Origin of the sequence: Jiella pacifica, from assembly GCF_010500815.1 — a bacterium.
In the GTDB taxonomy this organism is placed as follows: Bacteria; Pseudomonadota; Alphaproteobacteria; order Rhizobiales; family Rhizobiaceae; genus Jiella; species Jiella pacifica.
Genome location: NZ_JAAAMG010000001.1, coordinates 342668 through 570925, shown reverse-complemented (window position 1 = coordinate 570925; position 228258 = coordinate 342668). Strand labels below are relative to the sequence as shown.

210 protein-coding genes, 1 tRNA gene and 1 other RNA gene (1 of these 212 running past the window's edge) are annotated in these 228258 nt (G+C 65.8%); 95 read left to right on the top strand and 117 right to left on the bottom strand.

What is annotated here, in order from left to right; translation table 11 throughout:
* Positions 1-118: 118 nt before the first annotated feature.
* Both GTK09_RS02630 and GTK09_RS02625 read left to right on the top strand, forming a co-directional pair.
* Complete coding sequence (locus GTK09_RS02630; protein WP_163460897.1) at positions 119-445, top strand: hypothetical protein; 327 nt, start codon at positions 119-121, stop codon at positions 443-445.
* Between the two features lie 122 nt (positions 446-567).
* On the top strand, positions 568-789 hold the full coding sequence (locus GTK09_RS02625; protein WP_163460896.1) for a hypothetical protein: 222 nt from the start codon (positions 568-570) through the stop codon (positions 787-789).
* Positions 790-1065: 276 nt separating this feature from the next.
* Here GTK09_RS02625 and GTK09_RS02620 read toward each other — a convergent pair whose 3' ends face one another.
* Positions 1066-1506: a hypothetical protein gene (locus GTK09_RS02620; protein ID WP_163460895.1), complete on the bottom strand. Its 441-nt coding sequence runs from the start codon at positions 1504-1506 to the stop codon at positions 1066-1068.
* Between the two features lie 34 nt (positions 1507-1540).
* Between GTK09_RS02620 and GTK09_RS02615 the strand changes: the two genes are divergently transcribed.
* Both GTK09_RS02615 and GTK09_RS02610 read left to right on the top strand, forming a co-directional pair.
* Positions 1541-2731 (top strand): vWA domain-containing protein, encoded by a 1191-nt coding sequence (locus GTK09_RS02615; protein ID WP_163460894.1) that lies wholly within the window; start codon positions 1541-1543, stop codon positions 2729-2731.
* A 230-nt stretch (positions 2732-2961) separates the two neighbouring features.
* Positions 2962-3474, top strand: coding sequence for a cytochrome b (locus tag GTK09_RS02610; RefSeq protein ID WP_163460893.1), 513 nt, complete (start codon positions 2962-2964; stop codon positions 3472-3474).
* 21 nt (positions 3475-3495) lie between these two features.
* Here GTK09_RS02610 and GTK09_RS02605 read toward each other — a convergent pair whose 3' ends face one another.
* The 5 genes from GTK09_RS02605 to GTK09_RS02585 form a co-directional block, all read right to left on the bottom strand.
* Positions 3496-3831 carry a branched-chain amino acid transport AzlD family protein gene (locus tag GTK09_RS02605; protein WP_163460892.1) on the bottom strand — a complete coding sequence of 112 codons (336 nt, stop codon included), beginning with the start codon at positions 3829-3831 and terminating at the stop codon, positions 3496-3498.
* Positions 3828-4583 carry an AzlC family ABC transporter permease gene (locus GTK09_RS02600; RefSeq protein ID WP_246217642.1) on the bottom strand — a complete coding sequence of 252 codons (756 nt, stop codon included), beginning with the start codon at positions 4581-4583 and terminating at the stop codon, positions 3828-3830. Before GTK09_RS02600 ends, GTK09_RS02605 begins: the two co-directional genes overlap by 4 nt.
* Positions 4584-4719: 136 nt before the next feature.
* The gene (locus tag GTK09_RS02595; RefSeq protein ID WP_163460891.1) at positions 4720-5241 is read right to left on the bottom strand and encodes a YbjN domain-containing protein; all 522 of its coding nucleotides are present in this window, start codon (positions 5239-5241) and stop codon (positions 4720-4722) included.
* A 265-nt stretch (positions 5242-5506) separates the two neighbouring features.
* Positions 5507-8071, bottom strand: coding sequence for an NAD-dependent DNA ligase LigA (ligA, locus tag GTK09_RS02590; protein ID WP_163460890.1), 2565 nt, complete (start codon positions 8069-8071; stop codon positions 5507-5509).
* A 31-nt stretch (positions 8072-8102) separates the two neighbouring features.
* The gene (locus tag GTK09_RS02585; RefSeq protein ID WP_163460889.1) at positions 8103-9206 is read right to left on the bottom strand and encodes an FAD-dependent oxidoreductase; all 1104 of its coding nucleotides are present in this window, start codon (positions 9204-9206) and stop codon (positions 8103-8105) included.
* A 364-nt stretch (positions 9207-9570) separates the two neighbouring features.
* On the opposite strand from GTK09_RS02585, the gene GTK09_RS02580 reads away from it, so the two are divergent.
* On the top strand, positions 9571-10005 hold the full coding sequence (locus GTK09_RS02580) for a pyridoxamine 5'-phosphate oxidase family protein (protein ID WP_163460888.1): 435 nt from the start codon (positions 9571-9573) through the stop codon (positions 10003-10005).
* Between the two features lie 170 nt (positions 10006-10175).
* On the opposite strand, the gene recN is transcribed toward GTK09_RS02580, so the two are convergent.
* From recN to GTK09_RS02540, 8 genes are all read right to left on the bottom strand, one after another.
* Positions 10176-11849, bottom strand: coding sequence for a DNA repair protein RecN (gene recN / locus GTK09_RS02575; protein WP_163460887.1), 1674 nt, complete (start codon positions 11847-11849; stop codon positions 10176-10178).
* 162 nt (positions 11850-12011) lie between these two features.
* The gene (locus GTK09_RS02570; protein ID WP_376767934.1) at positions 12012-12896 is read right to left on the bottom strand and encodes an outer membrane protein assembly factor BamD; all 885 of its coding nucleotides are present in this window, start codon (positions 12894-12896) and stop codon (positions 12012-12014) included.
* 357 nt (positions 12897-13253) lie between these two features.
* Entirely contained in the window at positions 13254-14192 is a 939-nt protein-coding gene (gene lpxC / locus GTK09_RS02565; protein WP_203560867.1) for a UDP-3-O-acyl-N-acetylglucosamine deacetylase, read from the bottom strand.
* 304 nt (positions 14193-14496) lie between these two features.
* A complete protein-coding gene (ftsZ, locus tag GTK09_RS02560; protein WP_163460884.1) occupies positions 14497-16062 on the bottom strand; it encodes a cell division protein FtsZ in 1566 nt (521 codons plus the stop codon).
* A gap of 125 nt (positions 16063-16187) precedes the next feature.
* The gene (gene ftsA / locus GTK09_RS02555) at positions 16188-17516 is read right to left on the bottom strand and encodes a cell division protein FtsA (protein ID WP_163460883.1); all 1329 of its coding nucleotides are present in this window, start codon (positions 17514-17516) and stop codon (positions 16188-16190) included.
* Positions 17513-18367: a cell division protein FtsQ/DivIB gene (locus GTK09_RS02550; protein ID WP_246217641.1), complete on the bottom strand. Its 855-nt coding sequence runs from the start codon at positions 18365-18367 to the stop codon at positions 17513-17515. Before GTK09_RS02550 ends, ftsA begins: the two co-directional genes overlap by 4 nt.
* Before the next feature lie 41 nt (positions 18368-18408).
* Positions 18409-19335: a D-alanine--D-alanine ligase gene (locus tag GTK09_RS02545; protein ID WP_163460882.1), complete on the bottom strand. Its 927-nt coding sequence runs from the start codon at positions 19333-19335 to the stop codon at positions 18409-18411.
* Between the two features lie 230 nt (positions 19336-19565).
* Complete coding sequence (locus GTK09_RS02540; protein WP_163460881.1) at positions 19566-19706, bottom strand: hypothetical protein; 141 nt, start codon at positions 19704-19706, stop codon at positions 19566-19568.
* A gap of 199 nt (positions 19707-19905) precedes the next feature.
* Between GTK09_RS02540 and GTK09_RS02535 the strand changes: the two genes are divergently transcribed.
* The 8 genes from GTK09_RS02535 to GTK09_RS02500 all read left to right on the top strand — a co-directional run bounded on the left by GTK09_RS02535 (position 19906) and on the right by GTK09_RS02500 (position 24742).
* A complete protein-coding gene (locus tag GTK09_RS02535; protein WP_163460880.1) occupies positions 19906-21168 on the top strand; it encodes a SulP family inorganic anion transporter in 1263 nt (420 codons plus the stop codon).
* 128 nt (positions 21169-21296) lie between these two features.
* Positions 21297-21370 (top strand) — tRNA-Cys (locus tag GTK09_RS02530).
* A 358-nt stretch (positions 21371-21728) separates the two neighbouring features.
* Positions 21729-22493: a phosphoribosylaminoimidazolesuccinocarboxamide synthase gene (gene purC, locus GTK09_RS02525; protein WP_163460879.1), complete on the top strand. Its 765-nt coding sequence runs from the start codon at positions 21729-21731 to the stop codon at positions 22491-22493.
* A gap of 94 nt (positions 22494-22587) precedes the next feature.
* Complete coding sequence (gene purS / locus GTK09_RS02520) at positions 22588-22836, top strand: phosphoribosylformylglycinamidine synthase subunit PurS (protein ID WP_163460878.1); 249 nt, start codon at positions 22588-22590, stop codon at positions 22834-22836.
* Between the two features lie 14 nt (positions 22837-22850).
* Positions 22851-23105, top strand: a complete 255-nt coding sequence (locus GTK09_RS02515) for a hypothetical protein (protein WP_163460986.1) — start codon at positions 22851-22853, stop codon at positions 23103-23105.
* Positions 23102-23782 (top strand): phosphoribosylformylglycinamidine synthase subunit PurQ, encoded by a 681-nt coding sequence (gene purQ / locus GTK09_RS02510; protein ID WP_163460877.1) that lies wholly within the window; start codon positions 23102-23104, stop codon positions 23780-23782. The genes GTK09_RS02515 and purQ overlap by 4 nt, the downstream gene beginning before the upstream one ends.
* A 61-nt stretch (positions 23783-23843) precedes the next feature.
* Positions 23844-24194 carry a hypothetical protein gene (locus tag GTK09_RS02505; RefSeq protein WP_376767938.1) on the top strand — a complete coding sequence of 117 codons (351 nt, stop codon included), beginning with the start codon at positions 23844-23846 and terminating at the stop codon, positions 24192-24194.
* Positions 24195-24280: 86 nt separating this feature from the next.
* Positions 24281-24742, top strand: coding sequence for a hypothetical protein (locus GTK09_RS02500; RefSeq protein WP_163460875.1), 462 nt, complete (start codon positions 24281-24283; stop codon positions 24740-24742).
* On the opposite strand, the gene GTK09_RS02495 is transcribed toward GTK09_RS02500, so the two are convergent.
* Together GTK09_RS02495 and GTK09_RS02490 are read right to left on the bottom strand one after the other, a co-directional pair.
* The gene (locus GTK09_RS02495) at positions 24729-25913 is read right to left on the bottom strand and encodes a histidine kinase dimerization/phosphoacceptor domain -containing protein (protein WP_163460874.1); all 1185 of its coding nucleotides are present in this window, start codon (positions 25911-25913) and stop codon (positions 24729-24731) included. The two genes, GTK09_RS02500 and GTK09_RS02495, sit on opposite strands and share 14 nt — an antisense overlap.
* Positions 25861-26433, bottom strand: coding sequence for a methanogen output domain 1-containing protein (locus GTK09_RS02490; RefSeq protein ID WP_203560846.1), 573 nt, complete (start codon positions 26431-26433; stop codon positions 25861-25863). The genes GTK09_RS02495 and GTK09_RS02490 overlap by 53 nt, the downstream gene beginning before the upstream one ends.
* Positions 26434-26854: 421 nt before the next feature.
* Between GTK09_RS02490 and purL the strand changes: the two genes are divergently transcribed.
* From purL to GTK09_RS02465, 5 genes are all read left to right on the top strand, one after another.
* On the top strand, positions 26855-29080 hold the full coding sequence (gene purL, locus GTK09_RS02485; protein WP_163460873.1) for a phosphoribosylformylglycinamidine synthase subunit PurL: 2226 nt from the start codon (positions 26855-26857) through the stop codon (positions 29078-29080).
* Positions 29081-29173: 93 nt separating this feature from the next.
* Positions 29174-29407 (top strand): BolA/IbaG family iron-sulfur metabolism protein, encoded by a 234-nt coding sequence (locus tag GTK09_RS02480; RefSeq protein WP_163460872.1) that lies wholly within the window; start codon positions 29174-29176, stop codon positions 29405-29407.
* A 208-nt stretch (positions 29408-29615) separates the two neighbouring features.
* Positions 29616-31676: an acyltransferase family protein gene (locus GTK09_RS02475; protein ID WP_163460871.1), complete on the top strand. Its 2061-nt coding sequence runs from the start codon at positions 29616-29618 to the stop codon at positions 31674-31676.
* A 197-nt stretch (positions 31677-31873) separates the two neighbouring features.
* Complete coding sequence (gene grxD / locus GTK09_RS02470; protein WP_163460870.1) at positions 31874-32221, top strand: Grx4 family monothiol glutaredoxin; 348 nt, start codon at positions 31874-31876, stop codon at positions 32219-32221.
* 404 nt (positions 32222-32625) lie between these two features.
* A complete protein-coding gene (locus GTK09_RS02465) occupies positions 32626-33906 on the top strand; it encodes a multidrug effflux MFS transporter (RefSeq protein WP_163460869.1) in 1281 nt (426 codons plus the stop codon).
* A 172-nt stretch (positions 33907-34078) separates the two neighbouring features.
* On the opposite strand, the gene GTK09_RS02460 is transcribed toward GTK09_RS02465, so the two are convergent.
* The 5 genes from GTK09_RS02460 to GTK09_RS02440 all read right to left on the bottom strand — a co-directional run bounded on the left by GTK09_RS02460 (position 34079) and on the right by GTK09_RS02440 (position 37542).
* On the bottom strand, positions 34079-34906 hold the full coding sequence (locus GTK09_RS02460) for an inositol monophosphatase family protein (protein WP_163460868.1): 828 nt from the start codon (positions 34904-34906) through the stop codon (positions 34079-34081).
* A complete protein-coding gene (ttcA, locus tag GTK09_RS02455; protein ID WP_163460867.1) occupies positions 34903-35808 on the bottom strand; it encodes a tRNA 2-thiocytidine(32) synthetase TtcA in 906 nt (301 codons plus the stop codon). Before ttcA ends, GTK09_RS02460 begins: the two co-directional genes overlap by 4 nt.
* A 206-nt stretch (positions 35809-36014) precedes the next feature.
* On the bottom strand, positions 36015-36275 hold the full coding sequence (locus GTK09_RS02450) for a hypothetical protein (protein WP_163460866.1): 261 nt from the start codon (positions 36273-36275) through the stop codon (positions 36015-36017).
* 259 nt (positions 36276-36534) lie between these two features.
* Positions 36535-37152 carry a 30S ribosomal protein S4 gene (gene rpsD, locus GTK09_RS02445; protein WP_163460865.1) on the bottom strand — a complete coding sequence of 206 codons (618 nt, stop codon included), beginning with the start codon at positions 37150-37152 and terminating at the stop codon, positions 36535-36537.
* 231 nt (positions 37153-37383) lie between these two features.
* Positions 37384-37542: a YqaE/Pmp3 family membrane protein gene (locus GTK09_RS02440; protein ID WP_163460864.1), complete on the bottom strand. Its 159-nt coding sequence runs from the start codon at positions 37540-37542 to the stop codon at positions 37384-37386.
* 167 nt (positions 37543-37709) lie between these two features.
* On the opposite strand from GTK09_RS02440, the gene GTK09_RS02435 reads away from it, so the two are divergent.
* Complete coding sequence (locus GTK09_RS02435) at positions 37710-38231, top strand: hypothetical protein (protein WP_163460863.1); 522 nt, start codon at positions 37710-37712, stop codon at positions 38229-38231.
* Positions 38232-38249: 18 nt separating this feature from the next.
* On the opposite strand, the gene thrS is transcribed toward GTK09_RS02435, so the two are convergent.
* Positions 38250-40271 carry a threonine--tRNA ligase gene (gene thrS / locus GTK09_RS02430; RefSeq protein ID WP_163460862.1) on the bottom strand — a complete coding sequence of 674 codons (2022 nt, stop codon included), beginning with the start codon at positions 40269-40271 and terminating at the stop codon, positions 38250-38252.
* 195 nt (positions 40272-40466) lie between these two features.
* On the opposite strand from thrS, the gene GTK09_RS02425 reads away from it, so the two are divergent.
* Entirely contained in the window at positions 40467-41006 is a 540-nt protein-coding gene (locus GTK09_RS02425) for an NUDIX hydrolase (protein WP_163460861.1), read from the top strand.
* On the opposite strand, the gene GTK09_RS02420 is transcribed toward GTK09_RS02425, so the two are convergent.
* The 5 genes from GTK09_RS02420 to GTK09_RS02400 form a co-directional block, all read right to left on the bottom strand.
* Entirely contained in the window at positions 40963-41139 is a 177-nt protein-coding gene (locus GTK09_RS02420) for a YegP family protein (RefSeq protein ID WP_163460860.1), read from the bottom strand. The two genes, GTK09_RS02425 and GTK09_RS02420, sit on opposite strands and share 44 nt — an antisense overlap.
* Positions 41140-41220: 81 nt before the next feature.
* On the bottom strand, positions 41221-41487 hold the full coding sequence (gene yidD, locus GTK09_RS02415; protein ID WP_163460859.1) for a membrane protein insertion efficiency factor YidD: 267 nt from the start codon (positions 41485-41487) through the stop codon (positions 41221-41223).
* A complete protein-coding gene (locus tag GTK09_RS02410; RefSeq protein WP_312869561.1) occupies positions 41465-41737 on the bottom strand; it encodes a HepT-like ribonuclease domain-containing protein in 273 nt (90 codons plus the stop codon). Before GTK09_RS02410 ends, yidD begins: the two co-directional genes overlap by 23 nt.
* Before the next feature lie 86 nt (positions 41738-41823).
* Complete coding sequence (locus tag GTK09_RS02405; protein ID WP_163460857.1) at positions 41824-42114, bottom strand: nucleotidyltransferase family protein; 291 nt, start codon at positions 42112-42114, stop codon at positions 41824-41826.
* A 59-nt stretch (positions 42115-42173) separates the two neighbouring features.
* The gene (locus GTK09_RS02400; protein WP_163460856.1) at positions 42174-42620 is read right to left on the bottom strand and encodes an iron-sulfur cluster assembly scaffold protein; all 447 of its coding nucleotides are present in this window, start codon (positions 42618-42620) and stop codon (positions 42174-42176) included.
* A gap of 270 nt (positions 42621-42890) precedes the next feature.
* Between GTK09_RS02400 and folE the strand changes: the two genes are divergently transcribed.
* From folE to GTK09_RS02385, 3 genes are all read left to right on the top strand, one after another.
* Positions 42891-43514, top strand: a complete 624-nt coding sequence (gene folE, locus GTK09_RS02395) for a GTP cyclohydrolase I FolE (protein WP_163460855.1) — start codon at positions 42891-42893, stop codon at positions 43512-43514.
* A 10-nt stretch (positions 43515-43524) separates the two neighbouring features.
* A complete protein-coding gene (gene hisI / locus GTK09_RS02390) occupies positions 43525-43950 on the top strand; it encodes a phosphoribosyl-AMP cyclohydrolase (RefSeq protein ID WP_163460854.1) in 426 nt (141 codons plus the stop codon).
* Positions 43951-44065: 115 nt separating this feature from the next.
* Positions 44066-45061: a patatin-like phospholipase family protein gene (locus tag GTK09_RS02385; protein WP_163460853.1), complete on the top strand. Its 996-nt coding sequence runs from the start codon at positions 44066-44068 to the stop codon at positions 45059-45061.
* A gap of 156 nt (positions 45062-45217) precedes the next feature.
* Here the strand turns inward: GTK09_RS02385 and GTK09_RS02380 are convergent, their stop codons facing one another.
* Positions 45218-45649, bottom strand: a complete 432-nt coding sequence (locus GTK09_RS02380; protein WP_163460852.1) for a CBS domain-containing protein — start codon at positions 45647-45649, stop codon at positions 45218-45220.
* A 111-nt stretch (positions 45650-45760) separates the two neighbouring features.
* On the bottom strand, positions 45761-46507 hold the full coding sequence (locus GTK09_RS02375) for a rhomboid family intramembrane serine protease (RefSeq protein WP_312869560.1): 747 nt from the start codon (positions 46505-46507) through the stop codon (positions 45761-45763).
* A 527-nt stretch (positions 46508-47034) separates the two neighbouring features.
* Here GTK09_RS02375 and GTK09_RS02370 point away from each other — a divergent pair.
* The gene (locus GTK09_RS02370) at positions 47035-47640 is read left to right on the top strand and encodes a PilZ domain-containing protein (protein ID WP_163460851.1); all 606 of its coding nucleotides are present in this window, start codon (positions 47035-47037) and stop codon (positions 47638-47640) included.
* Between the two features lie 80 nt (positions 47641-47720).
* The gene (locus GTK09_RS02365; protein ID WP_163460850.1) at positions 47721-48341 is read left to right on the top strand and encodes a glutathione S-transferase family protein; all 621 of its coding nucleotides are present in this window, start codon (positions 47721-47723) and stop codon (positions 48339-48341) included.
* Positions 48342-48436: 95 nt separating this feature from the next.
* On the opposite strand, the gene GTK09_RS02360 is transcribed toward GTK09_RS02365, so the two are convergent.
* Both GTK09_RS02360 and GTK09_RS02355 read right to left on the bottom strand, forming a co-directional pair.
* Complete coding sequence (locus GTK09_RS02360; RefSeq protein WP_163460849.1) at positions 48437-48967, bottom strand: superoxide dismutase family protein; 531 nt, start codon at positions 48965-48967, stop codon at positions 48437-48439.
* A 211-nt stretch (positions 48968-49178) separates the two neighbouring features.
* Positions 49179-49925 carry a GntR family transcriptional regulator gene (locus GTK09_RS02355; RefSeq protein WP_163460848.1) on the bottom strand — a complete coding sequence of 249 codons (747 nt, stop codon included), beginning with the start codon at positions 49923-49925 and terminating at the stop codon, positions 49179-49181.
* A gap of 130 nt (positions 49926-50055) precedes the next feature.
* On the opposite strand from GTK09_RS02355, the gene dctP (GTK09_RS02350) reads away from it, so the two are divergent.
* From dctP (GTK09_RS02350) to GTK09_RS02330, 5 genes are all read left to right on the top strand, one after another.
* Positions 50056-51045, top strand: coding sequence for a TRAP transporter substrate-binding protein DctP (dctP, locus tag GTK09_RS02350; RefSeq protein WP_163460847.1), 990 nt, complete (start codon positions 50056-50058; stop codon positions 51043-51045).
* 118 nt (positions 51046-51163) lie between these two features.
* On the top strand, positions 51164-51706 hold the full coding sequence (locus GTK09_RS02345) for a TRAP transporter small permease subunit (RefSeq protein ID WP_163460846.1): 543 nt from the start codon (positions 51164-51166) through the stop codon (positions 51704-51706).
* The gene (locus GTK09_RS02340) at positions 51703-53031 is read left to right on the top strand and encodes a TRAP transporter large permease (protein ID WP_312869558.1); all 1329 of its coding nucleotides are present in this window, start codon (positions 51703-51705) and stop codon (positions 53029-53031) included. Before GTK09_RS02345 ends, GTK09_RS02340 begins: the two co-directional genes overlap by 4 nt.
* On the top strand, positions 53028-54383 hold the full coding sequence (locus GTK09_RS02335; RefSeq protein ID WP_163460845.1) for a malonyl-CoA decarboxylase: 1356 nt from the start codon (positions 53028-53030) through the stop codon (positions 54381-54383). The genes GTK09_RS02340 and GTK09_RS02335 overlap by 4 nt, the downstream gene beginning before the upstream one ends.
* Positions 54380-55909, top strand: a complete 1530-nt coding sequence (locus GTK09_RS02330; RefSeq protein ID WP_163460844.1) for a malonate--CoA ligase — start codon at positions 54380-54382, stop codon at positions 55907-55909. Before GTK09_RS02335 ends, GTK09_RS02330 begins: the two co-directional genes overlap by 4 nt.
* 151 nt (positions 55910-56060) lie before the next feature.
* On the opposite strand, the gene GTK09_RS02325 is transcribed toward GTK09_RS02330, so the two are convergent.
* The 9 genes from GTK09_RS02325 to GTK09_RS02285 all read right to left on the bottom strand — a co-directional run bounded on the left by GTK09_RS02325 (position 56061) and on the right by GTK09_RS02285 (position 64333).
* A complete protein-coding gene (locus GTK09_RS02325; RefSeq protein ID WP_163460843.1) occupies positions 56061-56987 on the bottom strand; it encodes an FUSC family protein in 927 nt (308 codons plus the stop codon).
* Positions 56988-57231: 244 nt separating this feature from the next.
* A complete protein-coding gene (locus GTK09_RS02320) occupies positions 57232-57843 on the bottom strand; it encodes an MOSC domain-containing protein (RefSeq protein ID WP_163460842.1) in 612 nt (203 codons plus the stop codon).
* A gap of 78 nt (positions 57844-57921) precedes the next feature.
* A complete protein-coding gene (locus tag GTK09_RS02315; RefSeq protein WP_163460841.1) occupies positions 57922-58560 on the bottom strand; it encodes a DedA family protein in 639 nt (212 codons plus the stop codon).
* A 171-nt stretch (positions 58561-58731) separates the two neighbouring features.
* Positions 58732-60405: an NTP transferase domain-containing protein gene (locus GTK09_RS02310; RefSeq protein ID WP_163460840.1), complete on the bottom strand. Its 1674-nt coding sequence runs from the start codon at positions 60403-60405 to the stop codon at positions 58732-58734.
* The gene (locus tag GTK09_RS02305; protein WP_163460839.1) at positions 60402-61118 is read right to left on the bottom strand and encodes an XdhC family protein; all 717 of its coding nucleotides are present in this window, start codon (positions 61116-61118) and stop codon (positions 60402-60404) included. The genes GTK09_RS02310 and GTK09_RS02305 overlap by 4 nt, the downstream gene beginning before the upstream one ends.
* Positions 61118-61447, bottom strand: coding sequence for an XdhC family protein (locus tag GTK09_RS02300; RefSeq protein ID WP_163460838.1), 330 nt, complete (start codon positions 61445-61447; stop codon positions 61118-61120). Before GTK09_RS02300 ends, GTK09_RS02305 begins: the two co-directional genes overlap by 1 nt.
* Before the next feature lie 119 nt (positions 61448-61566).
* Positions 61567-62826 carry a vWA domain-containing protein gene (locus GTK09_RS02295; RefSeq protein WP_163460982.1) on the bottom strand — a complete coding sequence of 420 codons (1260 nt, stop codon included), beginning with the start codon at positions 62824-62826 and terminating at the stop codon, positions 61567-61569.
* A 4-nt stretch (positions 62827-62830) separates the two neighbouring features.
* The gene (locus GTK09_RS02290; RefSeq protein ID WP_163460837.1) at positions 62831-63745 is read right to left on the bottom strand and encodes an AAA family ATPase; all 915 of its coding nucleotides are present in this window, start codon (positions 63743-63745) and stop codon (positions 62831-62833) included.
* Between the two features lie 39 nt (positions 63746-63784).
* Complete coding sequence (locus tag GTK09_RS02285; protein WP_312869556.1) at positions 63785-64333, bottom strand: flavin reductase; 549 nt, start codon at positions 64331-64333, stop codon at positions 63785-63787.
* Positions 64334-64493: 160 nt separating this feature from the next.
* On the opposite strand from GTK09_RS02285, the gene GTK09_RS02280 reads away from it, so the two are divergent.
* From GTK09_RS02280 to GTK09_RS02270, 3 genes are all read left to right on the top strand, one after another.
* On the top strand, positions 64494-65597 hold the full coding sequence (locus GTK09_RS02280; RefSeq protein ID WP_163460836.1) for an ABC transporter substrate-binding protein: 1104 nt from the start codon (positions 64494-64496) through the stop codon (positions 65595-65597).
* A gap of 13 nt (positions 65598-65610) precedes the next feature.
* Positions 65611-66618, top strand: coding sequence for a P1 family peptidase (locus GTK09_RS02275; protein WP_163460980.1), 1008 nt, complete (start codon positions 65611-65613; stop codon positions 66616-66618).
* Between the two features lie 124 nt (positions 66619-66742).
* Entirely contained in the window at positions 66743-69250 is a 2508-nt protein-coding gene (locus tag GTK09_RS02270) for a cation:proton antiporter (RefSeq protein WP_163460835.1), read from the top strand.
* A gap of 143 nt (positions 69251-69393) precedes the next feature.
* Here the strand turns inward: GTK09_RS02270 and GTK09_RS02265 are convergent, their stop codons facing one another.
* Both GTK09_RS02265 and GTK09_RS02260 read right to left on the bottom strand, forming a co-directional pair.
* Entirely contained in the window at positions 69394-71388 is a 1995-nt protein-coding gene (locus tag GTK09_RS02265) for a CHASE2 domain-containing protein (RefSeq protein ID WP_163460834.1), read from the bottom strand.
* Positions 71389-74877: a TonB-dependent receptor domain-containing protein gene (locus tag GTK09_RS02260; protein ID WP_163460833.1), complete on the bottom strand. Its 3489-nt coding sequence runs from the start codon at positions 74875-74877 to the stop codon at positions 71389-71391. It lies immediately after the preceding gene.
* Positions 74878-75183: 306 nt separating this feature from the next.
* Between GTK09_RS02260 and GTK09_RS02255 the strand changes: the two genes are divergently transcribed.
* Positions 75184-75666 (top strand): Pycsar system effector family protein, encoded by a 483-nt coding sequence (locus tag GTK09_RS02255; protein WP_163460832.1) that lies wholly within the window; start codon positions 75184-75186, stop codon positions 75664-75666.
* 10 nt (positions 75667-75676) lie between these two features.
* Here the strand turns inward: GTK09_RS02255 and GTK09_RS02250 are convergent, their stop codons facing one another.
* Positions 75677-76576 carry an EamA family transporter gene (locus tag GTK09_RS02250; RefSeq protein ID WP_163460831.1) on the bottom strand — a complete coding sequence of 300 codons (900 nt, stop codon included), beginning with the start codon at positions 76574-76576 and terminating at the stop codon, positions 75677-75679.
* 49 nt (positions 76577-76625) lie between these two features.
* On the opposite strand from GTK09_RS02250, the gene GTK09_RS02245 reads away from it, so the two are divergent.
* Positions 76626-77384 carry a pyrimidine 5'-nucleotidase gene (locus tag GTK09_RS02245; protein WP_163460830.1) on the top strand — a complete coding sequence of 253 codons (759 nt, stop codon included), beginning with the start codon at positions 76626-76628 and terminating at the stop codon, positions 77382-77384.
* An 88-nt stretch (positions 77385-77472) separates the two neighbouring features.
* On the opposite strand, the gene GTK09_RS02240 is transcribed toward GTK09_RS02245, so the two are convergent.
* From GTK09_RS02240 to GTK09_RS02230, 3 genes are all read right to left on the bottom strand, one after another.
* Positions 77473-77754 carry a hypothetical protein gene (locus GTK09_RS02240; RefSeq protein ID WP_163460829.1) on the bottom strand — a complete coding sequence of 94 codons (282 nt, stop codon included), beginning with the start codon at positions 77752-77754 and terminating at the stop codon, positions 77473-77475.
* Between the two features lie 442 nt (positions 77755-78196).
* The gene (locus GTK09_RS02235; RefSeq protein WP_246217639.1) at positions 78197-79699 is read right to left on the bottom strand and encodes a serine protease; all 1503 of its coding nucleotides are present in this window, start codon (positions 79697-79699) and stop codon (positions 78197-78199) included.
* Between the two features lie 524 nt (positions 79700-80223).
* Entirely contained in the window at positions 80224-81393 is a 1170-nt protein-coding gene (locus GTK09_RS02230; RefSeq protein WP_163460827.1) for a DNA recombination protein RmuC, read from the bottom strand.
* Positions 81394-81572: 179 nt separating this feature from the next.
* Here GTK09_RS02230 and def point away from each other — a divergent pair, with 179 nt between their 5' ends.
* From def to truA, 3 genes are all read left to right on the top strand, one after another.
* Entirely contained in the window at positions 81573-82088 is a 516-nt protein-coding gene (def, locus tag GTK09_RS02225; RefSeq protein WP_163460979.1) for a peptide deformylase, read from the top strand.
* A gap of 4 nt (positions 82089-82092) precedes the next feature.
* Positions 82093-83073 carry a methionyl-tRNA formyltransferase gene (gene fmt / locus GTK09_RS02220; protein WP_163460826.1) on the top strand — a complete coding sequence of 327 codons (981 nt, stop codon included), beginning with the start codon at positions 82093-82095 and terminating at the stop codon, positions 83071-83073.
* 640 nt (positions 83074-83713) lie between these two features.
* A complete protein-coding gene (gene truA, locus GTK09_RS02215; protein WP_163460825.1) occupies positions 83714-84493 on the top strand; it encodes a tRNA pseudouridine(38-40) synthase TruA in 780 nt (259 codons plus the stop codon).
* Positions 84494-84511: 18 nt separating this feature from the next.
* Here the strand turns inward: truA and GTK09_RS02210 are convergent, their stop codons facing one another.
* Complete coding sequence (locus tag GTK09_RS02210; protein ID WP_163460824.1) at positions 84512-85414, bottom strand: LysR family transcriptional regulator; 903 nt, start codon at positions 85412-85414, stop codon at positions 84512-84514.
* 95 nt (positions 85415-85509) lie between these two features.
* Between GTK09_RS02210 and GTK09_RS02205 the strand changes: the two genes are divergently transcribed.
* Complete coding sequence (locus GTK09_RS02205) at positions 85510-86382, top strand: aldo/keto reductase family oxidoreductase (protein ID WP_163460823.1); 873 nt, start codon at positions 85510-85512, stop codon at positions 86380-86382.
* 68 nt (positions 86383-86450) lie between these two features.
* On the opposite strand, the gene GTK09_RS02200 is transcribed toward GTK09_RS02205, so the two are convergent.
* The 3 genes from GTK09_RS02200 to dapE form a co-directional block, all read right to left on the bottom strand.
* The gene (locus GTK09_RS02200) at positions 86451-87065 is read right to left on the bottom strand and encodes a hypothetical protein (RefSeq protein WP_163460822.1); all 615 of its coding nucleotides are present in this window, start codon (positions 87063-87065) and stop codon (positions 86451-86453) included.
* Between the two features lie 181 nt (positions 87066-87246).
* Positions 87247-87840 (bottom strand): hypothetical protein, encoded by a 594-nt coding sequence (locus GTK09_RS02195; protein WP_163460821.1) that lies wholly within the window; start codon positions 87838-87840, stop codon positions 87247-87249.
* A 4-nt stretch (positions 87841-87844) separates the two neighbouring features.
* Positions 87845-89053, bottom strand: a complete 1209-nt coding sequence (gene dapE / locus GTK09_RS02190; RefSeq protein ID WP_163460978.1) for a succinyl-diaminopimelate desuccinylase — start codon at positions 89051-89053, stop codon at positions 87845-87847.
* 281 nt (positions 89054-89334) lie between these two features.
* Between dapE and GTK09_RS02185 the strand changes: the two genes are divergently transcribed.
* The gene (locus tag GTK09_RS02185) at positions 89335-90303 is read left to right on the top strand and encodes a lytic transglycosylase domain-containing protein (RefSeq protein ID WP_163460820.1); all 969 of its coding nucleotides are present in this window, start codon (positions 89335-89337) and stop codon (positions 90301-90303) included.
* 39 nt (positions 90304-90342) lie between these two features.
* On the opposite strand, the gene GTK09_RS02180 is transcribed toward GTK09_RS02185, so the two are convergent.
* From GTK09_RS02180 to GTK09_RS02165, 4 genes are all read right to left on the bottom strand, one after another.
* On the bottom strand, positions 90343-91125 hold the full coding sequence (locus GTK09_RS02180) for a phosphodiester glycosidase family protein (RefSeq protein ID WP_163460819.1): 783 nt from the start codon (positions 91123-91125) through the stop codon (positions 90343-90345).
* A 39-nt stretch (positions 91126-91164) separates the two neighbouring features.
* Positions 91165-92019: a 2,3,4,5-tetrahydropyridine-2,6-dicarboxylate N-succinyltransferase gene (gene dapD / locus GTK09_RS02175; RefSeq protein ID WP_163460818.1), complete on the bottom strand. Its 855-nt coding sequence runs from the start codon at positions 92017-92019 to the stop codon at positions 91165-91167.
* A 420-nt stretch (positions 92020-92439) separates the two neighbouring features.
* A complete protein-coding gene (locus GTK09_RS02170; protein WP_163460817.1) occupies positions 92440-93873 on the bottom strand; it encodes a ChaN family lipoprotein in 1434 nt (477 codons plus the stop codon).
* Between the two features lie 218 nt (positions 93874-94091).
* Positions 94092-95228 (bottom strand): acyl-CoA dehydrogenase family protein, encoded by a 1137-nt coding sequence (locus tag GTK09_RS02165; protein WP_163460816.1) that lies wholly within the window; start codon positions 95226-95228, stop codon positions 94092-94094.
* A gap of 247 nt (positions 95229-95475) precedes the next feature.
* On the opposite strand from GTK09_RS02165, the gene recQ reads away from it, so the two are divergent.
* On the top strand, positions 95476-97296 hold the full coding sequence (recQ, locus tag GTK09_RS02160) for a DNA helicase RecQ (RefSeq protein ID WP_163460977.1): 1821 nt from the start codon (positions 95476-95478) through the stop codon (positions 97294-97296).
* A 43-nt stretch (positions 97297-97339) separates the two neighbouring features.
* Here recQ and GTK09_RS02155 read toward each other — a convergent pair whose 3' ends face one another.
* From GTK09_RS02155 to GTK09_RS02130, 6 genes are all read right to left on the bottom strand, one after another.
* Positions 97340-98674: a TRAP transporter large permease gene (locus GTK09_RS02155; protein ID WP_163460815.1), complete on the bottom strand. Its 1335-nt coding sequence runs from the start codon at positions 98672-98674 to the stop codon at positions 97340-97342.
* On the bottom strand, positions 98671-99246 hold the full coding sequence (locus GTK09_RS02150) for a TRAP transporter small permease subunit (protein ID WP_163460814.1): 576 nt from the start codon (positions 99244-99246) through the stop codon (positions 98671-98673). Before GTK09_RS02150 ends, GTK09_RS02155 begins: the two co-directional genes overlap by 4 nt.
* Positions 99247-99316: 70 nt before the next feature.
* On the bottom strand, positions 99317-100369 hold the full coding sequence (locus tag GTK09_RS02145) for a C4-dicarboxylate TRAP transporter substrate-binding protein (RefSeq protein WP_163460813.1): 1053 nt from the start codon (positions 100367-100369) through the stop codon (positions 99317-99319).
* Positions 100370-100414: 45 nt separating this feature from the next.
* Positions 100415-102796 carry a xanthine dehydrogenase family protein molybdopterin-binding subunit gene (locus tag GTK09_RS02140; protein ID WP_163460812.1) on the bottom strand — a complete coding sequence of 794 codons (2382 nt, stop codon included), beginning with the start codon at positions 102794-102796 and terminating at the stop codon, positions 100415-100417.
* Positions 102796-103347, bottom strand: a complete 552-nt coding sequence (locus tag GTK09_RS02135; RefSeq protein ID WP_163460811.1) for a (2Fe-2S)-binding protein — start codon at positions 103345-103347, stop codon at positions 102796-102798. Before GTK09_RS02135 ends, GTK09_RS02140 begins: the two co-directional genes overlap by 1 nt.
* Complete coding sequence (locus GTK09_RS02130; protein ID WP_163460810.1) at positions 103347-104174, bottom strand: FAD binding domain-containing protein; 828 nt, start codon at positions 104172-104174, stop codon at positions 103347-103349. The genes GTK09_RS02135 and GTK09_RS02130 overlap by 1 nt, the downstream gene beginning before the upstream one ends.
* Positions 104175-104311: 137 nt before the next feature.
* Between GTK09_RS02130 and GTK09_RS02125 the strand changes: the two genes are divergently transcribed.
* Positions 104312-104944 (top strand): TetR/AcrR family transcriptional regulator, encoded by a 633-nt coding sequence (locus GTK09_RS02125; protein WP_163460809.1) that lies wholly within the window; start codon positions 104312-104314, stop codon positions 104942-104944.
* A gap of 114 nt (positions 104945-105058) precedes the next feature.
* Here GTK09_RS02125 and ftsW read toward each other — a convergent pair whose 3' ends face one another.
* The 12 genes from ftsW to GTK09_RS02065 all read right to left on the bottom strand — a co-directional run bounded on the left by ftsW (position 105059) and on the right by GTK09_RS02065 (position 118007).
* A complete protein-coding gene (ftsW, locus tag GTK09_RS02120) occupies positions 105059-106228 on the bottom strand; it encodes a putative lipid II flippase FtsW (RefSeq protein WP_163460808.1) in 1170 nt (389 codons plus the stop codon).
* Positions 106225-107625, bottom strand: coding sequence for a UDP-N-acetylmuramoyl-L-alanine--D-glutamate ligase (murD, locus tag GTK09_RS02115; protein ID WP_163460807.1), 1401 nt, complete (start codon positions 107623-107625; stop codon positions 106225-106227). Before murD ends, ftsW begins: the two co-directional genes overlap by 4 nt.
* Positions 107626-107635: 10 nt before the next feature.
* Positions 107636-108718 carry a phospho-N-acetylmuramoyl-pentapeptide-transferase gene (gene mraY, locus GTK09_RS02110; protein ID WP_163460806.1) on the bottom strand — a complete coding sequence of 361 codons (1083 nt, stop codon included), beginning with the start codon at positions 108716-108718 and terminating at the stop codon, positions 107636-107638.
* A complete protein-coding gene (locus GTK09_RS02105; protein WP_163460805.1) occupies positions 108715-110202 on the bottom strand; it encodes a UDP-N-acetylmuramoylalanyl-D-glutamyl-2,6-diaminopimelate--D-alanyl-D-alanine ligase in 1488 nt (495 codons plus the stop codon). Before GTK09_RS02105 ends, mraY begins: the two co-directional genes overlap by 4 nt.
* Positions 110199-111647, bottom strand: a complete 1449-nt coding sequence (locus GTK09_RS02100; RefSeq protein ID WP_163460804.1) for a UDP-N-acetylmuramoyl-L-alanyl-D-glutamate--2,6-diaminopimelate ligase — start codon at positions 111645-111647, stop codon at positions 110199-110201. Before GTK09_RS02100 ends, GTK09_RS02105 begins: the two co-directional genes overlap by 4 nt.
* 64 nt (positions 111648-111711) lie before the next feature.
* Entirely contained in the window at positions 111712-113463 is a 1752-nt protein-coding gene (locus GTK09_RS02095) for a peptidoglycan D,D-transpeptidase FtsI family protein (RefSeq protein WP_163460803.1), read from the bottom strand.
* On the bottom strand, positions 113460-113816 hold the full coding sequence (gene ftsL, locus GTK09_RS02090) for a cell division protein FtsL (protein ID WP_163460802.1): 357 nt from the start codon (positions 113814-113816) through the stop codon (positions 113460-113462). The genes GTK09_RS02095 and ftsL overlap by 4 nt, the downstream gene beginning before the upstream one ends.
* A 3-nt stretch (positions 113817-113819) precedes the next feature.
* Positions 113820-114854, bottom strand: a complete 1035-nt coding sequence (gene rsmH, locus GTK09_RS02085) for a 16S rRNA (cytosine(1402)-N(4))-methyltransferase RsmH (RefSeq protein ID WP_163460801.1) — start codon at positions 114852-114854, stop codon at positions 113820-113822.
* Complete coding sequence (gene mraZ / locus GTK09_RS02080; RefSeq protein ID WP_163460976.1) at positions 114854-115324, bottom strand: division/cell wall cluster transcriptional repressor MraZ; 471 nt, start codon at positions 115322-115324, stop codon at positions 114854-114856. The genes rsmH and mraZ overlap by 1 nt, the downstream gene beginning before the upstream one ends.
* A 607-nt stretch (positions 115325-115931) precedes the next feature.
* Positions 115932-116386, bottom strand: an RNA gene (gene rnpB, locus GTK09_RS02075) — RNase P RNA component class A.
* 116 nt (positions 116387-116502) lie between these two features.
* On the bottom strand, positions 116503-117279 hold the full coding sequence (locus GTK09_RS02070) for an N-acetylmuramoyl-L-alanine amidase (protein ID WP_246217638.1): 777 nt from the start codon (positions 117277-117279) through the stop codon (positions 116503-116505).
* A gap of 14 nt (positions 117280-117293) precedes the next feature.
* Complete coding sequence (locus GTK09_RS02065; protein ID WP_163460799.1) at positions 117294-118007, bottom strand: J domain-containing protein; 714 nt, start codon at positions 118005-118007, stop codon at positions 117294-117296.
* A 340-nt stretch (positions 118008-118347) separates the two neighbouring features.
* Between GTK09_RS02065 and GTK09_RS02060 the strand changes: the two genes are divergently transcribed.
* The 4 genes from GTK09_RS02060 to GTK09_RS02045 all read left to right on the top strand — a co-directional run bounded on the left by GTK09_RS02060 (position 118348) and on the right by GTK09_RS02045 (position 122317).
* The gene (locus GTK09_RS02060; protein ID WP_246217637.1) at positions 118348-119196 is read left to right on the top strand and encodes a glycoside hydrolase family 25 protein; all 849 of its coding nucleotides are present in this window, start codon (positions 118348-118350) and stop codon (positions 119194-119196) included.
* Positions 119197-119265: 69 nt separating this feature from the next.
* Entirely contained in the window at positions 119266-120453 is a 1188-nt protein-coding gene (locus GTK09_RS02055) for a lytic murein transglycosylase (RefSeq protein WP_163460798.1), read from the top strand.
* Between the two features lie 1171 nt (positions 120454-121624).
* Positions 121625-121936, top strand: a complete 312-nt coding sequence (locus GTK09_RS02050; protein ID WP_163460797.1) for a hypothetical protein — start codon at positions 121625-121627, stop codon at positions 121934-121936.
* Between the two features lie 12 nt (positions 121937-121948).
* Positions 121949-122317: a helix-turn-helix domain-containing protein gene (locus GTK09_RS02045; RefSeq protein ID WP_163460796.1), complete on the top strand. Its 369-nt coding sequence runs from the start codon at positions 121949-121951 to the stop codon at positions 122315-122317.
* A gap of 135 nt (positions 122318-122452) precedes the next feature.
* Here the strand turns inward: GTK09_RS02045 and recJ are convergent, their stop codons facing one another.
* The 5 genes from recJ to GTK09_RS02020 all read right to left on the bottom strand — a co-directional run bounded on the left by recJ (position 122453) and on the right by GTK09_RS02020 (position 128932).
* Entirely contained in the window at positions 122453-124261 is a 1809-nt protein-coding gene (gene recJ / locus GTK09_RS02040; protein ID WP_376767933.1) for a single-stranded-DNA-specific exonuclease RecJ, read from the bottom strand.
* A 90-nt stretch (positions 124262-124351) separates the two neighbouring features.
* The gene (gene glpX, locus GTK09_RS02035) at positions 124352-125356 is read right to left on the bottom strand and encodes a class II fructose-bisphosphatase (protein ID WP_203560843.1); all 1005 of its coding nucleotides are present in this window, start codon (positions 125354-125356) and stop codon (positions 124352-124354) included.
* A 393-nt stretch (positions 125357-125749) separates the two neighbouring features.
* Positions 125750-127054 (bottom strand): homoserine dehydrogenase, encoded by a 1305-nt coding sequence (locus GTK09_RS02030; protein WP_163460794.1) that lies wholly within the window; start codon positions 127052-127054, stop codon positions 125750-125752.
* Positions 127055-127185: 131 nt separating this feature from the next.
* Positions 127186-128403, bottom strand: a complete 1218-nt coding sequence (locus GTK09_RS02025; protein ID WP_163460793.1) for an LL-diaminopimelate aminotransferase — start codon at positions 128401-128403, stop codon at positions 127186-127188.
* 73 nt (positions 128404-128476) lie between these two features.
* Positions 128477-128932 carry a hypothetical protein gene (locus GTK09_RS02020; protein ID WP_163460792.1) on the bottom strand — a complete coding sequence of 152 codons (456 nt, stop codon included), beginning with the start codon at positions 128930-128932 and terminating at the stop codon, positions 128477-128479.
* Between the two features lie 217 nt (positions 128933-129149).
* On the opposite strand from GTK09_RS02020, the gene phaC reads away from it, so the two are divergent.
* Positions 129150-130985 (top strand): class I poly(R)-hydroxyalkanoic acid synthase, encoded by a 1836-nt coding sequence (phaC, locus tag GTK09_RS02015; protein WP_163460791.1) that lies wholly within the window; start codon positions 129150-129152, stop codon positions 130983-130985.
* A 99-nt stretch (positions 130986-131084) separates the two neighbouring features.
* Here phaC and GTK09_RS02010 read toward each other — a convergent pair whose 3' ends face one another.
* Together GTK09_RS02010 and GTK09_RS02005 are read right to left on the bottom strand one after the other, a co-directional pair.
* Complete coding sequence (locus tag GTK09_RS02010; RefSeq protein WP_163460790.1) at positions 131085-131393, bottom strand: HigA family addiction module antitoxin; 309 nt, start codon at positions 131391-131393, stop codon at positions 131085-131087.
* An 8-nt stretch (positions 131394-131401) separates the two neighbouring features.
* The gene (locus GTK09_RS02005; RefSeq protein ID WP_163460789.1) at positions 131402-131737 is read right to left on the bottom strand and encodes a type II toxin-antitoxin system RelE/ParE family toxin; all 336 of its coding nucleotides are present in this window, start codon (positions 131735-131737) and stop codon (positions 131402-131404) included.
* Positions 131738-131963: 226 nt separating this feature from the next.
* On the opposite strand from GTK09_RS02005, the gene GTK09_RS02000 reads away from it, so the two are divergent.
* The 4 genes from GTK09_RS02000 (at position 131964) to radC (ending at position 134838) form a co-directional block, all read left to right on the top strand.
* Positions 131964-132410 (top strand): glyoxalase superfamily protein, encoded by a 447-nt coding sequence (locus tag GTK09_RS02000; RefSeq protein WP_163460788.1) that lies wholly within the window; start codon positions 131964-131966, stop codon positions 132408-132410.
* A 60-nt stretch (positions 132411-132470) separates the two neighbouring features.
* The gene (gene sfsA, locus GTK09_RS01995) at positions 132471-133181 is read left to right on the top strand and encodes a DNA/RNA nuclease SfsA (RefSeq protein ID WP_163460973.1); all 711 of its coding nucleotides are present in this window, start codon (positions 132471-132473) and stop codon (positions 133179-133181) included.
* Complete coding sequence (map, locus tag GTK09_RS01990; protein WP_163460787.1) at positions 133178-134029, top strand: type I methionyl aminopeptidase; 852 nt, start codon at positions 133178-133180, stop codon at positions 134027-134029. Before sfsA ends, map begins: the two co-directional genes overlap by 4 nt.
* A gap of 107 nt (positions 134030-134136) precedes the next feature.
* Positions 134137-134838, top strand: a complete 702-nt coding sequence (gene radC, locus GTK09_RS01985) for a RadC family protein (RefSeq protein WP_163460972.1) — start codon at positions 134137-134139, stop codon at positions 134836-134838.
* Between the two features lie 167 nt (positions 134839-135005).
* Here radC and GTK09_RS01980 read toward each other — a convergent pair whose 3' ends face one another.
* Entirely contained in the window at positions 135006-136025 is a 1020-nt protein-coding gene (locus GTK09_RS01980; RefSeq protein ID WP_163460786.1) for a GntR family transcriptional regulator, read from the bottom strand.
* A 343-nt stretch (positions 136026-136368) separates the two neighbouring features.
* Here GTK09_RS01980 and GTK09_RS01975 point away from each other — a divergent pair, with 343 nt between their 5' ends.
* The 13 genes from GTK09_RS01975 to GTK09_RS01915 all read left to right on the top strand — a co-directional run bounded on the left by GTK09_RS01975 (position 136369) and on the right by GTK09_RS01915 (position 149715).
* Positions 136369-137442, top strand: coding sequence for an ABC transporter ATP-binding protein (locus GTK09_RS01975; protein ID WP_246217636.1), 1074 nt, complete (start codon positions 136369-136371; stop codon positions 137440-137442).
* Positions 137442-138365: an ABC transporter permease gene (locus GTK09_RS01970; RefSeq protein WP_163460784.1), complete on the top strand. Its 924-nt coding sequence runs from the start codon at positions 137442-137444 to the stop codon at positions 138363-138365. Before GTK09_RS01975 ends, GTK09_RS01970 begins: the two co-directional genes overlap by 1 nt.
* 3 nt (positions 138366-138368) lie before the next feature.
* On the top strand, positions 138369-139211 hold the full coding sequence (locus GTK09_RS01965; protein WP_163460783.1) for an ABC transporter permease: 843 nt from the start codon (positions 138369-138371) through the stop codon (positions 139209-139211).
* An 8-nt stretch (positions 139212-139219) separates the two neighbouring features.
* Complete coding sequence (locus GTK09_RS01960) at positions 139220-139957, top strand: SDR family NAD(P)-dependent oxidoreductase (RefSeq protein ID WP_163460782.1); 738 nt, start codon at positions 139220-139222, stop codon at positions 139955-139957.
* A gap of 17 nt (positions 139958-139974) precedes the next feature.
* Positions 139975-140748 (top strand): SDR family NAD(P)-dependent oxidoreductase, encoded by a 774-nt coding sequence (locus GTK09_RS01955; RefSeq protein WP_163460781.1) that lies wholly within the window; start codon positions 139975-139977, stop codon positions 140746-140748.
* 34 nt (positions 140749-140782) lie between these two features.
* Positions 140783-142012, top strand: coding sequence for an ABC transporter substrate-binding protein (locus tag GTK09_RS01950; protein ID WP_163460780.1), 1230 nt, complete (start codon positions 140783-140785; stop codon positions 142010-142012).
* An 87-nt stretch (positions 142013-142099) separates the two neighbouring features.
* Positions 142100-143191: an ABC transporter ATP-binding protein gene (locus tag GTK09_RS01945; protein ID WP_163460971.1), complete on the top strand. Its 1092-nt coding sequence runs from the start codon at positions 142100-142102 to the stop codon at positions 143189-143191.
* Positions 143192-143224: 33 nt separating this feature from the next.
* Entirely contained in the window at positions 143225-144103 is an 879-nt protein-coding gene (locus GTK09_RS01940) for a polysaccharide deacetylase family protein (RefSeq protein ID WP_163460779.1), read from the top strand.
* A gap of 111 nt (positions 144104-144214) precedes the next feature.
* Complete coding sequence (locus GTK09_RS01935; protein ID WP_163460778.1) at positions 144215-144541, top strand: hypothetical protein; 327 nt, start codon at positions 144215-144217, stop codon at positions 144539-144541.
* Positions 144538-145677 carry a CobW family GTP-binding protein gene (locus GTK09_RS01930; protein ID WP_312869554.1) on the top strand — a complete coding sequence of 380 codons (1140 nt, stop codon included), beginning with the start codon at positions 144538-144540 and terminating at the stop codon, positions 145675-145677. The genes GTK09_RS01935 and GTK09_RS01930 overlap by 4 nt, the downstream gene beginning before the upstream one ends.
* Before the next feature lie 47 nt (positions 145678-145724).
* On the top strand, positions 145725-146915 hold the full coding sequence (locus GTK09_RS01925) for an ABC transporter substrate-binding protein (protein WP_246217634.1): 1191 nt from the start codon (positions 145725-145727) through the stop codon (positions 146913-146915).
* Between the two features lies 1 nt (position 146916).
* Positions 146917-147900, top strand: coding sequence for an asparaginase (locus GTK09_RS01920; protein WP_163460777.1), 984 nt, complete (start codon positions 146917-146919; stop codon positions 147898-147900).
* Between the two features lie 75 nt (positions 147901-147975).
* Positions 147976-149715 (top strand): IlvD/Edd family dehydratase, encoded by a 1740-nt coding sequence (locus GTK09_RS01915; RefSeq protein ID WP_163460776.1) that lies wholly within the window; start codon positions 147976-147978, stop codon positions 149713-149715.
* Between the two features lie 150 nt (positions 149716-149865).
* Here the strand turns inward: GTK09_RS01915 and GTK09_RS01910 are convergent, their stop codons facing one another.
* Together GTK09_RS01910 and GTK09_RS01905 are read right to left on the bottom strand one after the other, a co-directional pair.
* Positions 149866-151125, bottom strand: a complete 1260-nt coding sequence (locus tag GTK09_RS01910; RefSeq protein ID WP_163460775.1) for an alpha-hydroxy acid oxidase — start codon at positions 151123-151125, stop codon at positions 149866-149868.
* 75 nt (positions 151126-151200) lie between these two features.
* The gene (locus tag GTK09_RS01905) at positions 151201-152112 is read right to left on the bottom strand and encodes an NAD(P)-dependent oxidoreductase (protein ID WP_163460774.1); all 912 of its coding nucleotides are present in this window, start codon (positions 152110-152112) and stop codon (positions 151201-151203) included.
* Between the two features lie 220 nt (positions 152113-152332).
* Here GTK09_RS01905 and GTK09_RS01900 point away from each other — a divergent pair, with 220 nt between their 5' ends.
* A complete protein-coding gene (locus tag GTK09_RS01900) occupies positions 152333-152500 on the top strand; it encodes a hypothetical protein (RefSeq protein WP_163460773.1) in 168 nt (55 codons plus the stop codon).
* 320 nt (positions 152501-152820) lie between these two features.
* Here the strand turns inward: GTK09_RS01900 and GTK09_RS01895 are convergent, their stop codons facing one another.
* The 9 genes from GTK09_RS01895 to GTK09_RS01855 form a co-directional block, all read right to left on the bottom strand.
* Positions 152821-153717: an ABC transporter permease gene (locus tag GTK09_RS01895; RefSeq protein ID WP_163460772.1), complete on the bottom strand. Its 897-nt coding sequence runs from the start codon at positions 153715-153717 to the stop codon at positions 152821-152823.
* Complete coding sequence (locus GTK09_RS01890; RefSeq protein ID WP_163460771.1) at positions 153710-154504, bottom strand: ABC transporter ATP-binding protein; 795 nt, start codon at positions 154502-154504, stop codon at positions 153710-153712. The genes GTK09_RS01895 and GTK09_RS01890 overlap by 8 nt, the downstream gene beginning before the upstream one ends.
* Before the next feature lie 51 nt (positions 154505-154555).
* On the bottom strand, positions 154556-155572 hold the full coding sequence (locus tag GTK09_RS01885) for an ABC transporter substrate-binding protein (RefSeq protein ID WP_163460770.1): 1017 nt from the start codon (positions 155570-155572) through the stop codon (positions 154556-154558).
* A gap of 59 nt (positions 155573-155631) precedes the next feature.
* The gene (locus GTK09_RS01880; RefSeq protein ID WP_163460769.1) at positions 155632-156993 is read right to left on the bottom strand and encodes an MmgE/PrpD family protein; all 1362 of its coding nucleotides are present in this window, start codon (positions 156991-156993) and stop codon (positions 155632-155634) included.
* 5 nt (positions 156994-156998) lie between these two features.
* Positions 156999-157409, bottom strand: a complete 411-nt coding sequence (pcaC, locus tag GTK09_RS01875; protein WP_163460768.1) for a 4-carboxymuconolactone decarboxylase — start codon at positions 157407-157409, stop codon at positions 156999-157001.
* A gap of 60 nt (positions 157410-157469) precedes the next feature.
* Entirely contained in the window at positions 157470-158351 is an 882-nt protein-coding gene (locus tag GTK09_RS01870) for an isocitrate lyase/PEP mutase family protein (RefSeq protein WP_163460767.1), read from the bottom strand.
* A gap of 2 nt (positions 158352-158353) precedes the next feature.
* Positions 158354-159271: an NAD(P)-dependent oxidoreductase gene (locus GTK09_RS01865; RefSeq protein ID WP_163460766.1), complete on the bottom strand. Its 918-nt coding sequence runs from the start codon at positions 159269-159271 to the stop codon at positions 158354-158356.
* A 21-nt stretch (positions 159272-159292) separates the two neighbouring features.
* Positions 159293-161254 (bottom strand): TRAP transporter permease, encoded by a 1962-nt coding sequence (locus GTK09_RS01860; protein WP_163460765.1) that lies wholly within the window; start codon positions 161252-161254, stop codon positions 159293-159295.
* 81 nt (positions 161255-161335) lie between these two features.
* Positions 161336-162367: a TAXI family TRAP transporter solute-binding subunit gene (locus GTK09_RS01855; RefSeq protein ID WP_163460764.1), complete on the bottom strand. Its 1032-nt coding sequence runs from the start codon at positions 162365-162367 to the stop codon at positions 161336-161338.
* Between the two features lie 218 nt (positions 162368-162585).
* Between GTK09_RS01855 and GTK09_RS01850 the strand changes: the two genes are divergently transcribed.
* The 6 genes from GTK09_RS01850 (at position 162586) to GTK09_RS01825 (ending at position 167994) form a co-directional block, all read left to right on the top strand.
* Entirely contained in the window at positions 162586-163494 is a 909-nt protein-coding gene (locus GTK09_RS01850) for an NAD(P)-dependent oxidoreductase (RefSeq protein WP_163460763.1), read from the top strand.
* 4 nt (positions 163495-163498) lie between these two features.
* Positions 163499-164272: an SDR family oxidoreductase gene (locus GTK09_RS01845; protein WP_163460762.1), complete on the top strand. Its 774-nt coding sequence runs from the start codon at positions 163499-163501 to the stop codon at positions 164270-164272.
* Positions 164273-164283: 11 nt separating this feature from the next.
* On the top strand, positions 164284-165627 hold the full coding sequence (locus GTK09_RS01840) for an MmgE/PrpD family protein (protein WP_163460761.1): 1344 nt from the start codon (positions 164284-164286) through the stop codon (positions 165625-165627).
* On the top strand, positions 165627-166433 hold the full coding sequence (locus tag GTK09_RS01835) for an N-acyl homoserine lactonase family protein (protein WP_203560841.1): 807 nt from the start codon (positions 165627-165629) through the stop codon (positions 166431-166433). The genes GTK09_RS01840 and GTK09_RS01835 overlap by 1 nt, the downstream gene beginning before the upstream one ends.
* On the top strand, positions 166427-167209 hold the full coding sequence (locus GTK09_RS01830; protein ID WP_312869552.1) for an SDR family oxidoreductase: 783 nt from the start codon (positions 166427-166429) through the stop codon (positions 167207-167209). Before GTK09_RS01835 ends, GTK09_RS01830 begins: the two co-directional genes overlap by 7 nt.
* Before the next feature lie 89 nt (positions 167210-167298).
* Entirely contained in the window at positions 167299-167994 is a 696-nt protein-coding gene (locus GTK09_RS01825; protein WP_163460760.1) for a GntR family transcriptional regulator, read from the top strand.
* A gap of 57 nt (positions 167995-168051) precedes the next feature.
* Here the strand turns inward: GTK09_RS01825 and GTK09_RS01820 are convergent, their stop codons facing one another.
* Together GTK09_RS01820 and GTK09_RS01815 are read right to left on the bottom strand one after the other, a co-directional pair.
* On the bottom strand, positions 168052-168345 hold the full coding sequence (locus GTK09_RS01820) for a transposase (protein ID WP_163460759.1): 294 nt from the start codon (positions 168343-168345) through the stop codon (positions 168052-168054).
* Positions 168302-169153, bottom strand: coding sequence for an MBL fold metallo-hydrolase (locus GTK09_RS01815; RefSeq protein WP_246217633.1), 852 nt, complete (start codon positions 169151-169153; stop codon positions 168302-168304). Before GTK09_RS01815 ends, GTK09_RS01820 begins: the two co-directional genes overlap by 44 nt.
* 554 nt (positions 169154-169707) lie before the next feature.
* Between GTK09_RS01815 and GTK09_RS01810 the strand changes: the two genes are divergently transcribed.
* The 3 genes from GTK09_RS01810 to GTK09_RS01800 are packed head-to-tail and all read left to right on the top strand — an operon-like array spanning position 169708 to position 174364.
* Positions 169708-169953: a hypothetical protein gene (locus GTK09_RS01810; protein WP_163460445.1), complete on the top strand. Its 246-nt coding sequence runs from the start codon at positions 169708-169710 to the stop codon at positions 169951-169953.
* Positions 169950-172553 (top strand): cation-transporting P-type ATPase, encoded by a 2604-nt coding sequence (locus tag GTK09_RS01805; protein ID WP_163460757.1) that lies wholly within the window; start codon positions 169950-169952, stop codon positions 172551-172553. The genes GTK09_RS01810 and GTK09_RS01805 overlap by 4 nt, the downstream gene beginning before the upstream one ends.
* On the top strand, positions 172550-174364 hold the full coding sequence (locus tag GTK09_RS01800; RefSeq protein WP_163460756.1) for a PHA/PHB synthase family protein: 1815 nt from the start codon (positions 172550-172552) through the stop codon (positions 174362-174364). Before GTK09_RS01805 ends, GTK09_RS01800 begins: the two co-directional genes overlap by 4 nt.
* A 92-nt stretch (positions 174365-174456) precedes the next feature.
* Here GTK09_RS01800 and GTK09_RS01795 read toward each other — a convergent pair whose 3' ends face one another.
* The 5 genes from GTK09_RS01795 to GTK09_RS01775 all read right to left on the bottom strand — a co-directional run bounded on the left by GTK09_RS01795 (position 174457) and on the right by GTK09_RS01775 (position 180428).
* On the bottom strand, positions 174457-174645 hold the full coding sequence (locus GTK09_RS01795; protein WP_163460755.1) for a hypothetical protein: 189 nt from the start codon (positions 174643-174645) through the stop codon (positions 174457-174459).
* Positions 174629-175285, bottom strand: a complete 657-nt coding sequence (locus tag GTK09_RS01790) for a response regulator (protein WP_163460754.1) — start codon at positions 175283-175285, stop codon at positions 174629-174631. Before GTK09_RS01790 ends, GTK09_RS01795 begins: the two co-directional genes overlap by 17 nt.
* Positions 175286-175613: 328 nt before the next feature.
* Positions 175614-176375, bottom strand: a complete 762-nt coding sequence (locus GTK09_RS01785; protein ID WP_246217632.1) for a Crp/Fnr family transcriptional regulator — start codon at positions 176373-176375, stop codon at positions 175614-175616.
* A 248-nt stretch (positions 176376-176623) separates the two neighbouring features.
* The gene (locus tag GTK09_RS01780) at positions 176624-179320 is read right to left on the bottom strand and encodes a bifunctional acetate--CoA ligase family protein/GNAT family N-acetyltransferase (protein ID WP_163460753.1); all 2697 of its coding nucleotides are present in this window, start codon (positions 179318-179320) and stop codon (positions 176624-176626) included.
* A gap of 214 nt (positions 179321-179534) precedes the next feature.
* Positions 179535-180428: a universal stress protein gene (locus GTK09_RS01775; protein ID WP_163460752.1), complete on the bottom strand. Its 894-nt coding sequence runs from the start codon at positions 180426-180428 to the stop codon at positions 179535-179537.
* 276 nt (positions 180429-180704) lie between these two features.
* Here GTK09_RS01775 and GTK09_RS01770 point away from each other — a divergent pair, with 276 nt between their 5' ends.
* The 12 genes from GTK09_RS01770 (at position 180705) to GTK09_RS01720 (ending at position 195305) form a co-directional block, all read left to right on the top strand.
* A complete protein-coding gene (locus tag GTK09_RS01770; RefSeq protein ID WP_163460751.1) occupies positions 180705-180995 on the top strand; it encodes a hypothetical protein in 291 nt (96 codons plus the stop codon).
* A gap of 160 nt (positions 180996-181155) precedes the next feature.
* Positions 181156-181827: a peptide-methionine (S)-S-oxide reductase MsrA gene (gene msrA, locus GTK09_RS01765; protein WP_163460750.1), complete on the top strand. Its 672-nt coding sequence runs from the start codon at positions 181156-181158 to the stop codon at positions 181825-181827.
* Positions 181828-182056: 229 nt separating this feature from the next.
* Positions 182057-183049 (top strand): BMP family lipoprotein, encoded by a 993-nt coding sequence (locus GTK09_RS01760; RefSeq protein WP_163460749.1) that lies wholly within the window; start codon positions 182057-182059, stop codon positions 183047-183049.
* Between the two features lie 438 nt (positions 183050-183487).
* Positions 183488-184600 (top strand): TRAP transporter substrate-binding protein DctP, encoded by a 1113-nt coding sequence (gene dctP / locus GTK09_RS01755; protein ID WP_203560840.1) that lies wholly within the window; start codon positions 183488-183490, stop codon positions 184598-184600.
* Between the two features lie 155 nt (positions 184601-184755).
* On the top strand, positions 184756-186000 hold the full coding sequence (locus tag GTK09_RS27130; RefSeq protein ID WP_203560839.1) for a TRAP transporter small permease subunit: 1245 nt from the start codon (positions 184756-184758) through the stop codon (positions 185998-186000).
* A gap of 3 nt (positions 186001-186003) precedes the next feature.
* Positions 186004-187359 carry a TRAP transporter large permease gene (locus tag GTK09_RS01750; protein WP_203560838.1) on the top strand — a complete coding sequence of 452 codons (1356 nt, stop codon included), beginning with the start codon at positions 186004-186006 and terminating at the stop codon, positions 187357-187359.
* A gap of 804 nt (positions 187360-188163) precedes the next feature.
* Positions 188164-188946 carry a DUF5131 family protein gene (locus tag GTK09_RS01745; protein WP_163460748.1) on the top strand — a complete coding sequence of 261 codons (783 nt, stop codon included), beginning with the start codon at positions 188164-188166 and terminating at the stop codon, positions 188944-188946.
* A 25-nt stretch (positions 188947-188971) separates the two neighbouring features.
* Positions 188972-190240, top strand: a complete 1269-nt coding sequence (locus tag GTK09_RS01740; RefSeq protein ID WP_163460747.1) for a three-Cys-motif partner protein TcmP — start codon at positions 188972-188974, stop codon at positions 190238-190240.
* 252 nt (positions 190241-190492) lie between these two features.
* On the top strand, positions 190493-190984 hold the full coding sequence (locus GTK09_RS01735; protein ID WP_163460746.1) for a hypothetical protein: 492 nt from the start codon (positions 190493-190495) through the stop codon (positions 190982-190984).
* Positions 190985-191349: 365 nt separating this feature from the next.
* Positions 191350-193179 (top strand): potassium/proton antiporter, encoded by a 1830-nt coding sequence (locus GTK09_RS01730; protein ID WP_376767932.1) that lies wholly within the window; start codon positions 191350-191352, stop codon positions 193177-193179.
* Positions 193180-193302: 123 nt separating this feature from the next.
* Entirely contained in the window at positions 193303-194496 is a 1194-nt protein-coding gene (locus tag GTK09_RS01725; RefSeq protein ID WP_163460745.1) for a phosphoglycerate kinase, read from the top strand.
* A complete protein-coding gene (locus GTK09_RS01720; RefSeq protein ID WP_246217631.1) occupies positions 194493-195305 on the top strand; it encodes an SGNH/GDSL hydrolase family protein in 813 nt (270 codons plus the stop codon). Before GTK09_RS01725 ends, GTK09_RS01720 begins: the two co-directional genes overlap by 4 nt.
* 332 nt (positions 195306-195637) lie before the next feature.
* On the opposite strand, the gene GTK09_RS01715 is transcribed toward GTK09_RS01720, so the two are convergent.
* The 9 genes from GTK09_RS01715 to GTK09_RS01675 all read right to left on the bottom strand — a co-directional run bounded on the left by GTK09_RS01715 (position 195638) and on the right by GTK09_RS01675 (position 207886).
* Positions 195638-196063 (bottom strand): Ros/MucR family transcriptional regulator, encoded by a 426-nt coding sequence (locus tag GTK09_RS01715; RefSeq protein WP_163460744.1) that lies wholly within the window; start codon positions 196061-196063, stop codon positions 195638-195640.
* Between the two features lie 1218 nt (positions 196064-197281).
* Positions 197282-198907, bottom strand: coding sequence for a peptidoglycan L,D-endopeptidase MepK (locus tag GTK09_RS01710; RefSeq protein ID WP_163460743.1), 1626 nt, complete (start codon positions 198905-198907; stop codon positions 197282-197284).
* A gap of 344 nt (positions 198908-199251) precedes the next feature.
* Positions 199252-200232 (bottom strand): alpha/beta hydrolase, encoded by a 981-nt coding sequence (locus tag GTK09_RS01705; RefSeq protein WP_163460742.1) that lies wholly within the window; start codon positions 200230-200232, stop codon positions 199252-199254.
* 156 nt (positions 200233-200388) lie between these two features.
* Positions 200389-203274 carry an SEL1-like repeat protein gene (locus GTK09_RS01700; RefSeq protein ID WP_163460741.1) on the bottom strand — a complete coding sequence of 962 codons (2886 nt, stop codon included), beginning with the start codon at positions 203272-203274 and terminating at the stop codon, positions 200389-200391.
* Between the two features lie 464 nt (positions 203275-203738).
* The gene (locus tag GTK09_RS01695; protein ID WP_163460740.1) at positions 203739-204896 is read right to left on the bottom strand and encodes a glutathionylspermidine synthase family protein; all 1158 of its coding nucleotides are present in this window, start codon (positions 204894-204896) and stop codon (positions 203739-203741) included.
* Between the two features lie 72 nt (positions 204897-204968).
* Complete coding sequence (locus GTK09_RS01690) at positions 204969-205550, bottom strand: DUF1190 domain-containing protein (RefSeq protein WP_163460739.1); 582 nt, start codon at positions 205548-205550, stop codon at positions 204969-204971.
* A gap of 11 nt (positions 205551-205561) precedes the next feature.
* Positions 205562-205963, bottom strand: coding sequence for a DUF350 domain-containing protein (locus GTK09_RS01685; protein ID WP_163460738.1), 402 nt, complete (start codon positions 205961-205963; stop codon positions 205562-205564).
* 205 nt (positions 205964-206168) lie between these two features.
* Positions 206169-206831, bottom strand: coding sequence for a DUF2491 family protein (locus tag GTK09_RS01680; RefSeq protein WP_163460737.1), 663 nt, complete (start codon positions 206829-206831; stop codon positions 206169-206171).
* On the bottom strand, positions 206828-207886 hold the full coding sequence (locus GTK09_RS01675; RefSeq protein WP_376767931.1) for a potassium channel family protein: 1059 nt from the start codon (positions 207884-207886) through the stop codon (positions 206828-206830). Before GTK09_RS01675 ends, GTK09_RS01680 begins: the two co-directional genes overlap by 4 nt.
* 149 nt (positions 207887-208035) lie before the next feature.
* Between GTK09_RS01675 and GTK09_RS01670 the strand changes: the two genes are divergently transcribed.
* From GTK09_RS01670 to GTK09_RS01655, 4 genes are all read left to right on the top strand, one after another.
* Positions 208036-208467, top strand: a complete 432-nt coding sequence (locus tag GTK09_RS01670; protein WP_163460736.1) for a YjfI family protein — start codon at positions 208036-208038, stop codon at positions 208465-208467.
* A complete protein-coding gene (locus GTK09_RS01665) occupies positions 208464-209210 on the top strand; it encodes a PspA/IM30 family protein (RefSeq protein ID WP_163460735.1) in 747 nt (248 codons plus the stop codon). Before GTK09_RS01670 ends, GTK09_RS01665 begins: the two co-directional genes overlap by 4 nt.
* 91 nt (positions 209211-209301) lie before the next feature.
* Positions 209302-210159, top strand: coding sequence for a DMT family transporter (locus GTK09_RS01660; protein ID WP_163460734.1), 858 nt, complete (start codon positions 209302-209304; stop codon positions 210157-210159).
* 119 nt (positions 210160-210278) lie between these two features.
* The gene (locus tag GTK09_RS01655; RefSeq protein WP_163460733.1) at positions 210279-210962 is read left to right on the top strand and encodes a fumarylacetoacetate hydrolase family protein; all 684 of its coding nucleotides are present in this window, start codon (positions 210279-210281) and stop codon (positions 210960-210962) included.
* Positions 210963-211059: 97 nt separating this feature from the next.
* Here GTK09_RS01655 and glgX read toward each other — a convergent pair whose 3' ends face one another.
* The 3 genes from glgX to pcsA form a co-directional block, all read right to left on the bottom strand.
* Positions 211060-213315 (bottom strand): glycogen debranching protein GlgX, encoded by a 2256-nt coding sequence (gene glgX, locus GTK09_RS01650; RefSeq protein WP_446685264.1) that lies wholly within the window; start codon positions 213313-213315, stop codon positions 211060-211062.
* 149 nt (positions 213316-213464) lie between these two features.
* A complete protein-coding gene (locus GTK09_RS01645) occupies positions 213465-214439 on the bottom strand; it encodes a quinone oxidoreductase family protein (RefSeq protein WP_163460731.1) in 975 nt (324 codons plus the stop codon).
* A 37-nt stretch (positions 214440-214476) separates the two neighbouring features.
* A complete protein-coding gene (gene pcsA, locus GTK09_RS01640; protein WP_163460730.1) occupies positions 214477-215211 on the bottom strand; it encodes a phosphatidylcholine synthase in 735 nt (244 codons plus the stop codon).
* Positions 215212-215384: 173 nt separating this feature from the next.
* Here pcsA and GTK09_RS01635 point away from each other — a divergent pair, with 173 nt between their 5' ends.
* Positions 215385-216632, top strand: a complete 1248-nt coding sequence (locus tag GTK09_RS01635; protein ID WP_163460729.1) for a UbiH/UbiF family hydroxylase — start codon at positions 215385-215387, stop codon at positions 216630-216632.
* On the opposite strand, the gene GTK09_RS01630 is transcribed toward GTK09_RS01635, so the two are convergent.
* Complete coding sequence (locus GTK09_RS01630) at positions 216561-217520, bottom strand: AEC family transporter (protein ID WP_163460728.1); 960 nt, start codon at positions 217518-217520, stop codon at positions 216561-216563. The genes GTK09_RS01635 and GTK09_RS01630 overlap by 72 nt on opposite strands.
* Before the next feature lie 115 nt (positions 217521-217635).
* On the opposite strand from GTK09_RS01630, the gene hspQ reads away from it, so the two are divergent.
* A complete protein-coding gene (gene hspQ, locus GTK09_RS01625; protein WP_163460962.1) occupies positions 217636-217959 on the top strand; it encodes a heat shock protein HspQ in 324 nt (107 codons plus the stop codon).
* A 208-nt stretch (positions 217960-218167) separates the two neighbouring features.
* Here the strand turns inward: hspQ and GTK09_RS01620 are convergent, their stop codons facing one another.
* The 3 genes from GTK09_RS01620 to GTK09_RS01610 form a co-directional block, all read right to left on the bottom strand.
* Positions 218168-218839, bottom strand: a complete 672-nt coding sequence (locus GTK09_RS01620; protein ID WP_312869549.1) for an invasion associated locus B family protein — start codon at positions 218837-218839, stop codon at positions 218168-218170.
* A gap of 447 nt (positions 218840-219286) precedes the next feature.
* On the bottom strand, positions 219287-219925 hold the full coding sequence (locus tag GTK09_RS01615; protein WP_163460727.1) for a phage tail protein: 639 nt from the start codon (positions 219923-219925) through the stop codon (positions 219287-219289).
* Between the two features lie 284 nt (positions 219926-220209).
* Positions 220210-220815 (bottom strand): phage tail protein, encoded by a 606-nt coding sequence (locus GTK09_RS01610; RefSeq protein WP_163460726.1) that lies wholly within the window; start codon positions 220813-220815, stop codon positions 220210-220212.
* A gap of 337 nt (positions 220816-221152) precedes the next feature.
* Between GTK09_RS01610 and GTK09_RS01605 the strand changes: the two genes are divergently transcribed.
* Positions 221153-222280: a zinc-dependent alcohol dehydrogenase family protein gene (locus GTK09_RS01605; protein WP_163460725.1), complete on the top strand. Its 1128-nt coding sequence runs from the start codon at positions 221153-221155 to the stop codon at positions 222278-222280.
* Positions 222281-222367: 87 nt separating this feature from the next.
* Here GTK09_RS01605 and GTK09_RS01600 read toward each other — a convergent pair whose 3' ends face one another.
* Positions 222368-223663, bottom strand: coding sequence for an Hsp70 family protein (locus GTK09_RS01600; protein ID WP_163460724.1), 1296 nt, complete (start codon positions 223661-223663; stop codon positions 222368-222370).
* 283 nt (positions 223664-223946) lie between these two features.
* On the opposite strand from GTK09_RS01600, the gene GTK09_RS01595 reads away from it, so the two are divergent.
* Positions 223947-224564 carry a GNAT family N-acetyltransferase gene (locus GTK09_RS01595; protein ID WP_163460723.1) on the top strand — a complete coding sequence of 206 codons (618 nt, stop codon included), beginning with the start codon at positions 223947-223949 and terminating at the stop codon, positions 224562-224564.
* Positions 224565-224638: 74 nt separating this feature from the next.
* Here GTK09_RS01595 and GTK09_RS01590 read toward each other — a convergent pair whose 3' ends face one another.
* Positions 224639-225406 (bottom strand): SDR family oxidoreductase, encoded by a 768-nt coding sequence (locus GTK09_RS01590; protein ID WP_163460722.1) that lies wholly within the window; start codon positions 225404-225406, stop codon positions 224639-224641.
* Between the two features lie 366 nt (positions 225407-225772).
* Positions 225773-227092: an MFS transporter gene (locus GTK09_RS01585; protein ID WP_163460721.1), complete on the bottom strand. Its 1320-nt coding sequence runs from the start codon at positions 227090-227092 to the stop codon at positions 225773-225775.
* A 168-nt stretch (positions 227093-227260) separates the two neighbouring features.
* On the opposite strand from GTK09_RS01585, the gene cyoA reads away from it, so the two are divergent.
* Positions 227261-228258 carry the 5' portion of a ubiquinol oxidase subunit II gene (cyoA, locus tag GTK09_RS01580; RefSeq protein WP_163460720.1) on the top strand. Its footprint extends 145 nt past the window's final position, so 998 of the gene's 1143 nt are visible here — the first part of the coding sequence; the start codon lies at positions 227261-227263; the stop codon falls past the right edge of the window.

The window sequence follows — 228258 nt, the reverse complement described above, 5'->3', positions numbered from 1 at the left end:
GCGCATGCATGGAAGGCCGCCGAGCGATTTGCCCGGCGGCCTTTTTTTCGTGCGCATCGGCCGCGCGGGCCGTCCGCGTCACGACGTGATCCGGCGAGTTTTCGGCCGAGTTTCGGACTTGAAGACAGAGCTGCCGTCACAGCCGCGCGAGCACCGGCCAAAATTCGAATCCGTCATCTTCCCGCCGTCCGAATCTGGCACATATCCGCTCGCATCAACGAGGATGATGACGATGGATTCTCTAGCCGATTCAGAACCTTTCGAAGTTTCCTTCGAGTCTCTCGCGGCACGGTCCGAACAGCGTCCCGGTCTGTCCGAGGACTGCATGGAAGGCGAGCCGACACTCGATGAGCTGCTCGACGAACCGATCGCCCGGCTGCTGATGGCCTACGACCGCGTCGACCCCGAGGTTCTCCAGGAACTGGTACGCAGACGCTTCGCCTGACGTCCAACAATCTCGTTCCGCGGGACGCGGCGGCCCGGCGGAACGATCGCTGCCCTGACCGGTTTCCCAAGCAAGACGAGGCGCTTGCCGCCTCGGCACCAAGCCAGCCACAGGAGACGGCGATGAGCAACGCCCCCGACAAGTTCGACAACCAGCAGAACCGCGCCGACGAACAGGACCGCGATCAGGACATGTCCTATCGCCAGAACGCCCCCAAAGCCCGTCCAAGCGAGGACAACGCCTTCGACCGCCCCGGCAGCGTCGACCGCACCGGCGGCGAGATCGAGCGTCATCCTGACGAAACGGTAGAGGTCGGCGAGGACGTCGAGAATCAGGAGAAGTAGCACTTCACCTTCGGCCGAATGACAGAGGCCGGGTCCGCGAAAGTGGGGCCGGCTTTTCTTGTGTGTCTATCGCCTACTGAGACCGCCGAGACATGAGCTCGGCGGCAGGAGCGTCATCCTGGTCTTCGTCCCGATGATCAGGCATTCGATCGCCGGACCGGTGGACTACGATGCCCGATCTATCGCCAACGATCCACCTCAGCGCCTGCCCGAGCGCTTCTTCCATGCGCTCGTTCGCTTCCTGCTGAGTTTCGGTTGGTTTCTCAAAAACCATGTCTAGTATCCAAACAGCCGTTTCACGTCATTGATGAGCCGGATCAGTCTCAGCACGCTGGAAATCGCCTGCGACTTGGGAGCCTGCTTTGGTACGACACGAAGGAGCACAATATGATCAAGACGCTCGGTCGGCCAATATGTAATGCGCCAGTCGTAAAAGTTCCAATCCCACATGCTGGGTGAGTCGGGTCTCTGGACGCCGACGGCCGGATTCGATTGAAGCTGATCCAACGCTGACTGAAGGCGTTTGCCATCAAAGCCATAAAGCGCTGCATCCATTTGAAATTGTCCCGTCTCGACAATCTCGATCTGCAACCTCGGCGTCAACGTTGCCTCTCCTTCCCAGAACGCCGATGTCGGATCGACAGCAATCAAGGATAGAGACCACCATGCGTGCAACGGCGACGCAATACGTGCAAAACGATTGGCGCGGAGAACCACTGACTTTCCCCACGAGCTCCTCTACCCTCCACCCATGTTCCTGACCTTCTTCCTCCAGCTGCGCACCGCCGGCGTCCCGGTCACCCTTCGCGAGCACCTGCAGCTTCTCGGGGCGATGCAGGCCGATTTCGTCGCCTACGACGTCGAGGCCTTCTATTTTCTCGCCCGCGCCACCCTGGTGAAGGACGAGCGCTTCGTCGACCGGTTCGACCGGGTCTTCGCCAGCGTCTTCAAGGGCGTCGAAGCCGTCTCCGGCTCTGCGGACGCAGAGATCGCCGCACGCGAGCTTCCCGAGGAATGGATGCGGCGGCTCGCCGAAAAGCACCTGACGGAGGACGAGAAGAAGCTGGTCGAAAGCCTTGGCGGCTTCGACAAGCTGATGGAAACGCTGAAGCAGCGGCTCGAGGAGCAGAAGGGCCGCCACCAGGGCGGCTCGAAATGGATCGGCACCGGCGGCACCTCGCCCTTCGGTGCCTATGGCTACAACCCCGAGGGCGTGCGTATCGGCCAGCACGAAAGCCGTCACCGGCGCGCCGTGAAAGTCTGGGACAAGCGCGAGTTCAAGGACTTCGACGACGACGTCGAGCTCGGTACCCGCAACATCCGCGTTGCCATGAAGCGGCTGCGCCGCTGGGTGCGCCAGGGCTCGCAAGAGGAATTCGCCCTCGACGAGACCATCGATTCCACCGCGCGCAAGGGCTATCTCGACGTCAGGACCCGTCCCGAGCGGCACAATGCCGTCAAGCTGCTGCTCTTCCTCGACGTCGGCGGCTCGATGGACGATCACGTGCGCGAGGTCGAGCAGCTATTCTCGGCGGCGCGGGCCGAGTTCAAGCATCTCGACTTCTTCTACTTCCACAACTGCCCTTATGAGCGCCTGTGGAAGGACAACCGTCGCCGCCACGCCGAGACGATCCCGACGGAGGAAGTGATCCGCACCTACGGGCCGGACTACAAGGCGCTGTTCGTCGGCGACGCGGCGATGAGCCCCTATGAGATCGCCATGCCCGGAGGCTCGGTGGAGCACTGGAACGTCGAGCCAGGGCGGGTCTGGCTGGACCGGCTCACCGGGAAGTGGGACAAAGCCGCCTGGCTCAACCCCTCGAACCCGCGTTACTGGCACTACACCCAGTCGGTCGGGATGATCCGCGAGGCGATGGACGGGCGCATGTTCCCGCTGACGCTGGCCGGCATCGAGGCGGCGACGCGCGCACTTGCGCGCTGAGACTGGCGGTTTGCGGGTGCCCGGCCCGGACAGGCGAGCCAGGACATGCGAAGGGCGGCAACACGGCACACAGGAGCCGTCAAACCTGCGTAGCACTTTATAACTATTCTTAACTTGCCATACGGCCATCCCTTGCGGAACATTGCCGATGACGCTGGTTCGCGGCTCAGGAAGCCGCCGGCACTCCGCAGGAAACGGCCGCTTCCCTTTTCGAACGAGGCATTGCCCCCATGTCCGCTGCCGCCCCGCATGCGAAAGGCTGGTCGACGCTCAGCGTCGCCCTCCATTGGACGATCGTCGTCCTCATCGTCGTCCAGTTCATCGACCACGAATGGATGGTCGATCTCTGGCGCGCCACCCGCCGCGCCGCGCCAATCGATGCCACCACCGAGGCCTGGGGCTGGGTTCACATCGTCGCCGGATCGCTGATCCTCATCGCCACCCTCGCCCGGCTCTTGGACCGCTATGCCCATGGCCGGCCGCCCTACCCCGCCGAGGAGCCGACCTGGGCGTCATGGCTCGCCAGGATCACCCACGGCCTGATCTATGCGATCCTGATCCTCATGCCGATCGCCGGGCTCATCGCCTGGTTCGGGATGATCGGCGAGGCCGGCGAGATCCACGAATTCCTGTGGACGCCGCTGCTGGTCCTGATCGGGCTGCACGTGATCGGCGCCCTCGCCCAGCAATTCTGGTTCAAGACGGGCGTGTTGAAGCGGATCTTCGTGCCCGGCACAGTCTGAACCCGCACTGCCCGCGCGACGTCACCAGCCGAGCGCCCGCGCACCGGCCACCATCGCCGTGCCGATGACGACGACGGCGATCAGCGGCAGGCGGAGCGAAAGGATCACGCAGACGACGATCGCCACGCGCTCCGGCCAGTCGCCGGAGACCAGCACCGGCGCCACGATCGCCGTCATCACCGCCGCCGGCACGGCGTCGAGCGCCGCCGAGGCGCGAGGCGGGATGGTGCCGAGCAAGGAAATCAGGATGTGCCCGCCGAACCGCGTCAGGTAGGTCAATGCACCGGCGACCAGGATCACCAGCCAGATCGAGCCGACCGACCACCCGGCCTCGGAGAGGAGCTCCGCCCCGTTCACGCGGCGCCTCCTGCTCTGTCTTCGCCGATTGCCGCGTCGGCGCGCTTCTGCGGGCCGATCACCGCCGCGACGGCAATGCCCGCAAGGCCCCCGAAGCTGACGTGCCAGGGCGGTCCGGCCAGCCAGTAGACGACGACGGAGACGGCGAGGCTCGTGCCGGCGACGGGATAGAACAGGCCGCGCTTGCGAAACCCCATGACGAGGCCGAGGAAATAGACCGGCAGGACGAAATCGAGGCCGAAGGCCTCCGGATCCTCGATCAGCTCGCCGAAGCTCGCACCCGCCAGCGTCGCCAGCTGCCAGCCGAGATACATCAAGATCCCGTAGGTGAGGTAGAAGGCCGGGGTCAGCCGCCGCTTGGCCGCCCGCGCCTCGGCCGCGCCGAACAGGGGGTCGACGAGCAGGAAGAAGGCGAGCGCCTTCTGGGGGCCGGAAAACGTGCCGAGATGCCGGCTCAGCGAGGCCGAATAGAGGACGTGACGAAAGTTCAACGCGAAGACGGTGAGAAGCACCGACCAGAGCGGTGCGCCGATCCCCATGAGCTGCAGCGCCGCGAGCTGCGAGGCGCCGGCGAAGATCGTGGCGGAAAATCCCAGCGCCTGAAGAACGGTGAGCCCCTCCTGCACCGCGACCGCGCCGTAGACGAGCCCGAAGGGCAGCACCGCCAGGAAGACCGGCGCCAGCGCGCGGATGGCGGCCATGCGCTCGCTCGCCGCGTCCGTCGGCGTCTCGTTCGAAGGGCCGTCTGCCAAGCTCAAGGGGTCGCTGCCGGGATCTGATTCGTCTGCGCTGCGGGATGGCCGGGCGGGCACACCGATTCGGCCACGACGGACGATACAGCAAACCGCCCCCGCACGAAGCCGTCCCTTCCGTCCGGCCCGGCCGTCGCTATTCGCTGGCGTTGTCGAGGACTTCACGCGGAAAGGCCGCGAGCGTGACGGTCCAGCGGTCGAAGAGGTCGGCCAGCCGATCCCGGCCGAGATCGATCGCCGAAGCATTCAGTTCCACCACCGGCATGCCGTCGGTGGTCAGATAGGCTTTGTTGTAGGCCCCCATCGCATTCCAGCGATTGAGCAATTCGAGCGACACCCCCGCCGTGTCCCACACCGCGTAGAAATTGAGGGTCTTGCAGTCGCGATTGTCGCGGCAGTCGAGGAAGAACAACTGGTAGGCCGTGCCATTGATGTCGCCGGTGATGACGGGGTCGCCGGTTTCGGTCTTGATGAGCTCGGCCTCGCCATAGCCTCGGGCGACATCGAGCATCGCGGCAAAATCATTCGCCTCGATCGACTGCGCGGCCGGCCGCGTCTCCGTTGCTCGGGCCGCCTGGGCTGGAACGCCGAGCGTGGGAAGCAGGCAGGCGAAGGCCAGAAAGGCTGCGCGGGTCAATCGCGACGGACGGTCGAGCATGGAGAATCCGTATGTTCGTTTTGCCCGACGCTGCGGCCCGAAGGCTGACGATGCAAGAGGCGCCGCCCGTCGCAACGTCCATTCGCGTCGGGCCGTGGCCGTTCTGCACCGCAGCAACGATGTGAGTTTCGACTTCCGTCCCCTTGCGGAAATGCTGCCAAAAACCTGGGCCGTCAGGGCCGAAACGGTCTCCCTTTCGTGGTCGGGACCACTGCCCCGACCTCGTATGACGAGCGCCCGAGTGGGCTCCGAGGCGGCCCGCCTCTCAGCCCTCGGCACCCTCGCGGCCGATCAGTCTGAACCACCCGTCCTCGTCGATCACCTCGATGCCGAAATCCGTCGCCTTCTTCAGCTTCGAGCCGGCGCCGGGGCCGGCCACGACGAGGTCGGTGCTCTTCGAGACAGAGCCGGCGACCTTCGCGCCCAGCGCCTCGGCCATGGCTTTCGCCTCGTCGCGGGTCATCTTTTCGAGCGAACCGGTGAAGACGACCGTCTTGCCGGCGACCGGCGAGGCGACCTCGCCCGCTGATGCAAGCTCGTTGGTGGTCCGCACGCCGGCATCGACAAGCGCGCTCACGGCCTGGCGGTTGTGATCCTCGCTGAAGAACTGGATCAGCGAGGCGGTGGCCACTTCGCCGATGTCGCGATCGGACTTCAGAAGCTGGTACGTTGGCCCCGGCGCCGCATCCCGCGCTGCGCGGATGGCCTCCCGCAGGCCGGCCGCGTCGCCGAATCTCTCCTTCAGCGCCGCGCGCTGGTTGGCTTTCAGGCCGATCGCCTTGTCACGGAACGGGTCATAGGCAGCCTCGCCAAGGTCGTCCTCGTTGACGGAGATGAGCGCCTCGAAGGTGCTCTCGCCGACATGGGGCGTCTCCTTCAGGCGAAGCCAGGCCTCGCCGGGCTGCTCCCGGCCGGCGGCGTCGACGCCTTCCAGAAACGCGTTCACGTCGGCGAAATGGCGTGCCAGCGCCTTGGCGGAGGTCTCGCCGATGTGGCGGATGCCGAGAGCGAAGATGAAGCGGTGGAGCGCCACCTCGCGCCTCGCCTCGATCGCCGCCAGGAGATTTTCGATCGCTTTCGAGGTCTCGGCCTTCTTGGCGGGTTTTTCCGGCTCGGCCTTGCCCTGCAGCTTGCGCCTCGCTTCCGAAACCTCGCGGCGGCGCGCCTCGATGGCCTCGCGCAGCGGCTCGAAGGTCAGGCCGAAGATGTCGGCCGGCTGGCGCACCAGGCCGGCGTCGAACAGCGTCTCGATATAGGTCTGGCCGAAGCCCTCGATGTCGAAGGCGCCGCGCGAGACGAAGTGCTTCAGCCCCTCGCGCCCCTGGGCCGGGCAGGTCAGCCCAGCCGTGCAACGACGCTTGGAATCGGGCCGCCCGGTGCGCGGGTTCATCTCGCGCACGGCCTTCGAGCCGCAGACCGGGCAGTGGTCGGGAAAGACGTAGGGCTCGGCGCCATTCGGCCGCTTGTCCATGAGAACGTCGAGAACCTGCGGGATGACGTCGCCGGCGCGCTGGACGATCACCGTGTCGCCGATGCGGATGTCGCGCCCCTCGCGGATTTCGTCGCCGTTGGAATCCTGGCCGGCGATGTAGTCCTCGTTGTGCAGCGTCGCATTGGAGACGACGACGCCGCCGACGGTCACCGGCTTCAGCTTGGCGACCGGCGTCAGCGCGCCGGTGCGGCCGACCTGGATGTCGATGTCCTGAAGCACCGTCGTCGCCTGTTCGGCCGGAAACTTGTGGGCGATGGCCCAGCGCGGCGAGCGCGAGACGAAGCCGAGCCGCTTCTGCAGGTCGAGATCGTCGACCTTGTAGACGACGCCGTCGATGTCGTAGCCGAGATCGGCCCGCTTCTCCTCGATCGCGTGATAATGCGCGATCAAGCCCTCGATCGTGTCGAAGCGCTGCATCAACTCATTGACGGAAAAGCCCATCCTGCCGAGCGCGGCGACGACCTCGCTCTGAGTCTTGCCCGGAACCTCGCTCACTTCGCCCCAGGCATAGGCGAAGAATTTCAGCGGCCGCGAGCGGGTAACATTCGCATCCTTCTGGCGCAGCGACCCGGCGGCCGCATTGCGCGGATTGGCGAACTGGCGGATCTTGGCGGTTTCGGCATCGTCATCTGCCGACCCCTCCTGCTCGGCCAACTCGGCGCTTTCCGCGGGTGATACAGCGTCCACCTCCTCTTCCGCCGCTTCCGTAACGGTCGGTTCGACGCCTGCCGCAAGCCTCTCGTTCAAGGCGGCGAAGTCGGCATGGCTCATATAGACTTCGCCGCGCACCTCGAAGATGGCCGGGCGGATGCCGCTGAGGCGATGGGGAATGTCGTCGATCGTCAGCGCGTTGGCCGTCACGTCCTCGCCGACGGTGCCGTCGCCCCGCGTCGCCGCAGAAACGAGTCGCCCGTCCTCGTAGCGCAGCGACAAGGAAAGGCCGTCGATCTTAGGCTCGGCGGTGATCGCCAACGGCGCGTCGTCGGCGAGCTTCAGGAACCGGCGAACCCGCTTGGCGAAGTCCTCGACGTCCTCGTCGGAAAAGGCGTTGTCGAGGGATAGCATCGGGATGGCGTGGGTGACCTTGGCGAATTTTGCCGACGGCGCCGCGCCCACCCGCACCGAGGGCGAATCCTCCCGCACCAGCGCCGGAAAGCGCCGCTCGATCGCGGCGTTGCGCCGGCGCAGCGCGTCGTAATCGGCATCCGAAATGGTCGGCGCATCGTCGCCATGATAGCGGCGATCATGCGCGGCGATCTCGGCGGCGAGCCGCCGCAGCTCCTCGGCAGCCTCGGCCTCGTTCAACTCTTCGACCGGTCGCTCCCCGTTCGTCGCCATGATCCAACCACTCCAATCGCGTCCTGAGCTTTCAGAGCCATTCCGGCTGCGGCAGGTCAAGGGCGAGAACCCGTTCGGCGACGCGGCGGCTGACCGTCGGCAGCAGGGTGGCAGTGGGCATGAGGTAGCGCAGCGCGATGCTCGCATAGACCGGCGGCGCCCCGAGCGTCGTCGTGCCTTCGAGCGTCTGGTCGAGCACGGCTTTCACCGCCGGCAGCCGCTGCGATTCGTATTCGGTCTCGCGACGCTCGGAGAACAGCTGCGCGAAGGCCGCGGCGTCCCAGATGCCGAGATTCATGCCCCGACCGCCGACCGGCGAATGGACGTGGGCGGCGTCGCCGGCGAGAAACACCCAGCCGCGCGACATCCGCTCGGCCCTGCGGAAGGCGACGCGGAAGGTCGACTGCCAGGTGACGCTCTCGATACCCCCGACGGCTTCGACGAGCCTTTCCGGCGCGTCGTGGAAGCCGATCAACCGGGCCGAGCGATCGTTCATCGGCAGCAGCGCATGGGATCCTTGGCTATCGACCCCGAGGGATATCTTCGCGCGATGCGGATCGATCGGTTCCGAAAAGATCACGTCGGCAAGGGCGAAGACACCGGGATAGCTCTCGCCCACCCAGGGAACGCCAAGCTCCTCGCGCACCTTGGAATGGCTGCCGTCGCAGCCGAGAACCGCCCGCACCGCCACCTCCTCGCCGGTCGAGAGCCTCACCGTCGGCCGGCGGGTGTCGCCGATCCCGGTGACGGCGACGTTCCATTCCACGGCAATGGCGCGGGCTTTCAGCCAGGCGATCATCAGCCGCTCGGTCTTGCCCTGCGGCAGGGACAGGATGAAGGGATAGGGCGTTCTCGCCTTGGCGAGATCCAGCGACAAGGCCGGCTTTCCGCCGATCGCGATCTGCGCGCCGGTGATCGTCGTCCCGGCCGCAAGCAGATCCTGCGTCAGGCCCGAGGCCTCGAAGATGCGCAGGGTCGTCGGCAGGATGCCCAGTGCCCGCGATTGCTCGGCCGGCGTCGGCCCCGAGCCGGCATCGACGATCCGGACCGGAACGCCCCGCCGCGTCAGCTCGACGGCCGCCGCAAGGCCGACGGGGCCGGCTCCGGCAATGAACACCAAATCGTCGCGCGCCATCCGCTACCCCCGTTCGGCTCAGTCACACGGCAAGGATACCGGCAGCCTGCACCCAGAGCGTCCGGAGCGGTCAGCCCTCGAGCCTGTAGCATCATGCGTGCAGACGAGATCGACAAACTAGCAGCCTGGAAGGTGGCGCACAGTGCCGGAAGTCTTGGCGAGCCTCCCTTTCCACCGTGGAAAAGCGCTGGTTGCCGAAGCGGCCTCGTTCATCGCGCCACCTCCGGCCGGGCATGCCCGATGTCGCGGCCTTCAGACGCAGCCGCACGCATGTGCTCTCAGGCGGTGGCTTGGGGTGGAACAAACGCCGGAAGGCGGGGTTTCGATGGGCGGCGCCCAGTCCGACTGCGTCCAAGGAGCATTCATGTCAGAATTATCGCTTTCCGACCTTTCCAAGAAGATGGCGAAGCTCGACTTCGCCATGCTCATCACCCAGTCGGCCGATGGCGGCCAGACGGCCCGGCCGATGAGCAACAATGGTGACGTCGATTACGACGGCGACAGCTATTTCTTTGCGTACGAACAGTCTCGCAAGATCGGCGAAATCCGCGCCAACAGCCGGGTCGGCCTAAGCTATACTGGCGCCGTCGGCATGCTGGGCGGTCCGCCCCTGTTCGTCGCCGTCGAAGGCGTCGCCTCGCTTTCCACCGACAAGGCGACCTTCGCCGACCATTGGACCAAGGACCTCGACCGGTACTTCCCGCAAGGCATGGACACTCCCGGCACAGTGATGATCCGTGTGTCCGCCAAGACCATCCGTTACTGGGACGGCAGCGATGAAGGCCAGATCACCCTGTAAACGCTCGGACCTGGATGGCCGGGGCAGTCGATGCACCGGCTGTCTCACCTGGCGGAAACGCGCGCATCGCTTTCTGCGAATCTGAATGCGTGTCGGCCGAACTCGGATCTGCCCGCCCCACCCTTCGCACCATGTACCCTCATGCGGCGGCGAACCGTAGGTGGCGGACTTCACGCCCCGCCGGCGCCGATCAGCCGGGCAGCCGCCGCCCGCGCTTCCTCGGTGACGCTTTCGCCGGCCAGCATGCGGGCAATCTCCTCGCGGCGGCCCTCAGGGTCGATCGTCGCGACGCGGGTGGCGACGCGGTCTTCCTCGCCGACGTCCGACTTGGAGATCAGGAGATGGGTGGTGGCCCGGGCCGCGACTTGGGGTGCATGGGTGACGGCGAGCACCTGAACCGAGCCGGCCAGCCGCTTCAGGCGCCGGCCGATGGCGTCGGCGACGGCCCCGCCGACGCCGGTGTCGATCTCGTCGAAGACCAGCGTCGGCGCCGAGCCGCGATCGGCCAGCGCCACCTTCAAGGCGAGGAGAAAGCGCGAAAGCTCGCCGCCCGAGGCAACCTTCATCATCGGCCCGGCGCGCGTGCCGGGATTGGTGCGGACGTGGAACTCGACCGTGTCGATGCCGGAGGCATCCGGCCGTCCGGCATCGGTGTCGATCGTCACCATGAAGCTCGCCCGTTCGAGCTTGAGGTCCGGCAGTTCCGCCATGACGGCGGCTTCCAGCATCCGCGCCGCCGTCGCACGCTTTTCCGAAAGCGCGGCGGCAGCCGCATCGAAGCGATCGCGCGCCGCCTCGACCTCGGCTTCGAGGGCGACGAGGCGCTCCTCACCGGCGTCGAGATCGGCGAGGTCGCCGATCATCCGCGCCGTCAACTCCGGCAGATCGTTGACGGCGACGTTATATTTGCGCCCTGCAGCCCGCAGCGCGAACAGCCTCTCCTCGGTGCTTTCCAGCGCCCGGGGATCGAATTCCAGGTTGCGCAGCGCCACTTCCAGCGAGGTCTGCGCCTCGGACAGGGCGTCCAGCGCGACGTCGAGTCGGTCGATCGCCTCGTCGAGCAGCCCGGGAAGCTCGTCGCGCTTGCGGTCGAGGCGCTTCAGAAGGTTCGCGAGACCCGGGATCGGCGAAGCTGATCCGGACAGCTCCTCATTGGCGTCGTTGACGTCCGTCGCGATCTTCTCGGAGCGCATCATCACCTGCCGCCGCTCGGCGAGTTCCTCCTCCTCGCCGGCAATCGGCTGGAGGTCGGAGAGTTCGTCGACGGCACTGCGCAGGAAGTCCGCCTCGCGCGCGGCTGCCTCGACCTTGGCTCGGTGCTTCGCGAGGGCATCGCGCGAGCCCCGCCATTCGCCGTAAAGTCGACCCACGGCAGCGGCATCGGCTTGCAGACCACCGAACTCGTCGAGCAGCATCCTGTGGCTGTCGCTCTCGACCAGCGCGCGGTCGTCGTGCTGACCGTGGATCTCCACCAGGGACAGCCCGAGCTGGCGCATCAGACCGACGCTGGAGGGGCGGTCGTTGACGAAGACGCGGGTGCGCCCGTCGGCATTCTGGACCCGGCGAAGCACGAGATCGCCGTCGTCGTCGAAGCCGTTGTCGGCCAGCAGTCGCCGGGCGGGATGATCGGTGTCGAGGTCGAAGGCGGCGATCACCTCGCCCTGCCTGGCCCCGTGGCGAACCAGCGAACCGTCGCCCCGCCCGCCGAGCGCAAGCGACAGGGCGTCGAGCAGGATCGACTTGCCCGCCCCGGTCTCGCCGGTCAGCACGGACAGGCCGGCGTCGAGCGTCAGATCGAGACGCTCGATCAGGACGATGTCACGAATCGAAAGATGGACCAGCATGTCCGAATCGTCGGTGAGAAGCAGGATAGGCCTGGGACAATGTCGGTCACGCACCGCCGTTTCGCAACCCGGGGAGCCGCTCAGCGCGTCGCGACCCTCGTGATCGATCGCCCATCCATAGCCCTTTGCCGGCCAGCCGAAAGGTTGAGCTGGCCGCCTGCGTCAGGATGCGCCGACGATCTTCTTCGTCGCGGCTGCGAACCAGGAATCCGACGATCCGTCCCGTGGCTCCAGCCCATGGCCCTGCAAAAGGGCGTAGGAGTCGCGATACCAGGGCGAATCGGGGAAGTTCTGGCCGAGCACCGAGGCAGAGGCCTGTGCCTCGCGAGTCAGACCCATGGCGTAATAGGCTTCGGTCAGGCGAGCGAGCGCCTCCTCGACCTGACGCGTATCGGGGTAGACGTCGACGACGTTCTTGAAGCGGTTGACGGCGGCCAGATAGTCGCGGCGCTCCAGATAGTAGCGGCCGATGAGCATCTCCTTGCCGGCCAGCTGGTCGCGGGCGATGCGCAGCTTGGACTTGGCGTCGTCGGCATACATCGTGTCGGGGAATCGCTCCGTAAGCGCCCGCATCGCCTGCGCCGTATAGGCCGCCTCCTTCTGGTCGCGGGTCACGTCCGGGATCTGGCGGTAGTGCGACAGGCCGATGATGTATTCGGCGTAGGGAGCGTCTTCGGAATCGGGATAGAGCGAGAGATAGCGCTTTGCTGCGGTCTGTGCCGCCTCGTAGTTGCCGCCACGATAGCTGGCGAACGCCTGCATGATGAGCGCCTTGCGAGCCCACTCCGTATAGGGGTGCTGACGGTCGATCGCCTCGAACTTCTTCGACGCCTCGCCGAGCCGGCCACCTTCAAGATTGGCGAGCCCCTGATTGTAGAGCACGTCCGGCGGATCGGTCTCGGCGGCCAGGGCCAGCACGTCGACGTCGTTGTCGCCGCCCGACATGCAGCCGGCAAGGCCGAACGCCGCACCGAGAACCGTGGCCGTAAGCGCCAGGCGCGCAGCTTTGGTGATTGAACCGGCGAAATGCCGCGACGTTTCGATCATGTCCTGCGGGTCCCCTAACCCCATTCAGCCTCCGACCGGCATCACTACCCCCCGATCGAGGCACGGACAATGGCGAAGCCGGAGCAAGGTGCCTTTTTTGTGACCGACCGGCAGATTTCGCCAGGGCCGCGCGCTTCGCATCGACGATGTTGCCGCTACGTCACTATTCGGGACGACAGCGTCCTATTGCGCCGAATGGCCCCAGCATCACCGATTCCGCGCCGGAATCCGCACTCGGGGGTTAGACGGGCTGCCAAGGGCGCCACCATGGAGCAGTCGGCGACGATCGCGAGAAGAACACCTACTCCAGCCTCACCTTGAAGCGGAAGGCTCGGCGGGCGCGTCCGGACGACTCGGTCAGAGAACCTGCGGGCCGTAAGCCGGCGCGGCGACCGCAACCAGTGGCGCATGGCGCACGGGATCGACGCGGCGCGACGGCATCTCGACGATCTCATAGGCCTTGCGATCGGCGAGCAGCGCCTTGAGCGCCAGCGCGTTCAGCCGGTGGCCGCCGCGATAGGAGCGATAGCAGCCGAGGATCCTGACACCGGCCAGTGCCTGGTCGCCGACGGCGTCGAGAGCCTTATGGCGAACGAATTCGTCCTCGAAGCGCAGCCCCTCCGGATTGACCACACGGCCATCGTCGGACAGCACGACCGAATTCTCCAGCGACGAACCAAGCGCATAGCCGGCGGCCCACAGCCGCTCGACATCGGCCATGAAGCCGAAGGTTCGGGCGCGGACGAGATCCTTGGTGAAGCGTGCGGCGGTGAGATCGGCGCGGTAGCTCTGGCGGCCGATCGCCGCATTGTCGAAATCGATCTCGATCTCGAATCGGGTGCCGGCATAGGGACGATATTCCGCCCTTGCCTCTTTCAATTCGACGCAGACCGGCTTGAGGATCCGCAGATAACGGCGTTTGGCGACCTGGCTGACGACACCGGCCTCGGCGATGCCGCGAACGTATTCGGCGGCGCAGCCGTCGAGGATCGGCGTCTCCTTGGCATCGATCCTCACGACGACGTTGTCGACGCCCATCGCATAGAGGGCGGCCATCAGGTGCTCGATGGTGGAGACGTGGGAGCCCTTGAGGTCCCCGACGACGGTCGACAGGTCGGTCGGCGCGGAATTACTGGAGATGGCGGGGATTTCGTGAACGAGGCCGTCCGCTCCGGCAAGGTGGAAGACGATGCCGGTGTCCGTCTCGGCGGGAAGCAGGGCAAGCCGAACGGGCAGACCGCTGTGCACACCCACGCCGTAAAAATCGATACGCGATGCTATCGTCTGCTGAAACATCAACACGTCAGGACAACCTTTCCCCGCGGCATGCCGGTTGCTTCGATCCACCGGGCTCCGCTCACACACAGAATTTCGCCCGCTCTACGACCGACGCCCCCTGAGGAACTCTCCCCCGTTCCTCATTTGTTGAGAACGTTGGTAAATCGCCGGCCCATTTCGGCAAAATCACGCTTTCTTACCCCGTGTTAAAAGCGCTGCGCGATCGAAACGCAATTTCATCGTATTTTCAAAATGTTAACCAAAAGTGCCCGTCGGATTTCTCCGACGGGCACTGTCACATCACCGCAACAATGGGTGGCGATCAGTTTGCTTGACGCCGGAGGAACGCGGGAATCTCCAGCTGATCCTCTTCGCTGACCGGACGCGAGGCCGTGGCGGGCCGTGCGGCCGACTCGGACGCAACGCGGCGCGGCGCATAGGGGTTCGGCTCGACATGGGCGCGGCGCGCCGGCTCGGCGGCCTGATGCTCCTCGTCCTCGCGCCGCGACAGGCCGGTGGTCAGACGGCGCAGCAGCCCCATGGCGCCCCGCTCGTCCGGCGCCGGCTCGTTGGCCGCGGACCGCTGCTCCATCTCGCCCCGCACCACCGGCGGGAAGTCCTCGACGCGCGGCATGCGCGGGGAGGCCACCGGCTCCGCAGCTGTTTCGGCAGTCGGAACGGTCGGCCGAGCCGCAGGCTGCGGCGCGACATGGGCGATCTCGGCGGCGAGCGCGGCGGAGAAGGCGTCCTCGATCTCCGGCTCTTCTTCAGCCGGCTGTGCGGGCGCGGCATGGGCGCTTGCGGCCGGTGCCTGCTGAACCGCCGGCTGCGGCGCCTGAGCGGCCTGGGCCGAGACCCGCTGCTGCGACACGAAGGCGGTCTGGCTGGCGGTCATCGTCGGCCGCGCCGCCATCTCCACTTCGCTCTTGTCGATGCCGGTGGCGACAACCGACACGCGGATGACGCCTTCCAGATTCTCGTCGAAGGTCGCGCCGAGGATGATGTTGGCGTCCTGGTCGACTTCCTCGCGGATGCGGGTCGCCGCCTCGTCGACTTCGAAGAGCGTCAGGTCGCGGCCGCCGGTGATCGAGATCAGGAGGCCCTTGGCGCCCTTCATCGAGGTCTCGTCGAGCAGCGGGTTGGCGATCGCCGCCTCGGCGGCGGCCATCGCACGGCCCTCGCCCGACGCCTCGCCAGTGCCCATCATCGCCTTGCCCATCTCGCGCATCACCGAACGGACGTCGGCGAAGTCGAGGTTGATCAGGCCTTCCTTGACCATCAGGTCGGTGATGCAGGCGACGCCCGAATAGAGCACCTGGTCAGCCATCGCGAAGGCGTCGGCGAAGGTGGTCTTGTCGTTGGCGATGCGGAAGAGGTTCTGGTTCGGAATGACGATCAGCGTGTCGACGTTCTTCTGCAGTTCCTCGATGCCCTGCTCGGCGATGCGCAGCCGGCGCTGGCCCTCGAAGTGGAACGGCTTGGTGACGACGCCGACGGTCAGGATGCCCTTTTCACGCGCGGCGCGCGCGACGACAGGGGCAGCGCCCGTGCCGGTGCCGCCGCCCATGCCGGCGGTGACGAAGCACATGTGCGAGCCGAGGAGGTGATCGCAGATCTCGTCGATCGATTCTTCGGCGGCGGCACGGCCGACTTCCGGCTGCGAACCGGCGCCGAGACCCTCGGTCACGGCGACGCCCATCTGGATGATGCGCTCGGCGCGCGAAGACCTGAGCGCCTGCGCGTCGGTATTGGCGATCACGAAGTCGACCCCCTCGAGGCCGGCACTGATCATGTTGTTGACCGCGTTGCAGCCACCGCCACCGACACCGAAGACGGTGATGCGGGGCTTCAGTTCGGTGATGTCCGGCTTTTTCAAGGTGATACTCATGCCCTCATTCCTCTTTCAGATTCGCAATAAGGCCGTCTCGCCGCGCGGCCGTTCTTTGCCATTCCCTCACGGGCGCGCGGCGCGCACCGATTTGTCCTTCCGGCACGGCCCTCGCCGTGCCCGTCTCAAAGCGCCCGTCGCAGCCAGGAGCCGATCCGGCCTCCCTCCATGGCCTTTTCCACGGCCTGGAGGGCGATCGATCGCTCCGCGACGTATTCGCGGTGGGCAACCTGCGGATAGATCAAGAGGCCGACCGCGGTCGAAAACCCCGGCCCCTTGCTCGATGGATTGAGTCCCGTAACACCCAGCGGTCGCCCGAGCCTGACGTTCCGCTGCAGGACGATGCGCGCCGTCTCGGCGAGACCGGCCAACTGACTGGCGCCCCCGGTCAGGACGACGCGCTTGCCGATGACGTGGCCGAGACCGGAGGCATTCAGCCGGTCGCGCACGAGTTCGAGCGTCTCTTCAGCCCTGGGACGGATGATCTTCGTCAACAGCGAGCGCTTGACGACGATCGGATGGGCGTCGCCGCTCTCGCCGAGCGGCGTGACGGTGATCGGCTCGCCGCTGTCGTCGAGAAGTTCGGCCATGGTCGAACCGTGCATGACCTTGATGCGCTCGGCATCGGCCGGGCTGATCGACAGGCCGCGGGCGAGATCCATGGTGATGTTCGAACCGCCGATGGCGATCTGATCGGCATAGACGAAGCGGCCGTTCTGGAAGATGGCGATGGTGGTGGCACCCGATCCCATATCGATGCAGGCGGAGCCCATCGCGGCCTCGTCCTCGACCATGGTGGCGAGGGCGCTGGCATAGGGCGTGGCGACAAAAGCCTCGACGACGAGCTGCGCCCGGTTGATCGCGGCTTCGAGATTGCGCAGCGGCGCGATCTCGGCCGACAGAACGTGGAGGCTGGACGACAGCCGCTCGCCGGTCATGCCGACAGGGTTTTCCAGTCCTGCATCGTCGTCGAGTTGAAGATCGTAGACGGTGGAGTGGAGCGCCACGCGCCCCTCGTCGAGCGGCACCCGTGCCGCCTTGGCGGTGACGCGGGACAGATCGGCCGCGGCGACCTCGCCGACGACCTCGGTGTCGGCCCGCCGGCGCTGGCTCTTCAGCCTGCCCGCGGTGAGCGAGACGATCAGCGATTCGACCGTCAGCCCGGCCATGCGCTCGGCGGCATCGACGCACTGGCGGATCGCCATCTCGGCCGCAGCAATGTCGACGACGGCGCCGGCCTTGATGCCCCGCGAGCGATGGTGACCGACGCCGAGAACCTCGATCGTGTGCGAGCGATCGGGGAGCATTTCCCCCGCGATGCGCGGACGCAGCCGAGCGATCAGGCAGGAGATCTTCTCCGAGCCGACGTCGAGGACGGAGATCACCCGGGAACGCCGCGGTGACAGCGCCTTGATCCTGGGCACATCGGATTTGCCGAAACCGAACACACTCATACCGGCTTGTCCTTGCCAAGGCGCTTGATCAGCTTCGCGCGTTCTTCGAGGCGCTGCTTGCGCCGGGAGAGAGAATCTTCCGTCAGCCGAACCACGACGCGATCGGAAAGCCGCATGTCGACCATCGCGATGTCGCGCTCGAGCAGCGTGTTTTCCTTGTCCATACGCACGACCTGCGCCACGGCCTCCAAGGGTTTGTCTTCCGGCAGCCGGATGACGACACCGTTCTTCATCTCGATGTCCCAGCGGCGGCTGCCCACGCGAACATACGCCCGCACCCTTGCGCGAAACTCGGGAAATCCCTCCATCTCGTCGACGATGCCGGCGGCAGCCCCCGCCGCGCCATTGCCAACCACGACCGGCAGGGCGTCGAAGCGTCCCGGCACGTAGGGGACGATTTTCTTGCCTTCGCGATTGACGACGTAGAAGGACCTGTCGGTCTGCCAGATCGCATAGGGGCGATGCTCGTCGAGATCGATCGTCACCCGGTCCGGAAAGATCTTCGAGACCGACGCGCGGTCGATCCACGGCATCGATTCCAGGGTCTGCCGGGCTTCGGTCGGATCGAGCGACAGGAGGGTCTGCGAACCGGTCTGCCAGAGAGCCTGGAGAACGTCGATCTCCGAAGTCTCGCTGTTGCCGTGCACCGCCACCTTCTCGATCGAGAAGCCGAGCGGCTGGCCGAGGCCGTCCAGCACCGCACCGGTGTGTCCCCCGGTCGTGACGCCGTAGACCACAGCGCCACCGACGACGGCGAAGGCCAGCACCCCGAAGCTCGGCAGCCGCAGATGGGAGGCGGTGACGACGAAACCGGAGAGACGGCGCGCCATGCGGCTTGCGATGAGCGGCATCCGGGCGCCGCTCCAACCCGTCGATGGATCGGTTCTGGCGTTCAGCGGGCGCAAGAGGCGTCCTCCACCATCCAGCCGATAAGATCGTCGAAGCTGTGCCCGGCGGCCTTCGCGATGTCGGGAACGAGCGAGGTCGGCGTCATGCCGGGCTGGGTGTTCACCTCCAGCCAGATCAGTTCGCCGCCCTCGCCGAAGCGGTCGTCATAGCGAAAATCGGACCGGCTCACGCCGCGGCAGCCCATCGCCTTGTGGGCGGCGAGCGAATGTTCCTGGACGCGCCGCGCCACCTTTTTCGGAATCTCCGCCGGCACCACATGGCGCGAACCGCCCGGCGCATACTTGGAATCGTAGTCGTAGAAGGCGTGGCCCTCAGGCACGATCTCGCAGACGTCGAGGGCGACGTCGCCCATCACCGCGCAGGTGAGCTCACGGCCGGCGACGTAACGCTCGACCATCACCGTGTCGCCATAGGGCCAGGCGCTCGAATAGAGTTCCTGCGGGGGCTTCGACTGATCCTCGCGGACGATCAGGACGCCGAAGCTCGAGCCTTCGGCGACGGGCTTGATGACGTAAGGCGGCGACATGACGTGGGCTGGCGCCGCGTCGAGCCGATGCAGCACCTTCGCTTCGGCCACCGGCACGCCGGTCGCCTTGGCGACGATCTTCGCCCGCTCCTTGTGCATCGCCAGAGCCGAGGCGAGCACACCGGAATGGGTATAGGGAATCTGCAGATATTCGAGGATGCCCTGGATCGTGCCGTCCTCGCCGAACGGGCCGTGCAGCGCGTTGAAGGCGACGTCCGGCGCGATCTCGGCGAGCCGCTGGGCGACGTCGCGACCGACGTCGAGGCGCGTGACGCGATGGCCGAGCGCTTCGATCGCGTCGGCACAGGCCTTCCCCGAAGAGAGGCTGACCGGCCGCTCCGACGAGAATCCGCCCATCAACACCGCCACATGCTTCGCCATCACACCCGCTACCCAAGAATTAACGAAGGGTTTGATTCAATCTTTCGCAGATCGATGGTTAAGCGTCGGTTAACCGACTGTGGCGAAAGCAAGAAATTTGAAAGATCCGGGCCCGGGGCCGCATCTAGGCGTCACTGCGGGCGGAAAATCGGGGTCGCGGATCGGACGGAGTTTCCAGCATGCCCGAGCCGGGAGTTCCGCTCGTTTTCGCTCGACGGCCGCAAGTTCGAGAGTTACATTCGAGACAACTCATCGACAAAAATGGCCGCCACGTCGTGCGCCTCTGCTTCCGTCGGCGTCGGCAAAATCGGGCCGGCACCCGAAGCCGCCATCGAGAAGCTGTCCGCCGCGGGACCGGCCACCGCTGTCGCCATGTGCTCTCCGGATACGAATCGAATGCCAAGAGCGGTCGAAGGCCCTGACGAGGTCGTGGCGAGACGCATCGGCCGCACCGCCATCTCCTCCGGCGGCAAGCCTGTCATTCTTCCATCGCCAGATCAGCCCGCACGATGGGCGGCCCGACGACGGTAGGACAGGACCAGAAAAGGTTCGAAGCGAGGAAAGGGGACCGGGTTGAAGCCGAAGATTCTCACCACCCTGCCCGGCTATACCGGACGGCTGTTTGTCGCCGACCTGATCGCCGGCGTCACGGTCGCCATGGTGGCGCTGCCGCTGTCGATCGCCATCGCGATCGCTTCAGGCGCGCCCCCGGCGACGGGACTGGTGACAGCGGTGGTCGCGGGGTTCCTGATCTCGGCTCTCGGCGGCAGCCGCGTCCAGATCGGCGGCCCGACCGGCGCCTTCATCGTCGTCGTCTTCGCGGTGATCGCGGAACATGGCTACGACGGGCTCGTGCTCGCCACCTTGATGGCGGGGGTCATCCTCCTCGTCGCCGGGTTCCTGCGGGCGGGTGCGCTCGTCGCCCATGTGCCCGAGGCGGTGATCGACGGCTTCACCATCGGCATCGCCATCATCATCGCGGCAAGCCAGCTCAAGGACTTCCTCGGCCTCGACGTCGTCTCCCTGCCGGCCGACTTCGCGCCGAAGATGGCGACGCTTTTCGCGGCGCGGGAGAGTCTCAGCCTCGCGGCGGCCGGGATCGGCGTCGCCACCGCGATCCTGATCGTCGTCATGCGGCGGCTCGCCCCCGCCTTTCCCGGGCCGATCATCGCCGTCGCGCTGACGTCAGGCGCGGTCGCGCTGCTCGACCTGCCCGTCGCGACGATCACGACGAGCTTCGGCGAATTGCCATCCTCGCTGCCGGAACCCTCGCTTCCGGCGGTTTCGTTGGTGCGGATGCAGGAGTTGCTGCCGTCCGCCCTCGTCATCGCCTTTCTGGCGGGCGTCGAGTCGCTGCTTTCCGCCATGGTCGCCGATCGCATGATCGGCGGCCAGCACCGGCCGAACGCCGAAGTCATCGCCCAGGGCGCCGCCAATCTCGGATCGGCCCTGTTCGGAGGCCTTCCGGCGACCGGAGCGATCGCGCGGACGGCAACCAACGTGCGGGCCGGCGGCAAGACGCCGGTCGCGGGGATCGTCCACGCGCTGACGATCCTGGCCGCGATGATGCTGTTCGCGCCGCTCGTCGGCCAGTTGGCTCTGCCGGCGCTCGCGGCGCTTTTGATCATAACCGCCTGGAACATGAGCGAGCCGCATCGGTGGCCGGCACGCCTCGCCGCCCGGCCGTCGGACCGGTTCCTGATCGCGCAGACGCTGCTGCTCACGGTCTTCACCGATCTGACCATCGCGATCGGCGCGGGCGTCGCGATCGGGCTCGCTTTGCGCCTGCGGCGGCGGAATGCTCCGCCCGCCGACTGGACACCGCCGGAGCGGTAGCATTCGCGGTCAGAGAACATGCGGGCCGACGGGCTGCAGGGAACGGGCGCTGCCAGCTCTTTTCCCCAGCCGGGGTGTTTTGGCCCCTTGCGAAACGGCAGGCGTGTCAGTAGGTAGAGCGCCGGTGAGGCCTCGTGGCGGAGTGGTTACGCAGAGGACTGCAAATCCTTGCACGCCGGTTCGATTCCGGCCGAGGCCTCCAAACGCCTTAGCATAAGCGCCGCCGCATCAGCGCCATGACCGGGCGAACGGCTCGACGACGATCTGCGGACCGGCTGACCCGGCAGAGCCTACGTCGAAACCGCGACGGACCGATGACAGCGGCCAACCGGCTCTCGGCAAGCGACGCGGCGGCAGATCCGGGCGTCACGTCCGGCCCCCGGATCGGGTGAAGCACCGAGACCGGAGGCTGGCAATCGGTGTACAAACCACCACATCCCTCTTCGCAACGGCTCGGCCGATTGTGATGCCGGACCTTTTGGTCTATTGAGCCGCTCGATATGCGCCCGTCCTCAGGCGATTCCCGCCGGGCGGTGCCTTACCATGATAGAGTACTTCTGATGACACGTCGCCGCCGAATCTACGAAGGCAAGGGCAAGATCCTTTACGAAGGCCCCGAGCCCGGTACCCTCGTTCAGTTCTTCAAGGACGACGCGACGGCCTTCAACAAGAAGAAGCATGAGGTCGTCGACGGCAAGGGCGTCCTGAACAACCGGATCTCCGAATACGTCTTCACCCATCTGAACAAGATGGGCATCCCGACGCACTTCATCCGCCGGCTCAACATGCGCGAGCAGCTGATCAAGGAAGTCGAGATCATTCCGCTCGAGGTCGTGGTGCGCAACGTCGCCGCCGGCTCGCTGGCCAAGCGCCTCGGCATCGAGGAAGGCACGGTGCTGCCGCGTTCGATCATCGAGTTCTACTACAAGGCCGACGCGCTCGACGATCCGCTCGTCTCCGAAGAACACATCACCGCCTTCGGCTGGGCGAGCCCGCAGGAGATCGACGACATCATGGCCCTGGCGATCAGGGTCAACGATTTCCTCTCCGGCCTCTTCCTCGGCGTCGGCATCCAGCTCGTCGACTTCAAGATCGAGACCGGCCGGCTGTTCGAGGGCGACATGATGCGCATCGTCGTCGCCGACGAGATCTCGCCGGACAGTTGCCGCCTCTGGGACGTCCAGACCAACGACAAGCTCGACAAGGACCGCTTCCGCCGCGACATGGGCGGCCTCGTCGAGGCCTATCAGGAAGTGGCGCGCCGCCTCGGCATCATGAACGAAAACGAGCCGCCCCGCCCCTCCGGGCCGGTGTTGGTCAAGTGAAGCGGCGAAGGCCCGTGAAACAGCCGGCACCGGCACTCAAGCTGGTTTATTCCAGCGAAAGACGCATTCCCGCTCAGAGGACTGCAGAGGACCAATGATCAAGGCCCGCATCATCGTCACGCTGAAGACCGGCGTTCTCGACCCCCAGGGCAAGGCGATCGAATCCGCCCTGTCCAATCTCGGCATCGAGGGCGTCGGCCAGGTGCGCCAGGGCAAGGTCTTCGACGTCACCCTCGAAGGCGACGACGCGGCCAGCGCCAAGACCAGGCTCGACGCCATGTGCGAGCAGCTCCTCGCTAACACGGTGATCGAGAACTATGCTGTGGAAATCGACCACGGGTAGCAGGAATCGTCGTGATGGCCGAGGTGACTAGCGACTTGATTTACGAAGTCCTGAAGATTCAGGCGGATGTATCCGAGCTTCGGCACGGCCAGCAGAGCATTCGACAAGAGCTGATATCGATGCGCGGTCACATGCTCTCGATGCAGAACGACATTCACAACATCTATTTGCGGTTCGACCGGCACGACGAGCGGCTGGAGCGTATCGAGCGCCGGCTCGATCTTCGCGAGATGGCCGAGCCGCACACACCTTTCGAGCACGATCGATGAAAACCGCCGTCGTCCTTCTCCCCGGCCTCAACCGCGACCGCGACATGATCGCGGCGCTGACGACGATCACCGGCAAGGTGCCGGCGACCGTCTGGCAGACGGAAACTGCCCTGCCCGACGTCGATCTCGTGGTCGTGCCCGGCGGGTTTTCCTTCGGCGACTATCTCAGGGCCGGCGCCATCGCCGCCCGCTCGCCGGTGATGCGGGCCGTCGCCGAGGCCGCGGCGAAGGGCGTTCCCGTCCTCGGCGTCTGCAACGGCTTCCAGATCCTCTGCGAGGCGGGGCTCCTGCCCGGCGCGCTGATGCGCAACGCGGCGCTGCGTTTCGTCTGCCGCGAGGTGAAGCTCGAAGTGACCAACGCGCGGACACGGTTTTCCACGGCCTATGAGCAGGGCCAGATCATCCGCTGTCCGGTCGCCCATCACGACGGCAATTATTTCGCCGACGAGGCGACCCTGAAGGCGCTTCAGGATCACGACCGGATCGTCTTCCGCTATGCCGATGGCACCAATCCGAACGGCGCGATCAACGACATCGCCGGCATCGTCAACGCGGCCGGCAACGTTCTCGGCATGATGCCGCATCCGGAGAACCTGATCGAGCCGGACCATGGCGGCACCGACGGGCGCGGCATCTTCGAGAGCGCGCTCGGCGTCTCGCAGAGCGTCGCGGCCTGAGGAAACGCTGGTGCGCCATCAGACGCCGCTCGCGATCTTCGCCCTCCTGTCGCTCGCGGCAATCTCCGCCTGCGCCGCCCCCCCGGCCGCGCCGACCAGGGCGACGGCCGATACCGGCCTCGACCGCATGGAGCGGCTGACGCTCGACGCCAATCGCTGCTGGTTCAAGTCGAAGGACCCAGCCTTCGCGCGCTATTCGCTGGCGCCGGAACTTTCCTCCTTCTCCGGCAAGCCGCGCTTTCTCCTCGTTCCCAAGGGCCAGCCAGAGGCGCGCCCGCTCCTCGTTGTCGAGGGCAAGTCCGGCTCGGCTGAGATCGACACCTACGGCCCGCTGACGAGCCAGAGTCTCGGAAGGCGCGTCGACGCCGATCTCGGACGCTGGACCGCCGGCGACGACGGCTGCACGGCCTGAGCGCCATGGGCACGCTTCGCTCCCTCGGCTTCGCCCTTGTCGCGGGGTCCGCTCTCGCGGCATGCGTCAGCGGAAGCGCCTCCGACATGCCCTCCCTCGATCCACTGCCGCAGGCCGATCCGTCGGCCGCGGCGGCCGTCCAGAACGACGGAGATGTCGCGGTCGGCGGTGTCGCACCGACCGCATCGTTCCCGCAAAGCGTCCAGGCGACGCCGGAGATCACGACCGCCAGCGTCGCAGCGGGCGGGGGCACGCCCTCGGCTGCCGAGATCGCCTATGCCGACGCCACCGCGGCCGGCGTCTTCCGCCGCCGCAAGGCTGAGCGCGCCACCGCGTTCCTCCCCGCCGGAACGGTCGAGGGCTACGGCCTCTGCCTGCGCTCGCCGGCCCGCAGGGGCGCCGGCTACGACTACGTCCTCATCCTGATGCCACAGCGCCTGTCCGGCGGGGCGATCAGCCAGGTCGACGACGAGACGCTGGTGATGCGACGGCCGGCCGACGCCGTGCCGTGCCGGACGGCGCGTCTCACCTGGGTCACCACGAGGTGAGGGTCGGGTGGTGGGACAGCGGCGAAAACTCGCCCTGCTCCTCCGCATCGTCGTCCCGCCGCCGCTTGAAGACGACCCGCCAGGTCGTCCCGGCGTCCTCGGTCCGCGTCAGCTCGGCGTTCAACTGAGCGGCCAGCGCCCTGACGATCGCGCTGCCGGAGCCGCGCGTCGCCGCGGCCGCCCCGCCGAGCCCGATGCCGTCGTCAGCGACCGTTACGCACACGGAGCCGTCCACCTGCGTGACCAGACTCACCGATACCCGCCCGCTTCTCCCGTCCGGAAAGGCATGCTTGACGGCATTGGTGGTGAGCTCGTTGACGATCAGTCCGAGGGGAGTCGCCTCGTAGATATGCAGCCGGATGGGCGCCAGATCGAAAGAAAGCGTCACGCCCGGCGGCACCAGGGAGTGCTGCAGCTCGGTGCAGATCCGTCCCAGAAGCTTGTCCGCCGCGACGTGATCGGTTTCGTGCTCCTGGTCCAGAAGCTCGTGGATCGTCGCGAGGGACATGATCCGATGCTCGAGCTGCTTGAACTCTTCGGCGGCGGCGGGGACGCTCGACCGGCGCCGGCCGACGGCGACCATGGATATCAGCAGCGTGAGATTGTTCTTCACCCGGTGAACGAGTTCGCGGTGCAGCCGCTTCTGCATCGCCAGAAGGTTCTTCAGCGCCTGCTCCATGCGGCGGCGGTATGCAAGTTCCGAATTGAGCTTCTGGATCAGCTGGCGGTGTTCCTCGAACTGACGACCCCGTCCGGGATCCTGCATGATCATCAGGTGCGGGGCGCGTCCGCTCGCCGTATCGGCCAGAAAGCCCCGCCCCCTCAGAGCGACGGCTTGGTCGGCGCCGCAGCAACCGCTTCGCCTCAGCCGCATTCCCTGCCACGAGGAGGAGCCGGCAAGACGGCGCAAGAGATTACCGTCCGAGGCATCGTCGATGGACCAGTAATCCGCGAAGGACGACAGCGCCGGCGCCCTCGGCTGAAGGCCTGCACCGATCTGCGCTCGCGGATTGGCGTAGACCACGCGTCCATCGGGTGTCGTCACCATGATCTCGACGTCGAGCTGCGCAAGGATCTGGCTCGCCAGTCCGTCACCGGCCGAAGCCATGTCGTAGCCCTCAGAGACCGGCGAGATCGCCACCCGACCTGAGGCGATAGTACTCCCGTTCATCGGCTTCCAACCCCTCCTGCGGCGTGAGGTAGACAACGACGTGACACTCCGGATCGCCATTGGCGATCACCGCTTTCAGCCGGACCCGCGCATAGCCGAGATTGTCGGCGGCGATCCGACCGAAGACGTTGGACGTCATCATGCACAGCGAGGGCCGCCCGACGACGTCCTCTGCGAATGGACATCTGGTATTGCGGAGAACGATCCGGTCCGGCTTGATCGCGACGATGTAGAACCCGCCGTCGATGCGCCGCTTCAGATCGACGAAAATGCGCGCGACCGTTTCGGGATCGAAGTCGTCCTCGCCGAGTTCGGCATGATAGGCCTCGTCGAGCCACTCCCCCATGATGCCGCCGACCGTGGCCACATAACCGCTGGCTTCTTCAAGCCCCACGAGGCGCTCGATCGTTCCGCTCAACTCGCGGACCAGCTTTCGCAGAAAGCGATCGCGATCGAGCCGGAGGTCGACCGTATCGAGCCCGTCGGATCGGATTTCGTGTGGAGCCATGTTGGCGGGCAAGAAAAGCGCCTCCTCTCGGTATTTGCGACGAGCGACTCATTCGAGAGGACTGGCGCCTCGCAATTCAAGTCAGCGCACAAAAACTGTCAACGTACAGATAACACAACCAAAGGCCGTGCCAAGGGCGCCGTTCTCTCGGCTGCAGTGCCATTACGCCGCGACGCCAAACCGGTCTCGATCGAGACAGATTTCCGGAGGAAAGCTTGCTGAAGTTTAGCTTGAAGAAGCGCGACGGTCGCGCGGATTCTTCACCATCGGAGCGACGGTTACGAGCGCGCCGATATCTCCCGATTGCCTGCAGTTCTCAAGACAGCATCGAAAACGGTTCGATCGAACGGCAGCGACCTCGGGAGGGGGCTTGGTGGCAGGCAGATGGAATGCTAACAGCCCCGATCTAAGGGTCGCAGCGGATGGATGGACGATGCCGACGGAGCCAAAGATCACCCCGGAGCTGGTGGCCGCCCACGGCCTGAAGCCGGATGAATACCAGCGGGTGCTCGACCTGATCGGCCGCGAGCCGTCCCTGACCGAGCTCGGCATCTTCTCGGCCATGTGGAACGAGCACTGCTCCTACAAGTCGTCGAAGCGCTGGCTGCGAACCCTGCCGACCAAGGGCGAGCGCGTCATCCAGGGCCCCGGCGAAAATGCCGGCGTGGTCGATATCGGCGACGGGCTGTGCGTGGTCTTCAAGATGGAGAGCCACAACCACCCCTCCTATATCGAGCCCTATCAGGGCGCGGCGACGGGCGTCGGCGGCATCCTGCGCGACGTCTTCACCATGGGCGCGCGGCCGATCGCGGCGATGAACGCCCTGCGCTTCGGCGCCCCGGACCACCCGAAGACGCGGCATCTGGTCGCAGGCGTCGTTGCCGGCGTCGGCGGCTACGGCAATTCCTTCGGCGTGCCCACCGTCGGCGGCGAGGTGAACTTCCATCCGCGCTATAACGGCAACTGCCTCGTCAACGCCTTCGCCGCCGGGCTGGCGAAGACCGATGCGATCTTTTATTCCGAGGCCAAGGGCGTCGGCCTGCCCGTCGTCTATCTCGGCGCGAAGACCGGCCGCGACGGCGTCGGCGGCGCGACGATGGCTTCGGCCGAATTCGACGAGACGATCGAGGAGAAGCGCCCGACCGTGCAGGTCGGCGACCCCTTCACCGAGAAGTGCCTGCTCGAAGCCTGTCTCGAACTGATGCAGACCGGCGCCGTCATCGCCATCCAGGACATGGGCGCTGCGGGTCTCACCTGCTCGGCCGTGGAGATGGGGGCGAAAGGCGATCTCGGCATCGAGCTCGATCTGGGTGCCGTCCCGGTGCGCGAGGCCAGGATGACGGCCTACGAGATGATGCTGTCGGAAAGCCAGGAGCGCATGCTCATGGTGCTCGATCCCGGCAAGCGCGAGGCGGCCGAGGCGATCTTCGTCAAATGGGGCCTCGATTTCGCGGTCGTCGGCAAGACCACCGACGACAAGCGGTTCCGGGTGCTCTTCGAGGGTCACGAGGTGGCGAACCTGCCGATCAAGGAACTCGGCGACGAGGCGCCTGAATACGACCGGCCCTGGGTCGAACCGAAGCCGCGACCGGTGATCGGGGCCGCCGACATCGCGGCGCCGCGAGATTGCGGCGCGGCGCTGTTGTCCCTGCTCGCCTCGCCGGACCTGTGCTCGCGCCGCTGGGTCTTCGAGCAGTACGACACGATCATCCAGGGCAACTCGCTGCAGCGCCCCGGCGGCGACGCCGGCGTCGTTCGCGTCGACGGTCATCCCACCAAGGCGCTGGCATTCACATCCGACGTGACGCCGCGATACTGCGAGGCCGATCCTTTCCAGGGCGGCGCCCAGGCCGTCGCCGAATGCTGGCGCAACCTGACCGCCGTCGGCGCCGAGCCGCTGGCCGCCACCGACAACCTCAATTTCGGCAATCCGGAAAAGCCGGAGCTGATGGGCCAGTTCGTCAAGGCCGTCGAGGGCATCGGCGCGGCCTGCTCCGCCCTATCCTTCCCGATCGTCTCCGGCAACGTCTCGCTCTACAATGAGACCCACGGCCAGGCGATCCTGCCGACGCCGACCATCGGCGGGGTCGGGCTGATCGAGGACCGCACGAAGACCGCCCGGGTCGATTCGCTGCAGGATGGCGACGTCCTCTTCCTCGTCGGCCGCGATGGCACCCATCTCGGGGCCTCGGCCTATCTCGCGGTGCTCGAGACCCGTGAAGACGGCGCGCCGCCGCCCGTCGACTTCGCGACGGAAAAGTCCCACGGCGATTTCGTCCGCGGCTTCATCCGCGACGGCGCCATCCGCACCTGTCACGACCTGTCGGATGGCGGCCTTGCGGTGGCGCTCGCCGAAACGTGCATGGCATCGCGCCTCGGCGCCACGGTGGATGCGGGCGAAGGCCCCGATCACGCGATCCTCTTCGGCGAAGATCAGGCGCGCTATCTCGTGGCGCTCGGCGAGACCGACGTCGCGCGATTTGAATCCTCGGCTTCGCAAGCGGGGGTGCCGATCCGACGTCTCGGCACGGCCGGCGGCGAGCGGCTCTCGATCGCGGGCCGCCTCGATCTGACGATCCGCGCCATGGCCGTCGCCCACGAAAGCTGGTTTCCCAGCTACATGTCGGGCACCGTGCTGGAGCCTTCGGCCGCGGCTTGAGGCCGGCGGTCGAAGCCGGGGCGCGATTGCGACCCGGGCAAGCGACCACTATCATCCGACGAAACCACCGACCGTCAGCGCCGGAGATGCAAAATGCCGATGAATGCCCACGACATCGAGAAGATGATCAAGGAAGAAATCCCCGACGCCGTCGTCTCGATCCGCGACCTCGCCGGAGACGGCGACCACTATGCCGCGGAAATCGTCTCCGAGAGCTTTCGCGGCAAGTCGCGCGTCCAGCAGCACCAGATGGTCTACAAGGCGCTCCGCGGCAACATGGGCGGGGAACTCCACGCGCTTGCGCTGCAGACCAGCGCACCGAAATAACTCCCAGTCCAGCCGGCCGGGATCCGCATCCGTGGCCTCGGACGGTGCCCAGCAAGCGCCTGCAGGCCGGCCCGCCGGAGGCAGGCAAGCATCCTGAACGGCATGGGACCGCCGATCGAGCCTGCCGTCCTCGGCAATGCTTGAAATTGCATGTCCCACCCGTGTGAGGATGGGCACCAGGTTTCCCAACCGTCGCCCCGGATCATCGATGCGCTACCGCCCGGAAATCGATGGTCTTCGCGCCGTCGCCGTTCTTCCCGTCATTTTCTTTCACGCCGGCGTCGGCCTATTCGCAGGCGGCTATGTCGGCGTCGACGTGTTCTTCGTCATCAGCGGCTTTCTGATCACCACCATTCTGCTGGACGAACTGCAAGAAGGTCGCTTCAGCCTTCTCGGCTTCTGGGAACGCCGCATTCGACGCATCCTGCCGGCGCTGTTCACCGTGGTGGCGGCCTCGAGCATCGCAGCCGTGATGTTGATGAATCCGGCGGAACTGCAGCGCTATTCGAAGAGCGTTCTCTCCGTCGCCACCTTCTGGTCCAACATCCACTTCTGGGACGAGAGCGGCTATTTCGACACCACCGCCGAACTGAAACCACTGCTCCACACCTGGAGCCTTGCGGTCGAGGAACAGTACTACATCCTCTTTCCGCCGTTTCTCGCGATCATCTGGGCGTTTTGCCGGCGCTGGCTGCTACCGATCCTCATCATCCTGTTCGTCGTCAGCCTGGCGGTCTCGCAATGGACCGTCGACGCCCATCCCGCATTCGCGTTCTTCTGGCTGCCTGCACGCTCGTTCGAACTCGGCGTCGGCGTTTTCGTCGCGCTTTACTTCCAGCGCCGCGATGCGCCGGGAACCCTCGTGGTGCGAGAGTGTCTGAGCATCGCCGGGTTGGGCTTGATCCTGGCCTCGATCTTGCTGTTCGACGACGAGACGCCGTTTCCTGGCCTTTACGCCCTCGTTCCCACCGTCGGGACGGGCCTCGTGATCCTGACGGCGACATCCGGCACGCGGGTTCATCGCCTGCTTTCGGCGCGTCCCCTCGTCGGGATCGGGCTCATCTCCTACAGCGCCTATCTCTGGCACCAGCCGCTGTTTGCCTATGCCCGTATCGCCACGAAGGGCGAAGCCTCGACCTGGACGATAGCCGCTCTGACGATCCCGTGCCTTTGCTTGGCCGCCCTCAGCTGGCGCTTCGTCGAGAAGCCCTTTCGCCGACGTGCCGACATCGGTCGATCGCGGCTCTTCAAGGCTGCAGCCGTGATGACCGCGGCCCTCGTCGCCATCAGCGTCGGCGGCATGACCACCCACGGCTACCGCAATCTCCTGGTGAAGATCCGTCTCAGTCCCGATGACGCGGCTCGGTATCGGATCGTCGAAAAGAGCGTCGCGCCGGATTTCGTCGGCACCATGTTCGACGATGGGGCATGTCGCATCTGGATTGAGGACATGCGTGACCTCCTCTCGGCTCGCGTCGAGAAATGCTTCGAACACGAGCCGCCGCCCATCGTCGTTTTCGGCGACAGCCATGGAATGAACCTCTACGCCGCCGTCGCCAAGAGCAACCTCTCGTCTTTCGTCATCGGCGCCGCGCAGCCCGGCTGCCGTGTTCGGACCGGCCCGGAACCATGCGACCTCGATTCCTTCGGGAGATTTCTCCAGAGCTACGGTCGTCGCATCGGTGCGCTGATCTTTCACCAGTCCGGCTCCTACTTCGTCGAGGACGAGAACGGCGAGTTGTCGGATCAGGCAGCGTTCGATACGGGGCGATACGAGCTGCGACCCGACATCGTCACCGATGTCGCCCGCAACCTCGAGAATCTCGGTAAGCGTTACGGCATCGGGTTCCTGTGGGTCGGCCCCTTCACCGAGTACCGGCGCGATCCTTTGACCGAGGCATTCCGGGGCGGGTCATTGATGCTCAATCCGACCTCGGAGCGGATCTTCGAGAAACTCGATCCCGTCGTCGCCGATATCGCCGAGAAGTTCGGGCGGATCGACTATGTCCCTTTCTCCCACCTGTTCGAGGTGCCGACGGATCTCGTCGAGGGAGAGTGTTTCCTGTTCAGGGATGCCGATCACTTCAGCCGCTGCGGCGAATCGGTGATCGCCCGGTCGGAGTCCTTCCGCCGTTTCCTCGGCAAGCTGATCGACCAAAGCAAGCACCGACAAGGCGCAACGTTCGACGCTGCGAGTGCAACTGATGAGGCACGCGGGCGAGGCGGAGCGGGGAAATCAAGGGGCGCCGGTATCGCGGAGGCGCATTAGGTGCGATCCTTCAATTCCTTCGGCATGAATGCTATCTATCGAGGTGAAGGAGCGGACATTCTCGAAATTCCACCGCATCTGGGTGGGGATGATCAGCACGGGATGAACGCACTCCGGGTCAATTTCGCTTCGGCGCTCGATCGTGATCGCGTTCGAAAATGCCCACGACAAGACATGTCATACGAGAAGGACTGACCATGAGCGGTATCAACGATTGGATCGACAACGAGGTGAAGTCGAACGACGTCGTCGTCTTCATGAAGGGCACGCCGTCCTTCCCGCAATGCGGCTTCTCGGGACAGGTCGTCCAAATCCTCGACTATCTCGGAGTCGCCTACAAGGGTGTCAACGTTCTCACCTCTGACGAGTTGCGTCAGGGGATCAAGAGCTATTCCGAGTGGCCGACGATCCCGCAGCTCTACGTCAAGGGCGAGTTCGTCGGCGGCTGCGACATCATTCGCGAGATGTTTCAGGCTGGCGAGTTGAAGGGCTTCTTCGCCGAAAACGGCGTTGCGACCAGCGAGCCCGCCGCGGCCAACGGCTGACGCGCCGGCGACACTCGACACCGTCTGCTGACCGCTCGACGACGGCTCAGAACGACCGGTTCCATGCTTGGCGGCGCGTCGATTCCTTCGGCCGCCGCCGTTTGTTCGCGCAGATGGCATCAGTCAGCGCCTGCGGTTCAGCGGCGCCATCGGCACCCGGGTCGGAGCAATTAGTGATGCTTCGGTCCTGCGCCGGTGAACGGAGCGTATTCCGGCAATGCGCGGCTGCAGGATGGCCAATGCCGGCATGCATGCTATGTCTGCCCTAGCAATCCTCGCAATTTTGGTCGAGATCGCTCCGGGATCTCCGTTCAGAATGCCCCGCCATCACCTGCGCCGTGCCGCCTCGTCCCGTCCGACGATGGCGGCGACGGCGTTTGCTGCTTTGAAACGCTGAGGTCCGCATGGCTCCGCCTGCACCAAGAAACGAGACCCACGGGTTGCCCTATTGGGAACTCGTCCTGATGGTCGCTTGCCTGATGGCGATGAACGCCGCCGCCATCGACATCTTCATCCCCGCCCTCCAGGACATCGGCAAGGCGCTCGACGTCGGCGACGCCAACCAGCGCCAGTTCGTCATCACCGCCTACCTGCTCGGCTTCGGCCTGGGGCAGATCGCCTATGGGCCGCTCAGCGACCGCTTCGGGCGGCGGCCGCTCCTGCTCTTCGGCATCGCCGTCTACGTCATCGCCGCCGGCATCGCGACCTTCTCCTCCAGTTTCACCATGCTGCTCATCATGCGGCTGATCCAGGGCCTGGGCGCCGCGGCGACACGGGTGATCGCCATTTCCGTCGTCCGCGATTGCTTCGGCGGGCGGCGGATGGCGAGCGTCATGTCGCTGGTGATGATGGTGTTCATGGCCGTTCCGGTGCTCGCGCCGAACATCGGCCAGGGCATCATGCTGTTCGGCTCGTGGCGGGAGATCTTCGTGATCGTCGCGCTGTTCGGCGCCGGCGTCGGCATCTGGTCGGCGCTGCGGCTGCCGGAAACCCTGGCGCCGGAAAACCGGCGCGAACTGACCGGCAAACGCGTCGCCGAGGCGTTCAAGATCGTGCTGTCGAACCGGGTCGCCTTCGGCTACACGATCGCCACGGCGATGATCTTCGGCGTTCTGTTCGGCTTCATCAATCAGGCCGAGCAGATCTATACCGGCGCCTATGGCCTCGGTCCGTATTTCACGCTGGTCTTCTCGGCCACGGCGATCTTCATGGCAATCGCCTCCTTCGCCAACTCACGGCTGGTCGAGCGGTTCGGCATGCGCCGCCTCTCCCACGGCGCGCTCATCGTCTTCATGGCGACCGCAGCGCTTCACCTTCTCGTCGCCTGGCTGTCTGGCGGCGCCGCTCCCCTGTGGTTCTTCATTCCGGTGATGACCTTCAATTTCTGCATCTTCGGCTTCATCGGAACGAACTTCAACGCCCTCGCCATGGATCCGCTCGGCCATGTCGCCGGCACCGCCTCCTCCGTGCTGGGCTTCATGCAAACCTTCGGCGGCGGTCTCATCGGAGCCTTCCTCGGCTATCTCTACGACGGGACGCTCATTCCGCTCATCGCCGGCTTCATCGTTCTGTCGGCCTTGTCGACCCTGTGCGTGTTCCTCGCAGAGGGTCGACTGTTCGACGCCAAATACGACGACGTTACCGGGCCGCAACGCAAGTCTGCCGAGGCCGGCGCCGCCGAGTGAACCGACGACTTCGACGAGGAACGAAAATGGCCGGCAAATTGCCGGCCATTTGCTTTCATACGCCCACGAATGAAACGACCTGTGAGTCGCTCGATGCTGGCGAGGGGGCCCGTGTGCCGCTCGGGCAGACCGGTTCGCGCACGAAAGCGATGCCGCCGCGCGCAAGCCGGTATCAGGCGCGGGGGAACAGGCCCTCGCGCGCCGCATGCCAGCTCTCCTCGCTCCCGGCCGCGATCAGCGTGCCCTCGCGGTCAAGCGGGGTATAGGGCGAGCCGTCGATCTTGCCCACATGGCCACCGGCCTCTTGGGTGATCAACACGCCGGGCAGGTGATCCCAGGGCATCAGCTTGGAATAGATCGCGAACTGCGAACCGCCCGACGCCAGCAGGCGATATTCGTGGCCGGCACAGCGATAGTTGCCGGCGATCTTGACGCCGGAGAGCCGCGGCAGAACCGCCTTTTTCAGCTCGTCCGGGAAATAGGTGTAGCTGATGCAGCCGACCGCCTCCGACAGCGGCACATGCGCGGCCGTCGCAAGCGGAAACTCCTCGCCCGAGGAGAGCCGGCGCCGCGCGCCCGCACCCTTCTCCGCGAGCATGCAATCGTCGCCGAGCGGATCGTAGATCAAGCCCGCAACGGTCTCGCCCCGGCTGACGATCGCCATCATCACCGCGAACAGGGGAACGCCGGCGGCGAAATTCGCCGTGCCGTCGATCGGATCGACGACGACGGCGAGATCGGCCGCGTCGAGCCGGTCCAGCAGCGAAGCGTCCGCCGCGACGGACTCTTCGCCCACGAACAGGGCCTCCGGCAGGAGGCTCCGGCATTCACGCGCGATGAACCGCTCGGCCGCCTCGTCGGCCTCGGTGACGAGATCGGTCGCGGACGTCTTTTCGCGAATGTCGCCGTCGGACAGATTGCGGAAGCGGGGCATGATCTCGGCCTTGGCGGCCTCGCGCAGGAGTTCTGCCAAGCGGGCGACGTCGATGGTGGGTTTCAAGCGTTAGGTCCTTCGGATGTGAGCGACAGGCCGGAAAAATCAAACAGCGCGGGGTCGACGAGATGGCCCGGCCGAACGTTCGACAGGGCGCGCATCATGACGCTCTTGCGTCCGGGATAGCGGGCCTCGATGTCGTCCAGCATCTGCTTGGTGAGATTGCGCTGCAGCCCGTCCTGGCTGCCGCAGAGATCGCAGGGGATGATCGGGAAGCGCATGGCCGTGGCGAAACGTTCCAGATCGCTCTCGGCGGATTGGATGAGCGGCCGCAGGACGAAGAGATCGCCCTCGTCGTTGACGAGCTTTGCCGGCATTGCCGACAGCCGGCCGCCATGCAAGAGGTTCATGAAGAACGTTTCGAGGCAGTCGTCGCGGTGATGACCGAGCACCAGGGCTTCGCAGCCCTCCTCGCGGGCGATGCGGTAGAGATTGCCGCGCCGCAGGCGCGAGCAGAGCGAGCAGTATGTTGCGCCCTGCGGCAGCGTATCTGTGACGATCGAGTAGGTGTCGCGATACTCGATGCGATGGGCGATGCCGTGGGCACTCAGCCACTCGGGCAGGACGTGCTTGGGAAAGTTCGGCTGGCCCTGGTCGAGATTGCAGGCGAGGAGATCGACCGGCAGGAGGCCGCGCCATTTGAGATCGTGCAAGAGGGCGAGCAGGGCGTAGGAATCCTTGCCGCCGGAGATCGCCACGAGCCAGCGCGTGCCCGGCCGGACCATGGCGAAACGGTCGATCGTCTCGCGCATTTCTCGCAAGAGCCGCTTGCGCAGCTTCTTGAAGCCCACCGTCGAGGGAACATCGCGAAACAGCGGATGACCGCCCGCGCTCACCTCGCCGTCGTCGGACACACCATCGGTCGTAGCTCGACCGAAAGCCGTCTTTGCGTCGTCCGCTTCGAGCATGGATCCCCTCGCCGTTTGCGAGGTCGGTTTAGAGGTTCGGTCGAGAAAACAAAAGCTGTTGCTTCGTCGAAATCAATCTCGAGATAATCTGCGAGCGCTCACGAGCTTTCGCGCGGGCGGATGACGTTTGTTGTCCCAGTGCGCAAAGCCCAGCATGGCCAAGGCACCCAAAGGCAGAATCGAGAGAAGAATCAGCTGGGAGAACGTCATCGGTCGAGCTCCTTCAGATTTTGCCTCGCAGCGGAATGTATGATTGCGGAAAGGAGAAGGCAAATCCCTGCTACGGCGACGGAGACCAATATTGCGATGGTCGTCGGGCGCTCGAAGAGCGCTCGTGTGACAGGGGCGAGCGTACCAACGGCGAAAGTGGCGATCGAGATTCCATTCAACCAATTCGATCGCAGTTTGACCTGTTCTTTCCCCGCCTCGCTCAAAGCGGCCGGCTGGGTGTCGTAACCGTCGGACATCGTAAAACCAGTCCTCCGCAATCGGCCCGCCTCAATGCGCAGATTGAAGCGACGTCTGACACGATACAACTACAATATGCTCACGCGCCCGTGCCCGGCACGGACAGCCGCCACGAATATGATGTCGGCCCGGAGCGTGCGACAATCAGCGCGAGGCGCGACATCGTCTCGACCCTGTCGAAGAAACTATGGGGCGCAACGAAAAAGGCCGCCCCGAGAGGACGGCCTTCCATATCGGTTTGAACTCGGTAAAGACCGATCAGCGCGAGTAGAACTCGACAACCAGGTTCGGCTCCATCTGGACGGCGTAGGGCACGTCGTGGAGGCCCGGGACGCGGACGTAGGTGGCGACCATCTTGTGGTGATCGACCTCGATGTAGTCCGGCACGTCACGCTCGGCGAGCTGAGTCGCCTCGATGACGGCGACGTTCTGCTTGGACTTCTCGCGAACCTCGATGACGTCGCCAGGCTTGCAGACGTAGGACTGGATGTTGGTCCGCACGCCGTTGACGTTGACGTGGCCGTGATTGACGAACTGGCGCGCGGCGAACACGGTCGCGACGAACTTCGCCCGGTAGACGATGGCGTCGAGCCGGCTCTCGAGCAGGCCGATCAGGTTCTCGGAGGTGTCGCCCTTGCGGCGGGCGGCCTCGTCGTAGATCTTGTGGAACTGCTTCTCGCGGATGTCGCCGTAATAGCCCTTCAGCTTCTGCTTGGCGCGCAGCTGCACGCCGAAGTCGCTGACCTTGCCCTTGCGGCGCTGGCCATGCTGGCCGGGGCCATACTGGCGGCGATTCACCGGGGACTTCGGCCGCCCCCAGATGTTTTCGCCCATGCGGCGATCGATCTTGTATTTCGCGGATGTGCGCTTGGTCATCGCATTTCCTTTTGGCAACAAACGAAGGCCCATGGATCGCCCACGGACCGGCAAGGAAACGCGCCCTCCTCTCCCCATAAGGGACGACAGAGCAGCATGGGCACAAACCGACGCCGCTCACGGGACACGTTGAAAACCGGCCGGAGCGGTGCTCCAGCCGGCTGGGGCGGTTGTTAAGCGGATGTCAGAACGATGTCAACCGCGCCGCCGGGTCAACATGGCGAGCAAACCTCAGTATTTTGCGATCACCCAGACAGCGTGCACGATGCCTGGGATGTATCCGAACAGCGTGAGAATGATGTTGATCCAGAAATGCTTGCCGAGCCCGACCTGCAGAAAGACACCGAGCGGCGGCAGGAGGATGGCGATGATGATGCGGACGATATCCATGAGCAGGTCTCCGTTGAAAGGATTGTGACCCTAACGTGGTGATGTGACACCCGTTCCGCAGTTTGAAGGCGAAGTGAGCCAAGGTTTGGCCATTTCGACGGTGCACTCTCCTCGCCAAGTGGAATGATATCCCGCCACCCCATTGAACCCATACGAGGAGACTGCCCTTGCCCTTCGTGAACAATCTGCTGCGCTGCGGCGCAGTGGGTGCGACGCTCGCGCTCGCATTCGTGCCGCCCACCGAGGCCGCCACGGACTATCTCTCCCGCTTCGACGGCAGATGGAGAGGCGGCGGCCAGGTGAAGGTCAACCAGCTTCCGGCGCCGGTGGACGTTTCCTGCAACATGTCGGGAGACCGCCGCAGTGCGCAGTCGTTTTCGCTCGGCGGGACCTGCCGCGCGATGCTCCTGATGAGCCGCGAGATCGGCGCGAACATCTCCTTCGATCCCGGTTCCAGGCGCTATTCGGGCACCTATCGCGGCTCGACCAGCGGCCCGGCGACCCTTGCCGGGCGACTGAAGGGCGACACGCTCGACCTGCGGGTCACCTGGTCGAAAAAGATTTATGACGACAACTTCGCCCGGATGCTCATCAAGAACAACGGCCAGGGCGCCTTCACCATGCAGGTGGTGGAGAAGATCGACGGCAAGAACGTCGTCGTGTCCAACTTGGCCTTCAGGGGCCGCTGAGCGGCGGCCCCCTTATGATCAAGCCGCGCTCTGGTGCGACGCGCCGGCGCGAAGCTCCGCCTTGCGCTTCAGGTCCGGCGGCACGGCCTCCCCGGACAAAGCGGCGAGAGCTTCATCGAGCGACAGCGACGTCTGATCCTTCGAGCCGAGCCGGCGGACGTTGACCGTCCGCTCCTCGGCCTCGCGTTTGCCGCAGACCAGCATCACCGGCACCTTGGCGAGCGAGTGCTCGCGGACCTTGTAGTTGATCTTCTCGTTGCGAAGATCGACGCTCGCCCGAAGCCCCGCCTCCTTCAGCGCCGCGACGACCTCCATGGCATAGTCGTCGGCCTCCGAGGTGATGGTGGCGACGACGACCTGCTCGGGCGCGAACCAGAGCGGCATGTGGCCGGCGAAGTTCTCGATCAGGATGCCGAGGAAGCGCTCCATCGAACCGCAGATCGCCCGGTGGATCATCACCGGCTGCCGCTTCTCGGAGTTCTGGTCGATATAGAACGCGCCGAAGCGTTCCGGCAGGTTGAAGTCCACCTGGGTGGTGCCGCACTGCCATTCGCGGCCGATGGCGTCCCTCAGGGTGTATTCGAACTTCGGCCCGTAGAAAGCACCCTCGCCCGGCAGGATGCCGGTCTTGATCTTCCCGCCCGACTTGGCGGCAATCTCTTCCAGCACCTTGGTCATGATCGCCTCGGCCCGGTCCCAGCTTTCGTCGGAGCCGACGCGCTTTTCCGGCCGGGTCGAGAGCTTCACCACGACCTCCTCGAAGCCGAAGTCCTCGTAGACCGAGAGGATCAGGTCGTTGATCCGCAGGCACTCGGCCGCCATCTGCTCTTCGGTGCAGAAGACGTGGGCGTCGTCCTGGGTGAAGCCGCGCACGCGGAGCAGGCCATGCAGTGCGCCGGACGGTTCGTAGCGATGGACATTGCCGAACTCGGCGAGGCGGATCGGCAGTTCGCGGTAGGACTTCAGGCCATGCTTGAAGATCTGCACGTGGCCCGGGCAGTTCATCGGTTTGATCGCGAAGACCCGGTGATCGGCCTCCTCGTCGTCGGGATGGGTGAAGGCGTGGGCGGACTTCACCGCGAACATGTTCTCCTGGTACCAGCCCCAGTGGCCGGAGGTCTCCCACAGCGACTTGTCGAGGATCTGCGGCGCGTTGACCTCGTCATAGACGCCGTCGAGCCGGCGGCGCATGTAGGCAACGAGGGTCTGGAACATCTTCCAGCCCTTGCCGTGCCAGAAGACGACGCCCGGACCCTCCTCCTGGAAGTGGAAGAGATCCATCTCGCGGCCGAGGCGGCGATGATCGCGCTTTTCGGCTTCCTCCAGCATGTGGAGATAGTTCGCCAACTGCTCCTTGGTCGCCCAGGCAGTGCCGTAGATGCGGCTCAGCATCGCATTGTTCGAGTCGCCGCGCCAATAGGCGCCGGCCACCTTCATCAGCTTGAAATTCTCGCCGATATGGCCGGTCGAGACCATGTGCGGCCCGCGGCAGAGATCGAACCACTCACCCTGTGAGTAGATCTTGAGATCCTGCCCCTCGGGGATCGCGTCGACCAGCTCGACCTTGTAGTTTTCGCCCTTGTCGCGAAACACCTGCTTGGCCTTCTCGCGCGACCAGACGTCCTTCTTGAACGGCGCGTTGCGGCGGATGATCTCGGCCATCTTCTTCTCGATGACCGGCAGGTCCTCGGGCGTGAAGGGCTCGTTCTTCGCGAAGTCGTAATAGAAACCGTTCTCGATCACCGGACCGATGGTCACCTGGGTGCCGGGCCAAAGTTCCTGCACGGCTTCGGCCATCACATGCGCCGCGTCGTGCCGGATGAGTTCAAGCGCGCGGGGATCGTCGCGGGTGAGGATTTCGAGGCTTCCGGAATGGCCGACCGGATCGGCCAGATCGCGCACCTCGCCATCGAGGGCATAGGCAATGGCCTTCTTGGCCAGCGACTTGGAGATGCCGGCGGCGATCTCCGCGCCGCTGATCGCGGCGTCGAAGGAGCGTTCGGAACCATCGGGAAATTTGAGGGATATGGCCTCCGCCATCGTCATGTCTCCTTTGAGTCCAGTCCCGCCTACGAGCGCGGGTGGGGGTGTGAATTCGGCACGGCGAGCATCTCGCCGCCGCTGCCCTCCTGGGCATCAAGCCGCGGCGAACGGGAACGGCGCGGCGTTCTTCCAGGCGCGGCAGCGCCCGTCCTATAATCGGCGCGAACCATCCCCTCAAGTAGGAAGCAGACGATGTCGCCGCCAGCCTCGCGCCCGGCCCAGGAATGGACACCGTCGACGCGTATCCGGCCGATCGCCATCGGCCTCTGCGTGGACGTGGGTCACGTCCTGCTGATGGAAGTGCGCCGTGGGGACGGCAAGTTGATCGGCCACAGGCCGCCGGGCGGCGGCATCGAGTTCATGGAGAGCGCCGAAGCAGCCGTCATACGGGAGTTCACCGAAGAACTCGGTTGGCGGATCGTCCAGCCGCGGCTTCTGGAGACCTGCGAAAACCTCTTCGAACACGAGGGCCGACCGGGGCACGAGATCGTCTTCATCTTCGCCGTCGAGCGGCCGCAGGGCACGTCACCACCGAGCGAGGCCGGGCGTTTCGACATCGTCGATGGCGGCATAGACGTCGCGATCCGGTGGATGCCCGTCGAGGAGGCACTGGCCGGGACGCTTTTCCCGCCCGCCCTTGCCAAGCTTCTCGGCGCCCGGACGACAGGTGCGGATCAGGCCTCAGCGCCTATTCCAACTCGTCGGTCGGAGCCTCCGGCACGAATTTCTTGATCGACTCGATCGCCCGGTGCGCCCCGGACTTCGAGGCGTAGCCCTCGGTGGCGAAAATGACTTCGCTGTTGTACTTGAACCGGACGCGGTATTCGCCCGCTTTGTCCTTGTAGACTTCGAATTTATGAGCCATCGTCGTACATCCTCCTCTGCGTAAGAAAAACGTCCGACGAAGCGCGTGAAAAGTCAATCGGTAGAGCCAATCGCCGCTCCGTCAGGCATCCGGCACGTTGTCAATGCCGGATGTTCCAAATGGTCCGCACTTCGCTACCCGCCTCGCCGACAGCCAGCCGCCGCGCCAGAGCCCGTGCCGCGCGATCGCCTCATAGGCATATTCGGAACAGGTCGGGATGTGGCGGCAGTGGCCGCCGACCATCGCCGAAAACGTCAGTTGATAGAGCCGCACGAAGCCAACGCCGAACAGGCGGCCGGGCGTTTTGCGCCAGGGGCCCGAGTAGTTACGAGAGATCTTCGTCGGCATCGATGAGGATCGGTTCGAGTTGTCGCCGCAATTTTGGAACGGACGCCGTGGCAGTCAGCCAAAGCCGTCTGGGGTCGAGCGTGTCGTAGCTGTGCACGAGACGATGGCGCATCGTTGCGGCTTCCACGAACGGGATTTCGGGATGCGCAAAGATGATGTTCGGGAAATCACCGCGCAGTTGGTAGGCCATCTCGCCGACGAGTTCGACCGCCTTGGCGAGGGCCAATTCGTGAATCTCGTCGTCGCGCACGCTTTCCCACGACATTCGGCCACATACTCGCTCGACCCTGACACAGGCCTCATGCAAAGCGGACAGAACCTCGGGTAGTTCCCTGGTCATAGCGACCGGAAATCTCGCTCTATCCGCCGCAAGACGCGCGGCGAAAACTCGCCGTCGAGGCGAACGTCGATCCGGGCTCCGGTCCCTGCGGCGAGATCGAGCTCAAGCCTGGCAAGTTGGAAATAGTCGAGAGGATCATGCCCCTCCACGATGATGTCCAGATCGCTCGCCTCCGTATCCTCGCCGCGTGCAACCGAGCCGAAGATGCGCGGATTGCTGACCGGATAGCGCGACAAGATTTCGCGGATCGTCTCGCGATGCTTTTCGAGGGCTTCCGACGGTTTCATCTTCTTTCGCTTCCCGTTTCAGAGAGGTCCCGCCATGGCTTCGTGCGTCGCGGCAACCCTCAGGCCGCCTCGCCGCGCCTTTGCGCCTCGATCTTGTCCAGCGCCTCGACGACCGCGTCGAAGGTTAGCATGGTCGAGGCATGGCGGGCCTTGTAGTCCCGCACCGGCTCGAGATACTTCAGACCCTCGAAGCGCCCGGCCGGCGGCGCGCCGTTCTCCTTCAGCATCGCGCGCATCGCCTCGCGCACCTGGCGCAGTTCCTCGGGCGTTGCGCCGACGACGTGGCGGGCCATCACGGAGGACGAGGCCTGTCCGAGCGCGCAGGCCTTCACCTCATGGGCAAAATCGGCCACCCGCCCGTCCTCGACTTTCAGATCGACGGTGACGGTCGAGCCGCACAGCCTGGAATGCGCCGTCGCGCTCGCATCGGGCTCGGCAAGCCGTCCAATTCGCGGAATGTTGCCGGCAAATTCGAGAATTCTGGCATTATAGACGTCGTCGATCACGGTATTTTTCCCTGGCCGGGGTTTTTGCTTCTCGCCCTGTCAAAGGCGCGTCTCGCAAATTATATAGGAGACCGGTTGCCGCTTCGATAGACCGCCTGCGGGCGAGTCCGGAGGCACCCGATTGGTCGCTCCGACGGCCTTGGTCCGATGAGGAGCGAAGAAGCGTTGAAGAAGCCAGATACAACCGCCAGTGACGGGCGCTCCGGCGCACCGGATCCCCATTCCCTCTGGGTGGCAGCTCGGATTCCGACATTTTCGGAGCGCAGGAACATGGAAGCAGTCGTCAAGAAATTCCCGGAAAAGCCGGAAGATGCCATCGTCGAGCGCCCGAGTCGTGCCGAAGCGGAAGCAGCTGTCGAGACGCTGCTTCGCTGGATCGGCGAGAACCCGAAGCGCGAAGGCCTGAATGAAACGCCGAAGCGCGTCGTCAAGGCCTATGAGGAGCTGTTCGGCGGCTATCGACACGAGCCGGCCGAGGTTCTCGGCCGCACCTTCGAGGAGGTCGCCGGCTACAACGACGTCGTCCTCGTCAAGGACATCAAGTTCCACACCCACTGCGAGCACCACATGGTGCCGGTCCTCGGCCGGGCGCATGTGGCCTATCTTCCCGAGGGGCGCGTCCTCGGCCTGTCGAAGATCGCGCGTCTCGTCGACATGTTCGGCCGCAGGCTCCAGACTCAGGAAGCGATGACCGCGCAGGTCGCCGATGCCTTGATGGACACGCTGCACCCGCGCGGCGTCGCGGTGATCCTAGAGGCCGAGCATCTGTGCATGTCGATGCGCGGCATCCGGAGCGAGGGCTCCTCGACCTTCACCGCGACCTATCGCGGCGTCTTCGCCGACGATCCGGCTCAGAAGGAATCGATCCTTCGGCTCGCCGGCTGCACGAGTTGATTCGCGGCAAATGGCCCCACCCGTCTTTTCTGCGCCTTCCACTGATCGTTCGGAGCAGGAGGAAGGATCCGTCCTGCGTCCGCGCTTCGACGCGAACGGCCTGATCACGGCCGTCGCGACGGACGCCGAAACCGGCGAACTCCTGATGGTCGCTCACATGAACGCCGAGGCGCTCGAACGGACGATCGCGACCGGATATGCCCACTACTGGTCCCGCTCGCGCAGGGCCCTGTGGAAGAAGGGCGAGAGTTCCGGCGCGCTCCAGCATGTCCGCGAGATGCGGGTCGACTGCGATCAGGACGCGGTCTGGCTGCGCGTCGAATGCAAGCGCCGCGACGACACCTGTCATACGGGCAGGACGAGTTGCTTCTATAGGATCATCCAGGCCGGGGGCGGCGCGTTGGCGACGGTGATCGATCCCCGGCCGACAGGATGACAATTCTCGCCGAGCGAAGAGCCGGTCGCGTTCCATGGGACTTCGATCCTTAACACGATGGTCAAGAGTTCGGCCTAGGCTCGTTCATATTGAGGACCGGAACCGGAGGGCCGTCATGCTCGAGCGCGTATTCGGTTGGCGCGACGTTGCGGTCGACCAGTCGCAGTTTTCTCCTCGCCTTACCCCGACGGAGCCGAAGGACCCGGGCGGCATCGCCCTTGCTCTCGGCGGCGGCGCGGCGCGCGGCTGGGCGCATATCGGCGTCCTCAAGGCCCTCGACGAGCACGACGTGCCGATCTCAATGATCGCTGGCACCTCCATCGGCGCGCTGGTCGGCGGCTGCTATCTCGCCGGCAAGCTGCCCGAACTCGAGGAATTCGCCCGGTCGCTGACGCGGCGCGGCCTGATCCGCTATCTCGACTTCAGGATCGGCGGCTCGGGCCTGATCGGCGGTCTCAGGCTGTCGCGGCGTTTGGCGGAGGCGCTGCACGAGACCAAGATCGAGGACCTCGACCGGCCCCTCATCTGCGTTGCGACGGATGCGCAGACCGGCCACGAAGTTTGGCTCGACTCCGGCTCGCTTGTTCTCGCCATGCGCGCCTCCTATGCGCTCCCCGGCGTCTTCGAGCCGGTGATGTGTGGCGGGCGGCGGCTGATGGACGGCGCGCTGGTCAATCCGGTTCCCGCCAACGTCTGCCGGGTTTTCGAGCAGCAGAACGTCATGGCCGTGAATCTGCATTACGACCTCTTCGGCCGCGCCGCCGTGTTGCGGATGCGGGCGAACGAGGCGGATCTGCCCGAAGACGAAGCATTCCGCGCGGTCTCGCCGCACGACGACCAGCGCGATACCTCGGCGCAGCGGCGCAAGAAGCTCGGCCTCACCCGCACCATGGTCGATGCCTTCAACATCATTCAGGACCGCATTTCCCGCGCCCGCCTCGCCGGCGACCCGCCGGATCTTTCGCTGCAGCCGCGCGTGCGCGACATCGGCTTGTGGGAATTCTTCCGGGCTGCCGAGGCGATCGAGATCGGCTACGGCGCCACCAAGAGCCGCATGTCGGAGATCCAGCGGCTCGCCGAAAGCCGAAATCCCGAGCTGCTACGGCTTTGATGGCTGCGGGCATAGCCGGCTTCGGCCGCCGCGCCATTTCGCGACGGCCAGTCATGGTTCCGGCTGTCCGACGGGCACCATTCTTGCCCGAAAATCGCTGCGCACGAAGACACGTATCAGCGGGCAAGGACGCCGAAGCGTCCGCCCGCCGGCCGGTCACCCCGCGGCGATATATTCGCGCATCTGCGCGGCTTCACGCTCGGCTTCCTCGATCTTCAGCTTGACGACGTCACCGATCGACACGATGCCGGCCAGTCGCCCGGCGTCGATCACCGGAAGATGCCGAAAGCGGCCCTTGGTCATGATCGACAGCACCTCGTCTATGCCGGTGTCGCGGGTGCAGGTCTTGACCTTGACGGTCATGGCTTCGCCGATCGGCTTGTTGAGGATCTCCGCACCGAACTTCGCCAGCACCCTGACGACGTCGCGCTCGGAGACGATGCCCGCGACGTGGCCGGCATCGTCGAGAAGCACGATCGCGCCGATCCGGCGCTCGGCGAGCACGTTGACCACCTCCGCGAGCGTCACCTCCGGCTGCAGGGTGAAGACTTCGCCCCCCTTCGCCTTGAGTATCTGATCGACAGTCATCCTTGCCTCCCGTTTTGCTCCCGATGAACGAAGGTGGGACAAGGTCGAGGCGACAGCAAGACCTTCTTCAAACAGGAACGGCGATGTCCGCGGCGCGCCGTAACGACACCGCTATGACCTGGTCGCCCGATCGAATAGCGGCAGACCGAAAAATCCGAAGACGAAGCCGCCGAGATGGGCCTCCCAGGCGACCTCGCCGCCGCCGGTCAATGGGCCGCCGACACCGGCCCCGACGAGAAAGTTGGTGACGAAGAAGGCGATGACGAAAACCAGGACCGTCCGGTCGGAGAGGGCTTCGCGAACCGAAATCATCGGCTGCGAAGGCTCGGCGGAAAGGTCGCGCGCCGGGCGCACCCTGGCGAATGCAAATCGGCAGGCGCCTCCCATCAGCGCCGAGACCGTTCCGGACGCTCCGATCACCGGCACCTCGAGCCCGCTGTTGACGAGGTAGAAGACCGCCGCCCCGGCGATCGTGCCGGCTGCGGCGAAGGCCAGGAAGCGGGCGCTGGCGAGCCGCCGCGCCACCGGCGTGCCGAAGGCGAGGAACCAGAACGTGTTGATGCCGAAATGCGTCCAGCTGCCGTGCAGAAAGGCATAGGTCAGCGGCGACCAAAGATCGGCGGCGGCCGGTCGGATCTGGCACAGCTCGCCTGCGCCGCCGTAGCATCCGGGGATGAAGGCGAAATCGAGGACGAACCGCACGTCGGCGATCTCGCCCAGGACCAGCGTGCGATAGGCATGGACGAGCCCCATCGCAGCGATGAGGACGAGAACGATCCCCGGCACGTTGAAAGCGGGAGGCGGCCGGCGTCTCGGTCCGTCCGGGTAGCCTTCGTTCGGAACTCTTTGCTCGGACACGAAATCTCCTTCGCCGTTCTGCGATTCGCGAATGATCGAAGCCTCCGGCCGGCACGACGATGCCGGGCTCGGCCGCCGCGACGTCCGCGGGCTCCTCGCATTGGCACATCCTCGGCAGCGATGGAACGGTGGCGGTCACGGCCGGTCGCGGTCGGACCGGGGGACCTGCCGGCGACACCTCATCGGCGAATCGCGGCGGCTTTGAAATCGGCCCGCAGATCCCCCAAAGAAAGAGCCGCCAAGTCGAAGACCTGGCGGCTGAATTGGGTTCCCTGCTCCGCTCGGGAGAAATAACCGCTTGCGCTACGAAGACCGAACGTGTCCTCGCCGCTGGGGTAGCAATGACCGCCCGCCTCGGCAATGCAATCTCTGGGAATTCGTTAACGCCTCGGGTTTTCGTCAACTTGCAGCCATCGACGGCAAGGACGGGGCGCGAAGCAGCCGAATCTACGCTTCCTTAACCCTCACACGATATTCTTCGGCGATGTGACACGAACCGGCTTGCGACGAAAAGAGCGGACCCCGCGATGAACATGATGCCTCAGTCCTCGAGGTCCGAACCGTCCGAACGGCGTCGGTTCAGCCGGGTCAATCTCGACCTGCTCGGACGTTTCATGCGCGAGAATTTCGAGGAGTTTCCTTGCCGGGTGGAGAACATGTCCCCCGGCGGGGTCGCGGTGGCGACGCCCGTCGAGCCACGCCAGGGCGAGCGCATCATTTTCTACGTCGATCACATCGGCCGTCTCGAAGGCAGCGTCGCGCGCATCTATCCTGGTGGTTTCGCAGTCGATCTCATCAACTCCGAGCGAAAGCGCGAGAAGCTCGCCGCGCAGCTCACCTGGTTCGCCAACCGCGCCGAACTCGACTTGCCGGAAGACCGTCGCCACCAGCGCCTGATGCCGAAGGATCCCCGCGTCGACGTCACTCTCGACGACGGCCGCAAGTACCAGGTCAAGATCATCGACCTGTCGCTGTCGGGTGCTGCGGTGCAATGCGCGGTCCGTCCTGCCCTCAAGTCCCGTGTGACGCTGGGAATGATGCAAGGCACCGTCGTGCGTCATCTCGAAGACGGGTTTGCCATCGAATTCGCCTCGGTACAGACCGAGCAGACGCTGCATTCCTTGATCGGCTGATCGCTGCCTTCACGAAGATGAATTGGCGCAGCGGTGCCGAGGATGCAATTCTCCCGGTGAGTTCCACGGGGATTTGCGCGATGATCACGATTTACGGCATGCCGGACTCCGGCAACTGCTACAAGCCGCGGCTTCTCTGCGCACTGACCGGCAGGCCGTTCCGTCACGTCGGCGTCTCGACCGAAGACGGTGGCACGCAGCAGCCGGGCTATCTCGCCAAGAATGCGAACGGCAAGGTACCGCTGCTCGAGTTGGAAGACGGGCGCTGCCTGCCGGAATCGAACGCGATGCTCTTCTACCTCGGCGAGGAGACCGCCTTCGTGCCGGCCGATCCGTTCGACCGGGCGGCGATGCTCTCGTGGATGTTCTTCGAGCAATACAGCCACGAGCCGCATGTCGCCGTGCGCCGGTCGCTGCGGATCTATCCCCGCCTCGCCGCCTATGCCACCGAGGAGCGGCTGGCCGCTACGATGACGGGCGGCCTCAAGGCCCTCGCCGTCATGGAACGCCGGCTCGCCGGGCAGGACTGGCTGGCGGGGAGCGCAGCCAGTCTCGCCGACATCGCGCTCTATGCCTACACCCACGTCGCCGAGGAAGGCGGGTTCGATCTCTCCGCCTTTCCAGCGATCGGCGCCTGGCTGACGCGCATCGAGGCCCTGCCCGGCCATCGGCCGATGAATTGGCTGCCCGAGGCCGCCTGACGAAGGTCTCACGGGATGCCCGACGCGTCACCGACCGATTGGACAGCCCGCAGCCGATGCGGTCCGCCGCTATCGCGATGGACCGCTCGCCGCAGTCACTTCGCCGGGAAGATGACGCCACAGGCGATCCGTGATCCGGCGTCGCCCGAGGGTTGCGAGGCGTAGTCGTCGGCGCCGGAATGGATCATCAGCGCCGAGCCGTCGTCATCGTCGAGCGGCGCCTCACCCCCGGTCATCGTCACGTTCGGATTGAACACGGAGACTTTGGCGACCCCGTTCGCGGCGACGATGTTGGGCATGTCGCCGGCGTGCGGACCGCTCTCGCTCATATAGCCGTGATCGACGTCGGCGGGGTTGTAGTGGCCGCCCGCAGACGTGAAGTCGCCCTCGCAGGCGCCCGTCTCGTGGATGTGGAAGCCATGAACGCCATCGGGCAGGTTCTGAAGGTCGGCCTCGATGAGGACACCATGGGGCGTCGGCACGAACGAGACGCTGCCAATGGAAGCGCCGTCGGCTCCCTTCATCTCGACGTTCTTGGCATCGTTCATGTCGGCCTGCCCCTGGGCGAAGGCTGCGGGCATGGCAAGCAGCGTCGAAGCCAGGGCGGCGGCGGCAAATCTGATCATTGGTACATTCCACGTCGCTGGGGTTGGCGGCCGGTCGAACACCGCATCATAACGATCAACCTAGTCGCGCAGTCGCCGCGACCAACCGGCCCCCCCGACTCACAAAGCCGTGACGGCGGACAGCTTCCTCTGCATGCCCGATGTTGCATCCCGTGATGGTCGCACTTCGTCGGTGATGGCGGCGCTCACCAGCAATGCCACCTCGACAAGTTCAAAACCCCTTCGGCGTCAGGCTGGCGACGAGGTCCGCGAAGCGCTCGCCCTGGACCATGATGTGGCTTTTCAACCCGGCTTCGGCCCGCTCGCCGTCGCCGGCCTCGATCGCGGCGACGATGTCGCGGTGTTCGGCGAGCGACTGGTGCATGCGCTGGGGTACGCGCAGCTGAAGCCGGCGGAAGGCCTTGAGGCGAAGATGCAGGCGGCGGGCCTCCTCGGCGAGGAAGCCGTTGCCGCAGGCATCGTAGATCGCCTGATGGAAGCGCTCGTTTTCGTAATAGTAGTCGTCCGGCGCCTCGCGCGCCGCCGCCCCCTCGCAGGCCGCCAGAGCCGCCCGTAGCCTGGACCGCGCCGCAGCCGAGATCCGCCGCGCCGCGAGCCGGCCGGCCATGCCTTCCAGCTCGGCCATCACCTCGAACATCTCGACCATCTCGCCGAGGCCGGTCTCGCGCACGAAGGCGCCCCGGTTCGGGATGAGTTCGACGAGCCCGGCCGAAGCGAGCTGGTTGATCGCCTCGCGAACCGGGGTGCGGGAGACGCCGAAGCGCGCGGCGACGGCCTGCTCGTCGAGCCGCTCGCCCGCCGAACGTTCTCCGGTGACGATCTCCTGTTCCAGCACATCCCGGATCTCGCTCGACTTGACCCGGCTGCCGGGCGGCCGGCGCCGAGGCGATGGCTCCTCGCTTCCGGCGGTCGCGTCAGCTGCGGCTGTCTCGACGGCGTGTTTTGTGGTGGTTTCCATGCGATTAGACCGGCGTCGTTGATCTGTAAATCGTATACAATTGCCTTGACTTCGTGTGCAAGTCGATGTTGGTTCGCCGGATGGCTTGGAGGAGTCAGGAAGCCAAGGCTTCAACACGGGAGGAATGAACATGAAGAAACTATTGCTTTCGGCCGTCTGCGGCCTTGCCCTCTGCGGCTCGGCCGTCGCCCAGGACGTCACGCTGCGTGCCTCGCATCAGTGGCCGGGCGGCAAGGGAGACGTGCGCGACGAGATGGTGCAGTTGATCGGCAAGGAGCTCGAAAAGGCCGATGTCGGCTTGGCACTGCAGGTCTTCCCCGGCGAATCGCTGTTCAAGGCGAAGGACCAGTGGGGCGCCGTGACCAAGGGCCAGGTGGACATCACCGCCTTCCCGCTCGACTATGCTTCCGGCCGCCATCCGGCCTTTTCCGCGACGCTGATGCCCGGCCTCGTCGGCAATCACGAGCGCGCCGCGCGGCTGAACGATTCGCCCTTCATGGACGCGATCAAGGCCGAGGTGGACAAGGCCGGCGCGATCGTCCTGTCCGACGCCTGGCTCGCCGGCGGCTTCGTTTCGTCGACGCAATGCGTCACCTCTCCGGACACGGCCAAGGGCCAGGTGCTGCGCGCCGCAGGTCCGGCCTTCGAGGAGATGCTGGTCGGCGCCGGCTCGTCGATTTCCTCGATGCCCTCGTCGGAAATCTACACCGGCATGCAGCAGAACGTCCTGACCGGGGCCAACACCTCTTCGGGCTCGCTCATCTCCTATCGCATCTACGAACTGGCCAAGTGCCTGACCGCGCCGGGCGAGAACGCCCTGTGGTTCATGTACGAGCCGATCCTGATGTCGAAGCGCTCCTTCGACCGGCTGAACGAAGAGCAGCAGAAGGCAGTGATGGCCGCCGGCCAGGCCGCAGAGGACTATTTCGCCGGCGAAGCCAAGAAGCTCGATGCCGAGCTCATCGAGGTCTACAAGAAGAACGGCGTCGAGGTCGTCGAGATGTCGAAGGAAGACTATGACGCCTGGCTGCAGATCGCCAAGGAGACGTCCTACAAGAACTTCGCCGAGAAGGTGCCGAACGGCCAGAAGCTGATCGACGACGCGCTCGCCGTCGAGTGACGGTCACCGTTCGCGTGGGGATTCGGCCAGCGGCCGGAGCCCCGCTTAACCTCACGGGGCGTCGCTTTCCGGCGCCCCGCGGCCAGGCCGCGAGCTTCGTGCGGCCCGTGGAGACCTCATGCGCCTTTTCATTCGGGTGATCTCGGCGATCTCGCAGGGGCTCGGCGTCCTTGCCGCGGCGCTGCTGTTTTCCGCCGTCCTCTCAGTCAGCCACATGGTCTTCGTGCGCTACGCGCTCGGCTGGTCGACCGTCTGGCAGACCGAATACACCGCCTATGCCATCGTCGCGGCGACGTTCCTCGGCGCGCCCTGGGTGCTGATCGTCAAGGGCCACGTCAATGTCGACATCGTGCAGATGGCCGCCGCGCCGCCGCTGCGCCTTGCCATGCAGATCCTCGCCGCGCTGTTCTCGCTGCTCTTCGTAGCGTTGCTCGCCTATGCCGGCTGGGTGCATTTCGAGGAGGCTTGGTCGAACGGCTGGACCTCCGAGACCGTCTGGGCCGTGCCCCTGTGGATGCCGCTTCTGCCGATGCCGGTCGGCACGGTGATGCTGGCGCTGCAATATGTCGCCGAGATCCTGCGGCTCTTCCTCGACGGCGCCGATCCGGTGGAACCGCAACCCGTCCTGTTTTCCGAGACCACCGAGGAGGTCCGACCGTGAGCCCGCTTCTCGCCGGCCTGGTGATGCTGGTCGTCCTGCTCGGCCTCCTGGCCATCGGAACGCCGATCGCCTTTTCCCTCGGCCTCGTCGCCATGGGCGCGCTCTATGTTGTCTATGGCGGCTTCTTCCTGGAGACCGTCGGCGAGCAGTTCTTCGGCTATCTCTCGCCCTTCAGCCTCGTCGCCGTGCCGATGTTCATCCTGATGGGCGCCGCCGTCGCCTCCTCGCCCGCCGGCAAGGATCTCTACGAGGCGCTCGACCGCTGGCTGAACCGGGTGCCGGGCGGCCTCGTTTTGTCCAATCTCGGCGCCTGCTCGATCTTCGCCGCGCTCTCCGGCTCCTCGCCCGCCACCTGCGCCGCGATCGGCAAGATGGGCATTCCGGAAATGCGCCAGCGCGGCTATCCGGCGGAGATCGCCGCCGGCTCGATCGCCGCCGGCGGCACGCTCGGCATCCTCATCCCGCCCTCCGTGACGATGATCGTCTACGGCATCGCGACGGAAACCTCGATCGGTCGGCTGTTCCTGGCCGGCCTGATGCCGGGGCTGATGCTGACGATCTTCTTCATGGCCTGGACGATCATCGCCTGCAAACGGCGCGGGCTCGGCCTCTCCGAACTCTCCCAACGCTTCACCATGCGCGAGCGCTTCGCCGCGCTGCCGCGGGTGCTGCCCTTCCTCGCCATCATCGTCGGCGTGCTCTGGGTGCTCTACGGCGGCGTCGCGACGCCTTCGGAGGCCGCCGGTGTCGGCGCGCTGTTCTGCCTCGTCCTCGTCGCGGTGGTCTACGGCGTCTTCTCCAAGGCCTGGAAGTTCTCCTCGATGAACGTGATCTTCCGGGACACGCTCAAGGAGAGCGTGATGATCATGCTGATCATCGGCGCGGCGGATCTCTTCGCCTTCGCCCTCTCCTCGATGTTCATCACCCAGACCGTGGCGCAGGCGATCGCCGACATGGACGTCAATCGCTGGGTTCTGATGGCGGTGATCAACCTGTTCCTGCTGGTGGCCGGCTTCTTCCTGCCGCCGGTCGGCGTCATCCTGATGACCGCGCCGATCCTTCTGCCGATCATCACCAATGCCGGCTTCGATCCCTACTGGTTCGCGGTGATCCTGACGATCAACATGGAAATCGGCCTGATCACCCCGCCGGTCGGGCTGAATCTCTACGTCATCAACGGCATCGCGCCGGACATCTCGCTCGCCCAAATTCTGCGCGGGTCACTGCCCTATGTCTTGTGCATGGTGCTCGGGATCGTCGTGCTCTGCGTCTTTCCCGAGATCGCCCTGTTCCTGCCAAATCTTGTCATGGGGCCTGGAGGATGAGCCGCGTCTCGCTTCTGTCGGATCTCTTGAGTTCGATCGGTGCCCGCTCCTGGTTCGCGGGCGAGGAAAGGCCGCAAAGCGTCGACGTGCCGGAACTCGCGGCGCTCTGCCACCGGCTCGTCTCCTCGCGCGGCGAGGCGACGGGCGTGCGGATGGCGGCGGACATCATCCACGGCGTCCGCGCCCTCGACGACAAGGGCATCAAGCGCTTCTTCCACATGCTGGCCGAGGAGTTTTCGCCCGACCCGGTCGAACTTGCCGAAGCGGCGACGGCCTATGCCAGCCATCCGGACGCCGAGGCGCTTGTCCGCCTGCAGCAGATCGCCGAGCCGCCGCGCCAGGAACTGTTCCGCCGCCTCAATCTCGCGCCCGGCGGCACCGCCGAGCTCGTCAAGCTGCGCGAGCGGCTGCTGCCGCTTTGCCGCAAGGACCCTGCCCGGCTCGCCCCGGTCGACAAGGATCTCAGGCACCTCTTCCAGTCCTGGTTCAACCGCGGCTTCCTGATGCTGCGGCCGATCGACTGGAACACCCCGGCCTCGATCCTGGAAAAGATCATCCAGTACGAGGCGGTCCACGCCATCGGCAACTGGGACGAGTTGCGCCAGCGCCTCGCGCCTGCCGACCGACGCTGCTTCGCCTTCTTCCATCCATCGATCCCGGACGATCCCTTGATCTTCGTCGAGGTGGCGCTCACCGACGAGATCCCGGCCTCGATCGCCTCGGTGCTCGATCCCGATCGCGCGATCATCGCCGCCGAGGACGCCCAGACCGCCGTCTTCTATTCGATCTCCAACTGCCACAAGGGGCTCGCCAGCGTCTCCTTCGGCTCCTTCCTGATCAAGCAGGTGGCCGAGGATCTGAAGGAGCATTTTCCGAGCCTCAAGACCTTCGTGACCCTCTCGCCGGTGCCGGGCTTTTCGGCCTGGATCGAAGCCCTGCCAAAGGACGTCCTTGAGCGGCTCGAGCCAGCGGAGAAACGCGCGATCGACATCGTCTCGGAGACCGACTGGCAGGCCGATCCGGCCCGCGTCGAGGAAGCGCGGCCGGGCATCCTGTCGCTTGCGGCCCGGTATTTTCTCAGGGCCAAGCGCGGCGACGGCCAGCCGCTCGATCCCGTCGCCCGTTTCCATCTCGGCAATGGCGCAGTCCTGAACCGCATCATGCATATGGGCGATCCGTCCCGCCGCGGCCTCGCCCAGGCGCATGGGCTGATGGTCAACTATCTCTACGATCTGCCGAAGGTCGAGCAACGGCACGAGGCCTACGCCGCCGAAGGCGAGATCGCCGCCAGCCGCCCGGTGACGGGGCTCCTGCCCGGGCGCGGTGGACACACACTGAAGGACGTCGCATGACCAATACGCTTTTCGACGGGCTGCTCGCGGCCGGGCAAAGCGAGCCGAGCCGCCGGTTCGCGCTCCTGCCGGACGGCCGCCACTATTCCTATGGCGACGTCGAGACGGTCTCGGCACGCTTTGCCAACACTCTCGTTGCGCTCGGTCTGAAGCCGGGCGACCGGGTCGCCGTCCAGGTGGAGAAGTCCATCGAGGCGCTGATGCTGTATCTCGCCACGGTGCGCGCCGGCGGCGTGTTCCTGCCGCTGAACACGGCCTACACGCCGGCCGAGATCGAGTATTTCCTCACCGACGCCAGGCCCGCGGTCTTCGTCTGCGACCCCAGAAGGCGCGACCAGTTGCAGCCGATCGCGACGGCCGCCGGAGCGGCCATCGAGACCCTCGGCATCTGGCGGTCCCATGAGGAGAGCGCCGGCTCGCTCAGCGACAAGGCGCTTGCCGCGAGCGAGCGCTTCGAAACGGTCGCCCGTGCGCCGGACGATCTCGCGGCGATCCTCTACACCTCGGGCACGACCGGCCGCTCCAAGGGGGCGATGCTCTCCCACGGCAACCTCCTCTCCAATGCCGAGGTGCTGCGCGAGACCTGGCGCTTTTCCGCCGACGACGTCCTTCTCCACGTCCTGCCGATCTTCCACACCCACGGCCTGTTCGTCGCCTCCAACACGGTGACGATCGCCGGCGGGTCGATGATCTTCCTTCCGAAGTTCGATGCGGACGAGGTATTCAAATACCTGCCGAAGGCGACGTCGATGATGGGAGTCCCGACCTTCTACACCCGGCTCCTCGACGACCCGCGGCTCAACCGGGATTCGACCGCGCATATGCGGCTGTTCACCTCCGGCTCGGCGCCGCTCCTCGCCGAGACGCACCGCGCCTTCGAGGCGGCGACCGGCCAGCGCATTCTCGAGCGCTACGGCATGACCGAAACCAACATGAACACCTCTAACCCCTATGACGGCGAGCGCCGGGCGGGCACCGTCGGCTTCCCGCTCGACGGCACGGAGCTGCGCATCGCAGATCCGGAGAGCGGCAAGATCCTGCCCGACGGAGAGATCGGCGTCATCGAGGTGAAGGGGCCGAACGTCTTTTCCGGCTATTGGCAGATGCCGGAGAAGACGGCCGCGGAGTTCCGTGCCGACGGCTATTTCATCACCGGCGACCTCGGCTTCGTCGACCCGGACGGCTACGTCACCATCGTCGGCCGCGGCAAGGACCTCGTCATCACCGGCGGCTACAACGTCTATCCGAAGGAAGTCGAGCTGGTGATCGACGAGCTTCCGGGCGTCGTCGAGAGCGCGGTGATCGGCGTGCCGCACAAGGATTTCGGCGAGGGCGTGGTCGGCTGCGTGGTGGCGAAGGAACCGCTGGAGGAAGACGCGGTGATCGCTGCGCTGAAGGACAAGCTGGCAAGGTTCAAGCAGCCCAAGCGCATCGTCTTCGTCGACGAACTCCCCCGCAACACCATGGGCAAGGTGCAGAAGAATGTGCTGCGGGAGGCCTACAAGGATCTGCTGGGCGGGGCGTGAGGGAAGCGTCACCTATCAACGAAAGCGCGAAAGTAGCCCCTCATGGTGAGCCTGTCGAACCACGAGGGGCGCTCGGCGCATGTTGGAGCTTCACCCTCGTGGTTCGACAGGCTCACCATGAGGGTGAAGGCGTCGCCGGCCCGCGGCTCGATTACTGCAACGCCCGCAGCGCCTCCGGCTTGATCAGCCACAACGCCAGCGCCCCAAGCGCCGCCAACGGTGCCATCATCACCGCCGCCGCGGCCATCGTCGCCAGCCGCTCGAAGGCCAGGGTGTCGATGTCGGTGGCGATGTTGAGGAAGGCGAGCACGGTGATCGTCAGGCAGGTGATGAAGCCGGTGTAGCTCTGGGGCAGGATGCGGAAGCCGAGCGGCAGCGCGATCACCCCGATCGGCGCGATCCACCACGGGTCGCTGGCGATCTGCCCGAGAGCGAACAACAACAGCGTTCCGACCACCGTGCCGACGCCGCGCTGCCACGTCCGCGAAAACAGCTGGCCGTGCGGGGGCAGGCAGAGCGCCACAAAGGTCAGCGGGAACCAGAAGCCGTGCGCGCCGAAATGCCGCTGGCCCACATAAACCGAGATCACCAGGCCGACCGCGAAGACCGCGCCGAAGACCACCGAATAGTGATTCGATGTCGCCTCTTCCGGCGGCAGCGTGGCGGAAAGCCCAGCGAGATGGGTGACGATGAGGCTCCACAGCATCGACAGGCAATAGACGACGAACAGCGCCTCCGGCTGGTCCGCCGGCATCAGGAAACTGGTAAAGATCGTCCAGAAGATCAGGCCGCGGACCACCGGCCGGGCGAAGCCGTAATGTCCGGCCGTCGCAGCGGCGATCCCCACCATCGGCGCGACGAGCAACGTCATGTCCGGCTGGCCCAGGCAGACGAAGCCGGCGAGACCGGTGGAAAAGACGATCAGCCCCGCCGTGCCGGATCGCACGTCCTTCGAGGCGAGATGCGCCGACATCGCCGCGATCAGGGCGGCGATGGCGAGCTTGCCGAAGAAGAAGCCGCAGACCACCGGCGGCAGCGCCGCCGCAAGCAGCGTCGCGGCCACCGCTTTCCAGGGCATCGGCTCGCCGGAAAAGCGGACGAGGCCTATGACATGATTCTTGGCCCGAGCCGCGAAAGACAGATCCCTGCTCCTTTTTCGCGCGGAAGGAGCCACAACGCTCCTCCCGGCGGCCGGTTGCCGGCGTCATGATATCGCACCGCATCGTCGTCCGGCGCGCCGGACGATATGGTCATGGCCGCCCCGCATCTGCGTGCTGCCTTTGCCCCGAGCAAGAGCGCTTGGAGCGGCAAGCGGCATTTCGTCAACCTTGATAGATCCACTGCTCAGGAAGGCGCGCCTCGAAGCTTTCGCCCGCCGCGATCGTGCCGGGCTTTTCCACCCAGGCGACGAGGCCGCGCCGCTTCCTTGCCGCCTGAACGAAGCCGAGCTCGACATCGGTACCGCCACCGACCTTCTCGGCGATGGATCGGCCGGCGAAGCGGCAGGGGCCGTTGTCCCCATCGATCTTGAGCGTCACGCCATTTGCAAAGAACAGAAGCGTGCGTGGCGGCAACCAGGTGAGTTGCGCAATGCCCTCGAGGAGGAGATTGCCGCCGATCCATTCCGGCCGCAGCTCGGCGATGTCCATCGCCGCGGCGATGGCGGCGAGTTCGTCCGGGGCAAGGATCGACAGCTGGCGCTCGTTGCGCATCTCGGTGCCGCGCGGATACCAAGGCTCGCGGCCACCGCTCTTGCGGGTCAGGCCGCCATGCCGATCGCCGGCGATCCCGTCATAACCGAGATCGAGTCGCTCGACGGGGATGGTTTCGAAGCCCTCGCCGCTCGTGCGGTAAAGACCGGTGATCCGGCCTTCGATCCGCCGCGGCCTGGTGATCTGCGGAAGCTGGAAGATGGGCAGGCTCGCTTGGCTCATGGGGACCCCCTTCGAACTCAATCGAAGGTTTGTCGCCCATTGCTGCGGCCGGGACAAGCCCGACTTCGGAGGCTGCCGTCAGCCACCTTCCCGTCGCTCGCGACCGGCGTCGCCATCGATGCGACCGGGGTCGAAGGTGACGACCCGGTAGATGTAGAAGGCGACGATGGCGATGATGATGGCGTTCGACACCGGCCCCATATAGCCCTCGACCATCTCGTATTGCTGGCCGAGCAGGAAGCCTAGCATTGCCAGGAATGTCGTCCAGATCGCGCTGCCGATGGCCGAATAGATCAGAAACGTCACCAGCGCCATGTGGGCGACGCCTGCCGGCACCGAGATCAGCGTCCGCACCGTCGGCACCAGACGGCCGAACAGCACGGCGGCCGCCCCCTTGCGGCGGAACCAGTCATTGGCCTTGTCGACGTCTTCGGGCGCAAGCGTCAGCCAGCGGCCGTGACGGGCGGCGAGGCGCTTCATCCGCCGCTCGCCGAGATAGTGGCCGGCATAATACCAGGGGATGACGCCGAGGAGCGAACCGATGGTGCCGGAGATAATCACGGCCACGATCGACATGCTGCCCTGGGTCGCCTGGTATCCAGCGAGCGGCATGATCAGCTCTGACGGGATGGGCGGGAAGATGTTTTCGAGAAACATCAACATGCCGATACCGAAGACGCCGAAAGTGTCCATGATGTTGCGGACGAAGTCGTCCATCGATGGCAGGTCCAATGCTGTCTCGTGAGAGGGGATCAGGATTCCTGGCGTCTGTCGACAAAGCCTGCGCAGCGCGAATTCGTTCCATACTCGGCAGCGATGCCGCGAGGTGTCGATACCACGGCGCGGAGCGCTTGCGCCGCTCGTTTTGTCGGCTCATGCGAAGTCCGCTCAATCGCCGCGCGGGCTTGATACTCGGGCCGATCGGATCGATCGGCCCGAGTACCATTCCCCGACAACGCGTCCCCCCGCCGACTCCACCGCATCCGGCGTGTCGACGTCGAGGCTCGCCGCAGGCCCGATATCGACCTCGACCAATGCGTCGGGATGGGCGGCGATGATCCGCGCCGCGCCGACGTCGCCGGTCAGCGCCTCGATCGCCGGCATGAAACCCGTCGACAGGATGACGGGATTGCGGCGCTCGCCACGATCGCAGGCGGCGACGACCGCGCCCTTGCCCCTGCCGGTAAAGGCGGCGATCAGCCGGTCGAGATCCCGAGGGGCGAGCAGCGGCTGGTCGGCGAGCATGACGAGCACGCCATCGGCCTCCTTCGATGCGATGAAACCCGCCTTGAGCGAGGCGGAGAGCCCATCGGCGAAATTCGGGCTCCCGACGATCTCCACGTCGAGGCCGTCCAGCGCGGCAACGATGTCGGCCCGCATATGCCCGACGACGACGCGAACACAGTCGGCGTTCCTCGATGCCAGCGCCGTCTCGACCGTGCGGCGGATCAGCGGCTTTCCGTCGAATTCGGCGAGCAGCTTGTTTGCACCGCCCATGCGCCGGGACAGGCCAGCCGCCAGCACGACGATGTCGACGGAGGGGTCGTCGTCCTCGGACACCTCGCGGCCGCCTTCGCGCGGCTGCGGCCGTGAGGCGATTTCCATCAAGAGCCCGCCGACGCCCATCCGGCGGATGTCCTCGCCCGACACCGCGACGTCGGCCAGGAGCCGGTTCAGAACCCAGTCGAAGCCGTTCTCCTTGGGGCTGCGGGCGCAGCCGGGCGCGCCGAGCACCGGCCGGCCACCGATGTGGCCGAGCAGCAGCAGGTTGCCCGGATCGACCGGCATGCCGAGATGATCCACCGTGCCGCCCGCCAGCCGAACCGCGGCGGGGATGACGTCGGCCGCGTCGATGACGGCGGAGGCACCGAAGACGAGAACGAGATCGGCATCCTCGGTCTGCCGAAGGGCAGCCGAAAGCGCCGTGTCCTCGTGCGGACAGCGAAGCTCGGTGACAAGATGCGACTGCGACGGCACAAGCCGCGCCTCGGTCACCCGCCGGGTCTTGTCGAGCATCTTGCGCCGTGTCCCGGTCAGCTCGGTCTGGATCAGCGCGACCTTGCGCGGCCGGAACGGCGCGAGGCGGAAGGCGGGCCCTTCGGCGAGGATTTCCAGAACTCGTTCGACCGAGGCGCCCGAGACGGCCAGAGGAATGATCTTCACCGTGGCGACCATACGGCCGTCGGTCACAGGCTCGAACTCGCTCAACGTCGCCAGCGTGATCGCGGGATCGACGGCGTTGATGCGGTCGATCGCCAACCGGTCCGGGACGAAGAGGCCGGAGGCGCCCGCATGGACGTTGACGCGGCCGGTCGCCGCATCGGCGACGACGAGATGCGAGCCGCCGAGCGCAGCGCCGATGCGGGCCGCCGCCTCGTCCTCGGTCAGATCGCCGGGATCGAGGCGGGCGACGACGAGCGTCTGGAAGCCGGCCGCCGCCAGAGCGGCGACATCGCCGCCCGAAAGCCGCGTACCCTTGGCGATCTTGCCGCTTTCGACGCTCTTCGAATGGGCGAGCAGCGTTCCCTCCGCCTCGCTCGTCGAAACCTCGCCGAATCTCATGCAGGCTCCGTCTCGCCGCGGCGATCGGCGAACATCTTGCGCTTGCGGAAGGCCTCGATGACCGAGGCGAGGATGGCAACGGCAATCTCGCCGGGCGTCGCCGCGCCGATGTCGGCGCCGATCGGCGCCTCGATGCGGTCGATCGACGATTGCGGGATGCCCGCCTCCTTCAGCCGCTCGACGCGCTTGGCATGGGTCTTCCGGCTGCCGAGCGCGCCGATGTAGAAGCAGCCGGTCTGCAGCGCCGAAAACAGCGGGAAGTCGTCGATCTTCGGGTCGTGGGTGATGACGCAGACGGCGGTATAGGGATCGAAGGGCCGCTCCTTCAGAACGTCCTCCGGCCATTCGGCATGAAGGGTCGCGCCCGGAAAGCGCTCCTCGCTCGCGAAAGCCGTTCGCGGATCGATGATCTCGAAGTCGAAACCGGCGATCTTCGCCATCGGCGCCAGCGCCTGGCTGATGTGGACGGCGCCGATCGAGACGATGCGGGCCGGCGGCAGATGGGCGTTGAGGAAAACCTCGCCCGCTTCGGTCTGGGCGATACCGGACTTGCCGGAGCGGATCGCTTTTTCGACCTCGGCGGCGAGCGGGTCGGCACCGACCTCGGCCTCGCGCACCAGTCGCTGCCGGCCGGTGGCAAGCTCGGTGACGACGACGGCGGCGCGGCGCGCGGCACGCTCCTCGTTCAGCCCGGCGAGAAGAGCGCGATCCATCAGTTCACCTTCTCGACATAGACGCGGATGCGCCCGCCGCAGGAGAGCCCGACCCGCCAGGCGGTCTCGTCGGCAACGCCGAATTCCAGCATCCGCGGCTCGCCCGCCGCGATGACGTCGATCGCCTCCGAGACGACGGCGCCCTCGACGCAGCCGCCCGAGACCGAGCCCTCGAAATTGCCCTCGTCGTCGATGACGAGATGGCTGCCGGTCGGCCGCGGCGCCGAGCCCCAGGTTTCGACCACGGTGGCCAGCGCCAGCCTGCGGCCCTCGGCCGCCCAGCGCTCAGTGGTCTTCAGGACGTCGAGTTCGGTCACGATTTCGGACATTTCAAACCTCGCAGATCGGGTCGCGGCGTATCTTCCGGAAAAGGCGGCGCCCACGTTGCCCTTCAGCGCCAACTCCCATCACAGGCATATGTCGATCCTCAGCCTGCACCCGGCAAGGGTCAGGCAGCCGCACCGATCCGTTCGTCTCGCAGCCACAGTCGCGGATCGGTCTCGGTCGCCGGCCGCGCGCTCGAAAGCGCCTCGCAGAGCGCTCGCATGGCATCCAGAGAGTGGACGGAGCGGAACTCGTCGACATGGGGCAGCATCGCTCTCACACCGCGCGCCTTGGCCGAGAATCCGTCGAAGCGCAGCAAAGGGTTGAGCCAGACCAGCCGCCGGCACGACTTGTGCAGCCGCTCCATCTGCTTCTCCAGATCCTCGACGCTGTCGCGCTCCAGCCCGTCGGTGATGAGGATGACGATCGCCCCCTGCCCGAGCACCCGGCGCGACCAGACGCGGTTGAACGCGCCGATCGCCTCGCCGATGCGCGTACCACCGGACCAGTCCTTCACCGCGCCGGCGCATTCCTCCAGCGCCTCGTCGGGATCCTTGCGGCGCATCTGCCGCGTGACGTTGGTCAGCCGCGTGCCGAAGAGAAAGGTATGCACCCGCCGGCGCTCGTCGGTCAGCGCGTGGAGGAAATGCAGGAAGATCCGCGTGTACTGGCTCATCGATCCCGAAATGTCGGCGATCACCACCACCGGCGGGTGACGCGTCCTCTGCGACGAGAACTTCGGCAGGACGAGGTCGCCGCCGGTCTTCATCGAGGCGCGCATGGTGGCGCGGGCGTCGATCCGGCGGCCGCGCGGATCGAGCTTGAAGCGGCGGGTCTTCACCTCGTCGCTTGGAAGTCTCAGCGCGGCGATGGCGCGCCGAGCCTCGGCAAGCTCGGCGACGGACATCTGGGCGAAGTCCTTTTTGCGAAACACCTCGTCGCCCGAGACCGTCAGGCTGGCGTCGATCTCGACGATCGGCTTGTCCTGACGGGTCACACGGTTCTCGGCGCCTTCGAACAGACCCTCGGCGGCGCGGTCCTCGCCGGCGCGCTTCTTCTCGGGTTCCTTCTCGCGCGGCGGCGCCGTCGGCGAGAACATCGCGATCATCTTCTCGATCAGTTCGCGCGAGCGCCAGAACAGCCGAAAGGCTTCCGCGAAGACCGCCTCGTCCTCGCGGCGCGAGACGAGCGTCGCATGCAGCGTCCAATAGAAGTCGTCGCGCGAGGCGATGCCGGCGACCTTCACCGCAGCGATGGCGTCGAGCGTCGCGGCCGGCCCGAGCTTCAGGCCGGCCCGGCGCAACGCCCGGGCGAAATAGGCGATGTTGTCGGCGAGCCTGCCCTGCGGATCGGCCTTTGCCGGAGCATCGACGTCCTCGACCATGGGTTCAGCCGGCCGTTCGAAGCTCACGCCGCACCTCGTCGAGGATCTTCTTGCTCTCGCCGGTCTGCAGCCGTTCGATATCGTCCTGATATTTGAGCAGCACGCCGAGCGTGTCCGAAATATGCGCGGGGTCGAGGGCGACGGCGTTGAGTTCGGTCAGGGCATTCGCCCAGTCGATGGTCTCGGCGACGCCCGGCGCCTTGAAGAGGTCGATCGATCGCAGCTTCTGGACGAAGCTAACGAGTTCGGCCGAAAGCTCGGCGTTCGCCCGCGGTGCCTTGCGCCGGACGATGGCGAGCTCCCGCTCCGCCTTGGGATAGTCGACCCAGTGATAGAGACAGCGGCGCTTCAGCGCGTCGTGGATCTCGCGGGTGCGGTTGGTGGTGATGATGACGATCGGCGGCTCCTCGGCCTTGATCGTCCCGAGCTCGGGGATCGTCACCTGGTTGTCCGAAAGGATTTCGAGGAGGAACGCCTCGAAGGCCTCGTCGGTGCGGTCGAGTTCGTCGATGAGCAGCACCGGCGCACGGCCGGGCACGGCCTCCAGCGCCTGGAGGATCGGCCGGCGGATGAGGAAGCGTTCGGAGAAGATTTCCGAGCGCATGGCGTCGCGGGCCGTGTCGCCGCTCGCCTCGGCAAGGCGGATCTCGATCATCTGCGCGGCATAGTTCCACTCGTAGAGCGCCGAGGAGACGTCGAGCCCCTCGTAGCACTGCAGCCGGATCAGCGGCCGGTCGAGGGCCTGGGCCAGGACCTTGGCGATCTCGGTCTTGCCGACGCCGGCCTCGCCCTCGAGGAACAGCGGCCGGCCCATCTTGAGGGCGAGAAACAGGACGGTCGCCAGCGGCCGGTCCGCCAGATAGTCGGCGTTGTCGAGCAGCGCGGCCGTCTCGTCGATCGAGGCAGGAAGTGTCGTCACGTTCGTCCTTTCACGCTGGCAGTCGCACCGGCTCGCCTGTTACTGTCCCGCGTCGAGGGACCGGAAGCTGCGGCCGAGATAGATCAACCCGGCGCCCGCCTCTCCGATCCGGAGATCGGCCACCTCGCCGATCAGCACCTTGTGGGTGGCGATGACGCGGGCATCGATCAGCCGGCAGTCGAAGCTGACGAGGGCCGAGGAGAGCAGCGGCGCGCCCGTGGCGCCCGTCGACCATTCGCCGCGGGCGAAGCGCTCGGCCTGGGTGAGCTTGTCCTCTCCGGCGAAGGCCCTGGCTAGCGCCTCGTCGCCGGCCGACAGGACGTTGACGGCAAAGGCGCCGTTCTCCTCGAACCAGGCATTCTCGGCGCTCGACAGATTGAGACAGACGAGCAGAGTCGCCGGATCGTCTGAGACCGAACAGGCGGACGTCACCGTCACGCCCCGCCGGCCGGAGGCGCCGTCGGTCGTCACCACGTTCACCGCAGCGGCAAAACGCGTCATCGCCTGGCGAAACGCTCCGGGATCTGTCCGCACGGGCTGCAACGATCGTCGATCCTCGGTCATCGGATGGGCAGGATTGAAGTTCATGGGGCGTTACATAGGGTGGATGCTGTTGGAGCGCATCCTCGGCTCTTCGCGGGTGGACAGGTCATCAGGTAGGCGCGCCGCCGGATGGATTCGCATCCGTCGATTCTGGCACGGGCGCGGCACGATTTCCAACTTCGAACGAAACCGCTATGAGACCGCCATGCGCGCACTCGCCATCCTCGCCCCGCTCGTCCTCGCAGCCATGCCGGCCATGGCGCAGGATGCCGCGCCGGCGCGGGAACCGCTGATCGGCATCGCCGCGCCCTTGTCCGACTCGCAGGAAATCCTTGGCCGGCAGATCACCGACGGGGTCACTGCCGCGCTCGGCCGCCGGAATGGCACGGCGACGACCACCGTTGCCGACACCGGCTGCTCGGCCGAAGGTGGTGCGGCGGCGGCGCGGACATTCGTCGCCGAAAGGGCTACGATCGTCGTCGGCTTTCTCTGCGTCGAAGCGATCGAGGCCGCCCTGCCGATCCTGAAGGAAGCGGACATCCCGACGCTCGATGTCGGCGTCAGGGCCAACCGTCTCACCGACGACAAGGAGCGCACCGGCTTTCTGGTCTACCGGCTGGCGCCGCGCTCCGATGCGGAAGCTTCCGCCGTCGCGCGCTATATCGCTGCCGGCTGGGCCGACCAGCCGTTCGGCCTCGTCGACGACGGCTCGATCGCCGCGCGCGGCCTGACGGATAAGGTTCGCCGGCTTTTGGCCGACCAGGGCCTGCAGCCCCAGACCATCGACAACTACAGGCCGGCCGAGGAAAAGCAGTTCGGCCTCGCAAGACGGCTCGAGCGCACCGGCGTCACCCGCTTCTTCATCGCCGGCGACAGGCCGGACATCGCGGTGATCGCCCGCGACGCCGAGGAACTCGGCCTCGACCTTTCGATTCTTGGCTCGGAAAGGCTGTTCGACGAGGCCAGCACAGACACGCCCTTGCCGGCCGGCATCATCGCCCTCGGCCCGAAGACGAGCTTTCCGGAGCTCGAACCGAAGGACGACGCGGGCACCAGCGAAGACGTCGAACCCGGATATCTGCCGCCGCAAGGCTATTTCGGCACGGCGTATGCGGCGGCCGAGATCGCCATTGAGGCTGTCGCGGAAAGCCGGCAGGCGCAGAGACCCCTCGGCGATGTCCTGTCCACCAGGAGCTTCGAGACGAGCCTCGGACCGGTGACGTTCGACGACAAGGGCGACGGCGACCTCGATCTCTTCCGCGTCTACGAATGGCGCGGCGAGGAGTTCGTCGACGAGACCGGCGGCTGAGCCGTTGGCCGCGTTGCGCCTCGGACCGCGCAATCTCGTCACCGACGTCGGCGGCGTCAGGGTCGGCCATGCCGGCGACGTTCGGCTGAAGAGCGGCACGACCGTCCTCCTTCTCGACGAAGCCTCGACTGCCTCCGTCCTGGTCCTCGGCGGCGCGCCCGGCACCAGAGAGACGGATCTTCTCGCCCCCGACAAGCTCGTCTCCGGGGTCGACGCGCTGGTCCTGTCCGGCGGATCGGCCTTCGGCCTCGATGCCGCGTCCGGCGTTCAATCCTTCCTGCGCCAAATCGGCCGCGGCTTCGCGGTCGCCGGGTTCAACGTGCCGATCGTCCCGGCGGCGATCCTCTTCGACCTCGCCAATGGCGGCGACAAGGACTGGGGGCTCCACTCCCCCTATCGCGACTTCGGCTTTGCGGCAGCCGAGGCCGCCACGGAAGACTTCGCCCTCGGCACCGCCGGCGCCGGGATCGGCTGCACCACCGCGACGCTAAAGGGCGGCCTCGGCTCGGCCTCCCTGCGGATGGAGAATGGCGTCACCGTCGGCGCGCTGGTCGCCGTCAACGCCGTCGGCTCCGCCACCATCGGCGACACCCGCCACTTCTGGGCGGCGCCCTTCGAGATCGACGGCGAATTCGGCGGGCTCGGACTGCCGTCGCCCTTCCCGGCCGATGCGAGCCGGCCGAAGACGAAATTCGACCCCAGGCCCGGCACCAACACCACCATCGGCATCGTCGCCACCGACGCGATCCTCGACAAGGCGGCGGCCAGGCGCCTCGCCGTCGCCGGCCATGACGGATTTTCCCGGGCGATCTGGCCGTCGCACACCAATTTCGACGGCGACCTCGTCTTTGCCGTCGCCACCGGCCGCTCGGGCGTCGGGGTCGATCCGGCCAGTCCGGCCTCGATCGATCTCGCCGCCGCCGCGGCTGCCGTCATGGCGCGAGCGATCGCCCGGGGTGTTCATGCCGCGCGGCCCTCCCCGGGGGACCTTCTGTCCGTATGGAGTGATCTCCGAGGCTGACCGGTCTTCGGCGGATCCGGCGGCTCGGCATGGCTTGCGCTAAACGCTCATCCCGGCGAAGCATTGTCTTTCGGCCGACTTATCGCCAAAGCAGGTGATCGTGCCCGTCTGAAACGTCGCTGCCATGTCGATCACCACCATCGTCGCGCTCGTCGCGCTCGTCATCGCTCTCGGATCTCTCGCCCGACCGGTCGCCCGCTGGCTGCGATTGCCGATGTCGATCGTGCTCGCCGGCGGCGGCCTCGCACTCGGCAGCCTCTGCCTCTACTCGCTCGCCAATCCCGGCTCGCTGTTTCCGGCGGAATTCTCCGAGCAGGTGCTCAATCTCCCGGTCGGCTCGCATCTCTTCCTCTACGTCTTCCTGCCGACGCTGATCTTTCAGGGCTCGCTCGGCGTCGACATGCACCGGATCCGGGAGGATTTCGTTCCGATCCTCATCCTCGCCCTCGGTGCCGTCGTCGTCGCTACCTTCGGCGCCGCTCTGGCTCTTTGGCCGCTCGCAGGCATGCCGCTGCTCGCATGCCTGCTCGTCGCCTCGCTGATCGCCACCACCGACCCCGTCGCCGTCATCGCGATCTTCCGCGAGGTCGGGGCGCCGGAGCGCCTGACACGGCTCGTCGAGGGCGAAAGCCTGTTCAACGACGCCGCTGCGATCTCACTGTTCCTGATCTTCACCATGGCGCTGACCGACCCCGGCTCATTGTCGGCCTTCGGCATCGCCGCCAGCCTCGTCCTCCTGCCGCTCGGCGGCGCCGTCCTCGGCTGGCTGGTCGCCCAGGCCTTCCTGGCGCTGTCCCGCTCGCTGGCCGATGACCGCATCGCCTTCGTCTCGCTCAGCCTCGCCGTGCCCTATCTCGCCTACTGGCTCGCCGAGGAAGTGTTCGAGGTCTCCGGCATCATCGCCGTCGTCTCGGCGGGCGTGACGCTGGCGACCTTCGCGCCGGGACGCATCGCCGGCGGCACCTGGCGCCATCTCAACGACACATGGGAGCAGCTCGCCTCCTGCTCGGCGATCCTGATCTTCGTGATGACTTCGCTCCTCGTGCCGCGCCTTGTTGCGGACGCGACGCCCTACGACCTGTTGCTGCTCATCGTCGTCTTCGTCGCGACGCTGGTGGCGCGGGCCGTGGTGATCATCGGCTGCTTCCCGCTGCTCGCCCGCTTCGGGCTCTATGACGGCGTCTCGCGATCCTATGCGGTGGTGATGATCTGGGGCGGCCTGCGCGGCTCGATGACGCTCGCTCTTGCCCTGGCCGTCACCGAGAACCCGGCCATCCCGCGACCGGTCGCCGCCTTCGTCGCGACGATCGCGACGGGCTACACGCTGATGACCCTGTTCGTTCAGGGCACGACCCTGCGTCCGCTGATCCAGCGGCTGCGGCTCGACGTCCTCTCCCGCGTCGACCGGGCGATCCGCGATCTCGCTCTCTCGGCGACGTCCGAAAAGGTCCAGATGCTCGCCCATTCCATGGCGCGGCGGTTCCGCACGGCGGCCCAGAAGGAAGGCATCGACGACGGCCTCGAATTCGTCGTCGACCCCGTCACCTCGACTTCGAACCTCGTCGAGGAAGAGAAGCTGCGGCTGGCGCTGATCACCCTGTCGAACCGGCAGCGGGAGATGGTGCTCGCCCATTTCACCGAGGGGAAGATCTCACCGGCGATCGCCCGCGAACTCGCGGCGGAGGCACGGCGGCGGCTGGACCTGATCCGCGCCGAAGGCAGAGCCGGCTATGCGCAAGCCAACAGGGCAGAGGTCGGTTTCGACCGGCTCGATCGGCTGAGCCTTCTTCTGCAGCGCCGGCTCGGCTCCAGCCGCCTCCTGTCGAAGCGCCTCGCCGACCGGTTCGAGCGGCTGGCGGAGATTTCGCTGGTGATCGACCGGCTGATCCCCTTCGCCGAGGCGGAACTGCGGCCGGTGCTGGGCTCGGATCCCACCGACGAGGCGATCGCCGCCCTGAAGGAGCGCCAGAGTATCGTCGAGCGGGAGATCGCGGCGATCCGGCTGCAATATCCGGCCTATGTCGCCAAGCTGGAGCGGAGCATCATCGCCCGCTCGATCCATGCCTTCAAGGCGAGCGAGATCGAGCGGCTGCGCAGTTCGGGCGTCATCAACGCCGAGGTGGAGAGCCACGTCCTGAAAGGTCTCGATCGCCGTCGCAAGACCGAGGCGCGGCGCCCGGAGCTCGACCTCGGCCTCGACACGATGAGCCTGATTGCCCGCTGCGACCTATTTGCCGATCTCGACGATCGCACCAAGAGCGAACTGGCGCGTCACCTCAGGCCGCATTTCGCGCCGCCGGGCATGCCCCTCATCAGGACCGGCCAGATCGGCGATGCCGCCTATTTCATCGCCTCGGGGGCGGTGGAAGTGGAACGGGGCACGGTGAAGGTGCGGCTCGGCAGCGGCGAGATCTTCGGCGAGCTGGCGCTGATCTTCGACATTCGCAGGCAGGCGGACGTGCGGGCCATCGCCTATTCCTCGCTGCTACGCCTCTCCGCCCAAGACTTTGCGCAATTCCTTGCCCGCCATCCGGATCTGCGCGCCAAAATCGAGGCCGTCGCGCGGGCGCGAATGGACGAGAACCAGATGACCCGCCCCGACGACGCCGCCGCCGTCGAAGCAACGGCATAGGGGACGGCCCAAGGCACGTTTGCCGGCCACCTTGCGCCGTGGAATGAGGCCGGCCGCTCAGGTCGCGCCGACCCTCCAAGGAAAGCGGCATGGACTCCGACGCGTGCGTCCGGTGGAGGCATCGAACGCCGAACAAAGCCCTTTCAGCCAATCTCCGCCCGCGCCTCGGCCGTGCCGCGGTTCGGGCTTGGATGCTTGTGCGCCTCGCGCGCCGCGATGGTGGCGTAAAGCTGCCCGAGTGCCGGTTCCTCGAAGGACGCGGTGACGGGCTCGGCGCCATGCAGAAGCCCCTCCACCGCCGCGTCGAAACGCTCGCGCGTCGCGGGCTGCAGCGGCTCCGACGAGACGACCGTATAGACCGGCGAAACGCCGCTGCGGCCTTTGACCGAGATCCGCGCGACGAGGAGCGGGGCCAGCCTGCCCTCGATCTTCTCCGCCGTCGCGGCACCGAGAAGCAGCGGCACACGGCACTCTTTCGATGCACTTTCGAGGCGGGACGCGTAGTTCACCGCATCGCCCAGCACCGAATAGTCGAAGCGCGTCGCCGAGCCCATGTTGCCGACGACGCAGGTGCCGGTGTTGATGCCGACGCCGACCGTCAGCTTCGGTGCGGCCTCGCCGAGTTCGGCGCGAAGCTCGTCGTTCAGGATCTCGACGGCCGCCAGCATCGCAAGGCCCGCCTCCACCGCATGGACGGCGTGGTCCGCATCGTCGAGCGGGGCGTTCCAGAAGGCCATGATGCAGTCGCCGATGAACTTGTCGATCGTCCCGCCCCGGTCGAGCACCGCCTGGGAGAGCGGGGTCAGCAGGCGGTTGATCAGATGAGTCAGCCGCTCCGGCTCGTCCTTCATCGATTCCGCAAGGGTGGTGAAGTTGCGGATGTCGCTGAAGAGAATGGTCAGTTCGCGCCGCTCCCCGCCGAGCTTCAGGGCGGACGGGTCGCGCGCCAGCCGCTCGACCAGCGCCGGGGCGAGATAGTGGCCGAAGGCTCTGGTCACCTCGCGCCGCATCGCCCGCTCCTCCGTGATGTCGCGGGCGGCGAGCGGCGCCAGCACGAACGCGACCGCCAGCGACGGGGCGATCGGCGGCAGAAAGACCCGAAGGACGAAGAACGACGCGGCGCTGACGACAAGAACCAGCGCAACGAGGCCGAGCCCGGCAAGAAGCGTCCACAGGCCCGCCGGGCGAAGCGCCGTCGCGCCAGCCAACAACGCCGCGGCGGCGACTGCGAGCCCCAGCGACGGCAGGCCGGCCCATGCAGAAAACAGGCCGTGGCGCAGGTTGTCGGCGATCGTCGCCTGGACCTCGACGCCTGGCACCAGCATGCCGGTCGACGCGGTAAAGGCGGTGGCGAAGCTGTCCGCGCCGCCGGTCTCGGCCGGGATTGCCATCTGCAGGCTGCGGCCGACGACGGCGATCTTGCCGTTCAAGATGCCCGGCGGCAGGAAGGCCTCGGGATCGAGCGCCTGGTAATATGAGATGGTCGGGTATGTCCGCGCCGGCCCCATCGGCGCGATCAGCCTGCCGCCTGCGGCGGCGCCGGTTCTGTCTCCCGCCTCGGTTTCCCCTGCGGCCTTCAGAAGCTCGGCGGCGAAGGTGTCCGGCGCCGCCGGCATTCGTCTGAGGACGTTGTCGGCGTCGAGCGAGACCGAGGCGAGCCCGACACGCGCGCCCGCAGCGACGAATTCCGGCAGCGGCTCGGTGCGGATCAGCTGGCTCATATGCGGCGTCTCGATCAGGCTTTCGTCGGCGGCGAGCACCACGTCCGGCCCGAGCGCCGCGGCAAGAGCCTGATCGGCAACCGGGCTCGAAGGTTCGGCAAAGACGAGATCGAGGCCGACGGCCTTCACCCCGGCCTTGCGAAGCGCCGCGATCAGCTCGGCATGGAGATTGCGCGGCCAAGGCCATTGCAACCCGATCTCGGCAAAGGACGGCTCGTCGATCGCCACGACGACAATGCCGCCGTTGCCGTCCGCCATGTCCTGCATCGAGGGTGGCGACAAGGTCGCCAGAAAATCGAAGACGCGGGCCTCCGCCAGCCGAAAAGGTTGCCACGTCGAGAGGCTGAGACAGACGATGACGACCGCGACGACGCACAGCGCCGTCTCGGCCAGGCGACGCCGCTGTGCTCCATCCATTTAGAACCGCGCCTGCATCGCGAAGCGCACGGTGCGCTGCGCCGTCGGGACCAGGGGCGCCACCTCGACGGTCTCGTCGAAGAGGTTGTAGACGCCGGCATTGATGGCGAGATGCCGATCCTCGCTTTCCCAGCTCCCGAAGACGTCGGTGACGAAAGCATCGTCCAGCTCGGACCCCGCCAGATGGGATTGACGGCTGCCGAGATAGGTCTCCCGGGCCGTCACCTTCACCCGGCTCGGATCGACATAGGTCAGCGCGAACTGCCCGCTCCAGTCGGGAACGTATGGCAGGTCGCCCGTCTCGTCGGCGACCGTGCCCTTCGACCACGAGTGGGCGAGCGTCGCCGACGCACCGAAGCCGCCGCCGAGCCAGAGATTGGCGGTGACGGCGAGACGGTCCAGCCTTGCGTCATCGACGCTGACGCCGTCGATATAGCCGGGAATCGAGTAGCTGAGCGCGTCGAAGTCCTGATGCTGATAATCCAGCGAGGTGAAGAATCGGCGGGACCATTCGCTGTCGAGCCGGACGATGGTGGTGTCGACATGGTCGACGTCGCCGGCGACAGCGTTTGATCGCAGGCCGAGAACGCCGATCGGAGCCAGTGTGTAGGCGTCCTCCTCGGGCCGCTCCCGCATGAAAGCGCCCCGCAGCCACTGGCCGTCGACCGGCATGAAGGCAGCGCCGAAGCGCGGCTGGATCAGGTCGTCGGCCTCGCCATCCGTCTCGCGGGTCGAGCCGAACAACCCCGCTTCGAAGCGCAGCTCCTCGGTCGCCTCGAAGGTTGCGTCGATCCAGGCGCGGCCGAAGGTGGAGCGGCTCACCGTATCGTTCTGCGCGACCAGGGCCGGTCCGGTGGGATAGACGGCATAGAGTTCGCTGTCGGCCTTTGAACGCAGGCTCCCATACTCGCCGCCATACTCGATGGTCAGCGGCTCCAGTCCGACGATGTGCGAGGCGCTCGCCTTGAGACGATCCTGTCTCGCCTTGGCGGCGTAGGCGCCAAAGACGTCACTGATGAGGAGCTCCAGCGGCACGCTGGCCTGAATGCCATCGTTCTGCGTTCCGAACACCGCGACGTTGAGGACGTTCTCGTAGCCGAACGTGTGGGACAGGCCGAGGATGCCGGTGAAGCTGTCGTCCCGGGTGTTGTCGAACCGCGTAAGAGGGACGGCCTCCAGACTGAGGCCGCCCGTCGAGCGGCTCGCCGAGACGAAGCCGGCCACCCGGTCGTATGGGGTGACCTGCAGGCCGAAGCCGCCGATCACCTGATAATTTTCCTCTTCTTGGCTGGCATAGTCGGGCGAAACCGTCTCGCCGCTCGCCTGGATGATCATCGAATAGGGCAGCGGATCGTAGCCGAGCGACTGGAACGAGGCGCCGAAACTGCCCCCGAACTCGCCGCCCGCATTGAGAAAACCGCCGGTCAGCGACACTTCGCTGAACGGCGTCGTCACGAAGGACGGACGCAGGCTTGAGCCGGCAAGACTCAGCGCATCACCCAGAATGCCCTTCGTCAGGAGCGAGAAACCGCGCCCATCGACCGTCGGATCGGGCCCGACGATCTCGTCGTCGCGGCTGAGATAGAAGGGCGACGAGCTTCCATGCAGAGCCCGGTCGAAATAGCCGGCGGATTCGAACGGATCGAAGACCACGTCGCTCCAATAGGCGCCCCAGGCATCGAGGGATAGGAGGCCATAGGCCGACGAAAGCACCGAGCCGGAATCACGCGTCGCGTGGATCGACCGATAGTCGCCGCCCTTGGCCCGGATGCGCTCCACCGCCTCGCGCGCATGTTCGATGGCGGCGTCCGCCTGATACTGATCGATCGCCAACGCGGAGAGATACTGCGCCGCGAGCGAACTGTTCGGATCGAGCCGGTCGGCGTCGTCGAAGGCCTGCTTGGCGTGTTCGATGTCGCCGGTTGCCGCATAGGCTTCGCCGAGCGCCAGGAGACCTTCGGCATAGGCCGGATTGGCCGTGGAAGCCTTGAGCAGGCTGTCGACGGCTTCCGCTTCCTTGCCCTCCAGCATCTGCTGCTGGCCGCGCGTCAGATGAGCCAGTGAAAAGGAAGGATCGGCGGCGAAAATCGCGTCGGTCATCTGCCGGGCTTCGGCGACGCGACCCTGGGCGACATAGAGCATGGCGAGATTGGCCCGATTGACCGGGTCCTCCGGATCGATCGCGACGGCGCGCAGAAGCGCAGCCTCCGCTTCCTTCATGGCGCCGCGGCCGGCCAGCGCAAGGGCGTAGTCGTTGAGCAGGTCCGTGTTGCCGGGAGCGACCGCCAGGGCCTTTTCGAGGTCGGCGATCGCACCCTTGACGTCGGAGATGCCATTCGCCCGATAGTAGGCTCGGGCCGATAGTGCCTCGGGATCGTCGGGATCGAGCTGATAGGCACGATCGGCCGCGCGCCGCGCCGTTTCATAGTCGCTGGAAAGCACTGCGACCTTGGAAAGCACCGCCTGATATTGCGCGTCGTTGCGAAACCGCGGCTCGGCATCCTTCAGGATCTTCAGCGCGGCACGCGGCGTGTCGAGCATCGCGGCGACGATCGCCTCACCAACGACGGAGATCCGGTCGTTCGGATCCGCTGGTGGCGGTGTCGGCGCATGCTGCGGATCGGCCAGGGAACGGGCGAAATAGAGGAAATAGGTCGCGGTGGTCTTCTGCTCGCCTGAAAGATGCGGGAGCGCGCCTTCGTAAAGGCCGACCGCGCGGCGGTAGTCCTGCCGCCCCGCCGCAATGTTCGCTTCGAGCAGGGCCAGCCGGGCCGACTGTTCCGGCGTCAGAGAAAGCGCCCTCGCCTCGCCGATCGCAGCCTCTGCCGCCGGTCGGCCGTCACGGTCGGCGGCGATCTCGGCCGCCAGCACCCGGTCCTCGGCGCTGCGAGCGGCCACTGGTATCTGCGACAGCCGAGCGCGCTCGCCGAGGAGTGCCCGATTGGGCATCGACGTCGTCGGAAAGGATTCGAACGCCGCCCGGATCGAGATATTGACGAGCATCTGCTCGTGCACGTCGTCGGCGACAATGACGATCTTCGCCGGCGCCTGACCGAGCGTCGCGGCGGCGCCTTCCCCCTGGCGGACCGTCACCGAACCCTGGGGGTTGGAGAATTCGACTTCGCCGTCGAGGACCGTCAGCGTCGTGCGGGAACCGTCGGCCTGCATCGACCAGTCCGTCCCGCGGATCGCCGCCGTCGCGGCCGCCGTCTCGACGAAGACGCCGGAGCCGCCGCGGGCCGCGCGACCGAAGATCTGGCCACTCTGAAGCACCAGCCGAGTGTCGCCGCCGGGGATCCGCTGCTTCACGACGAGGGTGGAGTTGCGGCCGACGCGCACCTGGGTCTGATCGGAGAAGAGGATGGCGAGCTGGCCCGTCTCGTTGGTTCTCAGGACGTCGCCGGTCTTCACCTCCTGCAACACCTCGACGCCACGCCAGCTAGGCGCCTCGACGAGTTCGATTTCCTCACCGAGCCTGGTCGCGATCACGGCGCCTGCCGCCGGTGCGGAGCGCGGCACGGGCTCGGCCGCAACGGACGCCGCGGCGAGGATGCAAGGGATCAGAATCGTTAGACGGCAAATCGTCGGGCGCATTGACGATGATCTTCAAACATGACGATAGGGAATCCATCGACGGCCGCAACTTCGCTGTCAATCTGGGAACCAGCGGTTGAGACGCTGGGTCAAGACGAATCCCCGTCCCCGTGTCGCCGTCGCCACAGACTCGAAAGCGAGAATTGAGCACATCGCCCGAACGCCCCCCTATCTCTTCCCCATCGAAGGCTGGAGCACCCGATGTCCGAGCGGCATCTTACCCATCTCATCGAAGCCAACCGCATCTTCGCCGACCAGATCCGGACAGCCGACCAGAAGGCGGCCTACATCTTCACCTTCATCCTGGCGCTGGTCGTCTGGTCGGCGGAGACGCGGCGGTCGTTCTCGATGGAGCATCTCGCCTCGGCGGGGATAGTCAATGTCCTCGCCAGCCTGGTGCTGATGGTCGCGGTCGGCTTTGCGCTGGTCTGCGCCATATGCGTGGTGCTGCCGCGCTCGCGGCCAGGCACGAGCATCCTCTTCTGGGGCGCCTGGCCGGATGCCGCTCAGGCCCTCGACGCAGCGCGGCGAAGCGGCGACACCGACTTCCTCTATGAAGACTATCTGCAGAATACCACCACGCTCGCGGCGATCTGCAAGGCGAAATACCGGCTCGTCGCTTTCGCCTTCCGCGCCATGTTCGTCGTCGTCGCCAGCTATCTCGTACTCCTGGCGACGGGATGAGGCCGGAAGGTCACGTTCCGGAAATCAACGCCAGGATCGCCAGGACGATGACGGCCGCGCCGAGAAGTTCCAGGCCGCTGACCTTCTCGCGGAACCAGAAGACCGAGGTGGCGAAGGTAAAGACCAGTTCGATCTGGCCGAGGGCTCGGACATAGGCGACCCTCTGCAGCGTCATCGCCGTGAACCAGCCGGCCGAGGCGGCAGCGCCGGCAAGGCCGACGAGAATCCCGGGCGCCCAGGCCCGGGCGACGCGGGACAGCTCGGCGCGATCCTTCGCGGCCATCCAGGCGAGCATGACCAACGTCTGGATGGCGAGTGTGACGGCGAGAGTCACTGCCGCCCGTAGCGGCGCCGAGCCCTCCGGGATCGACAGGGCGGCGGCGCGAAACGCCACGGCGGAGACGCCGAACAGGGCTCCGGACGCGATCCCGATGACGGCCGCCCGGGAGGCCAGCCCCGTCCATACGTTGCGCGAGCCGCTGTTTCCGACCGAGATGAGAACGACCCCGATCACCCCGGCGACGACGGCGAGCAACGCCAGCGGCGAGATCGTCTCGCCGAGAATCAGAAACCCGAAGAAGGCGGCTTGCACCGGCTCCGTCTTTGAATAGGCCGTGCCGACCATGAAATTGCGCAGCCCGAAGAGATAGACGAGGAGAAACGTCGCGCCGATCTGGGCAAGTCCGCCGCAAAGCGCCGCGGCGACCGTTACGCCGCTCGGCGTCGGGATCGGCTCGCCGGCGATCTCGGCGACCGCAACGAGATAGATCAGCGCGAAGGGCAGCCCGAAGCCGAACCTGACGAAGGTCGCACCGGTGGTCCCCATGCTGCCCTTGAGGCGTTTCTGCAGGCCCGATCTCAGATTCTGGAAGAACGCAGCCGCGATCGTGATCGGGATCCAGAGGGGCATTTCGCGAATCGTCCTGTTTTTCGCAAGGTCCGACGTCTATCATCCCCGGATGCTTGAGAAACCGACAAAAGCCGAAGAGCGAAAGCTCACCGACAAGGAACCTTCCATCCGCAAGACCGCCGAGGTGCGGCCAGGCGATTTCGCCGGCATCCGCGATTGGGTGTTCGATCTCGACAACACGCTCTATCCGCGCCACACGAACCTGTTTTCGCAGATCGATCAGCGGATGACCGCCTTCGTCGCGGAGTTCCTGCAACTGCCGAAGGACGAGGCGAGGATTGTCCAGAAGGACTTCTACCGCCGGCACGGGACGACGCTGCGCGGTCTGATGATGGAGCATGCCGTCGATCCGGACGCGTTCCTGCAATTCGTCCACGACATCGACTATTCCTGGATCCATCCAGATCCGGCCCTCGGCGAGGTGATCGCGGGCCTGCCCGGGCGAAAATTCATCTTCACCAATGGCGATCGCAACCATGCCGAGCGCGCGGCGCGCCAGCTGGGCATTCTCGACCATTTCGAGGACATCTTCGATCTCGTCGCCGCCGACCTCGTGCCGAAACCGGCCGCCGAAACCTACGACAAGTTTCTCGGGCTGCACCGGGTCGACGCCGCCCATGCAGCGATGTTCGAGGATCTGGCGCGCAATCTCGAAGTGCCGAAGCAGCTCGGCATGCGCACGGTCCTGATCGTGCCGGCGAACTTCGAGGACACGTTCGGCGACGTCTGGGAGCACGAGGGCCGCGAGGGCGCACACATCGACTACGTCACCGACGACCTCGGCACGTTTCTGCGCAGCATCGGCTGAGGCCGGACGGATCTTCCCGCTTCCGGCCAGTGCTCGCTCACGGGGCGCTGAAGGCTCACGAGGACATGCGGGCCACTTCCGTACCGGCTCAGCCGCCGAGTAGCGAGCGGCCCCGCCGGACGAGACCTTTTTTCGGATCACCGGGGTTAGCCGAAGAGCGTGTGCTCGGACCGCTCTCCTCGCGATTCTGGCGAAGGATCGCCTCCATCTGCTCCTCCCCGTCGCCCTTCCCGACTATCGCGTCCTGCCGGTCGCGGGCGCTCCTGGCGTCGCTGTCCGCCGCTTCGCGCCTGTGATCGCCACGCGTGATGTCCTGCGGCGTGTCCGCGTTCTGTTGCTCGCGCATCAACTTCGAGTCGGTGTCGGACATGAAAAGAATCCCTGTGCCTTGGCGCTCTGGCCGCGTCGGAGCGGCGCGGGCGTTCGCCGCCATTGCAGGTCTGCAATGCGGCCTCGTCCTTTGGCGAACGGCATAGCTGCGACGACGGTTCCTTGACCGACCCTTGACGCCACCAGGCTGTTACTGACAACCCGCACTGCAAAACGCCGGGGCAACGCGCTCTGCGGCGAGCAGATTCGGGCAAAACGGTTCATGAGCGATGCATGGACGTGACGATTGTTTCTGCAGAACGCGGCGGCTACTGCGGCAGAGAGCGGCAACGGCTCGTGCGCCGCCGTGCGAAATGGTGGTCGAAATGACGGCAGATTGGTTTTGCCGACCCCGCTAGCAGGACGTCTTTGCTGGCGCCCTGCACCCTCTCCACGCCCAGGCTTGGCTGCGGTCCATCAACATCAGCCGGCCTTCTTGCCCGTCAGTCGGTGCAGACCACCGGATAGACCGCATCTTTCACCCTGGCAGTGGCGTCCGGCACGCTTTCGAGAGCGGCCTTCGCATCGGCGGTGCGGAACTCGATGTCGTTCTTGTGCAGGAATGCCGCGACCGCATCCGGGCGGATGGCGAAGTTGATCGACTGCGGGATGTCTCCTGTCGCGTCGGCGACGGCAACGGCGTCGAGCTTGGCGGTGACGACGCCCACCACGCGGCCGGCCAGATCGACGAGCGGACCGCCGGAATTGCCCGGCTGCACGGGGGCCGAGATCTGCAGGTAGCGCGGATCGTTCATCAGGCCGAGCAGTGAGGAGACGTTGCCGCGGGTGACGTTGAGCGAATCCGCCAGGATCGAACGGAGAGGGAAGCCGAGGGCAAGGATGTCCTCGCCGAGCCGGGGCTTGGCAGCGGAAATCGCGAGGGGCTTGCCGAGGCTCGAAGCGACATGGACGAGCGCAAGGTCATTGCCGTCGTCGATGCGAACTTCCGAAGCCGGCATGTTTTCCCCGACCTCGACCTTGCGGCAGCCGCGAACGACGTGGGCATTGGTCAACAGCCAGCCGTCGGCGACGACGAAGCCGGAGCCGGCCATGTCGAAAGCGGGGGTACCCGGCTGGGGGGCGATACCCTGCGCCGGCTCCATCGCTGCGCTTCCGCCGCGGCGGCTGCGGGGCAGCTCGAACAGATGCGAGCGGGCGCTGCCGTCGCCCTGTTCGGCCATCGCGTAGCGCGCAGCCTCACCTTCGGACGCCGACCGGCGGCGCGCCAGCATCGCGGAGAACGGGTTCGCGCCGTTGTCGGCGACGAGCGGCGCGTCCGGCTCGCCGGCAAAAGGTTCAAAGAGATTGGAGGCGACGGTGATGAAGGACCGGATCTCGCTCTCGCTCGCGCCGGCATCGGCGTAGGAGATCGAGAAGCCGCGAAGGTCCGAGCCGGAGCCGGCAAAGCGCATGAAATAGTGCCGACCGGACTCGCTGCCGGCAACGGTGAACCAATCGTCGGCCTTCTGGGCGTCGCTGACCGAGCGCTGGGCGGTCGGCTCGCTCAACGTGGCATAGAGCCCACCGAGCGTCTGGCCGGTTTCGGCGATGCGGACGGTCTCGACCTCGATGCGGTTGTCCTCGGCGCGCCACAGATTGCCGACTTCCGTCCGGCCGCGATCGCTGACCAGCTTCAGAGGCACGGCAAGGCGGGCGCCGGTGATGCCGTCGTCGACCATCTCGACCCCGAGGTCGGCCTGGACGCCGTCCGACAAGCCGATCAGCTTCTGGAGCATCACTTCGCTGATGACGCCGTCGGCCTTCATGCCATGACGCGCCTGGAAGTCGCGGATGGCGCGAAGCGTGGGGGCGGCGATCATGCCGGAGAACGGGCCGGAATAATCCCCCGTCCAGGCAAGCCGGATCTGCAAACCGCGGCGGAAGGAAAGATCCGTCTGCGTGTTGTAGGCAAGTGACAGCTCGGCTGTCGAGGATGTGATAGGCATACCGCTTGTCGAAAGGTCATGCGCTGCTGCTGCCGGCGAAACCGCCAGCAGGCAAGCTGCCATGATGACCCCCAATCCGCGACGCATATCATCCCCCTGCGGTGTCCGACGTTGCAGTCTATAATGCGGCGCGAACTTTTTCGATCCGCCAAGCCGTAAATCTTTTTTTAAAGGTTTCCGCCGCCATTTACGCGTGACGCAGGGGAAAGTACAGCTGCTCACGCAGCGTTGATGCATTCCCGCTTAGCCCGTGGATCGCTGCCGCAATCGTACGGATCGTAGGCCGAATGGCGGCGAAACCCCGCTCAGGCGAAGGGGCAAGCAAAGAGCCGATCTTCGACCGTCATGGCGCGCGCGGGGCCGCATCGCGCGCGACGCGCAGAACGATGACAACCACGTGACGCTGAGACGACCCTCCACCATCCGTGACCGGCAAGATGTTCGACACGCTGCGCGATCCGGCGGCCACGTCCTGACCACCGCGGCGCGCATGGCGACCACCCGCGGGTCCGCGGGCCGCTCGATCAATCGTGTGCCAGCGACCCGGCGGGCGCCGGACGAGCCGTTTCCTCGCCCAGCTCGATGCCGGTGATCCGGTCTCCACGCCGCTTCAGCTTGTCGCTCGACAGGGAAATCTGGTCGATATCCCGCGAGGCGTGGGCGAAGTGGCCCTTGAGGGCGGCGACCCGCGCGTCCAGCCGTTCCAGATCCTCGCCGAACAGCCGCACCTCGGACTGGATGCGGCCGGCGGAGGCGCGCAGCCGCGCATCCTTCAACACCGCCTGGACGACCTGGATCGACAGGTTGAGCAGCGACGGCGAGACGATGACGACCCCCGCCCGGTAGGCCTTCTGGACAACGTCGTCGAAGCGTTCGTGGATGACCGCGAAGATGCTTTCCGACGGCACGAACAGGAAGGCGGTGTCCTGGGTCTCGCCGGGGATCAGGTATTTTTCCGAAACCGCCCGGACGTGGACTTCCATGTCGCGGCGAAGCCGCGATGCCGCGGCCGCGCGCGTCTCGGCGTCCTCCGACGCTTCGAGAGCCGAATAGGCCTCGAGCGGAAACTTCGCGTCGATGACGAGGCCGGGGGCGCCGTTCGGCATCTTGATCAGACAGTCCGGCCGCCTGCCGTTCGAGAGTGTCGCCTGGAAGACGTAGACGGAGGCCGGCAGCGCGTCGGCGACGATCGCCTGCATGCGGCCCTCCCCAAATGCGCCGCGGCTCTGCTTGTTGGCGAGAACGTCCTTCAGCCGGACGACCTCGCCGGTGAGGCTGCGGATCTCGCTCTGCGCCTGGTCGATGACGGCGAGGCGCTCCGCCAGCGCCGACAGCGAGGCCTTGGTGTCTTTGGTGGTCGCAAGGATCGACTGGCCGACCCGGCTGGTCAGCCCGTCCATCCGGTCGGACAAGGCGCGGGTGAGATCGGCCTGCCGGGCGCCGAAGATCTCCGCCATGGTCTGCATGCGCCCGGAGATCTCGGCCTGGCTGCGCGACAGCTGGTCGAGCCGGGCGGCATTTTCCTCGGCCGCTTCCAGCGCCGCCTCGTGCCGCCTGGCGCGTCCGCCCGCCCGCAGCCACGCAAGAGCGAGGACGAGGCACAGCACCGCCAGGGCGGCGGCAAGACCGGTGACCTCGACGCCGGCGAGCACGGCGACTGGGCGGTTCAAGAGGGCGACGACGTCGAGAATCATGCCCGCGACGATAGCAGGCAATCCTTAACGATGGGACCAAAAGAAGAACGAACCAACCGATCGGCGGTAAAACGACCGAAACGCGCCGGCCCCGGCCCCGCGCGTCCTCACACGAGAGCATCGCTCCCGCGCGCACGAAGCGGATTGACCCCTTGATCGCCAGCGATTACCTCCGCGCCATGACGATCAAGCCGCTCATCATCCTTCCCGATCCCAAGCTCCGCGAGGTCTCAAGGCCCATCGAGCGGGTGGACGAACCCTTGCGCAATTTCGCCGACGACATGCTGGAGACGATGTACGACGCGCCCGGCATCGGCCTTGCGGCGATCCAGGTCGGCGAGCCGCTTCGCATGCTCGTTCTCGACGTGTCGAAGGAGGAGGAAGAAAAGGCCCCGCGGGTGTTCCTCAACCCCGAGATCGTCTCGCGTTCCGACGAACGCAGCCTCTACGAGGAAGGCTGCCTTTCGATCCCGGACTATTATGCCGAGGTCGAGCGGCCGGCGAGCGTGGTGGTGCGCTATCTCGGCCTCGACGGCCAGATCCACGAAGAGACGGCGGAGGGCATCTTCGCCACCTGCCTGCAGCACGAGATCGACCATCTCGACGGTGTCCTCTTCATCGATCACATCTCGAAGCTGAAGCGCGACATGGTGATCAAGAAGTTCACCAAGCAGGCGCGATTGAAATCGGCCTGAGACGATGGCGCTCTCCGTCGTCTTCATGGGGACACCGGCCTTCTCGGTCCCGACCCTTGCCGCCCTCGTCGAGGCCGGTCACCGGGTTTCGGCGGTCTACACCCAGCCGCCGCGCAAGGCCGGCCGGCGCGGGCTGAAGCTGACCCCCTCGCCCGCGCAGCTGGAGGCCGAAAGGCTCGGTCTCCCCGTCCGCTCGCCGCTGAACTTCAAGGATCCGGCCGAGGTCGAGGCCTTCGCCGCGTTGGAAGCCGACGTCGCGGTGGTCGTCGCCTATGGGCTGCTTTTGCCCCAGGCGCTGCTCGACGCGCCGCGCTTCGGCTGCCTCAACGGCCACGGCTCGCTGCTGCCGCGCTGGCGCGGCGCAGCGCCGATCCAGCGGGCGATCGAGGCGGGCGACGCCGCGACGGGCATGATGGTGATGCGGATGGAAGCCGGGCTCGACACCGGCCCGGTGGCATTGACGGCCGAGACCGAGATCGGCCCGAGCGAGACCGCCGGCGATCTGCAGGAGCGGCTGTCGCGCCTTTCGGCCGAACTGATGGTCGAGGCGCTCGCTAAGCTCGAAGCCGGCACCCTCACCTTCGAGGACCAGGCGGCGATCGAGGCGCGGACCGGCCGCGCGCCGCTCTATGCCAAGAAGATCGACAAGGCCGAGACGCCGGTCGACTGGGCGGCGGATGCGAAGGCCGTCGCCGGCAGGATCAACGGTTTTTCGCCGGCACCCGGCGCCTGGACGACGATGCCCTTTTCCGGTGCGCCGGAACGGGTGAAGCTCTTGCGCGCCGTCGCCGTCGATGGCGATGCCGGTGGAGACTTTGCTTCCCCCGCCCCCGGCACGACCCTCGACGACCACCTCACCGTCGCCTGCGGCACTGGCGCCGTCCGCCTCCTCGAACTTCAGCGCGCCGGCGGAAAGAAGGTGGCGGCCACCGAACTGTTGCGCGGCACGCCGATCGCGGCGGGCACCGTCCTGGGCGGGGGGTAGACGATGCTATGCGCCGGACCAGACATCACCGGGACCTGCGTCAGTCATCCGCTCGGCGTGATCCCCGAGCGTGTCACTGCCGTATTCACATGCTCCGGTTCCATTAGCCGGCACTCGCGTAGCGCCGACGTGGCAGAACCGGCGCGAGCATCAAAGCCTCGTCATCCCGGGCTTGACCCGGGATCCATTCCAAACCGCCAACGCCGCGAAGGCGAACGGTCGTTCATCAAACGACGCAAGCGCTCGGCCTCGTCGTCCCCATCCGAGCGCCAACCTCAACGCGTCGTCATTCTCGGGCCCCGCCCCGAGAATCCAGAGATCGTCGGGCTCGACGGGCTTCAGTTGGAGAAGGCGGAAGCGGTCGATGTTGCGGCGGGTGCTCCTGGATTCTCGGGACGGGCCCGAGAATGACGCGGCTGCGAAGTTCCACCACCAGTTGTCCACGTAGACGTCGCTTGGCATTGGCTTGCAACCGAAGCCCCTCTGAAATGTCGGGTGTTCGTAGGGACGAGGCCGGCGTCGACGAAGCGTCCGCGTCGCGCACGTCGCCCCTCGCCCTTCGACAGGCTCAGGATGAGGGGCTGCGGGAACGTCTTGCCGCTTCTTGTCGCTACGCCGCCCACGCAGTGCCCCCCGCCTGATGCCCCGCTACATGCTGACCATCGAATATGACGGCGGCCCCTATTGCGGCTGGCAGCGGCAGGACAACGGGCTGTCGGTCCAGGAGGTGATAGAGACCGGCCTTGCCGGCTTCACCGGCGAGGCACCGACGATCTTCGGCGCCGGGCGCACCGATGCCGGCGTCCACGCCACCGGCCAGGTGGCCCATGTCGATCTCTCCCGCGAATGGGAGCCCGACACGGTCCGCGACGCGCTCAACGCCCATATCCGCGACGAACCGGTCTCCATCATTTCCGCCGAGCGCGTGGCGGACGACTTCGACGCCCGCTTCTCCGCCCGCAAGCGCTGGTATCTCTACCGGATCTTCAACCGCCGGGCGCCGCCGGCCATCGACCGCGGCCGGGTCTGGTGGGTGTCGAGGAACCTCGACGTCGCGGCGATGCACGAGGCGGCCCATGTCCTCGTCGGCACCCACGACTTCAACACCTTCCGCTCGTCCCACTGCCAGGCCAAGAACCCGATCCGCACGCTGGAAGAGCTTTCCGTCGCCAAAGGCCCCGGCGAGGAGGTGCACATTATCGCCATGGCCCAGTCCTTCCTGCACAACCAGATCCGCTCCTTCGCCGGGACGCTGAAGCTCGTCGGCGAAGGCCGCTGGACGAAGGACGACGTGATCGCCGCGCTGGAGAGCCGCGACCGGACACGCTGCGGCCCGGTGGCGCCGCCGGATGGGCTGTATCTGACGAGGGTGGAGTATGGCGACGCGCCGAAACGGACGCTGCCGGCCTATGAGGGGTGACGAGAGACATCGGCCACCTCACCACCTCGCGGCCTTGGCAAAATCGACGAAGGCCCTGAGCGGCGCCGGCAAATGCTTCCGACCGGGATAATACAGAAACGGCCCCGAGAAGCTCTGCCACCAGTCTTCGAGCAGCGGTTCCAGGCTGCCATCGTCGAGATGCGGCCGCAGCCACGCCTCGAAGAGCCCGAGGATGCCGGCCCCGCCCTTCGCTGCCGCGACGGCGAGGTCCATCCCACCGCCCGTCGAGACGATCAGCGGGCCGGCCGGCTCGACCTTGACCACCTCACCGTCCTTCTCGAACTCCCAGGGGCTGGTCAACGCCCCGCCGCGGAACCGGCCGAGCAGGCAGCGATGGGCGAGGAGATCGCGCGGATGGTCGGGCCGGCCGGCGGCGCCCAGATAGGCCGGCGAAGCTGCGATCGCCATCCGCTGGGTCCGTGGGCCGATCGGCACCGCGATCATGTCCTGCTCGAGCCGTTCGTCGTAACGGATGCCGGCATCGCAACCTTCGGCCAAAACGTCGACGAAGCTGTCCTCGACGATCACCTCGAGCCGGATGTCCGGATAGGACGCCAGGAAGGACGGGACGATCTTCGGCAGGACCAGCCGGGCGACGGCGACTGGAACGTTCAATTTCAGCGTCCCCGCCGGCCGCTCGCGAAACCCGTTGACGACGTTGAGCGCGCTCTCGACCTCCGACAGCGCAGGGCCAAGCCGATCGATCAGCCTCTGCCCCGCCTCGGTCGGAGCGACGCTGCGGGTGGTGCGGTTGAGCAGGCGAACGCCGAGCCGTGTCTCAAGCCGGCGAACTGCCTCCGACAGGCCAGAGGCGCTTTTTCCCGTGACGCGAGCTGCATCGCGAAAGCCGCCGGCATGGGCGACCGCAAGAAACTCGGGCAGATCGGCAAGATCGGTCATTGTGCGCCTTCTCGAACGGCCCGTGCGATTTGCCTGCCGTTATCGCACGACGATCGATCGCCTAGCTAGATGTCGAACAACACAGGAGTTCGACCATGACCGATCTTTCCAAAGCCGGCACCTTCAAGCTCGGCGACAAAACGGTGAAACGCATGGGCTATGGCGCCATGCAGCTCGCCGGACCCGGCGTCTTCGGCCCGCCGAAGGATCGCGCAGGCGCCGTCGCCGTGCTCCGCGCCGCCCTCGAAGCAGGCGTCGACCATATCGACACCAGCGACTTCTACGGCCCCCATGTCACCAACGAAATCATCCGCGAGGCGCTCCACCCCTATCCGCAGCACCTCACCATCGTCACCAAGATCGGCGCCACCCGCGGCTCGGACGGCTCATGGAACCCGGCCTTCTCGAACGGCGAACTCAGGCAGGCGGTCGAGGACAATCTGAGGAATCTCGGCGTCGAGGCGATGGACGTCGTCAATCTGCGCCTGATGTTCGACGTGCACGGCCCGGTCGAAGGTCCGATCGAGGTGCCGTTGACAGCGCTCGCGGAGCTGAAGCATGCGGGGCTGGTCCGCCACATCGGACTGTCGAATGCCACGGCCTTGCAAGTCGGCGAGGGTCGCACGATCACCGAGATCGTCTGCGTCCAGAACCACTACAATCTCGCCCACCGCGCCGACGACGGGCTGATCGACGATCTGGCGAAAGCCGGCATTGCCTATGTGCCGTTCTTCCCGCTCGGCGGCTTCTCGCCGCTTCAGTCAGAAACGCTCTCGAACGTCGCGGAAGGGCTGGGCAAGACGCCGATGCAAGTGGCGCTCGCTTGGCTTCTCCGGCGTTCGCCGAACATCCTTTTGATTCCGGGCACTTCAAAGGTGGCGCATCTGCATGAGAATCTCGCAGCCGCGGAGATGCAGCTGCCGGCCGACGCGGCTGCCGAACTCGATCGCATCGGGGCGGTGAAGTAGGCCCGAAGCGACAATAGTCGGGGCCGAAAAGCGACCACCGGTCCCGACGAATCCGGGTAAGAGGGATATCACTCACCGCCAATGGTCTTCATGAATGCCGGGTACCAACTCGGCGTGTTCAGAGCCAGGAGCAACGCGATCGTCAGAATCACCGTGACGAACCATGCCGCCACGCTTTGCAAGATTGCTGCAAGGCCGCTTGTGCGCCGATCGACATGGGAGGTTATGCGAGACTCCATCGCGTCGATCTTGCTGGCGAGCGAAGAGCGCTCGAAATCGGGACGCGCTTCCTCGATCGCGCTGGCGGCAAATTCCTGCAGAATGCGGTCGGCCGAATGGCGGAAAACGCTGACCGTAGTGGGGGATGGATCGCGCGTGGAACCATCGACGGGCCTCCCCCTCGACCTGTCCTCGCGGATTGACTGCTTGTAGAGAGCATAACCGAGCAGTCCGACCACATCGTCCTGATCGTCGACGAGATTTTCGAAGGCTCTGCTGTAGCGGCCAGCCGTCAGGCTATCGCCTTGCTCTTCGCCGCCCGACGAATTGCGCGATCGAACGCTTCCTGGCTCATCACGCGCAGTTTCTTGCCGTTCGGAAGCGTCAATGTCCGGACGACCGGCCCATGATCCAAGGATGCCGGGTTGGCCTTTGTGCTCACCTTGGGCTTCTTTGTTTGCCATTTCTGAGAGAAACTCACCAGACCCTCCACCGCTCCGCAAGCTAGCACGCCGACTTCATATCGCGAAGGCTACTCTCAAAACATAGCTATTCCTGCCGGCGTAACAATCCACGACCGTTTCCGGCGCTGTGCGGCAAAGCGCAGTCCGGATAATCATCCTGGCTGCCGCGTATGCGCCCCCCTCAAACCAGCGGCACCCCCGTCACGTCCATCACCGCGCCGTAGCTCATCAGCGAGGCGATGATCATCATCACGGTGATGGCGACGGCGGCGGCGAAATCCTTGGCGAGCGCGAAATAGATCAGCCGCATGGTGAGGGTGACGGTGGCGAGGGTGACGAGCAGGCCGGCGAAGGCCGTCACCTCGCCGGCACCGAAGAGGATGACGATCAGCCAGTAGGGCGACACTGCCCAGGCGAGCAGCGCACCGCCCCAGTTGGTGGCGACGACCAGCGGCACGATCTTCTTGGAATAGCCGATGCGTTTTGCCGCAAGCATCAGGATGAGCACCGGCAAAAGCCAGGCGACGACGTCGGCGAAGGCATGAGCGCCATAGATGACGATGCCGCTCCTCTCCTCCTGAAGCGGCCCATGGCCGCCGCCGAGCTCGTAGGCGAGCCAGGACAGAGCGAGCGGCGGCAGGGCCACGATGACGGCGGCGAAGGACTGCCAGAAACCGTCTGCGGAAAGATCCAGGCGCTTCAGCCCGTCGGCCTTGCCTGCCATCAACAGGAAGGCACCATTGAAGAACCGCACGACGTCGTCGAGTGTCGGCATCAGATCAGGCGTTGGCGGCGAACCAGCGGGCGATGAAGGCTTCATAGATTTCCGTCAGTCCTTCGAGGTCGGACAGGGCGACCCGCTCATTGGACATGTGCATGGTCTTTCCGACAAGCCCGAATTCGATCACCGGGCAATGATCCTTGATGAATCGTGCATCCGACGTCCCGCCCGAGGTGGAAAGCTGCGGCGCGCGCCCGGTCTTCTCCGCGATTGCGGCGACGAGCGCATCGGTCAAGGCGGCCCCCTTGGTGCCGGCTTCGCCCTTGGTCGAGAACGCCTCCGAAGGTCGATCGCGCCAGACGAGATCATAGGCAGCAGCCGGCCTTGCGGGGCGCAGGCGCTCCGAGGCCGCGCCCGCGGCAATCCGTTCGGCGAGCTCGGCCTTCAGCGTCTCGACGGTCCACAGGTCGTTGAAGCGGACGTTGAAGAAGACCGAGCAGCGGGCGCCGATGACGTTGACCGAAGGGTTGCCGGTCTCGATGGCGGTGATTTCGAGGTTGGAGGGCTGGAAGACTTCGGTTCCCCCGTCGAGCGGCGTCGCCAGCAGCGCCTCGGCGATCTGCACGGCGGAGCGGACGGGATTGTCGGCGAGATGGGGATAGGCGACGTGACCCTGCAGCCCCGCCACCCGCACTTCGCAGGATAGAGAGCCGCGCCGGCCGATCTTGATCATGTCGCCGAGGGCTTCCGGATTGGTCGGCTCGCCAACGAGGCAGGCGTCGAAGCGCTCGCCCCGCTCCCTCGCCCAGTCGAGCAGCTTGACCGTGCCGTTGACCGCCGGCCCCTCCTCGTCGCCGGTGATCAGGAAGGACAGTTGTCCCCGCGGCGCGGCGTGCTTGCGCACGTATCTGGCGGTGGCAGCGGCGAAGGCCGCGATTCCGCCCTTCATGTCGACCGCGCCCCGGCCGATCATCTCGCCGCCGGCGATCGAGGCCGCGAAGGGGCCGTGGCTCCAGGCGGCCAAATCTCCGGGCGGAACGACGTCGGTGTGGCCGGCAAAGACGAGATGCGGCCCGTCGTCGCCCAGCCGCGCGAAGAGATTTTCGACCGGCTCCGTCCCTGTCTCGGAAAACACCGGCCGGGCGACTTCGAAGTCCTGCCGCGCCAGCAGGGCTTCGAGCAGCGCCAGCGCGCCCCCCTCCTGCGGCGTCACCGAGGGACAGCGGATCAGCCCGGCGAGAATCGCGGCGGGATCGGTCGGGTCGATGGCGGCGGCGAGCGCCGCAGGCTCGGGGCGAGGATCGTGTGCTTTGCTCATGGCGCGGAGATAGCCGATCTGATGCCGGCTCGCCACAGTCGGCAGCGTCGGTGACGTTTCGTTAAGATTTCAAACCACGCGCCATGGCGCCGCCACGATTGCGCCGCGATCGGGCCGGAGACCGGCTGTCGGGGAAATTTCGAGCGGGGGTGTCTGTGCTCATTGGACGGAACGGTCTGAGGACGGATCGCAGGACGCGGTCGCCCTTGCTGCGGCGGGGCGCATCGCTCATGGCATTGGCCGGCCTCCTCGCGGTCTCCGGATGCATTGCGGACGGTCCCGGCGGCTCCCCGCTCGGCGTTGCCTTTGCCGGCAAGGAAGACGCGACGGATGCCACAAGCGATGCCGCAAGTGGCGAAGAAGCCGTCGCCGCCGCGAAGGTCTCTTCCAAAGGTGTCGAGAAGTCCGACCGGGTGATCGCCCGGCGCGAGGCGGCGCAGATGACCGAGACCGGGACGATTTCCGGCAGCGCCGCGATCGACGAGATGATCGTCGCCCACGCCAAGGAGAACGGCATTCCGCCCGCCCTCGCCTTTGCCGTCGTCAGGGTCGAAAGCCGCTACAATCCGCGCGCCCGCGGCCGCGGCGTCTACGGCCTGTCGCAGATCAAGCCGGCGACGGCGCGCAGCCTCGGCTTTTCCGGCTCGGCCAGCGACCTCCTCGATGCCGACACCAACCTCACCTACGGCATGAAATATCTGAAGGGCGCCTGGGAGCAGAGCGGCCACGACGTCTGCGGCGCCGCGATGAAATACAAGGGCGGCCACCGCACCACGCGGATGACCGCCTCTGCCCGCAGCTACTGCTCGAAGGTCAAGGCCCATATGGCCGAACTCGATCTCAGCCGTCGCGGCCCGGGCCGAGCGGTGCCAGCGACGATCGAGAACGAGACGAGACGAGCCGCAGAGCCTCGCCGCGAAGCTGCCGACGACATGGTCGAGGCGGTCGCCTTCGCGCCGCAGCGGGCCGAACGCGCGGCGCCGGTCGAGGTGATGCCGCCGGCGATTGGCGAGGCACCCGCTTCGGCCGGATCGAACGAGGGTTCCGCACGTGGCGGCCGCCTTGCCGCCAGCGCGAAGACGGCGCCAGAGGCCGAGACGGAGGCGACGAAAGCCCGGGACGCCAATCTCGCCGCCCGCTTCGGCGACGACGATGCGGGCGTGCCGGTGCCGGCACTGCGCCCGTCGGTTTCGAACTGATCCAATCCGGCCCTGGCAATGGTGGCGGGGAAGCCCTCGTCAGCGATCGGTGACGACCAGCATCGGGCCCAGCCGGTCGCGGCGATAGTCGATTCCGCCTTCCGGGTAGTAGAGGCTCGACACCGTGCCGTCGAAGAACAGCGCGTTCCGGCAGCCGAGCCCGTCCTTGAAGAACGTGCCGAAATCCCAGAAATTCACCGGCGAACGCGAGAGGACGAGGGTGACGATCCGCCCTTCCTCGCGCGCGCAAACGCCGTTGCGCACGTGCCGGCTGTCGGAATTCTCGATGAAGCGCGGATGCAGCTTGCCGTCGACGACGAGCATCGGCCCGGACTGGGTGGCGAGATCGGGTTCGTGCCCGCCGTCCAGATAGCGGGTCGATTCCATCACCTCCGCCCGGCCGTTCTCGACGAAGAAGACGCCGTTCGGCCGCAGGGAGTAGTTGCCCGAGCCGGTGCCGAGCACCGCGCCGTGAATCTCCCTGCCATCCTGCACGGCAAGGCCGACCGGCCGGCGATCCTGGTGATACATGCCGCCATTCATGATGAGCTCGGCCTTCCGGCCGGAAAACGACGCCCGCGCAGCCTCGAAGGTCTCGTAGGGCTTGCCTGCGGCGTCGACTGCCCGCAGCGACAGGCGATAGCGATCGAGCGGCACGTCGCAGACGATGTATTCGACGCCGGCTGCGCTCTCGGTGCGGCAGAGGCCGGCGTGGCCCGACGGCAAGGCAGGCACGGATTGCAGCCAGCTGAACAGGCCGCCGGCCGCGATGATCGTCGCCGGCCAGCCGGTGAGCAGCTTCGAGACCGGTCCGAGCTTCACGACCGACCGCCGGTCATTGAGACGAAATAGGTAGCGATATCAGCTCCGAAGCAACTCGTTGATCGAGGTCTTCGAGCGCGTCCGCTCGTCGACTCGCTTGACGATGACGGCACAATAGAGGCTCGGGCCGGGCTCGCCGTTGCCCATCGGCTTGCCGGGCATCGCACCTGCGACGACGACCGAATAGGGCGGCACCTCGCCATAGGTGACCTCGCCGGTGGCCCTGTCGACGATCTTTGTGGACTGGCCGATATAGACGCCCATGCCGAGGACGGAGCCTTCGCGCACGATGCAGCCCTCGACCACTTCCGAGCGCGCACCGATGAAACAGTTGTCCTCGATGATCGTCGGGCCGGCCTGCAGCGGCTCCAGCACGCCGCCGATGCCGACGCCGCCGGACAGATGGACGTGTCTGCCGATCTGGGCGCAGGAGCCGACGGTTGCCCAGCCGTCGACCATCGTGCCCTCGTCGACATAGGCGCCGAGATTGACGAAGGACGGCATCAGCACGACGTTCTTGCCGACGAACGCACCCTTGCGCACGATCGAACCGGGAACGGCGCGAAGGCCAGCATCGCGGAATCGGTTCTCGCCCCAGCCGGCGAATTTCGACGGCACCTTGTCCCACCAGGTGGCGCCGCCGGCACCGCCCTCGATGACGGTCATGTCGTTCAGGCGGAAGGAAAGGAGCACGGCCTTCTTCAGCCACTGATGGACCGTCCAGGTGCCGTCTTCGCCGCGCGAGGCGACCCGCGCCTCGCCGCTGTCCAGCATCTCCAGCGCCGCCTCGACGGCTTCGCGCACCTCGCCGGTCGTCGTCGGGGAAACCTTGTCCCGCTCGTCGAAGGCGCGTTCGATCGTCGTTTCGAGGGCGGCGCGGTCCTGCCCGGTCATCGGCATGGCTCCTTGATCATTCAAGCGTCTGGAATTGGTCAAAACTCGGGGGGCGGTCGAACGGCCAGCGTTCGAAAACATGCCCATCCAAATCGCCGCGGACCGTAGTTGCAGGGCTCAGGAAGGTCAATCGAGGCCGGCGATCGGTCAGACGCTTCGAGGCTCCGACGTCGGACCGGATCCGGCCGCTGCTGAAGGATCCAGCCATTCCGTTCTGCGGAGATTTCCCAACTCGGCTCTCCGGCCACGAAGTGCGAGCCGCGAAAGGAGCACCTGCCCTCGTCGCGGCAACCGCCTGAGACGACCGGCGGGCACTGGAGAACTTTTAAGGTTTTCGAGACCGCTCCGCGCGCCTTGGAGCTGTACGCGATCGAAGGTCAGGAGGCGGGCAGAAACCGCCCGCGCCGCTCCTTGGCCGGCCTAATTTGCGACCGCATCCGTCTTTTTCTCCATGCGCGCGCGCAGCGCCTCGCAGGGATCGTCGCGATCGGCGCGCGGGGTGAAGATGGTGAAGTCGTAGGGCGCCGGCGTCTCGGCCGCGAGTCCGTAATCGGCGGGGTTGCCGTCCTCGCCGGCGACTTCCAGCATCCGCACGGACAAGGTCTCAGCCTCGGGATCCACCCGCTTCAGAATCGAAGGAACACCGCGATCGTCGCGGACATGGCCGGAGCCGGCGATCAGCACCGCGCCGTTGCCCGATCGGGCCGCGTCGACCATCGCTGCCGCCATCGCGCCGTCACGCGCCCGCTGGGCGTCCGCCATGGCAGACAGCGCCGCCTCGGGCATCAGGCCGCAATGGGCGGTTCGAACCTCTTCCGTCAGATCGGCGACCGTCTCGGGATCGGCGGGCACGTCGAGCGACAGCCTGGTCCGCATCTCGGGCGGAAGCGCCGAAACGCCGCCCCGGGCGATCGAGCTCACCACGTCACGGTCGAGATTGCCGGGAGCGACGGCGAGGCCCTCGCGCCTGGCTGTCTCGAACATCGGCCGGTACATCGAGAAATCCAGCCAGCCCCGCTCGGACCATTCCAGCCGGTCCGCCAGCGCATCGACGTCGATGGCGCCGGCCCGCGGCGTGCCGAAGGCCGAGACGACGCTGCCGAGGCGCGGCGGAATCATTTCGAACACCAGCGAGAGATCCGCCGTCGCATCGGCGAGATCGGCGACGATGTCGCTCTGCAGCCGGTGATGATCGGGGTTGTCGTGCGTTTCGCCGAGAAGAACGTAGCGGGCCGTCTTAGCGGCACTCATCAGAGCCGCCGCATCCGCCCGGTTGCCGTCACCCTGGAATATGCCGCCGACGAGCGGATTGTCGGCGAAGAAGCGCGACTGCCATGCCGGCTCGTCGGCATCGAGAAGACGGCTGGAAAGCGGCGTCGCTTCGAAGGCGGGCGCCGCTGCATCGGCCGCCTTCGCCGCGGTCATGTCAGCAGCGGCGGCGGCGTCCCCCGCAGCGGCCAATTTCGTCAGGAACGCCGTGGCGCCGTTCGGAGATGAAATGTGGGAAGCCGTGGGCGCCAGCGCCGCACTGGCGGAAACCGGCGGAACCGCGCCATCCGCTACCGATGCGGCAATCCGCCGGTCGACGGCGCCGACGAAAGGCTCGACCGTCGACACCTGCACTTCGGCGAAATTTTCGTCGCCCTTGCGGCGATAAGCGAGCGAGACCCGGTGCGAAAGCGTCGGCGGGGTCAAGTCTTCCTCCGCCGATGCGGCCGGCAGCAGCGCCTGCGCCGGCTGCACGGACGAGCGAAGATCGGTCGCATCACCGGTCGGCAGATTCTGCGCAACCCCGTAGCCGATCCCACCCAGGACGGCTGCCAGCGACGGAACGATCCAATATTGGCGTTTCAAGTCGAACGACCCCCAAGCTCGGCTTTCGCAGCAGCCACATTCCCCTTGCGGCCGCTGCGTCGCGAAGCGTTACGAATTGCGCCAGCATGTGGCAAAACTATTGCAGAATCGCCACCGGGGCGAAATTTATCGGTCGCCCCCGTCATTTAGAGGCATTTGGCCGAGCGATTAGAGGCATTGGTCGGGCCATCGGCGAAATCGGCAGGCGCCAGGAGCGCTCATTTTGCCAGCAGTGCCTTCGCAACGATCAGCCGCATGATCTCGTTGGTGCCCTCGAGAATCTGATGCACTCGCAGATCGCGGACGATCTTTTCGATTCCGTAGTCGGACAGGTAGCCGTATCCGCCATGCAGCTGTAAGGCCATGTTGGCCACCGAAAAGCTCGTGTCGGTGACGAAGCGCTTGGCCATGGCGCAGAATTTCGTCGCGTCAGGCGCCTTCTGGTCGAGCTTCCAGGCGGCCTGACGCAGGAACACGCGGGCGGCCGACAGCTCCGTCTCCATGTCGGCGAGGCGGAACTGTAGCGCCTGGAACTCGGTCAACGGCTTTCCGAAGGCCTGGCGGTCGTGCATGTAGGCGACCGACTTGTCGAGCGCCGCCTGGGCGGCGCCGAGGGCGCAGGCGGAGATGCTCAGACGGCCGCCGTCGAGCCCCATCATGGCGTAGCGAAAACCGCTGCCCTCGTCGCCGAGGCGGTTCGCGTCCGGGATCCGACAGTCCTCGAGCCGCACCTCCGCCGTCGGCTGGGCGATCCAGCCCATTTTCTTTTCCTGCGCGCCGAAGGAGAGGCCCGATGTGCCGTTCTCGACCAGGAAGGCGGAAATGCCTCTCGGCCCCGCCTCGCCCGTTCGCGCCATGACGAGGTAGAGATCGGAAAAGCCGGCGCCCGAGATGAAGCTCTTGGTGCCGTTGAGGACGTAGCCGTCACCATCGCGCCGGGCGCTCGTCCGCAAGGCCGCGGCGTCCGAGCCCGAGCCCGGTTCGGTCAGGCAGTAGCTGGCGATCGCCTGCATCGAGGCGAGCTTCGGCAGCCATTCCGCCCGCTGCTCGTCCGAGCCGAAGCCGTCGACCATCCAGGCCACCATGTTGTGGATCGACAGGAACGCCGAGACCGACGGATCGCCGTAGGATAACGCTTCGAAGATCAGCGCGGCGTCGAGCCGTGACAGGCCCGAGCCGTGATCGTCCCGGACGTTGATCGCCGCCATCCCCAGGGCCGCAAGCTCGTTCAGGACCTCGCGCGGCAGGCGCTTTTCCTCTTCCCAGGTGGCCGCGTGGGGCGCCATCTTCTCGGTGGCGAAGTCCCGCGCCATCTGGAAGATCTGCTCCTGCTCGTCGGTGAGCGAAAAGTCCATTTTGCTGCCTCCCTGTCCATGCCGCCGGCTTTTTCGCCGATCTCCGAGGCGCGTTTCTCCGCCTCGTCCCTCTGCGTCGTCGATCCTCGCCATCTGACGGCGCCGGCGCGAGAAATTCAAGCAGGCGGCCCGGGCTATCGGTCAGCGCCGGGGCGGCCAAGGCGGTCTGCGAGCACCGCGACCATTGATCGATGCCGGGGTGTAGCTGATATGGATGAGGCTCACGCGATTCCTCATGCGAAATCTGATGTCCGGCAACGCCCTCGAAATCCTCAAGACCGTCTACGGCTATGATGCGTTCCGCGGGCCGCAGGCGCGCATCGTCGAGCATGTGATCGCCGGCAACAACGCCTTCGTGCTGATGCCGACCGGGGGCGGCAAGTCGCTCTGCTACCAGATCCCGGCCCTCGCCCGGCCCGGCATGGGGCTGATCGTCTCCCCGCTGCTGGCGCTGATGGCCGATCAGGTGGCCGCTCTGCGGCAGGCGGGTGTGCGGGCGGCCGCGCTCAACTCCGACCTGCCGCCGGAAGAGCGGCGGGCCTTGTGGGAGGCCATCGAGACCGGCGGGCTCGACCTTCTCTATGTCGCCCCCGAGACGCTTTTGCGCGGCGGCGTGCTGGAGCGGCTCTCAAGGACGCGACTGTCGCTGATCGCCATCGACGAGGCCCACTGCCTGTCCCAGTGGGGCCACGACTTCCGCCCCTCCTACCGCCAGCTTGACGTCCTCGCCCGGGAGTTTCCGACGACCCCGCGCATGGCGCTGACCGCGACGGCCGACGCCCCGACGCGGGCCGAGATCCTCTCGCATATGGGCATCGCCGAGAGCGATGCCTTCATCGCCGGCTTCGACCGCCCCAACATCCGCTATGCCATCGCCGAAAAGGACAATCCCCGCGCCCAGCTGAAGGAGTTTCTGCGGCGCCACGAGGGTGAGAGCGGCATCGTCTACTGCCTGTCGAAGCGCAAGACCGACGAAACGGCGGTCTGGCTGCGATCCGAGGGTTACGACGCGCTCGCCTATCATGCCGGCATGGACAAGGCGGAGAAAGAGGCCAACCAGCTGCGCTTCCAGCATGGCGAGGCGGTGATCATGGTCGCCACGATCGCCTTCGGCATGGGCATCGACAAGCCGGACGTGCGATTCGTCGCCCATCTCGACCTGCCGGGGAGCCTGGAGGCCTATTATCAGGAGACCGGCCGCGCCGGTCGCGACGGCCTGCCCTCCGACACGCTGATGCTCTACGGCCACGAGGACATCGCGCTGCGCAGCCGTTTCATCGAGGAGTCCGACGCGCCCGAACAGCGCAAGCGGACGGAGCGGCAGAAGCTCGACTCGCTGCTGGGGCTCGCCGAGACGGCGGGCTGCCGGCGGCAGGTGCTCCTGTCCTATTTCGGCGACCACTGCGAGCCCTGCGGCAATTGCGACACATGCCTGGAGCCGCCGCAGCTCTTCGACGGCACGATCGCGGCGCAGAAGGCCCTTTCCTGCATCTACCGCACCGGCGAGCGCTTCGGCCAGGCCTATGTCGTCGACGTTCTCCTCGGCGTCGAGAACGACCGCATCGCCCAGTTCGGCCACGACAAGATCTCCACCTTCGGAATCGGCACAGAGCACGACAGCCGCCTGTGGCGGGCGATCCTGCGCCAGCTGATCGCGCTGCGCCTCGTCGACGTCGACCACGCCGGCCATGGCGGGCTGTCGATCGCCGAGGCCGGCCGGGATTTCCTGCGCGAAAAACCCGACCTGATGCTGCGCGTTCCGCCGCCACCCCGCGCCCGGCGCGGCAAGGCCGCAGGAGGCAGAGCCTCGGGCGGCTCGGCGCAGCAATCCGCCGTTCCAGAGGCGGACCGGGCGCTGTTCCAGATGCTGCGCCAGAAGCGGATGGAAATCGCCCGTCTGCAAAACGTGCCGCCCTATGTGATCTTCCACGACAAGACGCTGATCGAGCTCGCGGCGGCCCGACCCGGCTCGCGGTCCGAGATGGCCAGGGTCCCGGGTGTGGGCGAAGCCAAGCTCGACCGGTACGGACCGGCTTTCCTGTCGGTGATCGCCGAACACGCGGAATGAAGGCGGGTCTGACGTCGGGCGGCTGAACTCCAGCGGCGCCGGCTCACCCGAGAAACAGCGTCGCGGTCTGAGGTGCGACGATGACGATCCCGAGGACGATCAGCATCACCAGGATGAAGGGCATCGTCGCGAGGAAGATCGCCTCGACCGACGTCCCCGGGTCGTTCAGCGTGTTGTGAACGGTGAACACCGAGATGCCGAAGGGCGGCGTCAACAGACCGATCTCGACCGCCAGCACGGTTATGATGCCGAAATGGAAGAGGTCGAAGCCGAGCCCCTGGGCGATCGGGGCGGCAATCGGCACGACGATGAGGAGGATCGACGTCGAGTCGAGGATCATCCCCATCAGGAAGACGAGCGCGACATAGAGCAGGACGAAGCCCCAGTGGCCGAAGCCGCTGTCGACGACGAGGGACTGGATGGCGTTCGGCAGCCCGGCAATCGACAGCATGCGCGAATAGAAACTCGCTGCGATGAGCAGCAAGAGGATGGAGACTGAGACGGTGCCGGTCTGCTTCATCACCTGCCAGAGCTTGCGCCGGTCGAGGCTGCGCCGGCCGATGGCGATGAGGAGCGCGCCGAAGGCGCCGACGCCGCCGGCCTCGGTCGGCGTGAAGAAGCCGGTATAGAGACCGCCAAGGACCAGAATGATCAGGAGGATGATCGGGACGAGCTTCAGAAGGATCTCGCCGGGCGTCAGGTGCGGGCCGGCATTCGCATCCATCCGGCGAGACCTCGCAGCCTCGGGGTCGGAGAAGACGAAACCCGGCGCCAGGGCCGCCAGCGCCATCAGCATGACCACGAAGCCGAGCGCCAGCATCACCCCGGGCACGATGCCGGCGATGAACATGCCGCCGATCGAGACCTCGGCGAGGACGCCGTAGATGATCAGGAGCAGGCTCGGCGGGATCAGCATGCCGAGGACCGAAGAGCCGGCGACGGTCCCGGCGCTGAACGATGCCTTGTAGCCGTGGCGCGTCATTTCCGGCACGGCGACGCGGGTGAACACCGCCGCCGAGGCGATCGAGACGCCGGTGACCGCCGCAAAGACGGTGTTCGCCGCGACGGTCGCGACGCCGAGCCCGCAGAGCACGCGCTTCAGGAGAACTTCCGCGACTTCGAACGTGTCCCGTCCGACATTCGAGACGCTGACCAGAAGCCCCATCAGGACGAAGAGCGGGATGGTGGCGAAGAGATAGTCCGAGATGCCGCTATAGGCGGTGAGTTCGAGCATGCGCAGCGACAGGTCGATATTGCCGCGGATCAGCCAGATGCCGAGAAACGCCACGCCGAGAAGCGCATAGGCGATGTGCATGCCGAACAGGACGAGCCCGACGAGAAGGCCGATCAGGAGAAAGCCGATCTCGAGCGAGGTCATTCGACCTGTCCCGTGGGAAGCGGATTGCGATGAATGGCCCGGTAGAGCGCGGCAAGCGCCGCGATGATCGAGCCTCCGACGATGATCGCGCGGAACGGCCAGGTCGGCACGGTGAAGACGCCCTGGACACCGAAGAATTCGCTCCGCATGAAGGCAGCGACCATCTTGTCCCACGACGCGTAAGCGACGAGGCCGAAGACGAGAGTACCAACAAGGCAGAAGAGGCTTTCCAGCGCGGCACCGGAGCGCGGGCTGCGATCGGCGATCCGGCGGAACAGGAAGTCGGCACGGGTCAGGCGACCCTGCATGATGGCCGCCGCCGTCTGGAGGAAGACGATGGCCACGACCGAATGTCCCGCGACCTCCGCCACGCCCGTGATGGGAGCGTTGAAGAAATTACGGCCGATCACGTCGGCGACGATCAGCGCCATCAGAAAGCCGATCCACAAAGTGCCGACGGAGGACAGCACGGCGGTCACCGTACCCAGCACGAAGCCGACCGGCGCCTCGGCGAAGGCGGGGATGATCTCGCCCTCCGCCTGCTGCGGTTCCATGATGTTGGGTTCGCTCATGATCGCTCGAACGTTCGGGACAAGAAGGCCGCCCGACGGTGCCGGGCGGTCGCATTACGGGGTGATCGGATCAGCGGCCTTCGTCCCAGTTGCGCAGCGGCGTCGCACCACGCTCGCGCAGGGCGGCGAAATAGGAGCTAAGGACCGCCTTGCCGGCGTCGCCGGTCTGGTCGAGCCAGGGCTGGACGATGTCCGGCAGGCCCTTCACCCAAGCCGCCTTCTGATCGTCGGGAAGGTCGTGAACCTTGAGACCGGCGGCCTGCATGTCCGTCATCGCCTTTTCGGCGAGCTTCGATACGTAGTCTCCATGGGCTTTCGATGTCGCCTTGCCGGCCTCGCGGAACGCCTCCTGCACCGGCTCGGGCAGTCCGTCGAAGAAGTCCTTGTTGGCGGCGATCGAGCCGAAATACATCGAGCCGATGCCGACGCGCGTCAACTCCGGCGCGACCTCGTAGACGCGGGTCGGCAGGATGCCCGAGGCGAAGGACAGCGTGCCCTCGGTCACGCCTGTCTGGATGTTGGTGTAGTAGGTCGTCAGCGCGCCGTCGACGGGCGTCGCCCCGGTGCCCTGCAGCCAGTTGGCCGAGGTGCCGGGGGCGTTCAGCCGGCGGTTCTGGAGATCCTTCATCTCGTTCACCGGGAAGGTCGCATAGACGTCGTAGCTGTCGGTGATCAGCGAGGACAAAGGCACCATGTTCGAGCTGTCCCAGCTCTTGACGAGATCCGGCTGGCTGGCGTTCAGCTCGTCGAAGATCTCGATCAGCATCTTGTGGTCGGCAGTGGCGAAGGGCGTGAAATAGGTGACGTTCTGCAGCGGCATGGTGGAGCCCTCCCAGACCGTGCCGACCATCCCGACGTCGACGATGCCGTCCTGAACGGCTTCGCGGGTGTCGGTGTATTTGTAGAGGGTGCCGCCGTAGGCTTCCGCCCACTCGACCTGATACTCGCCCTTCTCGGCAAGGATCTTGTCGACCGTGGGCTGGAAGGTGTTCTTCATCGCATAGACCCAGATGTTCTGTTCGGGATGCGACGAGCCGATATTGACGGTGATGCTTTCCTGCGCGACTGCGCCGGAGCCTGCGAGCCCGACCATGACGGTCGATGCCAGAAGCAGTTTCTTCATCGTTCATTCCTCCCAGATGCGGCCGCCCGGGCGGCCTCGATGATATCAGTCAGTGATCGTGCCGAGCGCGCGCAAGATGCGTTCCGGCGTGAAGGGCATATGCGTGACGGACCCGCCGAGCGGGCGGATGGCGTCGTTGATCGCGTTCATGACGGCGGCCGGCGCACCGGCGGTGCCGGCCTCTCCCGCGCCTTTCGCCCCGAGTTCGCTTTCCTCGGTCGGCGTCTCGACATGGCGGATGATCATGTCCGGCATTTCGCCCGACATCGGCACCAGATAGTCGGCCATCGTGCCGTTCAGGATCTGGCCCTCGCCGTCGTAGCAGATCTCCTCGAACAGCGCCGCGCCGATGCCTTGGACGATGCCGCCGCGGATCTGCTCGTCGACGAGAAGCGGGTTGATGATGCGTCCGCAATCCTCGACGCACCAGTGCTTCAGGAGCTTGACGAAGCCCGTCTCGACATCGACCTCGACATAGGAGGCCTGGACGCCGTTGGTGAAGGCATAGGGGTAGTTCGAGGTGATGAAGTGCCGCGTCTGCATCAGTTCGCGCGGCAGCCCCTTCGGCAGCGTGTCCCCGCGGAAATAGACGACGCGCCCGACCTCGGAGAGCGCCATGCGCTCCTCGCCGGTGGCCGCATCGACGACGATGCCGTCGCGAATGTCGAGATCGCCGGCTTTCGCCTGCAGCATCGACGCGGCGACCTCGAGCGCCTGCCCGCGCACCGCACGACCCGCCTGAAGCGCCGCCTCGCCGCCGATGCCGGCGCCGCGCGAGGCCCATGTGCCGCCGCCGAACGGCGTGACGCGGGTGTCACCGGTCACAATGCGGACCATCTGGGGAGACACGCCGACGGCTTCGGCGACGATCTGGGCCATGATCGCCTCGGTGCCCTGCCCCTGTTCGGTGATGCCCGTCAGAGCGACGACCGAACCATCCGGGTCCATGCGAACCGTGCAACCGTCCTGCGCCGAGATCCTGGCGCCGCCGATGCCGTACATGAAGGGGGATGGATTGGTCAGCTCGATGAAGCTGGCGATGCCGATGCCGCGATGAATGCCCTTCTCGCGAAGCGCCTTCTGTTCGGCGCGCAGGGCCTCGTAGTCCATCGCCTCGACGAGGGCATCGAGGCTTCTGTGATGGGAGAGTCCCTCGAGCTTCAGGCCCGCGGCCGTGGTCAGCGGATAGGCATCGTCGGCGATCAGATTGCGGCGGCGCAGTTCGATCGGGTCGATGCCCATCTCGGCCGCCGCCTTGTCGACGAGCCCTTCGGTGATCGCCACGGCGACCGGATGGCCGACCGCCCGATACTGGGCGCAGATGCCCTTGTTCTGGAAGACGACCGACGTGCGGCAGCGGTAATGGTCGAAGACGTAAGGGCCGCCGATCAGATTGGTGACCTGCAGGCCCTCGACGGCCGAGGTGCGCGGATAGATCGAATAGGGTCCGATGCCGGTCCAGTCGTCGACGTCGAAACCGAGGATCTTGCCGCTCTCGTCGAGCGCGATCCGCCCGGTCGCCTCGTGATCGCGGGCGTGAATGTCGCCGATGAAGGCTTCCATGCGGTCGGAGGTGAACTTGACCGGCCGTTCCATGATCTTGGCGATGGCCGCGGTCGCGACCTCGTCCGGATAGACGTGGACCTTCACGCCGAAGGAGCCGCCGACATCACCGCAGACGACGCGCACCCGGCTTTCCGGGATGTCGAGGTGGCCGGCGAGGAGCAGCTGCAACATGTGCGGCGCCTGGTTCGAGACATGCGCCGTCATCTCGCCGTCGCCGGCGTTCCAGTCGACCAGGATGACGCGCGGTTCCAACGTCACGCCCGTGTGGCGCGCGGTCTTGAACGACGCCTCGACGACCTTGTGCGCTTCGGCGAAGATCCGGTCGACCTCGCCTTTCTCGTTGGCTTTGCGGAAGCAGAGATTGTCGCCGAGCGCCTCGTGCAGGACGGGCGTATCCGGATCGAGCGCGGTCCGGATGTCGGTGACGACGGGCAGTGGTTCGAACTCGACCTCGACGAGTGCGGCGCCGGCTTCCGCGTCGGCGCGCGTCCGGCCGACGACCGCGACGACCGGTTCGCCCACCCAGCAGGCGCGGTCGAGAGCGAGCGGATGCTGCGGCGGGGTCTTCATGCCTTCGAGATGGAGAAGCTTGCCTTCCCAGGGTGTGCAGACCTCGGCAAGATCGCGTCCGGTGAAAACCCGCAGGACGCCCTTCAGCGTCTCGGCTTCACCCGTTTCGATCGCGCCGATCCGCGCATGCGCATGGGGGCTGCGCACGAAGGCCACATGGACCATCCGCGGAAGCGTGATGTCATCGACATAGCGGCCGCGCCCGGCGACGAGGCGGCCTGCATTCGGCCGGGGGACCGTGCGGCCGATATAGCTGTTCGGTCGGTTCGGATCGTCGAAACGGATGGTCATCAGCTTCTCGCTCCGGCACGCGCTTTGGCTACGGTCTCGCCGGCGCGTGAACGCGCCCCGGTTTCGTCGGCGCGCTGGCGCGCCACGGTCTCGATCGCGTCGACGATAGCCTCGTAGCCGGTGCAGCGGCAGTAGTTTCCCGACATGTGCTCGCGAATGGTCTCGCGGCTCGGCACCCCCTCCGCCTCGACCAGCGCCTTCGCCGAGGCCAGCATGCCCGGCGTGCAGTAGCCGCATTGCAGCGCGTTGCGCTCGACGAACGCTTTCTGGAGATCGGCGATCACGCCCTTTTCGGTCAGCCCCTCGATCGTCCAGACCTCGCATCCCTGCAACTGCGCAGCGAGCGTCAGGCAGCCGCGCACCGTAGAATCGTCGACGAGGATCGTGCAGGCACCGCAGACGCCGTGCTCGCATCCGACATGCGAACCGGTCAGGCCGAGATCGTGACGCAGGACGTCGATCAGATGACGGCCGGCCGGCACCGTCAGCTCCACCGCTTCGCCGTTGATCGTCATTTCGAGGTCGATCCGGCTCTGGAAACTGTCCGTCATCAGCCCACTCCAAGGTCTATCGCGATCCGGCGCAACAGAACGCCGGCAAGGTGGCGGCGATAGGCAGCGCTCGCCTGGGTGTCGCTGGTCGGATCGACGTCCGTCGCCAGGGCCGCGACCGCACCGTCGATGTCGCCGCCGTCGAGAGCGGCCATGGCACCCTCGCAGAGAAGCGGGCGGTCGCCGAGCGCGAAGGCGCCGATGCGATGGCGGCCGTCGCGCCTGACGACGGCAAGGCCTGCAAGCGCATAGTCGCCGGACCGGCGCGCGGCCTCGCGGATCACGTGCCGCTCGCCGTCCGCCGCCATCGGCACGGCGATCGCGGCGAGGATTTCGTCGTCCGCCCGCGCCGTTTCGAACAGTCCGAGAAAGAAGTCCTGGGCCGCGACTTGGCGGGTTCCGTTCGGCCCTTCCAGAATGATCGTCGCGTCGAGTGCGATGGCACAGGCCGGGTACTCGGCCGCCGGATCGGCATAGGCCAGGGAGCCGCCGATGGTGCCGCGATTGCGGATCGCGTCATGGGCGACCAGTGGCGCGGCTTTGGCCAGCAGCGGTGCATGCTCTGCGATCAGCGGGTCGCTGGCGATGTCCGCATGGCGCGTCAGCGCGCCGATGATCAGCCGGTTGCCATCGATTCTCGCGCCGCGCAATGCGCCGATCCCCGCGATGTCGATCAACATGTCGCCGGAGGTCGTGCCGAGATTGAGCGCCGCGATGAGGCTCTGCCCCCCCGCCAGAAGGCGCCCTGCCCCGTTCGCCTCGGCGAGCAGCGAAAGCGCATGCGACACCGTCTCGGCGCGCGTGTAGCCTCCGATGGAAGCCTTCATGATCATCTCCTCCCGAGGACCCTCCCAGGCCCAAATGATCGATCGATCTTGTTCATCGATCGATCATTAAAGCGTATATTGCGTCAGATCGGCCGTTCGATCAAGGAGGGGCGGCGACGGAAACGAATGGAATCGCGATGGGTGGAACGGAACCGGCCGAAGCACGGCCCGAAATCGATCGACGGCGCCTTCCACCGGAGGAACGCCAGCAGCAGATCGTCGACGAGGCGGTGCGTTTCTTCGCCGAGGTCGGTCTCGACGGAAAGACCCGCGAGCTTGCAAGGCGCCTCGGGGTGACCCAGTCGCTGATCTTCAAATATTTCGAAACCAAGCAGGATCTGATCGAGGCGGTCTATGGCCGCGTCTATCTGGAGCGCATCTCTCCGGATTGGCCGACGCTGATCTGCGACCGGTCACGGCCGATCGGCGAGCGCATGTCGATCTTCTATCGCGACTATGGCAGTCGCATCTTCGACCACGACTGGATGCGCATCTTCATGTTCTCCGGGCTTGCCGGGGCGGAGTTGAACAAGCGCTATCTGACCCATCTGAGCAAGACGCTGCTGGAGCCTCTTCTGAAGGAAATTCGCGTCGCCGCGTCGAGCCCTTCAGAGCCGACGCTGGAAGATCTGTGGTCGCTCCACGGCGGCATCGTGTATCTCGGCATACGTCAGCACATCTACCGCATGCCGACACCGGAGGATCCCCAGCACGAGATCGACCGCGCCATCGGGCGCTTCCTCGGGTCGTTCGACGTCGAAGGACCATGACGGGGACGACGGGGCCTAAAGTCGAGATCCCTCGCCTTGTCGCGGGGCGGATCGCCGCGAGTCCCCTGGCTCGCTTGGCGATCCTCCCATACCCAGCGCTGTCCCCGCCACCGATCACGTCGCCCCGTGCAGCACCCACGTCCTGTGCACGAGCTTGTCGGTGTAGGAACGGTTCTCCGCCCGCTTGCGGGTGAGAGCGAGGATGAAGCCGGCGGACATGGCGATCGCCAGCATCGACGAGCCGCCATAGGAGATGAAGGGCAGCGTCATGCCCTTCGCCGGCATCAGTTGCAGGTTCACCGCCATGTTGATGATCGACTGCAGGCCGAAGATGAAGACGAGGCCGCAGATCGACAGGCGCACGAAGGGATCGCGCTGCTTCAGCGCCGTGGAAAGCCCGCGCAGGACGACGAAGGCGAAGAGCGTCGCCAGGACCATGCAGGCGATGATGCCGAATTCCTCGGCGAGAACCGAGAAGGCGAAGTCGGTGTGGCTGTCCGGCAGGAGCCGCTTCACCGTTCCCTCGCCCGGTCCCTGGCCGAGCCAGCCGCCGTTGAGGATCGCCTCGCGCGCCCGGTCGGTCTGGAAGGTGTCGCCCTCGCCGGTCCAGAACCGGTTGATGCGGCTCGCCACGTGGTCGAACATGAAATAGGCGCTCGCCGCGCCGGCAAGGCCGACGCCCCCGAGCATGACGATCCACAGCCAGGAGAGGCCGGCCATGAAGACGAGCCCGCCCCAGGCGCCGGCGACGAGCATGGTCTGGCCGAGATCGGGCTGGGCGACGAGCAGCGCCGTGACGATCAGGAGCAGGATCAACGCGTAGAGATTGCCCGGCACGTCGGCGCGCTTGACCTTTTCAGCCAAAAGCCAGGCGCAGATGACGATGAAGCAGGGCTTCATGAATTCCGACGGCTGGATGTTGAGCGGGCCGAAGTCGATCCAGCGCCGGGCGCCCTTGATCTCCGTTCCGAAGAACAGCGCGGCGATCATCAGGATGATTGCCCCGATAAGGATCAAGAAGGAGGCTCGCCGCACGCCGCGGGGCGACAGCATGGAGGTGGCCAGCATCACCAGGACCGAGGGGGCGAGGAAGAGCGCGTGCCGCTTGACGAAGTGGAACGGCTCGAGCCCGATCCGCTCGGCGACCGGCGGACTTGCCGCAAAGGACAGCATGAAGCCGGCGACCAAAAGGATCAGGAAGGCGGCGAGAAGCCACTTGTCGACGCTTCGCCACCAATCCGTGAGAAGCGTCGCCGTCTCCCGCCTCGTCACTGCACTCATCATCGGGCTTCTCCGCCGATCTCCTCGATGCCCGGCAGCCCTGCCACCGCCGCGCGGAAAGCATCGCCCCGAACCTCGAAATTCCGAAACTGATCGAAGCTCGCACAGGCCGGAGACAGGAGAACCACGCAATCCTCTCCGGCCGCCTTCGCATCGGCCGCCGCATGTTCGACGGCGACCGATAGTGTGCCAGAGATTTCGTAAGGAATTCGTTCACCAAGAGTGGCGGCGAAGGCGGGAGCCGCCTCGCCGATCAGATAGGCCTTGGCGATGCGCGGAAAATACGGCTTCAGAGGCGCGATGCCGCCTTCCTTCGGAAGGCCGCCGGCAATCCAGTAGATGCGCTGAAACGCCGCCAGCGCCGGCGCCGCGGCATCGGCGTTGGTCGCCTTGGAATCGTTGACGAAGAGGACCGGGCCGGCGCGGCCGACCTGCTCCATGCGATGGACGAGGCCGGGAAAGCTCGTCAGGCCTTTGGTGATCGTCTCGTCGTCGATGCCGAGACGGGTCAACGCGGCGACTGCCGCGGCGGCGTTCTGGGCGTTGTGGCGCCCGCGCAGGGAGCCGATGGACGACAGATCGAATCGCGCCTCGGCGAAGCCCTCCATCCTTCGGACGAGGCTCCTGCCGTCGAAGCCGACACCACGATCGAGAACGGCGGACTGCGAGATCCGGGTCACGTCCCTGCCGTCGGAGGCGAGGCCCTCGGCAATGTGCCGGCAGGGCTCGGTGTCGATGCCGATCACCGCCATCTCGGCATTGGCGACGAGCCGGGCCTTGATCGCGGCGTAATTGCCCATGCTGCCGTGACGATCGAGATGGTCGGGCGACAGATTGAGGAGAAGGCCGACGGTCGGCTCGATCGATGGCGCCAGATCGATCTGGTAGGACGAGCACTCGACGACATAGTGGCGCTCGGGCGTCGGCGGATCGAGGGTGAGGACGGCGACGCCGATATTGCCGCCGAGCTGGGTATCCTTGCCGGCGACCCTCAGACAGTGGGCGATCAGCGCCGTCGTCGTCGATTTGCCGTTGGTGCCGGTGATGGCCACGAACGGCGCCGCGGGGGCTCGCGCCCTTCGCTCGCGGGCGAAGAGTTCGATGTCGCCGATGACCGGCACCTGATGGATGCGGGCGAGATCGACGCTCCAATGCGGCCTCGGATGGGTGAGCGGCACACCGGGCGACAGGACGAGCGCGGACAGCCGCGTCCAGTCGGCACCCCTGAGATCACCCGTCCCGATGCCGGCCTCTGCCGCCTTTTCGACGCTGGCCGGATTGTCGTCGAAGGCGAGAACGTCGGCGCCGCCGGCGACGAGCGCCTCGGCCGTGGCAAGGCCCGATCCGCCGAGGCCGAAAAGGGCGACACGTTCACCGGCGAGGCTGGTGACGGGAATCATCTCGTCTCACTCATCTCAGTTTCAGCGTCGACAGACCGACGAAGGCAAGCATGAAGGCGATGATCCAGAAGCGTACCACCACTTGGCTTTCCGTCCAGCCGAGCTTCTCGAAATGGTGATGGATCGGCGCCATCAGGAACACGCGCTTGCCCGTGAGCTTGAAGGACGCGACCTGGATGATCACCGACATCGCCTCGATCACGAAGAGCCCGCCGATGATGGCGAGGACGATTTCGTGCTTGGTGGCGACGGCGATGGCCCCGGTCATGCCGCCCAGCGCCAGGGAGCCGGTGTCGCCCATGAAGATCGCCGCCGGCGGCGCGTTGAACCACAGGAAGCCGAGGCCGGCGCCGATCACCGCGCCGCAAAGGGGCGAGAGCTCGCCGGTGCCGGCGACGTAGTGGATCTGCAGGTAGTTGGAAAAGTTCACGTTGCCCGAGATGTAGGCGATCAGACCGAAGGCGGCGGCGGCGATCATGATCGGCACGATGGCGAGGCCGTCGAGCCCGTCGGTCAGGTTGACGGCATTGGCCGCCCCGACGATGACGAAAGCGCCGAAGACGACGTAGAACAGGCCGAGGTTCAGCAGCACTTCCTTGATGAAGGGGAAGGCGAGCGAGGTCGCGAAACTGTCCGTCCCGGCATAGACGATCGCCCCCACGGCGAGGCCGGCTATGACGAATTCCAGCGCCAGTCGCGCCCGGCCGGAAAAGCCGAGGTCGCTCTGCTTCGTCACCTTCAGATAGTCGTCGTAAAAGCCGATGGCGCCGAAACCAATCGTAACCAGCAGTACCGTCCAGACGTAGATGTTGCGCAGGTCCGCCCAGAGCAGCGTCGAGACGATGACGCTGGACAGGATCATCAGCCCGCCCATGGTCGGCGTACCAGCCTTCTTGAAGTGGGTCTGCGGTCCGTCCGCACGGATCGGCTGGCCGCGGCCCTGTCGCAGCCTCAGGGCGGCGATGATCGCAGGCCCGAACAGGAAGACGACGATGAAGCCGGTGATCATCGCCGCGCCGGTGCGGAAGGTGATGTAGCGGAAGACGTTGAAGAGCGGGACGGTGTCGGCGAATTCCGCCAGATAGGCCATCATTTGGCCTCTCCCGAGGTCTTCTCCGCCATCGCGGGTCCGCGCTCGGCGGAGGGTCTATCCGCCCCCGTCTCATCTTCGTGGCGTGACAGCAGGGTTTCGACCAAGCGGGAAAATCCAATACTCTTGGAGGCCTTCACCAGGACGACGTCGCCGTCGCCCATGGTGCTTTCGAGATCGGCGAGGAGTTGGTCACTGCTCTCGTGCCACCGGCAGACCAGCGAGCCCGCCAGGGCCGCGTCGAGTGCCTTCATCTCTTCGCCGGCGAGAAATACCAAATCGGTCTTCGCCGCAAGGACGTGTTCCTTCAGCGCGGCGTGCAGTTCACCCGAAGACGTGCCGAGCTCCAGCATGTCGCCGAGGACGGCGATGCGCCGGGCGCCTTTGCCCGGCTCGGCCCGCGACAGGACTTCCAGGGCAGCGCGCATCGAGGCGGGATTGGCGTTGTAGCTGTCGTCGACGAGCGTGACTTTGCCGCCGCCGGGGAGACTCAGGCTGTGGCGGGCGCCCCTGCCCTTGACGGCGCGCCACCCCGCCAGCGCCGAGGCGACCTTCTCGACGTCGGCGCCGATGCGATGACACGCGCCGAGAACGGCGAGAACGTTCTGAGCCATGTGGCGGCCGGGCGTCGCCAGCGAGAAGCGCAGCGGCTCGCCGGCGATCTCCGCGTCGACCTTGGCGCCCTCGCGCGTCGCCTCGTAGGCGATCAGCCTGAAATCGGCGCCGGCACCCTCGCCGAACGTCACGATATTGGCGACGCCTGTCTTGCGGGCATAGTCGGCGAGCAGGCCGCATTTCGGATCGTCGGCATTCAGGATCGCCGTGCCGCCCGGCACCACGCCCTCGAAGATCTCCGCCTTCGCCTCGGCGATCTCGTCGAGGTCGCGGAAATGGCCGAGATGGGCCGGCGCGATCAAGGTGACGATGGCGACGTCGGGACGAACGAGCTTGACCAGCGGGCGGATCTCGCCCGGATGGTTCATGCCGATCTCGAAGACGGCATAGCTCGTCTCGGCCGGCAACCGGGCGAGGGACAGCGGGACGCCCCAGTGATTGTTGAAGGAAGCGGCGCTCGCATGGACGCTGCCGACTGCGGCAAGGCCGTGGCGCAGCGCTTCCTTGGTGGTGGTCTTGCCGACGCTGCCGGTCACCGCGACGATCTTCGCCTTGGACCGCGCACGGGCGGCCTCGGCGAGCCGGGATAGCGCCTTCAGGACGTCGTCGACCACCAGCATCGGGATCTGCACCCGGCCGAGGGCCGGCAGCTTCTGCTCGGCGACGACGGCGATGCCGGCACCGGCCCGTTGCGCGGTCGACAGGAAATCATGGCCGTCGAAGCGCTCGCCCCTGATGGCGAAGAAGGCTTCGCCACTTTCGAGGCTGCGGGTATCGATGGAGATACCGGTCACGCCCTCGGGCAGATCGCCCATCGGGCGCGCCTGCAGCGCGTCGATGAGGACGGCCGTCTCCCAAAGCAGTTCCGTCATCCATGAAGCTCCGCAATCGCCGCCCGCACTTCCGCGTGGTCACTGAAAGGCTGCGTCACCTCGCCGATCTTCTGGCCGGTTTCATGTCCCTTGCCGGCAACGATCACGGTGTCGCCCGGCGCCGAGCCGTGGATCGCCTCCCGGATCGCCAGACGGCGATCGCCGACCTCCCTCGCGCCCGGAGCGGCGGCCATGATCGCGGCGCGGATCCGGGCAGGATCCTCCGAGCGGGGATTGTCGTCGGTGACGATGACCACGTCGGCGAGACGCGTCGCGATCTCGCCCATCATCGGACGCTTGGCCCGGTCCCTGTCGCCGCCGCAGCCGAAGACGACGACGACACGGCCGGTGGTGAAGGGGCGCACCGAGGTGATGACGTTTTCCAGCGCCTCGGGCTTGTGGGCGTAGTCGACGAAGACCGGAACGCCGACCGCCGTGGTGCCGGCGAGTTCCAGCCGCCCGCTGGCGCCCTTCAGCCCTTCGAGCGACATCAACGCGTCCTCGACGGGAACCCCCGTCGCGATCGCGAGGCCCGCGGCGACCAGCGCATTGGCCATCTGGAAGCTGCCGGCGAGCGGCAGGACGATGCGGTGGATGCGGCCCTCGGCCTCGATCTCAGCGATCTGCCGCGAGCGTTCGTGTTCGAGCCGCTTCAGCTTGAGGAAATCGCCCTTGCGGCCGACCGTCATCACCTTGGCCGACGTCCCTGTCGCGACCTCGATCGCCCGGCCGGACCAGGCGTCATCGGCATTGACGACGGCCGCGCCGCCGCTCGGCAGAAGCGCCGTGAACAGCCGCATCTTCGCCTGGAAATAGCTCTCGGCATCCGGGTGGTAGTCGAGGTGATCATGGCCGAGATTGGTGAAGGCGGCGGCGCTGAGGCGGACGCCGTCGAGCCGGCGCTGGTCGAGACCGTGGCTCGACGCTTCCATCGCGGCGTGGGTGACGCCGTCGGCGGCCAGGCCCGAAAGCAGCTCGGCGAGTTCGATCGGATCGGGCGTCGTCAACGTGCCGTCGATCGTGCGGCTCGGCGAGACGACGCCGGTGGTGCCGATCGAGGCCGCGGCGTAGCCGGCCTTCTCCCAGATCTGCCGCGTGAAGGTGGCGATGGAGGTCTTGCCCGCTGTGCCGGTCACGGCGACGAGACATTCGGGCTGTGGACCGTAGAACCGAGCCGCCATGACGGCGAGCGTGTGGCGCGGATCGGCGCTGCGAACGATCGGAAGCGGCGAGGCGACGCTCGCCCCCTCGGGACACAGAAGCGCCGCCGCGCCTTTCGCCTCGGCATCCGCGACGAAGGCCGAGCCGTCGACCTTCGTCCCCGGCAATGCCGCGAAAAGCGCGCCGGGCTGCACCTTCCGCGAATCGGCGGTCAAGGATGTGACGTCGGGGTCGGTACCGCCCTCGATGGCGCCGAGCCCCTGTGCCAGAAGGGAGAGCTGCATCGACCTTGTCCTTGCGCGGTCAGACGCCGGCATCGAGCCGGCGGAATGACCCGTCTTCTAGAGCCTAATACGAGACGAGCAAGGACTTTCCGGTCTCCCCGAATTCGGGATGGACACCGAGGAAGGTCGCCGACCGTCGGATGATGTTGCCGGCCATGACCGCCGCGTTCATGCCGGCGGTCGCGTAATACTTGCCCTTTTCCGCCTTCGGCTCGTCGATGACGGTCAGGACGATGTAGCGCGGATGGTCGATCGGGAACGACGCCAGGAAGGCGTTGAACTTCTTGGTGTCGGAGTAGCGGCCCTGCACCACCTTGTTGGCCGTGCCGGTCTTGCCGCCGACCCGGTAGCCCTTGATGTCGGCGTTGTTGCCGGAGCCGCGCTGGTCTGCGACGTTGAGCCGGAACAGATAGCGCATCTCTTCGCTGGTCTTCTCGGAGACGACGCGTTCGGCGATCGCATCGGCCTCCTCCTTGCTGCGTGGCAGGAAGGTCGGCGGGATGAGCTTGCCGCCGTTCATCAGGGCAGCAGCCGCAACGGCCGTGTTCATGGGAGTCGTCGAGACGCCGTGGCCGAAGGAAATCGTGATCGAGTTGATCAGCTTCCAGACCTTCGGCTGGGTCGGAGTCGCGACCTCCGGAAGCTCGGTGTCCCACTTGCTCAGCAGGCCGAGCTTGGTCAGGAACGCCTGGTGCCCCGGAATGCCGACCTTCTCGGCCTCCTGCGCCGTGCCGATGTTGGAGGAATAGATGAAGATCTCCGGCACCGACAGGACGCGGCGCTTGCCGTGGAAGTCGCTGATGGAGAAGCCGCCGATGCGGATCGGCTTCGTGGCGTCGAAGGAATCGGTGAGCTTCACCTTGCCGGAGTCGAGCGCCATCGCGGTGGTGAAGGTCTTGAAGGTCGAGCCCATCTCGTAGAGGCCCGCCGACATGCGGTTCAGCCGGTTCTTGTCGAGCGCCTGGGAGGGGACGTTCGGGTCGTAGTCGGGCACCGAGGTCATGGCGACAACCTCGCCGGTCTCGACGTCGAGCACGATGCCGCCGGCGGCCAGCGACTGGTAGCGCTGCATGGCCTGCTCGATCTCGTCCTGGACGATGTGCTGGACCCTGAGGTCCATCGAGAGCTTCACCGGCGTCAGGTCGGTTTCTGTGGCAAGACCGGAATTCTGCAGGGCCCGGAAGCCCTGATCGTCGATCCACTTCTCCATCCCCGCCGTGCCCTGGTTGTCGACGTTGACGTGGCCGACGATGTAGGCGGCGGTGCTGCGCCCGGGATAGAAGCGGCTCTTCTCCGAGCGGAAGCCGACGCCGGGAATGCCGAGATCGAGGATCGCCTGCTTCTGGCCGGGGGTGAGCTCGCGACGTAGCCAGACGAATCCCTGCTCGCCCGACAGCTTCTTGTAGAGCCACTTCGGATCGAGATCGGGAAGCACCGTCAGCAAAAGCTCGCTCGCCTCGTCGGCATCGATGACCCGGCGCGGCTCGGCGAACAGCGAGAAGGTGGTGATGTCGGTCGCCAGCACCCGGCCGTCACGGTCGAGGATCTGCGGGCGGGCGCTCATGATCGGGTTGGAGCGGAAATAGGTGGCCGTCTCGCCAGGGGCGACGCCCCATTCGACGAGCCGCGCACCGATGACGATATAGACCGCGGCGAAGAGACCGATCGCCAGCGCGAAGCGGCCGGAACTCTGCGGCGCATCGCGCCCCGGCCGTCGGCGGCCAGGGATGCGTGCCGCCCGGCTGGAGCCGGTCTCGCCGGCGACGGGTGCGGCCGGACGGGACGTGCGTCTCAAGGCGGAGATGAAGCGCTTCATGGCTGGCTCGTCCCGGTGTTGTAGGCAAGGCGCCCTTCCTGGGGGATGGGCGCGGGAAGCGGCACGGCTCGCGGTGCGGGAAGTTCGTCGGGCTCGACGATCTGCTCGGGACGGATCGGCTTCAGCTGCAGCTCTTCGGCATAAATGTCGACGAGCCGCTGCAGACGGCCGGGCTGCTCCAGAAGCGTCCAGTCCGCCTCGAGCAGCGAGATCGTCTCCTTCTCGAGCGCGATCTTGCGATCGACCTTGGACACCTCGGCTTCGAGCAGCTCGGCTTCGTGCTTGATGTCGTAGGTATAGGCGGCTGCCCCCAGCATGGCGGCGATCAGGAGGGCGTTGAGTGTCTTCAGCACGGCTTACGCTCCGGTCTCGGGCAGGTCGACAAGGCTCGGCAGTCCAGCGAAGTCGAGGGCCTCCGCCGGCTTGCGCGGCGCCTCCGCGGTCCGGATGCCGGACCGCAGTTTCGCCGAACGCGCCCGCGGATTGCGGTCGGCCTCGGCCTCGCTCGCCGCCACCGCCTTGTTGCTGGCGGAAAAGGTGATCGCGTGGAGACCGACATTCGGCAGGTGCCGCGAGCCCGAAGGCTGCGTGGCGCGATCCTTGAGGAAGCGCTTGACGATCCTGTCCTCCAGCGAATGGAAGGTGACGACGACGAGCCGACCACCGGGCTTGAGGACCTTTTCGGCGGCGACGAGGGCCCGGGCGAGTTCGCCCAGCTCGTCGTTGACGAAGATGCGCAGCGCCTGAAAGCTGCGGGTGGCCGGGTCGATCTTGTCCTTGGGCGAGCGCCCCACTACGCCGGCGATCACCTGAGCGAGATCCAGCGTCCGCTCGAACGGCCGCTCGCCGCGCCGCGCGACGATCGCCCGGGCGATCCGGCCGGCCTGGCGCTCGTCGCCGAGGAAGCCGAGGACGCGCGCGAGATCGCCGACCTTCAGCGTGTTGACGACATCCGCGGCAGTGGCGCCATGGCTGCCCATGCGCATGTCGAGCGGTCCGTCCTTCTGGAAGGAGAAGCCGCGCTCGGCCTGGTCGATCTGCATGGAGGAGACGCCGATGTCGAGAACGACGCCGTCGACGCCGCCGGGCGCCCGTTCGGCGGCGACGCGATCGAGCTCGGAGAAGCGGCCCTCGACGAGGGCGAGACGACCGGCGTGCTCGCGCAGCAGGGCCTGCCCCGCGGCGATTGCCGTCGGATCGCGATCGATGGCGACGACGTTCGCACCGCGCTCGAGGATCGCCCGACTGTAACCGCCGGCGCCGAAGGTGCCGTCGACGATGATGGCGCCAGTGGCCGGCGCAAGCGCGCCGACCACTTCTTCCAAAAGCACCGGAACATGACGGACTGGTCCGCCAACGCCGGGATCCTCGGTCCCTTCGTCGCCCGCCATTATTCCGGTGTCTCGGTGGAGACCGAAGCCCCCCGACCCCCAGTCAGCTTCTCCCGCAACCGGTCGCGCAGCGCTCCTCGCACCGCATCGAAACGCTCCGGTTCCCAGAGCTGGAACGTGTCCTTGATACCGACGAAGGTGACGCGGTCCGCGATCCCCGTGTGGGACCGAATGAAATCGGTCATCAGGATACGCCCCTCCGTGTCGGTCTTCAGATAGGCCCCGTCGCCATAGGCGTAGAGCGCCATCTCCTGATAGAGATCGCTGAATGGATCGAGCGCCTCCATCTGCTTCTCGAAATGCTCCATCATCTCCGGCCCACCGACGTTGATCGCCGGCTGCGAGAGCGCGCGCATGGCGAACAGCTCGCGAATGCCGCGGCGCTCGATCACCTGGCGAAACTGCGAGGGAACGGACACCCGCCCCTTGGAATCGACGTTGTGGACGTAGCTTGAGAGGAAGCGGTCCATCGACAACTACACGATCCACCTTGCCAGGCATCCCGACCCCCGCATCCACCCGATGGAAGGCACAACACAATTCCCCGGCCAAGGCTTGCGACGAAGCCCCACCCGCTTCTTCCGACGGCCGGAAGCACGACACGCTTTGCTTGAATGGAGGCCTGAAACGGCCCGTTGGATATGGCTTTTGGGATAGCATGGGCGTCCGTGGGCGTCAATGGGAAGCGACCTGTCGCGCCGTTCGTTCGAGGAAGTCGCCAGCCTATCCACGAGCCGTTAACGTCCCACTAATATTAACGAATTCCAGCTTGGTCATGGATGCTTCTAATTTGGCTATGGGAACGGTCGCACAGCGCGCAAGGCCTGTGGCACAAGGCCTTCGACACCGCATCGCAGCATGGACGAGCGATGTGACCCGGCCGCGCACGAAATTCGCGAGCCGGCTACGGATCTGGTCGGAGGAGAACACGCGTCGGCAGATCGGCGAGTGAACGTCGACATCTCCGCAGCGCGGATGGCAAGGCCGCACCGGATCGTGGAGGGTGACCCGTCTGGCGGCGGTGTCGCAATTCGGTCAACCGTCTTCGGGCCGAAAAAGCGAAGGGGCGAAGGGGGTGGTGTCAGCCGGCCTGTAAGCCGGGTTCTGTGAGCGGCAAAGCCGCCCGGCGACCATTCCTCTGGGACGGCCCTTGCGGACCGCCTCTAGCAACCCACCCGGACGACTGACCCGGAGAGAGGCCGGCGGTGGGACGAAATCCCACGCCACGTCGTCCCTATTCGGTCTTGCTCCCGGTGGGGTTTACCATGCCGCCGCTGTTGCCAGCGCCGCGGTGGGCTCTTACCCCACCTTTTCACCCTTACCCCGCCAACAGTGCGGCTCGATCGCGAGCTTCGACGCCAAGCCTCGATGGAGGCCGAGCCGTACTGTAGGCGGGGCGGTCTGGTTTCTGTGGCACTTTCCCTGGGGTCGCCCCCGCCGGACGTTATCCGGCACCGTCTCTCCGTGGAGCCCGGACTTTCCTCCCCCGCCGCCTTTCGGCATGTGACGGGAGCGGCCGCCCGGCCGGCTGACGGCCCTCACTCGACCACGGGGCGGCACTTGTCAATTGCCAAGGTGCCGGCGCCAGGATGCCTGCGCCGAGGTACCGGCTCGGGCGAAGGTCATGCGGATCGGACAGGGGCGGCCATCATGCCGTCGTCACGGCCCGAGCGCTGGCCATGGGGCTCGCCGTCGAGCTTGGGAGGGCGGCGATCAACGCATCCAGGGTGCGCACCGTCGAGGCGTCGGCGATGCCGTCGACGCGAGCCGGCCTGAAGTGGCGCTGAAATGCAGCGGTAGCGTGCACCGTCGGGGCATCGAACCGTCCCGTCGGCGCCACCTCGTAGCCATAGGCGGCCAGCCGTCGCTGCCAGGCGGCAACCTCGTCACCCGCGTCGCGCTCGCAAAGGCTGGCCCCCCCGCAGATCGCGGCCGGCCGCACGTAATGGCCGATGCCGGCATGGTGCAGCCGCTCCCAGGGGAATCTCTCGCCCGGATCCTGCTTGCGGGCAGGCGCGACGTCGGAATGGGCGAGCACCCGCTCGGGAAGGATCGGATGGCGGGAAAGGATGTCGGCACAAAGCCGCATCACCGCCTCGATCTGACGGTCCGGATAATCCGGGCAGCCTCCCGCATGGCCCGGATTGACGATCTCGATGCCGAGCGACAGCGAATTGACGTCCGAGACGCCTTGCCAGCTGCCCTGCCCTGCGTGCCAGGCACGATCGGCCTCGCGCACCATCTGGACGATCCGGCCGTCCTCATGGACGACATAGTGGCAGGAGACTTCGCTCGTCGGATCCTGAAGCCAGCGCACCGCCCCCTCGCCGCTGCCCATGCCGGTATAGTGGAGGATCAGCAGACTGGCGCCGCCGAGACAACGACGCGCGTTGAAGTTCGGCGACGGGCGAATTTCGTCGACCAACGACGAATCGCGAATCAAGCCGCTTCTCGCTTGGCGATCTTCGAATAGGCCTCGTTGATCGCCTTCATCCGCTCGGACGCGATGAACATGAACTCGTCGGGAACGCCCCTGGCGACAAGCCTGTCGGGGTGGTTCTCCTTGACCAGCGTCAGATAGCGCCGCCGTGTCTCGCCCGGTGTCGCGTCGTCGTCGAGGCCGAGCACCGCGTATGGATTGTTGGGTCCGGCGATGTGGCGCTCGCGCAGCCGCGTGAAAGCCGCCTCGTCGAGGCCGAAGATCGTCGCGATCTCTTCGATGAAGGCAAGTTCGCGTTCATGCACGAGCCCGTCCGCCTTGGCGATGTGAAACAGCGCGTCGAGGACGTCGCCGAGCAGCTGGCAGTTGCCGTTCTCGTCTTCGCAAAGGGCCCGCAAGCGCGCTGCGTAGACTTCGAAGCCGGCAATGTCCTGATTGGCGATGTCGTAGAGCCGGAAGACGTTTCTCATCTCCTCCGGGGGAATCTCCAGGATCTGCCGGAAGGCGGAAATCTCGGAGGGCGAGACGATGCCGTCGGCTTTCGCCATTTTGGCGGACAAGGCGATGATCGCCACGGAAAAGGCGACCTTCTGCCGGGTCTCCGGATCGCCGGCGAAGAGCGACCTGATGGCTTCCAGGATTGCCCCGAGCGTTGCCCGACCGCCGCCGGACACCGCCTGCAGGAGGGCGCTGAAGGTGGAAAAGATCGCCATCGGCTTTGACCCGTCCGCTTCGCATCTCGGGCGCTTCCGCCGACCGGGCGATGCCCATCGCCCCGGAACGGCTCCCGATCGGAAAGTTAGCGCTGCTTCGACCAGGAGGAAGCGCCGCAGCATTGGACCGCACCGTCGCCCAAGATCGGCCGGGACGCAAACACGATTTCGCTATCGCGCCTCGGTGAGGCTCGGTCAAGCGCATCCCGTCAAGGCCCGGTCAAGTTGCTCATGTTGACTTGGGCCGACATGGTACGCTGGCCGAGCCCGTTCGGGCCCTGGAGCCGGCGGCATGCGCTCGGCCTTGTTCGAGCGCTGGCTCTTACGCAGGGAATTTCGCTTGGCTGATCATAAGGGCTCGTCGACGATGAATGGCTGGAACGATGGACGGGACACGCGGATCGCCCGGCCCGGCCCGAATGCGGCAACCGGCTTGTCGCGCCGCGCCGTCCTCGCGGGCCTCTTCGCCACTGCCGGTCTTGCCGGCTGCCGATCGACGACGATGAGCGTGGAAGGTCTCGGGCTTTCCGACTTCTCGGCCGAAGCATCCCATCAATATCCGGTGCATGGCGTCGACGTCGCCAAATATCAGGGCGACATCGACTGGGAGGCGGCGCGCGACGGCGGCGTTTCCTTCGTCTGGATGAAGGCGACCGAAGGCGGCGACCGGCTCGACGACCGCTTCAAGGAATATTGGGCGAAGGCCGCCGCCGCCCGGATCCCCCGCGGGGCCTACCATTTCTGGTACCATTGCCGGCCCGGCAACGAGCAGGCCGAGTGGTTCATCGAAAACGTGCCCAAGCAGCGCGGCGCCCTGCCGCCAGTGATCGACGTCGAGTGGACGCCGTTCTCGCCGACCTGCACCATCCGTCCGCCGCGCGAGGAGATCGTCCGCGAAGTCGGCAAGATGTCGGTCATGCTGGAGCGGCACTACGGCCAGCGGCCGCTCCTCTACATCCCGATCGACGTGCATCGCGAGCGGCTGGTGGGAGCATTCCCGAACCACGAATTCTGGCTCCGGGCCGTCGCCGATCATCCGGACAATGTCTACGAGAACCGCCGCTTCCGCTTCTGGCAATACACCGCCACCGGGAGCGTCCCGGGGATCAGGGGTGACGTCGACCGGAACGCGTTTGCGGGAACGCGAGACGACTGGGTGAAGTGGCTTAAGGTCAATCTGTCGAAATAGTTCTTCAATCTGCCATCAAGACGCGCTAACGGCGCGATCGAGAACGAGATTTCACCGGAGCCGAACTTCATGACACTTCTGCAGCGTCTGGCCGCCACAATTTGCCTCTTCGCAGCCGGAACGGCGGGCGCCAGCGCCCAGCAGTGCGGCGGCGATTTCGAGACTTTTCTTGAGGGCGTCAGGCAGGAAGCTCTGGCGAAAGGCCTTTCGCAGAGCGCCGTCGATGCGGCGGTGGCGGACATGCGGCTCGAGCCGAAGGTTCTCGCCAGCGACCGCGCGCAAGGCGTCTTCGCCCAGGACTGGCGCCAGTTCGCCACCCGCATGGTCAGCGGCTACCGACTGAAACTCGGCCGGCAGAACATGCAGAAATACGCCAGCGTGTTTCAGCACGTCGAAGCCCAGACCGGCGTCCCCGCCGCAGTGACGACCAGCTTCTGGGGACTGGAGACCGACTACGGCGCGGTGCTCGGCGATTTCGAAACGCTTCCCGCCCTTGCAACGCTCGCCCATGACTGCCGGCGGCCGGAGCTGTTCCGTCCGCATCTGATCGCCGCGATCGAGATCGTCGACAAGGGCTATCTGCGGCCGGAGGAGATGCGCGGCGCGTGGGCCGGCGAGATCGGCCAGACGCAGCTTCTGCCCGAGGAATACGTCGCCTTTGGCACAGACGAGGACAACAATGGCAGGGTCGATCTGCGCAAGGACACCGCCGACGTCCTGATGACCACCGGCAAGTACATCGCCTCGCTCGGCTGGCGCCGGGGCGAGCCGTGGCTCGAGGCGGTGAAGGTCCCCTCAGACTTTCCCTGGGACCGTGCCGCGCTGGTCAACAAGGAGCCCCGCTCGAGTTTCGCGTCTCTCGGCGTCACCAAGGCCGACGGATCGCCGCTCGAGAACGACTCGCTGTCCGCGGCACTGATCCTCCCGATGGGACGAAACGGACCGGCCTTCCTCGCCTTTCCGAACTTCGACATCTATCTCGCCTGGAACAAGTCACTCGTCTACTCGCTGACGGCCGGCTATTTCGCCACGCGCCTCGCCGGCGCGGAACCCGTCGACATGGGCAATCCGGCGCCCGGTCTCTCTGTCGATCAGACGAAAGTTCTGCAACAGAAACTCGTCGACAAGGGCTACGACGTCGGCGGTGTCGACGGCATCGTCGGCGAGAACACGCGGGCCGCCGTCCGCCAGGAACAGCTGCGTCTGGGCATGGCTGCCGACGGCTGGCCAACTCCGGATCTGCTGTCTGCAATCTGATACCAGCGGGCGAGGATGCCGACGCATCCGCCCGCTGCACACATCCCGATTTTCGATGCCAGGCCAAACGCTTGTCGAAGATCAGGATCGGAACCAGGAGTCACTTTCAATGCCTTCTGGTATGACGTCGTCGCAACCGCCGCGAGGTTCGTGGCGGCGCGTTCATGCCACTCGCACCGAAGGCCGAACACCGGCTGGGCCAGACGGCTATCGACGCGCAAGTTCGCGACGGTGGGAAAGGACGCGGACGCGACCGCCTCCTGACGTCCCGATGTTCCGGCGGCGAGCCGAGGTCGACGAAGAAAATTCGCAAAATCGATCGTCGCTTCATCCCAACCACCCGGACCGGACGAAGATCACCCGATCTCGCGTCGCAAGGTTGAGAATGTGCTCAGGCATATTCCTCGGTCTCGCAACCGATTTCGATTGTTTACAACTTCAGTCGACCCCAGTCGCTGCGACCAAGCAGGCGCTCGGGCCAATTCAACTTACGCCAACGCTCCGGATTTGATCTGGCGCGCGCGCGATGGGGCGCATTTGATATTAAATATCTACTTTCAATTGCACCAACGACAAACCCGACATCTGTCGTTCTCGACTTCCAACTTTGGCGAACGATGCGATTGGCGAAGTGCAATCGGTTACATGACGCGTTGACGTAAAATTCGATTCATTGTTGTGTTCATAAACACGCCGAAGCGCGGCAGGCAGCGATGGGCTTTTTCGTACCCGACGATACATTTCGCGAGTGGACGCGCCGCGGCAGCAATCGGAAAGCTGCGGGGTCGACGGTGGTTCTCCGCTCTTCAACGATTCGCAGGAGGCGCGCGGTGGAGAAGGTCCGCCGCCTTCCTTCATCGCCGACCGCCGCATGGCTTCAGGCGGCAATCATGTCGGCTCATGACGAGAAGCCCCGGTTGAAGGATCGGGCCGGTCAAGCGACGTCAGCCAGCCGCACTCGGCCGTCGCGGCGCCGAGTCAGGTCCCAGAAACTCCAGCACCTCCCACCACCGAATCGTCACGGAGGCGCCGGCCTCGGCCCGTTCTTGGGAAAACCGGCTCTGGTGCTGGCTGGCATCTCCCGACCGGGGTGCGGCAAATTCGCCCACAACCAATACGAAAGTTGTGCCTCGGCTGCACGGCAAAAGCTCTAAACTTGGGAGGAATGGCAATGATATCCGAGGACACCATGCGGTTGTCGCAGGCTCAAGAAGCTGCACACTTTCTTATCTCCAGCCTGTCCGCCGTGCGCGGCCTCTCGCTCGCTGCCGCGCGGGCCGTGGAAGCTGCCATCTACGCGTGCGACGACCGACTTCAGATACCGGAGCGGGCACTTCCTCCCGCATCCGTCAACCGAAATGCGCTTTTGCATGCTTTGATTTATGCAATTCCTGAGTTAGAGCATGACCGTCCAGAAGCTGCCGCTGCGGTGACTTTGGCAATTAAAATTCTGACCCAACAGTCGATGCAGCGAAACCAATAAGATAGTCGAACGATGCGTAACTCAAAAGCTGCCTCAGATATAGACCGTCAAATCGCCGCCCGCATTCGGCTGGCGCGCCTGGAGACGGGTATGTCTCAAGAAAAACTGGCCGAAGCGCTGGGAATTACTTTTCAGCAGGTCCAGAAATATGAGAAAGGTTTGAATCGAATTTCAGCGGGTCGCCTGCGGGAGATCTCCGATACCTTGGGCCGCGAGGTCACTTGGTTTTTCGAAGAGATGCCGACTTTCGAAGCGTATCCCACGCTGTCGAAGGCCGATCTGCGGATGCTGAAGAACCTGAAGGCCCTCTCCCCAGAGACTCGCCGGGCTCTCGATGCCCTGCTGGCGTCGCTCAACCCCGTGGTTGAAACCACCGAGTGAGATCCGTCTGCCGTTGTCCCGGGACTTATTCGCGGACTATGGCGCCATGAGATGATCGAAAGGTCAGTCGCGAAGCAGGACGGGCTTCGCCGACCTTTCGCCGACCGTTCGAGTGCCATGTCCGGTGGCCTCGTGTCAGGAAAACTTCGCGACGGCAGCGTCGCCAATCCTGAAGCCTACCGTCTGCTCGCCGCGGAAATAGTCCGCCGACAGGCTCCCGGCCACGTGCAACGGCATCGCCGGACCTGACATCAGCAGGTCTCCAAGTTCGCCGCCTGCCGCCTTGAAGGCAATCGCCCGCATCGCAACGCCATCTTCGCCCTTGAGGCGAACCGCGACGTGTCCGTTACCCACGATCCGTGCGTCGATCACCCTGTGCCGCGCCACCGCCAGGAGTGGCATCTCGTGTCCGGAGCCGAATGGCCCTGCCCTTTCCAGCATCTCGTAGAGTGGCATGGTGAGACCGGCGGCGCTGACCGCCCCGTCGATGCGAAGCGCGTCGCTGCGCCTCGCCGCGGCAACGTCCGCCTGCGCCGACGCTTCCAGGAACGCGCGAAGCTCGCCGAGCCGCTCGCGCCGGACCGTCAGCCCCGCAGCCATCGCATGGCCGCCGCCCTTCTCGATGATATTCTGGTCCAGCGCTTGCCGGACGATGCGCCCGAGGTCGACGCCCGTCACCGAGCGCCCGGAACCGGTCCCTTTGCCGCTCTGATCGAACGCGATCGCGAAGGCCGGGCGGCGGTGACGCTCCTTCAGGCGGGCGGCAATGAGACCGACGATACCGGGGTGCCAGTCCTTCGAGGCGGCGACGACCACCGGCGGCCCCTCGCCGGCTCCGATTTCGGCCGCGACCTCTGCGTCGGCCTCCGCCAGCATCCGCGCCTCCATCGCCTGCCGCTCCAGGTTCAGCGCGTCGAGCTGCTCGGCGATGGCATCGGCGGCCGCCTCGTCGTCGAGGCACAGGAGCCGGCTTCCGAGAGCGGCGTCGCCGATCCGACCGCCGGCATTGATCCGCGGGCCGAGCAGAAATCCCAGATGCCCCGAGCGCACCGGGCCGGACAGCCGGGCGACGCGGCACAGAGCCTTCAAACCCGCATTATGCTGGCGGCGCATGACCGCAAGCCCCTGGACCACGATGGCCCGGTTCAGCCCCTTCAGCGGAACGACGTCGCAGACCGTGGCGAGGGCGACGAGATCGAGAAGGCCCATCAGATCGAGCGGCGGCTGCGAACAGCGGCCGCGAAGCAGCCGCTGGGTCGCGACGATCGTCATGAAGACGACCCCCGCCGCCGCCAGATAGCCGAGGCCCGACAGATCGTCCTGGCGGTTCGGATTGACGAGGGCGACGACCCTCGGGATATCGCTGCCCGCCTGGTGGTGGTCGAGGACGACCACGTCGAGGCCGCGGCCGCGGGCGTGCTCGAAGGTCTCGAAGCTCGACGTGCCGCAATCGACCGAGACGAGGAGCGTCGCGCCGGCCTCGGCAAGTTCGTCGATCGCCGGACGGTTCGGGCCGTAGCCCTCGGTGATACGATCCGGTATGTGGATCGCCGGCTCCAGCCCGTAATGGGTGAGAAAACGCGAGAGCAGCGCCGAAGAAGCCGCGCCGTCGACGTCGTAATCGCCGAATATCGCAACCTTTTCACGCCGCAGGATTGCGCGTGCGAGACGCTCTGCCGCCGCATCCATGTCGGTCATGACCGAGGGATCGGGCATCTCGTGACGCAGCTTCGGCTCCAGAAAGCGCGCCGCAAGCGCCGTCTCGACACCGCGCGCCGCCAAAACCCGCGCGACGATGTCGGGCAGGCCGAGCTTTTGCGACATGGCAAGAGCGGCAGCCTCGCCTCTGACGTCCAAGGCACTGACCCAGCGCCGGCCCGACGCGGAGCTCTCGACGCCCAGAAAATGTTGGGTCGTAGTGGGTGGCATTTCGTCTCGACACATCGGACCGGGCCCTTCATAGACCCTGACCGGAGAGTTTTCATCACAGGTCCCGCCCGCCTCGCGGCAGCTGGGTTCGCGCCTCAGACAGGCTCAGCGCGGATGCACGGCCCCCTCGGCCAGATCGCCGACGTGGTGATGCGCCCGCACCTCTCGGATGGTGCGTGAGAACGAGCGCATCAACAGCGTGTGGGTGGTCACGCGGTCACGGTAGAAGCGGACGCCGTCGAGGAGATTGCCGTCGGTGACGCCGGTCGCGGCGAAGATCACGTTGCCCGAAGCCATTTCCTCGGCCGTATAGATTTTGTCGGGATCGCCGACGCCCATCCGCTCGGCGCGGGCGCGCTTCTCGATCGTGTTGAGCTGCAGCCGCCCCTGCATCTGCCCGCCAGTGCAGCGCAGCGCCGCCGCCGCCAGCACGCCTTCCGGGGCGCCGCCGATGCCCATATAGATGTCGATGCCCGTCTCCTCCGGGTCGGTGGTGTGGATCACCCCGGCGACGTCGCCATCGCCGATCAGGCGAATCGCGGCGCCGGCCTCGCGCACGGCGGCGATCAACTGGGCGTGCCGCGGCCGGTCGAGGATGCAGGCGGTCAGATCGGCGACCTTGACGCCCTTGGCGTCGGCCAGAGCCTCGAGGTTCTCGGCGGGCGAACGGCGGAGGTCGACGACCCCCCTGGGATAGCCCGGGCCGACGGCGATCTTTTCCATATAGACATCGGGCGCGTTCAAGAGGCTGCCACGTTCGGCCATGGCGACGACGGCCAGCGAGTTCGGCAGGTTCTTGGCGCAGACCGTGGTACCTTCGAGCGGATCGAGCGCGATGTCGACCGGGACGCCGCCCCGCCCGACCCTCTCGCCGATGAATAGCATCGGCGCTTCGTCGCGCTCGCCCTCGCCGATCACCACCGTGCCGTCGATCTCGATCTGATTGAGCGCCTTGCGCATCGCATCCACCGCCGCCTGGTCGGCCGCCTTCTCGTCGCCGCGGCCGCGCAGCCTGGCCGCGGCGATCGCCGCCTGTTCGGTGACGCGCGCAAGTTCCAGGGAGAGGACGCGGTTCAAATTCTCGCCAAATTCGGCCATGGTTCCGATCATCTGATTCGCCACCCGCTTCATTGCGGTATCGATCCGAGAGGCCGACGGCGTTGGGACCGGCATGACGTCGTCCTTCGCCGGGCTTCTCGACTCGTGGAGGATAGCCCGAAAGTTCCTTTGCCCGCCACGCCTGGTGGCGGGCGGCTGCTCATATGCGCCGATCGCGTGTCGGCCCGATGTCAGCTTGGCCACGCCAGTTCGCGCGAGTTGGAGCGGGGGCTCACGCAGGCGATGATCACGGACGAGGCGCGCTTTCTCACCGAGACCGCAACACCGCGATCTCGAGCGAAGTCGGGCCCGACATGCTGGCGCATGCGCAGGCCCGCCGAAACTGAAGCCGCAGACCCGACGGATGACGAGAGCGGATCGGTCCTTGTCGGTTCTCAGGCAAGCTCAGTCGAGGTCCTCGATGCGGATCATCTGCGGCTCGCCCGAGAGGTGACCATCCCGCGACAGGCCTTCCAGAGCGGCACGGATCGCCGCCTCCGTGGTGTCGTGGGTGACGAGAATGACTGGCGCAGTGCCCTCGCCGGCCCGCCGGTCGGCCTTGCGCTGAACGATCGATTCCAGCGAGATGCCGTTCTCTGCCATGCGGCTGGCGATGGAGGCGAAGGCGCCCACCCGGTCGAACACCGCGAGGCGGATATAGTAGCCGCCCTCATGGGCGCGCATCCGGGCGCGATGATAGGGCTGCAGCCGCGACGGCGGCAGGCCGAGCGTCGGAGGGACGAAGCCGCCGGCGACGTCCATGATGTCGGAAAGGACGGCCGAGGCGGTCGCCGCACCGCCGGCACCGGGCCCGGCGAGCAGGATCGAGCCGAGCAGATCGGAGTCGATCGCCACCGCGTTTGTCACGCCGTCCACCTGGGCGAGCGACGAGCGCGCCGGAATCATCGCCGGATGGACCCGCTGCTCGATGCCGCTGTCGGTATTCAGGGCGACGGCGAGCAGCTTGATGCGATATCCGAGCTCTGCGGCGGCAACGATGTCCGCGATGGTGATCTTCGAGATGCCCTCGATGAAGATGCTCTCCAGCGAGATCTCAGTCCCGAAGGCGAGCGAGGTCAGGATCGCCAGCTTGTGGGCCGCATCGAAGCCACCGATGTCGAAGGTCGGATCGGCCTCGGCATAGCCGAGCGCCTGGGCGTCCTTCAGACAGGCATCGAAGCTGATGCCCTCCTTCTCCATACGTGTCAGTATGTAATTGCAGGTGCCGTTGAGGATGCCGTAGACGCGGCTGACCTCGTTGGCGGACAGCGCCTCGCGCATGGTCTTGATGGCGGGAATGCCGCCGGCGACCGCCGCCTCGAAAAGGATCTCGGTGTCGTTCTCCGCGGCGAGCCGCGCCAGCGCCACACCGTGATGGGCAAGCAGCGCCTTGTTGGCGGTGACGACCGGGATGCCGCGCGAAAGCGCCGCCTCGACCGCCTGGCGCGCCACGCCGTCCGCGCCGCCGATCAATTCGACGAAGGCGTCGATCTCGCCCTTTTCGGCAAGCTCGACCGGATCGTCGAACCAGGCCATGCCGTCGGCATCGAAGCCACGCCCGCGGCTCCTGTCACGGGCCGAGATCGCGGTGATTCGGATCGATCGCCCGACCCGCTCGGCGAGAAGCTCGGCCTTTCGTTCGATCAGCTGCGCCACCTTGGCGCCGACGGTGCCCAGCCCGGCAATGCCGAGCCGCAATTCGCTTTTCATGCCCAACTCGTCTCAAGGCCGCGGGTTCGGACGCTCGTCCGACGCCATCATGCGGCGTAACAATCGCTGGCGAGCCCGGCCCGGCCTCGGGATGGAAACCTTCGCCCGCCAGTCTCGCGCCGAGCGGTGCCTTAAGAACGCGCGCGCAGCGAGACGACGTTCTGCCCCGCTTCGGCGCCGGACGCAAGAAAGCGACGGATGTTGCGGGCGGCCTGGCGGATGCGATGCTCGTTCTCGACGAGGGCGATGCGCACGTGATCGTCGCCATGCTCGCCGAAGCCGATGCCCGGGGCGACGGCGACCTCCGCCTCCTCGATCAGCAGCTTGGAGAATTCCAGCGACCCCAGATGACGATAGGCCGGCGGGATCGGCGCCCAGGCGAACATCGTCGAGGCCGGCGGCGGCACGTCCCAGCCCGCCCGGCCGAAGGATTCGACGAGAACGTCGCGGCGCCGCCGATAGATGGATCGAACCTCGTCGATCGCCGCATCGCCGCTGTTGAGCGCCGCCGTGGCCGCCACCTGGATCGGCGTGAAGGCGCCGTAGTCGAGATAGGACTTCACCCGTGCGAGGGCGGCGATCAGCCGCTTGTTGCCGACCGCAAAGCCGATGCGCCAGCCGGGCATCGAGAAGGTCTTCGACATCGAGGTGAACTCGACCGCGACGTCCATCGCGCCGTCGACCTGGAGAATCGAGGGCGGCGGCACGTCGTCGAAATAGATCTCGGCATAGGCGAGATCGGACAGGACGATGATCTCGTTCTTCTTCGCGAAGTCGACGATCTCGCGATAGAAATCGAGATCGGCGACGTAGGCCGTCGGATTGGACGGATAGTTCAGGATGATGGCGATCGGCTTGGGGATCGAGTGGCGCACCGCCCGGTCGATGGCGGCGAAGAAGTCCCGATCGGGCTTGGCGGGAATGGCGCGGATCGTCCCGCCGGCCATCAGGAAGCCGAAGGCGTGGATCGGATAGGTCGGGTTCGGACAGAGCACGACGTCGCCCGGCGCGGTGATCGCCTGGGCCATGTTGGCGAAGCCCTCTTTCGAGCCGAGCGTCGCCACAACCTCGGTCGCCGGATCGAGCGTCACCCCGAAACGCCGCTTGTAATAGCCCGCCTGGGCGCGCCTCAGGCCGGCAATGCCCTTGGAAGCGGAATAGCGGTGCGTGCGCTGGTCCTGGATGACCTCACAGAGCTTGTCGACGACGAATTGCGGCGTCGGCAGATCAGGATTGCCCATGCCGAGATCGATGATGTCGGCGCCGCGGGCCCGGGCGGTCGCCTTCAGCCGGTTGACTTCCTCGAAGACGTAAGGCGGCAGACGCCGGACTTTGTGAAATTCTTCCATGTCTCTCGTCCTCCGGCGCCATGCCGGGAAATCATGCTACGAAAAATACAATGTGCGAGACTATCGGCGGGAATTATTCGCCCGCCTGGATCTCGCGCAGCACGTCCTCGGGCGACCGGCTCGGCTTCGCCCCGGTCCCGACGGAGACTGCGCTCCGCTCCGGCTTTCTCGCGAGCGCGGTTTCGACGTCCTGCGCCTGCTGACGCTTCAGCCGTTTCAGCCGGGCGATCTCGGCCTCGTAGCCGCGCGTCGACACGCCGCCCTTGCGCCTCGCGGCAAGCGTCTTGGCGCGTTGGTCCTGGGCGGTGACCGAGGCATCGTCGATCTGCGGCGCGGCGGCGTTCGGATAGGCGCCGAGCAGCGGATAGCCGTCCGCTCCCAGGCGCTGGCCGGACCGGCCGTCGGGCCCCGCCGGCTGATAAGCGACCTGCTCTGCCGACATCGGCGCGTCATAGGCCGACTGGCAGCCGGAAACGAAGCCAGCCAGTGCGGCTGCCGCCAGCGCCCGAATCGCCATCTGACCGATCATCCCGTTATGCCCTCTCGACGAAGCGGCCATCCGGATAACCCGCTTCAAATCCGCGACGCGTGTGTCATATCCCAGAGATCGGTCAATTACAAAGAACGCGGCGCCGGTTTCATGGCGTCGTTGCAAGAAAAGCGCTTAGATCGACGCAATCGGTCTGCCGGAGCGGAGCCTGTGACGCCGCCACGCCGACCGAAGCCCTGCGGGAGGAGAAACGACGATGGCCGACAAAGCCAGAGAGCCGGAAGCCGGGCCCTTCGAAGCGAAGGCCGACGAATTCGTGGTCAAGGATCCCGAAGCCTTCGGGCTCAACATGGCCCGCATGCTCGAACAGATCGGCAAGGCCGCCGCCGCCTGGGTGGCGCCCCGGGAGAAGGGCGGCTTCGTCGACGGCGGGCCCGTACAGATTGCCGAGGTCGTCCAGACGCTGTCGCGCGTCTCCGAATATTGGATGACCGATCCGGCCCGGGCGATGGAGGCCCAGACCAACCTTTTCGCCAGCTACATGGGCATCTGGAACAACTCGATCCGCCGGATGGCGGGGGAGATGCCGGAGAGCCCGGTCGAGACGCCGAAGGGGGACAAGCGCTTCGCTGCCGCCGACTGGAACGAGAACCTGTTCTTCGATTTCGTCAAGCAGACCTACCTCCTGACCACCCGCTGGGCCGACGACCTCGTCGAACGCGCCGAGGGGCTCGATCCGCACACGCGCCAGAAAGCGGCCTTCTACGTCCGGCAGATCTCCAACGCGCTGGCCCCCTCGAACTTCGTCATGACCAACCCCGAGCTCTACCGGGAGACCGTCGCCTCGAATGGCGAGAACCTCGTCAAGGGCATGAAGATGTTCGCCGAGGACATGGCCGCCGGCCACGGCAATCTGAAGCTCCGCCAGGCCGACTATACGAAATATCAGGTCGGCCGCGACATGGCGGTGACTCCCGGCAAGGTCGTCGCCGAGAACGACCTTTGCCAGATCATCCAGTATGCGCCGCAGACCGAGACGGTGTTTAAGCGGCCGCTGATGATCGTGCCGCCCTGGATCAACAAGTTCTACATTCTCGACCTCAACCCGGAGAAGTCGCTGATCGGCTGGCTGGTCCAGCAGGGCGTGACGGTCTTCGTCGTCTCCTGGGTCAATCCGGACGAGCGGCACGCCGACAAGGACTGGCAGGCCTATATCGAGGAGGGCATCCGCTTCGGCCTCGACACGGTGGAGAAAGCGACCGGCGAGAAGGAAGTCAACGCCGTCGGCTATTGCGTCGGCGGCACACTGCTCGGCGCCTCGCTCGCCTATCTGCCTGCCAAGGGCGACGACCGGATAAAATCGACCACCTTCCTCACCACCCAGATCGACTTCACCCATGCCGGAGACCTCAAGGTCTTCGTCGACGAGACGCAGCTGAAAGTTCTCGAAAAGGCGATGGACCAGAAGGGCTATCTGGAAGGCTCGCAGATGGCGACGGCGTTCAATCTGCTCAGATCGGGCGATCTGATCTGGCCGTATTTCGTCAACAACTACCTGCGGGGCAAGGAGCCCCTGCCTTTCGACCTTCTCTACTGGAACGCCGACTCGACGCGCATGCCGAAGGCCAACCACCTGTTCTACCTGCGCAACTGCTATCACGAGAACCGGCTGTCGCGGGGCCGCATGGAGATCGGCGGGGTGAGGCTCGACCTCTCCAAGGTGACGATGCCGATCTACAACCTCGCCACCAAGGAGGACCACATCGCCCCGGCGCGCTCGGTCTTCACCGGCTGTTCGGCCTTCGGCTCGAAGGTCGAGTTCGTCCTCACCGGCTCGGGCCACATCGCCGGCGTCGTCAATCCGCCCGCCAAGAACAAGTACCAGTTCTGGACCGGGCCCGCCCCGAAAGACGTCGGCAGCTACGAGGACTGGCTGCTCGCCGCCAGCCAGACCCCCGGCTCATGGTGGAACCACTGGCTCGAATGGCTGACGCCGCATCTCGGCGAGAAGGTCAAGGCGCGCAAGCCCGGTGGCAAAAAGCTGAAGGCCATCGAGGACGCCCCGGGGCGGTATGTGACGGTGAAGTCGTGACGGCGAAACGCAGTGGCATGCAAATCCGTATCTCAGTTGAGACGGATGATCGTCTGAGACGGATGATCGTCGGTTGGCGCAATGCGGGCGGGGCCGCGATTAGGCGGCCGATGACAAAGGCTTGGCCCGCTCGATCCTGGCCCGCTGCTCTGGCGAGTCCATGGCCTGCCACAGGTCGTTTCGGCGCTGGACGTTGAGCCAGAAATCCGGTGTGTTGCCGAAGACGCGGGCGAGAATGAGCGCCGTGGCTGCAGTCACTGTGCGCCGATCGTTGCAGAGCTCGTTCACATGCTTGCGCGGAACGCCCATCGCCTCGGCCAGGGCCGCTTGGGTGAGGCCCAAAGGCTGCATGAATTCCTCGGTCAAAATCTTGCCGACCGTCGCCGGCTTGCGCTTTGTCGTCAGCACCTGACACCTCATCGGTAGGAGTGATCGTCCAGATAAAGATCCGAAGCCTCACCCGAAGCTTCATCCCAGCGGAATACGATCCGCCACCGTTTGTTGACCCGAATCGAGTGGAGGCCCTCCAGCCGGCCGCGCAGCTTTTCGAAATGATTGCTCGGCGGAGAACGAAGATCTCTCTCACTCGTCGCATCGTCGATCATCTGCAGCTTCCGGAAAAGACGATCCTCGATATTGGCGGGAATTTGCTTCGAGTGGAGATCCTCTACGAAAAATGCGCGTAGCCAACCGTTCTTGTCTTGAAGCCGATGATCAAATGCGCCCCCGATCGGAACTATTGTACCGCTCATTGGTACGCTAGTAAAACCCGACATGTGCGCAGCATTCGAATTGCGCCGGTCGGCCCGAGACGCTACATATCCTGGCAGGGTTCGAGGCACCCGCCGTCCGCAGCCGCAAGGCCATGGTGAAGCTTCCGGAACGACACGGTCGAACGCTCGAAACGGGCATCGCTGGCCGGTGGCAATGCGGACTCCCGCCCTTGGCCGTCATGCGATGCCGGAAAGAGCTTTCGCCATGACGACATCCTATACCCCACTCCCCTCCCTGCCCGTCCTGAAGGATCAGGCACGGCGCCTGCGCGTTTCGCTGGAGGCCGCCGGCCAACCGGTCTCCCATTGCCGGGCGCTGGAACTCGTGGCCCACCAGCACGGCTTTCGCGACTGGAACACCCTGCATGCCCGGCTCGGCAACCGGCCTCGGCTGTCGCCCTACACGATCGGCGCGAGGGTCGCCGGCTCCTATCTCGGCCAGCGCTTTTCCGGCGAGGTGATCTCGGCGGGCGTCTTCGAAAGCGATCCGACGCGCATCCGGCTGACGCTGAAATTCGACGAACCGGTCGACGTCGTCACCTTCGACAGCTTCTCGGCGTTTCGGCACCGGGTGAACTGCGTCGTCGACGACACCGGCCGCAGCCGCGAAAAGACCTCGGACGGGCGGCCGCATGTCGAACTCGCCTGGTAGTATCCCGTCCGCGGCATGACCGACATTGACCCGGCGGGGGCGAGGAGCTACCCGCCGGCCATGCACTTCCCCGCCCCGCTGATTCCCGGACGCCTGATCCAGCGCTACAAGCGCTTCCTCGCCGACGTCACCATCGACGGCGAGGACACGCCCGTCACCGTCCATTGCCCCAATCCGGGCGCGATGATGGGGCTGAAGGCGCCGGGCTCGCGGGTCTTCCTGTCGCGATCGGCCAACGCCAAGCGGAAACTGCCGCTGACGCTGGAGATCGTCGAGGCGGACGCCACGCTGGTCGGCATCAACACCGCCCTGCCCAACCGGCTGGCCGAAGAAGCGATCACCGCCGGGCTCGTCCCCGCCCTTGCCGGCCTCGGGCCGGCACGGCGCGAGGTGCGCTATCAGGCGAATTCGCGTGTCGACCTTCTCTACGAAGACATCGACGGGCGGCCGGTCTATGTCGAGGTCAAGAACGTCCATCTGATGCGCCGGACCGGGCTGGCAGAATTTCCCGACTGCGTGACGACGCGGGGCGCGAAGCATCTTCTCGATCTCGCCGCCGAGGTTCGGGCCGGCGGCCGCGCGGTGATGCTCTATGTCGTGCAGCGAGCGGACTGCGACCGCGTTGCCTTTGCCGCCGATCTCGACCCGGTCTATGCAGCCGGCTTCGCGGAAGCACTGCGCCATGGGGTTGAAGCCTACGCCGTTCGGTGCGACATCACGCTGATGGGGATAACTCCCAACCGCACAATTCCGATCGTCGAGCGACCATGACAACCTATCTCGAGGCAGAGGCGAACCCGATCCGCAACACCGGGGCCATCCGCCTCTACGGGCCCGAAGCCTTCGAGGGCATGCGCCGTGCCTGTCAGCTCACGGCCCGCTGCCTCGACGGTCTCGCGGAAATCGTCGCTCCGGGCGTGACGACCCAGGCGATCGACGAATTCGTCTATGATTTCGCCCTCGCCAACGACGCCGTCCCCGCGACGATGAACTATCGCGGCTATACCAAGAGCGTCTGCACCTCGATCAACCACGTCGTCTGCCACGGCATCCCGAACGACAAACCCCTCAAAGAGGGCGACATCGTCAATATCGACGTGACGCTGGTCATCGACGGTTGGCACGGCGATTCCTCGCGCATGTATCCGGTCGGCAAGCTGAAGCGCGCCGCCGAGCGGCTCTGCGAGGTGACCTATCGCGCGCTGCTTCTGGGCATCGAGGCGGTCAAACCCGGCGGCCATATCGGCAATATCGGCGAAGCCATTCAGACCTATGCCGAAAGCGAACGCTGCTCGGTGGTGCGTGACTTCTGCGGCCACGGCGTCGGCAAGCTGTTCCACGACGCGCCCAACATCCTGCACTACGGCCGCCGGGGCGAAGGTCCCGAGATGAAGCGCGGGATGATCTTCACCATCGAGCCGATGATCAATCTCGGCCGCCCGCATGTGAAGATCCTCAACGACGGCTGGACGGCGGTGACCCGCGACCGGACGCTGTCCGCCCAATACGAGCACACGCTCGGCGTCACCGAGGACGGCTGCGAGGTCTTCACCTATTCGCCCGGCGGGCTGGACACGCCGGGCATCGACTTCAAGCGCGAACGCGACACGGCTGAATAGGCCCGGCGGTGGCACCGTCTGGCGACTGGAGCGACGAGGAAGGCCCCGGCGGTGCAGGCCAGGACGGCCTGCCCGGCCTCGACGAGCGCCCCGGCGGACCGCCGCGGATGGCCCCTCCCGGCCACGCGGAAAAGGCCCCACGCCACCACGACGGTCATCGCGACAGGCTGCGCGAGCGATTTTCGACCGCCGGCGAAGAGGCCCTCGCCGACTACGAACTGCTCGAACTCATTCTCTTCCGAACGATCCCGCGCAAGGACGTGAAGCCGATCGCCAAGGCGCTCCTGGCGCGTTTCGGCTCGCTCGCCGAGGTGCTCGGTGCGCCGCAGAGGCGGCTGACGGAAGTCGCCGGGGTCAAGGACGCCGTCGCCCTCGACCTGAAGATCGTCGCCGCCCTCAACCGCCGGGCGATGCGCTCGGCCGTGCGCCAACGCGAGGTGCTCTCCTCCTGGACGGCGGTGCTCGACTATTGCACGGCAGCGATGGCCCACGAGGCGCGCGAACAGTTCCGCATCCTGTTCCTCGACAAGAAGAACGCCCTCATCGCCGACGAGGTACAGGGCACCGGCACGGTCGACCACACGCCGGTCTATCCGCGCGAGGTGGTCCGCCGGGCCCTGGAACTGAACGCCACCGCGATCATCCTCGTCCACAACCATCCTTCGGGAGATCCGACGCCGTCACGCGCCGACGTCGAGATGACCCGGACGATCATCGACACGGCAAAACCGCTCGGCATCGCGGTCCACGACCACATCATCATCGGCAAGAACGGCCATGCCAGCCTGAAGGGGCTCAGGCTGATCTGAGGGAGCGATCGCGAGACTGGTGCCGAAGGAGGCCAAGGCGTCGTGGTTGACGATCAGCCCGTCCTTTTCGGTCCTGCCGCAGGCGGCGGCCATCTCGACGAGGCGGCTGCCAGCCATCGGCGCCGCCATGCCGGCCGCTTTCGGCCGCCTGTCGCGCTCCCAAGCGTCTAGGGGCTGGTGACGGCCTGGCCGGGCTCCACGGGCGTCAGATAAGGGGCGAGATGATCGGGCTCGGGCAGGACGGAGACGATCTTCAACTGGGCGATCATTCGTTCGCGCGATTTCGCCAGATGACTCTTCAGCATTTCGGCCGCGCCATGGATCGCCCCGACCCTCAGGAGCTCGACGACCATGCGCAGCTCCCGGATCGAATGGCGATCACCCGAAAGCCCGACGCTGAACAGCACCTGCTGGGAGGCGCTGATCATGCGGAAGTTGCGCGAGACGAGGGCCCGCAATTCGACGTTGGGTGTGGAGAGGATGGCAAGATCGACGAAAGCGTTGACCAGCTCGAACCATTCCTCGGCATTGACGAGCCTCTTGCCGTTTTCGGTCCGCTCCATCTTTCGTTGAAGCTGGTCCAGAGCGGAGACGTCGATACGGGCCGCGGCTGAGCGGAGCGCCGCGACTTCGAGAATGCCGCGCAGCTCGTATTTGTCCTTGATCGAACGGGCGGTCAGCAAGGCGCTGACCCATCGCGACGTCGACGTTTTCCAGACAAGGCCGCGCTCTTGAAGCCGGCCCAGAATGTCGCGCGCGACCGTGCGGCTGACATCGAAGTGGTCGGCAAGATCGGTCTCCGTCATCCGATACTGGCCGAAAACGAGACAGGCCAGGATATCGCGCTCCACCGTGTCCTGGATGCGCTGCGAGCCGGGCCGCGCCTTGGCGCCGACTTCGGCGCCGGTCAATTCGAGTTCCGGCAGATCCTCGCGGATCGGACTGACGGTATCGTCGGGCGTGCCGACAAGAAAACCGCGACCGTCGAACCGGTGGATCAGGGACTCGTCCTCGAGGAGCTGCAAGGCGCGCTTGACGGAGGTTCGACTGATATGAAGCCTGTCCGAGATCGGCCCCTCCAGAAGGACGAGCCCGGGCTTGAGAAGGCCTGTCTGGATACTGTGCCTGAGCGTGGTCGCCGCCGCTTGGAAAAGCGGCTCCCGCATCGCCGAAGATTGATCGGTCATCGCATTCCTATCCGCCGAGCCTCGCCAGTCTGTGACCTGAAACGATTTTCAGGACAACCCTGATGAGCTCTTATGCTGATTTTCTGCATGCTAAGATCATTTTTTACGCGCACCTTGCACCGTTTTTAGGCGCGCACGAGATCCCTCACTATCCGGTGCGCTTTCGTTGATTGCGTCCCGAAAAGGTCGCCAATAGCGGATATTCAGCCGCTAACTTCCTTGGTTCATGCGCACAATCCGCAGTCAACGCCCTCATCTCGCCGTCGCCGAAATTGTGACGGATCGGGCTTGTCATCGCAATATGAATCGTGTTTGTGTACATAATCATTTTTTGGAGGACGCGTTGCTCACTCTGAAGTCGGTCTCGCGACATTACGGTCAGGCATCGGCCATCGACGGGCTCGATCTGGTCGTGCCGGATGACAGTTACGTCTCGCTTCTGGGTGCGAGCGGAAGCGGAAAGACGACGCTTCTGCGCATCATTGCAGGCTTCGAAGAGCCTGATAACGGAACGATCTCCCTGCGCGGCGCGCGGCTCGACGGCGTCCCGCCGCACAAGCGCGGCGTCGGTTTCGTCTTCCAGAATTTCGCTCTCTTTCCGCACCTCTCCGTCGAGGACAACGTCGCCTTCGGCCTGCGCTATCGCGAGGAGCGGCCGGTCCGCGACAAGGCCGAAGTGCGCGAGCGCGTCCAGACGATCCTCGGTCTCGTCGGCCTCGAGGGGCTCGGGCGGCGCGCGGTGGGAGCGATCTCGGGCGGGCAGAAGCAACGCGTCGCACTGGCCCGCACGCTGATCGCCGAGCCCAAGATCGTGCTCCTCGACGAGCCGCTCGGCGCCCTGGACGCCAATCTGCGCGAGCGCATGTGCGACGAGCTCCGTGCGATCCGCCAACGGCTCGGCATCTCGTTCCTGCATGTAACCGGGAGCGAGACCGAAGCGCTTCTCATGGGCGATCAGGTCGCCGTCCTCGCCGATGGGGCGATCGCGCAGATCGCGCCCCCGGACGACCTCTTCCGCTCGCCGGCAAGCGCGACAGTCGCCCGGCACCTGAACGCCTTCAACATCATCTCCGGGACCGTCAGTGACGGCCGCCTGCGCTCGCCGGTCGGCGCGCTGGCGCTGCCGACGGGAACCGGCGCGCGCAATGGTCAGCCGATGTCCGTCGCGCTTCCCTATGACGGCATCGCCGTGAAGCCGCGCAGGGACGAGGCGAGCGACGGGATTTCGGCGCGTTTCGTAACGGCCGAATTCAAGGGGCCGTCCATGCTCTCCTTCTTCCGCGCCGCAGACGGTTCGCTGATCCAGTCGCTGGTTCATCTGAGCGAGCCCCGCCCGCCACGCTACGAGCCCGATCAGGTCTACGCGCTCGATTTCGACCCCGAGCTTCTCATCGCCTTTCCCGAAAGAGCCTATTGATGGATCTTGCCAACCAGTCCAACGGCGCTGCGATCAAGCGAGAAGACGCGCTCAGCCCCGCGAGGAAGCGAGCCAGGCGCGACGAAATTCAGGCGCTGAAGCTCGCCGCGCCAGGCATCGTTTGGATGACGCTGTTCATGGTCCTGCCGATGATCATGGTCGTCTATGTCTCGTTCTGGACGCAGACCACCTTCGCCATCGAGCCGACGCTGACCGTCGACAGTTGGGTCCGGTTCCTGACCAGCCCGACCTATCTGGATTCGATCGTCACGACCTTGTTCATCTGGATCGTCGTGCTCGCCGCAACCCTGGTGATCGGCTATCCGGTCGCGCTCCTCATCGGGCTGATGATCCGGAACGTGACCTTGCAGACGGCGCTGCTCGTCGTCTGCATCATCCCGTTCTGGACGTCCTTCCTCATCCGCGTCATCGCCTGGCGGCCGACGTTGGGAACCGAGGGCGCGATCAACTCGATCCTGATCAATCTCGGCCTGATCGAAACGCCGTTCACCTCCCTGCTCTTCTCGGAGCTCGCGGTCATCATCGGCATGGCGCAGATCTACTGCGTCTTCATGGTCGGTCCCATCACCTTCATGCTGGCGCGCATCGATCACTCGATCATCGAGGCGGCGCGGGATCTGGGTGCCGGGTTCGGCAAGATCTTCTGGCGGATCATCCTGCCTTTGTCGCTGCCCGGCGTCGTCGTCGGCGCGGTCTTCGTCTCGGTCATGGTGCTGGGTGAGTTCGCCACCGCCGCCGCCCTGTCCGGCCGCAAGGTGAACATGCTCGGCAACATCATCGTCAGCCAGGTCGGCTCGCTGAAATGGGCCTTCGCATCGGTCGCCGGCGTGATCCTCACCATCATCATCGCCATCGTCATCACCACGCTCCTGCGTATCGTGAACATCCGAAAGGAGATGTGAGCCATGGAGTCGCGTCTTCTGAAGCCCGCCCTTGCGGTCTATCTCGGCCTTTTCCTCCTCTTTCTCTACGGGCCGATGATCGTCATGGCGATCCTGTCCTTCCAGGGACCGACGGGTGGACCGCAATTCCCGATCGTCGAATGGTCGACCTACTGGTATCAGCATCTCTTCGGCCAGATCTCGGGCTCGCGCGTCTCCCAGCTTCCGGTGGGCGAAAGCCTGATCCGCTCGCTCGTTCTGGCGGTGATGACGACGATCGTGTCCACGGTTCTCGGCGTGATGGCCGCCCAGGCGTTCCGCACGCGCTTCGCCGGGTCCGGGCCGATCTTCTATCTCTTCGTTCTCGGCATGATCGTGCCCGGCGTTCTGGTCGGCCTCGGCATGGCACTTCTGTCCAACATGCTCGGCATCGATCGGGCGTGGTGGAGCACGTCCTTCGTCCTCCACGTGGTCTACACCTTCCCCTTCGCCTTCCTCGTCATGCTGGCGATCTTCAATCGCTTTGACCGGTCGGTCGAAGAAGCCTCGCTCTCGCTCGGCGTCTCGCCGGCCGAAACCTTTCGCCGCGTGACCTTCCCGATGATCTTCCCCGGTGTCCTGTCGGCGATGCTGTTCTCGTTCACGCTGTCATATGACGAGTTCTCCCGCACGCTCTTCACGTCCGGCCCGCGGCTTACCCTGCCCTTGTCGATCTACGGCACCTTCTCGGTGGAGATCTATCCGAACGTCTTCGCCTTCGGGGTTCTGACGACCGTGTTCTCCTTCACCCTTCTGGCGATCTACGGCCTCCTGATGATGCGCTCCGTCGCCCGCAACAATCAGCAATACAAGGGGCAGGAAACATGAGCGGCGGCATGGGACCCAGGACAGCTTTCGTTACCGGAGCAGGCTCCGGTATCGGCAAGGCCATCGCGATGCGTCTGGCCGCTGACGGCTACCGCGTCGCCGTCAACGATCTCTCGAGACCAGCTTGCGACGCCGTCGTCGATGCCATTCTCGCAAGGGGCGGCAAGGCTGTTGCCTGTCCCGGAGACGTGTCGGATCAAGCGGAAGTCGCCGCGATGACGGCGCGGGCCGTCGAGACGTTCGGCCCGATCCGCCTCCTCGTGAACAATGCCGGTCATGGGCATCAGGCTCCCTTCACCGAGATCCCGCTCGCCGAGTTCGAGCGCATGTTCGCGGTGCACGTGCGCGGCACCTTCCTGACCATGCAGGCCGTCCTTCCCTCGATGCTCGAGGCCGGCGCCGGTGTGATCGTCAACGTCGCCTCTCAGCTCGGCCAGATCGGCGGAGCCGAACTCGTCCATTATTCCGGCGCCAAGGGGGCGATCATCGCCATGACCAAGTCGCTGGCCCGCGAGGTGAGCAAGAAAGGCGTGCGCGTCAACGCCATCGCCCCCGGCCCGATCAACACGCCCCTCGTCGAAGCGCTTTCCGATGACTGGAAGAGCGCCAAGGCTGCTGAGCTGCCGCTCGGTCGCTTCGGCGAGACCGACGAGGTCGCGGGTTGCGTGGCCTTTCTTGCCTCGCCCGACGGCGCGCTCTTCGTCGGCCAGACGCTGGGGCCCAATTCCGGGGATGTGATGCTTTGACGAACGGAAAGATCCCGATGAACGAGAATGCAAAGTCCCGACGCGTCGTCCTGGTGACCGGAGGCGGCATCGGCATCGGCCGCGCCGCATGCGAGACCTTCGCCGCGGCGGGCGATCATGTGGTCGTCACCGACATTCTGGAGGACGAGGGCCGGCAGACCGTGGAGGCGATTTCGGCTGCCGGCGGCTCGGCCGAATTCATCCGCCTCGACGTGCGCTCGACGCCGGAGGCCGATGCCCTCGTCGCCGACATCCTCGATCGCAAGGGGCGCCTCGATGTGATCGTCGCCAATGCCGGGATCGCACATCGCGTTCCGCTCGACGGCCTGACGGACGAAAAGTGGGACGAGACCTTCGATATCGACCTTAAGGGCATGCTCCGCGTCATCCGTCCTGCGCTGCCGGCCATGCGTCGGCAGGGTTCGGGCTCGATCGTCTGCCTCTCCTCGATCATGGGCGTCGCCTATGGCTGGGACGAGCACGTCCATTATTCGTCCGCGAAAGCGGGCGTCGTCGGCCTCGTACGTGGCCTGGCCGTGGAGCTGGCGGGAGATGGCATTCGCGTGAACGGCGTTGCTCCCGGCTACATCCGCACGGCTCAGCTTCTCTCAAGAGAAAACTCTCTCGGGCCCGAAGGGGCGGAGCAGGCCGCCGCCCACATCCCGATGAAGCGCCTCGGCGAGCCTGAAGATATCGCGGACGTCATCCAGTTCCTGGCTTCGCCCGCTGCACGCTACCTGACCGGTCAGGTGCTGGCGGTCGACGGAGGCCTTCTCGTGGGCCGGTACTGAACTCCATCCAACCTCGGAACGAAGGAAACACATCATGGTACAAAACAGCAGGTTTTCCAGACGAGCCCTTCTGAAGGGAGGAGCCGGTGCCGCGGCCTTCGCAATGGGTGGCATGTCGCCCTGGCTGCGCTCGCAGGCCGCTTTTGCCCAGGAGCTCGCCGATCAACAGTTGCGCACGACGGGTCTGTCGACCACGGTCCAGGATCGCATCCTGGAGATGTTCAAGAAGGAATCAGGCGTCGGCTCGGTCTCCGGGACCGCCGCGACCTTCCCGGACAGCCAGACCCGGATTCTGTCCGGCTCGGGCGATTATGACTGCTGGGAGATCATCGCGGAGCGGCTGCCGGCGATCATCCAGACCAACAATGTGACACCGATCCCCACGTCGGAAATTCCGAACTGGGCCAATATCCGCGACACGTTCACGACCCCGAGCGACCAGTGGCCGCGCGAAGCTCAGATTACCGGGCAGATCTGGACGGGCGAGGACCAGACCGAGCTCTACATGGTGCCCGCAGTCTACAATTATGACTCGATCGGCTATAATCCCGACGTTCTGTCGGCGGAAGAAGCCAACACCTGGACGGCCTTGTTCGACGACAAGTGGCGCGGCAAGTCCGGCTTGAACGTCGATCCGCTGATCGCGATCGGTCAGGCGATCCTGGCCCTCAATTCGCTCGGCGAACTCGAAGCCAAGAACCCGGGAAGTCCGACCACCGAAGAGATCGACGAGGCGACGAAGTTCCTGATCTCCAAGAAGAAGAACGGTCAGTTCAGAGCTCTCTGGGGCGACTTCGGCGAGCTGGTCAACCTGATGGCGTCCGGCGAGATGGTCGTCTCCGACGCCTGGCAGCCCGCCGTCATGGCGGTCAAGGCCCAGGGGCGCCCGGCCCAGTACGCGGTGCCGAAGGAAGGCTACCGCGCATGGGCCATCGGGCCTTCGCTTCTCGCCAATTCTCCCAACGCGGCAGCGGTCAAGGCCTATGCCAATTTCTGGCTCTCCGGCCCGCCGGCGATCGCGGTCACCGAGCAGGGCTATTACTCGCCGAGCACGAATATCAAGGAGGCGATGGCGCCGGAGAAATACGCCTTCTGGTACGAGGGGCAGCCTTGGACCGGCGAACCCGAGCGCGGCATCAAGCCCGGTGATCTACGTGACGGCGGCTCCTTGTCCGAGCGCGCCTCCAACGTCGCCTACTGGCATCAGTGGCCGGCCGAGTACGATCACCTGATCCAGCGCTGGGACGAATTCCTCAACGCCTGACGTCGCGCGGCAGGGCCCGACAGGCGGGGTTGCGGTCGGACCGATCGCGACCCCGCGTAAGGCCTGCGAGCAGATAGAAATGGAAATCTGATGCACGATCTCGAACTGATCCGGGTCGGCAAGACCTATCCGGACGGAACCGTCGCCGTCAGCGAGTTCGACCTGCAGGTCTCCCCAGGCGAGTTCGTCGCCTTCGTCGGTCCATCCGGCTGCGGAAAATCCACGACTTTGCGCATGGTGGCGGGCTTCGAGGCGATCACCCATGGCGACATCATCATCAAGGGAAAGAACGTCTCGGCAATCCCGGCCGAGAAGCGCCCGACCTCGATGATCTTCCAGAACTACGCGTTGTTTCCGCATTTGAACGTGCGCGACAACATCGGCTTCGGTCTCGACGTCAAGGGCGTCGCGCGCAAGGAGCGCGATGCGAAGGTCGACCGTATCCTCGACATGTTCGACCTGTCGCAATTTGCCGATCGAAAGGCCGACCGCCTGTCCGGTGGCCAGCGCCAGCGCATCGCCCTGGCGAGAGGTCTCGTCGTCGAACCGCAGATCCTGCTCCTCGACGAGCCGCTCGGCGCCCTCGACGCCAATCTGCGGCGGGTCATTCAGAACGAACTGAAGCTCTTGCAGCGCGAGCTGGGCATAACCTTCGTCTTCGTCACCCACGCCCAGGACGAGGCACTGGGGCTGTCGGACCGGGTGATCGTGATGAACAACGGTCAGGTCGAGCAGATCGGCAGGCCCGAGGAAATCTACGGCTCACCCATGACCGAATTCGTCGCCCGCTTCATCGGCGCCAACGCCATCTTCGAGGGCCGCGATCTCAGGCAGGACGCGGCCGGACATTCGATTCTGACCGCTCACGGCCGGATCACGGGGCATGCGTCCTCGGATCTACGCGGGACCAGCGCCATCATTGCCGCGGTTCCGGCCGAAGCCATTCGTATCGGGGCGAGGACCGGCGATCAAAGCGTGCCCAACCGTCTCCACGGAACGATCGACACGAAACACAGGATCGGCAGCATCTGCCGCTTCAAGGTCTCGCTTTCGAACGGTCAGGCCATCGACGTTGAGACCGCCAGCCGTGATCGGCATGTGATGGCGCTGGCGGCCGGCGATCACGTCGACCTCGACTGCCCGCCCGAGCGCGTTTCACTACTCCCGACCCATTCCTAATTCCAATCGCATGACATCAATGGAGGACCTTCAATGGCCAAGGAAATTCTCGTGGGCTTCGGCATCGACGTCGATGCCGTCGCAGGCTGGCTCGGATCTTACGGCGGCGAGGACTCGCCGGACGACATTTCGCGCGGTCTTTTCGCCGGCGAGGTCGGCACCCCTCGCCTTCTCAAGCTGTTCGAACGCGAGGACATTCGCACGAGCTGGTTCATCCCCGGCCATTCGGTCGAGACCTTTCCCGATCAGATGAGGGCCGTCGTCGATGGCGGCCATGAAGTCGGCATTCATGGCTACAGCCACGAAAACCCGATCGCGATGAGCGAGGAGCAGGAAGAGGCGGTCCTGCACAAGTCCCTCGAGCTGATCACCAAGCTCGCCGGCAAGGCGCCCACCGGCTACGTCGCCCCGTGGTGGGAGTTCTCCAACATCACCAACGAGATCCTGCTGAAGAACGGGATCAAGTACGACCACTCCCTGATGCACAACGACTTCACGCCCTATTATGTGCGCGTCGGCGATACATGGACGAAGATCGACTACGAGAAGAAGGCCGAGGATTGGATGAAGCCGCTCGTGCGCGGCGAGGAAACCGATCTCATCGAGATTCCGGCAAACTGGTATCTCGACGATCTGCCGCCGATGATGTTCATCAAGGGGATGCCGAACTCGCACGGCTTCGTCAATCCGCGGCAAATCGAGGAGATGTGGCGAGACCAGTTCGACTGGGTCCATCGCGAGATGGACTACGCGGTGTTCCCGATTACAATCCATCCGGATGTGTCCGGGCGGCCGCAGGTGCTTCTGATGCTGGAACGCCTGATCAAGCACATCAAATCCCACGAGGGCGTCAAGTTCGTCACGATGGACGAGATGGCCGACGATTTTGCCAAGCGCTTCCCGCGGAAATAGGCTTCTCGTCGCGGAACGATAACAACGAAGCGAGCCGGAAACGGCACGCTTCTTCCAGTCATTGATCGTCGGAGCTGGTCTCCGGCCTTTCGATTTGAAGCGAGCCGGCCCATGTGTTCACTCTGCGGCATCCTGGGATGCGACGACCACTGGTCCAGCGCCATTGCCCGCCCCGACGTCTATACCCGCAACACCGATCGGGTCTCGCGACGCCGGGAGGCGGCGAGGCGCAGGAAGATCGCCAATGCGATCCTCGCCGTTCGCCGTCTCAAGCTGAGCGCTCCAACGGGTACCTCCTATGTCCTGACCAATGCGACGGGCCGTTCGCAGGTCTTCGAGGCCCTCGCCCATCTGTGGCCGGAAGCCGACCGGATGAGTTCGGCCGGTTTCGACCCGCTGGACGAGGACTTTCTGACCGCCCTGGAGCGCGCCTCGTGAACGGCGACGCCATCGATTCCGCCGAGGCCCGCCAGGGCCCGACCCCCGTCAATCTCCTGACCGGCTTTCTGGGCTCGGGTAAGACGACGCTGCTGCAACGCCTTCTGACGGACGCGTCCATGGCGAACGCCGCCGTCCTGATCAACGAATTCGGCGAGGTCGGCCTCGACCACCACCTCCTGGAGCGGATCGACGACAATGTCGTCCTTCTGAAATCGGGCTGCGTCTGCTGCACCGTGCGCGGCGAACTCGCTGATGCCCTGCAGTCTCTCCACGCGCAGCGAGCGCGGGGCGAAATTCCGTTCTTCGACCGTGTCGTCATCGAGAGCACGGGCCTTGCGGACCCCTACCCTGCCCTGTCGACTCTTCGCGCCCATCCGGTCCTGAAAAGCCAGTTTTGCGTCGGCAAGGTGATCACGACGGTCGACGCGGTGAATGGCCTGAGCGCCGTCGCGCACCGGCTGGAAGCCGTTCGACAGATTGCCGCGGCCGATATCATCGCCGTGACGAAGACCGATCTGTGCGACGAACGAACCACGATGGCGGTCAACATGCGGCTCGGCGAACTGAACCCCACCGCCGCGATCATCACCGCCACGGACGCGACGCTGCTAAGCCGGCTGACCACACGGTCGGCCCTGAGCGTGGATGCCCACGACTGGACGGCCGAGGTCCCGCCGACGCGCGACGAGGCGGCAACTTCTCATGACGCCTCTCATCACGGCCACCATCACCATCATCACCATGACGAAGACGAGGCCCATGCCGTGCGGTCGTTTTCCATGGTCTTCGAGGACGATGTGGACTGGACCGGGTTCGGGATCTGGCTGACCATGCTTCTCAACCGACACGGCGACCGCATCTTTCGGGTGAAGGGCATCCTGAACGTCGCCGGCGAGGCCAATCCCGTGGCGATTCACGCCGTCCAGCGCCTCGTCCACCCGCCGGTCCACATGAAACGCTGGCCGGACGAGCGGCGCCACTCCCGTATCGTCTTCATCGCCGAGGGCATCGATCCGCAGCGCATTCGCAGGTCGTTCGAGGTATTCAGTCGGCTGGCCGCGCGTGTCATGGCCGACGATCCGGCGGTTGGCGCCGTCAGGCCTTTTAAGGCCGAAGCATGGGCAAGCACTTGATGCACACTGCTTCGCAAGTGCCGGGATCCCGGGCCGAGGATGACCCCTTGCGCATCCTTTGCACCGAGATCACGCCTTATCGGCAGTTGCAGGCCCGGGCGCAGGCGGAACTGGGCTTCGAGCTGTCATTCATCCAGCGGGATTTCCAGACGACCCAGCGCATCGCCGCGACCGAGCCGGATTCCTACGATATCTACGACCAGTGCTTCCATAATCTCGATATCGTCTGGCACTGGCGCGCGGTTCAGGCGATCGACATCGAGCGGATCGACCTGTGGTCCGAGATCAACGGCCTGACCAAGCATGGGAGGATCGATCTCACGGCGGCCGTCGCCGTCGGCGACGCGCCCGTGTCCCGGCTCTACGTCCAGGACGATCAATCCTTGTCCTCGATGCCGACGGGAAAGATCTCCATGCTTCCCACGGCCCACAATTTCGACTCCTTCGGCATCAACGAGACCGCCTCCGGCATCGACGTGGATGCCGATGTCCATTCCTGGTCGGAGCTTTTGAACCCGCGATGGTTCGGCCGTGTCGCGATCGTCGACGAGCCGGCCATCGGCGTCTTCGACATCGCTCTCGCGGCGCGCTCCGCCGGCAGGATCGAATTCGACGATATCGGCAATATGAGCGTCGAGGAAATCGACGCGCTGATCGATTTCGCCACCGAGCTGCGAGACAGCGGCCATCTTGCGACCTTCTGGCGCACGACCGAAGAGGCGACCGCGCTGATGGAAAGCGGCGAGACGTGGATCAGCTCCATGTGGTCCCCGTCCGTCGTGGCTTTGAAAAGCCGGCAGCGGACCATTCGTCAGGCCGTCCCGGCGGAAGGCTATCGGGCCTGGCACGGCGGCCTCTGCCTGGCTCACCATCTGCGCGGACACCGCCTCGATCGTGCCTATGCCTATCTCAACTGGTTCATTTCCGGCTGGCCGGGTTCGATCCTCGCGCGGCAGGGCTACTACATGTCGGTCGACGGCCGGGTGCGCGAATTCCTCGACGAGGATGAATGGAACTACTGGTACAACGGGCAGCCGGCGGCCCGTCCGCTGCCCGATCCGAGCGGGAGGCCGGCGATCCGCGAGGGCGCGATCCGCTCCGGCGGACAGTATTGGAAACGGGCGTCCCACATCGCTCTGTGGAACAGCACCATGGACGAACACAACTATCTCGTGCGCCGCTGGAACCACTTCATCTCGCGATCGCATTCGCTCCCGCAACGTCGAAGAATGGGCTGACATGGCGAAGATTATCCTGTTCGCGACCGGCGGCACGATCGCGTCGACCCGCACGGCGGACGGCAGCAGCGTTTCGGCGTCGGTCTCCGGGGCGGCCCTGAAGGACAAGCTTCGTACCCCGCTCGACGGCATCGAGGTCGAGGTCGTGGAGTTCTCGACGGTCGGCAGCTTCGGTATCGATCTGCCGCTCGCCTTTTCCCTCTCGACGCGTATCAACGCGGCCCTCGAGAACGTCGATCGCGATGGTGTGGTGGTGACCCATGGAACCGACACCATGGAGGAAAGCTGCTACCTCGCCCACCTCCTCCGCCAGAGCGAAAAGCCGATCGTCTTTACCGGCGCCCAGCGCCATGCAGGCGATATCGACTCCGACGGACCGCGCAATCTCGGCGATGCGATCATGGTCGCGGCCTCGCCGAAAGCGCGGGGTCTCGGGGCCATGATCGTCTTCGAGCAGGAGATTCATGCCGCGCGCGACGTCACGAAGATGCACACGTCACGCGTCGACACCTTCCGCTCCCCCGGTTTCGGGAAGATCGGGGACATCGACGGAATCGACATTCGCATCGCCCGGCTTCCGGCGCTCGAAGAGCCCCACCGCATCGGTCGGATCGAGAGCCGGGTGGAGCTTTTCAAGCTCACCATGGGCTGCTCGCCCTGGATACTGGACGCGGCAGCGGACCAGGGATCGCGCGGCATCGTGCTGGAAGCCTTCGGTCGGGGCAACGCGCCTCCAGCTTTTGTCGAGGCAATCTCACGCCTGACGCGGAGGGGCATTCCGGTGATCGTGTGTTCGCGCTGTGCAGAGGGGCTGACCCGCGCGGTCTATGGCGGCGGAGGCGGCGGTCACGACCTCGTGGAGGCTGGCGCCGTTCTCGCCGGCTCCCTGAGCGGCGTGAAGGCACGCCTGCTGCTCTCGGTGCTCCTCGCCGAGGGCCATGACCGCAGTGCCATCGCGAAACGGTGGGCCACTCTTGCATCATGAGGCAAAGGAGGCCTGTCGAAATTCGCGGGGTCCGCGTATCTGTTCAAACCCAGGGGCAGCGGACGAGGCGGCGGCATGAGCGACACGAAACAGGGCTTGAACAAGGGGCTGACCAGCTATGGCGACGAGGGCTTTTCGCTGTTCCTGCGAAAGGCCTTCATCAAGGGCATGGGGTATTCCGACGATGCCCTCGACCGGCCGATCATTGGCATCGTCGATACCGGCAGCGGCTTCAACGCCTGCCACGCCAACGTGCCGGATCTGATCGAGGCGGCGAAACGCGGCGTCCTTTTGGCGGGCGCGCTGCCGGTTCCCTTTCCGACCATCTCGATCCACGAATCCTTCGCCCATCCGACGTCGATGTATCTGCGCAACCTGATGTCGATCGACACCGAGGAGATGATCCGCGCCCAACCCATGGACGCCGTCGTCCTGATCGGCGGCTGCGACAAGACGGTGCCGGCCCAGTCGATGGGCGCCGCGAGCGCCGGGCTCCCGGCGATCCATCTGGTGACAGGGCCGATGTTGACGGGCTCGCATCGCGGCGAGCGGGTCGGCGCCTGCACCGATTGCCGGCGTTTCTGGGCGCGCTACCGCGCCGGCGAAGTCGATGAAGGCGAAATCGCGGAGGTGAACGAGCGGCTGGTGCCGGGCGCCGGCACCTGCGGCGTGATGGGCACGGCCTCGACGATGGCGTTGGTTGTCGAGGCGCTGGGCATGATGCTGCCCGGCGGCGCCACGGCGCCCGCCGTCTCGGCCGACCGCCGCCGCATCGCGGAGGCGACGGGGGCGCTGGCCGCAGAGATGGCCGCTGCCCGGCGTGTGCCGTCTCAGATCATGACGGCGAAGGCCTTCGAGAATGCGCTGACCGTCCTGTTGGCCATCGGCGGATCGACCAACGGCATCGTCCATCTCGCCGCCATGGCTGGACGGGTCGGTTTGAAGCTCGATCTCGACGCCTTCGACCGGATCGGGCGCAAGGTGCCGGTGCTGGTCGACCTGAAGCCCTCCGGCCGAAACTACATGGAGGACCTCCACGACGCCGGCGGCCTGCCGACGATCCTGCGCGAACTGCGCGATCATCTCCATCTCGGTTGCCTGACGGTGACGGGGCGCACCCTCGGCGAGGAAATCGACCGGGCCCCCGCCGGCTTCCCACAGGAGATCGTCGCGACGGTGGCAGATCCCGTCTATCCGCAGGGCGGGATGGCTGTCCTGCGTGGCAATCTTGCGCCGGACGGCGCGATCGTGAAGCAGTCGGCGGCGACGCCGGAACTGCTGCGGCATCGCGGCCGCGCCGTCGTCTTCTCGTCGGTCGAGGACATGGCGGCACGGGTCGACGATCCGAATCTCGACGTCCAAGCCGACGACGTCCTGGTGTTGCAGAATGCCGGGCCGAAGGGCGCACCGGGGATGCCGGAGGCCGGCTACATGCCGATCCCGCGCAAGCTCGCGCGCCAGGGCGTCAAGGATATGGTGCGGATCTCCGACGCAAGGATGAGCGGCACGGCATCGGGCACGATCGTCCTGCATGTCACGCCGGAAGCCGCCGCCGGCGGCCCGCTTGCACTGGTCCGCGACGGCGACATGATCGAGCTCGACGTCGACGGCCGCACACTCACTCTCGACGTCCCGCCGGTCGAGCTGGAGCGCCGGCGGAGCGAGACCCTCGTTCGGCACCACGAAGGCTCGGACCGCGGTTATCTGAAGCTTTTCCTCGACCACGTGCTCCAGGCGGACAGGGGTTGCGACTTCGACTTCCTGGTTCCGCCGGTGACGGGCACGGTGCCGGCCGGCGGTGAAACGGACGTCTGACGGAGCGGGCGCCGGCCTGCCGCTCACCGCGCAGATTGCCGGCTCGCGCTAGGGCCGGCCGCCGCGTTTGTGCCACGCCGCGGGGTCCAGCGTACTCCCACCCGTCGGGCATGAAGAGGCATTGTTTCCTGCTCGCCGATCCCGCCGACTTCAGGGCGCGGACCGGTGTTCCAACGCTTCGGGCAGAACCAGGAAGTCGCGGGTCATCTCGGAGAGTTCGCCGATGCCGAGAAGCGCCATGTCGCGATCGATCTCCGCCGACAGAAGGTCGATGGCATAGTGGACGCCCGCCGCCCCCGCGAGCGCCGCGCCATAGAGCATGGGCCGACCGACGAAGACGAACTGCGCACCGAGAGCGAGCGCCTTGAGGACGTCGGTCCCGCGTCTGACGCCGCTGTCGAGCATCACGGTCATCTCGCCCGCCTCCTGCAAGATCCCCGGAAGCGCCGCGATCGGCGAGATCGCCCCGTCGAGCTGGCGGCCGCCATGGTTGGAGACGATGATCCCGTCGCAGCCCATGTCGCGCGCCATCGCGACGTCGCGCGGCGACAGGACGCCCTTGAGGACGAAATTGCCCTTCCATCGGTCCCGCGCCGCCTGCACGTGCTCCCAGCGCAGCTGCTCGCGCCCCGAGAAGGAGCGAATGAGATTGCGCGCCAGGATCGGCGGGCCGCGATCGACGTCGAGATTCTCGAAATGCGGCATGCCGAGCCTGCGCAAGGTCTTGTAGGCCGTCCCGAACAGCCAGGCCGGCCGCGTCATCCCCTGCCAGGCGAGCCGCGGCGTCGGCTTCAGCGGCGTCGCGAAGCCGTTGCGCAGATCGGTCTCGCGATTGCCGTTGACCGGGACGTCGACGGTGACGACCAGCGTCTCGAAGCCGGCCCGGGCAATACGGTCGGTCATCGCTTCCACCCGCGCCATGTCGCCCGGAAAATACGCCTGAAACCAGCGGCTCCCGGTTTCCTCGGCCACCCGCTCCAGCGCCGTCAGCGACGTCGCACTCATGATCGCCAGCGTCCCGCGAGTGTGCGCGGCCTTGGCGAGCACGACGTCGCCGTCATAGGCGGCAAGTGCGCTGAAACCCATCGGCGCGATGCCGAAAGGCCTTGCATAGGTCTTGCCGAAAAGCACGGTCTCCTGGCTGCGATGGACATGCCCCCGCAGCGATCTCGGAACGAGTCCGATAGCGCCGAAATCCAGCCGATTGGCGGCAAAGCTCCGTCCCGTCTCGGCGGCGCCCGCGATGTAGCCGAAGACCGGCGCGGGCAGATGGCGACGGGCCGCGGCCTCGAAATCCTCCAATGCGAAGGCTCGGCGAAGCCGGAAAGGCGCATGGCTCCTGGCGCGCGCGGTCACGGCAGGTTCGTAGCGGACGGCGGGAGTTGCGTCTTGAGCAGTCTCGTTCGGCATGAGCGTCCGTCTCCCTGATCCGATCCCGGCTCCGTGCGGCGGGTCGGCGGTCCAGACCGCCGCGAAGCCTGCCACTCATGACCTCGCCGCGATGACGGCCAGCACCTTTTGCGCGATCTCGGTGCCGACCCGTTCGAGGCCGCCATTGGTCGAGGCGCCGAGATGCGGCATGGCGAGGAAATGGGGTTCACGAAACAGCGGATTGTCCGCCGTAGGGGGCTCGACGGCGAAGACGTCCGAGGCTGCGCCGGCCAAATGGCCCGACGACAGCGCCTCCGCCAGGGCGGCCTCGTCGACGATGCCGCCGCGGGCGCAATTGACGAGGTAACTGCCCCTTGGCAGCGAAGCGAGCGCCGCCGCGTCGATGATGCCGCGGGTCGCAGACGTCAGCGGCATGTGCAGGAAGACGATCCGGCTCTGGCCAAGAAGCGCGGCCAGGCTCGGCGCGAAGTCGATGCCCGCATCCGGCCTCGATCCGGTTCGACCCGGCGAATAGGCGATCGTCGGCGTGCCGAAGCCGCCGACGAGGCGTCGCCCCACCGCCCGGCCGACGGCCCCGTATCCGACGATCCCGGCGGGCAATTCGCCAAGATCCCATCCGATCTTCAGATGCGGCTCGACGGCGCGGCCATCACGGAGGGCGAGCGTGATCGGCACGACGTTGCGGATCAGCGCCAGGGCGAAGCCGACCGCCAGATCCGCCACGGATTCGGCGTTCGCGCCCGGCGTCGATTCGACCGCGATGCCGGCCGCGGTGGCGGCCGCGACGTCGATGGCATCGACGCCGACGCCATGCTTGCCGATCACCTTGAGATTGGGACAGGCAGCGATCTCGGCGCCGGTGATCTTCCGGGTGCGGACGACGATCCCGTCGCAGGCGGACGGAAACGGATCGGCCTCCGTCAACAGATCCGCCTCGCGTTGCAGCAACGCGATCGCGCTCGGGTGGATGTTTCCGAGGACGTGGACGATGGGGCGGCGGTTCATTCGGTGTTCTCTGTCATGCGGGCAGCCCACCGGACCGCGTCGTGGAATTGGCGAATGTCGGACGAAGGCTCGGCCGCAGCGCCAACTTCTTTATATGCCAACCTCACGATTGTTGACGATGCTGACAACGACGCGCGCTGCTACAGCTTTGTCAGGATCGAGCTAAGGATTTTCATCGATTGTTCGTTCTTGGCAGTTCGCGGGGCCTCGCGGCAGCGCCATGACACTGACCGGCATGGCCGCGGTCGCAGGGATCATCGAAGACCAAGTGGCCGAGATCGTTCGGATCTCGGTGGAGACGGTCAACGGGCTTAATCCGGCACCGGTCACCGAGAACGCGGTCCGCGGCTTCACGCTCGCTGCCTGTCGCGGCCAGCGCCCGCAATAGGCAGCCGTCGCGGATTTCGTGCGGGCAGCACGATGCCGCGGATATGAGGGCCCGACGCTCTTGCCGATGGACGAGCGTGCGACTGTCCTGACGCCGCCAGGATTCGGAAGAGGAATGGCCGGCTTCCCAGACGCAACGCCAAGCTACGACGAACGACAACCCGCGCCGACGTGTTTGAAGCCTTTAGGAGTGACCTCCGGGGGGGAGCTAGACACTCCGAAGATCGATCGCACTACCGGTTCCTCTGCCAAGGCTTTGACGCGTCAAGATTGAGCGGACGCACGAGCGCGAGAAGGGGATGAACGACAGCGCGACAGAGATCATTGCTGCATCCCCCAGCGCTGCACGGTCAGACGCTCAACCGTCCGAAAGACCAGGTTCTCCACGACGAGCCCGAGTAGGATCACCGTCAATAGACCAGCGAAAACCGATGGGATTTCGAGCGAATTCTTGTTTTCGAAGACGTACCAGCCGAGGCCGCCACCACCGGAGCTCGAACCGAAGACCAGTTCCGCCGCGATCAGCGTGCGCCAGGCGAAGGCCCAGCCGATCTTGAGGCCAGTGAGGATCGAGGGAAACGCGCCCGGAATCAGGATCGACCAGATGTAGCCGATCTGACCGATGCCGTAGTTGCGCCCCACCATCCGCCAGGTCGGGCTGACGCCACGAAACCCGGCATGGGTGTTCAGGGCGACCGACCAGAGCACCGCATGGATCAAGACGAAGATGATGCTGGGATCGCCCAGGCCGAACCAGATCATCGCCAAAGGCAGCAGCGCGATCGAGGGAAGCGGATTGAACATTGCCGTCAGGACATCGAGCAGATCGGAGCCGATGCGACTGGCCGTCGCCAGCGCGGTGAGGATGGCGGCGAGCGCGAGACCGGCGACATAGCCCTGGAGCAGCACCTTCATGGAAGCCGCGGCGGCAGCGGGTAGCCGGCCGGAAGCCACATCCGTCCACAGCGCCGCCACCGTCTGGGTGAAGGTCGGCATGAGCAGGTCGTTGTTCACCCATAGGCCATAGGCCTGCCAAAGGCATGCCAGAAAGACCAGGACCCCGACCTTTCGCAGGCCGGCATTGCCCCAGAGCGTCTCGAAGACACCGAGCGGCTTCTCGACGACGCCGTAGCCGGTGTCCGTCACCTCGCGGACAAATTCGGGGCGAGCCGTGGTCGCGCGCTGCACCGGCATTGCGTGTTTCACTGCCTCAGACATTTTCCGTCTCCCGCTCGGGCGTGCCTTCATGGAAGAGCATTCGTTCGATGCGCGCGGAAAGGCGCATTCCATCCGGGCCCTCCGGATCGGAGCCGTCGCTGTTCATTTCCGCCCTCACCTGTCCCGGATGGGCGCTAAGGAGAAGGATACGCGAGCCGACCTTCACCGCCTCGGAAATCGAATGGGTGACGAACATCAGGGTGAAGCGGGTCTCCTCCCACAGCGCCAGAAGTTCGTCCTGCATGCGCACCCGCGTCAGGGCATCGAGCGCCGCGAAGGGCTCATCCATCAGGAGGATTTCCGGCTCCATCGCCATGCCGCGGGCGATCGCGACGCGCTGTTTCATGCCGCCGGACAGCGTATGGGGATAGCTGTCGGCGAATTTTGAAAGGTTCACCTTATCGATGTAGTGCATCGCCCGCTCGTCGGCCTCACGGCCCTTCAGCTGGCCGCTGGCCGTCAGGGCGAAGACGACGTTCTGGCGCACCGTCTTCCAGGGCAGCAGCTGGTCGAATTCCTGGAAGACCAGCATCCGGTCCGGCCCGGGACGGCGTACCACGGCGCCATTCAGACGGATCTCGCCCTCGACGGGCGCGATGTAGCCGCCAGTCGCCTTCAGCAGCGTCGACTTTCCGCAGCCCGACGGTCCGAGGATGACGAACCGGTCGGACCGATGGATTTCGAAGTCGATGCGGTAGCAGGCGGTCACCAGATTGCGCTTGGTACGGTATTGCAGCGTGACGCCGTCGACTTCGAGCAGCGGCCCGCCGGACAACTCAACCATCATTCCTCCTCCCCAGTCACCGCCGCACCGATCGTGCGGCGGTGATACCCGGTATCAATTGCCGCCGGCGACGTCGTCGGATTCAAAGAACAGGTCGCCGAGCGTTTCGGGCGCGTTCTTGAGCGAACCGATGTCGTGCATGAAGGTCGCATACTTCATCACGTTGCTCGGAACCGTCGTGTACTTCGTGTCGTCGCTGGTCAGGATGGACATCATCTCGTCGCGGTCCAGCACCGCCTTGCCGCCCATCGACTGGATCAGCACGTCGAGCGCCGCCTCGCGATCGTTGGCGATCATCTCCTGGGCCTCTTTCAGGGCGCCGACGAAGGCCGCGTAGGCCTTGGGGTTCTCGTCGTGGAACTTGGTCGTGGTGGAGATCATGGTGAAGGTGGTCGGGCCACCCGTCACGTCGTCGGAGTTCTGGATCGTGTGGATCCCCTCTTCCTTCAACTCACGCTGGGCGAAGGGCTGGGAGGCATAGTGCGCGACGATCGAACCATTGCCCGTGACCAGCGCAATGACGGAGTCGGGATGGGCCATCGACACCGTGAAGGGATCGAAGCGGAAGGTCTGGTCGTCGCCGTATTTCTCCCGCGCATACATCTGCATGATGATCGAGGGGATCGACACCTTGACGCTGGTGACGCCGATTTTCATGTCGCCCTTGATGTCGTCGAGCGACTTGATCTCGGGGTCGTTGGTGTTGAGGAACATCGGCATCGTGCTCATCGCCGCGACGCCCTTCACCTGCAGATTGGTCCGCGTCTTGTCCCAGAGGGTCAGGAAGGACGGGGGACCGGCGGAGATGAAACTCGCCGCGCCGGACAGAAGCGCTTCGTTCATCGCGGCCGGCCCGCCGATGTTGGACCAGTCGACCGTCAGCTCGATGCCTTCTTCCTTGGCATGCTTTTCGACGAGCTTGTTCGTCTTCATCACGTGCAGCGGCAGAAAGCCGAAGCCGCCGGCGCCGAGCGGCACCTTGAGTTCGGAAACCTCCGCGGAAGCCGTTTGCGGCGCGAGCAGGATCGCCGTCGCCATGGCGACTGCCGCCATCATCCCTGATTTCTTCATCGGTCATTCCTCCCAAAGATGCCTGCCGGTTCATCCCGGCAGGGCATGATTCCCGGCGTTCAACCGGGACAAGACATCCGCGCGATTTCGCCGGCATCGGCCAATTCTTCGATCTGCCAGCACATCGAAATCAGGCGGTCAGCGCGCTCCGCATCGACGACCTTGGCCTGGTCGCGGAACTTTTCCTCCAGTTGAGCGTCCGAAAGCGGTCGGGCGAGATTGCCCAGCGACTGCAGAAGCTCGTGCTGCAGGACCTCTCCGGACTGCAACGTCACCTCGACGATGACGGCATCCTCGCCGACCTTCGGATCGGCCACCGCCTCCACCTTGTCACGCATCGCCGCCAGCGCGGGATCGCGCACCGCCTCATCGGTGAATTCGGCGAGACCGCCCCTGCCCCGCACCAGCCCGATGGCGGCCGCGTGATAGATCGAGAACTTGGCTTCCAGACCCGTCGCCGGCCGCTGGTCGCAGAGATCGCGGACCAGGGGCGCCACGCGCAGCCGCACCGACTTCACGTTGGCGGGGTCGATCCCCTTCTCGGCCTTCAGCTGGCTGCAGGCGTCGATGGTCGGATGGATGACGATCCCGCATGGGAACGGCTTGTAGGTATTGGTCGACAGGAGAAACTGCGTGCCGAAACCGGTGAGGAGATCGGAGAGATCGTATTCCCCGGCTTCGACGGCGGCAAAGCCACGCGGCCCTTCGAGCGGCGTCGGGCCCGTGGTGAAGCCGGCTTCCGCCAGGAGCGCCGCACGATAGCCCGACTGCGCCGCGGCCCCTGGATGGAAGGATTTCGCCATCGAGCCGAAATTGTCGCGCAGTCCCGCCGACTGGGTGGCCGCCAGGCCGAGGGCCCACGCCATCCGTTGCGCATCGAGGCCGCGCAGGCGCGCGATCGCGGCGGCCGCCCCGAACACGCCGATCGACCCCGTGCTGTGCCAACCGGCGCGGTAATGGGCCGGATAGGTGGCGTTGCCGATCCGCGTCACGACCTCGAAGCCGAGGACGAAGGCGTGCAGGAAGTCCAGCCCGCTGACCGGATTGACCGAGGCGTAGGCGAACATCGCCGAGGCGACGGGCGAGGTCGGATGGATGTAGTTCGACGGCGTGGTGTCGTCGTAGTCGTGAACGTGCGAGCTGATGCCGTTGAGAAACGAGCTGAACAGCGGATCGAAGCGTTCCCGGCGCCCCAGGACCACGGCATCCGGCTTTCCCGCATAGGGCGACAATGCGCGAATGGCGACGTCCATGGCGGGATGGTCGGCGCCGCCCAGCGCACAGCCGACGATGTTGACGAGCGCGCGGCCGGCCTCGTGCCGGACATCCTCGGGCATCGCCTCCGGACGGGCCTCGACGATGGCTTTCGCCAGGCCGGCGGAGACCCCCTCGTCCGAGCCTTTCTTCGACGGAACTGGCATATCCGCTATTCCCCTGCCGCCGCGGCGTCGATCTCGCGGAAGGTCTCGACGCAGACCCGCATCGAGTCGAGCGCGGCCGGAACGCCGCAGTAGATCGCGACCTGCATCAGCACTTCCTGGATCTCTTCACGGGTGACACCGTTGTTGAGCGCGCCGCGCACGTGAAGCTTCACCTCATGGGGCCGGTTCAGCGCGGCGAGCATCGACAGGTTCATCAGGCTGCGCGTCTTGCGCGGCAGGCCGGGACGGCCCCAGATTTCGCCCCAGCACCACTCGGTTACCAGCTTCTGGATCGGAGCGGTGAATTCATCGACGGCGGCCAGCGACCGGTCGACATGGGCGTTTCCCAAGACCTCGCGGCGGATGGCCAGCCCCTTGTTGAAGAGCTCGGTGTCGAAATCGGCAGGTGTGTTCATGATCAGTCTTTCTCTTCTTTCCGGCGCGAGGGCCGGGACGGCAGGAAGTCCGCTGCGCCATCAGGCTCCGTAGCGGCGGTTGAGTTCGGCCATCTCGTGAAGGCCGATGAAGCGATTGAAGTCGTCGAAGGGCGTCAGGCCGTCGGCGATGGCCTCGGTCGTCGGCTGCGCCAGGAAGGTGCGCATCATCTGTGTCACCGCCTTGTGGGCCGTGAGCATCGATTCGATCGGGCAGAGGCTGTAGGCAAAGCCGAGGTCTGCAGCCTCCTGCATGGTCAGCACCGGGCTCTTGCCCGAGCGTGCCATGTTGAAGAGAATCGGCAGGCCGAGGTGGCCCAACGCCTCGGAGAGCTTCTTCATGTCTTCGCGGCTTTCGGGCGCGTCGGCATAAAGCCCGTCGACGCCGGTGTCTGCATAAGCGGCAAGGCGTTCGATCGCCGCGTCGATCCCCTCCACCGCGATGGCATCGGTCCGCGCGACGATGAAGAAGTCGGGGTCGCGGCGCGCATCGACCATGGCCCGCAGCTTTTCCACCATTTCAGTGGTCGGGATGACGTTCTTGCCGGCGAAATGGCCGCATTTCTTCGGGGCGAGCTGGTCTTCCAGATGCAGCGCCGCAACGCCGGCCTCCTCCCAGAGCTCGATGGTCCGGCGCGCCTCCAGTGGCCCGCCGTAGCCGGTATCGGCATCGGCGAAGACCGGCAGCGACGTGGCGCGACAGATGCGGCGAATGGCCTCCAGCATCTCGGTCTGAGTCAACACGCCGAAATCCGGGGCACCGGCGATCACGCCGGACAGGGCGAAGCCGCTGACATAAAGCGCCTTCGCGCCCTCGGCCTCGGCGATCTTCGCGGTCATCGGGTCATGCGCGCCCATGCAGGTGAAGGGGCCCTGCCGGAAGAGCTGGCGGAAGCGGGCGCCCGGGCTGACTTCGCTCGCCATCCTCAAGCCTCCTTTTCGGCGCTGCCGAGCGTCATTCCGGCGAACTGCTCGCAAATGCGGGTTATCGCGGTGTGGTCTTCGCCGGCACCCAGCATGATGGAAGCCGCCGCCCACACCTGCGCGCAATGGGCCGAGAAGGGCACGGGGACGCCGACCGACTTTGCCACGTCGAGAGCGATGCCGACGTCCTTGGCCATCAGGCCGATGCCGAAGCCGCCGTTGGAGAACTGCCGCGACAAGACGTATTGCTTGAACTTGCGCTGGGTGGAGTTGTTCATGCCGGAGGAGCTGTTGAGGATGTCGACCATCCGGTCGGGATCGAGCCCGAACTTCTGGCCGACCAGCAGCGCTTCGATGCCGATCAGGAAGCCGCCGGCCGAAACCAGATTGTTGAGCGCCTTCATCGCCTGGCCGGCGCCGAGGATGCCGACATGGACGACGCTCGAGCCCATGATTTCCAGAACCGGGCGGCAAGCTTCCACGACCGCCTCGTCGCCGCCCGCCATGATGGTGAGTTCGCCGGTCTTGGCCCGCGGCACCCCGCCCGAAACCGGTGCGTCGATGATTGCGATGCCCTGTTCGGCAAGCTGCGCGCCGAGCGCTATGGTGTCCGCCGGTACGCCCGAGCTCATTTCGATCAGCGTCGAGCCCTCGCCCATGCCGGCGGCAAGGCCGTTCTCCCCGAGCACGACGTCGGTGACGATCTTGCTGTTGGGCAGCATGGTGATGACGGTGGCGGCCTTGCCGGCAAGGCTGGCGAGATCGCCGGCCGCCTGACCGCCGATCTCGGCGGTGAAGCTTTGCACGCGCGCCTGGTCCGCGTCGTATATCACCACGTCACGGCCGGCCTTCACCAGGTTGGCCGCCATGTGCCACCCCATCATTCCGATGCCGACCAGGCCTACGGTTTGGTTCGTCATGAAGCTCACTCCCTGGACATGTCAGGCGCTTGTCTGCGCTGCCGTTCGGTGGTTGCGGTGGTTCATCCATTCCCACCCCAGAAGCAGGGCCAGACCGACGAAGCCGATGGTGCTCATCATCGTCGAGGGCAGCATGATCACCACCGCGACGACGAGGAACGCCGCCGCCATCGGAATGGGGATCCGGCGATAGAAGGAGAAGCGTTCGAAGGCGATCGCCAGGGCGACGATGCCGGCCGCGGTGGAGGCCAGGAGGTAGACCCCCTTGAAGGTGATGCCGTCGAGCATGAGGATGGATGGGTCGTAGATGAAGATGAACGGCACCACGAAGCCGACCACCGAGAAGCGCAGAGCGTGCCAGGCGGTCTTGCCGACATCGGAGTCGGCAATGGACGCAGCCGCGAACACGCCGACCATGACCGGCGGGCTGATGGCGCTCATCACCGCGAAGTAGAAGATGAAGAGATGGGCGACGATGAGTTCGATGCCCTGATCGACCATCAGGGGCGCAACCGTCACGGCGACCAGCACGTAGGCGCCCACGGTGACCATGCCCATGCCGAGCAGCATGCAGACCACTGCGGTCATCACGATCATGATGTCGAGATTACCGCCCGAGACGATCTCGATCAGGTAGGACAGGCGGTCGCCCAGCCCGGTCATCGTCAGGACGCCGATGATGACGCCGGCCATGGCGAGCGAGCCCACCAGCGGGATGCATGTCGCCGCACCCTGGCGCACGCCCCGCATGAAATTGTGGATGAAGTTGCCGCGGGTCTCGGGATTGACGAGGCAGACGACGAGGAAGGACAGGATCGACACCGAAACGGCGTAGTCCGCCGAATAGCGCTGCCACAGGAGCACCACCAGGATGACGATCGGGATCAGGAAGGGAATGACTTCCAGGGACGAGCGGCCGAGCGGCGGGATTTCGGACTTGTCGAGCGCGGCGATGTTGAGGCGGATCGAGGTCAGGTGCACCTGCATGAAGATGCAGAAGTAGAACAGAAGGCACGGAATGATGGTCAGCGCCATGATCTGGATCAGCGGGTAGCCGGTGATCTCGCTCATCAGAAAGGCCGTGGCGCCGAGGATCGGCGGGGTGATCTGACTGCCGAGCGACGCGGTGGCCTCGATGCCCGCAGCCACTTCGCGCTTGTAGCCGACGCGTTTCATCATCGGGATCGTCACGACGCCGGTGGTGACGATGTTGGTGACGGACGAGCCCGACATCATGCCCATCAGCGCGCTGGCCAGGATGGCGATCTTGGCCGGACCGCCTTGGAAGCGGCCGGCGATCGCCATGGTGAAGTTCATGAACTTCTGGGCGCCGCCGGAAGCCTCAAGAAAGGCCGCGAAGAAGACGAACAGGCCGATATAGGTGGCGCCGATCGCCAGCGGCGTGCCGAACAATCCGTCGGTGGTGAAGATCTGGCTCCACAACAGCCGATCCACCGACAGGCCGGCATGGCCGAAGAGGTTCGGCAGCTTGTAGCCGAACAGCGCGTAGAGGATCGCCAAGATGGCGACGTAGTTGAGCGGCCTCGTCGAGGTTCGCCGGGTCATCTCCATGACCGCGAGGAACAACAGGATGCACAGCGTCTTCTGGCCCGGCGTGAGGGTGAAGACGAGGGCGAAGTCGAGCCACACCACAGCAACCCAGACGGCGGCCGCGCAGCCGGCGACGATCAGCGCGTTCAGCGCCCAGTTCACCGCCTTGCCGTCCCCGAACAGCCGCGCCGGCAGGACGAAGGCCGTCAGCGCCATGATGATGACGAGGTAGGTGGGAAGGAAGACGAGCGTCGGCGGTCCGCCGAAAAGCCCGGCCCATAACGGATAGATCAAGAGGGCGAGCGAAAGGGCCGCCGTGACGAGCCGCCAGAGCCCGCCGTGCCCCGTGGTCAGGGCATTGTAGTCGGTAACGGCATCCGTTACTGCCGCGGCACCTTGGTCGGGGCCGGCCGGCTGTTTCATAGGGGTCATGTCGCCTTCCCGCTGCGCTGGGTTTCCCACCGGGCGGCGAAACGACCGCCCGGCGCAGGACATTCTCGCAATCGATGGGGACTAGCCGTCGGAGAGAAGGTCCTGGTACTTTTCCCAGCCCGGAACGTTCTGCTCCTTGTAGTAGCGCAGAGCGCCGGCATGCGGGGGAATGGGAACCCGTTTCAGGGCTTCCTGGAGGTTGACCTTCGCGTAGACGTTGGTGCTGCGCTGGATCTCGCTGACATTCTCCCACACGGCGCGCGTCATGGCGTAGACGAGATCTTCGGGAAGATCGGCCTTGAGGAACATGAATTCCGGGGAGACGAAGGTCTGGCCGGGATCGGGCACCTTGAGGTCGGGATACTGCTCCTTGAACGGCCAATCCACGGGGCCTGCCCACTCGATCCGCTCCTTGATCTTCGGAATGGACTCTTCGCTCGGCTGAAGCAGCGTGACGTCGCGCGAACCGGTCAGCTCGAGCACCGCACCGGAAAAGTCGCGCACATACGACAAGGCGTCGATATTGCCGTTCTGCAGCTGATCGATCGCCTTCGAGGTGTCCATGTAGCGCACCGTCACGTCGTCGAGCGAGACGCCATTGGCCTCGAAGACGATCTGCGTGAACAGGTAGTTCGACGTACCTTTCGGCGCGAGAGCGACCGTCGCGCCCTTCAGCTCCGAGATCCTGGTGAAGCCGGTGTCGGTGCGCCCGAGAATGTTGAGCGGAAGCTCGTTGTGGTAGAACCACAGGCGCAGATCGATGCCCTCTGAAGGGAACGGCGCGACGCCCTTGGTAGCGTTTTCGATGATGAGTGGCGTGCCGACGCCGCCGATCATGGTGCCGTCATGGACGTGCATGGCGCTTTCGGCATCGTAGCCCGGCACCACCGCACCGCTGGCACGCACGCCCTCGACGTTCTCGGTGATGATCTTGCCGATCGCCGAGGCGAGAATGCGGGAATTCCCGGTCGCCGAACCGCCGCCGATGACGACGTCGTAGTTCCACTCGGCACTGCCAAGCTTGTCCTGCGCGAATGCCCGGCCGCCAACGGCGGCCATGGCGGCTGCCGAACCGACAGTGGCCAGCAGCCTTCGACGTGAAAGCTTCATCATCAGATCCTCCTCCGTTCCCTGTGCGCCGGACAGGTCTCCTCCACGGCCCTTCGCACGACATCGGTGGTAACCCCGCTCATATCCCCTGTCAATATTCTCGTCATACAATCCTACTGTATAACCGGATTGACTTCGACGAACGAACGTGGTCCCACTCGCGCCATCGAGCCGGGGAGAGAACGAGGCTCGACGGCAGTCCCGGGAGAAGGTGAGACACGATGCAGAGCGGCAGTTTGGGCTTTATCGGATTGGGCACGATGGGCGGCGCGATGGCGCGGCGCCTGATCGCGGCCGGGCACCAGCTGGTCGTCGCAGACAACAATCCCGAGGCCGTCGAGCGGCTGACCTCCCTCGGCGCGCGGGCAGCCTCCACGCCTGCGGAAGTCGCGGCAAGCTGCTCGATCGTCTTCCTGTCGCTTCCAACGCCCGATGTCGTGGAGGCTGTCGTGACGGCGGAGAACGGCGTGGCGGCGGGCGCGGGCAACGCGATCGTCGTCGACCTCTCGACCACCGGCTCGCAGGTCGAGTTCCGAATCGACGCGGCACTGAAGGCGTCGGGCAAGTCGCTCGTCGACTGTCCGATCAGCGGCGGGGCGGAGGGCGCCGCGGCAGGAACCCTCGCACTGATGGCCGCCGGCCCGGCCGACAAGCTGGATGCGGTCCAGCCTTACCTCGAAATCCTCGGGACCTGCTTTCGCGTCGGCGACACTCCGGGCCAGGGCCAGATCCTCAAGGTGATCAACAACCTGATGTCCACGGCGGCCCTGACCATCACCTCCGAAGCGCTGGTGCTGGGCACCAAGGCAGGCCTTGATCCCGACCGCATGCTGGAGGCCATCAACGCCGGCAGCGGCCGCAACAGCGCCTCGACGTCCAAATTCCCCAAGCACGTCCTCCCCCGCACCTTTGATTTCGGAATGTCGATCAAACTGTCGGCCAAGGATGCGCGGCTATGCCTTGAAGAGGCGGAGCGGCTCGGCGTTCCGATGATCGTCGGCACCGCCGTGCGGCAACTCCTGACGCTGACCCGCGACCATCTCGGAGGCGACGTCGACATGACGAGCGTCGTGAAGGTGGTCGAGGAATGGGCCGGCGTCGAGGTGCGCGGCGCCGCGGCCAAGGCCTGACCCGATGAGCGATAGACAGGTCGTGATCGTCACCGGGGCGAGCCGCGGGATCGGCCGGTCGGTGGCCGTCGCCTTCGCCGGACGGAACGCCGTTCCGGTTCTGGTCGCCCGCAGCCGGGAGGACCTCGAAGAAACCGCCAATCTATGCCGCGAGGCGGGGGCGCCGGATGTCCTCGTCCGGCCTGCCGATCTCACCGATCCCAGGGAGCCGGAACGGATCGCCGAGGAGGTCGTGGCTCGGTTGGGCCGCATCGACACGCTGGTGAACGTCGCGGGCGACACCAAGCGCGGCTCGTTCCTCGACTTGACGGACGAGGATCACCTCTCCGGCTTCGCGCTGAAATATCACGGGGCGGCTAGGCTCTGCCGCTCGTGCTGGCCGGCGCTGGAAGCGGCCAGGGGGGCGATCGTCAACGTTTCGGGCATCGGCGCCCTGACGCCGGAAGCCGAGTTCACCATCGGCGGCCCGGTCAACTCAGCCCTCCTGAACCTGTCGAAGGCGCTGTCGCGCGTGGCGCCGGACCGGGTGCGGGTCAATTCGCTCTGCCCCGGCCATATCGTCACCGGGCGCCTGCAAAAGCGGATCGACACCGTGGCGCGCGAGGAAAACCTCTCGGACGACGAGGCGCGCGAGACCCTGCGCCGACGGCTCGGCATCACCCATTTCGGCCGACCCGAGGACATCGCCGCGGCGGTCGTCTTCCTGTGCTCGCCCGAGGCGGGATACGTCAACGGCACCAATCTCACCGTCGATGGCGGCGCGACGCCGGGGCTTTGAGGGGAACGTCGATGGACACGCCAGAAATCCGCCTCGCCGGCTTCGTCGGCGCCGTCGCCCTCCCCGACATTCCCGAGACGGTGCGCCGCGCCGCGAAGCGCGCGATCCTCAACGTCCTGGCGACCCTTCTTGCCGGTGCGCGAGAACCCGCCGTCGACAAGGCGTTCGCGGTGCTGGGGCGTCACAATGCGCCGGGCAACGCCGTTCTAGCGACACGCCGGGAGCGGGCCGATCCGCTGTTTGCCGCCTTCTTGAATGCGATGGCGTCGAACATCCACGATTTCGACGACACCCATATGGGCACGATCCTGCATCCTTCCTCGCCGGTTCTTCCCGCGCTGCTCGCACGGGCCAGCGAAAAACCGATGTCCGGAGCCGAACTGCTCGTCGCCTTCATCGCCGGCGTCGAAGTGGAATGCCGGATCGGTCGGGCAATCTCGCCGTCTCACTACGCGCGCGGCTGGCACATCACCTCCACCTGCGGTGTCTTCGGCAGCGCCGCGGCCTGCGGTCGTCACGATGGCCTTACGGCCGAACGCATGGTGGCGGCCTTCGCCGTCGCAGGCGTCCAGGCCTGCGGCATGGTGGAGGCGTTGGGCACCATGGCCAAAAGCGTCAGCGTCGGCAATGCCGCGCGCGGCGGCATGGTCGCGGCCGCCCTGGCAGCCGAGGACTTCGACGGCCCGCCGACCCCGCTGACCGGCGAAAGGGGCTTTCTGAACCTCTATGCCGACAGCCCGTGCGTGGCATCCCTCACCGACGATCTCGGCGAGCGATGGGAACTGACGGACGTCGCCTACAAGCCCTATCCGGTGGGCGTGGTGCTGAACCCCCTGGTCGATGCGGCACTCGAACTGCGCGCCCGCGGCGTCACCCGGCCGGAAGAGATCGCCGCCGTCACCTTTCACGGCCATCCGCTGCTGCGCGAGCGCACCGATCGTCCCGGCGTGACCTACGGCCGCCTGTCGCAGGTCAGCGCGCAACACGCACTGACGATCGCGCTCCTCCGCGGCAAGGCGGGCCTCGCCGAATTCGACGATGCGGCGGTGACCGAGACGATGGGCCGCCGCCCCGAATGCCGCTTCGTCGACGAGGCGGGCCGGGATCCCTCGTCCCTTTCGATGGCGGCACGGCTCGCCTCGGGAGAGACGGTGACGATCGACATCCCGGCCGGCCGCGGGTCACTTGCCAACCCGATGAGCGACGACGACATCGAAAACAAGCTTCGTGCCTGTGCCGGGCTGTCGGGCATGACTGGAAATGCCGACGCCCTCATCGAGACCGTGTGGTCTCTGGAAACGCTGGACGACGTGCAGCGACTGGCCGCCCTTTGTGCCCTGCCGGAGCAACGCTGATGCCCGAACCCTTCGAGCTCTTCGCCCTGCGCTATGCCAATCACGGCGGCCGCAAGCAGTCCGACAATTTCATCGGCGGGGATCCCCATGAGAACGGCGCGGACCTCGACTATTACGTCTGGGTGGCGCGGCGCTCCGACCGATTGTTCGTGATCGATACCGGCTTCGGTCCGGAGGCTGCCGCCCGCCGGGGGCGGACGCTGTTGCGCAGTCCGGCCGAGGCGCTGCATCTTCTGGGCATCGATGCGGCGGCCGTCGACGACGTCATCCTCACCCATCTGCACTACGACCATGCGGGAACGCCCGGCGACTTTCCCGCCGCGCGCTTTCATCTGCAGGACGGCGAGATGGCCTTCGCCACGGGACGCTGCATGTGCCACGCCCATCTCGCCGCGCCCTTCGAGGTGGAGGACGTGGTGACGATGGTGCGGCGGGTGTTTTCCGGCCAGGTGATCTTCCACGACGGCGTGGAAACGCTCTGCGACGGCCTGAGCCTGCATCGTGTCGGCGGCCATTCGTCGGGGCTTCAGGTGGTGCGCGTCTTCACCCGTCGCGGCTGGGTGGTGATCGCCTCGGACGCCTCGCATCTCTACGCCAACATGGGGCGTGGCAAGCCCTTCCCGATCGTCGTCGACGTCGCGGAGATGCTGGATGGGTTTCGACGGATCCGCGCGCTGGCCGACAGCGACGACCATGTGATCCCTGGCCACGATCCGTTGGTCATGCATCTCTATCCGCCCGTGAGCCCGGCGCTCGAAGGCATCGCCGTTCGGCTCGATATGGCGCAGAGACAAGCCCCGTGCTGAAGGGCCGGACCGCCCTCGTCACGGGCTCGACGGATGGCCTGGGCCTTGCGATCGCCGAGGCTCTGGCAAAGGCCGGCGCCAATGTCGCGATCCATGGCCTCGCCGAACACACGACAGGACAAGCCGTCGCCGCCCGCCTTGCCGAGCAGCATTCGGTCGAGACGCTGTTCGATGGGACTAACCTTGCCGACGGCGCTGCGATCACCGCGATGATCGAACGCATTCAGTCGGGTCTCGGCGCCCTGGACATCGTCGTCCACAACGCCGTGGTCCGGCATTTTCATCCCGTCGAGGAGTATTCGCCCGAGGAGTGGGATCAGGCGCTGGCGGTCAACCTGACCGCCGCTTTCCACATCGCAAGGCTGACGCTTCCCGGGATGAAGGCGCGCGCTTTCGGCCGCATCATCCATCTGTCGTCGATCTACGGCAGCCGGGGGATCGCCGATCGCATCGGCTATGTCACCACGAAGACGGCGCTGTTGGGCATGACGCGGGCGATCGCACTGGAGGTCGCGGGAACCGGCGTGACCTGCAACGCGCTCTGCCCGGGAAGCGTCCTGACACCGGCCATTCGTGACCGTCTCGAAAAGGCCGCCGCCGCCGAGGGACGCGCCTTCGCGGACTATGCGCGGGAGTACGCGGCAAAGCGTCATCCCACGGGCGAGTTCGTCGCGCCGGAAGATGTCGGCGCCATGGCAGTCTTTCTGTGCGGGCCCCATTCCTCCGGGGTGACCGGCGCGAGCTTCCAGATGGACGGTGGCTGGCAGGCGGCATGAGGTGACACAAGCTCTTCGGGCCAGTGCCGCTATCAAGTTGTAGATGCTCACGCTATGGTTCAGACGGCGGGCGAACGAGGGAATCGGAAATGGCAGCTGCGGACGGAGAAGATGCGAGGTTCCGGGTGGACCGCGTGGCGAGTTCGCTCCGGCACAGCGTCACCGACAGCATCCGCACCGCGATCTCCGTCCGCCGCTTCCAGCCGGGACAGCGATTGATCGAGCGCGAGCTTTGCGATCTGACAGGGGTGAGCCGGACACTGGTGCGCGAGGCGCTGCGTCAGCTCGAGACCGAGGGATTGATCGCCATCCAGCCTCATCGCGGCCCCGTCGTGAGGGAGCTGACACGCAGCCAGGCCAACGGCGTATACGACGTACGACGGGAGTTGGAGGGTCTCGCCGCGGCGCTCTTCGCCGCCCGCGCAGATCAGAAGCAACGCGACGCTTTGGAGGATGCATTTTCCCGCCTCAAGGTGTCGCTCGCCGAAGGTGACCAGGTCGAACGACTGCGGGCCAAGAATGAATTCTACGAGAAACTGCTGCAGGGAACCGGTAACGAAGCCTTGGCAGAGACCCTGAAGATGCTGAACGCTCGCGTGACATTCTTGCGGGCCACATCTCTTCAAGTCAGTGGACGAGCTCAACAGAGCATTGAGGAACTCGAACGACTGATGCGCGCGCTCGACGACCGAGATGCCCAAGGCGCCCGGGCCGCCGCCGAGTTGCACGTCACCAATGCCGCCGCCGCGGCAGTGAACCAGTTTCTGGAAAACAGCGAAGATTAGTCTTTCTTTGTAGAATCTTAGCCCCCTGTGTGCAGGCGATCCAGCCCTTCGGCAGGCTTAGGAGGGATTGGCCCGGTGCCGGTTCGGCGAGGAAAGCCTCGCAACCTCGGCGACGCTCAAACCGCTCGTGCGCGGCCGCTCGACGGCCTGACGCTTGAATGCCTCCGGAAAGAACCGGCGCTTCTTCTCTCCCATCGGACACGCCATGGCTTGGTCGGAAAGCCGATCACCGGTATCCACGCAACCGGAGCAAGAACGGTCGATCCGCCAAGCTTCGCGCGGGCCGATCGCTTCCAGGCCGACTGGATCAAATGCCGACGAACCGATAGGCCGCGTCTTGCCGCTCGACATGGCCGATGCCGCCATTCGGCAGATGGAAGCCGATGATCTTGATGCCCTCGCCCGCCGCTCGGTCGAGGAGCCGCATGCGGGTTGCCGCACCCTTGTCGCCGTCCTGATCGGCGCCCCAGGGAAGATCGGGGCGCAGGAAAGAGATCGGATCGTTCGAGATCGCGTCGCCGACGATCATCGCCGGCTCGCCCCCATGGACGATGAAAGCCATGTGCCCCGGCGTATGTCCGAAAGCCGCCATCGCCTCGACGCCCGGCACCGGCTCGTCCCCAGGCTCGAACAGCGAAACCGTCTCCTCGATCGCATCGAAACGATTGCGTGCGCCTGCGACGAAGGAATGCCGCTCCTCGGGTAGATCCGACAGCGCCCGCTCGGAGCGCCAGAAATTCCATTCATCGGAGGCGACATGATGGGTCGCATTGGCAAATAGCGGATCATCGAAATCGTCCACCACGCCCCAGATGTGATCTGGATGGGCATGGGTGAAGATCACGTCGGTGACGTCACCCGGATCGATCCCGGCGACGTCGAGACTGGCCGGCAACCGTCCCGCCGTGGGCATGAAGTTCGGTCCCGAACCGGCATCGAACAGGACGAGCCGGTTCTCCGAGCGCAGGACCGCGACGTTGCAGGCCGGCGTGAGGGTCTCATCCAGCTTGACGCCAAGCTCCAACCGCGTCGGCTCGGGAACAAGAAAGGCCGACGGCAGCTCGAGATGGCCGTCGCTGAGCGTCGCGAGCGCGTTCGCGTTGGCGGCGCGCGATCGGCAGGAAAACGCGGTCCCTCCCGCGAACGCTGCGAGAGTCAAGAACCCGAATTTCCGACGATTCAACATGGCATCCTCCCGATACATCATGAAAAATATATGTGTTCGGAGAGCCCGGCAATCTGCCCCAGGATCAATTCTCGATCTCGTTCTGCCCGGCAAGGCGGCGCACTGCACGATGCGGTCGGTTTCGTCGCAAGTTGCGCCTTCGGATCAGCCTGCCGGGAGCAGACTTGCTCCTTGTGCAATGAACACCGGCGGAATCCGTGCCACGGCGGGAAGCCGCTGTGGAGGCCTTGCGGGGAGCCCGCACCGTCGAGCGCCCGTCCGGGATCGGCACGCACTGCAGCGGCTCGAACGTGACAGAGGAGACCGTCATGGACGAAGACCAATCGAACCGGTTCGTGGGCCTTTACTTCGCAGTCCGATCGTTCGGAGAAACTCGTAGCCGACACGATCAGTCGCGCGGCGAGCGCTCCTCACTTGGGAATGACATGAATGAAAACGCGTCTGGTCGCGTCCCTGGTTGATGCAGGTCAATCAAACGCGACAGTCTTTCTCTATTCTTCACCAAAACCCACTACGGGCAGAGGGCCATGCCGAAGGTTCAGTATCTGAGCGTCAAGGAAGTGGCGGACCGCCTGAAGGATGCCGAGGCGACGGGCCGCCATTTGATCAAGGGCGGCCAACAGAGCGCAATCGACATCGGGACGGGTTGGCGCTCGGGGCATGGCGAACCTGACGGTCTCGCCTCGGCGGTGGTCTGGCTGAAGTCGGATGAGCCGAAATTTGTGACCCCGGTCGAAAGCGTCATCGACGGCAGCTGCAAGGCGATGAAATGACCTTGACCAATGCCCACGCGACCCCCGCGTCAGCTTGCCTTGCGGCGCTGGAAGCTTCGCCTGAAGGCCTGACTGCGAACGAGGCAGCGCGGCGGCTGGCACAGCATGGCCCAAACCGTCTCCCCGAGGTGCGGGCGCGTGGGCCGGTGCTGCGGTTCCTGATGCAGTTCCACAACGTGCTCATCTATGTGCTTCTCGGCGCGGCGGCGGTGACCGGGACCTTGCAGCACTGGGTCGATACGGGGGTGATCCTGGCAGTGGTTCTGGCCAATGCGGTGATCGGCTTCGTCCAGGAGGGCAAGGCCGAGGCTGCGATGGCCGCGATCCGCAACATGCTGGCGCCCCGCGCCGCCGTCCTGCGCGACGGACACCGGACGACGCTGGACGGGGTCGACCTCGTGCCCGGCGACATCGTCTTGCTGGAAGCCGGTGACAAAGTTCCGGCCGACCTGCGGGTCTTGGAAGCGAGGGGACTGGCGGTCCAGGAGGCGCTCCTGACGGGCGAGTCCTTGCCGGTGGAAAAGGGGCCGGAGCCGGTCGCGGCGGATGCAGCTCTTGGCGACCGCCGGTCGATGCTGTGGTCCGGTACGCTGGTGACGCAGGGTACGGCGCGCGGGCTGGTGGTGGCCACCGGTGCGGGCACCGAAATCGGGCGCATCGGCGGTCTTCTTGCGGGCGTCGAGCAACTGACCACCCCCCTGGTCGCGCAGATGGACCACTTCGCGCGCTGGCTGTCGTTCCTGATCCTGCTCTTCGCCGCGCTCCTGCTCGCCTATGGCTACTTCGTCGGCCACATGCCCTTTGCCGACCTCTTCATGGCCGTCGTCGGCGTCGCGGTGGCGGCGATCCCCGAAGGTCTGCCGGCGGTAATGACCGTCACGCTTGCCATCGGCGTGCAGGCCATGGCGCGGCGGCATGCCATCGTGCGCCGCCTGCCGGCGATCGAGGCAATCGGTTCGGTCTCGGTAATCTGCACCGACAAGACGGGAACGCTGACCCGCAACGAGATGGTCGTCGCTGCAGCCGACACGCCGGAGGGCACCTTCAGCATTGCGGGTGAAGGCTATGCGCCGCAGGGCACGATCACGCCTTCGGGCGACCTCGGGCGTCTCGCGCTGGCGGCTGCCCTTTGCAACGACGCGCGTCTGCATCGCAAGGACGCCACTTGGACGGTCGAGGGCGATCCGATGGAGGGTGCGCTTTTGGCCTTTGCTGGAAAGGTGGGCAGCGACCACCCGGGCCGTCGATGGGATGCCATTCCCTTCGACAGCCGCCACCGCTTCATGGCCGTGCTGACCGAGGGCGCGTTCGGGCGCCTGGTACATGTGAAGGGCGCGCCCGAGCGCGTGCTGCGCATGTGTGCGGGACTGGACCAGGCCCAATGGCACGACCGGGCCGAGGCGCTTGCGAAGCGGGGCTTGCGGGTTCTGGCCTTCGCGGAGCGGACCGAACCGGGCAACAAGATCGACCCGAAGGTGCTGGAGGGTGGGCTGACCTTCCTCGGCCTCGTCGGCCTGATCGACCCGCCCAGGCCCGAGGCGATTGCCGCTGTCGCCGAATGCCGGACGGCGGGGATCCGCATCAAGATGATCACCGGCGACCATGCCGGCACAGCCGCCGCCATTGCGGGCCAGATCGGGCTGGAGAACCCCGACCGCGTGCTGACAGGCCATGATCTCGACAAGCTGGACGATCCGCAGCTGGCGCTGGAGGTCGTCGGAACCAACGTCTTCGCCCGCACGAGCCCCGAACACAAGCTCCGCCTGGTGACCGCACTCCAGGCAAACGGCCTTTCGGTGGCGATGACCGGCGACGGGGTGAACGACGCCCCCGCCCTGAAGCGCGCCGATGCGGGCATTGCCATGGGCTTGAAGGGATCGGAAGCGGCAAAGGAGGCAGCCGATCTGGTGCTGGCGGATGACAACTTCGCCTCGATCGCAGCCGCCGTGCGCGAAGGGCGAACAGTCTATTCCAACCTGAAAAAGGTGATCAGTTGGACACTGCCCACCAGCGCGGGCGAGTCGATGGTCATCGTACTGGCGCTGCTTCTAGGGCTTGCCCTGCCGATCACGGCCGTGCAAATCCTCTGGATCAACCTGATCACCGGGATCACGCTGGGCTTGGCGCTGGCCTTCGAGCCGACCGAAAGCGGCACGATGTCCCGCCCGCCGCGCGCCCGCCATGCCCCCATCCTGTCGGGCGAGCTGGTCTGGCATGTCGTTCTGGTCGCGGCCCTATTCCTGGCGGCGGTCTTCGGCGTTTTCACCTATGCCATCGAAAAGGGCTACCCGCTGGCATTGGCGCAGACCATGGCGATGAACACGCTGGTTGTGCTGGAGATCTTCCACCTGTTCTTCATCCGCAACATCCACGGCACGTCGCTGACATGGGCCGCGGCGAAGGGGACCCGCGTGGTCTGGACCGTGGTCCTCGTCATCACGGCCGCCCAGTTCGCCGTCACTTACCTTTCGCCGTTGCGGGTCGTGCTGGGCACCGCACCGGTGCCCCTGTTCGAGGGTCTGCTGATCGTCTGCATCGGAGCGGTCTTCTTCGCGCTGATCGAGATCGAGAAGCAGATCAGGCTGGGATTGAGATCATGACACGACCACCAAGACAGAAGCTGCGCCCTGCACCCCTTCCTGCCGCAGATCCGATTCAAGCGCAGATTCCCACCGTCGTGCCACCCCTGCAAGACCTACAGCAGGACCATCCGCGCACCCATCTCGACCGCGCGGCACGCGGCGCCTTGGCGAAGCTGAGCGGCGGGGTGTCGCCCCATGCCTTCATTCAGGCCTGGAGCGACTGGGCGCAACATCTGGCGCGCTCGCCCGGCCGCCAGATGGAACTGGCCGAGCATGCTCAGCAGAACCTTCTGAAGGTCATGGCGCTTGCTGCCAGCACGAGAAGCCCGCCGCCCTTTGCGCCGAAGCCTCATGACAAGCGCTTTTCCCATCCCGGCTGGCAGACCTTCCCTTTCCAGCTGTGGCAACAGGGATTTCTTGCGGTGCAGGATTGGTGGGAGCAAGCCACCGAGCCGATGCGCGGCCTGCGCCCCGAGGATACTGACCGCACCCGGTTTCTCGCCCGCCAGACGCTGGACGTGCTGTCGCCCTCGAACCTGCCATGGCTCAATCCCGAGATCATCGCCGAGACCATGAAGGCTGGCGGCCGCAACCTGAGCGAAGGGGCGGAGCATTTCCTTCAGGATGCGATCAAAACGATGACGAACCGGCATGACCCTCCTCCCGAAGGCTACCGGATCGGCACCGACCTGGCCTGCTCCCCCGGCCACGTTGTCTTTCGAAACGACCTGATGGAACTGATCCAGTATGCGCCGCAGACGCAGCAGGTGCAGGCGCGGCCGATCCTGATCGTTCCGGCCTGGATCATGAAGTACTACATCCTCGACCTCTCGCCCGGGAATTCGATGGTGCGCTACCTCGTCGCGCAGGGTTTCACCGTCTTCATGATCTCCTGGATAAACCCGACGAGGAAGCATCGCGAACTCTCGCTGGAGGATTACCGCAAGCGGGGCGTCCTGGCGGCGCTAGACGCGGTGACGAGGATCGTGCCGGACACCGAGGTTCATGCGGTCGGCTATTGCCTGGGCGGCACGATCCTGGCGATAACCGCAGCGACCATGGCGCGCGACCGCGATGATCGACTTGCGTCAGTCACGCTGATGGCGGCCCAAGTGGACTTCGCCGAAGCGGGCGAGCTGCTGCTCTTTCTCGATGAAAGCCAAGTCGCTTTCCTCGAGGATCTGATGTGGGAGCAAGGCTATCTCGACCGCCCGCAGATGGCCCGCGCCTTTGCCGCCATCCGGGCCGAGGACCTGATCTGGACCCGCGCCGTCCAGCGCTACTTTCTCGGGCGCGAGGATATGCCGACCGACATCGGCGTGTGGCTCGCCGACACGACGCGGATGCCCGCTCGGATGCACTCGCAATACCTGCGCGGGCTGTTCCTCGAGAACCGGCTGACGGCGGGACGTTTCGCGGTGGAGGGCCGGGTGATCGCGCTCAAGGACCTTTCGGTGCCGCTGTTCGTGGTGGGGACCGAGACGGACCACATCGCGCCCTGGCGGTCGGTCTACAAGACCCAGCTCTTCACCGACAGCGATCTGACCTTCGTGCTGACCAAGGGCGGGCACAACACCGGCATTCTCAGCGAGCCGGGACACAAGGGCAGGCACTACCGCATTTCGCGTCGCCCGGCCGGCGCGCTCTATGTCGGCCCCGACGGCTGGTTGGCCCAGACCGAGACCCTGCCGGGATCCTGGTGGCCCGACTGGTCGGACTGGCTGATGAAGCAGGGCGGCGGACAGGTGGCACCCGCCACGATGGGCGCCCCGCAGCGAGGTCTTCCCCCATTGGCCGCGGCACCCGGCAGCTATGTCCTGCAGGGCTGATCTGCCGTGTCGATGCCTGAGAGCTTTCTCCGGTGCTCCATCCCGTCTCGCATTTCACGCTGTGGCCCGAGCCGTGACAGGCCCGCGGTTCGCTAAAGGCTCATGGAGCGGTGGCCCGACGGTTCGAGGTCGCCGAACAGGCTGGCGATAGCAGCGCGAATGACGGCGACAACACCCTTCAGCCAGGCGAGGACGGCGTTGGCCGCGTCGCCGATGTATGGTCGCCCACGACCAGCAACGCCGACGCGCCGTTCGTCGAAGACGTCAGTTGGCGAGGCCACTCTGCGGATCGACCCCGAGCTTCGACAGGCGGATGACCGCCTGGGTGCGGCTGTCGACCCCGAGCTTCAACAGGACGGCCGAGACATGGGCCTTGATCGTCGGCTCCGAAACGCCGAGTTCATAGGCGATCTGCTTGTTGAGAAGGCCGCGGCCGAGCATCGAGAGCACCCGCGTCTGCTGCGGCGTCAGGCTCTTCATCCTGACGATCAGTTCGCTCACCTCGGGATCGCCCGGTGCGTCGAGCGAGACATTGCCCGGCAGCCAGACGTCGCCCCTGAGCAGCGTCTCGATGGCCTGGCGTATCTCGTCGAAACCCGCCGACTTCGGGATGAAACCCGAGGCGCCGAGATCGAGGGCGCGCGCGATGATCTGGCCGTCCTCGCTAGCGGAAACGATCGCGATCGGCACCGACGGGTGCTCGGCACGAAGCAGAGCGAGGCCGGACAGACCACTGGTGCCCGGCATCGCCAGGTCGAGAAGAAGGAGATCGGCATCGCCGTGCCGCTCGAGCGCCGCGGCCGCCTCGCCGAAATCCGCCGCTTCGACGATGTCCGCGCCGCCCGGAAGCGACCGAAGGATCTCCTTCAGCGCCCCGCGGAAAAGCGGGTGATCGTCGGCAACGATGAATAGCGGTCGCATCGGCCCCCCTTGCCTGTGTCCTGCGTTCGAAGCTCTCCCCGGCATCCGAGTGTCGATCGCCGAACTTCAAAATCGAATGGACTGTCGTCGAACATGCGTCCTGGCTTGGCTTTCCGGTGTCGCGTTCTTCACGGCGCCTTGCGGCCGCAAATGAACGCTCTTCCAGTCACCAGACCAGACCGGCTGGAACTTCTACTCTCGGCTCGGCCTTTAGCCAATCGGCAGTTGCCATGCCAAGCGACCGGATCTCCATGCCGCGGGCGAATCGGCGGCAGACCGCACCTCTGCCACCACGAGCGGCCATGCCGCCACGCGCCGTCTAGCTCGCTCAGGCCCCCTCCGGGGGCATCTCGGCCATCATCGTGATCGGCACGCGGAAATGCAGGTAGCGCGGATCGAACTCGCCGAGCCGGGCCAATGTCTTCCATTCGCGGATCGTCATCCGCGAGCGCTCGCGGTCGACCACGCCGTTAAGCCGCAGGTCCTTCAGGACACGGTTCACAGTCACCACGGTCAGCCCCAGTGCATCGGCGAGTTCGTGCTGGGTCAGCGGCAGCCGGTAGACGTAGTCGGGCGCGAGGCCCACGGCCCGCATGCGCATAGCGATCTCGCACAAGAGATGGGCCGTGCGGCTGTGACCGGAAAGGCGGCCCAGACCGACGATCCACTCCCGGAAGATCGCTCCGTCAATCAGCGTCTCGCGCCACAGGGCCGCCGCGACCTTCGGCCGGCGGATGCAAAGATCCCAAACGGCGTCATGGGAAACGAAGCCGATCCGGCTGCGTGTCGTCGCCGCGAAGCTGTGATCCATGTAGTTCATGTGCAGGCTGTGCAGGTCGGGGATGTCGCCCGAGACGTGGAAGGCGATGATCTGCCGCTTGCCCTCGAGGGTGTGGCGGTAACGATAGGTGAATCCATCGATCAGGATGCAGCACTGGCTGACGTACTGGCCTTCCGACACGATGTCGATTCCCGCGTCGAATTCGCGGACTGTGACCGGCAGCTCCAGAACGGCGGCCTCGTCCTCGGCGTCGATATCCGCCACGAGGTTCAGCCGCTTCAAGAGGATCTTATGGGCGGTCTTGTCCAAACGGTTCTCCAGCTGACATCAAGGGCGGTTCTTGACGACCGCCTCTTTGCTTATCGTTCCATGCCCCATGTCTCATGCGCCAGCCAATGGTCGAGCTGCAAGATCAGTCGTTCACGGATGCCTGATCCAGCATAGGCAGGCATCCGCCAGAAGTGAAGCGTAGCGAGCATTTGCAGGCCGCCGCCGATCGTTTCCCGGCGGCCGGGCCGCCCGCTCGCTGGTGCGGGCCCGGAGTGGCAGGTCGGCGTTCACTTGCCGAGATCGAGGGACACGTGGGCGACATCGTGGAAATCCGTCGTCGGCTCCGGCGCGAAGCCGAGGTCGTGCGCGAGCTTGAGCATGCCGACGTTCTCGCGCAGGATCTCACCGAAGACCCGGGAAAGCCCTTTGACGCGGGCATAGTCGAGAATGGCGGACATCAACTTGAAACCGAGCCCCCGGCCCTTCATGTCGGAGCGCACGAGGACCGCGAACTCCGCCGCCTCGTTCTCCGGATCGGCGACGATCCGCACGACGCCGAAGATCGGCCCCTCGCCATAGCCCGACCCCGGCGCGACGGCGATCAGCGCCATCTCGCGGTCGTAGTCGATCTGGGTGAAGCGGGCCGCCGTCTGGTGCGGAAATGCCTTCATCGGCCCCATGAAGCGCAGGCGAAGGTCCTCCGGCCCGCAGGCCATCACCATCTCGGCGAGTGCCGCCTCGTCTTCCGGCCGGATCGGGCGCAGCAGATACTGTACGTCGTCGCGAATGGTGATGAAGTGTTCCCATTCCCGCGGATAGGGGCGGATGGCCGGCTGGGCGCTCGGGGCCCGACGCTCGTCCGCCGCCGCTTCGATGGCGATGCGCGCGTCGAGTGCGAGGACGCCGTTCTCGTCGGCGGCGAGCGGGTTGATGTCGAGTTCGCGCACCCTCGGTAGAAGCACTGCGAGTTCCGAGAGCCGGACCAGCGCATCGGTGAGATGGTCCATGTCGACGGGCGGCACGTCGCGAAAGCCGTGGAGCAGCCTGGCGATCGCCGTCCGCTCGATCATCTGCCGCGCCAGCGCCGAGTTGAGCGGCGGCAGGCCGACCACCCGGTCGCCGACGATCTCGGCCTCCTTGCCGCCTCGGCCGAACAGGACGACGGGGCCGAAGGTCGGGTCGCGGGCGATGCCGGCGATGAGTTCATGGGCGCCGCTGCGGCGAACCATCGGCTGAACCGTGAAGCCGGCGATGCTGGCGCCCGGCTGCGCGCGGCCGACCGCCGCAATCATCTCGTTCGCGGCGTCGAGCATCGCGCCGGAGCTCTCGATGTCGAGCCTCACCCCGCCGACGTCCGACTTGTGGGTGATTTCGGGCGAGACGATCTTGAGAACCGCCGTCCCACCGATCTCGGCGAATTTCCGGGCCGCCTCTTCCGGAGAGCGAACGAAGAAGGTCGGCACCGTCGGCACACCGAAAAGCCGCAGGATCTCCTTGGCCTCCCATTCGCTGAGGGTGGTCCGCCCCTCCATCGCGGCTTGGTCGATGATCCGGTTCGCCGCCGCAACGTCTTCGGCGGAAATCATCACGCCGGCGGCGGGAGTCTCCATCAGCTGCGCCTGATTGCGCCGATAGTCGACGAGGTGGGTGAAAGCCCGGATCGCGTCCTCCGGGCTTTCGAAGCTCGGGATCCGTTGCCGCGCCAGCTCGGCCCGAACGGGTCCGGCGGTCACGCCGCCGAGCCAGTTGGCAAGCACGGGGAAGCGCGGGCGCGTCTTCGCGACCTCGATCACCGCCTGTGCCGCCGCCATGTTGTCGGCCACCGCGGTCGGGCAGTTGATGACGAGGACGGCGTCGGCCGCGCGGTCGGCGATGAGGATCTCCAGCGCCGCCCGGTAGCGCTCCGGCGTCGCATCGCCGATGATGTCGACCGGATTGCCATGAGACCAGGTCGACGGCAGGACGGCGTCGAGGCGCTCCAGCACGGGGCTGCTCAGTTCGGCCAGATGGCCGCCGAGGGCTTCCAGCCAGTCGACGGCGAGGACGCCGGCGCCGCCGCCATTGGTCAGGACCGCCAGCCTTTCGCCGCCGATCCGGATGCCGGTCGAAAGGGTTGCCGCCGCCTCGAACAGATCCTCGAGCGCCGCGACGCGCAGGATGCCTGCACGCCGGAACGCCGCGTCGTAGACGAAATCGGAGCCAGCCATCGCCCCGGTATGCGACTGGGCCGCCCGTGCCCCCTCGGCGCTGCGGCCGGACTTGATGACCAGCACCGGCTTGGACCGCGAGGCGACCCTTGCTGCCGACATGAATTTCTTGGCGAAGGTGACGTTCTCGACATAGAGCAGAATCGCCTTCGTATCGCGATCGGTCGACAGGAAGTCGAGCATGTCGCCGAAATCGGCGTCGCTCATGTCACCGAGCGAGACGACATGGGAAAAGCCGATGTTGCGGGCGGCCGCCCAGTCGAGGATCGCCGTCGCGATCGCTCCCGACTGGCTGACGAGGGCGATCTCGCCTTTCGCCGGCATGAGATGGGAAAAGCTCGCATTGATGCCGGCAGCGGTGGAAATCAGGCCGAGACAGTTCGGCCCGACGATCCGCATCAGATGCGGGCGGGCGCGGTCGAGCATCTCCTGGCGGAGCGACTTGCCGCTTATCCCGGCTTCGCCGAGCCCGGCGCTGATGACCACGGCGGCGCAGCACCCCATGGCCCCGAGCTCCCCGACGATACCGGGTACGGTGCGGGCGGGCGTCGCGACGATGGCGAGATCCGGGCATTCAGGCAGCGCGCCGAGCGTATTATGGACGGGCCGGCCCTCGATCACCCGCTCATGCGGGTTGACCAGCATCACCGGTCCGTCGAAGCCGCCCGTCAGAAGGTTCCTGGCGATGACGTTGCCGACCGAGCGCGGCGCGTTGCTCGCCCCGACGAGCGCGATCGAGCGCGGCCGGAACAGCGCTTCGAAGTTGCGGATACTCATGGGCCACCTTCCATCGTCGTGCGTCGTCGCACCCAGCCCGAGGCGAGACGCGGCCGCTCACGCCGCAACGCAAGAAGCCAATCCGCGGGCCCCCGCCACGAACCGACCGCCTGCGGGACGACCGGGCCGGTCGCCTTGCTGCGGATGGCGGCCGTGCCGCTTGCGTTTCCGCGCCGAGACCGCTGGCGCCGCTCGGATCGCGTTTTGCGGCGCTTCAGTGCGCCATCAGGAGAGGCAGGCGGCAATGGCGGATCAGCTCGCGCGTCACGCCGCCGAGGAGATACTCCCTCAGACGCGAATGACCATAGGCCCCCGCGACGACGAGTTCCGCGCCCACCGCATCGGCCTCCTTGAGAAGGCCTTCCGCGGGGTCTTTCCAAGCGGCAAGCTCGCGGATCTCCACCTTCACCCCGTGCCGGGCGAGATGCCGGGCCATGTCGTTCATCGGCTCGAGCCCGCGCTGCTCCGCCGCACCCTCTTCGGCGACGGTGGCCAGGATCACTTGGGTCGCCCGCTTCAAGAGCGGCAGAGCGGCGGCGATGGCGCGGGCGCTTTCGGGCGTGTCCCGGAAGGCGACGAGGACGGTGGACGGCAGCCCGGACACGGCGGCAGCTTCGGCCGGAATCAGCAGGATCGGCATACGCGCGTCGAACAGCACGGCCTCGAACAGCGACATGTCCGTCGCCTCGACGACCGAGCGTTGCGACTGGACGACGAGATCGACGAGGCCGCTCTGGCGGGTGACGGCATAGCCGAGCTCGCCGAGGGTCCCGTTCGAGCGGCGCAGCTCCCACGGCACGCCGAGCCGATCAAGCCGGCCGCGGAGTTTCTCCTCGGCCTTTTCTCCGACCACCTCGGCCTGACGGGCGAACTCGGCCGCCAGTGTCTCAGAACCCGGCGCGGTGGCGAGGATCGGCGTTGGGATGTGATTGAGGAGGTGGCAGTCGAGATGGGCGCCGAACTCGCTCGCGAGCGTCTCGCCATAGGCGATTGCCGCCTCGTCGCTCGCCGCGCCGGTCACGATGACGGCAAGATCGGCGACGACGATCGGCGTGTCGGCCAAGGCAGCGTCCGTTCCGGCTTTGCCGGTATCATTCCCGATGCTCATGGCGACCACTCCTTTGTTCCAAAAACGCAGACGACGTTACCATCCGAATGCGACCGGCCGAATTGACCAATGTCAAGCCGTTGCGCCACGACCGAGAGAGGGTCCAGAAAGGACGAGGAGACCGGCGCGCGTGCCGCTTTCACATCGATGGTTCGGAGAGCTTGCGCGCAGCGGGCTTGGCTTCGACGCCGCGATCCGGCAGTTCTAGCATCCGTCCATATCACGCGCTGGCGGCGCTGCGGCGAAATTCGGCGAGCCGGCGGGAAGGATTGTCTGATGTATGTTCTCTTCCGGGCTCTCGGCCTTTTGGTCCTCGCCGTCGGCGTGGTCTTCGCCGTCGGCGACATCGCCCGCTCGCTCGCCGATGAGACGACACAGCTCGTCAGCATCGACGAAGCCTTGTCGTCCATGGGCTTCGTCCTTGCCAACAGCGCGCCGGAAAGCCGCACCGTCGCCGTCGTCGGCACGTGGTCGATGTCGATCACCTGCGGCGCCATCGGCTTTCTCCTCTTGCTCCTCGGCCATCGCGGCCGGCGGCGCGACAGGAACGTTCGCCGCATTCCGTGAGGCGGCCCACTCGTGAGCTGGCCTCGGAAGGTCGCGGCTTGAACCGCGGGCATCCTCGCCGACATAAGTGATCGATGGTCGGCAGGATGCGGCATCCGCCATTCGGTCAATGGCCTGCCCCTCGGTGCCATAGTCCCGGCGCTCGCCCCAAGGAGATTTCATGTTCATCATCGACATGTTTTCCAAGAAGATGAAGCTGCCCTCGGCCGAGGATGCCCTGCCCGGCCGCAGCGAACCGATCCCGACCGCGGCGGAGCACTTCATCTCGCACCGTCCGCTGAAGGGGCCATTCCCGCGGGGTCTCGAACAGGCGACGTTCGGCATGGGCTGCTTCTGGGGCGTCGAGCGCAAATTCTGGCGGACCGAGGGCGTCTACGTCACCGCCGTCGGCTATGCGGCGGGCATCACGCCCAACCCGACCTATCAGGAGGTCTGCACCGGCCAGACCGGGCACAACGAGGTGGTTCTCGTCGTCTTCGACCCCGCCGTCGTCTCCTACGAAGCGCTGCTGAAACTGTTCTGGGAAGGCCACGACCCGACGCAAGGAATGCGCCAGGGCAACGACATGGGAACCCAATACCGCTCGGGCATCTACACGTCCACGGACGAGCAGGCCGCGGCGGCGGCGGCCTCGAAGGCGCTCTATCAGGAGGCGCTGAAGAAGGCCGGCCACAAGGGCACGATCAGCACCGAGATCCTGCCGGCGGCGGAATTCTACTATGCGGAAGACTATCACCAGCAGTATCTCGCCAAGAACCCGCGAGGCTATTGCGGCGGTGGCGGTACTGGCGTCGCCTGTCCGGTCGAGAAAGTCGCCTTGCCCGCCGAATAGGCAGCGCGCGGCGGCATTGGGCATCCGGTCGCTCGTTCGGGCAAGATCGCCGTTTCCCCCGCGCCGCCTTCACCGATCCCTCTGAATTTGCTTCATTCTCGCCGCGACCCGTGCCAATCTTGAAATCGGTGCGGGTATTCGCCCCGTCGCGCGTTTACGCGGCGGCCGCGCGATGTCCCGCAGGAAACGAACCGCCGAAGCCTCTTCGCCAACAGGGATCCTGACACCCATGAGACACGTCCTGGCCGGAATTCTCGCAGCCGCCCTTTCCACAACGGCCGCCTTGGCTGCCGATTTCAAGCCGGCGATCCTCTACGATCTCGGCGGAAAGTTCGACAAATCCTTCAACGAGGGCGCCTATGACGGCGCCGAGAAGTTCAAGAAGGAGACCGGCACCGAGTATCGCGAGTTCGAGATCGTCAACGACGCGCAGCGCGAACAGGCACTTCGCCGCTTCGCCCGCGACGGGGCGAGCCCGATCGTCTCGGTCGGCTTCTCCCAGGCCGCGGCGCTCGAAGCCGTCGCCAAGGAATATCCGGACACCCAGTTCGCCATCATCGATTCCGTCGTCGACCTGCCGAACGTCCGCTCGATCCTCTTCAAGGAAGAGGAAGGCTCCTATCTCGTCGGCATCCTCGCCGCGATGAAGGCCGAGGACGGCAAGGTCGGCTTCGTCGGCGGCATGGACATTCCGCTGATCTCGAAATTCTCCTGCGGCTACAAGGGCGGCGTCAAGTCGGTCTCCAAGGACGCCACCGTCTACGAGAACATGACCGGCTCGACGGGCGCCGCCTGGAACGATCCCGTGCGCGGCGGCGAACTTGCCAAGGCGCAGATCGACAAGGGCGCCGACGTGATCTTCCACGCCGCCGGCGGCACCGGCATCGGCGTGCTCCAGGCTGCGGCCGACGCCGGCAAATACGGCATCGGCGTCGATTCCAACCAGGATGCCCTCTTCCCGGGCCACGTTTTGACCTCGATGGTCAAGCGCGTCGACACCGCCGTCTACGACGCCTTCACCGCCGCCAAGGACGGCAAGTGGGAATCCGGTGTCGTCACCCTCGGCCTCAAGGAAGACGGCGTCGGCTACACCATCGACGAGCACAACAAGGATCTCATCACCGACGAGATGAAGGCGGCGGCCGAAAAGGCCAAGGAGGACATCATCGCGGGCAAGATCACGGTCCACGACTTCACGACCGATTCCAGCTGTCCGTATTGACATCGGCAGACGAGAACGCCGCCACGCCTGCCCATGGAACATTCCGGGGCAGGTCTGCATCGGCGTGGAGCGGGGCCGACAAGGATCCGGGCCCGAACTGACGTCAGAACCCTACAGCGCTGCCGGACGTCCGGGCGGCGCTTTTTTTTGATCCCGCTGGCGGAAAGGCGCAGCGCCCGGACTTGAGAAGATCACCGCGCCGGCGCGACCCTGCCGCGAAATCAACGACATGCCGCAGCGCAATAGCACTGATCAATTGCTAAATTTCGGCGCACGATCATCAACAACAGTCAGTTCAAGTGATCATTCATCGCCGCTTCTTCGATGGGACGATAGTCGAATTGCTGTTGCCTTGCCGCGCGCTCTGCCCCTACTCTGCAGAGATCGGTGACGAAGCTGGGAGGAAACTGCTTCGTCACGCGACCAAGGGAGGTGATCTTGAGCAATCAACGTATTGATCGCAGAGCGTTTCTCGGGCGCTCTGTGCTTGCCGGAGGAACAGTTGCGGCAACGCTGGCCGCACCGCACGTCGCCCGGGCGCAAGGCCAGACGACGACATGGCGGGTGCAGACTTCGTGGCCGGGCGGCATCGGCCTCCAGACCTTCAAGGAGTGGTGCGCCTCGATCAAGGAAAAGACCGGCGGCGAGCTGGAATTCACCCCCTTCGGCGCCAATGACGTCGTCGGCGATTTCCAGCTCTTCGACGCGGTGAAGAACGGTGTGCTGGAGGCGGTGAACCCGTTCACGATCTATGCCCAGGGGATCATCCCCGCCGCGGTGTTCCTCACCTCGTATCCGCTCGGCCTGCGCAATCCGCACGAGTTCGACACCTTCTACTACGGCCTCGGCGGCCTCGAGATCGCCCGCGAGCTCTATGCCGCGCAGGGCATGTATTTCGTCGGCCCGATCCAGCACGACGCCAACCTGATCCACTCCAAGGTGCCGATCCGCTCCATCGACGACTTCCGCGACCGCAAGATGCGCCTGCCCGGCGGCATGGTCGCCGAGGTGTTCCAGGCGCTCGGCGCCAAGACCACCGTTCTGCCCGGCTCGGAGATCTTTCCGGCGCTGGAAAAGGGCACCATCGACGTCGCCGACTATACCGGCCCGGCCGTGAACTACGCGCTCGGCTTCAGCCAGGTGACGAAATACATCTCCATGGGCCCTCCGGGCTTCATGTCGCTCTATCAGCCGGTCGACCTGATGGATCTCACCGTCGGCATCAACGCCTGGAACGCGCTTCCCGATGAAATGAAGCAGTTCGTCGAGATGGAGACCCATGCCTATTCCGACATGCATCATGCGGCGATCCAGAAGGCCAATCAGGAAGCCTGGAAGAAGTTCGCCGACGACGGCACCGAGGTCACCCGCCTCACCCAGGACGACGTCGCGCTGATGACCGAGGTCGCGGTGCCGATCTGGTTCAACTGGGCGAACAAGGACAAGAACGCGGCGCGGATCTTCCAGATCCAGCTCGACTACATGCAGTCCGGCTCGCTCGGCTACGTCGAACCGGATCTGCTCGAGGGGCTGGAACTGACCAACCTCTGAGCGCTGCGCCTCCCTCAGCAAAAAATGCGCGCCGGCTCGGCGCATGATCCGGAAAGGCGGCCACCGGCCGCCCGACCGGATCACGCCGGCGCGCATCGCCGGCGCGCCTTCACGCCATTCACCGCAACCCACTTCCCGTATCAGGACCCAGCACCATGCCGAGTTTGACCTTCGTACTGCCGCACTGGCTGTACTGGGCGATGCTCGTCGTCTTTCCCGTCGTGGCCATGGTCTTGGCACGGCGCGGGCGAAGCGACGGACCGCGGCTCTATTCCCTGCCGCTCGCCTATTTCGTGCTGGTCACCGGCGGCATGCTGGGCCTGCACCGGTTCTATCTGAAGAGCATCTGGTGGGGCCTGTTGTTCCTGCCCCTGTTCTTCGTCATCCTCTTTGCCAACGCCCATCAGCGCGACGCGAGGTCCGCCTATTCCGACGCGGCGAACATCGTGCGCGTCTCCAAGGGAACGATCGAGCGCGAGGAGCCGCGCCTCGCCGAGGCGGACCAGACACTCGCCGCCCTGCGGAGCGAGATCGAAGCGGCCGAGGAAGGCTCCTTCACCAAGCGCGCCGCCGAAAGGCGGCTGCAGCGCGAGGAGCGCCGGCTTGAAAGCTCGCGCCAGAGGCTCGAAGCCTCCCGCAGCGATCTTCTGGAGCAGCAGGCAATCGCCGACACTGCCGGCGCGGACCGGGCTTTTTGGGAAACCGTTGCCTTCGTCACCTTCCTCCTGATCCTCGCCCTCGTGGCGCTCGACGCGGTGCTCTTGCCCTTCCTCGTGCGCCGGGCAAACCGGGATCTCCATTCGGCGGACCGGACGGACGAGGAGCCGCTGGCAAAGCTCTCGGGCGAATTCGTCAAGGACAGGGCCAACGTCTCCTCCGGCTGGACCGGGTGGATCGACCGCCTGTCCTTCTATTCCGGCGAATTCGTCTCCTATTGGGCTGTGATCGCCGTCTTCGTCTACTACTACGAAGTCGTCGCGAGGTACGTCTTCAACTCGCCGACCAACTGGGCCCATGAGGGAATGTATCTGATGTTCGGGATGCAGTACCTGATCATGGGCGCCTATGCGATGCTGACGGAAAGCCATGTGCGGGTCGACATCTTCTACGCCCCACTGTCGCCTCGCAGGAAGGCGCTGGCCGACATCCTCACCTCGGTGTTCTTCTTCATCTTCGCCGGCGTGCTCCTCGTCACCGGCTGGATCTTCGCGGCCGACGCGACGCGGGTGAGCGAGGTCTCCTTCACCGACTGGCAGCTCGCCTACTGGCCGTTCAAATGGGCGATCGTCGTCGGCGCCCTCCTCCTCGTCCTGCAGGGGGTCGCCAAGCTCGCACAGGACTTTCGAACCCTCGCAAGCGGGGTGCCCGGCACCCCCGGCCCCTCCAGCGGAAAGGCCTGAGCCATGGGTCTCGAAATCGACATCGGCTGGCTGACGCTGATCATGTTCGGCAGCCTGCTCTTGCTCCTGATGGCCGGCCTGCCGCTCGCCTTCGTCACCGGCGGCCTCGCCTGTGTGTTCCTCTTCATCCTCGGCGACTGGCAGACGCTGAACATCGTGCCGTCGCGCATCTTCCCGCTGATGACCAACTACCAGCTCTCGGCCATTCCGCTGTTCATCTTCATGGCGGCGATGCTGGAACGGGCGGGCATCATCAACGACATGTTCGACGTCATCTACAAGGTGCTCGGCGGCGTGAAGGGCGGCCTTGCCGCCGCGACCATCATCGCCTCGACGATCCTCGCCGCGATGGTCGGCGTCATCGGCGCGGCGGTGGTCACCATGGGCATCATCGCGCTCCCCGCCATGCTGAAGCGCCACTACAATCCCGAGATCGCCATGGGCTCGATCATGGCCGGCGGCACGCTCGGCATCCTGATTCCGCCGTCGATCCTCGCCATCATCTATGCCGTCGTCGCCGAACAGTCGGTGGGCGAACTGTTCATCGGCGCGGTGCTTCCGGGCCTCCTCCTGTCCGGCCTCTACATCCTCTATGTCGTCGTGCGCTGCTACATCGATCCGAGCCTCGGGCCCCCGGCCCCGCTGGAAGAGCGCATTTCGTTCCGCGAGAAGGTCCGGGTCTTGTCGAAGATGTCGGCGCCGATCGCCCTCATCGTCGTCGTTCTCGGCGTCATCTTTTCCGGCGTCGCGACGCCGGTGGAAGCGGCCGGCATCGGCACCTTCGGCGCCTTCATCGTCGCGGCGATCCATCGCAAGCTCGACTGGCCGACGGTCCAGGGCGCGTGTCTGACGACGCTGAAGGCGACCGCCATGGTCATCTGGATCATGTTCGGCGCGACGATCTTCGTCGGCCTCTATGTGCTGGAAGGCGGCCAGCAATTCGTCGCCGGCGCCATGCAGGGCATGGGCCTCGGGCCCTGGGGCATCCTGATCTTCATGCAGCTGATCCTGATCTTCCTCGGCATGTTCCTCGACTGGGTCGGCATCCTCCTCCTCTGCGTGCCGATCTTCGTGCCGATCATCAAGGGCCTCGGCGCCGCCGCCTTCGGCCTCGACAGCGGCGACGATCTCGTCCTGTGGTTCGGCGTCCTCTATCTCGTCAACATGCAGATGAGCTTCCTGTCGCCGCCCTTCGGCTACGCGCTCTTCTACCTGCGCGGCGTCGCCCCGCCGGAAATCCCGATGACCCGCATCTTCAAGGCGGCGATCCCGTTCCTGATGATCCAGCTGATCGGGCTGGTCCTCTGCATGGTGTTTCCGCAGATCATCACGTGGCTGCCGCGGCTGATGTATGGGTAGGGCGGCGTCGGTGCAGCTGCCGCGTTTCAGCCAGCGGGACGCAAGGGCGTCGGCCGAAAGCAGCCTGTCGGTCGCAAGCGGGCCAAGCGCCTTCCAAGGCCGGGGCGCGCGGCGGCGGCCTCGCCGGCGCATGCGCCGCAAGGGGAGGAAGCGTCATTTCGCCCGCTCGACGCGGCGGGCGACGGGATGCCGGAGGCAGACCCTCCGAACTTTGATAGTCTACGGTCCGCCTCCGGCATCCCGCGCGGTGCTTGACGGTTCCGATACATCGCCCCGGCCCGCTGCCTTTTCGGCGACCCCGACGCTGCCGCGGCGGGGACGGGTCGTCACGATGGCGGCTGGCGCTTCCCAGGTGCCCCCAGTCAAGCGGACCGATCCGCACCCCCCGCATAGTCGAGGAGGGGCCAGCGGCGCCTCGCAACCGTCCGGGACGGCCACCCTCCGGAAGAGCGCGCCGCCGCGGACACCGCCCGCCGGCCCCCGAACGATCCCGGTGATCATTCGTGCCCGTTCCGTGGGCCGGCGGTCGGGGGATGATACGGGCGGCGCGAGGGGGTGGGGATATCTTTTTTCGGAAGCGATTTTTTTGCGGCTGTGATGGGCCGAAAGCGGACTGTCCGCTTCCAGAGAAAACGGTTAATTAAACGGACATGCAGTATTGCGTCGAATCTCTTTCGACGAGCCGCGCCAGATCCGAGTGAGCGCTACGTCTACACTAAGGAATTTGCCTGGCTTCCGTTCATGAATCCGCTGCGTAGGGCGGTCTGATGTGGAAAACGGCTCGGCAACGCTCGGGAGGGCGATATGGCTGAAACCCAGATCGAGTGGACCGACTCCACCTGGAATCCTGTCGCGGGATGTTCGATAGTCACCGCCGGCTGTACGCATTGCTATGCGATGGAGATGGCGAAGCGACTCGAAGCGATGGGCGTCGACAAATATGTCGGTTTAACGCGCAAGACCGGCAAGCGAACCGTCTGGAACGGCGTGGTGCGCGAAGACCGCGACGCGCTGTCGATCCCACATCGCTGGCGTAAGCCACGCAAGATCTTCGTCAATTCGATGAGCGATCTGTTTCATGAACGGGTGAGCGACGCCTTCATCCTCGATGTCTGGCAGGTGATGCGCGACACGCCGCGGCACAATTATCAGATTCTCACCAAGCGGCCTGAACGCATGGCCGAACTTGTTGGCGGCCAGATCGAGGAAGTCCTGCCCAACGTCTGGCTCGGCACCAGCATTGAGGACGCCGATGTCGTGGATCGCATCGACCATCTGCGCAGAGCGCCCGCCGCGATCCGCTTCATCTCGTTCGAGCCGCTGATTGGAGCGGTCGGTGCCGTCGATCTCAGCGGCATCCACTGGGCGATCGTCGGCGGCGAAAGCGGCAAGTCCGCCCGTCCGATCCGCGAGGAATGGATCGACGAAATCCATGCTCGATGCCTCTCGGCAGGTACCGCATTCTTCTTCAAACAATGGGGGACGTGGGGCAAGGACAACAAGAAGCGCTCGAAGAAGGCGAACGGCCGCGAGTATCGTGGGCAGACCTGGGATGAAATGCCGGCCGTGATGCACGCTGTCGCGTAACGGAGACGGGAACAGGGGAGGCAGTGTGGTCGAGAAGCGATATGAGTGGGTGGACGGTGCCGTCCTCGAAGAACATTCGCGCCGGAAGCACAAAATCCTTCGCGAATATCTGTTCGACTATCTCACCGTCCGCTGCAAGCTGCCGCAACAGGAACGGTTTCGGCTCGCTATCGTCGATGGCTTTGCCGGTGGAGGTCGCTATCAATGCGGGACGGCTGGCTCGCCACTGATCTTCTTTGAGGAACTGAAGCGCGCGGTTGAAGCCGTAAATACGCAACGGGTTGTTCAGGGGCTTGGCGCGATCGAGGTCGAGTGCTTGCTCGTCTTCAACGATGCCAGCCGCGACGCGGTCGAGCTACTGAAAAGGCATGTCGCCCCTATGCAGGCCGATATCGCGCTGACGTGCCCAAAGCTTCACCTAAAAGTGGAGTATCTCAATGACTTCTTCGAGGTCGCCTATCCGAAAATCAAAGGGCTGCTTGGTCAGGGACGCTATCGGAGCGTAATCTTCAACCTCGACCAGTGCGGCCATAGCCATGTCGAACGCGGCACGATCCTCGACATCATGCATTCCTGGCCCGCAGCGGAAATCTTCTACACCTTCGTCATCACGTCGCTACTGGCGTTTCTACAGAAAGACGAGCCTGAGCGCCTGCGCGCGCAACTCGACCACCTCGGCATTCCGGCTAATGACATGCAGGCTCTCGACGGGTTGATGAGCCGGAAGGACTGGCTCGGCACGGCCGAGAAGATCGTCTTCGACGCCTTCCGCCTTTGCGCTCCGTATGTTAGCCCGTTCTCGATCAACAATCCCGGCGGCTGGCGATACTGGCTTATCCACTTCGCCAACGCCTATCGAGCGCGTCAGGTCTACAACAACATCCTGCACGACAATGCGAGCTTGCAGGCGCACGTCGGCAGGCCCGGCCTCAACATGCTTTCCTACGATCCCCGACACGGCGAGGGGATGCTGTATCTCTTCGATGACAGCGGTCGGGCATCGGCGAAGACTCAATTGCTCGACGACATACCACGTCTCGTGACCGAGGCGGGCAACGCAATATCAGTGATGGAGTTCTATGAAGGCATCTACAACGTCACCCCGGCGCACGCGGACGACGTTCATGCGGCGATCATCGAGAACCCGGACCTTCAGGTGATTACACCAGCGGGTGGTGAACGCCGCAAGGCCAACACTATCGCGGTCAGCGACATCATAAAGCTGAAGAACCAGCGCAGCTTCTTCCCAATGTTCCTGAACGCGGGGAAAAATATCAAGTCGGAAAGCCCATAGATCGACCTACCAGAGATGGCGAACTCTCAGAGCGCCACCCTTTGTTACCCCCGTTCTCTCCGAGGGGCGGGAGGCTCATACGCGGCCAGCACAAGGGATAAGGACATTGCCACCACTACCCGTGCTATGGTCAAGCACTACCCCGGCTCTCCCCGCAATACGATCTTCAACGGCGATTGCATCGACATGATGCAGGCGTTCATGGAAGCCCCCGCGAATATGACATCCCGATGAGGCGAGGAAGCGGACAGGATGCGAAAACCTAGCCGACGTGTTGAACTCAACGACATTATCGCCAACCAAATCCTTGGGGACGATCCCGAGGTGATTGCTCTCGTAATGAAGGTCCATCTTGCCCTTGAGGCAATCCTCATCGAGATGATCAGCAGTTTCCGGACTGACGATAAAATCTTCAAGCTGTCGTTTCCCGCCAAAGCCGATTTGCTCGAGAAGGAGGCCCTGATCAGCACCCATGATCGCAAAGCCTTCGACCGATTTAACGAATTTCGGAACGACTTTGCACATGTCTTTGGATATCAAGTTTCTCTTGCTGATGCCCTGGCTCTCGCACGAGACCTCGAAGACGAAGGTGTCGACTTCTCCGATTCTGTCGGACGTTACTCGCCTGAGGCGGCGACCGAGTATTACGGTGGCATGCTCGGCGTTCTTGAGGAGATCGGCTGGTGCGTGCTCTCCCACGCCAGTTACTGTCTGAGTGATGCCGGCGGCCGGAGCATTGTCTAAAGGAAAGTTGCGCCTGCCAGGTCGATGAGAGCTACCAATCGGTTTCTTGGCGGCAAGTTCGCTTGTAAGCAACTATGGAGAAACCCCATGGTCGCCGCGCCATTTCGAGCAGATGCCGAGTGTTGACGTACGGCAGCCTCCATAAGCGCCGCTCATTCTTAGGAACGACCGACTTGGGCGCATAGCCGCCAATCTCATTGCGCGCTTCTGAAGCCGGTCCACGCACGCCACACTTATGGGTCCGCCCGTCCCTTTTGTTCCCCCTCCCCCAATAGCCATCTGCCAAAACTCCCCTACATCCTCCCAAGGCGGCTCCACCTCCGCCCCATCCCCGCCCCGCCAGCCCAAGAGATCGCCCGCAGCCGATGCTGGAATCCCTATATGTCCTGATTCTCGTCGGCGCCGCGCTGATCGTCGTCGCCGCCTTTTCCAGCCTGCTCGCCTTCCGTTTCGGCGCTCCGCTGCTGCTCCTGTTCCTGTCGATCGGCCTCGTCGCGGGGGTGGACGGCATCGGCATCGATTTCGACAATGCGAGCCTTGCCTATTTCGTCGGGACGATCGCGCTCGCCATCATCCTGTTCGATTCCGGCTTCGGCACCCGCCTGTCGACTTTTCGACAAGCAGCGGCGCCGGCGATCATGCTGGCGACCGTGGGCGTGTTCCTGACGGCGGTGCTGTTCGGCCTTGCCGCGACCTATCTGCTCGGCATTCCGCTGGTCGAGGGGCTGCTGCTCGGCGCCATCGTCGGCTCGACGGATGCGGCGGCCGTGTTCTTCCTCCTGCGCGTCGGCGGCATCACCATCAGAGACCGGGTGCGCTCGCTGCTCGAGATCGAATCCGGCACCAACGACCCGATGGCGATCTTTCTGACGATCGCCCTCGTCGAGGCGATCGGCGCCGGCGGCGGCATCGAGACGCTCGGCGCGGACGTCGCCCTCGGCCTTCTCTCGCAGATGCTGATCGGCCTCGTCGGCGGTTTTCTCGGCGGCATGATGATCGCCGCCGTCATCCGGCGGCTCGCCATCGACAGGGGGCTGCTCCCGATCGTCACGCTCAGCCTCGCCCTGTTCGTCTTTGCCGCGGTCGGCGCGCTGGACGGCTCGGGCTTCCTCGCCGTCTATGTCGCCGGGCTCTATACGGGCAATGCCGGGCTCTCGAACGCCGCCGCGGTGAAGCGCTTCCAGGACGGGCTGACCTGGCTCGCGCAGATCGTCATGTTCCTGATCCTCGGGCTTCTGGCGACGCCCTCGCAGTTTTCCGACATCCTCTGGCCGGCGCTCGGCCTTGCCGCCTTCCTGATCTTCATCGCCAGGCCCCTGGCCGTCTGGCTCTGCCTCATCCCCTTCGACTTCCAGCGCCGGGAGATGGCCTTTGTCTCCTGGGTGGGCCTTCGCGGCGCGGTGTCGATCCTGCTCGCCATCGTCCCGCTGATCGGCGGGCTCGACGATTCGCGGCTTTTCTTCAACGCCGCCTTCATCATCGTCCTCGCCTCGCTGCTCGTCCAGGGCTGGACGATCGCCAGCGTCGCCCGGCGGCTCGGCCTCGTCGTGCCGCCGCGCACCGGCGCCATCGAGAAATACGAGCTCGAGCTGCCCGGCAGCGCCGACCACGAGCTCCTCTCCTACCGCGTCGCCGAGGACAGCCCGGTGGCGCGCGGCGAGCGCATCCCGCGCTGGGCGCGGCCCTCGCTGGTGATCCGCGAGGGTCGCTCGATGCGCTATCAATATGCCGGCAGGCTGCAGGCCGGCGACTACGTCTTCCTGTTCATTTCGCCGCGCTACCCGCCGCTGCTCGACCGGCTGTTCGCCCGGCCGGCAGAACTCAGCCCCGACGATGCCGAGTTCTTCGGCGAATTCACCATCGATCCCGGAGCCAGGGCCGGAGCGCTCGCAGAGGCCTATGGCATCCGCCTGCAGCCCGGCGAAGAGGCGCTGACGATCTCCGATCTGATGCTGTCGCGCCTCGGCGGCGAGGCCGACTATGGCGACCGCGTCTCGGCAGCGCCGGTCGAGCTGATCGTCCGCCAGACCGGCCTCGACGGCGCCGTCGTCGCCGCCGGCCTGTCGCTCGAACCCGAAAGCGGCCGCGGCGGCCACATCCCGCTGTTCTTCAGCCGGCGTGATTTCGCTGCAGCCCTGCGCAGGGCCTTCGGACGAAAGGAAAGGAATGCTGAAGACCGCGCTAAGTCCGGCTGATCTGGACGCTGCCGCGCCGGAGCGATACGAAACGGACGATTCAAGCCGAGCGGACTCGGCCATCGGCGAAGGAAAAGCCGGGCCGACACCGCCGCCGCTCGCCAGACCCCAAGGAGGAAGATCGTGACGACCTTCAAGACCCTCGACGACGCGGACGTGACCGGCAAGCGCGTGCTTCTGCGCGTCGACCTCAACGTCCCGATGAAGGACGGCGTCGTCACCGACAAGACCCGGATCGAGCGCGTGCTGCCGACGATCCGCGAAATCTCGGAAAAGGGCGGCCGCGTCGTCCTGCTCGCCCATTTCGGTCGGCCGAAGGGAAAGCCGAACGCGGACATGTCGCTTGCCCCGGTGGCTCCGGTCCTCGCCGAGATGCTGGGCCAGCCCGTCGGCTTCGCCGACGACTGCGTCGGACCGGTGGCGGCCGGCATCGTCTCCGCCCTCAAGGACGGCAACGTCGTGCTCCTGGAAAACACCCGCTTCCACGAGGGCGAGGAGAAGAACGCGCCCGACTTCGTCGACGCGCTCGCCTCGCTCGGCGACGTCTATGTCAACGACGCCTTCTCCGCCGCCCACAGAGCCCACGCCTCGACGGAAGGGCTCGCCCATCATCTGCCCTCCTATGCCGGCAGGACCATGCAGGCCGAACTCGAAGCCCTCGAAAAAGGCCTCGGCAATCCCGAACGGCCGGTCGTGGCGGTCGTCGGCGGGGCCAAGGTCTCTTCCAAGATCGACCTTCTCCAGAACCTCGTTTCCCGTGTCGACGCGCTGGTGATCGGCGGCGGCATGGCCAACACCTTCCTTGCCGCACAAGGGATCTCGGTCGGCAAGTCCCTCTGCGAGCACGATCTGGCGGACACCGCCCGGGCGATCGTCGAGGCGGCGAAGGCCGCCGGCTGCGCGATCGTGCTGCCGGTGGATGCGGTGATCGCCCGCGAGTTCAAGGCTGGCGCGGCAAGCGAGACGGTGGACGTTCACGCCGTGCCGGACGACGCGATGATCCTCGATGCCGGACCCAAGAGCGTCGAAACGGTCAACCAGTGGCTCGACAAGGCCAAGACGCTCGTCTGGAACGGCCCGCTCGGCGCGTTCGAGATCCAGCCCTTCGACAAGGCGACCGTCGCCGCCGCTCGCCACGCCGCGGAGCTGACCCGGGCCGGCAAGCTGGTTTCGGTCGCCGGTGGCGGCGACACCGTCGCGGCGCTCAATCAGGCTGGTGCGGCAGCCGACTTCAGCTATGTTTCGACGGCGGGCGGCGCCTTCCTCGAATGGATGGAAGGCAAGCCCCTGCCCGGTGTCGAGGTTCTGAAGGCATGATGACACAGCGCTCTGGGTTTTCCGGCCAGTCTCCTGGCGGGTTCGGAGAGTTCGGCGGCGATTTCGATCCCGGCGGGCTCGCGGCCTCCTTCAAGACCGGGCTGATCTCCTGGCTGCTTCTGCCGGTCTATGTCTGGCAGGGGCTTCAGACCCGGCGACGGGTCGAGCGCATGCGGCCGCCGGCCGGGCGGACGAGCGGCATTTACGGCGCACAGTCCATCGAGGAGACGGCGGTGCGGCTGCTGGTGCTCGGCGATTCCTCAGCTGCCGGCGTCGGCGTCGACAGGATCGACGATTCGCTCGGGCCCAAGCTCGCCGAGCGGATCGTCGCGCTGACCGGACGATCGGTATTCTGGCGGGCGGTCGGCGCGAACTCGGCCGTTTCGGCGGAGATCCGCGATCACGTCGTACCGAACCTCGCAGGCGAGACCTTCACCCACATCGTCCTGATGATCGGCACCAACGACGCCAAAAATTTCCATGGGGGAAGACGGTTCAAGAAGAGCTTCGGCGGCCTGCTCTACGCCTTGAAAGCCAAATGGCCGGAAGCCCGGATCGTCTGGTCGCCGCCCGTCGACATGAAGCGTGTGCCGGCGCTGCCGCGCGGCCTTGCCCACGTCCTGGAACTGCGGGCCCGGATCGTCCGGAAGATCGGCGCAAGGCTCTGCGCCGAGCGCGGCGGCGTCGTCGCCACCACCCTGCCCCGGGTCGAACCCGCAGGATTTTCGCGAGACGGCTTCCACGCTTCGGCCGAGGGCTATGCCTATTATGCCAACCATCTGGTCAGCTACGTCATCGGCAAGCTCTGAAACGGCAGGACCGCCTGCGGCCGCCTTCCTGGCCGAGCACCAGCGGCTCAACCCCAGATCGGGAGCGTTCGTGCCCGTCATGGAGGGCACGGCGTCGACGTTGCAGACACCGACGGATCAGCCGAGCGAAAGAGGCGCCGACGTCACCGCGCCGCGCGGATCGTGCCAGGACAAACGACTATGAGGGCGGTTCGCATCCCTAGAGAGCGGCAGGGGCGTTTGCCACGTCAGAGACGAACCCTTGCGCCCGTGCCTCGTCCACAGGAGGCAACACTTTCCACGACAAGACCAGCGCCCAAATCCTTTGAAGATCCAGGCGCTGGAAGTATCGTTCAGCGACCGCGACGACGCTTGTGGCCGAGGCCCATCTGCTTGGCCAGACGCGACCGTGCAGCCGCGTAGTTCGGCGCCACCATGGGATAATCCGCCGCCAGATCCCACTTCTCGCGGTACTCTTCCGGCGTCAGATTATAATGCGTCATCAGATGGCGCTTCAGCGACTTGAACTTCTTGCCGTCCTCGAGACAGATGATGTAATCATCCGTCACGGACTTCTTGACCGGCACCGCCGGCTTCGGCTTTTCGACCTGCGGAGCCGACGGCACCGTCGTCGTCCGCCCCAGCGCTCCGTAAACGTCGGCAATCAAGCCTGGCAGTTCCGAAACGGGCAGCGAATTGTTGCTGACGTAAGCAGCGACGACCTCGGCCGTAAGCTCCATGAGCATTTCGTTGTTATCGATTGCCTCGATCTGATCCAATTTATCACCCGATCGTTCATATCACGGCAGTGTCTCAAATAGTTCGCGCGATCAGCCGGAGAGCACTGCCGACCTTCAGTGAACGCGTGGGAGCACAAAAGCCATCGTTGTGCCTTGTTGCCCTGTATTCATGCCGATTTACTTGGTGTCAATAGGTCAGTTCTGTTTTTTCATATTTGTCCCCTTATCAGGGACAAAATCGGGCCCCGGCAGCAAGCAAATACAACAATGAGCGGCCGGGGCGAGTGCGATTACCCCCGGGGCACGTGTGAAAGACGCCCTGAAACCACACAACCGAAAGACGTTTTTTTGCGTATCGACAGGCAAACAATTTGGTGATTCACGATATTTGCAGGGAAACCACCAAACATTACAACTCGGCAAGACTGGATGCGCAGCTTCGCCTTGGAGAGATCGCTCTTCATGACATTCCGGCGACGTCTGGGTCGAGCCTTACAGAGTTTCCCACGAGAACTTCGCAACAGGCGATCTCGTCCGATTGCGGCCTCAATTTACGACGACTTGACGGCACGGCCGCCAGCGTCCCCTTGTACCAACGGACATGGACGGCGACGTGTCGACCCCGCTGAGTCCATCGTGATTTTCTGTGCGGCTCCAAAGCGTTGAAGAAGATCGCAGTCTAGAAAAAGCGCAACGACACGACGCTACTCGAACAGGCACTTGTTCTTTCAGAATGGTCGGCTGAACAAGATCGAACTGTCCATGTGGAAGCGACTCGGCATGCCGATGTTCCGTCGGTCTTCTCCCGAAGTCGTGGCGGACCCTTGGCGCGATATGGCGTGCAGGCTGCGCAAGCGATCCGTCGTACCGTCAGCCGGAAGCTCTAACGCCGGTGCTCGCGCACCCGCCCAGGGGAACTGGTCAGGATTGGCCGGCCAGTGCTTAACACCGCTCTCGGATTGCGATCTTTGGCCGCATCTCCAGGCATTTGAGCGGCCGCCTTCTGCGGACCGACTCGACGCGAAACGTCGCCGCGAAGGCTGCACCATTGCATGGCACTGAGCGAGGCTGAACGTCGCTCGATGCGAGCCTCACGCATTGGCCAGTTGCCGTCCACTGCGGCTATGAAAGAGGACACCGTCCGGTCGAATGACGGACGGTGTCGAAGCGGTCCCGAGAAGGTCTTCCGTCGACGAACGAACGGATGTCCCATTCGCCATCCCCGCGGCCGTTCCCGGCTGCGGGGCGAATGTCGGCTCAATCTGCAAACCGGGCCTCGATCAGGGTCACACCCTTTGCCCGCAGCGCCTCCCCGAGATCGCTGCTCGGATGTGCGCTGGCATTCCCGGCCGACTTGCGGGGCGCGGAAACCAGCGCGGCAAAGGCGATGCGCGTGGTGATCGCGTCCTGGCCGGCCACGGCGCCCGCTGCGCTCTGCTTCCCGACGCGGACGACACGGCCACCCTTGGCGGCACCAATTTCAGCCTCGATCGTCTCGTCGCGGGACGCAGGTTCGACGGCAGCGGTCACTTTCTTGCTGGGCTTCGCCCGCTCTGAATAGGAGACGTTCATCAAGCCGGGGTTTGCATCCGCGACCTGGGCCTTGCCTTCGGGCCGGGTCTTCGGAACGACTGCGGCAACCACGTCGCGCCGCTCGTCGGCGAGCGCGCCCAATGCCGCAACGGCTTCACGCCGCGGTTCGGGCGTCACCCCACCGTTCAGAACGGCGTCGAAGTTCGGCCGGTTGGTCGGCGTCGGGACGGCGAAGGCCATCTGCCCGGCAGCGACGGGCCCGGCGCCACGCTCTTCCTTTTCGAGTGCCGCGACCAGCGCGCCGACCGTTTCGTCGGAGACTTCCGCCTCGGCAGGTGCCACGGAAGAGCGGGCGGCGAAGGTCGGGACCGGAACGCGGGAGACTTCGAGCGCAGCGACCTGGGTGGCAGCGGGGGCCGCGACGGCGGCTGCCGGAGCGGACGGCGCGCCGGTATCGAAGGTGTCGGCGACGGGAACCGAGACGCCGGTCGGCAGGTCGCGGCTCGGACGCCGCTGAGGCACGACCGCGGCGATCTGGACCTCCTGACGAACGGGAGCAGCTCTCGCCGGCGCCTGGGCCGGCGCGGCGACATCGGCCTCGTCCTCGGCCGCTTCGGCGGCATCGCCACTACCGAACAGCATCGCGATCAGCGACTTGCCACCGCCCGACGAGCGGGACGAGCTGGCATTGGCCACCTGGATGCCAGACTGGCCGCGGCGCGACTTGTAGGAGGCGAGCGCCTGCTGGTAGCCTGGCAACGGCTTGCCGTCGGAGGGAACGTGAACGGTATTGCCATTCGGGAAGACGGCCATGAGCTCACGCCGGTTCATCCGCGGCCAATGGCGGGCGTTACCGACGTCGAAGTGGACGAAGGGCGAACCCGAGCGCGGATAATAGCCGACGCCGCCCACCTGCATCTTCAGGCCGATCTCGCGCATCTTCTTGAGCGGGACGTCGGGGATGTAGAAATCGAGGGCTCGCCCCATCGTATGCTGGCTCTGCTTGGCGACGCCCGAGGAGCGCGACCGCAGCATCTGGTTGGTGGCCGGCGAGCGATAGCCACAGATGACGTGGATGTAATCCCGCGAGCCCGACTGGCGGTAGGCCTCCCAGATCAGGTCGAGAAGACCCGGATCCATCGTCGTCGCCTTGGCCTTGCGCCAGTCGCGCATGAACCAGTTGATCTTCTTCAACTCGCCTTGGTCGTAGCGGCCGTTGACCTTGTAGGAGAAGGCCGCCTTCTCCCGCGTATGAAGATTGTAGAACTTCAAGGTCCGCGTGTCGGCTGCGGCGCTCGTTGCGACGGCGCCCGCCAAAAGCGTTGCGACGGCCATGGCTGCGAAACGCAAGGCCAAACGCCCAGCGCCAAGTGTTCGTCCGAACATCCGGCATCCCCTCGACTGACGTGTCGCGCCCAACCCTTCCCCCGGCGGGCGCCCCCTTATGTCACTTCGAACTTGCCCATAACTGCGGCATGAAAATGACAGCTGGAGATTTTCTAGATCTCACCTTGGCGAATTTAAGTGAATGATACATTAACGCCACGAATATATCGAGGGCGACGACGTCGGATTCGTATCGACATTCAACGGGTTGCATAAATGCCGCACCGCACGCGCAGCGCTTCGCGCGTGGGCGTTACGGTTACACAGGGGCGCATGAAAATCGCTACCCGGCAAAGAAGTTCCCGCGATCACGCCGGGAAATCGATCCTGTCGCGAAGATAAGCTTCCATGGCCATCAGCGACCTCTTGCCGGTTTCGGTTCCGAAAGCTTCGAAGACGTGGACGCCGCCATTAATCAGATGAAGCTCGACGGCATTGCCGGCAGCAAACCAGCGGCTGGCCATGAACAGCGTGTCGTCGAGGAGCAGGTCCTTGGTGCCGCAACTGAAGCGCGCCGGCGGCAGGTCGGAAAGGTCCGCATAGAGCGGTGAGACGACCGGATCCTTCAGGGCATACGCATCCGGCACGAAACGCAGCACGAACTCCTTCACGTCCTCGGCATTGAGCACGAGGCGCTCCTCGCCGGCGGCCCGAACGCTCGGCGTCAGCGACAGATCGTAGCAGCCGGCGACGAGCAGCGCCGCCCGGAACGGGCGCAGCTTGTAGTCGTCGCGCAGCCTGATCAAGGTGAGGACGGCGAGATGGGCGCCGGCCGACTCCCCGCCGATGGCAAGAAAACCGCGTGGCGCCGGCAGATGACCATTGGCGAGCGCGACGGCAACATCCACGCAGTCGTCCGGCGCGGCCGGAAAGGGATGTTCGGGCGCCAGCCGATATTCGACCGAGACGACCGTCAGGCCCGTCGCGTCGGCGAGCGAGCGCAGACGCGGATCGGATTCCTCCGAACCTCCGAAGACCCAGCCGCCGCCGTGAATGTGAAGAAAGCTGCCGCGCGTGGCGCGATCCGTCGGCCGGAAGATCCGCATCGCGATCTCCCGGCCGGCCGAACCGATATGGACGTGCGTCTCGGCGTTCTTGTCCTTCGGCGCGAAAGGAAAGATCCCCTTGCCCTCCTTGCGGGCCTTGCGGACCTTGTCCAGCGGCATCGACCAGGTGTCGGGGCGCTGGCGGTGTTCTTTGCGCAGCCACTCCGTCAGCTTGACGAGCTCGGGATCGGTGGCCTCGGGATCGAATGCGTCCGAGTCGATCTCCAGTCGCCGCTTTGCCATGCTCGTCATCCTGCCTGCCGGTGGTTGCGTTTCCCTGACAAAGCTAGGCGGTCTCGCCCGCCATGGTAGGGCCACAGCCGAGAGCATCCTTGCGATCGCGCGCCGCGGCGGCAGCAGCAACGCCCGACCTTCGTTTCCCTCGGTCTGTCTCTCGTCTCAGCCGCGCGGGCTCGCCGCTCGCCAAGCATTGATCGCCTCGATCGTCGCCGGTCCGAAAATGCCGTCGCTGCGGCCGCGATAGACCCCCTCGGCCCGCAGATAGTCCTGGATCGCCTGGCGGATCGGCGTCGCGAAGATCTTGCCGCCTTCGGTCACGATCAGTTCCTCGGCATCGGCATAGCCCTGGGCGAGCCCGGCCATCATGCTCTTTGCCGCATCGAGCGGCGTCGCGCCCGGCGCGCCGATGCCGAAGGCATCCATGAAGCCGACGTAGAAATGCCCGCCCGGCACGTCCTTTTCCGCCGCTTCGCGGTAGAACTCGAAGGCCTTGGCGTAGTCTTCGGCAACACCCTGGCCGCTATAGGCCATCTTGCCGAGTTCGACGAGCGCCTCGGGCACGCCGAAGGCGGCCGCTTCCTCGAACATCACGTAGGCGCCGGGATAGTCCTGCGGAACGTATGTGCCGTTCACCTTCTCGATGCCGAGGAAGTACTTCGCAAAGCCGTTGCCCTGGCTCGAGGATTTCTCCAGCCATTCGACCGCCTGGCGCGGGTCCTGCGCAACCCCGCGGCCGTCGTAAAAAGCCAAGGCCAGTTCGTATTGGGCGACGGACTGGCCGGCCTCCGCCGCCTCGCGGTAGAGACTTGCCGCATCCTCGTCGCGCCCCGCCGCCTGATAGGAGCGGCCGAGCTGGAATGTCATGCGGGCATCGCCTGGAGCCAGACGATGGGCCGCCTCGCAGGCCGGCACGGCCTTCGTCACGTCGATGTCGGCCGGCGCCTTCACCCCGGCGACTTCCGCCGGCTTGGTGGGATCGTCGGAATCGGCGGCGAACCGGTCGCATTCGGCAAGGACGCTCGCCGTCGCAGCCCCCGGGCGGGGCGTCTGCGCGTCACCCGGCGTTGCCAAAGCGGGCGGGGGCGCCAGAGGGACGCCGCCGGGCGACGGCACCAGCGGCAGCGGGTCGATCGGCGCTTGCGCGTCCGGCCGGTCTTCCGCGGGCGGTGCGAGATCTTCCGTCCCACCTTGCGCTGCGGGCGGAACGGGTTCGGCCGAAGGCGCGGCCGGCGCCGTGCCGAGCAGCGGCACGGCTTCGCCGCCATTCACCGAGACCGTCGGCGACAGCACCGCCATCTGCTGCAGCGGATCCGCCGCGCCGGCAAGCGCGAAGGCGGTACCGACGAGCGGCGCAGGTTGCCCCGGTTTGACCGCGACCCGCAGCGAGCGCGGGTCGCTCAGAAATGCGCGCAAGGCATCGGCGGCGTTCTCGGCGAGCGTCGCATTGCCGGTGGCGCCGAGGATCGCGTCGCGCGCGGCGGTCGGTATCGCCGCCCTGAACAGCGGCGGATCGATGTTCTGGGCCTTCGCGACGATTGCGAGAACCTTGTCGACCAGCGACGTGTTGACGAAATTCACCTCGGCTTCCCCGAGGCCAGCCCCGACGCCGACCAGCGCTGCCGGGTTCTTCGCACCGAGCAGGGTGCGGATGTCGGCGGGCGAGAAGTTCGCGAGTGCGGCCGAGACGGTCAGGCTCCCCTCCTGGCCGACTTCTAGGACCTGCGTCAATTTGAGATTCTGCGCCGCCGTGTCGCGTTGCATCATGGTGGTCAGGGTGAAGTCGAAGAAGTCGGGCCCGAGCTCCTCGAAGTCGGCGACACTGCTTTCGGTGATCGTCGCCATCTGCTGCGGCGTGAAGGCGAGATTCTTGACGCTGAACGTCGCCGACTGCGGCAGGCCGTCGGAGACGCCGTTGGTGGTCAGCTGGATCGCGGCGATCTTGAGAAGCTCGCCGGTCGGATCGAAGCCGATGACCGAGCGGATGTCGATGCCGCGCAGGTCGACCGGGCCGAGGCTGTCGCTGGCGGGCGTCGCGCCGACGGCGGAGAGCCGCGGATCGAGGATCGAGATCGAGGCGATCGTCGCCACCCGGTCGTTCGGACCGTTGCGTTCCGTCGCCCGGACGCTCGCCTTGGTCATGAAGATCGAATTGGCGGAGAAGGTCCCGTCCGCCTCGATCTTCGGCTTCAGGACGACCGTCGAGGGCGCCACGAAGCCGCTCCAGTTCGGCTGGCCGTCGTCCTTGGTCAGCCGGAGATTGGTGACGAAGAGATCACCCTGGTCGAGAACAGCGGAATCGTAGTGGAACCGTGGCCCGCTCTGGCTCGCGCCGCCCTGCAATGCGTTCAGCCGGTCGACCATCGTATCGGCGAGGAGCTTGCCCTCGTCGGTGGGCGCTTGGGGGGTAACGGCGGGGAGCTGAGGCGCGGCGACATCGCCGGCATTGGCCGGGCCCGTCGGCGCCGCCGGCGCGGCAAGGTCGGCGTCGGGTGCGGGGATCGGAACCGGCTGGGGATCGGCATCGCTGCCGCCGGCGGTGGTCGGGTTGCCGCCAGCCCCCGAGAACGGGTCCTGGGCGACGCTCGGCGCCACCGTTTCGCCGTCCTGCGGCACCGGCTGCGGCGCCGTATCGGCCTGCATCGGCGCGTCCGGCAAAGGAGCCTCGGCCGCCGCCGGAGGCGGCGTCTCGGCGCCGTCCGGTGCCATGGGGGCCGGTTGCTGCGAGAACTGCGGCGCCGGGCTTTCCCCTGCCGGTGCGGCCGGCGAGGCGCTTGCCCCGCCTTCGGTCGATCGGCCGGCCTTCTCCTCGCTCTGGCCCTGCAGGATGCGGGCGAAGCTGGCATAGGGGCAGGCACCGAAAGCATCGATATGGGCCTGATAGGCCCCCGGCGTGTCGATCTGCCGGGCGATCTCGAAGTGGTCCTTCGCCTCCCGGCAGTCTGTCGCGGCCTGGGCCAGAAGCTGGCCGGCATCGGCGGGCGATGCGGCAAGGAGAGCCACGCCGGCAAGAAGCGCGAGGCGGCGGGAGCGGTGCGTTACGGTCATCGGTCGAGGCCCATGGGTCGGTGGATGATATGCCCCTGCCCGGCGTCATGACCGCTCCCGACGGGAGAGTGGACGAGACACCGAACCATTGCGCCGGAGCGGCCCGAGATCGGGTTTCAACCTGCCGACGCGGCTGTACGCGAAGATACAGCGAATGAGACTTCGAAGACGCTTCTGCGGCGCCCACCGAGGCACGGGATCGCTGAGGCGCACGAGAAAATCCGCCGTTCGACTGGACGGACCTCGGCGACGCCGAGCGATCGGCACCACCCTGGTGATACCGCGCCTCCGGGGCCGCGACAAGAAATTTCCGTTACGTCAGGGAAGCAAGCCGGCGATCCGGGCCATGATCCAGCCGGCCCAACTCCGCGGCGCATGTTGCCCGGCCCGATCGTGGCTGAGCGAACTGGATCGCAGCGAAGGAGCTGGATGTGATCCGACCGATCCCTCGAGCCGGCTGTCGCCTACTCCAATATGATGTGCGGCACGAAGCGGGAGAGGTTGCGGGTGATCGGCGAGCGGTCCTCGCGCATGCCGAGGCCGCAGGCCCGGTCGCCGACGATCCAGGAGCCGAGCACGGCATAGGCGCCGTCCTTCTCGAACAGCGACGTGAGGGCCTGGACGATGAAGCCTTCGCTGCCGTAGGAGCCCTCGGTGATCTCGACGCGCTCGCCTTCCTTCAACACCTCGACATTCTCGCCTTCGCGCGAAAATAGCGGCTTGCGCACGGCGTCCTTCAGGGTCTTCGCCTGGGGGACGTCGTCGAACCAGGCGGGAAGCAGGTTCGGGTGGCCAGCATGGCGGTCCCACAGCAACGGCAGGATGCCCTTGTTGGACAGGATGGTCTTCCACGCCGGCTCGACGATGGTGGCACCGGCAGTCGAGAGATACTTCGCGAAGGGCTCGCGCAGCATGTCCTCCCAAGGGTAGAGCTTGAAGAGGAGGTCGATCACCCGGTCTTCGGTGTCGGTGAAGCGGCCCTGGTCGTCCACTCCGACGTCGCGGATGTCGAGGAGGCTGGTGCGGTGGCCGGCCTGGACGGCGCAGTCCATCAGATAGGCCGCGGTGCCGCGATCCTCGTCGCTTTCGGTCCAGGCGGCGAAGTGGAAGATCGGCTCCTTCGAAAACGCTCCGAACGCCTCGACCAACGCCTCCTGGATGGAATTGTACTGGTCGGCGTCCTCCGGCAGGGCGCCGCGGGCGACGTTGTCGGTCAGCCAGTTGTACTGGAAAAAGGCCGCCTCGAAGATCGAGGTCGGCGTATCGGCGTTGTATTCCAGGAGTTTCGCCGGGCCGGTGCCGTCATAGGCAAGGTCGAAGCGACCGTAGAGCTGCTTGTCGCCGCGATGCCAGGACGAGGCGACGAGATCGCGCATCGCCTCGGGAACCTGCAGCTTCTCCATCGCCTGTTCGTCGCGCACGACGTCGCCGACGAGATCCATGCACATGTCGTGCAGGTCCTGGGACGGCGCCTCGATCGCCTCCTCGACTTCGGCGAGTGAAAAGACGTAGGCGGCGCCATCGATCCAATAGGGCTCGCCATACATTTCGTGGAAGCCGAAGCCGACGCTTTCGGCCGCCTCGCGCCAGTTCTCGCGCTCGGGAACGTCGATCCGCTTCATCGCGACCGGTCCTTGGCAGCAACGCGGATCACCGCGTCGCCGGCCTTCGCCGCCATCGGCATGGCCAAGGGCTTATCCACCGAAGAAGCCGCGCGAGGAGGAGCGGCCGCCGAAGCCCGACCGCGACACGGTGCGGGTGTTGACGTTGACCGGCCGGCTCACCGCCTTGCCGTTCTCGACGGTGCTGGTCAGCGCCGTGCCGGCCCGGTCGCGGTAGATCGGCGTCGACGAGTAGCCGGAGGAGTAGCGATAGTCGCGATAGGCGCCGTAGCTCGACAGGTTCGACAAGGCCGAGGAGATCAGGTAGCCGGTCATGAACGGCACGAAGAAGCCGGACCCCGAGCCGCTGGTCTGGCCCGCGGAGTTCTGACCGCTCGCACCACCGGCCTGAAAGCACTTGCCCTCGCCGATCGCCGCCTCGCATTCCTGCAGGCTGGCGTAATGCGGGGCGTCGGTCAGATGCTTCTGCAGGGCCTGCTGATATTCGGCCTCGCAGATCTGCGCGTCGACGCCGGCATCGGCGCATTGCTGCGGCGTTGAGAAGGCGACGTCCTGGGGCGCCTCGTCACCGCAGCCGTAAAGGACCATGCCCGTGGCGGCGATCGTGCCGAGCGTGAGAATCGGCGGTGTTCTTCTGGTGAAGCGTCTGCGCATTCCAGGCCTCCTCAGTAGGTCATGCAGGCGGCATTGAGGATGCCGACGGACAGCGCGATGCCGCCGGTCCAGATCCCTGCCGCGATCTCACCGTCGGTGATGCGTTGGTGCAGGCCGGTCATCGTCCGCGAGGCGATGAAGAAGGCGAGAATCTGGGCGAGGAGACCGATGACCGACCAGATGATGAAGTCGACGATCGAGACCGAGTTGGCGGCGGCCGAGGCGAGCGGCAACGAGAATCCGAGAATCGCGCCCATGAAGGCGACGACGGCGGAAGTGTTGCCGGCCCGGATCAGGGTGATTTCCTTCTGCGGGGTCAGCGTCGTGTAGACCCAGCTGAACAGGCCGTAGAGCACCAGCCCGAGAACGAAATAGGCGAGAAAGGCCGGCAGGCCCGCAGCATAACCGAACATTCAAATTCCTCTCGTTGCGCGGGATATCTCGCCCGCATCGTCGTTTCGCCCGCGGCGCTCATGGTCCACGCCGCCTCGTGCCGTCACTGCGGCGGTTCCTCATACCGCCGGCTCCGGTCTTCGACCGGCGCCAAGGGGTTACCGCTCGATCGCCGCGCGGGCTTCCTACCAGCGGCCCGGGAGCCATTCTCCCGGGCCGCTGGTATCAGACCCGTCGCACGTCTCCCGGCGACAGGCCATAGCCAAGCAGGAATTCGACCGATCCGCCCTCGCGGCTCGCCCGCTGTGCGATGTCGCGCTCGATGTTGATCAGCAGCATCTCCTGGGCCCGGCCGAGCGGCCGCGAATAGAGCATGCAGGTCTGATGGATCTGGCGGACGCTGGTTCCGTCGTCGACGTCCTCGACGAACTCGACGAGATCGGCACGCCCCGCCCCCTCGCCCCAATAGCGATCGAACAGAATGCCATCGGCGTCGTAGCTCGGCTGGCCAATCAGCCCCGATGAGCCCGTCCACCTGTTCCACTCCGCCCGGCCCGCAGGCACGACGCTGTCCCAGGAGGCGTAGAGGCTGACGTCCTGAATCGCGTCGCCGGGCTTACCAGTCGCCGACAGCGTCTGGAGCAGCCGGTCGTCCTCGTCGTAGTAGCGTGACAGGATCGTTTCGCCGTCGAGCCGCGCCTCGCCATAGGCGACGACGATGAAATTGCCGCCCGCCGGCAACTCCATGCCGGGGTTGCTGCCGGCCGCGTCGGCCTCGAGCGCCAGCGTGTCGATCTCGATCGCGCCGCCGATTGCAACACCCAGAGGTCCGCGCTCCTTGGGAAGATCATCGGCCTTGTTCTTGCTGCCGAACAGCGAGAAGATCATGCGCTCTCCTTTGCGAACGCGTCCCAGGCGATGGCGCCGGGATCGAGCCTGTGGTCGGCGATGTAGAAGAGGACATCGCCGGATTGGATCTCGGTCCCTTCGTGGCAATTGAGATCGACATTTCCATGGCGGTTCATGCCGACGAGGGTGACCGCGTGCCGTCGGCGCATGAGCCGAAGCGCCGCCTCGTAGGGAAACGCCGCCGCGCCCTCGGGCACCCTGACGGAGAAGGCGGTGTCGTCCTTGCCGGCCGACAAGAGGAGATTGGCGACGACGGAGGTGCCCGGATCGCGGGCGGCGCGGACCATCAACTCGGAGGAGAGCGACGTCACCGACTCGATGCGCGAATTCTGCTGACGCAGAATGCTCGCGGTCGATTCGAAATCGAAATAGGCGACGACGTGTGCCCTCGGGCATGTGGCGGAGGCGACGAGGGCAGCCGCCAGCGTCTCGTCGTCGCTGACCCCGCGCACGATGATCGAGCGTGCATTGACAGCGCCCGCGCGTTCGAGGCCGGCGGGATCGGCGAGCCGGTCCACCCTCACATAATCGACATTCTCGGGTGCCGGATTTTGTTCGAGGTCCTTGGCGATCAGGACCGTCACCGCCTCGCCATCCCGACGCTCCCGATGGATCAGCCCGAGCAGGCGCCGCGTCGTTGCTTCCTGCCAGCCCATGACGACGTCGTGATCGGCGCGGTCGCTGAAATTCCCCAGCCCCTTCATCCGGCCCCTCCAGGTGTTGCTCACCGCCGCGAGCAGCTTGCCGAGCACTGCGGTGAAGATGGCGATCGCGCCGGGCAGGACGAAGAACGCCGCCACGAGCCGGCCGGCGCCGGTCTGCGGCGACAGGTCACCGTAGCCGACGGTGGTCGCCGTGACGATGTAATAGTAGACGAAATCGACCGGACGGGACACGAAGTCGCTTTCGCCGACGATCGCCAGCAGGAGCCAGCTGACCGCCAGATGGCCGAATGAGAGCGCCGCGATCGCGCCCCAGGTGAGTTCGGCGAGGGCGACGTAAAATCGACGCATATATTGCGAAAATAACGGCACGCGGGTTCCGGTTCGGGCTGTTTTGGCGGTTATGCGGCCGGATATTCCCCAAGGTCAATATCGGCCACGGAGGGCGGAAAACGGTTTGGACAGTGCCACGTCGGTGATGTAGAACCCGGCAACGAACCTTGGCAACTGAGGGATACCCAGTGAAAAAGTGGAATCTTGCCAGCCTGACGGAGCTCTTCGCCTCCGACCCGGAGGCGCTCGGCGACGTCGACGTGACGGTCGTCGAGACCGGCGACGTGATCCGCGTGACGCTCAAGGAGAAGGGCGATCTCGACGTGCTCGTGGCGGCCGGCGGCGATCAGGTCCTGGCCAGCGTGATGCTGGCGCCGGCCGATACGATCCCGCGCCGCGAGGCCTTCGAGCGGATGGTCCTGTCGACCCACAAGCTCCTGCCGCTCTCGACCTTCGGCATCGTGACCATCGACGGCAAGGAATATTACGAGTTGTTCGGCTCCTTGTCGGCCAACTCCACCGCCGAATCCATGGTCGAGGAAGTGGCCGTCCTCGCGACCAACGCGGTCGATGCCGCGAACATGATCGAGGAATGGAAGAACGGGGAATTCGCCGCATGAGTGTCTGGAACAAGCTGTTCACCGCCGTCAAGGGCGGCGTCAACGAGGCGGCGGAAGGCGTCGCCGACACGCAGGCGCTGCGCATTCTCGACCAGGAGATCCGCGACGCCGAGAACGCGCTCAAGCGCGCGCGCTCCGATCTCGCCGGCATCATGGCCTCCAACAAGTCGCTGCAGCGGCGCGTCCACGAGGCGCGCGACAAGGAGCGCAAGGACACCGAGAGCGCCCGGGCCGCGTTCCAGGCCGGCCGCGAGGATCTCGCCCGCGGGCTTGCCGACCGGATCTCCAAGACCCGCACCGAGGCGGCTCGCGACGAGGCCGAGCTTGAGCGCCTGTCGCAGCGCCAGCAGCAGATGATCAAGGCGGTTCAGGACACCGAGCAGCGCATCCAGCAGATGCGGCGCGAGGTGGAGAACGTGAAGGCCAACGAGTCGCTGATCAAGGCGCAGTCGGCCATCGCCACCACCCATTCGGGCGTCAATTCCAAGCTCGGCAGCGCGATGGATTCTCTGGAACGCATCCGCAAGAAGCAGGAGATGACCCAGGGCCGTCTGGAGGCGGGCGAAGAGCTCGCGGCGCTGGAATCGGGGTCCGATCTCGACCGCCAGCTGCTGGCGGCGGGCATCGGCGGCCAGTCGCAGTCGGCCGACGACGTGCTCGCCCAGATCATGGGCACGAGTTCGACGCAGCAGATCGGCGCTTCGAAGGATCCGCTCAGCCTGGACCGGCCGAAAGAAAGCTGATCCGCCTTCGCCTCGATCGATCCGGCCGTCCGCGGCCGATATCCCAGCCCCGGCCCGAGCGCCGGGGCCTTCTATTTTCCGGTCTCAGCTCTTGCCACGCTTTTCCGCGTTCCTCGCCGGCATCCTGTTCACCCTCGCGGCCGGTATCAGCTTCGCCGTACAGGATTCGCTCGGCAAGCATCTCACGACCCTCGTCCCGCTGATCCAGCTCCTGTGGGGGCGGTATTTCATCCAGACGCTAATCATGGCGGGAACGCTGGGCGCGACCCGCGGCACGTCGTTCCTCAAGACCTCGCACCCGTTTCTGCAGCTTCTTCGCGGCGCCTGCCTCTTGACGGCGACGTCGCTGATGTATGCCGGGCTCAGCTATGTGCCGCTTGCCGACGCGACCTCCGTCCTGTTCTTCGCGCCGATCCTCGTCACGGTGTTCTCGGTCGTCTTTCTCCACGAACGGATCGGCATCCACCGGATCGCCGCGGTCGTCGCGGGCTTCCTCGGCATGCTGGTGGTGCTGCGGCCGGGGCTCGATTCGATCGAGCCGGCGCTTTTTCTCGTCGTCGGCGCGGCGGTGTTCAACGCCGCCTATCTGATGCTGACGCGCCGGCTTGCCGGCAGGGACGACTCCGCCTCGACGATGTTCAACACCACGGCGCCGGGGGCCGTGCTGCTGACGTTCCTGGTCATTCCTGTCTGGGAGACGCCGAGCCCCTCCGTCCTCGCCCTCATGGTCGCGATCGGCTGCGTCGGCTCGATCGGGCATGCGCTTTTGGTGCGCGGCTTTTCCTTCGCGCCGGCCTCGCTGCTCTCGCCGTTCCTCTACATCCAGGTGCTTGCGGCGAGCATCCTGACCGTCGTCGTCTTCGGCGACCCCCTGCGCTGGACGACGGCGCTCGGCGCGGCGATCCTCGTCGCCAGCGGCCTCTACATCTGGTGGCGCGAGAACCGCTGAACGGCGGCAGCCTTGGCGGCGAAAGCGGCGCGTATGCGATTGCGCACGGCCACTCTGCCCGCTACGCCTCGTTCGATCAGGCGCCGTCGCAGCAGCGCCCAAACGAACGAGGCACCGCCATGGCCTATGCCTTTCCGCCAGCGTGGATCCCTACCCTGCCGATCCGCGGTTCGAGCGACGAGTTTCCGGTGCGACGGATCTATTGCGTCGGCCGGAACTATGCCGAGCACGCCGTCGAGATGGGGCACGATCCGGAGAAGGAGCCACCGTTCTTCTTCCAGAAGAACCCGGACAATCTCGTCCAGACCGGCGAGTTCCCCTATCCGAGCGCGACGAAGGACGTCCATCACGAGGTCGAACTCGTCGTTGCGCTGTCGAAGGGCGGCACGGACATCGCCCCAAACGAGGCGCTCGATCACGTCTTCGGCTACGCCGTCGGCCTCGACATGACCCGCCGCGACCTGCAGGCCGGGGCGAAGAAGCTCGGGCGCCCCTGGGAAATCGCCAAGGCTTTCGAAAAGTCCGCGCCGATCTCGGAAATCGTTCTGGCCTCGGCGATCGGCCATCCATCGGCAGGGGCGATCACGCTTGCGGTCAATGGCGAGACCCGCCAGTCGGGGGACCTCTCGCAGATGATCTGGAAGACCGGCGAGGTCATCGCCCATCTCTCCGGCCTGTTCGAGCTCGCCCCGGGCGACCTGATCATGACCGGCACCCCCGCCGGCGTCGGCGCCGTGGTGCGCGGCGACAGGCTGGAAGGGACGGTCGAGGGCGTCGGGACGCTGGTGGTGATGGTGGTCTGATCGGCCACACCGATAATGGCCCCAATGCGAGTGCGGCCCTCCGCGATAGTTCGCAGAGGGCCGCAATTCTAGGCTCGCCTTCTCGTCAGCCTGCGTTCTACACCCGCAACCGGTCGCTCGTAGACCGCGCGAAAGCCTCCGAGACGTGAGCGAAGGAGCGCCGCGCATCTTCGCTGTCGGCGTCGTCGTCGGGCTCCAGCATGAAGACGAGGAACGATCGGCCCGTCGCCATGTAAACCGTATCGAACTCGAACGGGGCGAGTTCCTCGCGGATCGGCAGGTTGGTGTCGATGACGCAGCGCCAGCGCTTGCCGCCGGGCGCCTGGGGCAGGGTGAAGTTCACGACGTCGTAATGGGCGTTCATGACGATCAGCATGGTGGCGTCGGTGCCGGGGCGGCGGATGCCGGTTTCCTGGGCCCGCCCGTCGAGGAGGACACCGAAGCACTTGGCCTCGCCGTCCGCCCAGTCACCGTCGACGAACTCCTGGCCGTCGGGCTTCAGCCAGGCGACGTCCTTGACGCCGAGCTCCTCGTCGTAGGTGCCGTGCAGGAACGTGCCGCGACGCAGCATCGCCAGCGACTGGCGCAGGATGATCACCTTCTGCACGAACTCGGCGAGCTGCCGGCTCTGAGGCGTGATGTTCCAGTCGACCCAGCCGATCTCGTTGTCCTGGGCATAGGCGTTGTTGTTGCCGCCCTGCGTGCGGGCGAATTCGTCGCCGGCGAGGATCATCGGGGTGCCGCGCGAGAACAGGAGCGTCGCGAAGAAGTTGCGCAGCTGGCGGAAGCGGGTCTCGACGATCTCCTTGTCGTCGGTCAGCCCTTCGGCGCCGTAATTGTAGGAAATGTTGTGGTCGTGGCCGTCGCGGTTGTCCTCGCCATTCGCGTCATTGTGCTTGTCGTTGTAGCTGACGAGGTCGTGCAGGGTGAAGCCGTCATGGGCGGTGATGAAGTTGACCGACGCCCATGGCTTGCGACCGCGCTTGTCGAACAAGTCCGCGGAAGCCGAGAACTTGTTCGCCACCTTCGGGATCATGCCGTCGTCGCCCTTCCAGAAGGCGCGGATGGTATCGCGATAGCCGTCATTCCATTCCGCCCAGCCCGGCGGAAAGCGACCGACCTGGTAGCCGCCAGGCCCGCAGTCCCAGGGCTCGGCGATCAGCTTGACCTCGGATAGCAGCGGATCCTGCATGGTCGCGTGGAGGAAGCTCGATTCCTCCGAGAAGCCGGTCGGCTCGCGGGCAAGGATGGTGGCGAGATCGAAGCGGAAGCCGTCGACGCGCATTTCGCCGGCCCAGTAGCGCAAGGAGTCCGTGACAAGCTGCATGACCCGCGGATGCGACGTGTTGACGGTGTTGCCGGTTCCGGTGTCGTTGATGTAGTAGCGCGGCTCGTCCGGCATCAGCCGGTAATAAGTGGCGTTGTCGATGCCCTTGAAGGAGAGCGTCGGGCCGAGTTCGTTGCCTTCTGCTGTGTGGTTGTAGACGACGTCGAGGATGACCTCGAGCCGCGCATGGTGGAAGGCCGACACCAGCTCCTTGAATTCGGCGATCGAGTTAGACGCCAGATAGCGCGGGTCCGGCGCGAAGAAGCCGATGGAGTTGTAGCCCCAATAGTTCCGAAGACCCTTTTCGACCAGATAGCTGTCGTCGACGAAGGCGTGGATCGGCATCAGTTCGACGGAGGTGACGCCGAGGCTGCGGACGTAGTCGATGACCTCGACCGCCGTCAGCCCCGCGAACTTGCCACGATCGCGCTCCTCCACCGCCGGGTGGCGCATGGTGAAACCCTTCACATGGGTCTCGTAGAAGATCGTCCGGTCCCAGGGGATGTTCGGCCGGCGCTCGTCGCCCCAGGTGAAGGCCGGATCGACGACGCGGCACTTCGGCACGAAGGGCGCCGAGTCGCGCTCGTCGAAGGAGAGATCGGCGTCGTCGTGGCCGATGGTGTAGCCGAACAGCGCGTGGTCCCACTTCACCTCGCCGATCAGCTGCTTGGCATAAGGATCGATGAGCAGCTTGTTCGGATTGAAGCGGTGGCCGGCCTCCGGCTCGTAGGGGCCGTAGACGCGGTAGCCGTAGATCTGGCCGGGGCGCACGTCGCGCAGATAGCCGTGATAGATCTCGTTGGTGTATTCCGGCAGCTCGATCCGTTCGATCTCGTTCTCGCCCGCCGCATCGAACAGGCAGAGCTCGACCTTGGTCGCATGGGCCGAGAAGATCGCGAAGTTGACGCCGATGCCGTCCCAGGTCGCGCCGAGGGGAAACGGCCGGCCTTCCTGGATCCGGCGGCGGCGCACCGCTGTCGGTCCACGGTAGGTCTGGGTCGTGTTCGGCCTGATTTGGATCGTCACGGAGGCTTCTCCAGAAGAGATGGGGTGGGACGCACCTAAAGAGCCGGCGAGGCTTCTTGGTTCCGTCATCTGCCTGATCGGCAACGACGAAGCGACCCCGCCCGGACGTGCGACGGCCGCCTCGAAAGCGGCCGTCGGAACGAACTCGTCTAGATCGTCAGAATGCTCGCGCCGGTAGTCTTGCGGCCTTCGAGATCGCGATGGGCCTTCTGCGCCTCGGCGAGCGGGTATTTCTGGCCGATGGTGATCTTCACCGCCCCCGACGCGATGACGTCAAACAGCGCCTTGGCCGAAGCCTCGAGTTCGGCCCGGGTGGAGACGTAGCTGAACAGGGTCGGGCGCGTGACGTAGAGCGAGCCCTTCTGGCTGAGGATCGCCGTGTCGATCGGCTCGTACTTGCCGGAAGACTGGCCGAAGGTCGCCCACAGCCCGCGCGGACGCAGGCAATCGAGGCTGCCCGGATAGGTATCCTTGCCGACGGAATCGTAGACCACGTCGCATTTGCGACCCTCAGTGATCCTGCCGACTTCCTTGACGAAGTCCTGCTCGCGGTAGTTGATGACGTGATCGTAGCCGTTCTTCAGCGCGAGGTCGCACTTTTCCTTCGAGCCCGCCGTGCCGATGACCGTCGCGCCGAGATGCTTCGCCCACTGGCCGGCAATCAGGCCGACGCCCCCGGCGGCGGCGTGGAACAGGAGAACCGTGTCGGAATCCACCGGATAGGTGCGGCGCAGGAGATATTCCGCCGTCATGCCCTTCAGCATCACGGCAGCGGCGGTTTCGAGCTCGATCTCCTTGGGCACCAACACCGCCTTGTCGGCGGGAACGACGATCTTCTCCGCATAGGTGCCGTTGATGCCGTTGTAAGCGACGCGGTCACCCGTCTTGAACAGTGTGACGCCCTCGCCCACCGCGGCGACGATACCGGCCCCCTCCTTGCCGGCCACGAACGGCATCTTCTCGGACTTGTAGAGGCCGGTGCGGAAATAGACGTCGATGAAGTTGATTCCCGCCGCCTTCTGCTCGACCAGGATCTCGCCTTTGCCGGGCTGGCCGGGATCATGATCCTCGAAGGACAGGACCTCCGGTCCACCGGTTTCCTTGACGATGATCGCCTTACTCATGGCGGTGTCTCCCCTGTCGTGACCGGCCGTCGATCTGTCAGTGTCGGCGGTGCGGGCGCAGCCGGTCGAGCGCCTGGAGCACACCGCCGATGGTGAGCAGATAGAGCCCGGACGCCACAAGTCCCCACCTGACGAGGGCGGAAGCCTCGAAATTGTCGACGAGGACGAGAAGTCCCAGCACCGACCAGACGGCGACGATGGCGAGCGTCAGTGGCCGGAGCCGCTTCACCCTCACCGGATGGACGAACTTCACCGGCAGGAAGGTCGCGGCCGAACACAGGACGACCAGCGCGAAGGCGGCCCATTCCGGCGGCTGCACGGCAAAGAGCGTGAAGACGACGAAGTTCCAGGCGACGGGAAAGCCACGGAAGAAATTGTCCTTCGTCTTCATCCGCGTGTCGGCATAGTAGATGGCGCTGGAGATGACGATCAACGCCGCCGCCACGAAGGAAGAGGGCCGGCCGATCATCCCCGACAGATAGAGCGCCACGGCGGGGATCAGCGAATAGGTCGCGTAATCGATGATCGAATCGAGCAGATCCCCCGACCAGTGCGGCAAGACGCCCTTGACGTCGACCTTCCTCGCCAGGGGGCCGTCGATCGCGTCGACGAAAAGGGCAAGACCCAGCCAACCGAACATCGCCACCCACCGCTGTTCGGCGGCGGCGATCAACGAGAGGAACGCCATGAAGGCGCCGCTCGCGGTCAGGAGGTGGATCGCGAAGGCACGCCACCGGTCGGCCCTGTCGTATTCTTCGGTTGCCTCGGACATTGGCTGGCTGTCGTTCCTCGCGCCGTCTTTGCGTTGATTGGCGAACATCGCAGTCCCGCCCTTCGTTCCGGCCATTGCCATTGGCTGTAACGGGCGTATCTGCGAAATCCAAGACGAGCCGTGAGTCTTTCGTCACGGCTCGACGACCCAACTAGTGCGCAGGGAGCCTTCGGATGCAACGCAGGCAGATCATCGTCGTCGGTGGAGGGCTGGCCGGTACCGCTACCGCACTCGGGCTCGCCGCGGCGGGTTTCGACACGCTTCTCGCGGCACCAAAGGCGCCCGAAGATACCCGCAGCTCGGCAATCCTCGGCCGCTCACTCGCCTTTCTCGCCGAACTCGGCGTCGTCGACGCGCTCGGCGAGAACAAGGCGCCGCTCGCCGTGATGCGGATCGTCGACGATCTCGGCCGGCTGTTCCGGGCCCCGACGGTGGAGTTCAAGGCAAGCCAGGTCGGTCTTTCGGCTTTTGGCATCAACGTCCTGAACGCCGATCTGGCGAGGGCGCTCGAGGCGTGTGTGGCGAGCACCGGCAATCTGGAGGTCCGCCCGCTCGCGGCGCGCGGGCTGATGCTTTCCGACGAGCGCGCGGTGGTCACGCTGGAGGACGGCACCGAGATCGGCGCGGATCTTGTGGTCGCCGCCGACGGGCGCCGGTCGCCGATGCGCGAGGCCGCCGGCATCGGCTCGCGCCAGTGGAGCTATCCGCAGACCGCGATCGTCCTCAACGTCCAGCATGGCCGCGACCACCGCTCAGTCTCGACCGAGTTCCACACCAGGACCGGACCATTCACCCAGGTTCCCCTGCCCGGCCGCCGTTCATCGATCGTCTGGGTCGAGGATCCGAAGCTCGCCGAACTCTATGTCGACCTCAAGCCGGAAAAGCTCGAAACGACGATCGCGGAGAAGATGCACTGGATCCTCGGCGACGTGTCGATCGATGGGCCGATCGCCCGCTATCCTCTCGGCGGCAGCCGGGTCGAGAGGATGACCGACGCCCGTCTCGCCCTCGTCGGCGAAGCCGCCCATGCCTTTCCGCCGATCGGTGCACAGGGGCTCAATCTCGGCCTGCGCGACGCCGAGGCGCTGGTGCGACTCGCCGAGGAAAGCCGCGACGATCCTGGCTCGCGGCTGATGCTGCGACGTTACGATGCCGGGCGTCGCGGCGACGTCGCCTCCCGCACCGCCGGCGTCGACTTGCTCAACCGCTCGCTGCTGATGGGCTTCCTGCCCGGCCAGATCGCCCGCAGCGGGACGTTGGCGGCCATGGGACTCCTGCCTCCACTCAGGCAGTTCGCCATGCGCGAAGGCCTCGTGCCGGGCGCTGGCTTCGTCGGCCTGCCCCGGTCGTTACGCAAATGGATCGGTGGGCAAGAGACCGGTGGTGATCGCGTAGAGGAGCAGCGTCACCGTCGCAACTGACAACACGGTCGTGACCAGCACCACGGCCGAGGCGCGTTCCACCCACACGTCGTATTGCTGCGCGATGACGAAGACGTTGGTGGCCGTCGGCAGGCTGGCGAGAAGCATGGCGCTCTGGACCCAGACCGCGTCGAACGGCCCGGTGGCGCCCAGCACCAGCCAGACGACGACCGGATGCAGCACCAGTTTCATCGGCACGATCGCGAAAAGCTCCGGCGGCACGCGCTTCAGCGGGCGAAGTGCCAGCGTCACTCCCATGGCGAACAGCGCGCATGGTGCGGCGGCGCCCGCCAGGAGTTGCAGGGTTTGGTCCAGGGGTCCGGTCGGATGGAGGCCGAGGATCGCCGCGCCGACGCCGATGATCGTGGCGATGATGAACGGGTGGGTGAAGATCCTGACGAGAACCTGCCGCACCATGGCCAGCGGCGGCTGCCTCTCGCCGCCGAGCGCCATCATCAGCGGCGCCATGATGAAGTGCAGCGCGTTGTCGAAGCAGAAGACGAGTGCGACGGGAACGCCGGCCGCAGGCCCGAGAGCGGCAAGCGCGATGCCCGGCCCCATGTAGCCGATGTTGCCGTAGGCGCCGCCCAGCCCCTGGATGGTGGCGGCCGGGATGTCGCGACCGCCGCGAAGAAAGGCGATCGCAAAGCCGAAGGCGAAGATGATGAAAGTCGACAGGGTGGTCGCGACGACGAAGCCGATGCTCCCGAGCTTCTCGACCGGCGTCTTGGAAAGAATCTGGAAAAGCAGGGATGGAAGCGCAATGTAGATGACGAATACGTTCAGCCACGCCAGCCCGCCGATGGGATGCGGCGCGAGCCGACCTGCCGCGTAGCCGAGCGCGATCAGGCCGAAGAACGGCGAAATCAATCCGATGATTTCGATCACCGGAGCAAACCAACGTCGAGGGGTGTCATGCTAAGACGGTCACCGGGGCAAGAAGACGCGCGGCAAGCAGGTCGTGGAACGGCTGAGCCTGTTCGATAACGGAGTCATGACGTCAATGCAAACCGCCCGCTATTTCATCGGCCAGATCGTCCGCCACCGGCTGTTTCCGTTTCGCGGCGTGATCTTCGACGTCGATCCGGAGTTCGACAACACCGAGGAATGGTATCAGTCCATCCCGGCCGGCGTGCGTCCGCGCAAGGACCAGCCCTTCTATCACCTGTTCGCCGAGAACGACGAAACCGAGTACGTCGCCTATGTCTCCGAACAGAACCTCCTGCCGGACGAAACGGGAGTTCCGGTTCGCCACCCTCAGGTCGGCGAGATGTTCATCGGACCGGTGGACGGCTCCTATCGGCTGAAGGTCGAGAACCGGAACTGACGGCCGGCCGTTCTCACGCCATCAACGGAAAACGGCCGGCCTTCGCGAGAAGGCCGGCCGAATTCATTCATCGCCGTGCGAGGCGGACGTCGGGGCAGTGGCTGTGGCTCGACCGCGCCGCGGAGACGGCGAAGGGAAGCCTCCCGCCACCGGCCCCTCCGGGACGTGCCCGAGCGGCCCACCCAGCTGGCGGTCCTGCCTCCCCCGGCTACTGCGCCGTGGCGGGCGCTTCGCCGCCCTGCTTGGCGGCGTTCTGGGCGTCCTCGAAGCGCTTACGCCGCTCTTCGGCCTGCTTCTGCAACGCGTCGTTCAGTTCCTTCTGCCGCTGGGCGAGCGCCGACTCGTCCTTCGGCGGACCGTCGAAGGCGTCGGTGAAGCCCTTGAGCGACACCGGGATCGGGTTCGCCTGCCGCTGGAAGTTGATGGAAGTCACGACCATCTGGCTTCCCTTCTTCATGCTGGCGACCAGAGCGTCGGTCAGCTCCGCCTCGGCGATGCAGCGGTTCGGGAAACACACCGAATAGTTCAACGCCTGCGGCTGGTTGCCGTCGACCTTGATCTGCACGCCCGGGGGGATGACGCGGCCCGTCGGCACCACGGCCTGGATCACCTTCTGATTGACCTTGCCCTTGACCTCGATGAGGTTGACCGCGGTGATCAGCTGCCGGGTCTCGGCGATCAGGGAATACTGCGTGTTGCAGATGTCGTTGTCACCCTGCTTGGTGCACACCTTGAACCATTCGGTCGGGAGCACCTGGGTGTTGGCATTGGCATTGGCATCCTGGGCGTTGGCCAGGGGCGCACCGGCGAGCAGCGTGGCTGTACCCACGAGCACGCCCGCGAGCTTCGAAAGCGAAGCGTTCTTCATCCGGTCTTGCACGGCCTCATGTCCTTTCGGCGCATTGATTGCAACTCGTCGAGGGTTCCTTAAACACCCCGCACCTCTTTCGCAAATGAGGCCGTTTCAGGGCTCGGAATCTCCCACGCGTCGACTTTGCGCCTGAGGCGGGGAGCTGCGGAAGTCGCGGCCGCAGGACGAGTCCGTCTCGCGCCGACGCCCCGTCACTCCTCGGTCGTCGGTTCGGCCAATCGACATGGGGCTCGGCCAATTGCCGACATGGCGGGCGCATTCCGCCAACACGACGGTGCGGGAGGCGGCATGAACGGGTCGAGACCAGCATGCCCTTGTCAGGAGATTTTCGAAGACGGACCGCGGCTTCCGGTGCCGGGCCGCAACCGTGAAGCCACGGCCGCGGGTCGACGGCCCGCCGCCTTGGCGCCGCTTTGGCCTTGGCCTTCGATCACCCGCGTGTTTTCAGGGCTCCGCTCAGTTACGGCTCGGGAAGACTCCCGCGGTGACAATGCACCAGCGGATGGCCAGACTCGGGCTCTGGTGCTGGAACGCCTGCCCGGAGCCTGCATTCGCCATGGAAACGCTGAGAGAATCGGCGTTGAGCGAGCCGGTTGGGGCCGTGGTGTCGTAGATGAGCAGCGGACTTGCGGACATCGCGAGGCTGTTGCCGGTGGGTGTGGCGGACGATGCCGCGGCACCGGAGGCATTGAGGGTTGCCGTTGCCTGATGGGAATGCTGTGGCATGTTCGACTGGGTCAGCGTGACGGTCGAACTGCCACCCCGTTGACCGAGCCCATATTGCGGCAGCCCGGGCCCCTGGCCGAGATGGATGATCTCCCGACCGCGCATATCCGGCAGGGCGAAGGTGACGCGGCCGTCTCCGCCGTAATTCGCGCCCAACAAGGCGAACAGGGCTTGGTTCTGATTGATCGGGAGGAGCTGGCCGCTCGCCTCGATGGTGTTACGGGGACAGTAGTTGTTTGCGATCGGCAGGATCTGCGCGATGTAAAACTCCTGGGCGACGGCTGCCGTGGTGCCGCAGGTCAGCGCGGCAAGAGCGAGCACGGCAAGAGAGGTCTGCGCTGTTCTGGAGAAGATCGGTTTTTGGGCCATGACATCTCTCGAAAGTGGATCAAGGATCGGCGTCTTTGCGTACGTAGGGGGCTGGGGGGTCGTCGAGGCGAAACTGCGACGGAGCCGGCCTGCAGTGACGAGCCTGAAGTGACGAGAGAAAACGGCGGATCTCGTCCGTTCTGCGGACCGGATCCGCGCTTGCCTGCTTCAGCTCGTCGGCGCCCGGAGACCTCCGCCTGTCTTGCCGAGCAACCGGCTTGGCCCGCCAATTCTTTCAGTTTGGCCTGCCCTAGAGGTCGCCAAGGCCCCATCTCTTCGGCAAGCTAATCGTTGCGAGGCGGATAGAGACCCTCCAGGACGATACACCAGCGTAGGGTCAGGAAAGGCGTGCGATTGTCGAAGGCAAGCCCACCACCCGCGCTGGCGACCGAAACCGCGACCGAGGCGGAATTTAACGCCTGATCCGGTGTGCCTCGCGACCGGTAGATGTTGCCGCCGGTGGCCGCCGCCAGGCTGTTGCCGGTGGGCGTCGCGCTTGTCGCGGCCTGCCCCGAAGCGTTGAGGGTCGCAGTAGCGGCATGGGTGTGAGCCGGGAGATTCTGTGTCGTCAGGGTCGTCGAGACGGAGCCGCTTTCCTCTCCCTGGTCGTAGTCGGGCAGGCCCGGCCCCTGGCCGAGTTGAATCGGCGTGCGACCCCGAAGATCCGGAAGATCGAAATTGGACGTACCGTTTCCGCCATAGATCGTTCCCACAAGAGAGAAGATCGCGGTGTTCTGTGGAATGGGCAGCGTCTGGCCGTCGACCTCGATCGTTCCCCGAGGGCAGTAGGATGCAGCCGTCAGCATCATCTGGCCGATATATTGATCGACCTGGGCCGCGGACGGTCGGGTCTGCAAGCCCATGAATGCCGTGACCAGCGCCGCCAGCACGGCCCATTTTCCTTGAATTCGTCTGCGCATTTCGCTCCCCTCCCGCACTGATTGCGATTTTTACTGGAGTATGTCGCATTCCTTCAAAGAAGAAAACGAATAAAACCGCGAAAATCCCGATTATTTGCAATCGTATTATATGTAGACAGTTGTCACAAGCGAACACCTCGAAGTCCGCCGTCGCCATCCGGCGACTACGGGAGGTCCTTTGCCGGCAGCCCAATCGGCGATCAAAAAAAGCGGCTTCCTTCGAGCGTCAGAACGACTAGCGTGGCATCGTCGCTTCGGCCCCGGCGATTCCGACGTCCGATCCGCCTGTCAATCGAGGAGAACAGCCTTGACCACCATTCGCGCCGCCGTTCTCAACGCATCGCCCGTCGCCGCGCCCTATGCCGAGACCCGACCGCTCGCCATCGAGACGCTCGAGCTTGAGGCGCCGGGGCGCGGCGAAGCCCTGGTACGCATCAAGGCGGCCGGCCTCTGTCACTCGGATCTCTCCGTCGTCAACGGCGCCCGGCCCCGGCCCGTCCCCATGGCGCTCGGCCATGAGGCCGCCGGCATCGTCGAGGCGCTGGGCGACGGCGTCGACGACCTTGCCGTCGGCGATCACGTCGTCATGGTCTTCGTCCCCTCCTGCGGCCATTGCGCCCCTTGCGCCGAAGGACGGCCCGCCTTGTGCGAGCCGGGCGCGGCGGCGAACGGCGCCGGAACGCTGCTCGGCGGGGCGATCCGGCTTTCCTATCGAGGCGAGAGGGTCCATCATCACATCGGCGTCTCGGCCTTCGCCGAGGCAGCAGTCGTCTCGCGCCATTCGCTGGTGAAGATCGACCGGGACCTGCCCTTCGAACACGCTGCCTTGTTCGGCTGCGCGGTGCTGACCGGCGTCGGTGCCGTGGTGAACACCGCTGCCGTCAGGGCCGGCCAGAGCGTCGCGATCGTCGGCCTCGGCGGCGTCGGCCTCGCTGCCCTGCTCGGGGCGCGGGCCGCCGGCGCGGCGACGATCGTCGCCGTCGATCCGCTCGCGGAAAAGCGTACGCTGGCGCTTGAGCTCGGCGCGACCGTCGCCATCGATCCGCGCGCCGAGGGTGCCGAAGCCGAGGTGAAGGCGCTGACGCGGGGCGGCGTCGACGCAGCGGTGGAACTGGCGGGCGCGGTCCCGGCTCTCGATTTCGCCTATCGGATCACCCGGCGTGGCGGCCTCACCGTCACCGGCGGGCTGGCCGCCCCGAACGAGCGCTTCGCCATTCCACCGATCTCGCTCGTCGCCGAGGAGCGCACGTTGAAGGGCAGCTACATCGGCAGTTGCGTCCCGACCCGGGACATTCCGCGCTATGTCGCGATGTTCCGAGCGGGACTTTTGCCGGTCGATCGGCTGTTGACAAGCACGGGCGGGCTCGACGACATCAACGCCGCGCTCGACGCGCTGGCGGAAGGGCGCACGGTCCGCCACGTCATCACAATGTGACGTGTCGGGCGGGCCGACGCGCTGCGGCGGCCTTGCCGATGGGATCGGATGGGATCGACGAAGACCACCGAAACGCGTGGCCTCGTCTCACCCGAACTTGCGAGCCGCGTCGATGCCGAGCCCGAGGCCGACCGAGCCGAAGGCGTCGGACTGGGCGATCTTGGCGCCGGGAAAGCGCGACACCGCGGCTGCCCTGACGGCGGGAACCTGGGCGCCGCCGCCCGTCAGGATCACCGTCTCAATCGCCTCGGCCGTCACGCCCGCCTGACGCAGGGCCTCTTCGATCGCCCCGCCGATGCGGCGGACGAGCTCGGCGGTCGCGGCCTCGAAGGCCATCTGCGTCGTCGGCGCTTCGAAAACCATTCCCGGCTCCCGCAGCATTACGGTGGCTTCTTCGGCATCGCTGAGGGCGATCTTCGCCGCCTCCACCGCGCCGGCCAGCCTGTGGCCGGAGCGATGCTCCAGGAGATGGGCGAAGCGGGCAAGCTTCTTCGGCTCCGCCGCCTCGCGCTCCAGTCCCCGGATGTCGCGGGCGATCGCCGGCGTATAGAGCGTGTTGATCCGGTGCCATGTCGCCATGTCGTTGAAATACCAGACGGGAAGGCGCCGCTTGCCGTCGGCGGTCGCGCTGCCGAGGCCGAAATGCGGCATCACTTCCGCAATCGACAGCTGCCGGTCGAAATCGGTGCCGCCTACGTGAACGCCGGTGAAGCTGAGAATGTCGTCCAACCTGTCCTGCGCCCGCGCCCGCTGGGGTGACAGCCGGACGATGGAAAAGTCCGAGGTGCCACCGCCGATGTCGACCACGAGCGCGAGCTCCTCCGCGACGATCTGGCTCTCGTAGTAAAGAGCCGCGGCGACCGGCTCGAACTGAAACGCGATGTCGGAAAAGCCGACGCCTCTCGCCGCCGCCTCGAGCTGGTCCTGCGCAGCCTGGTCGGCCGCGTCGTCCTCGTCGACGAAACGCACCGGCCGGCCGAGCACCACCTGATCGAGGACGATGCTCCCTTCCCCGGATGCTTCCGCCCGGGATGCCTCCGCTTCCAGTTTCGTCCGCAGATGGGCAAGGAAGCGCCCGATCAGCTCGACGAAGCTCAGGCGCTCGCGGCCGACCCGCGTCGTCTCTTCCATCAGCGAGGAGCCGAGCACCGACTTCAGCGCCCGCATGAAGCGCCCTTCCGCGCCGTCGACATATTCGAAGACCGCGGCCCGGCCGAAATAGGTCTTGCCGTCCTCGAAGCTGAAGAACAGCGCCGAGGGCAGTGTCGGCGCCTCGCCCTCGACGGGAAGGAGGCGGGGCCCGGCATTGGCGACGCCCGAAGGCGCGAGGCCGAGGGTGGAATTGGTGGTGCCGAAATCGAGGCCGGCGTGGATCCTGGACATGGTGCAGCCTCGGCTGGCATCGGGCCGCAGCACGCCCTCGCGTGGCCTCCAGCGGCGGCGCGAATGGGAAAGTGACACGGTCGGGCGGGTTGGTTTCACGGAGCGTCGCCCCGGCGAGCGGCGTCTCTAGCCGAAGCCCGGCCGAAATTGAACCCGGCCGACGAAGAAATGATCGGCGTCTGGCAAACGTCGCCGCGACGAGACGGCATTGTCTCGGGCGCCACCGGCCGTTATCGGATCTCCCGTCCCCTGTTGCCATCAAACGAAGAACGGTCGACGCGCCATGCCCCTTTCCGACGGCTTCACCGACATTCCCCCCGGCAAGATCGCCGCCATCGCGACGATCCTCGAGCGGACGGAGCCGCCGCGGCCGGGCGAATTCACCGTCGAAGAAAAGCCCGGCTGGCGCTTTGCAAGGGTCGAGCGCCCCGACTTCGACTGGTATGTCGATCTTCTGCGCCGGGTCGGATCGGACCATCTCTGGTACCAGCGATTGATCCAGAGCGAGGAGGCCATCGCCACGAAGATCGCCGACCCGTCGACCGTCATCCACGCCTTGTTCGTCGACGGCCGGGCGGAGGGGATCGCCGAACTCGATTTTCCGGCCTATGGGGTCGCCGAGCTCGTCTATTTCGGCGTGACGCCCAGCCTCGTCGGCAAGGGCGCGGCGCGGTTCATGATGGCGCCGCTTCTCGATTTCGCGTTTTCGGCCCCGGTCGATCGCCTCTGGTTGCACACCAACACGATCGACCATCCGCGTGCGATCGCGTTCTACCGCCGCTTCGGCTTCGAGCCCGTCCGGCAGATGCTGGAGCTTGCAGACGACCCGCGCCTCGGCGGGCTGTTTTCGCGCGAGACGGCGCCGCATGTGCCGATGTTTCCGCGCGACGACCAGAAGTGACGCGACACGGCACCTGCCGGGGCGATGCCAGCCCGGCAAAGGCGCTTCGCCGGGCGTCATAGCCTTTGAGGGGATCAGAGCGACGCCGTGATCCCGCCGTCGACGAAGATGGTCGTGCCGTTGACGAAGGACGAAGCCTCCGAGGACAGGAAGATCGCCGTGCCGACGAGTTCCTCGACCTTGCCCCAGCGGCCGGCCGGGGTCCGTTTGGCGAGCCAGGCGGAAAATTCCGGATCCTCGACCAGCGCCTGGTTGAGCGGCGTCTCGAAATAGCCCGGCGCGAGGCCATTGCACTGAAGGCCGTATTTCGCCCAGTCGGTGGCCATGCCCTTGGTGAGGTTGGCCACGGCGCCCTTGGTCGCCGTGTAGGGAGCGATCCCCGGCCGGGCCAGCGCCGTCTGCACCGAGCAGATGTTGACGATCTTGCCCCGGCCGCGGCCGATCATGTGCCGCGCCACCGCCTGGCCGACATGGAAGACGCTGGCGATGTTGGTCTGGAGCAGCCGCTCGAAGGCCTCCGCCGGGAACTCCTCGAGCGGCCCTCGGTGCTGCATGCCGGCATTGTTGATCAGGATGTCGATCGCCCCGCTCTCGGCCTCGAAGCGATCCACCGCCGCCCGCACCGCGTGATGATCGGTGACGTCGAAGGCCAGCTCGTGGACCACCCCGCCGGCGTCGCGCAGTTCGGCCGCCGCCGCCGAGAGCTTTTCGGCGTTTCGCCCGTTGACGACGATCTCGGCGCCCGCCGCCGCGAGCCCCTTCGCCAGAGCAAGGCCGATGCCCTGGGACGAGCCGGTGACGAGGGCCCGGCGGCCGGTGAGGTCGAATAACGCTAGGCTCACAATGTCCTCCCTCGCACGGCGTTCGCTTCGCTGCCCCGAACCGCCAGAAATCGGCCGGGGTGTTGCCCACCTTTTCCCGGATCCACCGCGAGGTCAAACCGTCCGGCGGACCGCTTCGGCATCGAATGCCGGCCACCGCCCCGGGGCCAGCGGGGGACACCTGAGCATCGCAATGCCCAAAAAATGCTCTTTGCCCATGACTTCAGTGCATATCGAAAGTGCAATATCGACGGGCCGGGTGCCGCTTCGACAGGGCCGAAGCAGTCGCAGGAACGCGTAGGAGTTGGAATCAAAACGGCCGGCAACTGAAGTTGCCGGCCGTTTCATCCAGTCCGCCGGGCCGGGTTCGTCACCCGGCTCGGAAATTCACTCGCGGCTGTCGAGCAGGTCGTTGTAGCGAAGCGCCAGCATCGTGCAGGCAGCGCCGGACAGGAGATAGAGACCCGCGGCCACGAGGCCGAGGTGATAGGACAGGTAGAGCGCGACGAAGGGCGCGAAACCCGCGCCGAACAGCCAGGCGAGGTCGGAGACGATCGCCGAGCCGGTGTAGCGGTAGTTGCGCGGGAAGTTGGAGGCGACGGCGCCGGAGCACTGGCCGAAGGACACGCCGAGAAGCGCAAAGCCGAAGAACATATAAATCAGTTCGCCGGCGAAGCCCTGCCCCAGGAGCGACGGGGCGAAGCCACTGAAGATGGCGATGAGGAGCGCACAGACCCCCAGAACGTTGCGCCGGCCGTATTTGTCGGCGAGGAATCCCGAGGCGACGATCGCGATGGCGAATATCACCGCGCAGACGCCTTCGATGATCAGGAACCGGGTGACTTCCTGTTCGGTGAAGAGATCCACCCAGGACAGCGGGAACACCGTGACCATGTGGAACATGGCAAAGCTCGCCAGCGGCGCGAAGGCGCCGACGATGATGAAGCGGGTGTTGTGCCGGAACGTCTTGCGGACCCGCGCGGCCTGAAGCTCGCGGCGCTCGAACTGATGCACATATTCGGGCGTCGCGACGATGCGCAGCCGCGCGAACAACGCCACGACGTTGATGGCGAAGGCGACGAAGAAGGGGAAGCGCCAGGCCCATTCGTGGAACTCTTCGCTCGGCAGGAAGCCGTGGAAGAAGGCGAAAAGGCCCGACGCGACGATCAGCCCGAAGGGCGCGCCGAGCTGCGGCACCATCGCCCACAGGCCGCGGCGGTTCGCCGGCGCGTTCATCGCGAGCAGCGAGGCGAGACCGTCCCATGTGCCGCCGAGCGCGACACCCTGGCCGATGCGAAGCAATGCCAGGAGCCAGATCGATATCGCCCCGACATCCTCGTAGGCAGGCAGGAAGGCGACGACAACCGTTGAAGTTCCCAGCAAGAACAAGGCGATGGTAAGCTTCGTCGACTTGCCGTGCTGGCGGTCGATGGCCATGAACAGCCAGGTCCCGAAGGGCCGGGCGATAAAGGCCAGTGCGAAGATCGCGAAGGAATAGAGGACGCCGGTAACCGGGTCGACGAAGGGAAAGACCCGCGAGGGAAACACCAGCACGGCGGCGATGGCGAAGACGAAGAAGTCGAAGAATTCCGACGACCGTCCGATCACGACACCGATGGCGATGTCGCCGGAATTGAGGAGATGCCCCTGGGCGTCGCGCGACGTCGAAGCACTGGTGAAATCGGGATTGGCAACAGTATCGCTCATTTTGCGATCCCAAGCACGAATGACGACAGGCGGCAAGCATCCGAACATTAACGACCTGTAAGGTCGTGTGCGGGTGCGAAGACGGGGGTTGAGGCACTGCACAATTTGTTCAATACCACCTCCGAGCGGCAGTCAATAAAAGGCTTCTAGCCGAGCGCTGCACGCTCCATGTCAGATCAATACGGGGCCGCTCCATTGCGTCCGTTTCGCTTCCTCCTCGTCCTCGCGCTGCCGTTCGTCCTGAGCGCCTGCGATTCCCCGCTGCTGTTTCCGGGCGGCGACATCGCGGCGCGCCAGCGCGACATGCTGTTGATCGCCACCGGGCTGATGCTGATCATCATCCTGCCGGTCATCTTCATGTCGCTGTATTTCCCGTGGCGCTATCGCGCCTCCAACAAGGCGTCGAGCTATGACGCCGACTGGGACCACTCGACCAAGCTCGAGCTCGTCATCTGGACCGTGCCGCTGATGATCATCATCGTCCTCGGCGCGGTGACGTGGGTGGGCACGCATCTGCTCGACCCCTACCGGCCGCTCGACGAGATCACCACCAGCGAGGGCGTCGCGCTCGACGAGGAACCGCTGGAGGTTCAGGTGGTGGCGCTGAACTGGAAATGGCTGTTCGTCTATCCCCAGTACGGCGTCGCCAGCGTCAACGAGCTCGCCGCTCCGGTGAACCGGCCGATCCGCTTCCACCTGACGGCGGAATCGGTGATGAACGCCTTCTACATCCCGACGCTCGCCGGCATGATCTATTCGATGCCGGGCATGGAGACGAAGCTTCACGCGGTGATGAACGAGCCCGGCGTGTTCGACGGCTTTGCCAGCCACTACAACGGCGCCGGCTTCTCCGACATGCATTTCAAATTCTACAGCCAGGACGAAGGCGACTTCGAGGCCTGGATCGAAAACCTCAAGGGCTCGGACCAAGCGCTCGACACGCAGTCCTATCTCGACCTCGCCAAGCCGACCGAGGGCTTTCCCGTCACCTATTACTCTTCGGTGCAGGACGATCTCTACAAGCGCATCCTCGGCATGTGCGTGCGCCCGGGCAAGCTGTGCATGCAGGAGGTCATGATGATCGACGCCGGCAAGGCCGAGCCCGGGCGGGACGTCACCATCGACCAGCTGAAATACGAGACCTACGATCTCGACCAGTTCGGCCA

What these genes read in the sequence shown, in the direction of transcription:
- GTK09_RS01870 (WP_163460767.1), bottom strand. Translation starts at nt 158,351, where the DNA reads ATGGCGAGCGAAGTCAGCCCGGGCGCCCGCTTCCGCCAGCTCTTCCGG.
- GTK09_RS01700 (WP_163460741.1), bottom strand. Translation starts at nt 203,274, where the DNA reads ATGACCGTAACGCACCGCTCCCGCCGCCTCGCGCTTCTTGCCGGCGTG.
- GTK09_RS02330 (WP_163460844.1), top strand. Translation starts at nt 54,380, where the DNA reads ATGACCAATACGCTTTTCGACGGGCTGCTCGCGGCCGGGCAAAGCGAG.
- GTK09_RS01840 (WP_163460761.1), top strand. Translation starts at nt 164,284, where the DNA reads ATGGACACGCCAGAAATCCGCCTCGCCGGCTTCGTCGGCGCCGTCGCC.
- GTK09_RS02155 (WP_163460815.1), bottom strand. Translation starts at nt 98,674, where the DNA reads ATGACCTCGCTCGAGATCGGCTTTCTCCTGATCGGCCTTCTCGTCGGG.
- hspQ (WP_163460962.1), top strand. Translation starts at nt 217,636, where the DNA reads ATGCAAACCGCCCGCTATTTCATCGGCCAGATCGTCCGCCACCGGCTG.
- GTK09_RS01885 (WP_163460770.1), bottom strand. Translation starts at nt 155,572, where the DNA reads ATGAAGAAATCAGGGATGATGGCGGCAGTCGCCATGGCGACGGCGATC.
- msrA (WP_163460750.1), top strand. Translation starts at nt 181,156, where the DNA reads ATGTTCATCATCGACATGTTTTCCAAGAAGATGAAGCTGCCCTCGGCC.
- GTK09_RS01955 (WP_163460781.1), top strand. Translation starts at nt 139,975, where the DNA reads ATGAACGAGAATGCAAAGTCCCGACGCGTCGTCCTGGTGACCGGAGGC.
- GTK09_RS01735 (WP_163460746.1), top strand. Translation starts at nt 190,493, where the DNA reads ATGCGAAAACCTAGCCGACGTGTTGAACTCAACGACATTATCGCCAAC.
- GTK09_RS01970 (WP_163460784.1), top strand. Translation starts at nt 137,442, where the DNA reads ATGGATCTTGCCAACCAGTCCAACGGCGCTGCGATCAAGCGAGAAGAC.
- GTK09_RS02465 (WP_163460869.1), top strand. Translation starts at nt 32,626, where the DNA reads ATGGCTCCGCCTGCACCAAGAAACGAGACCCACGGGTTGCCCTATTGG.
- GTK09_RS01705 (WP_163460742.1), bottom strand. Translation starts at nt 200,232, where the DNA reads ATGGCAAAGCGGCGACTGGAGATCGACTCGGACGCATTCGATCCCGAG.
- GTK09_RS02285 (WP_312869556.1), bottom strand. Translation starts at nt 64,333, where the DNA reads ATGAACTTCAATCCTGCCCATCCGATGACCGAGGATCGACGATCGTTG.
- GTK09_RS01805 (WP_163460757.1), top strand. Translation starts at nt 169,950, where the DNA reads ATGACCTTGACCAATGCCCACGCGACCCCCGCGTCAGCTTGCCTTGCG.
- GTK09_RS02230 (WP_163460827.1), bottom strand. Translation starts at nt 81,393, where the DNA reads ATGATTCTCGACGTCGTCGCCCTCTTGAACCGCCCAGTCGCCGTGCTC.
- GTK09_RS01900 (WP_163460773.1), top strand. Translation starts at nt 152,333, where the DNA reads ATGACACTGACCGGCATGGCCGCGGTCGCAGGGATCATCGAAGACCAA.
- glpX (WP_203560843.1), bottom strand. Translation starts at nt 125,356, where the DNA reads ATGATCGGAACCATGGCCGAATTTGGCGAGAATTTGAACCGCGTCCTC.
- phaC (WP_163460791.1), top strand. Translation starts at nt 129,150, where the DNA reads ATGGCCGACAAAGCCAGAGAGCCGGAAGCCGGGCCCTTCGAAGCGAAG.
- GTK09_RS01890 (WP_163460771.1), bottom strand. Translation starts at nt 154,504, where the DNA reads ATGATGGTTGAGTTGTCCGGCGGGCCGCTGCTCGAAGTCGACGGCGTC.
- GTK09_RS02145 (WP_163460813.1), bottom strand. Translation starts at nt 100,369, where the DNA reads ATGAAGAAACTGCTTCTGGCATCGACCGTCATGGTCGGGCTCGCAGGC.
- GTK09_RS02420 (WP_163460860.1), bottom strand. Translation starts at nt 41,139, where the DNA reads ATGGCTCATAAATTCGAAGTCTACAAGGACAAAGCGGGCGAATACCGC.
- GTK09_RS02055 (WP_163460798.1), top strand. Translation starts at nt 119,266, where the DNA reads ATGACACTTCTGCAGCGTCTGGCCGCCACAATTTGCCTCTTCGCAGCC.
- GTK09_RS02345 (WP_163460846.1), top strand. Translation starts at nt 51,164, where the DNA reads ATGCGCCTTTTCATTCGGGTGATCTCGGCGATCTCGCAGGGGCTCGGC.
- GTK09_RS01750 (WP_203560838.1), top strand. Translation starts at nt 186,004, where the DNA reads ATGGGTCTCGAAATCGACATCGGCTGGCTGACGCTGATCATGTTCGGC.
- GTK09_RS01865 (WP_163460766.1), bottom strand. Translation starts at nt 159,271, where the DNA reads ATGACGAACCAAACCGTAGGCCTGGTCGGCATCGGAATGATGGGGTGG.
- GTK09_RS02105 (WP_163460805.1), bottom strand. Translation starts at nt 110,202, where the DNA reads ATGACGGAACTGCTTTGGGAGACGGCCGTCCTCATCGACGCGCTGCAG.
- GTK09_RS01880 (WP_163460769.1), bottom strand. Translation starts at nt 156,993, where the DNA reads ATGCCAGTTCCGTCGAAGAAAGGCTCGGACGAGGGGGTCTCCGCCGGC.
- GTK09_RS02625 (WP_163460896.1), top strand. Translation starts at nt 568, where the DNA reads ATGAGCAACGCCCCCGACAAGTTCGACAACCAGCAGAACCGCGCCGAC.
- GTK09_RS02100 (WP_163460804.1), bottom strand. Translation starts at nt 111,647, where the DNA reads ATGCAGCTCTCCCTTCTGGCACAGGGGCTCGGCGCCATCGAGGGCGGT.
- murD (WP_163460807.1), bottom strand. Translation starts at nt 107,625, where the DNA reads ATGATTCCCGTCACCAGCCTCGCCGGTGAACGTGTCGCCCTTTTCGGC.
- GTK09_RS02020 (WP_163460792.1), bottom strand. Translation starts at nt 128,932, where the DNA reads ATGATCGGTCAGATGGCGATTCGGGCGCTGGCGGCAGCCGCACTGGCT.
- GTK09_RS02245 (WP_163460830.1), top strand. Translation starts at nt 76,626, where the DNA reads ATGCTTGAGAAACCGACAAAAGCCGAAGAGCGAAAGCTCACCGACAAG.
- GTK09_RS01635 (WP_163460729.1), top strand. Translation starts at nt 215,385, where the DNA reads ATGCAACGCAGGCAGATCATCGTCGTCGGTGGAGGGCTGGCCGGTACC.
- GTK09_RS01860 (WP_163460765.1), bottom strand. Translation starts at nt 161,254, where the DNA reads ATGACCCCTATGAAACAGCCGGCCGGCCCCGACCAAGGTGCCGCGGCA.
- GTK09_RS02125 (WP_163460809.1), top strand. Translation starts at nt 104,312, where the DNA reads ATGGGTGGAACGGAACCGGCCGAAGCACGGCCCGAAATCGATCGACGG.
- ftsZ (WP_163460884.1), bottom strand. Translation starts at nt 16,062, where the DNA reads ATGAGTATCACCTTGAAAAAGCCGGACATCACCGAACTGAAGCCCCGC.
- GTK09_RS02515 (WP_163460986.1), top strand. Translation starts at nt 22,851, where the DNA reads ATGGCCGAGGTGACTAGCGACTTGATTTACGAAGTCCTGAAGATTCAG.
- purL (WP_163460873.1), top strand. Translation starts at nt 26,855, where the DNA reads ATGCCGACGGAGCCAAAGATCACCCCGGAGCTGGTGGCCGCCCACGGC.
- GTK09_RS01655 (WP_163460733.1), top strand. Translation starts at nt 210,279, where the DNA reads ATGGCCTATGCCTTTCCGCCAGCGTGGATCCCTACCCTGCCGATCCGC.
- GTK09_RS02135 (WP_163460811.1), bottom strand. Translation starts at nt 103,347, where the DNA reads ATGACGGACAGTTTCCAGAGCCGGATCGACCTCGAAATGACGATCAAC.
- GTK09_RS02165 (WP_163460816.1), bottom strand. Translation starts at nt 95,228, where the DNA reads ATGGACTTTTCGCTCACCGACGAGCAGGAGCAGATCTTCCAGATGGCG.
- GTK09_RS02255 (WP_163460832.1), top strand. Translation starts at nt 75,184, where the DNA reads ATGTCCGAGCGGCATCTTACCCATCTCATCGAAGCCAACCGCATCTTC.
- GTK09_RS01935 (WP_163460778.1), top strand. Translation starts at nt 144,215, where the DNA reads ATGTGTTCACTCTGCGGCATCCTGGGATGCGACGACCACTGGTCCAGC.
- dapD (WP_163460818.1), bottom strand. Translation starts at nt 92,019, where the DNA reads ATGACCGGGCAGGACCGCGCCGCCCTCGAAACGACGATCGAACGCGCC.
- GTK09_RS01665 (WP_163460735.1), top strand. Translation starts at nt 208,464, where the DNA reads ATGAGTGTCTGGAACAAGCTGTTCACCGCCGTCAAGGGCGGCGTCAAC.
- GTK09_RS01790 (WP_163460754.1), bottom strand. Translation starts at nt 175,285, where the DNA reads ATGCGACCGCTATTCATCGTTGCCGACGATCACCCGCTTTTCCGCGGG.
- GTK09_RS02270 (WP_163460835.1), top strand. Translation starts at nt 66,743, where the DNA reads ATGTCGATCACCACCATCGTCGCGCTCGTCGCGCTCGTCATCGCTCTC.
- thrS (WP_163460862.1), bottom strand. Translation starts at nt 40,271, where the DNA reads ATGGCGGAGGCCATATCCCTCAAATTTCCCGATGGTTCCGAACGCTCC.
- GTK09_RS02250 (WP_163460831.1), bottom strand. Translation starts at nt 76,576, where the DNA reads ATGCCCCTCTGGATCCCGATCACGATCGCGGCTGCGTTCTTCCAGAAT.
- GTK09_RS01800 (WP_163460756.1), top strand. Translation starts at nt 172,550, where the DNA reads ATGACACGACCACCAAGACAGAAGCTGCGCCCTGCACCCCTTCCTGCC.
- rsmH (WP_163460801.1), bottom strand. Translation starts at nt 114,854, where the DNA reads ATGGCGGGCGACGAAGGGACCGAGGATCCCGGCGTTGGCGGACCAGTC.
- GTK09_RS02200 (WP_163460822.1), bottom strand. Translation starts at nt 87,065, where the DNA reads ATGGCAAACAAAGAAGCCCAAGGTGAGCACAAAGGCCAACCCGGCATC.
- GTK09_RS01845 (WP_163460762.1), top strand. Translation starts at nt 163,499, where the DNA reads ATGAGCGATAGACAGGTCGTGATCGTCACCGGGGCGAGCCGCGGGATC.
- GTK09_RS01585 (WP_163460721.1), bottom strand. Translation starts at nt 227,092, where the DNA reads ATGAGCGATACTGTTGCCAATCCCGATTTCACCAGTGCTTCGACGTCG.
- GTK09_RS02380 (WP_163460852.1), bottom strand. Translation starts at nt 45,649, where the DNA reads ATGACTGTCGATCAGATACTCAAGGCGAAGGGGGGCGAAGTCTTCACC.
- GTK09_RS01775 (WP_163460752.1), bottom strand. Translation starts at nt 180,428, where the DNA reads ATGAGCATCGGGAATGATACCGGCAAAGCCGGAACGGACGCTGCCTTG.
- ftsA (WP_163460883.1), bottom strand. Translation starts at nt 17,516, where the DNA reads ATGAGTGTGTTCGGTTTCGGCAAATCCGATGTGCCCAGGATCAAGGCG.
- rpsD (WP_163460865.1), bottom strand. Translation starts at nt 37,152, where the DNA reads ATGACCAAGCGCACATCCGCGAAATACAAGATCGATCGCCGCATGGGC.
- GTK09_RS01825 (WP_163460760.1), top strand. Translation starts at nt 167,299, where the DNA reads ATGGCAGCTGCGGACGGAGAAGATGCGAGGTTCCGGGTGGACCGCGTG.
- pcsA (WP_163460730.1), bottom strand. Translation starts at nt 215,211, where the DNA reads ATGTCCGAGGCAACCGAAGAATACGACAGGGCCGACCGGTGGCGTGCC.
- GTK09_RS02360 (WP_163460849.1), bottom strand. Translation starts at nt 48,967, where the DNA reads ATGATCAGATTTGCCGCCGCCGCCCTGGCTTCGACGCTGCTTGCCATG.
- dctP (WP_163460847.1), top strand. Translation starts at nt 50,056, where the DNA reads ATGAAGAAACTATTGCTTTCGGCCGTCTGCGGCCTTGCCCTCTGCGGC.
- GTK09_RS02150 (WP_163460814.1), bottom strand. Translation starts at nt 99,246, where the DNA reads ATGAGCGAACCCAACATCATGGAACCGCAGCAGGCGGAGGGCGAGATC.
- def (WP_163460979.1), top strand. Translation starts at nt 81,573, where the DNA reads ATGACGATCAAGCCGCTCATCATCCTTCCCGATCCCAAGCTCCGCGAG.
- GTK09_RS02405 (WP_163460857.1), bottom strand. Translation starts at nt 42,114, where the DNA reads ATGAAACCGTCGGAAGCCCTCGAAAAGCATCGCGAGACGATCCGCGAA.
- GTK09_RS01690 (WP_163460739.1), bottom strand. Translation starts at nt 205,550, where the DNA reads ATGCGCAGACGCTTCACCAGAAGAACACCGCCGATTCTCACGCTCGGC.
- GTK09_RS27130 (WP_203560839.1), top strand. Translation starts at nt 184,756, where the DNA reads ATGCCGAGTTTGACCTTCGTACTGCCGCACTGGCTGTACTGGGCGATG.
- GTK09_RS02235 (WP_246217639.1), bottom strand. Translation starts at nt 79,699, where the DNA reads ATGCCTATCACATCCTCGACAGCCGAGCTGTCACTTGCCTACAACACG.
- GTK09_RS02370 (WP_163460851.1), top strand. Translation starts at nt 47,035, where the DNA reads ATGAACATGATGCCTCAGTCCTCGAGGTCCGAACCGTCCGAACGGCGT.
- GTK09_RS01980 (WP_163460786.1), bottom strand. Translation starts at nt 136,025, where the DNA reads ATGACCGATCAATCTTCGGCGATGCGGGAGCCGCTTTTCCAAGCGGCG.
- GTK09_RS02315 (WP_163460841.1), bottom strand. Translation starts at nt 58,560, where the DNA reads ATGGACGACTTCGTCCGCAACATCATGGACACTTTCGGCGTCTTCGGT.
- pcaC (WP_163460768.1), bottom strand. Translation starts at nt 157,409, where the DNA reads ATGAACACACCTGCCGATTTCGACACCGAGCTCTTCAACAAGGGGCTG.
- GTK09_RS01645 (WP_163460731.1), bottom strand. Translation starts at nt 214,439, where the DNA reads ATGAGTAAGGCGATCATCGTCAAGGAAACCGGTGGACCGGAGGTCCTG.
- GTK09_RS02205 (WP_163460823.1), top strand. Translation starts at nt 85,510, where the DNA reads ATGACCGATCTTTCCAAAGCCGGCACCTTCAAGCTCGGCGACAAAACG.
- grxD (WP_163460870.1), top strand. Translation starts at nt 31,874, where the DNA reads ATGAGCGGTATCAACGATTGGATCGACAACGAGGTGAAGTCGAACGAC.
- purC (WP_163460879.1), top strand. Translation starts at nt 21,729, where the DNA reads ATGACACGTCGCCGCCGAATCTACGAAGGCAAGGGCAAGATCCTTTAC.
- GTK09_RS01960 (WP_163460782.1), top strand. Translation starts at nt 139,220, where the DNA reads ATGGGACCCAGGACAGCTTTCGTTACCGGAGCAGGCTCCGGTATCGGC.
- GTK09_RS01855 (WP_163460764.1), bottom strand. Translation starts at nt 162,367, where the DNA reads ATGATGAAGCTTTCACGTCGAAGGCTGCTGGCCACTGTCGGTTCGGCA.
- GTK09_RS01695 (WP_163460740.1), bottom strand. Translation starts at nt 204,896, where the DNA reads ATGAAGCGGATCGACGTTCCCGAGCGCGAGAACTGGCGCGAGGCGGCC.
- GTK09_RS02050 (WP_163460797.1), top strand. Translation starts at nt 121,625, where the DNA reads ATGATATCCGAGGACACCATGCGGTTGTCGCAGGCTCAAGAAGCTGCA.
- folE (WP_163460855.1), top strand. Translation starts at nt 42,891, where the DNA reads ATGGAAGCAGTCGTCAAGAAATTCCCGGAAAAGCCGGAAGATGCCATC.
- GTK09_RS02095 (WP_163460803.1), bottom strand. Translation starts at nt 113,463, where the DNA reads ATGAAGCGCTTCATCTCCGCCTTGAGACGCACGTCCCGTCCGGCCGCA.
- ligA (WP_163460890.1), bottom strand. Translation starts at nt 8,071, where the DNA reads ATGGCGACGAACGGGGAGCGACCGGTCGAAGAGTTGAACGAGGCCGAG.
- map (WP_163460787.1), top strand. Translation starts at nt 133,178, where the DNA reads ATGACAACCTATCTCGAGGCAGAGGCGAACCCGATCCGCAACACCGGG.
- GTK09_RS02480 (WP_163460872.1), top strand. Translation starts at nt 29,174, where the DNA reads ATGCCGATGAATGCCCACGACATCGAGAAGATGATCAAGGAAGAAATC.
- GTK09_RS01950 (WP_163460780.1), top strand. Translation starts at nt 140,783, where the DNA reads ATGGTACAAAACAGCAGGTTTTCCAGACGAGCCCTTCTGAAGGGAGGA.
- GTK09_RS02295 (WP_163460982.1), bottom strand. Translation starts at nt 62,826, where the DNA reads ATGGTCGAGGACGTCGATGCTCCGGCAAAGGCCGATCCGCAGGGCAGG.
- GTK09_RS01820 (WP_163460759.1), bottom strand. Translation starts at nt 168,345, where the DNA reads ATGTCGAGCGGCAAGACGCGGCCTATCGGTTCGTCGGCATTTGATCCA.
- GTK09_RS02025 (WP_163460793.1), bottom strand. Translation starts at nt 128,403, where the DNA reads ATGGAAGAATTTCACAAAGTCCGGCGTCTGCCGCCTTACGTCTTCGAG.
- GTK09_RS02320 (WP_163460842.1), bottom strand. Translation starts at nt 57,843, where the DNA reads ATGAGCCAAGCGAGCCTGCCCATCTTCCAGCTTCCGCAGATCACCAGG.
- GTK09_RS02325 (WP_163460843.1), bottom strand. Translation starts at nt 56,987, where the DNA reads ATGCCCTGGAAAGCGGTGGCCGCGACGCTGCTTGCGGCGGCGCTGCCG.
- GTK09_RS01720 (WP_246217631.1), top strand. Translation starts at nt 194,493, where the DNA reads ATGATGACACAGCGCTCTGGGTTTTCCGGCCAGTCTCCTGGCGGGTTC.
- GTK09_RS02185 (WP_163460820.1), top strand. Translation starts at nt 89,335, where the DNA reads ATGGCATTGGCCGGCCTCCTCGCGGTCTCCGGATGCATTGCGGACGGT.
- GTK09_RS02045 (WP_163460796.1), top strand. Translation starts at nt 121,949, where the DNA reads ATGCGTAACTCAAAAGCTGCCTCAGATATAGACCGTCAAATCGCCGCC.
- GTK09_RS02580 (WP_163460888.1), top strand. Translation starts at nt 9,571, where the DNA reads ATGTCAGAATTATCGCTTTCCGACCTTTCCAAGAAGATGGCGAAGCTC.
- mraZ (WP_163460976.1), bottom strand. Translation starts at nt 115,324, where the DNA reads ATGGACCGCTTCCTCTCAAGCTACGTCCACAACGTCGATTCCAAGGGG.
- GTK09_RS02300 (WP_163460838.1), bottom strand. Translation starts at nt 61,447, where the DNA reads ATGTCCGAAATCGTGACCGAACTCGACGTCCTGAAGACCACTGAGCGC.
- truA (WP_163460825.1), top strand. Translation starts at nt 83,714, where the DNA reads ATGCCCCGCTACATGCTGACCATCGAATATGACGGCGGCCCCTATTGC.
- GTK09_RS01850 (WP_163460763.1), top strand. Translation starts at nt 162,586, where the DNA reads ATGCAGAGCGGCAGTTTGGGCTTTATCGGATTGGGCACGATGGGCGGC.
- yidD (WP_163460859.1), bottom strand. Translation starts at nt 41,487, where the DNA reads ATGCCGACGAAGATCTCTCGTAACTACTCGGGCCCCTGGCGCAAAACG.
- ttcA (WP_163460867.1), bottom strand. Translation starts at nt 35,808, where the DNA reads ATGCTCGAAGCGGACGACGCAAAGACGGCTTTCGGTCGAGCTACGACC.
- GTK09_RS02585 (WP_163460889.1), bottom strand. Translation starts at nt 9,206, where the DNA reads ATGGCGCGCGACGATTTGGTGTTCATTGCCGGAGCCGGCCCCGTCGGC.
- GTK09_RS02130 (WP_163460810.1), bottom strand. Translation starts at nt 104,174, where the DNA reads ATGAAGGCTTCCATCGGAGGCTACACGCGCGCCGAGACGGTGTCGCAT.
- recN (WP_163460887.1), bottom strand. Translation starts at nt 11,849, where the DNA reads ATGCTGGTCCATCTTTCGATTCGTGACATCGTCCTGATCGAGCGTCTC.
- GTK09_RS01780 (WP_163460753.1), bottom strand. Translation starts at nt 179,320, where the DNA reads ATGAGTATCCGCAACTTCGAAGCGCTGTTCCGGCCGCGCTCGATCGCG.
- recJ (WP_376767933.1), bottom strand. Translation starts at nt 124,261, where the DNA reads ATGTGTCGAGACGAAATGCCACCCACTACGACCCAACATTTTCTGGGC.
- GTK09_RS02550 (WP_246217641.1), bottom strand. Translation starts at nt 18,367, where the DNA reads ATGCCGCTCATCGCAAGCCGCATGGCGCGCCGTCTCTCCGGTTTCGTC.
- GTK09_RS01770 (WP_163460751.1), top strand. Translation starts at nt 180,705, where the DNA reads ATGTATGTTCTCTTCCGGGCTCTCGGCCTTTTGGTCCTCGCCGTCGGC.
- purS (WP_163460878.1), top strand. Translation starts at nt 22,588, where the DNA reads ATGATCAAGGCCCGCATCATCGTCACGCTGAAGACCGGCGTTCTCGAC.
- GTK09_RS02450 (WP_163460866.1), bottom strand. Translation starts at nt 36,275, where the DNA reads ATGTCCGACGGTTACGACACCCAGCCGGCCGCTTTGAGCGAGGCGGGG.
- GTK09_RS02495 (WP_163460874.1), bottom strand. Translation starts at nt 25,913, where the DNA reads ATGAACGGGAGTACTATCGCCTCAGGTCGGGTGGCGATCTCGCCGGTC.
- GTK09_RS01965 (WP_163460783.1), top strand. Translation starts at nt 138,369, where the DNA reads ATGGAGTCGCGTCTTCTGAAGCCCGCCCTTGCGGTCTATCTCGGCCTT.
- GTK09_RS02365 (WP_163460850.1), top strand. Translation starts at nt 47,721, where the DNA reads ATGATCACGATTTACGGCATGCCGGACTCCGGCAACTGCTACAAGCCG.
- GTK09_RS02000 (WP_163460788.1), top strand. Translation starts at nt 131,964, where the DNA reads ATGACGACATCCTATACCCCACTCCCCTCCCTGCCCGTCCTGAAGGAT.
- GTK09_RS02065 (WP_163460799.1), bottom strand. Translation starts at nt 118,007, where the DNA reads ATGGCGATCTTTTCCACCTTCAGCGCCCTCCTGCAGGCGGTGTCCGGC.
- GTK09_RS02385 (WP_163460853.1), top strand. Translation starts at nt 44,066, where the DNA reads ATGCTCGAGCGCGTATTCGGTTGGCGCGACGTTGCGGTCGACCAGTCG.
- GTK09_RS01730 (WP_376767932.1), top strand. Translation starts at nt 191,350, where the DNA reads ATGCTGGAATCCCTATATGTCCTGATTCTCGTCGGCGCCGCGCTGATC.
- GTK09_RS01810 (WP_163460445.1), top strand. Translation starts at nt 169,708, where the DNA reads ATGCCGAAGGTTCAGTATCTGAGCGTCAAGGAAGTGGCGGACCGCCTG.
- GTK09_RS01910 (WP_163460775.1), bottom strand. Translation starts at nt 151,125, where the DNA reads ATGCCGAACGAGACTGCTCAAGACGCAACTCCCGCCGTCCGCTACGAA.
- GTK09_RS02355 (WP_163460848.1), bottom strand. Translation starts at nt 49,925, where the DNA reads ATGGAAACCACCACAAAACACGCCGTCGAGACAGCCGCAGCTGACGCG.
- GTK09_RS02335 (WP_163460845.1), top strand. Translation starts at nt 53,028, where the DNA reads ATGAGCCGCGTCTCGCTTCTGTCGGATCTCTTGAGTTCGATCGGTGCC.
- GTK09_RS01835 (WP_203560841.1), top strand. Translation starts at nt 165,627, where the DNA reads ATGCCCGAACCCTTCGAGCTCTTCGCCCTGCGCTATGCCAATCACGGC.
- GTK09_RS01685 (WP_163460738.1), bottom strand. Translation starts at nt 205,963, where the DNA reads ATGTTCGGTTATGCTGCGGGCCTGCCGGCCTTTCTCGCCTATTTCGTT.
- GTK09_RS02615 (WP_163460894.1), top strand. Translation starts at nt 1,541, where the DNA reads ATGTTCCTGACCTTCTTCCTCCAGCTGCGCACCGCCGGCGTCCCGGTC.
- GTK09_RS02140 (WP_163460812.1), bottom strand. Translation starts at nt 102,796, where the DNA reads ATGACCATCCGTTTCGACGATCCGAACCGACCGAACAGCTATATCGGC.
- lpxC (WP_203560867.1), bottom strand. Translation starts at nt 14,192, where the DNA reads ATGTTTCAGCAGACGATAGCATCGCGTATCGATTTTTACGGCGTGGGT.
- ftsW (WP_163460808.1), bottom strand. Translation starts at nt 106,228, where the DNA reads ATGATGAGTGCAGTGACGAGGCGGGAGACGGCGACGCTTCTCACGGAT.
- GTK09_RS02475 (WP_163460871.1), top strand. Translation starts at nt 29,616, where the DNA reads ATGCGCTACCGCCCGGAAATCGATGGTCTTCGCGCCGTCGCCGTTCTT.
- GTK09_RS01680 (WP_163460737.1), bottom strand. Translation starts at nt 206,831, where the DNA reads ATGATCTTCTCGCTGTTCGGCAGCAAGAACAAGGCCGATGATCTTCCC.
- fmt (WP_163460826.1), top strand. Translation starts at nt 82,093, where the DNA reads ATGGCGCTCTCCGTCGTCTTCATGGGGACACCGGCCTTCTCGGTCCCG.
- GTK09_RS01915 (WP_163460776.1), top strand. Translation starts at nt 147,976, where the DNA reads ATGAGCGACACGAAACAGGGCTTGAACAAGGGGCTGACCAGCTATGGC.
- GTK09_RS02005 (WP_163460789.1), bottom strand. Translation starts at nt 131,737, where the DNA reads ATGAGCGGTACAATAGTTCCGATCGGGGGCGCATTTGATCATCGGCTT.
- GTK09_RS01615 (WP_163460727.1), bottom strand. Translation starts at nt 219,925, where the DNA reads ATGGCCCAAAAACCGATCTTCTCCAGAACAGCGCAGACCTCTCTTGCC.
- radC (WP_163460972.1), top strand. Translation starts at nt 134,137, where the DNA reads ATGGCCCCTCCCGGCCACGCGGAAAAGGCCCCACGCCACCACGACGGT.
- GTK09_RS01595 (WP_163460723.1), top strand. Translation starts at nt 223,947, where the DNA reads ATGCCCCTTTCCGACGGCTTCACCGACATTCCCCCCGGCAAGATCGCC.
- GTK09_RS02425 (WP_163460861.1), top strand. Translation starts at nt 40,467, where the DNA reads ATGTCGCCGCCAGCCTCGCGCCCGGCCCAGGAATGGACACCGTCGACG.
- GTK09_RS01905 (WP_163460774.1), bottom strand. Translation starts at nt 152,112, where the DNA reads ATGAACCGCCGCCCCATCGTCCACGTCCTCGGAAACATCCACCCGAGC.
- mraY (WP_163460806.1), bottom strand. Translation starts at nt 108,718, where the DNA reads ATGATGGCCTATCTGGCGGAATTCGCCGACACCGTCCCGCTCTTCAAC.
- GTK09_RS02030 (WP_163460794.1), bottom strand. Translation starts at nt 127,054, where the DNA reads ATGAAAAGCGAATTGCGGCTCGGCATTGCCGGGCTGGGCACCGTCGGC.
- GTK09_RS02570 (WP_376767934.1), bottom strand. Translation starts at nt 12,896, where the DNA reads ATGATCGAAACGTCGCGGCATTTCGCCGGTTCAATCACCAAAGCTGCG.
- sfsA (WP_163460973.1), top strand. Translation starts at nt 132,471, where the DNA reads ATGCACTTCCCCGCCCCGCTGATTCCCGGACGCCTGATCCAGCGCTAC.
- GTK09_RS02310 (WP_163460840.1), bottom strand. Translation starts at nt 60,405, where the DNA reads ATGAGATTCGGCGAGGTTTCGACGAGCGAGGCGGAGGGAACGCTGCTC.
- GTK09_RS02500 (WP_163460875.1), top strand. Translation starts at nt 24,281, where the DNA reads ATGCCCTCCCTCGATCCACTGCCGCAGGCCGATCCGTCGGCCGCGGCG.
- hisI (WP_163460854.1), top strand. Translation starts at nt 43,525, where the DNA reads ATGGCCCCACCCGTCTTTTCTGCGCCTTCCACTGATCGTTCGGAGCAG.
- GTK09_RS01920 (WP_163460777.1), top strand. Translation starts at nt 146,917, where the DNA reads ATGGCGAAGATTATCCTGTTCGCGACCGGCGGCACGATCGCGTCGACC.
- GTK09_RS02440 (WP_163460864.1), bottom strand. Translation starts at nt 37,542, where the DNA reads ATGGATATCGTCCGCATCATCATCGCCATCCTCCTGCCGCCGCTCGGT.
- GTK09_RS01940 (WP_163460779.1), top strand. Translation starts at nt 143,225, where the DNA reads ATGGCCAAGGAAATTCTCGTGGGCTTCGGCATCGACGTCGATGCCGTC.
- GTK09_RS01600 (WP_163460724.1), bottom strand. Translation starts at nt 223,663, where the DNA reads ATGTCCAGGATCCACGCCGGCCTCGATTTCGGCACCACCAATTCCACC.
- GTK09_RS02595 (WP_163460891.1), bottom strand. Translation starts at nt 5,241, where the DNA reads ATGCTCGACCGTCCGTCGCGATTGACCCGCGCAGCCTTTCTGGCCTTC.
- GTK09_RS02610 (WP_163460893.1), top strand. Translation starts at nt 2,962, where the DNA reads ATGTCCGCTGCCGCCCCGCATGCGAAAGGCTGGTCGACGCTCAGCGTC.
- GTK09_RS02280 (WP_163460836.1), top strand. Translation starts at nt 64,494, where the DNA reads ATGCGCGCACTCGCCATCCTCGCCCCGCTCGTCCTCGCAGCCATGCCG.
- purQ (WP_163460877.1), top strand. Translation starts at nt 23,102, where the DNA reads ATGAAAACCGCCGTCGTCCTTCTCCCCGGCCTCAACCGCGACCGCGAC.
- GTK09_RS01745 (WP_163460748.1), top strand. Translation starts at nt 188,164, where the DNA reads ATGGCTGAAACCCAGATCGAGTGGACCGACTCCACCTGGAATCCTGTC.
- recQ (WP_163460977.1), top strand. Translation starts at nt 95,476, where the DNA reads ATGTCCGGCAACGCCCTCGAAATCCTCAAGACCGTCTACGGCTATGAT.
- GTK09_RS01760 (WP_163460749.1), top strand. Translation starts at nt 182,057, where the DNA reads ATGAGACACGTCCTGGCCGGAATTCTCGCAGCCGCCCTTTCCACAACG.
- GTK09_RS02240 (WP_163460829.1), bottom strand. Translation starts at nt 77,754, where the DNA reads ATGTCCGACACCGACTCGAAGTTGATGCGCGAGCAACAGAACGCGGAC.
- GTK09_RS02540 (WP_163460881.1), bottom strand. Translation starts at nt 19,706, where the DNA reads ATGGCGACAGCGGTGGCCGGTCCCGCGGCGGACAGCTTCTCGATGGCG.
- GTK09_RS01895 (WP_163460772.1), bottom strand. Translation starts at nt 153,717, where the DNA reads ATGTCTGAGGCAGTGAAACACGCAATGCCGGTGCAGCGCGCGACCACG.
- GTK09_RS02265 (WP_163460834.1), bottom strand. Translation starts at nt 71,388, where the DNA reads ATGGATGGAGCACAGCGGCGTCGCCTGGCCGAGACGGCGCTGTGCGTC.
- GTK09_RS02305 (WP_163460839.1), bottom strand. Translation starts at nt 61,118, where the DNA reads ATGGATCGCGCTCTTCTCGCCGGGCTGAACGAGGAGCGTGCCGCGCGC.
- GTK09_RS02195 (WP_163460821.1), bottom strand. Translation starts at nt 87,840, where the DNA reads ATGCCGACACTCGACGACGTCGTGCGGTTCTTCAATGGTGCCTTCCTG.
- GTK09_RS02210 (WP_163460824.1), bottom strand. Translation starts at nt 85,414, where the DNA reads ATGACCGATCTTGCCGATCTGCCCGAGTTTCTTGCGGTCGCCCATGCC.